A 174,159-nucleotide genomic window follows, 5' to 3' on the forward strand; every position below is an offset into this window, starting at 1 on the left:
TGTATCTATTTCTGAACGCGACCCCAACAAATGTGCTAAAAGGCATAAATTACCACCCACTATTGTTGCCGCTGCTTTGCCAGTACGGTTGTACGGATGGGCAGGAACAACATACGCAAGTGGCTCCCCCCAAAGTGCTTTACGCAGCGATTCAAGCGCATTTTCAGCGCCTTCTTGGCCAAACAACTTAGGCATAGTAGCGTGCAAACTCTCAAAACCAAGGCGGTGCAAGTGGCAATGTATGGCCGTAATATCGCTAAAGCCTACCAGCCATTTAGGCGATTTTTTAAACTTTTGAAAACGAAGGGTATCAATAATTTTTGAACTACCATAACCACCTCTTGCCGAAAATATAGCCTTTATGCTCGGGTCATCAAGCATCTGTTGTAAGTCTTGGCGTCGCTCCTCGTCGGTTCCTGCAAACTGGTTGTAATGAGAATAGAGGGTATGACCTTCAACCACCTCAAGCCCCCAGTCTTCTCGCAAAATCCGCAATCCTTCTGCCAATGATGGGTACGAAACTTTACTGGCCATTGCCATTACCCCGACTCGGTCTCCAGCTTGTAAAAATGATGGTCTTATCACGTAAAGTCTAGCTTCTTTAAGTTCAAAAAATCATGTTTTAATTTTCCTATTTTTCTCGCTTAACGGCCAAATAGGTAGCGCCAATCAAGGCCATGAGCAACAAAATACCTATTACTTCAAAGGCCCAAACGTGGGTTGTCATTAGATGAATCCCAAATTGCCGTAGCGTTGTGCTTCTAACGGCTGGGTCAATCGCATCGTCGGGGCCGTGTAGAATAAGGAAATTGGCATGAACAATCAACCAGAATAAACCGCCAAAAATGGCCAATGCCACCACAGTTCCCCAAAAATGGTTTACGTGGGTCGTTAAGACAATATTGGCCTGTTGGCTATCCGTTCGGTCGGCTCGGTGCGTCAGCATGACCCCAAACAAGAGCAGTATTAACACCCCACCTACATAAATGAGCAATTGAGCCACTGCCAAAAAATCGGCTCCTGCCAAGACAAACAGCGCCGCAACCCCCAATAAAGTAATAAACAAACTCAAGGCGGCATACATCACATTGCGGGTAAAGAGCACAGTAAGTGCTGCCCCCACTGCAAGTACTGAAAAGCCATAAAATGCAATTTCTTCCATCCTCCTCTATTTTTTTCCAAAGGTGTAAATCAGCCCAAAGTTACTTTTTAGAATCCCTGACTCAAACTTTCGCTCGACGTAAGGGGCAATTTCTAAAGCAATTTTTACTTGAGGCAATGTTTTAAAAGGCGAGACGCGCGTTCCGATATTGAGCGAATAGCCTTCCACCACATTTTTTGTTTGGTTGGCCAAAACCCCAATAAAATTAAACCGTACGCCCCCACCTGCATAAAATTGAGCGGCGCTTGTTTGTTTAAAATTAAACAAAGGCAACACCTCCGTACTAAGGCTTCCAAACAACGTGTTGGTTTGTAAGCGAGCATCCAGCCAAAAAACCTTGGCAGGGTTTGTACTCACCGAAATCAGGCCATTCCAAGGGTAGTAGCCTACCGATTGGGCCTTCACCTGGGTCATTCCCAAGAATAAGCCTAAAAAAAGCCCCGTTCGGAGTAAAGTCCGAGCGGGGTTTAATGATTGGTTCTGCGTTAAAAACATTTGAAAATGGTTTTATCTCATTTTAAGTTTACCCATTTTTTCCATTGTATTCATCTTTTTCATCATTTTGCGCATTTCGTCAAATTGCTTCAAAAGATTATTTACTTGCTGTAAAGATGTACCACTACCTGTCGCAATACGTTTCTTACGGCTATTGTCAATCATGTCTGGGTTTTCGCGTTCTTTTGGAGTCATTGACTGAATGATAGCCTCAATCGGTTTGAAAGAATCATTGTCAATATCCATATCTTTCACGGCACTTCCCATACCTGGAATCATCCCCAACAAATCTTTGACGTTACCCATCTTTTTGATTTGTTGCAATTGTCCCAAAAAGTCGTTGAAATCGAACTTATTTTGACGCATTTTAGCGTTCAAACGCTTCGCTTCGTCTTCATCAAAGGCTTGTTGAGCGCGTTCTACCAACGAAAGTACGTCTCCCATTCCCAAAATACGGCTAGCCATACGATCAGGGTGGAAACTATCGAGGGCTTCCATTTTTTCACCCGTTGAGATAAACTTAATCGGTTTATCTACAATTTGGCGAATTGAAAGCGCCGCTCCCCCGCGGGCATCACCGTCCAATTTGGTAAGCACAACCCCGTCAAAGTTCAAACGTTCGTTGAACGTTTTGGCCGTATTTACTGCATCTTGCCCAGTCATTGAGTCAACGACGAACAAAATTTCAGACGGTTTTAGGGCTGCTTTGATATTTTCAACCTCACGCATCATGACCTCGTCAACGGCCAAACGACCCGCTGTATCGACAATCACAATTTTCTTGCCCGATTTTTTAGCGTGGGCAATGGCGTTTTGGGCAATTTCTACTGCATTTTTATTTTCTGGCTCGGCAAATACTTCTACCCCAATTTGTTCACCAAGCACTTTCAGCTGGTCAATCGCCGCAGGACGGTAAATATCACAGGCCGCCAACAACACCTGACGCCCTTGGCGCTTGAGTAAGCTGGCCAATTTACCCGAAAATGTTGTTTTACCCGAACCTTGAAGACCCGCAATCAAAATTACGGCAGGATCACCTTTGGTATTAATACCTTCAGCCTGCCCACCCATCAATTCCGTCAACTCTTCATGAACAATTTTCACGAACATTTGCCCAGGTTCAACCGCAATCAAAATCTTCTGATCCAGGGCTTTATCCTTGATTTTGTCCGTAATTTCTTTAGCAACTTTGAAGTTAACGTCGGCGTCCACCAAGGCGCGGCGCACCTCTTTAATCGTGGCGGCTACGTTAATATCCGTAATTCTGTCTTTCCCCTTGAGGGTTCGAATGGCTTTGTTTAATTTATCCTGTAAGCTTTCAAACATAGTAAACGCAAATAAAATGAGGCCACAAATTTAGTGAAACAAGTCTGGAAACCATAATAACTTTGAACAGCAGTGTGAAAAGTAGTGTGATAATTTTAAATTTGCGCCGCAAAAAACTTAAAAATCGAAACGTCCGTCATGATTATGCAGAGAAGAACAACTACTTACTGGCGCTGGCTGAATGTGTTACTGATTGTGTTTATGACAGTAGGTACGTTGATGGCCCAAGTCAAAATTACTTTTCCCGTCGAAAGAGCCATTTTTCAGCGTAACAACGCCAACCAAGCAGTTATTTCTATTGGCGGTTACTATACCCAAGCGGTTGACCGCATCGAAGCACGGCTAGTTCCTGTGCTCGCAGGGCAAGGACAAGCCACTGACTGGACTACCATTCAAACAAACCCCAGCGGAGGTACGTTTTTAGGTACTTTGACAGGCCGAGGGGGTTGGTACACCCTAGAAGTAAGGGGATTTTATGGCCCTAACCAAATAGGGCGTGATGCCATTAGTCGGGTAGGTGTTGGGGAGGTATTTTTGATTGCAGGCCAATCCAATGCCCAAGGCTTTTTCGATTTTGGTGCCCCCGCTGCCACTGATGACCGCGTAAATGCCGTAACTTGGGACAATCAAAACTCAGACAAAACCAACAATCCGACGCTTACTTTTGCTCAGGTTACCGCCAATATGGTCATTGGGCCTCGTGGGCGCAGCGCTTGGTGCTGGGGCGCATTGGGCGACTTGCTTGTCAGAAAGCTGAATGTTCCAGTGATGTTTATGAACGCCTCTTGGTTTGACACTTCTACCCAAAACTGGTTAGATGCCGCCAATGGCAAGCCCGTTGAAAGCCGAGTTCCAGGCGTTTTCTTACCACCAGGAATGCCTTATGCTAACCTCAAAGCGTCGCTCCAATACTATGGCTCTATCTTAGGATTACGGGCTGTGTTATGGTTGCAAGGAGAAAACGATGCCGCTGCCCGTGTAACAAAAGCAGCTTACCAAAATTCACTACAAGGCTTAGTAAACGTTGCTCGCATAGAGCAAGGAGAAGTGCTATCTTCACTTCCATGGGTGTTGTCACGCACATCTCGTTATGCCTTCAACAGCGCTTCGTTTGTGTCTCAAGATGTGATTGATGCCCAAACAGCCGTCATTAATATTCCATTTAACAAATGCTACGGTGGGCCTTTCACCGATAATATTCAAGTACCACGGCTTGCCAAAAATCCCGTCAATGGCCAAGACGATTACGTTCACTTCCAAGGCCAAGGCTTGGTGGATGTAGCCCGCGCGTGGGATAATTCTCTGCCTCCAAGCTTTTTTGCGACAGTGGTGCCCGTTATGGCACGCACAGTCTTACCCATTTCAATCAGCTGCAATACCCCTGCTGTTAGTTTTAATGCAAAAGCGCCCAATGGCTTCTCTTCTTACTTGTGGAGTACTGGTGAAACTACCCAAATCATTACGGTGAAGGGAGCAGGTACTTACCAAGTTACGATGAAAGATAACGCTGGAAATACCTACCTCACGGCTCCCATTACAGTGACCGAAAACGTTGAACCGCCTGTTCCAACCATTACCCCAAGTGGCGAACAAGTAATTTGTGCTGACTCTACGATCACCCTTTCGGTCAATGTATCATCTGTTAATACCGTTACTTGGAGTAATTCATTTGAAGGCAGAACTATTTCGGTAAAAAACCCAGGCCAGTACACGGCTAAAATTTCAAATATTTACGGTTGTTCATCGGTCAACTCTGCACCCGTGACCATCAAAACAATCAGCGTAAAAGCCCCTACTGTCATCCAATCGGGGCCATATAGCGTGCAGGCGGCTGTCGATTCGACGATTTATTCGTTTGCTGACTCGAAGGTTTCAAACATTTCTTGGGATTGGCAACAAGGTAGCAGAGCATTGCCCAACAAACAATCTGCCATTAAGACAACATCCATTGGTGCATTTAGTGCCCGTTCACGGGTGACGTTTGTATCCTCGACGGGCGGGAGTTCACGTACATGTGTATCTCCTTTTTCTTCAGAAATAACCGTTCGCCCCGCTGGCGAGGAAGAAGGTTTGATAATTTATCCAAATCCAAGTCGTCAGGGAAAAATTGCGATTGAAACCTTCCAAGACTTGACAAATGTGCAGATAACCGTCTCCCACATTTCGGGTCAAGTGGTTTACCGTGAGAAACTTCCCGTGTTGGACGTCCGCAAAGTAGTGGATTTGTCGCACCTCCCAGATGGCGAATATATTTTCAAAGTTTCGTCCACCACGCTCAACGACTCACGACGAATTATTATAGATTATTGATATTTTCGGGGCTTCTGTGGTGTACAGAAGCCTTTCTTATTAATTTTACAGCGCCGTTCAAAAACCAAAGCCCTAACATTTGGTTTACTTAACGGACATTCCTAATTTTGAGTATTAAGTTAATCTGCATTAACCAATCCCCATACGAATGAATTATTTACCTTCAGACTACCTACCTATCCTCATTCAACTAGGCTTGGCATTGGCCTTCATCGTGGTGACCATGATAGTAACACACTCTATTGGTCCAAAGCGAAACAGCGAGCGCAAAGACGAAGCTTTTGAATGTGGTATCGAATCAAAAGGAGATGCGCGTACTCCTATTTCTATCAAGTATTTTCTAGTAGCTATTCTTTTCGTCTTGTTTGACGTGGAGGTTATTTTTATGTACCCTTGGGCGGTCAATTTCCAAAAATTAGGCTCGCTAGGATTTGTAGAAATGATTTTATTCATGGGCTTGCTTTTGGCTGGCTTCTACTACATTATCCGCAAAGGTGTTTTAGACTGGGAAAAATAACAACGATTAACCATCAATTATGGCAACTGATATAAAAATAGTAGAAGCTCCTGAAGGATTTGAAGGTTCGGGCTTCTTTGCTACCTCGTTTGATAAAGTAGTAGGTTTGGCCCGTAGCCACTCGTTATGGCCATTGCCGTTTGCGACGTCTTGCTGCGGAATTGAGTTTATGTCCACCATGGCTTCGCGTTATGACTTGGCTCGCTTTGGTTCAGAGCGGCCTAGTTTCTCTCCTCGCCAGGCTGATATGTTGCTGGTTGCAGGAACCATTGCCAAGAAAATGGCCCCTGTCTTGAAACAAGTTTACCTGCAAATGGCCGAGCCTCGTTGGGTCATTGCCATTGGTGCCTGTGCTTCAAGTGGTGGTGTTTTCGATACGTACAGCGTTTTGCAGGGTATCGACCGCGTCATTCCTGTGGATGTATATGTACCTGGTTGCCCTCCTCGCCCTGAGCAAATTTTGGAAGGCATCATGCAAGTACGTGAACTTACCCACAACGAATCACTCCGCCGTCGTAATGGTGCCGAATATCAAGCACTTTTGGCATCGTATAACATTCAGTAATCATCGATTTTATCATTGAGACTTATGCTCAGCAATCAATCAGTAGCAGAAGAAATCGTCAAGAAATTTGGGGATGATGTATATGATTTTGAAGAGCCGTTTGGATTGCTCACGTTGACTACCACGCGTGAGCAAATTATTCCAATGCTCCAATACCTCAAAAGTCACTCAGAATTTAAAATTGGCTTTCTAACAGATATTACTGGGGTACATTTTCCTGACACCACCCCCGCCACCGAATACTGTGTGGTATATCACTTGCACAGTTTTATTCACAATTTTCGGGTACGCATTAAAGTCTTTTTGGCAGAAGCCGATTTGCACATTCCAACGGCCACCGAATTATATGCAAGCGCCAATTGGATGGAACGCGAAACGTTTGACTTCTTCGGAATCATCTTCGATGGCCACCCTAATCTAATTCGTATCCTGAATATGGAAGAAATGGATTACCACCCAATGCGCCGCGAATATCCGTTGGAAGACGCCACTCGTGAAGATAAAATTGATGCTCTTTTTGGAAGATAATTTTAAGTAAAACAAGAAATGACCGAAGCTAACATTGCCAAAAAAAATAGCGGTACTCTTGTCAAAGACGAACCAGTACAATACGTCAATGAACTGACTACCCTCAACCTTGGCCCTACCCACCCCGCCACACACGGTATTTTCCAAAACGTGTTGACGATGGATGGTGAAAAAATCATTGCTGGGGAACAAACGGTCGGGTATATCCACCGCGCTTTTGAAAAAATTGCCGAGCGTCGTCCGTTTTACCAAATTACGACCCTCACCGACCGCATGAACTACTGCTCGTCTCCTATCAATAACATGGGATGGCACATGACGGTTGAAAAACTCCTCGGCGTTGAGGTTCCGAAACGGGCTCAATACATTCGCGTTATTATGATGGAGCTGGCACGGATTGCCGACCACATCATTTGTAATGGTATCTTGGGGGTTGACACAGGAGCATTTACGGGCTTTTTGTACATCTACGAATATCGCGAAAAAATTTACGAAATCTACGAAGAAATGTGCGGCGCCCGCCTCACTACCAATATGGGGCGCGTAGGTGGTATGGAACGTGATTTGTCGAAAGAAGCTATTCGGAAAATCAATGAGTTCTTGACAACTTTCCCGCCTATTTATAGAGAATTTCAACGGTTATTTAACCGTAACCGTATTTTTATGGATCGCACCGTTGGGGTCGGCGCTATCTCTGCCGAACGTGCCATGAGTTATGGTTTTACAGGACCTAACCTTCGTGCTGCTGGGGTTGACTACGACGTTCGGGTGATGAATCCTTATTCTTCGTACGAGGATTTTGAATTTGACATTCCAGTTGGACAACACGGTGATACTTACGACCGATTCATGGTTCGTGACGAGGAAATTTGGCAAAGCCTTCGCATCATTGAACAGGCATTGAAAAACCTTCCCGAAGGCCCTCATTATGCCGATGCTCCCGAATACTATTTGCCTCCAAAGCAAGAAGTATATCGTAGCATGGAAGCACTTATCTACCACTTCAAAATTGTGATGGGTGAAATCGACGCTCCCGTTGGTGAGGTCTATCATGCTGTTGAAGGTGGGAACGGAGAACTAGGCTTCTACTTAATCAGTGACGGTGGACGTACTCCGTACCGTTTGCACTTCCGTCGTCCATGTTTTATTTATTATCAGGCTTATCCTGAAATGTGCGTTGGTAGCACCATCTCAGATGCTATCGTGACCATGAGTAGTCTTAACGTAATTGCAGGTGAGTTGGATGCTTAATCGACTTTGAAAATGACTGAAACTACACATACTGTTGCTTTTACTACCGAGCGTCTAGCCAAAGCCAAAGAAATCATAGCTCGCTATCCAGAAGGTAAACAAAAATCTGCCCTTTTGCCTTTGCTTCACCTTGCCCAAGAGCAGTACGGGTGGGTAAGCCCTGAGGTGATGGATTACGTGGCTGGATTGCTCAACATTTTGCCCATTGAAGTATATGAGGTGGCTTCGTTTTATACCATGTTTCACCTTGACCCCGTTGGCAAACACGTCATTGAGTATTGCCGTACGGGCCCTTGCTGCCTCATGGGTGGTGAAGATGTTTATGGATACCTCAAAACAAAATTGGGAATTAATACGGGCGAAACCACACCTGATGGCAAATTTACCATCAAAGAAGTGGAGTGCTTGGCTGCCTGCGGATGGGGGCCTGTCTTCCAGGTTCGTGAAAAGTACTACATGAACCTGACCAATGAGAAGATTGACGAAATCATTGACGAATTAAGCAAAGACTAAAAGATATTTCATCGATATACTATGCCAGTAAAAATTCTTACCGAACACATAAATGTTCCCGGTATCGACACCTTTGAAGTCTATCGTAAGATGGGCGGTTATACTGCGGTAGAAAAGGCATTGAAAAAAATGACTCCCGAAGAAATCGTTGAGGAAGTCAAAAAATCAGGTGTCAGAGGACGCGGTGGAGCAGGTTTCCCGATGGGAATGAAGTGGAGCTTTTTGGCCAAACCAGAAGGAGTTCCTCGCTACTTGGTTTGCAACGCCGATGAGTCGGAGCCTGGTACTTTCAAAGACCACTACTTAATGAAAAACAACCCTCACTTGTTGATTGAGGGGATGATTGTTTCAAGTTTTGCGCTTGGTGCCAACAAATCGTTCATTTATGTACGTGGTGAATTGATGTACGTCATTCACATCCTTGAAAGAGCGATTGAAGAAGCAAAAGCTGCGGGCTTTTTAGGAAAAAATATTTTGGGCACTGGCTATGACCTTGAATTGGTCGTTCAACCAGGTGGTGGTGCTTACATTTGCGGAGAAGAAACGGCTCTTCTTGAATCTTTGGAAGGAAAACGTGGAAATCCGCGCAACAAACCTCCTTTCCCCGCCGTAAAGGGGCTTTACCAATGCCCTACGGTGGTTAATAACGTTGAATCTATCTCAAATACACCTTGGATTGTCAACAATGGTGGTGAAGCTTATGCTGCACTTGGGGTAGGTCGTAGTACAGGGACGAAACTTATTTCGGTTTCTGGGCACGTCAACAAGCCTGGAGTTTATGAAATTCCACTAGGTATTACGGTCGAAGACTTTATTTATGCCGACGAATGGTGCGGTGGGATTCGCCCAGGTCACCACTTAAAGGCGGTCGTTGCTGGTGGCTCTTCTGTACCTATTTTACCAGCCAATCTAATCCTGACACTGGCCAATGGCGACAAACGTTTGATGACCTATGAATCATTGTCAGACGGAGGTTTTGCGACGGGAACCATGCTTGGTTCGGGTGGATTTATCGTGATGGACGAAACCACTTGTATCGTTCGTAATACCTTGACCTTTGCTCGTTTCTACCATCACGAGTCGTGCGGACAATGTTCACCTTGTCGCGAAGGAACTGGCTGGATGGACAAAGTACTCGACCGTATCGAACACGGCAAAGGAAACATGCGTGATATTGATTTGTTGGTGGACGTAGCCAAAAAGATTGAAGGGAATACCATCTGCCCATTGGGAGATGCCGCAGCTTGGCCAATAGCGGCGGCCATTCGTCACTTCCGTCATGAATTTGAATGGCACGTGACCCATCCGCTCGAAGCAACAAAACCCGGTGCTGTGTACCGTGGTGAAATGGAATTAGTTTAAGAGATTGAAGTTTGATTTTGAACTACGAATAATACATGGAAACTACTGCACCGCAGTTATTCAAAATAACGTTTGACGGTATCGAAATCGAAGTGCCGCCTGGAACGACGATCATGCAAGCGGCCCGTAAAATCGCCGAAGCCGATCCTACAAAAATGCACCTTGCACCTCCAGCTATGTGCTACTATGAGCCATTGAAAGGTTCGGGTGGAAAATGCCGTGCTTGCTTGGTAAAAGTATCCGCAGGATCTGCCAAAGACCCGCGTCCTATGCCGAAGTTGGTTCCTTCGTGTATTACTACGGTGCAAGATGGTATGATTGTTGAAAACACCACCAACGAAGCCGTGGTAGAAACCCGCAAGGGAATCGTGGAGTTTTTGCTCCTCAACCACCCGCTCGATTGCCCAGTGTGCGATCAAGCAGGTGAATGCCACCTTCAAGACTTTGCCTTTGAGCATGGCCGTGTTCAGACACGCTACGAAGAAGACCGCCGTACGTTTGAAAAGCAGGACATTGGCCCGTATGTTCAATTGCACATGACGCGCTGTATTTTGTGCTACCGTTGTGTGTTTACGGCTGACCAAATCACCAACAAACGTGTACACGGGGTGCTGAATCGCGGCGACCATGCCGAAATTAGTACGTACATCGAAAAAGCCATTGATAATGATTTCTCAGGAAACGTTATTGATGTTTGCCCAGTAGGTGCATTGACCGATAAGACCTATCGTTTCAAAAACCGTGTTTGGTTCACAAAACCAGTAGATGCACATTGTGATTGTGAAAAATGCAGCGGTAAAGTAACCTTGTGGTACCGTGGAGATGAAGTAATCCGTGTTACTGCGCGCAAAAACGAATGGGGCGAAGTCAAAGAATTCATCTGTAATACCTGCCGTTTTGAACGTAAAAAAACCAGTGACTGGACCATCGAAGGGCCAATGAAAGTGGCGCGTTACTCGGTTATTATGGCCAATAAATACCGCGCTGACTTGAAAAAACCTGAGTTTGGTTTGAAAGTAGCGGCCTCGCAATACAAGCAAATTGACGATTCTCGCCCGTTTGTCACTGACAACAGCACCATTCGGGAACTGAGTAAAGAAAATAACGCGAAAGCCAATCAACGTTCATTGGCCGAGAACAACTAAAAAACAGTCACTTCGATTATGGCTTTTTCAATAGACGCAGCTTTTATCATCAAGGCAATTATAATATTACTCATTTTTGCCATTACCCTGTTGATAGCAACTTACTCCACTTATGCAGAACGCAAAGTGGCAGCCTTTATTCAAGACCGTATTGGTCCTAACCGTGCAGGTCCATTTGGGTTGTTACAACCCATTGCCGATGCCGTTAAAATGTTCTTTAAAGAAGATTTCATCCCATCACATGCCAGCAAATGGCTTTTTATTTTAGGCCCGTGTCTTTCCATGCTTACCGCCTTAATGACCAGCGCGGTTATTCCATTTGGTGACAGCGTTAAGTACGAAGCCGCCCCTGGTAAAGTTTGGGATGTGGCCGTACAAGCCATCGACGTTAACATTGGAATCCTATACGTGTTTGGCGTTGTTTCGCTCGGTGTTTATGGAATCATGGTGGGTGGTTGGGCTTCCAACAACAAATTCTCGCTTTTAGGCGCTATTCGTGCGGCTTCGCAAAACATCAGTTACGAAATCTCAATGGGTTTGGCCATTGTTGCGATTTTGATGATGACAGGTTCACTTTCAATCCGTCATATCGTAGAGCAACAGCACGGCGGCAACTGGAATATCTTCTATCAACCAATCGGCTTTGTCATCTTTATTACTTGTGCATTTGCCGAATGTAACCGTACTCCTTTTGACCTTCCTGAGTGTGAAACGGAGCTCATTGGTGGTTATCATACCGAGTATAGCTCTATGAAACTTGGTTTCTACCTCTTTGCAGAATACATCAACATGTTTGTTTCATCCGCAATGATTGCCAGTCTTTACTTTGGTGGGTACAATTACCCAGGCATGGATTGGGTACAAGCCAAATTGATTGCTGCAATGGGAGAGATTACTGGTCATAATCTTGCCACATTGGTAGGTACATTGGTTTTCTTTGGCAAATCATTGTTCTTTGTATTCTTCTACATGTGGGTACGTTGGACATTGCCTCGTTTCCGTTACGACCAATTAATGAACCTAGGCTGGAAAGGACTTATCCCATTGGCCATTGTCAACGTTATCTTAACTGGTGGCGCCATTTTGTACTTGAAACCCTTAGTAGTTTCACTTTTGAAATAGCTTACAAGTGTTACAGCTTACTAATTATCGCCCTGTAAACTGTAAACTAGGAACTGTAAACCTTTGAGTTATGCAACTTACGAATCGTTCAAAACAAGTTAGTAATAAAGAAATGACCTTTGCAGAGAGGATTTATCTTCCTGCCATTGTAACAGGTCTAGGAATTACGATTAAGCACTTTTTTCAGAAGAAAGTGACCATCAGTTATCCTGAAGTTAAAAAAAACCTAGGCCCTGTATTTCGCGGTCGCCACGTCCTCAAACGCGACGACCAAGGCCGCGAACGTTGTACAGCCTGCGGTTTGTGTGCCGTAGCCTGTCCTGCTGAGGCAATTTCAATGGTGGCTTCAGAACGCCAAAAAGGAGAAGAAAATCTTTATCGGGAAGAGAAATACGCTGCCGTGTATGAAATCAACATGCTACGTTGCATTTTCTGCGGTCTGTGTGAGGAAGCTTGTCCAAAACAAGCCATTTACCTTCGCCACGATGAGTTTGTGCCCGTATTTACCGAACGTGATCAAGTGATTTGGGGAAAAGACAAGTTGGCCGAAAATATGAATAACCGCTATTTACGCACTGCTTGGACCAGAGAAGAAGCGCACGAACAAGATTTGAAAGGTATCGTAGCACAACCAAGAACACAACTGTAAACTACCTTAAAGATGGACTTTTCAACTTTTATTAATAACCTTACACCCGCCGCTATCTTTTTCTACGTACTTTCGTTTTTAACGATTTTGTGTGGGCTAATGGTCGTTTTAGCAAGAAATCCGATTCACAGCGTACTTTTTTTGATTGGCACTTTCTTTTGTTTATCAGGACATTATGTGCTTCTAAACGCCCAATTCCTAGCTGCTGTTAATATCATCGTTTATGCAGGGGCTATCATGGTACTTTTCTTGTTTGTCATTATGTTCTTGAACTTAAAACAGGAAGACGAAGAATCGAAAACCAATTTAGTCAAAATCGCGGCTACCATTGTGGGTGGAACCCTCGGGGTTATCATGGTCGGTGTACTGCGTAAATCACAATTTGGCTCTTACAACCCTTACGAATTTGATTCACAAGTGGGAATGGTAGAAAGCCTCGGAAATGTACTTTACAACGATTATTTGCTTCCTTTTGAATTAGCGTCGGTATTGTTCCTCATTGCCATGGTTGGCGCTGTGATGTTGGGACGCCGCGAAGCTGGTGATAGACATTTTTAATCGATAGGCCAATGAATGCAAACCTCAGTCAATTAGTTGAGATTGCACAAAAGCCAACGCGACGAATCATAGGGCTTATGTCTGGGACATCCATGGATGGTTTAGACATAGCCCTATGTCGTTTTAGTGGACATGGTGCAAACACAACACTTACCCTCGAAAAATTTGACACCATTGCTTTTGGTGATGACATCAAAGATGAAATTCGTCGGGTTTTTGCAAAAAAAGAAATTGATTTCCAGCACCTTTGCCTGCTCAACCCTTGGGTCGGAAATTTGCACGGAAAACTCGTGCTGGATTGTTTGAAGAAATGGGAAATTGCCCCGCAAGACATTGATGTTGTCGCTAGTCACGGACAAACGGTTTTTCATGCCCCCAAAATTTTGCATCGGCTAGATAAATACCCCAATGCCACCCTTCAAATTGGCGATGGCGACCATATCGCCGTAACGACGGGCATTATCACCCTGAGTGATTTTCGGCAAAAACACTGCGCGGCGGGTGGCGAAGGAGCGCCCCTTGCAGTCTATGGCGACTATTTTATTTTTTCCAAAAAAGGCGAAAACCGTATTATGCTCAACATGGGTGGAATTGCCAATTTTACATATCTGCCTGGGTCGCTCAATGCCCAAGAGGTGTTTGTCACCGATACTGGGCCAGGCAACACCCTCATCGACGCTTTTATGCGTAAGTTTTTTAACCTGCCTTACGACAAAGATGGAAAAGTTGCCCTAAGTGGCCATGTCAATGAATCTTTGTTGGACGCGTTGAAAAAAGATACCTTTTTTAAAGGGCCATTCCCAAAAACAACGGGTCCCGAATTATTCAGTTTGGAGTATGTGCGCATTGCCCAGCAACGCAGCAATACCACCTCTTTATCTCCCGAGGATTTGGTCGCTACCCTTACCCAATTTTCGGCAGAGACAATTGCCGAGGCAATTTTGAAAGTGCGCCAAAAAGACCAAGAATATCGTTTGTATTTGAGCGGGGGAGGAATGCACAACCCTGCACTTATCAAAGCACTTCGCAAATTACTTCCCGACTTCCCGATAGATGCCACCGATTCCTTAGGTATATCAGGCGATGCCAAAGAAGCCGTTTTGTTTGCTATTTTAGCCAACGAAACGCTTTGTGGTAATAACCTTGATTTTGGCACAAGAGAAGGAGTGCCTAGTGTTTCTATGGGAAAAATTTCTTTCCCAAGTTAAAAAAGAAGAGGCTGTCTCGAAAGTCTAGTATCACCAAATTATCTTCGGCTGTGTTCAACCTCACGGCAGCGGCCGACCGTCCCCTAAATCCCCCTCACGGTACGCCGTCGCGGCCTTTCAGTAGAGGGGGACTTTTTGAGCCCTTCTCCAGAAAGGACAGGGCCGCCTGAGCGGAAGGGTTGGGATGAGGTTGAACCCAAAGAATATTTTGTGACCTGCTACTTTTGAGACAGCCTCTTTAAATCATTCTTTTCAACTGAAATTTGGCAAAATGAATAACACCTTTACGGCGAACTAGCAGGGCAATTTCTTTGCCCTCCCCTTTTTGAAGAAGTTTGTATATTTCGCTGATAATCAAATCATCTGCCGATTTGTTATTGATAAACAACAGTTCATCCCCTTCTTGCAAACCTGCATCCCAAGCAGGCGAATCCTCAACCACTTTATCAATAACATAATCCTTAAAATCTTGGCCTTTGGCACGAAGCTCGATACCGCTCATGTCATGCTCAAAAGTTTCTTTCAAACGACGTTTGACGGGTTTGAGCACAATATATCGGTCGGCATAGTTGAACGTCACTTTAAAGCGTCGTAAAAGTTCACAACCAATATTTCCTTGACGTTCGGTCCGACTCGCAAACTTCATCCCAAAAGATACACTATCAGGAAAAGAAGCCAATACATTATCTAGCTCATATTTTCCAAAACGCACTTTATCGATTCGGCCGAGGTTTCCATTTATGACCCCATTTAACCCCCTCCCAAGTTGAGCCCGAAGAACTTTTTCGGGAAGCCTAATTTGGTTATCAGCGTGTTTGTCAATTAACAACGCATGACCAGCACCTGTATCAATTACTACCCTGATCGGGAGTTCTTGTCCATTATCCACCAACGCAATCACGTCGGCATACGGCTTCGTATCCTCTACGACAATTGGATAACGATCCCCGTGACGGCTACGGTACTTATAACTTCCAGGCTTTGTTAGTAACAACTCTTTATTGACAAAATCAATCGTTACAACAAAGTTGTTAAATACTTCATACCCAAATATACCATCAATGGGAATGCCTACGTATTCTGACAACTGAAGTACGTCTTGTTCGAGGACAACAATATTTTGGTACGTTGCCTTCATTTTACCCAATTCTAGGGTATTACCAATGGCAACCGAAGCCGTCAATGACTCTCCCTCACCCGCTCCAGTTAATACAACTTTTCGAGTAAATTTTAGTTTTTCTTTTTTCAGCGAATTGGGGTTGGTAATAATCACCGAACTTACGCCCGTATCGAGAATAAAGTGAAGGGTATCTGAACCATTGATATGAACTGGAACAATGATTAGATTAGCATGTAATTCAAAAGGGATGCGGGTAAACTTCATATTACCCTGCAAGAAGAAGCCAAATTTGTCTTCTTTTTTTTGACCTCGCTGGGCCAAAATTAAAAATGGCAAACAACAGGCTATTGCGAAAGATAAAAACCACCGTCTCATTGTCGTGCCGAAAAAAGGTAGGCTGTTAGTAAAGTTATGCTATTTTCTTAGAAAAACAAAAAATATACTACAAAAAGTGCCGTTTTGAATCAATTTATTCTTCTTAACTTCGCATCGAGTTTAATTGTTTTAGAAGGTTTGAGGCGGATTCTTTGGCAATTTGGGCTAAGTCCAATGTAATATTGCCAAATACACCCAAAAATCGAAATAAAATTACTCCCAAAAACTTTTAAAAATCACCCATCCAATGAGAAAAAAGATTGTAGCTGGTAACTGGAAAATGAACAAATCGCTTGAAGAAGCGTTGAGCCTTACGTCGGAAGTAGTAAATATGGTACGTGACGAGGTTCGTGGCGACGTTGAAGTCGTTTTGTGTACACCTTACATTTACTTGCCAGTTTTGCAGAAATATGTACAAGAAGTAGATCGCATTTCCCTCGGAGCCCAAAACTGCCACCACAAGGCATCTGGCGCTTTCACAGGCGAAATTTCCGCATCAATGCTTGCGGCAATTGAGGTTCCATACGTAATTATCGGCCACAGCGAACGTCGTCAGTACTTTGGAGAAACGGATGCGTTAATAGCAGAAAAAGTAAAAATTGCGTTGGAAAACGGCTTGAAGCCCATCTTCTGCTGCGGCGAATTGTTGGAACAGCGTCAGAACGAGGATTTTATTGCCATCGTAAAAGATCAAATCACGGCAGCCTTGTTTGATTTGTCAGCTGAAGATTTTGGAAAAGTTGTCATTGCTTACGAGCCTGTATGGGCCATTGGTACGGGCTTGACAGCCTCTTCTGCTCAAGCGCAGGAAATGCACGCCGCACTACGCGCGCACGTTGCTGAGAAATTTGGTGCTCAAGTAGCAGACGATACAACCATTTTGTACGGTGGAAGCTGCAACGAAAAAAATGCGGATGAACTTTTTGCTTGCCCCGACGTTGACGGTGGTTTGATTGGCGGTGCTTCCCTCAAATCGAGAGAGTTTACCAATATCATCAAATCACGCATGTAATTCGTTTCAATAATATTCAAAACACAACGGAGAAACCGAGATACACCCAGTAACTCCGTTTCTCCGTCTTTTTTTACGAGTATGAAAAAGTTAATGCTTTACGCTTTGGTACTGTTGGCTTTTATGAGCTGCCAACGCCCCGCAAGTCGGGCTATTGCTGGGGCTAGTATTGTCAAAGAAGGTTTTATTGATTGCTTTCAAGCGGGACTGCAAGCCTCAGGCCGTGAGGTTTGGTGCGAAGCTTCTGCCGTTTTGTTCGATGGCCAAAACCTCACCCTTGCCAACGACAAGGACATGCCAAACAACGACGCTGCGGTGTTTTATTGGGCCTATTCGGCATCTGATATGTTTGCCAATAAACCAACTTATTTGACCCAAAACCTACTCAAAACTAGCCAGAAATACGAAGATTTTGCTCTTGCTCCAAATCGTTCTCTGGCCTTTTTAAGCACAGGTTTTGATCGTGTCAAAGAAGGAAGTACCGAATGGGATGGCTATAATGCCCTTCTCTATTGGAAAGTTGGTTCCGACCCAAAAAACATTCAGCCCAAAGCTGCGCACCTGGTCGCGGGCGAAAAGTTCTCCATGGGCCTTCGTACGGCTTTGTCGAAAGCCCTCCGCTCTGCCGATTTTCCTGACGGGATGCCTTATTTTAAAGTGGAAGGATTTGCTGCAACGCACGATAAATTATATTTTGGAATCCGTGAAGAGGGAAAAAAATACGATGATTTTAAGTACAAAGCCAAAGTCCTTACTGTCTCCTATCGCTTCGCCAATGACTCTTTGATGATTTCCAATAATTTTGAAACATTGGCCGACATCGATATTGCAAGTTTAGAACCCAATTTGCCAAAGCCCTTGGCACTTTCGTGCATCGAATACGATGCCAAACGTCAGCTTTTTTGGGTACTTACTTCGATGGAAAGTGAAACACAGGGAAATAGCGCCTATCTATGGTGGGCAACCGAAGCAGACCTAAAAGCTAACAAACTTACTTTGGTCAAAGACCGTTTGACGGGGCAGCCGTTAAAATTTACCCACAAAGCAGAAGACCTTACGCCTGTTGGAGCAAACACTTTGTTTGTCATTCACGACGACGACCGCAACCGTAGTAAAATTGGCGACCAAACCCGCCAACCACACCAAGCTGCTTATTCTATTGTGGCATTTTGATTGGTTTACCCCTCAAAAATTAAAGTTCATCCCCCCAAATCGAGGCTTAATCTGAAAGCGGTAGGGTTCGCCCCTACCGCTTTTTATTTTTGTATCATCAAAATCAACTTATAGTCATCACCTCTAAACCTAAATAACAACCATGGAAACGCAAAAAGACCCAATCCTTTGGAAAATGGCGCACAAACGCGCAGGATTTAAAAGCCACCTTTTTACCTATTTTGTCGTCATTGCTGCTTTATGGGCACTTTGGGGAATAGGAATTGTACTACAAAGCGGCTCCAAATACCCTTGGCCAATTTGGCCAACATTTGGTTGGGGAATTGGTCTGCTTTCCCACTTTGCAGGAGTTTATATGTTCAAAGAGAATCAATTGGTTGAGCGCGAGTATCAAAAACTTCTTAAAAACCAATCACGTCTCTAGCCCTTACTCCCCACGGCTTACCAAACTTTCTCGATTAAAAACTTGGTAAGCCGTGGGCACAAACAGTGGGGAAATGAGCGAAGTTTAGTAATTTCGGATTTTTAAACCGATTCGAGTCACTGCTCCATGCTCCAACACTGGTCAAAATCCAATCATCGGCAACTTCGAAAGTTACACCATTTTCTTCATCGTAAACGGTTCTTTTCTCTTTCAGTATCACTTGCTGACATCGTTACGATTCTGGTTGAAAAAATCCTTTTGTACAACATCGACCAACGTGCTACGGCGGTTGCTTACAATTTTACGTTGGCAGTTTTTCCTGCCACGCTTTTTTTGTTTACCCTTATTCCATACATTCCCATTGAAAACATGGAAGTGCAAATTATGGACTTTATGCACGATGCCATGCCCGAACCCCTCTACGAATTTGCTGCCACAACGATTTATGACATTATCAGCCGAAAACAAGGAGGCATTTTGTCTTTTGGTTTTATTTTAGCGCTTATCACTGCTACCAATGGCATGGGCGCCCTCATGACTGCCTTTAATACCGCCGACCAAGCCTCTGACAATAGGGGATATTTTAAAACCAAAGGCATTGCCATCATGCTTACGATTATGTTGTCTTTTGTGCTTTTTTTGGCAGTTTTAATCATTATTGTCGGTGGCTTTTTGGTCGATTGGCTTCACGACACAATCTTTCTGCGCGATAGCTTTACCGTATTTCTGTTAGATATCCTTCGTTATAGTGTGATGTTTGCAACTTTTACGTTGGCAGTAGCCATTATTTATCGTTTTGCTCCAAAAATCAACCACGGCTGGCGATTTTTTAACCTTGGTGCAATCGTCTCCTCGTTCTTACTCATTGCTTCCACTTACGGGTTTTCGTTTTATTTATCACATTTTGGTAGTTACAATAAGCTCTATGGCTCCATCGGAACCATCATTGCGCTGATGATTTGGTTTTACCTCGTTGCTTTGTTATTGATTTTTGGTTTTGAATTAAATTTGAGCATTTGGCGCGCCAAATACGAAACATCTGCGCCCCCGTCGAAGCCTACGAAGGGTACAAAAAAATAAATGCCGTACGCAGCGCGTGTCGGCATTTATGCACTACCCTAACCCATAAATATTGAAAGATGTTTTTCTACATCTTGATAATTACATAGAGAAAATCATGCCAAAGTTTTTCTTTATGTTGAATAAAATTTCTCCACTTTTAGCACCAAAACGCCCAATTCCCTGTTTTTCAGAACATTTGCCCTATTTAATATTTTTTCCAAAAAAATATTAGACATTTTTTTAGGCATTTTTTATGTCGAATAAATATACATGTCGTTACCGTTTACTAAAAAGTAAGTATATCCTGAATAGAATTTGTAAATATTAGATTACTTTTACTAATCAAATAAATGCCCTTTTACGCAGAAGAAATAGCCTCAACGCCTCCTTATGAATCCAGAAGTGTCTGTCATCTGTACTTGCTACAACCATGCGCCGTTTATTTACGAGTGCCTGCAATCGGTAGCCAATCAAACGTATGACAATATTCAATTGATTGTAATTGATAATGCCAGTACGGATAATTCAAGACGGGTAATTTTACAATTTATTGATCAGTACCCCGACACCATTTTTATCCGAAATGCCAACAATATTGGGTTGTGCAAAGCCTTTAATCAAGGACTGGGTGAAGCCAAAGGAAAGTACATCATTGACCTAGCAGCCGATGATGTCATGCCGCCTCAACGCATAGCACAGCAGGTCAAAGCGTTTGAAGAACTTCCCAAAGACTATGCTGTTGTATTTTCAAATGCCTCATACATAGATACTTCAGGAAAGCTTATTGGATACCATTATGCCTTAGGTAACGACGGAAAAGCCCAAGGAGTAGTTCCAACAGGAAATGTTTACAAAGAGATACTACGACGCTATTTCATTTGTACTCCTTCTATTATGATGCGAAAATCCGTCTTGATGAAACTCGGTGGGTACGACGAAACGCTGAGTTACGAAGATTTTGATTTTTTTGTTCGCTCAGCCCACGATTATAAATACCATTACATTGATGAAGTCTTAATGAGCAAGCGCGTTCTCGATGGGTCGATGGCCTCGCACTTTTATTTGGTTGGAAACGACATGTTAAAATCAAGTTGGGCAGTCTGCAACAAAGCCTATGACCTCAGCCGTTCTCAAGAAGAATATGACTTATTAGCCGAAAGGATACGCCAATTCATCAAAAAGTGCTTCGTAGCAGAAGACGCCCAGCAAGCCACCGAATTTCGTAAGCTTCTCAATTACATCGAAGACCCAGGCTGGGAAACCGAATTGCTCGTTTTTTTATGCCGCCTTCGCCTTCCAGTCAATTGGATTTATCAATTTTATGCCAAATGGCAAAGTAACCGAAAACGATTATTGATGCAGCAAGGCGTTCCGTTTGTACAGCTCGACTCTTAAAGTTCTTTGAATGACTTTCGTTATTTGTGTTCTCCAAATAAAATGATACGTTTGTAAAACAAAGCTTTTTCATTTATTTCGGAAACCAACTGAGTTGTCGAATGCCCGCAGAGTTCCTTAAAATACACCCCCAGAATCCCGAACCACGCAAAATTCAGCAAGTAATTCGCTGTCTTCAAGATGGTGGTTTGGTGATTTATCCTACCGATACCGTCTATGCCTTAGGTTGCGATATTCATAATGCCCGCGCCGTCGAGCGAATTGCACGTATCAAAGGCATCAAGCCCCAAAAAAATGATTTTTCCTTCATTTGCCATGACCTTAGCCACATTGCTGATTATGCCAAAGTGAGCAATTCGGCTTTTAAAGTCATGAAACGCATTCTACCAGGGCCATTTACGTTTATTTTAAATGCCGATAGTCGCGTTCCAAAAGTATTGGCCAACCGTAAAACGGTGGGTATTCGGATACCAAACCACCCCATTCCGCTTCAAATTGTCCACGAATTGGGCAACCCTATCATCACTACGTCTATCAAAGATGACGATGATTTTATGGAGTACCCCACCGACCCCGAAATCATGTTTGAACGTTTTCAACACCAAGTCGATATTGTAATTGACGGCGGATTTGGTGGACTTATCGCTTCAACTATTATTGACGCCACCACCGACGATTTTGAGGTCATTCGCGAAGGAGCGGGAGAATTTATTTATTAGCATGAAATCCATCAAAAACCTGTATTTTTCTCCGCTTTTCTGGACACTGCTAATTGTTTTGGTAGCGGCTTTTTTGGTCTCTTACCTTTTCATCGGGCTATTTGGCTTGGTAAAATTGGCGGCAGCGGTGGCTTTGGTTGTAACTCTTGCGGATGCTGTTCTACTATTTCGTGTCAATAAAGGTATTTTTGCCCGTCGTGATGTTGCTGATCGGCTTTCAAATGGCGACCCAAATCCCATCATTCTCTACCTTGAAAACCGTTATTCGTTCCGTACACATCTTGACATTATCGACGAAATTCCTTTCCAATTTCAACGACGTGATGTTTTGTTTCAAACGAGCTTAGCTTCCAACGAAAACCAACAGCTTCGATATGAACTCCGCCCTACCAAACGCGGCGAATATAGTTTCGGGGCCGTCAATGTTTTTGTTAAAAGCCCACTTGGTTTGTTAAAACGGCGTTACCAATTTTCACAAGACAAAATGGTGGCCGTTTATCCTTCCTATTTACAAATGCGGCAATACGAACTTTTGGCCATTTCAAATCGGCTCACTGACATTGGCATCAAACGTCAGCGGCGGCTGGGACATAGTATGGAGTTTGAACAAATTCGCCCCTACGTACAGGGCGATGATATACGTACGGTCAACTGGAAAGCCACCGCCCGTCGCAACGAGCTGATGGTGAACGCCTTTCAGGACGAGCGCTCGCAAGCAGTGTATTGCTTGATTGACAAAGGAAGGGTGATGAAATCGCCGTTTGAGGGTCTAACACTGTTAGATTACGCCATCAACGCGTCGCTTGTATTGAGCAACATTGCCTTATTGAAGCAAGACAAAGCGGGAATTTTTACCTTTTCAGAGGTGATTGGACAAGTTTTACCCGCCGACCGTCGGACGGGGCAGATGCAAAAGATTTTGGAAATACTGTACAAACAAAAAACGCGGTATTTGGAAAGCGATTACGAAACGCTTTATAGCCATGTCAAAACCCAAATTCGCCAACGCAGTTTGCTTTTATTATTCACCAATTTTGAAACTGTCAATGCCCTACATCGGCAGCTACCTTATCTACGACAATTAGCAAAGAGCCATCTACTTATTGTGATATTCTTTGAAAATACCGAAACAGCCCAATTGCTAAAAACGCCCGCCGAAACGACCGAAACAATTTATTTGAAGACCATTGCCGAGCGGTTTTATTACGAAAAACGCCGTATCGTCAAGGAACTTGAGCAATACGGCATTCAGTCGATTTTGACGGCTCCGCAGGACTTAAATGCGAATACAGTCAACAAATATTTAGAGTTAAAATCACGTGGGATGGTCTGATTTATTACCAGCCAATTCCATAATCTTCACCGTGGTTGCTTGAGCCTCCCCAAAAGCTACCGTGTTCCCAATCAAAGTAAATAGCGTTGATGGGGCCACTGGTTCGTTCTTGGTAGTTGATTTTATACCCCATTCGTCCGAGGTCTTTTCGTGTCCAAGAAGGCATGGCTTCGTTGAGGGTTAAACCGCCATTGATGCGTTCGTGGTTGCCAAAAGTCGAATACATCTGAAACGTTTTAAAACTTGGCGCTTCGCACGACTCCTGAACTGTCATGCCAAACTCCACCATGTTGAGGAAAAACTGGAGTAATAACTGATCTTGTTCATCTCCTGCTTGTTTGGCAAACGACAAGAATGGCTTGCCATTTTTTAGGGCAAGGCTAGGTGTGAGCGTCACCCGTGGACGTTTCCCTGGCTCTACCACGTTGAAAGGATTTTCTTTCGGGTCAAGCACAAACGACTGCATCCGTTGGCTCATTCCGATGCCCGTATTTCCTGCAATACACGCAGGTACCCATCCTCCACTTGGCGTCATCGAAACCACCCAACCTTCGGCATCTGCGGCCTCTACCGAGGTCGTTCCTGCCGTGAAACTTTCCTGGAATTTTTCATCCAGTGTTGCATTATTTTTAGGAGCCGTTAGGCTTGCACTTCCCCAATTTTTGAGCAAATCTAAATAGGGATTCGCTTTGCCCTCAAACGGATAAGGATCGCCAGGGCCAATTTTGGGGTCGTTCATGTTGGGGTTAATCAACTTACTGCGCTCCTTGGCATATTCTTTAGAAAGTAATCCTTTCATGGGTTCTTCGGGGCCAAAAGCAGGGTCTCCGTAGTAAAAATCTCGGTCAGCAAAGGCCAAATTCATGGCTTGGTACAACGTATGTACGTAGCGAGTAGAATTGTAACCCATGCTTTTGAGGTCGAAGTTTTCCAAAATATTCAGCGTCTGGAGCATCGCAGGGCCTTGCGTCCACTGTTGGAGTTTATATACTTCAATTCCTTTGTAGGTAGTCATCATCGGCTCTTCGATTTTGACTTTCCAATTGGCCAAATCTTGTTCCGTAATCAAGCCGCCTTGTTCTTGGCAACCTCTCGCAATTTCTTTGGCGATTTCACCACGATAAAACAAATCATTGGCGGCGTAAATTGCCTCTTTTCGAGATTTTCCCTTTGCCAATGCTTGCTGTTCGGCATTTACCAATTTTTTGAGCGTTTCGAGCAGATCTTTTTGTACAAAAATCTCCCCCGCATCGGGCGCTTCGCGTTTGGCACCTAAGTGCGGTAAAAATACCTTTTTGGAATACGGCCACTGTTTGATAAGGTCTTTTTTCCCTTCGATTGAATTGGCCGTTTGGGCTTCAATGGGATAACCTTCGGCCAATTGCATGGCAGGTGCAAGCACTTCTTTGAGCGACATGGTTCCGTATTCGGCCAAAATGGTCATCAACCCACCTGGCGTTCCAGGCGTCACTGCGGCCAAAGGCCCGTACTCAGGTGGGTACTTCATGCCTTTGTTTTTGAAGAAATCGGCAGTGGCTCCCGTCGGTGCTACACCCAAGGCATTAATGGCAATGACTTTTTTTGTTTTGGGATTGTAAATAAGGGCTTGCGTTTCACCGCCCCAACTGAGTACATCCCACATGGTACAGGTAGCTGCCAACATCGCACAAGCTGCGTCCACGGCATTTCCTCCTTTGGTAAAAATCATCGCTCCTGCGGTGGCAGCCAAAGGTTTGCCCGTAATGGCCATCCAGTGCTTTCCGTGTAAGGGTGGTTTTTGGGTAACAACAGGCAGGTTATTGAACGACTGGGCGTGGGTTTGTGCCCAAATCGCGACCAATAAAAGAGTAAAAGGTAAAAGTTTTGTCCACTTCATCGGTTTTTGGTTAGGTTTGGTGATGATTCACTAAAATTAATGTACCAAATATGGCGAGCTTGTGGCATCACCAAGGTTCATAGAAGGCGGAATGTGCTGCGGCAGAGCTTCAAAACGATACCCAAGACTGGAAAAATGATCCAACATTCTAGGAAGGACATAACTCATATTACGCCATGCTTTTAGGCTATCGTGCAACACCACAATCGAGCCTGCTTTGGTATATTTCAACGTTTTTTCAAGGCAACGCTCAGGGCTAAGGTATTTTTCAAAATCGCCCGTCAGTACATCCCACATCACTACATGGTAATTGTTAAGGAGAGGCCGCGCTTGGCTCAACTTTATCCGCCCGTAAGGTGGACGAAAAAGGGACGTATCTACGGGTAAGATTTCACTACACTGCTTTACGTTTTCGAGGTAAGTCTCATCCTCTGTATTCCAACCTTTCAAATGGTTAAAGGTATGATTTCCAACGCTATGTCCTTTGGCTAGCAAGCTTGCAAACAAATCAGGATATTTACGAACGTTATCTCCAATGCAGAAAAACGTGGCTTTTGCCAAATAGATGTCCAATTGCTCCAAAACCCACTCAGTGACGTCAGGAATAGGGCCATCGTCGAACGTCAAATAAATCACGGGTTCTTCCGTTGGAATTTCCCAAACGAAAGGCGAATAAAAAGACTTCAAGATTCGGGGCGACTTATGGACAAACAATGGAATCATAGCTGTTGATGATGTTAGTAAGACCCGTTAATAATTGTAAAACTAGCGCAAATTTCGCCCTTTCCAAACATAGCCTTTTCGTTGAGCAGCCAGTCCAAAAAACAGAACGTATATTGGATAAAAAAGTTGCACTATGGGAATGTACAAATCCCAGGATTTTCTCCCCAAAAATCTGATAATCAAACGTAAAAACAAAAATTCAGGCACAAATTTTAACATTAGAATTGTACAAAACTCAAAAGACACTACATTTTCGCAGAATGGTACTATTAACAAAATTAGCGTTAGCAAATTGACTAAAAATACCCAAATCGCAACCAGCATGGTGGCAAAGCGTTTATTAACTGCCCATTTGCTGGCCCACCGAATACGTTGATGGTAAAAACCTTGCCAAGAATCTTGCGCGTGGGTTGAGACGACAGCAGCCTCATTTTTTAGGAAATAAAGCTTATCCACGCCAAAATGTTTTGAAATTTTTTGAAGTAAAAACTCATCATCGCCCGATGCAATTTGCTCCACTCCTGCAAAACCTCCCACTGCTTCAAAGGCGGCACGTTCATACGCCAAATTTGCCCCGTTGCACATGGTTGGATGACCCGCTTCGAGCAAACAAGCCCCCGCACCAATGAGGCTGGCAAATTCGATGGTCTGAGCCACCTCCCCCATCCTTTCTACGACACTTGTAGGCACTGTTTTTAAGAAAGTTACGGGACCACTGATTAATTTCGCTCCCGTTTCCAAGTACGTTTGTGCGAACATTTCCAACCACCTTTCTCCTACCCTACAGTCGCCGTCGGTTGTGATAATTAATTGACCACTAGCTCGCTTGAGTGCTTCCGTAATGGCCCTTTTTTTAGGTGAACTTACGGGAGCATTGACCAATGACACAAGCTGCAAATTCAACATTTTCTTTTGAACAAATTCATTCACAATCTCCGCAGTTTTGTCCGTTGAAGCATCATCCATCACCCACACTTCAAAGTGCTGACTTGCTAAAGTTTGTCGCTCAAGGTCATTCAATAATACGCCAATGTGGGCGGCTTCGTTGCGCACTGGAATAATGACCGAAATTTTAAAACTAGGAGGCACGCCCAAGTGATGCAAAGGCCGCTTGGGAATACGTAGCCATTGCCAACACAACCATAGACAAGCCACGGCATAGGCTCCCAGCACCCCGCCAAAGACGTACAACATAGCTTATACTTTCAGGGCGGTTTCGTGCTTGATTTCGCTCATCACAAAAATACTGTGGGTGTTTCCTATACTATCGAGCGAACCCAGTTTTTCCATCAAAAAGCGCTGATATTCAGGCATATCATTCACAACCACTTTCAACATAAAATCGTATTCTCCCGAAATGTTATAACATTCCATCACTTCTTCAAAAGTCATCACGGCCGACACAAACTTTTCGCCGTTGGCGCGGCTGTGTTCTTTGAGTGACACGTTGCAGAACGCAATCAGGTTACGACCTATTTTCTCGCGATTGACGAGTGCCACGTACTTTTTGATAATTCCTTCTTTTTCCAACTTTCTTACGCGCTCATAGACAGGCGTATAGGAGAGATTGAGTTGCGCGGCCAATTCTTTGGTCGTTAAGAGCGCATTTTGTTGAAGGTAGCGCAAAAGGCCACGGTCGGTTGTGTCTAATTTTAACATAGTTGTATTTTGTACCGAAAAAGGAGCTAGACATTTTATCTATTTCGCGTATGATGCCTTTATCACTTCAGGGCATTCTATAGTATTTATTGCTTCAAAAGTATAAAATAAATCTAATTTTATGCTTTTATCTCCAATAATCGTCTAACGAATCAGGTTATCACTTCGTTTTGCGTTATTTTTGTACAATCCTAAGATGACGATTTTTCCAAATTCAATGCAACAACCACCTATTCAAGAAATACTCAAATCGCGAATCCTTGTGCTTGATGGCGCGATGGGTTCGATGATTCAGCGTTATAATTTGACGGATGCCGATTACCGTGGCGAACGCTTCAAAGATTTCCCACACGAGGTCAAAGGCAATAACGATTTGTTGTCGTTGACCCGCCCCGACGTTATCAGCGAAATCCACGAGGCTTACCTCGAAGCAGGTGCCGACATCATCGAAACCAATACCTTCAGTGGGACAACCATCGCCATGGCCGACTACCACATGGAAGACTTGGTGTATGAGCTTAATTACGAATCGGCACGTTTGGCTCGGGAAGCCTGTGATAAATACACCGCCATGAACCCCGATAAGCCTCGTTTTGTGGCAGGTTCAATTGGCCCCACCAACCGTACGGCGTCTCTCTCGCCCGACGTCAATGACCCAGGGTATCGCGCCGTTACGTTCGACGAATTAGTGGATGCTTACTACGAACAAGTTCAAGCCCTTGCCGACGGTGGTGCTGATTTGTTTTTGGTCGAAACCATCTTTGATACGCTCAATGCCAAAGCGGCGTTATATGCGATTGATTTATACTTCTCAGACGTAAAAAAAGGAACTGTTCGCCCAATTCAAGGAAGTTTTCAACCAAAAACTGTAAACCAAAAACCTGAATTGCCCATCATGGTGTCAGGTACGATTACGGATGCTTCGGGAAGAACCTTGTCGGGACAAACGACAGAAGCGTTTTTGACGTCGGTTTCGCACATGCCTTTGCTTTCAATTGGTCTCAACTGTGCGTTGGGAGCCGACTTGATGCGCCCCTACGTGCAAACCTTGGCCAACCAAGCTCCTTTCTTTACGTCGGCTCACCCCAATGCTGGTTTGCCCAACGAAATGGGAGAATACGACCAATCGCCTGCCGAAATGGCAACGATTGTGGAAGGGTTTCTTCAAGATAATTTTATCAATATCATCGGAGGATGCTGCGGAACAACGCCACCGCACATCAAGGCCATTGCCGAAATCGCTGCCAAATACGAGCCTCGTGATTTACCCGAAAACGACCATATTCAGAAACTTTCAGGACTTGAGCCCCTCAAAATCACGAAAGAAACCAATTTCGTGAACATCGGTGAGCGTTGTAACGTAACAGGTTCTAAGAAATTTGCTCGTTTGGTTCGTGAAAGCAAATACGACGAAGCCATCTCAGTAGCCCGCGAGCAGGTAGAAACGGGTGCCCAAGTCCTCGATATCAACATGGACGAAGGGATGATTGACGGCGTACAAGCCATGACACGCTTCTGTAACTTGCTCATGGCCGAGCCAGATATTGCCCGCGTTCCTTTCATGGTGGATTCGTCCAAATGGGAGGTGATTGAGGCTGGTTTGAAATGTTTGCAAGGGAAGGCCATTGTCAACTCTATTTCGTTGAAAGAAGGGGAAGAGAAGTTTATCGAACAAGCCGAAAAAGTAAAACGCTACGGAGCATCGGTGGTAGTAATGGCCTTCGATGAAGTGGGTCAAGCCGACAACTATGAGCGTCGTATCGAAATCTGTGAACGTGCTTATTGGATTTTAGTCAATAAAGTAGGTTTTTCTCCACAAGACATTATTTTCGACCCAAACATCCTTACCGTTGGTACGGGTATCGAAGAACACAATAACTACGCCGTTGATTTTATCAACGCAACCCGTTGGATTAAAGAACACTTACCGTACGCCAAAGTGAGCGGTGGGGTTTCCAACGTTTCGTTTTCATTCCGTGGCAATGAGCCCGTGCGTGAAGCCATTCACACCGTTTTCTTGTACCATGCCATCAAGGCGGGGATGGACATGGGAATTGTGAATGCTGGTCAGTTGGGGGTTTATGATGACCTTCCAAAAGAAATGTTGGAGCACTGCGAAGACCTCATTCTTAATCGTCGTCCTGACGCAACGGAGCGGATGTTGGCTTTTGCCGAAACGGTAAAATCGAAAGGAAAAGAAATAGTTATTGATAACGCTTGGCGCGACCAGCCTGTGTCAAAACGTTTGGAACATGCGTTGATCAAAGGGCTTACTGAATACATCGATACCGATGTGGAAGAAGCGCGTCAGCAATCAAGTCGCCCACTAGATGTGATTGAAGGGCCTTTGATGGACGGCATGAACGTCGTGGGAGATTTGTTTGGGGAAGGAAAAATGTTCCTGCCGCAAGTAGTAAAATCGGCGCGGGTAATGAAAAAAGCCGTGGCTTATTTAACCCCTTACATCGAAGCCGATAAAGCAGGCGGCGCCGCTGCGGCTGGGAAAATCTTGATGGCCACGGTAAAAGGCGACGTCCATGACATTGGGAAAAACATTGTGGGCGTAGTACTTGGCTGTAACAACTACGAAATCATCGACCTTGGGGTCATGGTTCCAACTGATAAAATTTTAGCGGCGGCCAAAGAACATAACGTTGATATCATCGGGCTTTCGGGCTTGATTACCCCTTCCTTAGACGAAATGGTGGGTGTTGCCAAAGAAATGGAGCGCCAAGGCTTTACTATGCCTTTGTTGATTGGCGGCGCTACTACGTCTCGCATTCACACTGCCGTGAAAATTGACCCGCACTATACTGGGCCTGTTATTCACGTATTGGACGCGAGTCGCGCGGTGCCAGTAGCTGGAAAGTTGACGCAAAACGAACAAACCTACGCCGACACATTAGCCGACATCAAGAAAGAATACGCCAAACTTCGCGAAGACCACGCCAAACGCCAACAAGCAAAAGAAGCTTTGTCGATTACAGCCGCAAGAGCCAATAAAACGAAAATTGATTGGGCAGGATTTGAGCCAGTGAAGCCCAAATTTCTGGGCAATAAGTACTTCCACGACTATCCGTTGGAAGAAATCGCGAAGTACATTGATTGGACGCCATTTTTCCAAACGTGGCAGTTGCACGGGAAGTATCCAAAAATATTTGACGATGCGACGGTAGGGGCAGAAGCAAAAAAATTGTACGATGATGCCAATGCCATGTTAACCAACATCATCAAAAATAAATCCCTCAAGGCCAATGCCGTCATTGGTTTTTATCCTGCCAATTCGGTGGAAGATGACATTGTGCTTACCCAGCCAACTGCTTCTCGCAAGGGAAGTGTAGCGGCTCCTGACGAGCGCATGGGGGTTTGGCCAGCGGTGTTACAAAAAAACGAGACGCTTCGACTCCATAATTTGCGCCAGCAAAATCAGAAAGCAGCCAACTTACCTAACCTTTGTTTGAGCGATTTTATCGCCCCAAGTGGAAGCAAGGGGAGCGATTACATCGGAGCTTTTGCCGTAACAGCGGGAATTGGTATCGAAGCGTTGTTGGAAAAATACGAAGCCGACCACGACGACTATAACAGCATCATGCTCAAGGCCGTAGCCGATCGTTTAGCGGAAGCTTTCACTGAATTGATGCACGAACGCGTTCGTAAAGAATATTGGGGATATGCCCAAAACGAAACATTTAGCAACGAGGAGTTGATTGCCGAAAAATACCAAGGGATTCGTCCAGCACCAGGGTACCCAGCGTGCCCCGACCATACCGAAAAGCGCACCATGTTTGAGTTATTGGACGCCGAAGCACAAGTAGGGATTCAACTAACGGAAAGTTTTGCCATGTACCCTGCGAGTTCGGTCAGTGGTTGGTATTTTGCGCATCCCGACAGCAAGTACTTTGCCCTCGGAAAAATTGCCAAAGACCAAGTGGAAGATTATGCCGTTCGTAAAGGAATGCCGCTCGAAGAAGTAGAAAAATGGCTTGCGCCTGTTTTGAATTATGATTAGTTGATGAGTCGGGGTGTTTCCACCCCGACTTTTTTATTTACGCCTACAAATGTTGCGCCTCTAACGAGGCTATTTTGAATTTCTCTATATCTTTTAATCTAGCTTACAAATGTTGCGCCTCTGCCGAGGCTATTTTTTCTATGATTGCAGTCATTCAGCGTGTCACCGAAGCCTCCGTCACTATCGAGGGGCAAGTCAAAGGCCAAATTGACTTAGGTTTTATGATTTTGTTGGGAATTACCCATGCTGATACCCAAGAAGACATTGATTGGTTGTCAAAAAAAATCGTAGGAATGCGAATTTTTGGTGATGAAGAGGGAAAGATGAACCTTGACATCAAAACCGTTGGCGGTAACATTCTACTTATCAGCCAGTTTACCCTTCACGCCAGCACCAAAAAAGGCAACCGCCCGTCGTTCATCGATGCCGCCCGCCCCGATGTAGCTATTCCTTTGTACGAAAAAATGATTCAGCAACTTTCACAGGAATTAGGCCAACCCATTCAAACGGGAGAATTTGGCGCTGATATGAAAGTAGCACTCCTCAACGACGGCCCTGTGACCATTCTGATTGACTCCAAGAACCGCGTTTAATCTGTACCGATAAGTATATTTCCAATCTTCCTGTATTTTGGGTAAAGCAACTCTTTCTACCTCAATGCGTGGTCGGCTTCTTTTAGTATGTTTCACGTTGTGGTGCATGGCATCAAGGCTACTTCATGCCCATGAACCCGCTCCCTTTGCTGATTGCACTACCCCTCCCACCCTTTTTGTATCAAAAGTAAAGCGCCCATCAGTCGCTAGTTCTACAACGGTTTGTCAGGACAGTTTAGTCCAAATCAACGCGCGAAACTACCCGCCTGGCAGTACATTCACGTGGCAAAAAGGTGGCGTAGATGTACCCAATGCTGCGGATTCAGTTTTGGTAGTTCGTGGCAACCAATCAGGCACTTACCATTGTATTGTTCGTTCTCCGCTTTGCTCCCTTCCCATCGTTTCCTCTCCCTTAGTCATAACGACCAATTCCAAACCGTTGGTCAGCATTTCGGCAGGTAACCCAATTGGTGTACCCTGCAAGGAAGGTACCATAAAATTAACGAGTAATTCTAGCGGAAACGGTTCCTTAAAATATCAGTGGTATTTTGAAAATCAGCCCATTCCTAGTGCGACTAGCAACGTTTTTGATGCCATTGAAACGGGTGTTTATTCCCTCAAAGTTGTTGATGGTTTCGATTGCGCCAACGTATCTGGGGCATTAACGGCCATCACTTACACACCTCCTAAGGCCGATTTGAGCACATCTCGCGCTGGGTTTTGTAAAGGCGAGAAAGTAACGCTCAAAGCCACCCAAGGACGCACCTATCTGTACCGTTGGCTACGCGACGGACAAGAAATCAATGGCATCAAAGATTCCATTTCGGTCACACAAACTGGTACATACACCGTCAAAGTCACGTCTCCCAACGGATGCACGACAGAGTCAAACCAAATTTCGGTGGTACAGTACGACGACCCAGTGGTATCAATTTCCTCTCCAGGAAATCAAATTTGTCCAGGAGCTTCTTTAATTTTGACTGCACAAGGGAAAGATCTCAAAACTTTTGAATGGAAAAAAGACGGGCAAATAATTCAAAATGTAGCCAAAAACATAGTCAATGTAGCCGAAGCAGGGGACTATACAGTGACGGTTAAGGATACCAATCGCTGCGTAGCCACTTCAAGCGTATTTAAGGTTGAAACTGTAACAAAAATTGTGGTTAGCCTGACCCAGATTCCTGATTTTTGCGGAGCTAATCACGACATAGTTACCCTCAAAGGAACGCCAGTTGGTGGTATTTTTACGGGAAATGGGGTAATTTCTGACCAATTTGACCCTAAAAGTGCGGGTTTAGGACAGCATACGATTACTTATACCGTGAAAGGAGCCATTGATTGCATGAACGGCGAAGCACAACAAATAGTTACGATTGCCCCTCCCCCTGAGCTAGAACTTAGTCCCTCACAAACCCTCATCAAAGGTAACTCGCTACCAGTAAATGCCAGTCTTGGTGTGGGCTATTCGTACCAATGGACACCTCCTAATGGCATAGACGACACTTCCAGTGCCACTCCGCAACTAAGCCCCACCACCACCACCACCTACCGCGTAAAAGCCACGGGGCCATCAGGGTGCGTGGCCGAAGATAGTATCCATATCGTTGTTTATACCCAACTTTATATTCCTGACGCCTTCAGTCCCAATCAAGATGGCGTAAACGATACGTGGCAAATCAGAGGATTGGAGGATTATCCAGAAGCAGAAGTAACTATTTTTAACCGCTGGGGTGAAACCATTTTTTACCACAAAGGCTTGTACCAATCAGCTTTTGACGGAAAAATGAACGACACCCCCATACCTACAGGAACATATACCTACCAAATAATTACCAATCCCAAGAGCTCTCCATATCGCGGTCTTTTGTTTTTGGGAAGGTAATATTTGCCTACCATACTACCCTTTACCAAATAGTTTTGATATACTTTCCTCTGCATAACCACCGCTTGAAGTCATACCTTTTCCCCCAATCCCTGTGATAATTTGGATATGATCGTCGATTTGACGTTCATAGATTTCCTCCGTAGTTTGGCTGTAAAAACCTGCCCAAGTCGTACGAATTTTGTCCACCTCAAAATTAACAATTCGCTCAGCTTCACTGATAATCAACCCATTAACATAATCGGTTGTATGAAAGCCTAAGTCATCTACGTGTTGTGCATCTGCGTACTCGTGCGAGTCGCCTATCACCACCGAACCATCTTCGGCTTGTTTGAATAACACGTGAATCCCCCACTTTTTGAGCTCGGAATAATGCTCAGGAGTAGCCATTGACGCATACGAAGGCATTTGTTGGAACGATTCATAACGGCGGATGGTCAAGCCAGTTAGAATATTCCCTTTCATTGATAAATTAGGAAAAGGTATCGTCTGCATCATTTGTAATTTGCTAACGATCAAACCGCTGTTGGCAAACAATTCGGGATACAACATCCTAAATTCGTGACCGTTGCAAATCAGCACTTTTTCAGCCTCAAATTCTTGCCGATTGGCCAAGCGTACCGTGGCTTTTCCGTTGGCACTCTGGCAATCAACCACCGTTGCATTGTTAAGGAAAGTAATGCCAATTTGTTCCTTACAATACCCCAACAATCGCTGCATCAATACAGGAGAATCGACACTCAACTCCTGCGGAAAAAATAATGCTCCTACGGGATAGCTTGGTCGTAAGTAAGGATAGATTTCAAGGCACTTTTGGCGGCTTAATAATTCGCAGGTGTAGCCTATTTTTTGGTAATAATCATACAGTTCATTGGCCAACTGCCATTCGTCGTCGTCAGACGCCACATAGACAGAACCATTGTTACGAACGGTCAGGTCCACCTTCGATTGTAACGCTTGGTATAATTCTAAGCTGCGTTGTCCATAATTAAACCACCGTCCCGACAGCCCCGAAGGCACCACTTGCCCAAAGTTACGGACGGTAGCTCCAACGGGAAAGTTATCTTTTTCAAGCAATAAGACCGACTTGTTTTGACGAGCTGCGTGATAGGCATGAAACGTGCCCATGATGCCACTTCCCACCACAATTAAATCAAATTTTTGCATAAATTAAGTAAATGTGCCAATCGTCATGACGAGGCAAGTGAAAACAAAACTAATACATCAGATTTCTTGCAATAATTCCGTCAAATGCTCAAAAATATGGGTTGGATTTGCCGTAGCGAGTTGAGGGCGGGTTTGTGCGCCAGTGAGAACACCCGCCACGAGTCCACAGCCTGCATTGTGGCCTTCTTCAAGGTCAATGCCCGAATCACCGATTTTGGCTACTGCTTTGGGCTCTCGTACGCCTACCAAGCGCATGGCTTCCAAAATCATGTCGGGATGCGGGCGGCCTTGGGTCACGTCGGAGGCTGTCACCAGGGCATCAACCGTTTGTGGAACAGACCACCCCAACTGCTGCATCAATAAAGTAGCCACTTCACGCGAGTAACCTGTATTGAGCACTACTTTTATGTTTCTGGCACGTAACTCTTCAAACACCTCCTCGGCATCGGGCATGGCGCAGGCGATACCGCTGGCATACACAGTATCTAACTTTTGCTTAAAATCTTTGTGTACAGCCTCCACCGCAGTGTCGGATGGGACATGGTTATTTAGATGCGTAATCACATCTTTTATGGCTTGGAATTTTTCTTTACCTGCCGCAATTTCCAAGACTAATTCTAAAGAGCAGTTATAGCCCGCTTCATTAAGCGCTTGGTGAATGGCCTTATATACGGCATTTTGCTCGTCTATGGTCGTTCCAGCCATGTCAAAAACAACCAATTGTATTTGATTAATACTCATTTTTCATTTAGTGACTTAATTGAAATAACAAAGGTATAATATTACTAAACAAAGTTAACAATTGCCTTCATTAATGTTTAGTTAAATTTAACAAAAAAGGGTTTTTCCAAAAAAGCAGATTTATAGCCCTAAAAAACATCTATATACTGTCTTACAAGATATTATACAGAAAAAACACTTCTTCTACCTAATTGCGCCAAGGCTCAAAAGTTTAACTTTTGTAAAATTCTTAATACATCCTTCATCTTCCATTAATCATGAGGTAACATCCACATTCTTACTTTGTGGCCTAAAATACACAAACTCTTCTTCATTCTTACAATTAACCATTCTGTACTTATGTTACAAGCTCTACCCCCAATTTTAGGGAAGAAAATCTGGGTGCTATGTTGTTTAGCACTTTGTTTTTGTACCACGGTATTTGCACAAGACATTGCTGTGCAAGGCTACATTTCCGACGCCGAAAATAACACCCCACTCCCTGGCGTCAGTATCGTTATTAAAGGGACAAACAAAGGCACAAATACTGATGCCCAAGGCAAATACCGCTTGAATGTTCCTGCCAATGCCTCTTTGGTTTTTTCGTTTGTTGGCTATACTCCAAAAGAAATTTTGGTGGGAAATCGTACGGTTATTGATCTCTCGATGGCGCAAGATTTTCGTCAACTGAATGAAATTGTTGTAACCGCACTTGGTATCAAAAAGGACGTTCGCCGCACGGGGGTTTCTATCCAAGGAATCGACGCAAGCCAAACAATCAAAGCCCGCGAACCCAACGCTGTACAAGGTCTGGTGGGGAAAGTAGCAGGTTTAACGATTGGAATGAGCGCCGAAATGCTCCGTCGGCCACAAGTGATACTTCGTGGTAATACGGATATTTTATACGTTGTGGATGGTGTACCTATCAACTCTGATACTTGGAACATCAGCCCCGACGACATTGAAAGCTACTCTGTATTGAAAGGAGCATCCGCATCGGCCTTGTATGGTTTCCGTGGCAAAAACGGCGCTATTTTGATTACAACCAAGCGTGGCTCTAAAGATAAACGTGGTTTTGCGGTTGATTTTAACTCTTCGACCATGTTTGACAATGGATTCAACGCCATTCCGAAAGTACAAGACCAATATGGCCCTGGCGACCACGGTGTGTATGAGTTTGTGGATGGTCGTGGTGGCGGTAAAAACGACGGAGATTATGACGTTTGGGGGCCAAAATTTGAAGGGCAACTCATTCCTCAATATGATAGCCCTATCGACGCTGCAACTGGCAAACGAATCCCTACTCCGTGGGTAGCTCGCGGAACTGACAACTTAAAGAGATATTTAGAAACAGGCGTTTTATCAACCAACAACATTGCTGTATCAGCATCAGGCGACAAGTACAACGCCCGTTTCTCGTTGTCGAACACCTATCAAAAAGGGATTGTACCTAACACCCGCCTCAACAGCTCTACCTTCAACACCTCGTTTGATTATAAGTTTAGCAACAAACTTTCTTTTGAGTCAAACTTGCAGTACAACCGCCAACAATCACCCAACTTCCCTGACGTAAACTATGGCCCTAACTCCATGATTTACAACATCATCATTTGGGCGGGTGCCGATTGGAACATCGACGACATGCGCAATTATTGGCAGCCTGGTAAGGAGGGTGTACAGCAAATTTACGCCGAATATCAGCGTTATAACAACCCATACTTTATGGCGTATGAGTGGCTGCGGGGACACAATAAAACCGACATTGTGGGTCAAGTGGCGATGAAATACCAAATTGCGAACGGTATCGAAGCCATGCTGCGTACCCAAGTCTCGTCGTGGAATACCCTCCGTACCGAAAAATTCCCGTTTTCGATGGGTACATACGGACGCGACGAACGCCGTGGCGACTATCGCGAAGACCAGCGCAATTTGTTTGACAATAACACCGAATTATTGGTAAAAATTGATAAAAAAATTGGCAATGATTTTTCTGTCAATGGTTTTGTGGGTGGAAATATCCGTACCTTCAACTTCAACTATAATTTCACTACCACTGATTACCTCAACGTACCAGGTGTTTACAGTTTTGCCAACTCAGCCAACCCTGTTAAAATGAGCAATTTCCGTTCGGCTATGGGGGTAAATTCGGCCTACTACTCGGCAGACTTCTCCTTCAAAAACTTACTAACGGTCTCTACCACGGGGCGCATGGACCAGTTATCTACCCTTCCTAAAGGGAATAACACGTTCTTTTATCCTTCGGTAGCTGCAAGTTTTGTAGTTTCTGACTTGGTTCAAAACTTAGGCCCAATATCATTTCTAAAGTTGCGTGGGTCGTATGCCAACGTTAAAGATGGTTTAACCTCTTCATCGTTCTCAGGTATCGGCTTGGGCTACGGCGACTCCTACACATCTTCGTACGACGGGCCAACTTACCAAAACTCCGCAGTTTACAGTACTCCATTGACATACAACAACCAACCTGCGGCATTTTTTACAAACACGCTCAACAACGCTCAAATTAAGCCCAATTCTACTTCTCAAACTGAATTTGGAGCCGACATTCGTTTCTTGAACAATCGCCTTTCTTTTGATGCTGCCTATTTTATTTCAAACGACGGCCCTCGTATCTTTAACTTGCCACTCTCTACTACAACGGGGTATTCGGCGGCTTTGGTAAACGGCATCAAGACCCAGAAAAAAGGGATTGAACTTTCAATAACTGGTACGCCCATTAAGAATCTGAATGGATTGAATTGGGAAATTTTAGCCAACTGGTCCACCTTCAAAGAGCGTTTAACTGAAATTTATCCAGGCGTTGAGCGCTTGAATCAATTCCTTAAAGTTGGGGATCGCACCGATGCCTATTACGACCAAACGTTTATTCGTACGCAAGATGGCCAATTGATCAATGATGCGGGTGGACGCCCAATCATCAACCCTGTGAGCCAATTCCTCGGCTACCTTAATCCAGATTGGGTATGGGGCTTAAACAACCGTTTCAACTACAAAAACTGGAATTTCAGCTTCCAATTTGACGGGCGTGTAGGTGGTGTCATTGCCAACTACATTCAGCGTCAGACCTTCCGTGGAGGTCGTCACATTGCCACCGTAGAAGGCGCGATGGGTGAGGCCCGTTTCCAAGATTACAAAGGCGTAAAATCATACGTTGGCGAAGGTGTGGTAGTTTCCAATAATGTAGCTATCAAATACGATGTTGATGGTAATATTACTAATTATGGCGAGCTTCAGTTTACTCCAAATACCACGAAGCAATTCCTACAAGATTACATTAGCCGTCGTTATAGCCCTAACGGTGGAAACTTAATGGATCGCTCATTTGCAAAACTCCGCGAAGTGGTCATCGGCTACAACTTACCTTCAAATTTGTTGCAAAAAACCTTCTTTAAGCAAGCAAGTATCTCTTTAGTAGGTCGTAACCTATTGTATTTTGCTGAAAAGAAAGACATTGACCTCGACCAGTTTGCCAACGGCTCACAAGGAAGTTCTGACCTTCAAACACCGACCATGCGTCGTTATGGAGTAAACATCAATTTAACATTCTAACCCCCCAATAAGCAAATTCGGGATTCGTACTAAGACATTATACTCATGAAAAATATTTTTAGACTTCTGTTATTATTCCCACTTTGGGGATTAGGGGGGTGCCAAAACTTTGAAACCCTTGAAAAAGACCCGAACCGCCCAGTCAACGCACCTGCTTCGTTGGTATTTAACGGTGTTTTGAACGACATGAACAATGTTGTAAACTCAGGAGCTGCTTGGGGTGACAAAGCGCGTTGGAACCAGTATTATTGCTCAAACTACAACTATTACGCGACCAACGAGTATTCTTGGACAACCACTGATCTCTACTACTTTACAATTAAGAACGTTGTAAAGATGGAAGAGGAAGCCAAAAGAGCAGGATTACCCGAACAAAATCCTTACAGTGCTTTGGGCAAATTTTTTCGGGCCTATTTCTTTGAAAATATGACAAAGCGCGTGGGCGACATTCCGATGACAGAAGCCCTCAAAGGATTGGATTCTCCAACGCCAAAGTATGATTCCCAAAAAGCGGTGTACGTTCAGGTATTGAAGTGGTTAGACAGCGCCAACGATGAATTAGCCGCTCTTATCGCCAAAGGTGACCGCAATTTATCGGGTGATATTTACCTAAGCAATGACCTTGTAAAATGGCAAAAAGCAGTCAATTCCTTCAAAATGAGGGTATTGATAAGTCTAAGTAGCAAAGATGCTGACGGTGAGTTGCAAGTAAAACAGCGTTTTGCCGAAATGCTCAGCAACCCGACCAAGTTCCCAGTTCAATCAACGATGGGCGACAACTTGCAATATACGTTCAATACGTTCAACAAATACCCCCGCAATCCATCCAACTTTGGTTTCAATGCCACGCGTGAGAACATGGCCAAGACGTACATAGATTTGCTCGTAGCCCGCAAAGACCCGCGCGTTTTTGTCGTTGCCGAACCTGCCGAAGCCAAAATCAACGCAGGCTTGAAAGCTACCGACTACGAAGCTTATGTTGGCGCCTCTTCGGGTGAAGACTTGGCCGACATGAGTACAAAAGTACTCAAAGGTGAATATTCATTTCAGAAGCGCTCTCGGTATTATTCTAACGATGTGGGTGAAGCCATGTTCATTATTGGCTATCCTGAACTTTGTTTTAACATCGCCGAAGGTATCAACCGTGGTTGGGCTACTGGTGATGCCGCCACTTGGTATAAAAAGGGAATTGAGGCTTCGATGAGTCATTATGGGATTGTGGATGCCACAACGCTTACTACTTACCTCGACGGAGCGTTGGTAAAATACGCTGGCAACAACGAAGCTGGTCTGAACCAAATTATAACTCAAAAGTACATCTCGTTTTTCCAAAACACTGGTTTAGAAGCTTTTTATAATCAACGCCGTACGGGCATTCCTACTTTTCTGACAGGTGTAGGCACTGGTAACAGTGGTCGTATCCCCAAACGCTGGCAATACCCTGCGACCGAGCGTACCACCAACGTAACTAACTATACCTCTTCCCTTTCCTCACAGTTTACTGGCAAAGACGACATAAACGACCTTATGTGGCTCTTAAAATAAATGTTTTACTCATAGGCTAAGTGAACACTAAAGCGGGTAGTTTTCTTCCCGCTTTATTTTTTAAACACGCTCCCTAACTTGGTGAATATATTGGTTAAGAAAACACTATTTTTTTACCAATTAATTTTAAAAAAGCATAAACTCTATTTCACACTAGGGTAATGTTTGCTCCTGTACTTTACACTGTAATTAAACTTATAAAGTAAAGTACATGAAAATTACAAAATCTACTCTCGCAGCTTTTACCTCAGCAGCTCTCATGACGGGCTGTATGAATGACCACGTTACCACGCCTCCTACCGACGTCGTGTTGAAAAACCATTCGGTCAACCCCTCTCTTATTAAATCCCTTGCAGGTTTTGAGAATTTAGAAATCACAACCTTGATTTCTTCTGACGATAAACTTGAACAGTCACCTGAGTTTGTTTTTGGTGGCCAGCCAGATGGCGCGGGTATCATCAAAAACCCGACGGGCGAAGGTTTTATCATGCTCAATAACCACGAATTTAACCGTTCGGTATCGCGGGTTTATTTAGACAAAACTTTCAAGCCAGTAAAAGGCGAATACATCGTTGATTATGACGGTGGAACTTGGCGTTTATGCTCGGCTACTTTGGCTACCCCCGAAGAGCATGGTTTTGGGCCAGTGTTCTTGACAGCAGGCGAAAGCGGTGCTGAGTCTATGGTACACGCCATTAGCGTGACAGGTACTGCCGACAAGAAAAACAAAGACCGTGTGTTGCCTGCTTTAGGAAAAGCTTCCATGGAAAACGCCGTTCCGCTTCCTAAAACTGCTTACAGCGGCAAAACTGTCATCATCATTGGCGAAGACGATGGTGCTGGTCAGTTGTTGGCTTATGTTGCCAATACAGTAGGCGATTTGCAAAACGGCAAACTTTATTTCTTACGCCGTACTGACCAAAATGCAGTAGAAACCGACATGAAACGTGGTACTTCTTATGATGTGGAGTTTGTGGAAGTAGATGACGCTAAAACACAAACTGGTGCTCAAATCGCCGCACAGTCAGTAACAAAGAAAGCCATTCAGTTTACACGCGTTGAAGACATCGACTACGGTAAAGGCTCGGCTGCTGCTGGTCGTGAGATTTATTTTACAGCTACTGGCCAAGCCAACAACCGCAAAGACCCAATTCCTGGCAAAACAATGTGGGGCCGCGTGTACCAACTTTCGTTGGATGCCAGCAACCCATTGAAGGGTAAATTGCAGCTTATTGTTGATGGTGACGAAACACCCAGCCTCTCAATTGTGAACCCAGACAACATTTGCGTAACTCAAAACTTTGTTTACATCCAAGAAGATGGCGACTCGTTTTATTTGGATACCAAACACGATGGACGCATTTGGCAATATAACATTGCTACCAAGGTACTCAAGCCAATGCTCGAAATGAACCACCGTCGTACCGAGGCCACTTTCAATGACAAATACAACACTGTCAAAAGTGACTTGTTGAGTTCGTGGGAATATGGTGCCATGTATGATGTTTCGGATTTGACTGGTATTCCTAACACATTTGCCATCAATATCCACCCACATACTTGGCGTGATGTAAAATATGCAGGTGTTGACGGCTCAACTGCCACAAAAACTACCGACTTGACCAGTTCTTTCACTGAAGGCGGGCAAGTTGTCATTGTACGCGGTATCCAGAAATAATACTTGTTTTTAGCAAAAGCCTGTCAATTTTTCTAAAGTTGGCAGGCTTTGATTTTTTACCACCAATCCTATGAACAAATACTTTTTATTGTTGAGCACCTGCCTTTTTGCAACAATTCTGATAATAACGTGCCGCCCACAGCCAAGTTCCACCCCCGTTGAAGAAGCCAAGGCGTGGTTTATCAAAGATTTAGACTCCCTTGAGGGCCTCGTCAATGTAGAGCTGCTCCAACTCGCACAGCGTAGCAATGACCAAGATTCGTTGCAATCGGTATTTTTAAAAAGCAGGCTACAGTACAAAAAAATTGAGCATTTTACCGAGTATTTCTTTCCTACCACGAGTCGGTTGGTAAACGGCCCACCGCTGCCAGAATACGAACTCGAAGAAAACAAATCATTTGAGCCAGGCGGCTTGCAGGTTATTGAGGAACATCTTTTTCCGTTTGACAGCACAAAGCGTACGGAACTTATCCGTGAAATAAAAAAACTTCAACCCGAGCTCCGCCGTTATCGTGAACTTTGGGAAGCCACCGAATTTACGGAAGCGCACCTATTTGATGCTGTACGTTTGCAACTTTTTAGAAATATCTCACTTGGTATTTCTGGCTTTGATACGCCGCTTTGCAAAACCGCCGTCCCAGAACTGGCCGTAAGTTTAAAGGCGTTGCAGCAATACGCCAATCTGTTCAAAAGTTCTAAATCTGACTCCATCAATCATTTATTTGGAGAAGCCATCGTTTTTGCGAACCAAAATTACAACTTTGACTCTTTTGACCGACTTGCCTTCATTACCCAATACGCCAACCCACTAACAGCCCAGCTACTTGCCCAACAGAAAGAGCTTAAAATTATGCCTTTCACGGAGTTGAGAGCTTTGCGAGGCGATGTTGCTACGTTATTTGATAAAAATGCTTTTGACCCTAACTACTACACAGGCAACGCCGATTTGTTTGGTAGTGATGCCAAAGTAGCGTTGGGAAAAGTACTCTTTTATGATACCCAACTCTCCTCCAATCATGAACGCAGTTGTGCCACTTGCCATCAGCCACAGCGAGCATTTACGGATGGTTTATCCAAAAGCCTTAAATTGAGTGGGGGCAACATCGAGCGGAACGCGCCTACTATTTTGTATGCAGCTTTACAACAACGGCAATTTCATGACCAACGCGCCAATAGCCTTGAAGTCCAAACCCAAGATGTGATTCAAAACCGCGACGAAATGCATGGCTCACTACCTGAGGCTTGCAATGCCCTTCAAAAAGATGCTAAGTACATGTCCCTTTTTAGGCGCGCGTTTCCAGATTTAAAGCAAATTGAGCCTAAGCATGTTATGAATGCGCTGGCCAGTTATGAACGTAGCCTGATGCCCTTCAATAGCCGTTTTGACCAATATATGCGTGGTAAAGATGCCATGCTTAGCAGCTCTGAAAAGCGTGGCTTCAATCTTTTTATGGGCAAAGCCAAGTGTGGAATTTGTCACTTTATGCCACTTTTCAACGGGACTGTTCCACCGTCATTTACCAAAAGTGAGTCGGAAGTGATTGGTGTAATGACAGCCCCTAGGTCTAGAAAAATGGATCCAGATTTGGGCAAAGGATTCAATTATCCTACGCTACCCGACCTAAAATATGCCTTTAAAACCCCCACAGTGCGTAACATTGACCTTACAGCGCCTTATATGCACAACGGGGCTTACAAAACGCTTGAAGAAGTAATAGACTTTTATGACCACGGTGGCGCGGTAGGATTCGGGCTTGATTTGCCCAACCAAACCCTCCCATCTGATAAGCTCAACCTAAACAAGCAGGAAAAAGCCGACATTATAGCATTTATGCGAACCCTGAGCGATATTGCGCAAAATCCTCTATAATTAAAGCACTAGAGTGACTATTCGATGAAATAATGCCAATTACTAACGCTTAATTCATTTTGAAATTAACATTTAGACCAATGAAAACCATAATATCTTTCATCTGCTCTCTCTTGATTACTTTTTCAAGCATCGCCCAGCGCCAAACCGAAAACGTCATTCTAATTACGACCGATGGCCTTCGCTGGCAAGAAATGTTTGGAGGTGCTGATTCCTCCCTCCTTTTTGATCCAACTTATACCAGCGATACGGCCAAATTAATAAAACAATTTTGGGCCAATACACCCGAAGAACGCCGCCAAAAACTCTTTCCATTTTTCTGGAGTACCATTGCCAAACAAGGCCAACTTTACGGAAACCGCTGGAATGGCAGTAAAATGAACATCTCGAACACCTACTGGTTTAGCTACCCAGGATACAACGAGATTTTGAGTGGCTTTGCCGATGAGCGAATCAACTCAAATGATAAAATCGACAACCCCAACACCACCGTTTTTGAGTTTATCAACAACCAACCTAAGTACAAAGGCAAGGTAGCTAGCTATGCGACTTGGGACGTGGTACCGCACATTATCAATGAAAAACGAACTGGTATCCCCGTCAATGCAGGCCACGAACCCGTCGCGAATCCCAACCCTAGCGAACAATTGCTAAACGATATTCAGGACAAGTTGCCGAGTCCTTGGGGTGAAACTCGCCAAGATTTTATAACTTACTACATGGCCAAAGAATACATTCAAAAAAATAAGCCTAAGGTGTTTTTCTTGTCGTTTGACGAAACCGATGACTTTGCCCACGCGGGAAAATATGACCAGTATTTGCTAACGGCCAATTTGGTCGATAAATTCATCGCTGATTTATGGACTTACCTTCAATCACAACCCGAATACAGAGGCAAAACCACGATTTTGCTAACCACCGACCACGGGCGCGGACATACACCTAAAGCTCGCTGGAAAGACCACGGGACCAAAACCCCCGATTGTTTTCAAGTCTGGATGGGCGCGCTTGGCCCTGATACCCCTGCCAAAGGAGAAGTGAAACATGCAGAAGTATTATTCCAAAATCAAATCGCTCAAACGCTCGCCAAAGCACTTGGGTTGCATTTTACCTGTGAACATCCAGTAGGAGAAGCCATTCAAACGGTTTTTAAGTGAGTAAAACTTCGTCCGACTATAGTTTTTTCGTCTGACTATCGTCTGACGAAGAACAACAGTCAGACGAAAAAAACAGATAATCAGCTAAGGCGTAGATAATTCAAATTTTCATTCAAAAAAAAATGTCCGCAATCACCACCATTCGCCAGTTGTTTGAAGCACAAGGCGACGACCAATATTTTGGAGAAGACGTAAGTCAACTCGAACACGCGGCCCAAGGTGCCGATTTAGCCCGAAAAGGAGGCTTTGACACGGAGGTCCAAGTAGCCGCTTTTTTACACGATATTGGCCACTTAATGCCAACCGAACTCGAAGAAGAACTCATGGCAGAATATGGCCGCAAAGACCACGAAGAAGTAGCTGCGGAGTGGCTTCGGGCACAAGGGTTTCCCGAAAAAGTGTGTATTTTGGTCGCTAACCACGTCAATGCAAAACGGTACCTGACCTTCAAAAACCCCAAGTACTTCGCAGGCTTATCCGAAGCGAGCTTAAAAACATTAGCGTTTCAAGGCGGGTCCATGTCGGCCGAAGAAGCAGCTGCCTTTGAGCAAAACCCGTATTTTGAGTTAATCATTCAGATGCGTCGCTGGGACGAAGCCGCCAAAGTGACAGGCTTGGCCAAACCCGATTTAGAGCACTACCTTCAATTATGCGAAGAAGTACTGGTTTGAGTTTTTCCCGACGTTAAAAATGCTTTTTTGTGAGTTATTTCGACAAAAATGACACATTAGAACAAATCGGACAACCGCTGTCCGATTTGTTCTAACACATAACCCACTGAATTTAGCTGTTTTGCGAAGTACATAATGCTCACTTCGTAGAACGTATGAAAACGAACCTTTACCCTTCTTTTTCGACCAAAAGCAACTCCTTTTTCTCTTTTTTTTGTTGCTTCTTTCTTGGTCTCTCGTTGGTCTTTACCCAACCCATTTTTGCCCAAATCACCATCGTCGAAGACTTCGAGTATGGTGGAACCTCAGGAAACCTTACGGATAAAGACGGCGGCACTGGCTTTGCTACCGCTTGGGCCAATGGCACCAATGCTTACACCAGCACGGGGCTAAGTTTCGGAGGATTATCAAGTCCAGGAGGCGCCATGACAGTCGCTAGTGGCCAAAATGCTTCTCGCCGAATCACCACGGGGTTTGCCGCCTCTGGACCAATATCGGGCAGCTTTCTATTTAAGCTAAATTCTGCTCCTACATCAAGTTCAGTATTGATGCTTGGGTTAGGTACAGCTAGTTCTAGCAACAATCAAAATCATTACTTAGGTTTTATGCCCGCCAATGATGGTCAATCTGGCTTAGCTGCTTTAGGTATAAAGGGGACGGGGATACAAGGTATGACCAATGGAAATGCATTGAGTACCTCCACCACTTACCTGTATGCTTTTTCGTACGACAACGGCTCTACTTCGGCTTGGATACTAACCTTGGCCCAATACAATAACTTCTTTGACGGAACGACACTCAACCAAACGGCGATGAACGCCGCTACCATCGGTTCAGCTTCGACCAATGTCACAGGTAAAGTCACCATCGCTACCACGGCGTCCAATCTCGCCACAATGGATAACCTATACAGCTATTTTTTCAGTAGCGGTAGTGTAACCATCGATAGAATACGGCTTTCTGGAACAGCTGCCTTGGGCGGTTTGGGAAGTACAGCGGTCACATATACCTTCAACGGAACCACTGACACCAACTGGGCAACCGCTTCCAATTGGAGCGGAGGGGTCGTTCCTACCACAGCAACCCTCAATAGTGGCGAAGCCGTTGTCATAGCTTCCAATTGTACCATGTCGGGCGGGTCAATTTCCTTCCCATCGGGTACTTCGTTCACCATCAATGCCTCGACTACATTCACAATGACCAGCACGCCAACCATTACCATTCAGTCGGGAGCAACGCTTAACATTGATGGTACTTTAATAGCCAACAATGGTACTTTAAACAATGCGGGTACCATGACTACCGCCTCAACGGGAAACTTCTCAAATCCGAGTGGCAGTTTTACCAATTCAGGAACGTTCAATCTCAGTGGTACGAGTACCTCTACCTATGGCGGTTTTACAAACACGGGTACAATCAATAATTCGGGAACTTTGATTGCTAGTCAATATATCAATGTTCAAAATAATGGCACGTTTGTAAACAATAGTGGCGGGTCAGTTCAATTCAATGGCTTTATCAATGCGGCTAATAAAACTGTCACCAATAATGGGACAATGTCAGCAGGGCTCGACAATTCGGGGACGTTTACTAACAATAACACGTTTTCATTTAACTATCTGAATGTCACCAACAAATCAGGAGGCACAATAACCAACAGCCCAGGAGCTACCATGACCCTCGGCTTATTACCTTTTAGTAACGCAGGTACGTTTAACAACGAAGGCACTTTTTCAATGACCCAAGGAAGTGGATTAGCAAGCATAAGCAACACCGCTTCTGGGATAATCACCAACTCTGGCACCTTTACCGTAGGTGCTTCTGTCACCGCCACCAATTCGGGTACAATTACCACGCAAGCATCCGCGACGTTTACCAACAAAGGTACCCTAACAGGTACGGGGACATTTAACAGCAACGGCACCTACAATGGCACGGGTACATTTTCGAGTACGTTGTTTACCAATCCAAGCGGTGGAACGGTCGCGCCTGGCACCTCCCCAGGTTGCCTCACGTATTCAAACGGGTACACCAACAACGGAACGCTCACGATTGAACTAGGAGGCACAACGGCCTGTACGCAGCACGACAAGCTCAACGTTACAGGGACAGCTACGCTTAGTGGAACACTCAACGTCTCACTCATAAATAGTTATACGGGAAGCAATGGCCATCAACTTACCATCATTAATGCAACGTCGCTATCGGGTACGTTCACGACGGTGAATTTGCCAACCAATTGGTACATCAACTATAACTTACCTAGCGCTGGGCAAGTGACGTTGTCATACAACTCACCTCTTGTGGCAGGAGCAGCACTTCATTTTGATGGCACCGATGACTTCATCAATGTTCCCGATGCCAATGCCCTAGACCTTGGCACCACTCTAACCCTCGAAGCATGGGTTAAACCTACTAGTCTTGGTTCTTATAATATAATTATTGATAAACGGGCAAGCAATGACGTAATTGCCAACTACGGACTATCATTGGCCGCTGGGAAACTCATGTTTTATTTCTGGTCTAACTCAAGCGACCCGCATTTCCATACCGCCACCAATGCTATTTCTTTAAACACTTGGACCCACATTGCAGCCACCTACGATGGAGCAAGGGTGAGGCTATATGTAAACGGTACACAGGTGTATTCGCAAGAAGAAACGTTTATTCCTCCTACGACAACCCAATCACTCAACATCGGCAGAAACCCTGCTACTGCTCAGTATTTTAGTGGCGAAATTGACGAGATACGAATTTGGAACTTAACTCGAACCTGCGACCAAATCAACCAACAATTTAACTGCGAACTGGCTGGAAGCGAAAGCGGACTGGTTGCGTATTACAAATTTAATCAAGGGGTTGCCGCTGGTAGTAATGGCAGCGTTTCAAGCTTGACGGATGCAACCGCTAACGCCAATCACGGCTCTTTCAGCAATTTTGCGCTTACTGGGAGCACGTCCAATTTTACGGTTACGGGCGGGGTCACGTCGGGGACTAGCTGCATGGCAGTCATCGCTCCTGAAATTGATGTACAGGGAGGAACTCCTCTCGTTTCAATCACCGATGGAGCTACCACTCCCATTAGAGCCAATGGGACTGATCTAGGGAATGCCTTGGTAAATAGCTCATTAACCCGAACGTTTACCATCCTCAATACGGGCAATACGACGCTGACCATCAATACCATTACCTCTACAAATGCTAAATTTACCGTAACCAACGCGCCGACTTCGGTCGCTGCCAATAGCTCTGCTACGTTTGATATTACGTTTAATCCTACAGCGTTGGGCGTACAAAGTGCCACCATTACCCTCACCAACAACGACTGCGACGAAGCCACGTACGATTTTGTGGTCAATGGCAATGGAGCAAATCCAGCAGCCGCCCTTCATTTTGACGGCTCCAATGACCTCATCACTGCATCAGGGCTTCTGCCCAGCTCTCCTTCGCAGTTTACCGTCGAGTTTTGGCTTAAACCCGAGTCATTAAGCGATTATAACCAAGAAATCTCGATTGGTAGTGCCTCCAATGGGCAATGGAATGGTTTTACGTTTCATTCAACTGCTACTGGTTCAGTGTACGTAGGTACCGATATGTCGAGTCGAATGACTCCCAATGAAATCCCCGCTAACACAGTGGTCATCAATACGTGGCAGCATTTTGCGTATGTTTATAAAAATGGGACGGGCTATCTTTATAAAAATGGCGTTTTATTATACACCAAGAGCAACAACGCCCCGCCTAGCTTTGATGTGTTACGCATTGGTTCGGGTTGCTGCCTGCCAATTAAGGGAGCGTTAGACGAATTGCGTATTTGGAACACAGCTCGTACGTGTGAGCAAATTAACCAACAACGTAATTGTGAATTGACGGGTACAGAGGCCAATCTTGTAGCATATTACCCTTTCAATCAAGGATTTACCGAAAGCAACAATGGTGACGTTACTACGTTAACCGATTTAGCAACGGGGATTGGAGGAGCCAATAACGGAACTTTGACAGGTTTTACCCTTACTGGTACCACTTCCAATTGGATAGCTACTGGCGGTGTAACGACGGGGACCAACTGCACAGCGGTCGTCGCCCCCGAAATTGACGTACAGGGCGGCTCTCCTTTGGTAAGCATTTTAGATGGCAGTACCACTCCATCGAGCAACAACTCTACTAGCTTTGGCAATATAGCCGTCAATGGTTCTTTCGCTCGAACCTTCACCATTCAAAATACGGGTACTGACGCTTTAACCATTACCAACATTACGTCTAGTAACGCAACGTTTGCAGTAACCAACGCACCTACTTCAGTCGCTGCCAATGGCTCGGCTACCTTTACTGTCACGTTTAATCCTACAGTATCGGGGTTTCAAAACTCAACCATTACCATTACCAACAACGACTGCGACGAAACTACCTACGACTTTGCTATTTCAGGCAATGGAGTTAGCCCAGCAGCCGCGCTTAATTTTGATGGTACCGACGATTTCGTCAGTTTCCCAACCACAGGAATGACCGCTACAGAAGGTACAATTTCATTTTGGATGAATGCCGCTTCAACCCAAACGGTATCCAACCCCGTGCTTATAGAACTTGGTGGTGAAACCGTCGCCATTTTCCTATGGAACAACGGAAGCAACCTTTTCTTCAGAGCCAGCGGAACAGGCAATCAATTCTCAGTTCCATTTACCAGTCTCGATACCTGGGTACATGTAGCCATGACTTGGGAAGGAACTGGCAAAGCGCTCAAAGGCTACGTTAACGGAACTTTGGTTGGTTCGCTTACGATGACAGGAGATGCCAACTTTGGTACCACGGGCTACTTAGGCAGAAGTTCTATTTATAGCAATGGTTCAACCAACTTCAAAGGGAGTTTGGATGACATCCGCATCTGGAATCGCGCGCTATGTGTGGATGAAATTACGATGTTGAAAAACTGTGAAGTAGCTCCTACCACTGCCAATTTACAGCTTTATTTTAAGTGTAATCAAGGATTTGCGGGTGTTGATAACACTACTATTACGACACTTACCGATGATGCCACCCTCATTGGAGGAGCCAACAACGGTACGCTGTCTAACTTTGGGCTTACGAGTAGTACATCCAATTTTATTGAAACAGGAGGCGTAACCACAGGTAGTAACTGTAGCCCCGTTCTGATCCCAGAAATAAACGTACAGGGCAAGACACAGGACATTGGCGATGGTAGCATCTCTTCTTCTACTACCAATGATACAGACTTTGAAAATGCAGCGGGCGGTGCCATCACCAAAACATTCACCATCCAAAACACAGGAAATGCCAACTTAACGGTTAGCAGTATTACCAGCAGTAATTCTAAATTTATCGTTGGCAGCCTAAGTTCAGCAAGCCCTATTTCTGCCAATAGCTCGGCAACATTTACCGTTACATTTATCCCCACAAGTACGACCTCACAATCCTCAGTTATTACTATTACCAACGACGACTGCAACGAAAGTGTTTATGATTTTGTCGTAACAGCTTCCAGTAGCACGATTGGTGCCAATGCGTTGAACTTCGACGGGGCCAACGACCAAATTAACGCAAATCTCCCCACTCCTTTGTTTGGCACTAACAATACTACCCTTGAGTTTTGGGCGAAAGGAGCGCCAGGGTTTGCCTTTCCTATTAACTTTAATAACGCAGAATTAAGCGTTACTTGGGGACCTATCCTTAAGATGAATGTGTATGGGAACAACATATTTGACACGGGTTATCCCATCGAAGATTGCTGGCACCACTATGCGTTTACCTACAACGGTGCCACAAATACGCTCTATGCTTTTATAGACGGGCAACCCACCCCAACGCCAAGCTACACAGGCTATTGGCCTGAAGTTTCGACCAACCTCATCTTGGGAGCACGGTCTGGTGAATACTTCTGGAACGGAACTATGGATGAATTGCGAATTTGGAATGTGCAACGTACACAATCCGAATTAAAGAACACCATGCACACCGAACTGGCAGGTAATGAAGCGGGATTGGTGGCCTATTATAATTTCAATCAAGGTACTGCGGGTGGTACTAATTCCAGTATTACTACCCTCATCGATAACCAAACCAATTCCCCAAGCAAAAACGGGACACTCAATGAAAATTTTAGCCTAACGGGTACTACTTCCAATTGGGTGGCGTCAGGTGCGATGCAATACTATCCTGAAATTGATGTAGTTGGAAACACTATATCTATTGTTGATGGTGACACCTCGCCTTCGGATGATGACCATACCAACTTTGGGGATGTTCTTATTGGCAATACCCTTACCCGCACTTATACCATCAAAAACACAGGTTTTAAACAACTTACGATTTCAAACATCGAGAGTTCAAACCCGTTATTTGTAGTGGGAGCTATTAGTACGATAAGCCCACTCGCTATCAATAGCACCACAACGTTTACGGTTACCTTCTCTCCCGCTGCTTTAGGGACACAAACGGCTACCATCACTATCACCAACGACGACTGCAACGAAGCTCCTTACGATTTTTTAGTAAGAGGAACGAGCAATTGTGCAGCAACTGCCTCCGTTTCGGCGGCAAATACAGCCGTTTGTGCGGGACAAAATGCCGTCTTCAACCTCACGGGTTCAAGCGGCGCTATTGTGACGTATTCGATTAACAACGGCACCAATGCCACCGTTACGCTCACAGGAGGGACTGGAACCGTAACGGTTCCTAGCATTTCGAGCACCCAAACCATCCGCTTAGTTTCGGTAGATGATGGGGCATGTAACTTACCGCTTACTGCCACGGCAAGTGTCACCATCAAAGCACTCCCTACCGTTACTGCTCCGTCTTCGGTATGCGTAGAAGGTACGGCTTCACTTACCCCCACTACAGGAGGCTCGTGGGTAAGCAACGCCCCTACCAAAGCGAAGGTCAACAATGCAGGACAAATTCTAGCACTTGCTAGTGGGAGCGCCACGTTTACCTTTACCGATGCAACCAGTGGTTGTTCCAATACCACCTCCACCGTTTCAATCATTGCCTTACCAACCGCAGCTGTAAGTGATGGTGGTACCGTTTGTGCGGGTGAAACCTTACCGAATGTAACCTTCCAACTTACGGGAACGGCTCCTTGGAACCTTACCTATTCTAATGGAAGCACGCAAACAGTAGTGACCAACATTACTAGTAGTCCTTTTGTACTCACAGGAGCCGCTGCGGGAACTTATACCGTAATCAGTCTCACCGATGCCAATTGTTCGGGCAACAGTTTTACAGGGAATGCTACGGTTACGGTTAACCCATTGCCAGTACTTACCGCTGGAACAATCACCCACCCTAGCACCTGCGCTGGAGCCGATGGCAGCATCGCATTCACCACTCAAAACCTACCCGATGGAAAATACACTTTGACATATACGGGAGCAGGGTCGCCTCAAATCGTCACAGTAGCCACAAACGCTTTTGTTTTATCTAACTTAGGAGCAGGGACTTACAGCAACTTCTCCATCACCAACGCAGGCTGTACTCAAACCGATGTAAGCAGTAAAACACTTGTGGATCCCAACCCTCCTACCTTGACATTGGGCACCATTGCACCGATTTGCCCTGGGGCGTTATCATTTACGATTCCCTACACGGCGTCAACACTTTCACCTACTACCTACTCCATTTCTGGAACGGGTATTGTGGCAGTAACAGATCAAAATTTGAGCCCAGATGCCATTACAGTTCAATTAGCTAGTGGTGCATCAGGAGCCTCGATTGGCTTTATTTTAACGGTAAAAAATGCTTCACAATGCCTATCATTACCCATCAATGGCAGCGTAGCAATACGTACATTGCCTACCGCTACTGTACAAGGAACCACTACCGCCTGCCTCAATACTACAAGCCCGACCATCGTTTTTACGGGCGGAACTACCTCAGCTCCATACACTTTCACTTACCAAGTCAATAGCGGAGCCACTCAGCAAATAACCACCACCAACGGCAATTCAGCAGGAGTTAGTGCCCCCACCAATCAGGCTGGCGTTCTTACCTATTCGTTGGTAAAAGTATCCGATGCCCATGGCTGTAGCCAAAACCAAAGCGGAACGGCTCTGGTCTCTGTTTTGACCAAACCCAGCATATCCCTCACGGTACTCCAATCGACCGTCAACGAGGGAAATACCTCAACATTCTGTGACACAGACAATAATCCAGCAAATAATAGCTTGCAGTGGACGGTTAGCACCAACTGTATAGCAGGAAGCCCCGTTTGGCGCGTTCAAATAGGCAGCGGTGCTTGGAGTAGCTGGTCCCCCAATCCACCAGTTACTCAGTCATCCAATAACCAAATTCACCGCTACCAAGCAGCTTGCGATGGGAATTGTTCAGTAACTTATACCAGCCCAATTGAAGTAACCATTAATAGCCGAGCTTCGGTACCTCAAAATGCGTCATTGGCAGTAGATGGGGTTACAGTTGCAGTGGGCGAAACGAAAGAAGTGTGTAGTTTCGTCAATACAACGATTCTTTTCGCTGCCAACTGTGCCACGGATGAAATAATGCTCTATTCGGTGGATGGAGGCGATTATAGTGCAGGAGTGCCCGTAGGATTGGTGGACAATCAATACCATAATTATCGGGTGCGTTGCCGCAAATCGAACGCACTTCCATCGTGCATAGAATCTGAGTCAGGTGTGATGCGTCTAAAATTGGTCTTAATTCCGACTGCCCCAACAGTCTCATTATCATCAACAGGAAGTTGTAACTCCACGGCAAGTTTCAGTGGACAATCATCTTGTGGTAGTTTGAAAACAATTTGGTACAATGCCACTACCCACATTGCCTTACCAAGCCTGCCCACCACTGTTCCTTTGGAAACTACCTCGTACTATGCCCGCTGTCAGACAGAAAATGGCTGCGTAAGTGAAAAAAGTAACGTGGTAACGTTTACGGTAACACCTACTCATGTAGCTCCCATCGTGACCGTTTCTCAAGAATTAGTTTGCACAGGTACCACAGTGACCATTTCAGCCAATTGCCCTGTAGGAAGTACCACCTTCTGGAACACAGGCATCACAACGCCAAGTTTTGAGGTATCATTCAGCAATGTCACCAAGCAAAGTTACTGGGCAAAATGTATCTTTGAAGGCGGTTGCCAAAGTGCTGAGAGCATTCGCAAAGACATTTACTGGAATGCTTTTGTCGTAACATTAATCAATATCGGCCAAACCAAATCAGCGGTAAAAACCAACGACCGTTCTGCTTGGTCGAGCCAATTCATCACCCGCGACGGCGGCCCTGAATTGGAGCAGAGTACACAGCAAAATCCAACGCTTTATTATGTTGAGTATACCAATAAAATTGCGCCTCGTTATTGGACAATCAACGTAGATGCTTGCGCATTGGGCACAAATGGTTCGCTAACGTTTGATATGTTGGCAACCCCAGAAATGGGCACCATCCGTTCATTTAATACCCACGAAAACAACGCCCCCTACTTTATGTACGCCAACCGTGATGGCTGGGCGGAGTTATACGCACAAAACCATCCAGCCTACGGTTTTTTTGCAGACAATGGCAACGGAGGAAACAAATACGACGAAGGCTTACCGAAAGGTTTGTATAAGTTAAGCGTACGGTATTGGGATAAAAAAGGCTGGGGTAGTATTTATCCCGCCACGCGCCAAGCCCAGGGCAGTGTACTGGCTTACCAAGAATATTGGTTCCGAATTCAGTCCAGAGATGGCCTCGGAGTAGGCGCGGCGAGGGAAGAGTCAGGCCCTCGCAAGGCTGATGGTTTGGATAACAAACAACGGATAACTGATAATAGCGACTTCGCTTCAGTTTTGCCCAACCCCGTTACCAACACCCTTCGCCTCAAAGTACAAAAAAGCAAAGGACAGGTAGTTCAAACTACATTGAGAGATGCCTCGGGCCGACAAATTTTTAGTCATTCTTTTCAGCCTGAATCAAACACACATCAGGAAGAAATGGAAGTTACGAACCTTCCCAATGGCCTTTATTTCTTAAACGTACAAACCGAAATGGAGCAAGTAACGTTGAGAGTGATTAAAATAAATTAAAAACACACAAATAAGGAGGTAGCACCCAAGGCTACCTCCTGTTATCATAAAAAGTACTTCATAAAACTACTCAGCGGTTGCGTCTTTCGTTTCGCTCACGGGCGCTTCTACTTTCGCTTTTTCTTTTTTTGAAGATTTTTGCCCTTCTTTTTTGTTACCTTTTTCGGCTTTCTTAGCCTCTTTTGCCTTTTCTTTTTCTTCTTTTTTAGCTATTTTAGCAAGCTTCTTTGCCAATTTCTCAGCTGCTTTGCCCACAGCTTTTTTCGCTTTTTTTGAGCTTGTTTCGTCGGTAAGTGCGGCGCTTATTTTCTCAATAATTGCACTTGCTTGGGCTTTCTTTTCAGATTTCATTGATGGTTTACTGATTTAAAAGGTTCAAATAAAAAAATCTACAAATACATAGCTATTTTTCCGTTAAAACAAAATTTTCAAGTTATGTTTATGTTAAGTTTCTGCTGCGACAAAAAATACCATAACCGCCAAGTATTTCTTTTTTTTAACGAAAATAACCATTTCTTAACGCCTTTCCTTAGCCTTTATGTACACTTTTGTCGTAGTATTGCTATCTGTTCCATTTTCATCACCAACTTTTCTATATGGATTCTAGAAGAGAATTTCTCAAAAAAGCCGCTCTACTCTCTAGCGGTGCAAGCCTATGGAGTGCCTTACCTCAATCTATCCAAAAAGCATTAGAAATCAACCCTCAACAGGGAAGTACTTACCTCGACGCCGAGCACATTGTCGTCTTGATGCAAGAAAACCGCTCATTCGACCACGCACTTGGTGCCCTCAGAGGGGTTCGGGGGTTTAATGATCCTCGCGCTATTCGCCAGCCCAACAAAAACTTGGTGTGGTTGCAGTCTAACGCAAAAGGTGAAACTTATGCTCCTTTCCGCCTCGATATTAAAGATACCAAAGTGACTTGGATGAGCTCACTCCCTCACTCTTGGGAAAATCAAGTGGACGCACGAAACAACGGAAAATACAACCGCTGGCTTGACGTCAAAAAATCGGGCAATAAAGCCTATGCCCACATGCCGCTCACCATGGGCTATTTTACCCGCGAAGACCTCCCATTTTATTATGCCATGGCCGATGCCTTCACGGTTTGTGACCACAATTTCTGTTCGTCATTGACAGGAACTACCCCCAATCGCCTGTATCTTTGGTCGGGAACGATTCGGGAAAAACCTAGTATTGAATCAAAGGCAAATGTTCGTAACTCAGATGTTGATTATGACGATTTGGCACACTGGACGACTTTCCCTGAACGGTTAGAAGACAATGGCATTTCGTGGCGAATTTATCAAAACGAATTGAGTATTTCGATGGGCTTCAACGGCGAGCAAGATGCGTGGCTCGCTAACTTCACCGATAACCCCATTGAGTGGTTTTCTCAATATAACGTTCGCTTCTCTACTGGCTATCAAAAATTCCTTGCCAAACAGGTTGTTGAATTGCCCAAAGAAATTGCGGCGTTAGAACAAAAACTGCAAACGCTTCCTCCATCTGGTAAAGAAACTGAAACAGCGCAAAAAACGCTCAAACAGAAAAAGGATGAACTAGAAATCGCTAAAAAAGACCGCGAGCTTTGGAGCAAAGAAAACTTTGAAAAACTTTCGCAGCGCGCCAAAAATCTCCACCAAAAGGCGTTTACGACCAACATAAACGATTCTCACTATCACGAATTGACTACTCACCGATACGAGGATGGCAGCGTCGAACGTGAAATGTCCGTTCCTAAAGGTGATACCCTTCACCAGTTCAGAGAAGATGTAAACACGGGCAAATTACCAACAGTTTCGTGGATTGTTGCCCCCGAAAACTTCTCCGACCACCCAGGTGCACCTTGGTACGGCGCTTGGTATATTTCGGAGGTAATGGATATTTTAACCAAAAACCCTGAGGTTTGGAAAAAAACCATTTTCATTGTTACGTATGATGAAAACGACGGTTATTTCGACCACATTCCTCCTTTCGTAGCCCCCAAACCTGACTTGAGCGACGGTTTGGTTTCCAAAGGCATCGACCCGAGTGTTGAACACGTGACCATGGATCAAGAACGTAAACGCAAAGAATACAGTGCGCAAAACCCTGGCCGCGACGGCGCCATTGGGCTGGGCTACCGCGTTCCGATGCTAATTGCCTCCCCTTGGAGCCGTGGTGGTTTTGTCAATTCGCAAGTGTTTGACCACACCTCTGTGTTGCAGTTTATGGAGCACTTCTTGAGCCATAAAACCAAAAAAGACATCAAAGAAACCAACATCAGCGCATGGCGACGTACGGTATGTGGAGATTTAACTTCGGTCTTTCGCCCATATAGTGGAGAAGAAATTCCTTTGCCTGAATCTGTTAAAAAAGACAGTTTTTATCAACTCGTACACAACGCCAAGTTCAAAAATCCACCTTCTAACTTTAAGGCCCTTTCATCAGAAGAAATTGCTGCAGCCAACCAAAACCCTGCCGCTACTTCATGGATGCCAAAACAAGAAGAAGGTACGCGCCCCTCGGCCGCCATTCCGTATGAACTTTACGCCGATGCGGTACTCAGTGCCGACAAGAAATCGGTGTCTGTTGAGCTAAGTGCCCAAAATCGTGTGTTTGGGGCAAAATCAGCGGGTTCACCATTTCACGTTTATGCCCCGCACAAATACCGCACAAACGAAAATGCTCCTTTTGAAGACTTAAAAGCTTGGTCATACGCCGTAAGTTCAGGTGATTCTCTAACGCCATCTTGGCCACTTTCCAGTTTTGAAAACGATGCCTATCATCTTTGTGTGTATGGCCCTAACGGGTTTTTCCGCGAATTTAAAGGACAAGCCAATAGCCCACAGTTGAATGTAAAAGGAGTATATGAAGCATCGAAGAGTTCTAAAAATCAACTTTCGGGCAATTTAACCTTGCAGTTCCGTAATGCCGAGTCTCAAAAACGACTGCGCGTAGTCGTTACGGACAATGCTTACAAAAACGCCCCCAAAACGGTGGTTGTTGAGGCTAAAAATGGGCAAGCATCGCTCGTGCTCGACCTCAAGAAAAGCCACGGCTGGTACGATGTCAGCATCCGCGTAGAAGGCGCAGATGGTTTTGAGCAACGTTTTGCGGGCCACATCGAAACGGGCAAAGACTCTGTGAGCGACCCTGCAATGGCATAAATTGACAGATAGATAACAAAAAAGGGCAGCTCGTGGCTGCCCTTTTTTGTTATTAGCGGATGTGTCGGGGTGCTCACACCCCGACACATCCTTCCTAGTTATTTTTTCTTTGCTTGTGCACGTTTTGCTTCGACTTGCTTTTTCGCTTCGTCTGCTTGTTTTTTGGCTTCATCAGCCGCTTTCATCGAGCGCTCAAGCATATCGGAGAACTTCGATTTTTTCTTCTCACCTGACGCGATTTTGCGGCGGTTTTCTTCCAAAATCGAACGAATTTTATCATCATTCACAAAACGACGAATCACCTGCTGTTGTAAAATAGTCACTACGTTCGATACCAAGTAGTAAAAACTCAAACCCGCAGGGAACGAGTTCATCACAAACATAAACATTACAGGCATAAAATACGTCAGCATACGCATATCAGGCATTCCAGGCTGCTGCACTTGCGCAGGCGTTATCTGGTTGTTGTACCACGCATATACCAACTGAGAAACAGTCATCGCCAACGTAAAAATACTTACGTGAGCACCGTAGAATGGAATCGCAAACGGCAATTTGATAGGTGCATCGTAGGTAGATAGGTCACTTGCCCACAAAAACGACTGCTGACGAAGTTCAATCAAGTTAGGAAACAAGAAGAACAACGACATCAAAATAGGCATTGTCGCCAACACAGGAATACAGCCACTCAACGGACTCACGCCTACTTGTTGGTACAACTTCATTTGTTCTTGCTGCATTTTAGCCGCGTCATCGCCTACTTTTTCTTTGATAATAGCCAATTCTGGCGCCAACATCCGCATTTTAGCCATGCTTACATACGACTTATATACGAGCGGGGTCATCAACAGCTTAACAATCAACACCAACACTACAATCAGCACTCCATAATTAGAGAAAAACTTCTCCAAAAAGCTAAACATAGGCACAAAGAAGAACTTGTTGAGCGGTTTCAAGAACGCATACCCCAAGTCCACGTTATCACCAAAGTCAGTAGCTGTACCAATATTCTTTACAATTTGGTAGTCGTTTGGCCCAAAGAAAAACTGGAAATTTCCTTTGCCAGCTTTCAAGTCGGCCGTCGAAAGGCTTCCTTCGCTTTGCATGGTTTTAATGTAGGTCGTGTCCGACTGGTTAACCAACGATTTTAAGGTTGCATTACTCAAACTCGACCCTTTCGTAATAAAAGCAGAAAGGAAATATTTGTTTTTGTGAGCAAACCACGATACAGGTTGTTCTATTTTCTCTTCTACATTATCGCTTTGCCCGCGACCAATGTCCGACAATTCACCGTCAGCGTAGTAATTTGTCGTCACTACTTTACGGTTTTCGGCCATGTCATTCTCTAGCTGTTTCAACTTATCTTGCCACACAAGACGCGTCGGCTCATTCTTCACAAGGCCATCTAATCCAACCAATTGCACATCATAGTCAATCAAATACCCACTTCCCTGAATGGTGTAGGTTTGTTCGATATACTGATTGGCTCCCAAAGGCAAACGAAAAGCTAGTTTTATTGATTTTCCCGTGGTGATTACTTGGTTGCTTGCTTCTGTTGTAAAATACAAGTCAGCTAAGTTGATTGTGCCTTTGTTGGTAGGTAGTTCGAGGTTAAACTTACTACTTTGCTCATCAATGAGGTACAAAGGAGCATTGGTGTAGGTTTTAAATTTTTTCAATAGTACTTCTTTGACATTTCCGCCTTTGGTGCTAAAAGTCAAGCGAACATCATCGGTTTCTACCACAATATCTTTTGCGGTACCGATGGCTGCACTGGCAAAATCGCCGTAGATGGCTTTGGCAGCTACCGAATCCAATTGACGAGGGGCAGGTGCAACAGCGGCTGTGGCACTAGACTTGGTTTGCGTCGCAGGATTCGTCTTGGGAGGCTCAGTTTGTGGTGCTAGGATTTGGTACCCTACTAGCATCATCATGATGAGCGCTAATCCAATGATTTGATTTCTCTCCATTTGTTTGGTTTATACGTTATTTATGACACGTTATTTGTTACACGTTATTCGTACTCAGCCGTTAGGAAACATTCTCATGATTAACGGTAAACTAATAACTGCTCTTGCTGTGGCAAAAGCGGGTGCAAAGTTAGTGAGTTTTCAAGAATTCGCACCTGTGAGAAGGATGAGCGGTCATTTTTTAGCGAAAAAATCACAATAGCGCCAAAAAAAATAACAAATACCAAAATTTTCTTGACAGAATCCCGTTTAAGAAGTATAATTGCGAGACTTTTCTGACAATACTACGGCTTATCTGATACACATTAACCCAAAAGCCGTCTCTCTTGTTCAGTTCCAGCTATCAATCCCTATTTTTCCTGGTTTATCCTCTTGTTGTTAAATAACTAATAATAAACATTTCTCCGTGTAAAGATTCTCTTTACCCTTCATTTTTATATGCTCAGCATTGATGATCTAAATCCCAAACTCCTAGCGGAGTTACGGGTAATTGCCGAAAAAAACGGTATCAAAGACCCTTCTAAGTTTTCAAAGAAAGAACTGATTGCTAAAATTTTAGAAAAACAGTCCTCTACTTCTGACACTCCCGCCGAAAAATCAAAATCTGCACAACCTTCAGGTAAACGTCCTCGAAAAGTTGCTGCGTCAGACCCTGATGCTCCAACTGAAGATGCCGCCGCAGAAGATGCTTCTTCAGCATCTATTGAAGTAGTTTCTCAAAGTACGATTGACTTTTTTCACCCCAAATCAAACGATTCGTTTGAGAAACGTGGTAAGCGTCAACGTATTCATAAAAACGAGAAACCATTCCCTGAAAATTCACCTCAGGATGCCGCCCCTCGTTTTTTTGATGAACCTACTCCCGAACCCACTGCAGCACCCACCGAGGCACCCATACAGCCAGCGAGTGAGCAACCAGCAGTTGAGGAAGAATTTGCTGATATAAAAATCGAGCTTCCTGAGGAAGACTTTTTCGATACCTCATTTATTACGGAAAATTTTGAAGCAGAAGCACCAGCAGAGGTAGAAGCCGAACCACTTCCCGCTAAGACGGAAGAACGCTCGCGTGACTATCGACCCGATGAGTTCCAGAGTAAAATCAAACGGCAGTACAACAACTACGTAAAGGAATTTGATGGACTTATCATCAACGAAGGGGTACTCGAAATCATGTCAGATGGTGGGTACGGCTTCTTACGTTCTGCCGATTATAATTATTTAGCTAGTCCCGACGATATTTATGTATCGCCGTCTCAAATAAAACTCTTTGGATTAAAAACGGGCGATACCATACGTGGCTCAGTACGCCCGCCCAAAGAAGGAGAAAAATACTTTGCCCTGCTTCGCGTAGAAACCGTCAACGGTAAAACTACCGAAGAAATCCGTGACCGTATTCCTTTTGAATATCTTACGCCGCTGTTCCCCCAAGAACACATTAAACTCAGTGGCAAACCTGACAACTATTCTACGCGTATTCTTGACCTTTTTGCCCCCATTGGAAAAGGCCAGCGTGGGATGATTGTAGCGCAACCTAAAACGGGTAAAACGGTATTGCTCAAAGAGATTGCCAACGCAATTACGCGTAATCACCCTGAGATTTACCTTATCATTTTACTCATTGACGAACGCCCTGAAGAGGTTACCGACATGCAGCGCAGTGTTCGCGCCGAAGTGATTTCTTCAACTTTCGACGAGCAAGCCGACCGCCACGTAAAAGTAACAGGCATGGTGCTTGAAAAAGCAAAACGGATGGTAGAATGTGGCCACGATGTGGTGATACTCCTCGACTCTATCACGCGTTTGGCCCGTGCATACAACACCGTTACGCCTGCTTCGGGTAAAATCCTTTCGGGTGGGGTCGATGCCAACGCACTTCACAAACCCAAACGCTTCTTTGGTGCTGCCCGTAACGTAGAAAATGGTGGGTCTTTGACCATCATCGCTACGGCCCTCATTGATACGGGTTCAAAAATGGACGAAGTAATCTTTGAAGAATTTAAAGGTACGGGTAACATGGAACTCCAATTAGATCGCCGTTTGGCAAACAAACGTATGTATCCAGCAGTTGATGTGAACGCCTCAGGTACACGACGTGAAGATTTGCTTCTCGACCGTGAAACCCTCCAACGTATGTGGATTTTGCGCAAATACCTTTCTGACATGAATCCAAACGAGGCGATGGATTTCTTATTGGAACGCATGAAAGGAACACGTACCAACGAAGAATTCTTGATTTCGATGAACCGATAGAAAAACGACTTTTCGTTCTATTTTACTACTTCATAAAAAAGGCTGGGTCGTTGACCCAGCCTTTTTTATTTCCTTTCCCACTTCCAGCTACTCTCCCAACAAAAAAACGGTCGGTTTTTTGTGAAGCTCTGGTATCTGGGTTTTCCACTGTTTGACCGTCAACGTTTTGACAAACCCTTCTGGTGATGTTACGTTACAAGCCACACAAACACGGGTGTTGGGCTGGCATTGTGTCAATATTTCCTTCATCATTTGGTTGTTCCGATAAGGCGTTTCAATAAAAATCTGGGTCTGCCTCTTGGCTATCGCCTCTTTCTCCAATTGCTTGACGGCTTTCCCACGTGGGGCTCGATCGATGGGCAAATAACCGTGAAATACAAACGATTGTCCGCTCATACCAGAGGCCATCAAGGCCAACAATAGCGACGAAGGCCCAACTAATGGCACTACCTCTATGCCCAATTGGTGCGCGTATTTAACAGCTACAGCTCCTGGATCAGCAACGCCCGGGCAGCCCGCTTCTGACATAACGCCTGCGTCTTTGTTTTCAGCAAGCAGTGCTTTCAATTGGGCTAAAGTGTCAGCCTCGGGAGTATTTTTCTGAAGTTCGTAAAAAGTGAGGTTTTCAATGGTTTTCCCCAACCGCAAACTACTCACAAAACGACGTCCTGTGCGGAGTTCTTCCGCAAAAAAAACTTCTAGGTCTTTTACTGCTTCGGGTACGTGGGCAGGCAAAACGCTTTGCGTTGTTCCATCTGCAAGTGGCGTTGGAATAAGGTATAGCTTCATTTGGCAAAGTTCATCAACGATTTTACAAATGCCTCTGGTTGCTCTGCTTGTACCCAATGTCCTGCGTTTTCGATGGTATCGAGGGTGACATTCGGGAAAAGCGTCTGAATAGTCCAGAAGTCAGCATCTTTGATATACCTCGACTCCGCACCTCGAATAAAAAGCGTAGGGGTACGTATTGTTTGGGTGTTTTCCAAATCTGCCCCAATCAACTCGATGTATTGTTTTATCACGGGCAAGTTGATGCGCCACGCAAACACACCTTCTTCGTTGCGGTACAGGTTTTTCAATAAAAATTGGCGTACCGACGGGCTTGGTTCGTATTGACTCAAAATGGCTTCGGCTTCGTTGCGGTTTTGAATTTCGGTCAACGGAACGGCACTTAGCCCTTTTAAGATTTCGGCATGATGAACGGGGTACGACTTGGGAGCAATGTCAACCACCACCAATTTACTGAAAGTATCAGGATACAGCATGGCGTATTGCATCACCGTTTTTCCACCCATCGAATGCCCTACCAAAATCGGATTTTCAATGTTGTTTTGCTGTAAAAAATCGTGTAAATCCGCCGCTAATTCTGGATAGGTATGGCTAGGGGCATGAGGTGAACGTCCGTGGTTTCGCTGATCGACAGCATAGACTGAAAACCCTTGCTCCGCAATTACCTTGCTAATAGTCAGCCAGTTGTCACACGAGCCAAATAGCCCGTGTAAGATGACCAGTGGTTGACCTGTACCTACTTGACGAAAAAAAAGTTGCATATTTTTAACTGCCTAATTATCGCTTAGCGCGTTTTTTGGAAGATTTTTTTGCTTTGCCCGTAGCTTTAGCCGATTTTTTTCGACGACCAGCAACGGCTTTTGATTTGGTGCGTTTTGAAGCTACGGCAGGGCGAACTACCGCTTCTTTGATTTCGCTTTCAACAACCGCTACATTCCCCGCTCTATCCCGCACCTCTAAGCGCAACGTACCTTCAAAATCGAGAGAATCCACCAGTTTGTCAGACCAAATATAACTGCGTTTGTAATCATAATTCATCAACACCCACTCGCCATTGACGTAGGCATCAAAACGCTCGATACCCGACATGCCATCTGAGATTCGGGCCGAAATACTTTTTTTATTGGCTTGAATCACCCGAACCGCAGGCGGTGCTTCGTCCGTTGCCAATCCAAAACTCCCCAGCTCACGGGTGGTAAAATCAATCGAATTTCCTTCCCATTTCCCCCCCACAAACCTCATACGTCCGCCATCTAAGCGGTACATGTGGGTTTTTTCGGGGTTTTCGGGCAAAATATCAGGTCGAAAATTAACCCCTATCGCATCTCGAAGTGGTGTATAAACATCGTTAATAATCAGTCCATTAGGGCGTGATTGAACCGCCAAATACAGCGTATCAAATATGCTCTTGTTGCCAAAACGAATGGAAAAGCGGTCTTCTTTGTACGTTTCAATTCGGTCGGGGCGAATGCGTTGCCGAAAATCAGTACGAAGCAATTTGTTCCCAATCCGAATCGAATCGGGCAAATGTTCGCGTAAATCCAGCAGATAAACCGTCTCCCCGTTTGATTTATAGGCGGGTGAAAGTTGCAGGGGCGCGCGTTTACTGAAAATTTCTGCGGGAACGGTTTGAGACAACCCCAACGCACTGATTTTTAATACATTTTCGGTCGCATCCGTTTTTATATAGGCCAAAGTTGGAACTTGTTCCGACTCGCCTAAAGGCATCATAAGCGCTTCCGTAAGTTCTCCTTTAACCTTAAATCGTAATATCGACGAATTTTCGTAGGAGTCAAAAAGTGTCACTTGTACTTCGTGCGTCAGCGTGTCCCGAATTTGAAGTTTTCCTCGGTAACCATCCGTTTTTTGGAGGCCGTACAAGTTACCATCGGGGTTATAACATTTTAAATAACGAAGTCCGTTACGTTGTTCGGTAGCATAATCAATGACGTTGTTATAGTCGCGGGTACTCCAACTAGGAAACGACGTCATATTGTAAGCAAAGACTTCTTTTCCGTCCAATTTGATTTCAACACAGTTGACCCCATTGCGAAAGTTGACGCCATTCATGGCATCAAAGGCAATCAATTCTAGACCTATTTCTCCCCAAGCTTTAACAGTTTGGCCAATGCTATAACTTCCATCTTTTTGGCGAACAGGACGAACGCTGATTCTTTCAAACTCACCATTGACACGGCTACTCAACGACATCGGACGAATGGCCAACGAATTAAAATACGGCGGCACATCGTCTTCTACTTCCGCAAAATCAAAAAACAGAGGATTTAAGTAGTTATCTTTAGAATCTCGAATTTCAAAGTGCAAGTGTGGGCCTCCCGACCCGCCCGTGTTTCCAGACAAGCCAATTAATTCACCTTTCTGGACGGGAAATTGCTCGGGCGACGGGTTGATTTCTATTTCAAACGTTTTGCGTTCGTACTGTTTTTCCCTCAAATAACTCCCCATGGGGTCGGCAAATGACAACAAGTGCCCATAGACGGTGGTCATGCCGTTGGGGTGTTTGATAAAAATCACATTGCCATAACCTGTTGTTTGGACTTTGATTTTGGAAATATACCCATCAGCAGCGGCCAGCACTTGCAAGCCCTCGCGTTGCTGCGTACGGACGTCAATCCCCGCATGGAAGTGATTGGCGCGCAAGTCACCCAATACACCCGCCAGGGTATTTTTTTGCCCAGGAGAAATAGGAAATATAAAGTAGCCTTTGGGAAAACTTGCTTTTTGGGCAAAGCTTCCAATCACAAAAACTATACTAAATAACGGTAGGAGAATGCGTTTTAAAATCATGTACTAACTTTGGCGTTTTCTTTTTTGGGTTTTTGGGTTGTTACTTTTGAATTCACGAGGTTTTGAGAAACCTCGCGTCGGTTATTGTAACCGACAGCACTTCAAACATATTAACCGTAACTCCCTTACTTCACCTCAAATTCCAACATTTTTTTGCCTTCGACGAAAGCCGCAAGTTTGTCGCCTGCTTTTACAGGCCCTACTCCTTTGGGTGTACCTGTAAATATCAAATCACCCGTTTTGAGGGTAAAAAAGCGAGATACAAACGATATAATGTAGTCTATTTTGAACAACATCAACGACGTATTGCCCTGCTGACGGGTTTCGCCATTTACTTCTAAATGAAAATTAATATCCTGCATATCCGCAAAATCGGCCTTTGAAACAAAGTCAGAAATAGGGGCAGAACCATCAAACGCCTTGGCCAATTCCCACGGTAAGCCTTTGGTTTTCAGCTTTGATTGTAAATCACGCGCGGTGAAATCAATCCCAACACCTACTTGGTCGTAGTATTTGTGGGCAAATTTTTCGTCGATGTTTTTACCCATCTTGCTGATTTTCACCACAATCTCTACTTCATGATGAACATCTTGAGAAAAATCAGGCAAATAAAATGCTGCCCCTTCTTTCAACAACGCCGTGTCGGGCTTTTGGAAGATGACGGGATCTTCTGGAATGGCATTTTGAAGTTCGTGAATATGATCAACGTAGTTGCGACCTATGCAAATGATTTTCATAATTTTCTAAATTTTAGGCGCACAAAACTACGGACTACCTCCCGTAAAAGGAAATCTATTCTTAGCTTTGTAAAATGAAGTCATTTTATCAGCTCCTGTTCCAAAACGAAACGCTTTATCGTGCCCAAGAAGTAGAGGCGATAGAAAAAATAGTCAAAGAGGTTGCCACGTCTTTGATACAAGAACCTGTAGCGGAGACGCCTACACCACCGCCCCCTGCTCCTGTAGCTGCTCCAACTCCTGCTCCACCAACTTTTGAGACACCCAACCTCAACCATCAGGTATTAATTTTAATCAACGAGTCGCCGAAGATGTCGCCGAGTAATACCATATTCCTGGAAAAAGTACTCAAGGCCGTTAATTTAAACCTCGATGGGGTAGATATTTTGAACTTATCGGGAGCCAAACAGATGGATTTTCGTCCGTTACTCCGAAACAAGAAAGTGCACCATATCATATCGTTTGGCGTTCCGTTTATCCAAATCAATTTGGAAATTATGATGAACCGCTATGACCCCAAACAAATCGCTGGGGTCAATTTTCTGTTATCTGAATCGCTCGACATTGTGCAGAGTGACGACAAAAACAAACGTGCGCTTTGGAATTGTCTCAAAAGTATGTTTTTAGGAACTTAACCAGAACTTCCAAGTTTTGAAAACAGGTTGAACGGATTAAAATATGGGGGTAAAAGATGTCACCGAGCGTCGGCCGCCCCGATGGGGCTTTTGGTTCGCCTTTGCCCTCTTTTTCTACTAAGATTTCGCCTCGCTGAGGCTGTTTTTTTTATGCGTCTAACCTGTTTCGTAAAGAGTCTATTCCTACTCCATAACGATATGAAAACAACACTCCCTTTCTTATTGCTTTTGGGCATTAACTTTTCCTCGTTTTGTCAAAACTTTACGGGCGGATTTCCTTTTAGCTTTCCTTACAACGACGGAAGTAGCGCCGCTTTTCTCCCAAAATTCCCTGCCAAAACCATTGGCAACCCAGACCGCGTTTCGGTCAATGGCAGTAACTTTATTGTCAATGGTAAACCTTTTCGTTTTTGGGGCGTAAATATTACATCCGCCGCTGCTTTTCCCGCCAAAACCACCGCCCCCGACGTCGCGACCCATGCCCGTAAGATGGGTATCAATTTGGTGCGTTTTCACCACTTAGATAATCCGTGGGGAGGAAACGAAGGCAGTATTTTTGTTTCAGGGCAATCGACCCGAACTTTAAATTCAACCACCCTCGACCGCCTTGATTTTTTTATCAATGAGCTGAAAAAGAACAATATCTATACGAATATGAACTTGAACGTTTCACGGACGTTCAAGACTTCCGACGGCGTAGCCAATGCCGATTCGCTACTGGATTTTGCCAAAGGAGTCACCATATTTGACCCTCAGTTGATTGCGCTTCAAAAAGAATACGCGACCCAATTGTTAGGCCACGTCAATCCTTATACAGGCTTAAAACTCGCCGAAGACCCTTGTTTGGCCATGGTTGAAATCATCAACGAAAACTCGTTGTATGGCATGTGGAAAGACAACCAACTCAAGTCAAGAAAAGATGGTGGTTCTTTACTGTATCGTCAGGCAGTTAGGCTCGACAGCCTTTGGAATGCGTTTTTGGTAACTAAGTACCAAACCCAAGCCACCTTGCAAACCGCCTGGCAAGGTGCCAGTCTTAACATCGTAGAAAGAGTAACCGATGGAGGTTTTGAAGGCACAACGTTGAATACCAACTGGGCGATGGAGCAAAACGCAGGAGCAACCGCCACCGCTGGACTGGACAATACCCAAGCCCAAACGGGAAGTAAATCAGCCAAAATAACGGTCACCAAAAAGGGCACCGAAACTTGGCATTTACAGTTTAAATACCTCAACTTCTCTTTTCAAAAAGATACCACTTACACTGTTACCTTTTGGGCAAAAGCAAACTCAGCAACCGTGCTTAGTGTATCGCTTATGAGAGACGATTCGCCCTACACTTGGTACGGGGGACAAAATGTCAATCTCAACACCACTTGGCAACAGTTTTCGTTTTCAGTTACTCCCCATGAAACCCTCACCAGCAAAGGCCGTCTGGCTTTTCAGTTAGGTAGCTTACCCAACGGAACGAGCATTTGGCTAGACAATGTTTCCTTCAAAGAATCTGTACGTACTCCATTTCTTGCAGGCGAAAACTTAGCCGCTCGTAACATCCAACGAATGGAGTACAAAGACAGAGGAAGCTTTTCCAAACAACGTGTCGCCGATTTGGCGCAATTCTACATCCAGCTTCAAAAGAAGTTTATGGAAGAGATGCGTACTTTTCTCCGTACCACCCTCAACGTGCAAGCGCCCATCACAGGCACCAATGCCCTTACGGGAATCCAAGAAGGGCTTGAGCACGAAAACATGGACTACTATGACGACCACAGCTATTGGGACCACCCGCACTTCCCAAACGTGGCCTGGGATGCCTCAGATTGGACGATTAACAATAGCGCTATGGTCAAAAATGCGTATTTCAGCGCCATTTCTTCCGTTTTTTCGGGAATTCCGTTGGCCTCAAAGCCCATCACCATCAGTGAGTACAACCACGGCTACCCCAATCGCTACCGCGCCGAAATGGTGCCAGCCATGGCAGCGTATGGTGCTTTTCACGGCATGGATGGGGTCATGTTTTTTGAATACAACAGCGATGTCAACAGCACTTGGGCAGCCGATAAAGTCGGAGGTTATTTTTCCATTCACCGCGACCACAGCACCATGAGTTTGTTTCCCTCTTGCGCCTGGGCGTTTCGGAATGGCCTTATTACCGAAGCCACGCCCACGTTGGTCAATTACTCCGAAAAAGACATTTATTGGTCGTTTGAAAAAGACAACAGCGGCCGTTGGGGGAAATACGTCCCCTACGATTTCCGACTCCAACTTACCCATTCGCTGCGCACCAACACCTACCACCATGCCCAAGGACTCAGCAGTCAGGTATTGCCAAACGTAAGCAATGGTACTTTTCAAACATCAACCCAACAAACCACACTAAATACACAAACGGGGCTTTTAACTACCAATACACCTCGTTTTGTGACACTTACGGGCTTTTTAAAAGATGTTCCCAATACGCAAGTTGGAAATTTTACCCTCAAATCAGCCAGCGAATTTGGCGCAATCACCTGGGTATCGCTCAATTCAAAAACCTTGGCAGACTCCGACAGTTCGTTGATTACCATTGCGTCCCAAACCCAAAACACAGGAATGGTTTGGAATGCTGCCAACACTTCGGTCAACAACAACTGGGGGACGTCCCCAACGTCAGTGCGCCCCTTGGCCATTGATGCCCGATTAGCGCTTAATGCTGAAGCGCTACGTATTCACAAACTTTCGCCGACGGGGCAAATCGTGTCCACCAGCGATGTGCTTCCCTCCGCTCCCAATACATTCGATGTTTCCTTTGTTCAAAGCACTGACCAAACCCTTTGGTATGCGCTTCAAGCCATCAAAAAATCGGATTTATTACTTTCAGTGGCAACCTCCAATCCATCGGGGGATGTGGTCAATGTTTATCCAAACCCAGCTCAAACGCTACTAACCGTTGATTTTACCTTGTCAGCACCAAAACCTGTATCGTTTGAAATCTACAACGCCGCCGCAAGTATTGTGTTCAACACAACCAATACCATTGGGGTTGCTGGCAACAATCGCATGACTGTCAACGTCCAACATCTTCCTAACGGAACTTACTTTTTGCGAGTAGGAAGTCAGGTAAAGCGCATCGTGATAAGCCGTTAGCAAGCGGTTCTTTAGTTGACAAGATTGTATTACATTTACAAAAAATTGTCTAATACCATTTTCATCTCCCTTAAACTATGGCCGAAGCATTTGTTTATGACACAGTTCGTACCCCTCGCGGGCGTGGGAAATCGGACGGTTCTTTGCACGAAGTTCAACCTATCCAACTTCTTACTTCTGTTTTAAAATCAATTCAAGAACGTAATCAACTTGATACCCGTTTTGTCGATGACGTCATCATGGGCTGCGTCACGCCCGTTGGCGAGCAAGGAGCCGACATTGCCCGTACGGCCGTCATTGAAGCAGGCTATGCTGAGTCAGTGGCAGGGGTACAGCTCAACCGTTTTTGTTCGTCGGGCTTAGAAGCCATCAACCAAGCGGCCGCTTACGTCATGTCAGGCCAAGTCGATATGGTGATTGCAGGGGGTGTAGAGTCGATGAGTCGCGTACCAATGGGAACCGACGGCGGGGCGTTGTTTATGAATCCTCAGATTGTGGCCCGTCATAACATCGTTCCCCAAGGAATCTCGGCCGACCTGATTGCCACCAAATACGGCTACTCTCGCCGCGACGTTGACAGCTACGCTGCGGAATCTTACCGACGTGCCGTAGAAGCCCAAAAAGACAATCGTTTTGCCAAATCGCTTGTTCCTTATAAAGATGAAATAGGCATTACCCTCCTCGACCGCGACGAAGGCGTTCGCCCAGGCACTACGGTTGACTCTTTGGCGGCCTTAAAACCCGCTTTTGAAATGATGGGAAGCATGGGGCTTGATGCCTTAGCTTTGATGAAATATGCCGATATTGATAAAATAAACCACGTTCACCATGCAGGCAACTCTTCACAAATTGTGGATGGCGCTGCGGGAATTTTGATTGGTTCAAAAGAAATCGGTGACCAACTCGGTTTGCGCCCACGTGCCAAAATCAAAGCTTTCGCCATCGTTGGTTCGGAGCCAACCATCATGCTTACTGGGCCTGTGCCTGCCACCCACAAAGTGCTCAAAAAATCAGGAATGCGTATTCAAGACATCGACTTGTTTGAAGTAAACGAAGCCTTTGCTGCCATTCCTCTGTTTTTTATGGAGCAATTGGGCGTTGACCACGCCAAAGTCAACGTCAACGGTGGAGCCATTGCCCTGGGTCATCCCCTAGGTGCAACGGGGGCTATTATTTCTGCTACCTTGATTGATGAGTTGGAACGTTCTGATAAACAATTTGGCCTCTCTACCCTTTGTATTGGCGGCGGAATGGGCATTGCCACCATTTTTGAACGCATCAATTAGGAGCACAAAAAAATAACATAAACATAAAGTTACTGAAGCGACCATTTTATCGTACATATTGTTGTCTTCTTTAACTTTATGTCTCTATGCGGCTACTTTACCTCCTTATATTCATTTTTCTAGGCATTGGGGCACCGCTTCGCGCCCAACTTTACAAGCCTTTTAACCAGTTTTCCTATGATTTGGAGGCAGGAGCAGCTTTTGCTACCGAAACCCAGACACCCTTTTGGCTAAGAAGTAATCAATACGGAATGGTTCCCCAAACCAATCCTTTTGTAACATTACGGGTCAATCCGCACCGTGATTACCGTACAGACTCGACGCGTCGTTCAGCATTTGACTGGGCAGCAGGGGCATTTTTTGTGGTAAACCGTACGTTTGGCAACTCCCAAGGCGGTACTACCCTGCTATGGCCTGAAGTCTATGCCAAACTTAAATGGAAGCAAATAGAACTTTCGGCGGGCAGACAACGCGAGGTCATCGGACTAGGCGACAGCACACTGTCTTCTGGTTTTTATGCGTGGTCGGGCAATGCCATGCCTTTCCCCAAAATTCAGCTTCAAACGCACGGGTTTATTTCGCTAGGATTCCTGAAACATATTCTGGCGTTTCAAGGAGCATACGCCCACGGCTGGTTTACGGCTTCATACATTAATCAAGCCTATTTTCACCAAAAACAATTCTACGTCAGATTTGGCAAACCACATTGGCCGCTTCGACTCTACGCAGGCATGAACCACCAAGTACAGTGGGGAGGACATGCCGATTATCTTAATAATTCGCCTGCCGCCGTCAACGGCGCACTGCCCAGTACCTTTCAAGACTACCTTTCGCTGATCACGGGGCGGTACCCTGATGACTATGCCAACGACCGCTTCAATTCTTTCGATGGGGCCAATCGCATTGGAAATCACCTCGGTAGCTACGACCTTGGCATTGAATTGAAAACTGCGAAGTTTCAAGTGCTTCTTTACCACCAACACCCCTACGAAGATGCTTCTGGACTCGCATTGCAGAATAGACCTGACGGGCTGACGGGACTACGCTGGCTACGCAAAAGTTCGAGCACGCATCCCCTTTTTCTCAAACACTTAGTGCTTGAATACCTCACAACCACCAACCAAAGTGGCGAACAATATAGCACCACGTCGAAATACCAAGGAGCTGACAATTATTTTAACCATGGTCAATACTTAGAAGGCTGGTCGTACAACGGATTCACCTTAGGCACGCCATTCATCGCCCCTCGTGCGACCATTCAGCCCAACAATTCGGTTTTAACACCTGGTTATTTCTTCCCCAATAACCGTTTGCGCGTGGGATATATTGGTACAGAATGGCAATACAAACAGCAACTTACCGTGCGCTCTCGGTTTTCGTATAGCCAAAATCTAGGGGCTTATGGTTGGGTAAATCCGCGTACTTTTTATCAGTTTTCGGGTTTAGTTTCGGCCCAAATACGACTGAATCGTTGGTCAAAAACTTCCCTCAAAGGTTCGTTGGCGTACGACCAGGGCGAACTGTTTTTGCCTAATTTTGGGGGATATTTTGGGATTTGTAAGTCGTGGTAAAGTAGAAATAAGGTAAATTGCGCGTTCATAACCAAATCTACCTTTTACTTTAACCACACGTATTCGCCCATGCGCTTAAAACTGCTCAATTTCGTTGTGATTTTCACAGCGTTTACGTCCTCTCTCCTAGCCCAAACTCCCGCAGTCAAGCTCATAAAAGAAGGATTTATTTACGAAACAGCCCCCTTTCCCGAGTGCCACGCATCAAGTATTGTCGAATTAGGCAAAGACCATTTTATGGCTACTTGGTTTGGCGGAACCCACGAACGCCACCCAGATGTGTGTATCTGGACGTCAGAGTCTAAAAATGGCCAATGGAGTGCCCCTAAAAAAATGGCGGACGGCGTGATGGACGCCAGCACGCGTCACCCAACTTGGAACCCTGTTTTGTTCAAAAGCAAAGCTGGGAAACTCTTTCTCTATTACAAAGTAGGCCCCAATCCCCGCGAATGGTGGGGCATGGTGATGACCTCAACCGACAACGGGAAAACTTGGTCGAAGCCTGAAAAACTACCCGAAGGCTTTCTCGGCCCCATCAAAAACAAATCGGTACAATTGGCCAACGGAGATATTCTGCACCCGACGAGTTTTGAAAGCAATGACGAAAAAATTTGGAACGTTTACCTAGAAAAAACCGACAAAGACGGTAGAAATTGGCAAAAAATCATGATTGATAATGGCTCTTTTGGCGCCATTCAGCCAAGCATCCTTACCTATCCCGACGGCAGATTGCAACTACTTTGCCGTAGTCGCCAAAATGTAGTGGTAGAAACTTGGTCGAGCGATGGTGGAAAAACGTGGTCGAAAGTAGCAGGTACTTCATTACCTAACCCTAACTCGGGGACGGATGCCGTTACGCTTAAAAACGGCACGCAATTGATTGTTTATAATCCCTTGATTCGCGGCAAAGAATGGTCAAACGGTCGTCAGAAATTACGCTTGGCTGCCTCTACCGACGGCAAAGAATGGCGCGATATTTATGTGTTTGAAGATGAACCAAAAGGTGAATTTAGCTACCCTGCCATCATCCAAAGTAGTGACGGTCTTGTGCACGTTACTTACACCCACCACCGCAAAAAAGTAAAACATGTGGTATTGGAAATTCCGAACGTATTGCCTCCCAAAGCCGTAGGACCAACGCCTACCAAAGCTCAAATGGGCTGGCACGAAATGGAACAAAATGCTTTTATCCACTTCACTACCAACACCTTCACCGATTTAGAATGGGGCTACGGCGACGAAAAACCTTCTATTTTTAACCCTACCCAAACCAACGTTGAACAATGGATTAAAACGTTGAAAGACGCAGGTTTTAAAGGAGCGATTTTGACCAGTAAGCACCACGATGGTTTCTGCTTGTTCCCCAGTAAATATACCGAACATAGCATCAAAAACAGTCCGTACAAAAATGGTCAAGGTGACTTGGTAAAAGAAGTAGCCGAGGCTTGTAAGAAATACGGTTTGAAGTTTGGGGTGTATTTGTCGCCTTGGGATCGCAACCATCCCGAGTATGGCAAACCTGGGTACGTGGAGTACTACCGCAATCAGTTGAAAGAGATTTTTGAAAACTACGGTTCTATCTTTGAAATGTGGTTTGACGGTGCTAACGGTGGTGATGGATACTATGGTGGCGCGCGCGAAAAACGCCGCATTGACGGACGAACCTACTACGACTGGCCAACGACGTTACAAATGGTAAACAAGTTTAACCCCGAAGTAATTTTCTTCAGCGATGCAGGCCCAGGCGTGCGTTGGGTAGGAAACGAACGCGGTATTGCAGGCGAAACCAATTGGAATTCAATCACCCCCGATACACTATACGCAGGCAAAGGTGGGATTGAAAAATTGTTAAATACAGGTTCAGCCGACGGAACGCACTGGATTCCTGCGGAAGTTGACGTTTCTATTCGTCCAGGCTGGTTTTATCATGCCAAAGAAGACCAAAAAGTTCGCACGCCCGAAAATCTTTTCGACATCTACCTCACGTCGGTGGGAAGAGGTTCAACCTTATTATTAAACGTTCCGCCCGACCGCCGTGGCTTGATTCACGAAAACGACGTCAAAGCGTTGACAGGTTGGAAGGAGATGATTGACCGTGAATTTAAAACTAATTTGGCCCTAAAAACCAAAGCAACAGCCAGCTCGCACCGTGGCAAAGTCGCGAATTATGCTGCCTCAAACGTAACCGATGGCGATAAAAATACCTACTGGACTACCAACGATGACGTAACCACAGGTTCGGTAGAAATTGACCTTGGCAAAGCACAAACCGTAAAATATGTAACGTTGAAAGAACACATCCAATTGGGTCAACGGGTAAAAGCATTTACGGTAGAAGCTTGGCAAAATGGTCAATGGCAAAAAATCGCCAGCGCTACAACCATAGGTTACAAGCGCATTCTTAAACTTGCGCCTGTTACAACTCAAAAAATACGAGTAAGTATCACAGAATCAAAAGCTTGCCCAGTTATCTCTGAGGTAGAAGTATTTTAAAACATTTTCGGCTCACGACACTCAACCTCTCGAAAGTCTTGAAACTTTTGAGAGGTTTTTTTTTGAAAATTTCTCATTCGCTTAAATCCAAAAAAGGTAGTTCTGCGTAGATACATACAGTTTAGGAATCAATGTACAACCCAACTAGCAAAACTAACTTAAATCATGACTTATCCACCAAAATCACGTCTCCTCCTTTCGGCAATGGCGGCAATCATTGCGGTCTTTGTTTTCAATGCCTGCCAAGACCACCGCATGGCGCCAAATCCTCAAACCTTACCAGATGCACCTTTTTACGCATTAACTTCATCTAATCAGCTTTTAGCCCTCAATGTACGGGCAACCAACGCCCCTACTGCGACTGTCAGTATCACAGGCTTGATGCAAGGGGAACGTATTTTAGCCATTGATTTTCGTCCAGCTACGGGGCAGTTATACGGTGTCAGTGATGGTAGCCGCATTTATGTTATCAACCAGATGACAGGCATGGCACGTGCCATTGGTAGTGCCCCATTTACTCCTGCCCTCAATGGTACAATGGTAGCGCTTGATTTCAATCCAACTGTTGACCGTATTCGTCTTGTTACTGAAGCGGGTCAAAACCTTCGCTTACACCCAGAAACAGGCGCTACAGCGGCAGTAGATGGCAACATCAACGGTGCAGCAGGCGCTATGATTGCTGGAGGTGCTTATACCAACAATAAAGCAGGTGTGACTACCACTGTTTTGTATGACATCGACCCTGCCACTGACCGCCTTTATCGCCAAGACCCACCTAACAACGGCACTTTGGCCGAGGTCGGTTCGTTGGGCTTAGACATCACAGCAGTGGGCGGATTTGACATTGCTCCCGACGGCAACGCTATTGCTTCAGTAACTTTTGGCGGAAACACCGAACTTCAGCAGGTTAACTTGATGACTGGTCGTATGCAAAAGTTGGGTGATTTGCCTAGCAACGTCATTGGTATTGCGATTCCGACGGAGCCTACTGCTTACGCCGTTGACAATACGAATAACCTCCACATTTTCAACCCAATGAACCCAATGCCTATCACGAAAGCCATCACAGGTTTGCAGTCGGGTGAAATGATTTTGGGGATTGACTTCCGTCCTGCCAATGGTCAATTATACGCACTAGGAAGCACTAGCCGCCTTTATACTATCAATACCTCAAACGGTGCGGCCACGGCTATTGGCGCAGGGCCATTTGCTTCTACATTGTCAGGTACCGATTTTGGATTTGACTTTAACCCAACCGTTGACCGCATTCGTGTCGTGAGCAACACGGGCCAAAACCTTCGTTTGCACCCTGATACTGGCGCAACTGCGGCCGTAGATGGCAATATCAACCCTGGTACGCCAGCTGTTACCGCTTCTGCTTACACCAACAACTTTGCTGGTGCCACTACAACAACCCTGTTCAACATTGAAACTACAGGCGGTAACGCCATGCTATACACCCAAAACCCACCAAACAACGGAACACTCGTTCCAGTAGGTTCACTTGGTATCCAAGCCGAAAGTGGAAATGGTTTTGACATTGGTGGCATGAGTGGCATGGCTTACGCATTGCTCCGCTCGGGTGGTACAACACGCGTTTATTCTATCAACCTCACCACAGGTGCCGTAACAGGTGGTGCAGCTATCCCTGGCAATCCAATGCTTCGTGGAATGGCGCTTGGATTAGGTTTCTAAGATAGTAGATACGACTTTATGAAAAGAGCCGTCGGAGAAATTTCTCCGACGGCTCTTTTCATAAAGTTTATCCATTAAAGTATTTTTTCGTTATTTTTGCTGCGGTTTTAAATCGTATTCTATGCAATTTACAAATTGGCTCGACTTCGGCGGTACGCCTATTTTTTGGTGGTTAGTTGGGCATATTTTTTTAGGTAGTTTTACCATTTGGCTCATTCTAAAGAAACAGTCTTTTACTGAGCTTTTTTTTATGTCAGCGCTTTTTCTTTTCTCTGGATTTATGCGTCTGCCCGTTTTTCTGTACAACCTTCCTCTCAATCCCGATGAAAGCCAAATGTTAGCCCAAGGCTTGACGCTAACGTATGACCCTTTAATTTATCGTTCTTTTGACCCAACTACAAGCGGGCCTATCAATACTTACCTTTTGACACTTGTCCATCTGCTAGGCTTCCCCCTCAACTTTCATACAGCTCACATATTGAGTTGGCTTATTACACTAACGGCCATTTATTTCCTCTACAAAACCCTCAAATATTTAGTCCCAACCTACATAGCTCAATTAGCCATCATCCCTACGGTTGCTTTCGTCAGTTTTGCCCAAGATGCCAACTATATTCATTATTACAGCGAGGGCATTGCGAATATCTTACTGAGTTACTGTATATTTCTCCTTGTTCGATGGGGACATCTTAAAACTTTCACTATCACCGAATTAATTGCTTTTGGTATCTCCATAACAGTTATTGTTTTATGCAAAATACAAGCAATTCCCTTGGCCTTTATCCTTGGGGTTTGGAGTTTGGTGTTACTTTTTATGTTAGAAAAAGAAAAATGGTTTCTACATGCAGTTATTGTGTCTGGTAGTGTATTAGCCGTGGCAGGAATATGGTTATTATACATGCAAATAAATGGGCTCCTTGACGACTTTTTCATTTATTACATCGTGGGCAATGCACAGCTAAAAGTGCATTTTACAGATGAGTCGTATCGAAGCCCTTGGCTGTTTCTGGTACGTTTTCCTTTTATCATTTACAAAAAAACGGCTGAGCTAAACTACTGGTTTGTTCCATTTTTAGTTCTTGGATTCGTATTTTTTTTCAAGCTTTTTTCAAAATCAGCCTTAACCAGAATATCCAAAAGCAACTACTATTTTTGGCCTATGATGGTCAGTTTCTTCTTGATGGTCATAGCGGTTATTATACGTACGGGCAGCTTTTACCCTCACCATTTTCTGTACTTCATTATTCCTGGCTGTTTGTTGACCGGTTTGTTTCTCCAAGAGCTCACTTTTCCCTCGATTTGGAAATGGGGAATACTTCTAACTCAATTGGTATTTTTGGGTGACGGTATTAAACGTCTGGACAATCACTTGCCCCTCAATGTCTATGAAACTGCTTATTCACGTCAAAACGAATTGGGAGAGGTAGGCAAAACTATCTTAAAATACAAAAAACCTGGGGATTATTTGGCCGTTTGGGGCTGGTCTTGTGAATATCATGTAGAAACTCAAATGCCCCAAGGAATAAACGAAAACCATTCAGTTCGAAGTGCCATGAAACATCCTTTGCAGGCGACCTATTACCAACGTTACCTACGCGATCTTCAACGAACCAAGCCAGCAGTGTTTGTTGATGCCATCACAAGCAAAACCATTTGGATGCACGATCCAAAAAAATATGGCCACCATAACTACCCCGAATTAGCCAAGTTTGTTGCCGATAATTATGTTTTCAAAGCAGAAATAGATAGCGTAAAAATTTATGTTGCTCGCTAGCACCCGTTCAATCATCCACCTTTACTATTATCCATTACTCAGTTGTTATGAATCCTCTGGAGATTCACTTTAGTGCAAATCCATTTGCGTTCCAACTTGTTGGTCACCTGCTCATTGCAGCATTTAGTCTTTGGATTTTGCTTAGAAAACGTCCGCTTTCGGATGGTATTTTTATTGTTATTTTGGTGGCGCTTACGGCCTTTATGCGGCTTCCAGCTTTTCTGTTCAACCATGAACTAGACCCTGATGAAAGCCAAATGCTAACCCAAGGCTTAACGCTTGCCATCGACCCTGTGGTGTATCGCTCCATCGACCCCACTACGGGTGGCCCGCTAACCAGTTATCTATTAAGCGGATTTGCCTATTTGGGCTTTACACTCGATTTTCATTTGGCACATATTCTGAGTTGGGCTCTGACCGTACTAGGACTTTTGATCGGTTATTTCACGGCCAAAGTTCTAAACCTTGCTGCTACTGCTCAGTGGGCTTTGCTTCCCTTTGTTTCCTTTTTATGTTTGGCACAATATCCAGATTTTATCATTTTCTACAGCGAAATTACCTCCATTTTAGTCCTCAATGCCACGGTCTTTTTTTTGGCCTATTGGAATCAAAAAAGAGGCTTTCAAGCCAGCGAGTTAGTAATTTTTGGGATACTACTCGGTATGATTCCTCTTTGCAAACTCCAAGCTCTACCAATGGCCTTTGTCATAGGCGTTTATGCTTGTATTCAACTATTTTTCTACCAACGTTCCAAACTCCTTTCCCATTTCCTTTACTTAGCGCTAGGTTTTGTGGGTTTGTGGCTTGTTTGGTGCCTTTTTCTTGCCAAAAACGGCGTCTTGGAGGATTTTTATACCTACTACATCAAGGCGAATTTGGCCTACAAAGACAACCTTGCTGGCAGCGTTGTAAAACGAAGTAGGTTCGTTAACTTCTTCCGCCTCCCTTGGATTATCATGAACAAAGGCTGCGGGTTTGAATGGCTTCTCTACCCCTTTATGCTGCTTTCAATGGTAGCTAGTTTGGTACTAATCATCAAAAAACGCCTAAGTAAAGGTATATTGTTTGATGATTATTTCTGGGTGATGTTGAGCGGGTACTTATTAATGGCAAACCTAGCAATCTCACGAACGGGCAGTTTTTACGAGCATTACTTTCATTACTTGTTTTTGCCCTTTCTGCTGTTATTTAGCCTTTTTTTAAAACACCTTCCATCCCAATGCAAATGGGTGATGGTCTCAACCCAAGTGGCATTTTTTGTACTTTTTATAAACAATACGGTGCACAATAGACCCACGAATAAATATACGTCCACCCCACGCCCTACCGATGTGACACGGGCAAAAATTGCTAACCGTATTCTCCAATATGGTACACCAGGACAGTATTTAGCCGTGTGGGGATGGTCATGCGATTTGTACGTAGCCACCCAAATGCCCCAAGGGGTAAACGAAAATCATACTACCCGCAGCGGGATGTACCATTCCTATCAAAAACACTATTATCAACGGTATTTGAGTGATTTGAAACGAAATCAGCCCGCCATTTTTGTGGATGCTATCACTCCAAGAACCATTTGGATGGATAACCCAAAAAAATATGGACACCATAACTATCCCGAATTGGCCGACTTTATTGCTAAAAATTACCTGTTTAGGGCAGAAGTAGAGGGTGTAAAAATTTATTCACACAAATAACAAAACAAGCCACTAACTCCTGACTAACAGATTATTACGTATTCAAATCTTTGTAAATTATCAGAGAACTTGCCTAGAAATCAGTTATCAAAAATGATAGATTTTTGCCCATAACGCGAGAGATGCTTCGGTTAAATTTTGAAGAAATTTTCAAAATATTCGGTATTTCACCGAAATACAAAATAAATTTGTGTGTTTGAAGTAGCTAATACGCCTCGTGCATCTTATTAACTGCTGAAATAACTAACCACCTTAATACCTAACTTATGATTAAAAAAATAGCAGTCTTTACCTCTGGTGGCGACGCCCCTGGTATGAACGCGTGTATTCGCGCTGTGGTTCGAAGCGCCATCTATTATGGTATCGAAGTATATGGCATCCGACGCGGATACAACGGCATGATTGCCGGTGACATTTATCAGATGACTTCTCATTCTGTTAGCAATATTATTCAACGCGGTGGTACCATCCTTAAATCGGCTAGAAGCAAAGAGTTCATGACCAAAGAAGGCCGTCAAAAAGCCTACGAACAAATTCAAAAATTTGGCATTGAAGGGCTTGTAGCTATTGGTGGTAACGGAACTTTTACGGGGGCAACTATCTTTTTTGACGAGTACGGCATCCCGACTGTTGGTGCCCCTGGAACAATTGACAACGACCTTTACGGAACAGACCATACCATCGGCTACGATACGGCAGTAAATACGGCCTTGGAAGCCATCGACAAAATTCGTGATACGGCAGACTCGCACGACCGCGTGTTTTTTATTGAAGTAATGGGGCGTGACTCTGGTTACATTGCCATCCAGTGCGGAATTGCTGGTGGAGCCGAAATTGTCATGGTTCCTGAAGTACTCACTCCGATTTCGGAAGTGGTAGAAACCCTCAAACAAGGCTGGAACCGTTCAAAATCATCGTCTATCATCGTAGTAGCTGAAGGAGACGAAGAAGGAAACGCCGCCGAAGTAGCCGATAAAATCAAGGCACGTTTGGAAGTTGATATGGACATTCGGGTAACTACCCTTGGCCACATTCAGCGAGGAGGTATCCCTACGGCTTATGACCGCATCTTAGCTAGTCGCCTTGGATTAGGTGCCGTAGAAGGACTCATGAACGGCCAGAAAAATATGATGGTGGGAATCATCAACAATGAACTGGTATATACACCTTTCCGTGACACCATTCGTTTGCCAAAACCAATCAACGAAGACATGTTACGAATGGTAAAAATCTTGAGTACATAGTATATTTTATTCTACATCTGGTGGTGTCATCCGACTCCCCAGATGTATTGTTTTTCTTCTACAAATATCCCATTACTTTATAGATGGTGTAGCCGACCATTTCGTGCCAAACGAAATAAAACGCAACCAGGGCTTCTTCCGAAGGGAAAAACTTGTCAATCCAGATGTCGTAATTTTCTTGCAGAAAGTGGGCAGGAGAAGGCACCACCTCAACCCCTGCTTTTCGGAAACATCCCAATGCCCTTGGCGTATGAAACGCCGAAGTAATAACGACACATTTGTTGGTTCCTAATTGTTGTTTCAGGATTTTTGCCGTGTAAGCGGCATTGTCGCGCGTGTTGCGCGCCATGGGTTCCTGAATAATATCTTCGGCAGGTACGCCCGAATAAATCAAATACTGTCGGATACCATCGTTTTCGGAAGTAGTATGTTTATTGGTCAAAAATGAGCCTTCTCCTCCACTGATGATTATTTTTTTGATTTTGCCCAATCGGTACAATTCAAAAGCCTGCGTGGCTCGGTCACCGCTTTTGCCCAACCACACTTGCTTTGTTTGGTAGTCATACTTTTTGATGATGCCGCCCGTCAACACCGCTCCCACCTGGTACTCACTCGAAATCGACTGAGAAGGTGTCTCCCATGCCTTCAAAAGTTCATTCACCAAGATGGGGCTACTCATTAGATATAAAAAAAAGAGGGACAATCCAGTAATCCAACGGCTTCGGGTACGGTTTTTGAGAAACATTGCGTAAACAATAGCGATTGAAACCATTGTCAGGGGCATTAATAATACGTCAAATGTCTTGGAGAGAATATAAAACATAAACAGGGTTGTAAATCGAACGCTAAAAACGCGAAAATTTCGTTTAAGTAACTAAAAATAATTACGCTATTTTTGGGATTACAATAAAATAAAATCGACATGAAATTTACGAGTACGCTTTTCTTTCTTCTTCTCTGCGTCTTTTACGGCGTGAATGGACAAGGTAACTATCGAATTGAAGGACAAGTGAAGAATTTTAAGAGTGGCGATTGTATCTTGGCAAACTACTACGGAACGCAGATTTATGCCAAAGACACCGCCAAAATCGACGCCAATGGAAAATTTGTTTTTGAAGGTGAAAAACCGCTGTTGGGTGGCGTTTATGAAGTGGTTTTTCCAGATAGAAAAAACCTGTTCCGTGTATTAATCACTGATGACCAGCAATTTAGCTTCCAATGCGATACCACTGATTTGATTTCGAGCACCAAATTTTCTGGTAGTCGCGATAATGAGCTCTTTTACCAGTTTCAAAAATTTATGCGGGAAAAAGACAACCAGTATAAACAATTGAGAGACAGCAAACTCCCCGAAACCGACAAGCGATACAAGGATTTGCAAGAACAACGCAAAGCCTTTTATGATAAATTTATGAGTGACAACGAGGGCACCTTTACGGTAAAGTTGTTCAAAACCTCTGCGGAACCAGACATTCCCCCTGCTCCCAAAAAAGCCAACGGCAAGGTAGATTCTTTGTGGATATTCAATTATTACAAAGCTCACTTTTGGGATAGTTTTGACTTTGCCGACGAACGAATGATTCAAACACCTTTTCTTGAACAAAAACTCAAACGTTATTTCCAAGATTTGACCATTCAATCGGAAGACTCTATTACCAAAGAAGCCGATTTCGTCGTTGGGAAAGCCATTGCAGGCAAGAAAAAAGACATTATTTCGTACTGTATTTGGTTCATTACCAACCAATACGAAAACGCTAAAATTGTTGGAACCGAAGGCGTATTTGTCCACATGGGCGAAAAATATTACCTAACGGGTATCATGCCCGTCTCAGACACGAGTACCCTCAAAAACGTTCGCGACCGCATCAAGGTTTTAAAACCGCTTTTGGTCAATAAAGTGATTCCTGACATTGGCGTCATGAGCTACCGCGCCGCCGACCGCCTTGAGTACATTCACGCCGTCAAAGCCGACTATCAAGTATTGTTTTTCTATTCGCCCACCTGCGGGCACTGCCGCGAATCGGCACCAAAGCTAAAAGCTTTGCAAGAAAAACTTTATACGCAAGGCGTGGAATTAATGACCATTTCGGTGGACGGTAGCGAAGAGGAATGGCGGAAATTTATCAAAGAATTTAAGCTCGAAAATCTCATCAATGGCTACGGATTGGTTGCTTCAAGGCAGGTTGTTTATCGTACCGACTACGATGTTTTTTCTACACCTACGATTTATATTCTTGACAAATCAAAGAAAATCATTGCTCGCCGCCTCGGCGTCGAAGATATTGAACCGTTTTTGAATGTTTACAAACGCCAATTGGCGCAGGAACAAAAAAAGCAATAGTTCATTTAACCCACCCGAAAGTTTGAACCTTTCGGGTGGGTAGCTCTCGTAACCTACCTACCTATGAAAAAAAACTGTTTACTTCTTTTTGCTTATTTCTTACTCAGTCACAGCTGGGCACAAAGTGGCTACAAAATCGAAGGCACTATCAAAGGGCTCAAGCCTGGTGCTTATACCTTGGCTCACTATTTTGGGTATGACCAAACCATCACCAAAGACACCGCCCTTGTTGACGAAAAAGGTGTTTTGAGTTTTACGGGCTCAAAATCTTTACCAGAAGGGCTTTACATGGTTTTAAAACCCAACAAAAGTCGCTTACTTGATTTTATCGTTGGCCCAGAACAGCGCTTCTCGTTTGTCAGCGATACGTTAAGTATTGTTGGTAACATGAAAATAGAAGGTTCGCCCGACAACGAACGTTTTTTTAATTACCAGCAAAAAATGCTTGGTTATTCCCAAGAATTAACCTTGGTTCAGGCCCAAGCAAAGGTGCGACAAGACATGATAAGTCAAGCAAAAATTGGTACCATTCGTCGCCAAATGTCGGAATACTACCATCAGTTTGTCAAAGAAAACGCCACTACTTTTACGGGGAAAATTTTGAGTGCTAGTAATGAAATTGCGCTTCCTACGCCTCCCAAACGCCCCGATGGCCGCCCTGATTCGGCTTGGTTGTTTAACTATTATCGTGCGCATTTTTGGGACAATTTTGATTTTAGTGACGAACGCCTCGTTCGCACGCCTTTTCTCCAACGCAAACTCGAACGCTACCTTCAAAACCTGACGTTTCCAGCGCCAGATTCACTCATTCAGGCCAGCGATTATGTAATCGGAAAAGCCCTGAAGGGTGGAAGCAAAGAAATGCAAGCGTATTGTATATGGTATTTGACCAATCAAGCCGAAACCCCAAATACCGTTGGGGGCGATGCAGTGTTTGTACACTTGGCCGAAAAATATTATTTAGGCGGCATTATGCCCATCACTGACTCAAGTACGGTGCAGAATATTCGTAATAGGGTAGCAATTATGAAACCATTGCTCGTGGGCAAGTCCATGCCTGCACTTACCCTCAGCGATACCGCGAGAATCAGTTTTAAACTAGCGGATATTCAATCAAAATATACCGTCGTGTTTTTCTATGACCCCGATTGTGGGCATTGCCGACAGTCCACGCCAGAGTTAAAACGGTTTTCCGAAAAATACGCGTCCAGCGTTAAAGTTCTGGCTGTTTCAGTAACGGGTTCGCCCGACAATTGGAAAAAATACATCCATGATTTTGGCGTAGGTGCATGGCGTCACGGGTATGATTTCAGTTTCAGGACTGATTTTCGTAAAGAATTTGACGTCGTCAACACCCCCATGGTGTATGTGTTAGACAAAGACAAGAAAATTATCGCCCGCAAGATGGCTGTAGAGCAACTAGATAGTTTTATCGATTTTTACGAAGAACAATCGAAGCTTTCAAAGAAATAAAGGTCAATAAAAAATCCCCGCGAAACTGAATTCACGGGGATTTTTTTTGGGAAAATTACAGCCAGTAACCATTAAGCAAATAAAGCGAGGATTGCGGCCAAGTCCAATTTCTGTTGCTCCCCTGAGTGCATATTTTTTAGCGAGTACGTTCCCGTTTGAATTTCTTCTGACCCAATGATCAGCACGTATGGGATACGTTTACGGTCGGCATAATCAAATTGTTTTTTGAGTTTTGAGGCATCAGGGTACAACTCCGCATTGATACCTGCCTCGCGCAATTGGCGAAGAACACCCAAGCCGTGTGCCTCAGCAGCAGCATCAAAATTGGTAATCATCACTTGCGTAGAAACCGACTGGTTTTCGGGGAACAATTGGAGTTCTTCCATCACATCATAGATGCGATCTACCCCAAACGAAATCCCCACACCCGAAAGCCCTGGCATCCCGAATGTCCCCGTTAGGTTGTCATAACGGCCACCACCCGAAATACTTCCCATTTGGACACCGTTGGCTTTTACTTCAAAAATCGCCCCCGTATAATAGCTCAAACCGCGAGCGAGCGTCACGTCTAGCTCCATTTGCGGAGCATTTAAACCAAAGTTAGAGACTTTATTCCACACCTCTTCCAATTCAGCGACCCCTCTGGCCCCAATTTCAGAATCAGCCAACCACGCTTTCAAACGCTCAAAAATCGTTGATTGGTCGTTAGTTAATTCATAAATGGGCTGAAGTTTAGCGATGGTTTCCGCCGAGAACCCCCGCGACGCCAGCTCTTCTTCTACCTTTTCTTTGCCAATTTTATCCAATTTATCGATGGCCACGCACATCGGCCCTTCCTGTCCAGGAGCGCCAATGACCTCGGCAATTCCGCTCAAAATTTTACGATTATTGATTTTTACCGTAAAATTTTCGACCCCCAAACCCCGCAATACTTCGTGAATCATCAGCACAATTTCGGCCTCACACACCAGCGAATCGGTGCCTACCACGTCGGCGTCACACTGATAAAACTCACGATAACGACCGCGCTGAGGGCGATCAGCACGCCACACAGGTTGAATTTGGTAACGCTTAAATGGCATCACCAAATCACTACGGTTCATCACCACATAACGCGCGAAAGGCACCGTGAGGTCGTATCGTAGCCCTTTTTCCGACACCTTTAGGGTCATTTTTTTATACCCCTCTTGCAAATCGGTTTCGGTGACTTTTTCAATAAAGTTACCTGAATTCAGAATTTTGAACAGCAACTGATCTCCTTCATCGCCATATTTTCCCATCAAAACGGAAAGGTTTTCGATAGAAGGTGTTTCGAGTGGCTGAAACCCATATCGCTGAAAAACGCGGCGAATTGTATCAAAAATGTAATTACGCTTATTCATTTGCGCGGGGCCAAAATCGCGCGTTCCACGGGCCAAAGAGGGTTTACTCATTGTTATAGTCGGTAGTTGATAGTCCACAGTCCACAGTGCTTTTTTTGAATTCAGTTCATTGACCATTGGGGGTGGCCAATGAACTGTGGACTTTTCTAATCACAAAAGTAGCGTCTCTACCGAAAAAAAAGAGCGAAAGAGCTTACTTTTTTAAAAATGAATCCGTATTTTTGCGGCTCATTTTACAAGAAACATACAATACATTTAGATAATACGACAATGGCAGTTACTAAACTTTTGCGTAAAAGTAAGCGCAACGTAATGATTCCACAGAACAAGCAAGTGTTAATGAAACAACGCAGCTGGAAACCAGAAATTAAGAGAGTGGACGTTGAAGCTATCAAGGCTGAGTTCGCCGCTAAAGCTTAAACAATCTTGCCGCCTTGAGCGGCATTTTTCTTTTTCAGCGCAAGCTCAATCTCCTTTTGCATCTTTTTCAACTTTCGCCGCGTTTCTTGTCGGAATTGGTATTGAATCCTAAATACAATTGCCTGACCAAAAAAGCAAAGCCCTGCATTGATGACCACCAAGCTGTAGGTTCCCATCATAAACCACTGACGAAAGGGAGCGTTTGTATGCTTGAGGTGGCCTGCTTCACTAAAAACGCACAAGCCATAGCCAATCATTAATAGGCTGATAGGTGCCAAAATGTATGATTTTGTACGCGAACTCATGCGCTTGATGAGCTTTTTACCGGGCGGTTTCGATGTTTTTGGAATCATCTTTGATAGTGGTGTCGTAATTGGTTTTGGAATTATGGCGAAAAGTAAAAACTTTGCAGCACTTGTTGAATAAAAATTTGATAAAATTCACGAATGAAAGACGTTATTAGTTGGGTTTTGCGGCATATCCCGCGTAAGTACTTGCAGTTGGTTAGTCACATTGGCGTACGCGTATTGGCTATTTTTTACAGTGGCAAGGGAGTTGAATGCAGTGTGTGCGGCAGCGAATTCCGAAAGTTTTTACCTTATGGCCGCTCAGGGCGCGACAATGCCCTTTGTCCAAATTGCCTGTCGCTCGAACGCCACCGCCTGATGTATTTGTACCTCCAACGGAAAACCAACTTTTTCAAAGACAACCTAAAACTTCTCCACGTAGCGCCCGAATATTGTTTTATCGACCGTTTTGAACGTTTAAAAAACATCGACTACATCACGGCTGACATCGAATCACCTTTGGCAAAGGTCAAAATGGACATCCACCAAATTCCATTTGAAGCCAACACCTTCGATGTTGCTTTCTGTAACCACGTCATGGAGCACGTTGAGGACGACATCAAGGCCATGTCCGAGCTTCATCGGGTGCTCAAACCTGGCGGCTGGGCCATTATTCAGTCTCCGCAAGATTGGTCGAGGGCTACCACGTTTGAAGACCCCAGCATTACCGACCCCAAAGAACGTGAAAGGCTTTTTTGGCAAGATGACCACGTGCGCCTTTTTGGACGCGATTACGGTCAACGCCTCGAAAAAGGCGGATTTAAAGTAACCGAAGATCGTTTTGTGATGGACGAACTTAGCAAAGAAGAAGCAAAGCGTTTTGCCTTACCCGGTAGCGAGATTATCTATTTTTGTCAGAAAGTATAACCTCCAACAACAAGATACAAAAGAGCCACGGGAGAAATCTCTCGTGGCTCTTCAACTAGTAGAAATATTTCCTCTTCTAAACTCACAATAGAAAAGAAACAGTGTGGATTCTTAAAAACTTATCTTGCCAATGTGTCAGTCTTCACGTCGTCTTTCTTCACTTTTATTGCGCTTCTATTTTCTGAAACCATTGGTTTAAACTGACTCTTGTAATAATTGGGCAGCGCCGTCGGGTTTTGTGGGCTATTACCAATCACTGGTGCACTCAAAGCCACAATTGACTCTTGCTGAAAATTAGCACTTCCTTGTCGCTTATAATTGTGTACCGACGCTACGTTGTTGTTCAATTTTAAAGGCGCTACTCGGTCTTCAACTACAATGTTGGCGCTTTTTGTTGTGCTTTTTTGCGAAACAGGGCGCTTATAGTTATGTGGTGAATTAAGTTGGGCCATTACGGATGTGGTACCTAACAATGCAACAGCTGCTATGGTTGTGATGAACGATTTCATGATTATAACGATTTATGATTTTTGGAATACGTCCTTCTTTTAGGACATGACAAAGGTACTACACCCATATTAGAGGCGTATTAAGGTAAGATTAGAATAGCCTTAGAATTAACAGTAATTTTAGGGATGAATAACCACTTTTTGGGTGAGTTCACGGCCTTCAAACAGGGCTTTGAGCCAGTACATACCTGCCACTGTTTGTACAGTTACTCGGCCATTAGACTGATTTACAGGAATATCACGTCCTAAAACATCATGTAGTTTTATTTGAGCCCGCTCCCACCCCGTCGGGAGTTTTAATTCAAACTCTCCCAAATTAGGGTTAGGAGAAATATGTAGTTCGGCTTCGGTTGTCCCATCCACTCCCAACGGTAGCATTACCTCCACCGTCAACGGGGGTGATGTACGGCTGCATCCATCGCGGCTTACTTTCACCGAGAACGCGCCACTTTCGGCTGTCTCGTAGCTCGACGCCACCGCTCCCACGATTTCCTGTCCATTTTTCAACCATTGATAAGTCAACCCTACTCCTTCATTGGCTTGCAGTTTGGCTTTGTTGGGCGCATATACGGGTGGATTTGTCACCAAAGTCGCAGAGGCATTGGGCGTTGATTTTATTTCAATGGTAGAAGAAAGTGAGCTTGTTCCACAAACTGAATCAGAGACCATTACGCGATACACTCCTTCAGTAGAAGTTTCAAAGGTAGATTGACGATTGGTCACTATTGGCTGGCCATCCCGTTGCCACTGGTACGACAAGAAACCCAACGAGTCAGCGTTTGCTTCTAATTTGACCGTTTGTCCACCGCATAAAGACGGCGAAGTCGTGGCCAAGGTAGCAGTCAATTGGCTATAGCAAGGGCGCATTATTTTGATAACCGAAGTACTATAGCTAACATTACTTTGATTGCCTATACTGGCATTTTTACTCATCGTAATCACCTGAGACGTCAGCAAATAAGCATCCTTTGTTTCCTTAGATGGATATGCCCCTGCCATAAAACGTACCTGATAATCAGGCTCACCAACGGTTGCATTAATCGGCGTTTTCCAAAGCAACTTTCCTTCTTTGGTGTATTTACTCAGGGTAAAAGTATTTACAACATCGAGGCCCCATACCCCTAAAAAGAGACTTGCAGTCGGATTTTTTGTCGAAAAGGTTTCAGTCACCAACAATCCACCATCCACATCTTCGCTCACAACGGCCCGTACTGACACGCGGTTAATCGTCCACGCAATTTCACCTTGCGGATTAACGGCATACAATTTATCCAATGTTGTCCCATATAGCCAGCCATTGCTTCCCTCCATCAAATGAAAAAGCGACAGCTTGGTTTTCTCTCCCCCCGTTGGCGAAAGTATGGTTAAATTGTATTGATTCAGGTATTGGGTATAGGCAATGATATTCCCAGTCGAAGTGATTTTTAACTGATCAATATAGAGAGGCATCTGATAACTCCACTCACGCGCCCCTGTTTTACTATATTTGGCAAAAAACGTATTAAAAACATTACGGCAATACAGCACAAAACCATCATCGGCCGTTTTTTGAATTTCTACCCCCATGTTATTATTCAAATTGGGAATCGAAATCACCACTTCGTTTACTTTCGCGCCCTCTGCTGAAAACGTCAATACACGCCCCAACGAGTCACGCTGCGTCAAAACATACCATTGTCCTTGCGTATCCGTCCCCACTACTTTGATGAACGTCAGTGGCGATTCAATAATGGCACTCCACTTTTCGACTCCATTTCCAGTAAGCACCTTCAAATCAGTCTGCTGAGAAATAATTGTGTTAAAATTATTGATGTCCCGTACTGATTTTGAGCTAATAAACGCAGCTTCTTCACCGTGGTACATAGGGGTGACGGCAGCACTTTCGCGCCAAGTGGTTTCATTTTGGGTTCGGTTATAGTTGGCCGTAGCAACTGCCCAAACCCGCTTCCCTTGGGCATCGTACCGAACGAGGCTATCACTATAATCCCCTATAATCGCCGTGGTACTCATGATAAGCCCTCCGTTTGACAGTGGGTTGACCGAGCTAATATAAGCTGGTTTTTGGTGCTTTACACTTCCTATTTCATCGAAATTAGGGGAATAATAGGTACTTGTCGTGTAAAACTTATTAGCTGATTGATCCCATTCACTACTCAATTTAGTTGAATACCCTTTCACAAATGCCGATGCTCCCCCTTGCGAAGGCACATATCTACCTTCGCTTTTAAAAAGGCTATCACGGACAATACCCCGATAGACAATTGAGGTACTGCACTTAGAAGCACAAAGACGGTAGGGAAAACTAAAAAGGATACTGCCGTTGGGCGTTGCCTTACTCACAGGCCATCCCAAAGCAACCTCACCCAACAACGAGGCTCCGTAGCCTTTTTCCCATTGTCTAGAAACTTCTAGGGCTGACTGTGCCCAAAGTGAACATATACTCAAGGTAACAAAGAGGGGGGTAAACAATAATCGTTTCATAGTATAAATATTAAAACGGTGTAGGAAAATGTAACTATTCAATTATGTTAGACGCATTTCACAATAAAATGGTTGGAAAGTACAAAAAAAAGAGCCGATTCCAAGGAATCGGCTCTTGCTCTCAATATTGTTGTAAGCTTACCAGCGCTTTTTATAATCGTTATCACGACCACCGCCGCCGCCGTAACCACCGCCACCGCCACGGTTACCACCGCCGCCGTAGCCACCACCGCCACCGCGGTTGCCACCACCGAAGCCACCTCCACCCGTGCGTGGACGATCTTCGCGTGGACGAGCCTCGTTCACAACGAGTACTTTCCCTAAAAACTCATAACCATTAAGTTGTGAAATCGCTTGATTTCCTTCTTCATCGTTAGGCATCTCGACAAACGCAAAACCACGGCTTTTGCCTGTGAACTTGTCCATAATAATGCGGGCAGACGATACCTCCCCAAATTCCGCAAATAATTCGTTTAATTCGTCATCGTTCGCTTTGAACGGGACATTTGCTACATAAATGTTCATTGTGCATTAATTTGATATAATGTGACTTGGTGCGCTATGGACGGCCTTCGATCTAATACTCCGTCTAGCAAATGACAAGTACACAGCAAGTCGAGAGAAACAGAGAAACTACCTATAGCGAGACAAATATAAAAGTAATTTCCGCTTTATTCATAAAACCAACAATGTTTTTTGAACTTTTTTAAAGAGAGAAGCAACCCTCGTTCACTTTTTTACGTACATATACTTGCAAGCCAAAGGTATTGGACAAATACTTTTAGTTTGTAGGCATACAATGCCTTATTATTTGAGGAACGCACACGCGAAAGTCGTGGACGGCAGTTGCTGTCCACGACTTTTTTTTATGCCCTCGGTGCTTCTTCCAATTGTAATCTTTTTTCAAAAAATGATAGCTTTGCAAAAAAGATACGAACCGAACGTTTATTTCAATCCCCCTAACGCTTATTTCCAACACATGGCTTCATTCAAAATAGCAGGTGGGCATTCATTGAAAGGTGAGATTACTCCCCAAGGTGCCAAAAACGAAGCATTGCAAATTTTATGTGCTGTCTTATTGACCAAAGAACCTGTTACTATTCATAATATCCCCAATATCAGAGATGTAAACCAACTCATTGATTTATTGGGAGATTTGGGGGTAAAACGCACCCGTCTGAGCGACTCTTCCATTCGCTTTGAGGCTTCTGATGTCAACCTCGAATTCATGGAAACCGAAATGTATCGCCAAAAAGCTGCCGCTCTTCGCGGGTCAGTGATGCTTTTAGGCCCCATGTTAGCGCGTTTCAAAAAAGGACGTATTCCTCGCCCTGGTGGTGACAAAATTGGCCGCCGCCGCTTGGATACTCACTTTTTGGGATTTGAACGTTTGGGCGCAAAATTTGAATACGATGCCAACGATGGCGGATTTTATCAAGTGGACGCCAGCGGGCTGAAGGGCGTCTATATGTTGCTCGACGAAGCTTCCGTCACTGGTACAGCCAACATTGTGATGGCGGCCGTGATGGCAGAAGGCGTTACTACCATTTACAACGCGGCGTGTGAGCCGTATTTGCAGCAGCTTTGTAAAATGTTGAACCGCATGGGAGCAAAAATCTCAGGCGTAGGTTCTAACTTACTTAGCATCGAAGGGGTTTCTGAACTCTTTGGAACGGAACACACCATGCTTCCCGACATGATTGAGATTGGCTCGTTTATCGGATTGGCGGCCATGACCAAAAGTGAGATTACCATCAAAAACTGCTCAGTTCCTGATTTGGGTGTTATCCCAGGTGTTTTCCAAAAATTGGGTATCCAAATGGAATTCCGAGGAGATGATATTTTTATCCCTTCTCAAGAACACTACGAAGTAGAATCGTTTATCGACGGCTCGATGCTGGTCGTGGCCGATGCACCCTGGCCAGGTTTTACGCCTGACTTGTTGAGTATTGTCCTTGTGACAGCGATTCAGGCCAAAGGGACGGTACTCATTCACCAAAAAATGTTTGAAAGCCGTTTGTTTTTCGTTGACAAACTGATAGAAATGGGTGCCCAAATCATCCTTTGTGACCCCCACCGCGCCACAGTCGTTGGGCTTAACCGCGCTACGCAGCTTCGTGGTATCCGTATGACTTCCCCCGACATCCGGGCGGGGGTATCGTTGTTGATTGCTGCTTTGTCGGCCAAAGGAGTGAGTATTATTGATAATATCGAGCAAATCGACCGTGGTTATCAGAATATTGACACCCGTCTCAATGCCATCGGCGCTGACATTGTTCGGCTTTAGTGCAATTTGACTTTAACACGTAATCCAATACCATCGCTGCCGAAAGGCACATTTTAACAAACCAACATGATACGCAAATTAGTACCGCTTTTTAGTCTTGTTTCGTTAGTCGTAAAAAGCCAAACTGTTTCTTTAAATGACCTGAGCTCCTTCAAAAATCCCTCTGCCAACTGGTCGATTGTAGGAGATGCCGTAGTTGACCTTGTTCAAAACAATGCCATGAGCACCACTGCGGGCAAGGGTGTGTTGGCTTGTATTCATCCCAAAGGGAAATACGGTCGTCAGTACGATTTAGTGACAAATTTTGAACACGGTGATGCCGACGTAGAGTTTGACTTTATGATGGCCAGAGGCTCCAACTCAGGCTTTTACCTACAAGGTCGGTACGAAATTCAATTATTTGATAGCTGGGGCGTACGTCAACCCCACGCGCACGATTTGGGTGCAATCTACGAGCGTTGGGATGAGTCGCGACCTAGTGGACAAAAAGGGTACGAAGGCTATGCCCCTCGCATGAACGCCAGCAAAGCCCCAGGTTTGTGGCAGCACATGAAAATCATTTTCCAAGCGCCTCGTTTTGACGGTGCTGGTAAAAAAATCGCCAACGCAAAAGTCTTAAAAATTGAGGTCAACGGCATCACTGTTCAGGAAAACGTAGAACTTGCTGGCCCTACCCGCGGCAGTCTTGACGGAGAAGTAGCCAAAGGCCCCATTCTTATTCAGGGAGATCACGGCTGCGTTGCTTTCCGTAACCTATCGGTGAAGCAATACGGCGAGCAAGTGCCTCAACTAAAAGACCTGAAGTTTGCTCAGTATGATGGCATTTTTATGGCTGAGCCCGATTACAGCAAAACCAAATTGGTCAAAGAGGGATCGTTAGAAAAACTTACGTACGATGTCGCCAACAAAGACAACGGCTACCTGTTGCGTTTTACAGGGAAATTGGTTGTACCTGTCGCTGGAGAGTATCGTTTCCAAACTGTACACAACGGTGGTAATGGCATCCTTCGGGTAAACAACGAGGAAATTTTAAAATGGAAATGGTGGGAAGGCCAAGCCAAGGTTAATTTGCCAGCAGGTGAGGTACCTTTTGAATATGTATATAACAAAAACACCGACTGGGCAAAGTCGTCGCTCGGTTTGTCAATCGAAAGTGATTTTAACCGTGCCATCGAATTACAAGGACTCGGCTCTGTTAACCTTAGCAACCCTACCAATCCTATCCTTGTTGCCCCAGGCAGCACGCCAGTCGTTCACCGTAGCTTTTTCCGTATTGCCAACGAAAACGTTTCTCACGGGATTTCAGTGGGCGAACCTACAGGCATCCACTATGCCATCAACCTTGAAAAAGGAGCATTGGCCCGCGTGTGGAAAGGCGATTTCTTGGACGTGACCCCCATGTGGAACGACCGTGGAAATGGCATGAGTATTCCTCAGGGAAGTGTGTTAAACCTCAACAATCAGCCAACGGTAGCATTGATTGCCAGTGACCAAACAGCATGGCCTGCTTCTTACGGCGAAACCGATGGCTTCCGTCAACGCGGCTACGAACTCGACGCCGCTGGTCGTCCTACATTCAAATACGACGTAGCTGGCGTAAAAGTAGAAGATCAAATTCGCCCAGACGCTGATAGCAAATTTTTGAACCGTGAGCTTCGCATTACAGGAACTATTCCTGCGACGTTGAAATGTCGTTTGGCCTCAGGAAAAGAAATTGTAAAAATCAGCGACAATACCTTTGTTGTCGATAAAAGTTACTATATTCAAGCTGACGGAGCGGCTATCCGAACCATTGGCGGAAATCAAGAGTTAGTAGTGCCAGCAGCGTCAAAAGTCAATTATTCGCTGATGTGGTAACTAAACTCAACCCATGAAATATCGCTACCGAACGCTTGCTTTTTTATTCGCGCTTTCGATTATCACTTTCCTTGACCGCGTTTGTATGAACGTTGTCAGTAAGTACGTCAAAGCCGATTTGGGTTTAAACAACCAAGAATTAGGCTGGATTTTAGGCGCATTTTCATTGGCTTATGCACTATTTGAAATCCCAACGGGGGCCATGGGCGATCGCCTTGGCCCCCGTCGTGTTTTAACGCGGGTCGTACTTTGGTGGTCTGGTTTTACAGCACTGACGGGCACGGCTTTCAACTTTCTTTATCTACTTGTCGTCCGTTTTCTTTTTGGTATGGGCGAGGCTGGCGCCTACCCCAACGCCACGATTGCGATTTCGCGCTGGTTTCCTGCCATTGAAGTAGGACGAGCGCAATCGGCCATTTGGGCGGCGGGACGCATCGGTGGTGCGCTCACTCCGCTACTAGTCATTCCCTTGGTGCATGCCGTAGGTTGGCGCTGGGCTTTTTTGGTTTTGGGGGCAGCAGGTGCCATTTGGGCAGCAGCCTGGTTTGTTTGGTTCCGTGATGAACCCAGTACGATGGAGGGTATTTCGGAGGAGGAAATAGCTGAAATTGAAACGGGCAGAAATCTAAAACAAACCGACCACGCCATTCCTTGGAAAACCATCATTCTCAATCCCGACATTTGGGCATTGATGCTGATGTGTCATTTGTTTTTTTACGGCTCTTATTTCTTCACCAACTGGTCTTCTACCTATTTTCAAGAAGGCCGCCACATGACCGAAGAACAGTCAAAAAACTTCATTTCGCTTTCCTATTTTTTGGGAGCTATTGGTTGCGTGGTCGGTGGTATTCTCAGTGATTTTTTGACCAAAAAATACGGTTTAAAGGTGGGTCGCCGCGCCGTGGCACTCACGGGATTGGGCTTGTCTAGCTTTTTTTTCTTGGCCGCTGGTCTTACCAAGGACGACCAATTGTCGGGCTATTTGCTAGCCATTTGTGTCCTGACCAAAGACTTAGCACTGCCCGTTGCTTTTGCGGTATGTGTTGATATTGGCAAACGAAACGCAGGTACAGTGGCAGGTTCGATGAATTTCGCGGGACAAATGGGCGGTTTTTTCATCACGATTATTTTTGGGATGGTGGTCGAGAGTACCAAAAACTTCAATATTCCCCTCTTTCTTATTGCAGGTTGTTTGTTTGTGGCCGCGCTACTTTGGTTAAAAATTGACCCGACGAAAACGGTAAATTTGAAAGAAAGCTAAATCTTTCACCTTGAGCTACTACAAATGTTTCGCCTCTACCGAGGCTACTTTGAATTACCCTAGAACTTTTGCTTAACGATTAACCTTACCGACAAAAAACAAGAGCAGCCCCATATCATAGAGCTGCTCTTTTTGTATTTCTAACAATGGTAGATATAGTTTAAATGGCCGCGTAATAGGCTGTCATCGCTAACATTAGTACCCTGGATTTTGCTTAATCTTGGATGGATTAATATCTATCTGGCTTTGCGGAACGGCAAAAACGAGGTTATTTTCAGTTAAACTGGCTTTAATACCAATCGCTTGTGCCTTGGCCGTAAGTACGGAAATGGCGCGGCCTGTTCGTACCAAATCAAACCAACGATGTCCTTCAAACGCCAGTTCCATACGGCGCTCTTGCTCAATAGCTAGGCGCATTTCGGCCTGATTTAAAGTGCCTTTTGCCGCCAACCCCGCTCTTTGTCGAATGCGGTTGAGATAAGGCAGTGCCTCAGCAGGTTTGGCCGTTTCGTTGAGGGCTTCGGCATACATCAACAACACATCTGCATAGCGCAACACAGGAAAATTATCTTCCGAATCACCACTGACAGTTGGAGCATCCGAATATTTACGGACGTAATTGTACTCAACGCGCACTCCTTGGGCGTTGGTATAAGCCGTTGCCATTGAGGCATTTTGGCGCAAATCTCCCGCTTCGTAGGCATTTACAAAATCGGCGGTAGGGCGGTTATTTCCTCCTCCTCCAAACTGCACCACCGAATTACCAGAATTTTCGGGAGCGTAGGTATTAGGGAGGCCGTTGCCTTCTCCGATTGAGCCTTTTTTGTATTGAATATCAAAAATCGATTCTCTATGATTTTTATTGGCCGCTTTGAATACATCTGCGTAGTTGGGCAACAAATCATATACAGCACCGTCGATGACCTCTTTGAGCTTTGTTGCTGCCTCGGCGTATTGTTTACGGGTCAAATATACTTTCCCGAGCAACGATTTGGCCGCACCTTTGGTCGCCCGCCCTACATCAGCGCCTGTATATCGGTCAGGAAGGCTTGCTTCGGCTTCAGTCAAATCTTTGACGATTTGGGCATATACATCTGCTACCGCCGCTCTGTCATAGTTATATCCTTCGGCAGGGTCGGTGGTTTCTTTCAGCACCAAAGGCACGTCGCCAAATACCCTCACCAAATTGAAATACATCAATGCTCGCAAAAACTTAGCTTCGCCAATGATTCGTTTTTTTAGATTTTCGTCCATTGTGACCGCTCCAATCCGATCCAGAATAGCATTGGCACGGTAAATACCACGGTAGCCGTCGTTCCAGCGAGTAGCTAAGAAAGGGTTGGTAGTACGTAGATAAAACTTATCAAACTCGTCTTGGTCAGTAACCGAACCTGACAATACGGGTGTGGTATCGTCGGATGGTATTTCTGAAACTACGTAGTAACTGCCATATTGCCCCGACGACTGAAGTGAGCCATAGGTCGCATTGAGGGCAATTACCATGTCATTGCCAGTTTTATAAAAAGTAGCAGTGCTGGTAGAGGAAATAGGGGCAAGCGCCAAAAAACTCTCTTTACAACCGCTCAAACTTAATACGGTGGCGGTAAGGTATATGTATCTTCTTTTCATTGTGTTACCGTTTTTGGGATTAGAAACCGATATTCAAACCTATGGTGTACGTACGCGCCAATGGATACGAGCCATAATCGACGCCACCCGTAAGGGCGTTTTCGTAACCACTTACTTCAGGATTGAAGCCTAGGTATTTGGTGGAAGTAAAGGCATTTTGGATACCGCCATACAATCGAAGGCTTTGGATTTTAACGCGTTCGAGGGTTGCTTTTGGCAAGTTATAACCTAGGGTGATGTTACGAACTCGGAAGTAACTTGCACTTTCTACCCAACGACTCGAAATGGCGTTGTTGTTGCCAGTAGTACGTTGATTGGCACGAGGAACAATCCCGTTGCCAGGGTCTTGCGGTGAACGCCAGCGGTTGAGTACGGTCGATAATTGATTTTGACTTCCCTCTAAGTTTTCGATAAAACGGCGGCTCAAGTTCAGAATCTGCCCACCTTGTATTCCTTGAACGGTAATTCCAAGGTCAAAACCTTTGAAAGACAAGGTATTTGTCATACCATAAATAAAATCAGGCTGGTTATTTCCGATAATCGTGCGGTCATCAGCATTGATTTTACCGTCATTATTTATGTCCGCAAACTTCACATCACCAGGGCGTGCCGTGGCATCGTGTGGGTAGCTGTCCAAATCGGCTTGGTCTTTAAAAACGCCCAATTGCTGATAGCCGTAGAAGTTTCCAAGTGGTTTCCCGATGACTGTAATGTTGGTTTCCCCAACACCCGTACCACTTCTAATGGCATCGCCTGTGGGTCCGAGTGCCAATACTTTGTTGCGGTTAAACGAAATATTCAAATCTGTCATCCATTTCAAATTACCAGTGGTATTGCGGGTGACAAGGCCAAATTCCATTCCTTTATTTTCAACTTTACCAATATTACGGCTGGCAGTTGAGAAACCTGTGAGGGTAGGTACTTGTACCGAAAGTAGCAAATCGGTGGTGGTTCTTGAATAATAATCGGCAGTGAAGAAGATTCGATTTTTCCATAAACCTAACTCCAAACCAATATCCGTTTGACGGCTTTTTTCCCAAGTTAGGTTGTCGTTGCCGATGGTAGAAGTAGCCAAACCATTGACAAGCGCATTTCCGAACACGTAGTTGTCAGCACCCAGAATTCCGATCGAACCATAGTTGGAGAAAGCATTATTTCCTGCCAAGCCATAGCTTACTTTAAGCTTCATTTCGGAGATGGCTGGAATGTTTTTCATGAATGGCTCTTCCGTAACGCGCCAACCAATAGACGCCGAAGGGAAAATACCGTAGCGTTGATTGGCTCCAAAACGCGATGAACCGTCGCGACGAATGGAGGCATTGACCAAATAGCGGTCTTTGTAAGTATAACCTACCCGTGCAAAATAAGAGGCCAACGACCACTGATCGCGCAAAGAACTACCCCCGATGATAACGCCCGCATTGACTGTACGTACAATATCATTAGGAAATCGGTTAGCATTGACACTATTTGACTCAAAATCATTTTTTTGTGATTCAAAACCCACCAAAGCATCAAGATAGTGATCAGCCATGAAGCTGACATTATAACCTAAAGTATGGCTTGTAACCCAGTTGATGGATTGACGCGTAGCCGAAGACCCCGAATTGGCGTTGGGAGGCAACAATTGATTCAGCGGAATGGCCGATGTCTGGAATTGATTTTGACGAAAATAATTTAAGTCAGCGCCAAAAGTAGCCCGATATTTAAGGGTTTTCCAGATGGTCAAATCTGCGTATGTATTGCCCAACAAGCGCAACGTAGTGGCCGTATTGTCTAACTCCGTGATGTTAGCCACGGGATTGGTAACCCCTGCCCAGTCATAAGCTCCTGCAATCGAAGCTTGGGAGTTGTAAGTCACGCCATCGGCTTGATAAATAGGAATGATAGGTGCTTGCGATAAAGCGGCGTTGATAACGCCATTGCTTGCCCAGTGTCCGTCCGAATTGACGCGACGCTCAGTCGTAAAGGAAGGGCTAACGCTCATTCCTATTTTCAATTTTGGCGACAATTGGGCGTCGATATTGGAACGAAACGTGTAGCGTTTTAGCCCCGAAGTATTGATGATACCATCTTGTTTTAGATAGTTTCCCGAAACCATGTACTGGATTTTCTCGGTTCCACCCGAACCCGAAAGCTGATAACTACTGATGGGTGCTTGTCTAAAAATCAGGCTTTGGTAGTCGTAGGATGTCAAAGCCGCAGGATTGTCAAAGTCTATACCAGGGTATTCTCCACGTGGATACCGATAGCGGTTTCCCGCGGCGCGTGCGCTGTTGGGGTCAGACGCCTGTGCACCCGTTACGCGCTCTAAATAAGCATTGTTGGAGGCTTCTTTGCTAAATTCCGCAAATTGTTGCGCATTGAGCATATCCATCTTTTTGCTAATTTCTTGGATACCTGTATAATAATCAAAATTGATACGGCTGCGGCCAGCTTTACCCCGTTTGGTCGTAATCATCATTACCCCGTTGGCGCCTCTCGAACCAAAGATAGCAGTCGCAGACGCATCTTTCAATACATCTACACTTTCGATATCGTTGGGATTCATCAGGTTAAGGCCACTACCGTTGGTCAGGTCACCTGAGTTAAGGGGTTGCCCATCCACCACAATCAACGGCCCATTTCCTGCGCTGATTGACCCAAACCCTCGGATTTTGACCGAAGGACTGTTGCCAGGTGCACCTGTGGTTTGCTGAATCAACACCCCAGGCAGTTTACCAGCCATCCCTTCCGCAACGTTGGTCACGGGCATGTCTTTGATGTCTTGTGCGCTGATAGATGCAATAGAACCCGTTACGTCTTTCCGATTTTGGGTACCATAACCAACCACCACGACTTCGCTCAGGGCTTTCACGTCCACTTTCAAGGTAACATCTACGGTAGTACGGCTCCCAACAGCAACTTCTTGGGCTTCATAACCAACGAAGCTATACACCAACGTAACATTCCCTTCTGGAATACTGAGGTTGTACTTACCATCGCTGTCTGTAATAGCCCCCTTGGCTGTGCCTTTCACCACCACACTTACCCCTGGTAATCCTCCCCCACTTTCATCGATTACTTTTCCGATTATTTGTCGGTCGATGGGGGCGAATTCGTTTGGGTGGACAGACGTTTGATTGGGCGTGGCCGTTTTTTCAGCTTTTACACGTTTCAGTAAGATGCGATTACCTGCTACTTCGTATGCCACTTCCATGGGCGTAAGTAAGCTTTCAAGTACAACTGCCAAGCGTTCATTGTTAACGGCTAGAGATACACGCTGGGTACTTTTTATCACGTTGGAGCTATACATAAATTGCACATTCGTCGTTTTTTCGATGCGCTGAAGCACTTTTTTGATTTCAGCGCTTTCAAAACTTAGCGTGAGTCGTTGATTCAGGAGTTCCTGAGCGTGCATTTTGTGGGCATGAGATATGCTCAAAAATAGCACAGCAACCATCAGTTGCGTCAAAGTAAACCTCATAATTCGAAGCCAAAATTGACCAGTAAAAAGGTTTTGCATAAATTTGTCTGGGTTTATAACATTGGTTTTGAGACATTCATCTTCACTACCATCTTTTTTTAGATAGCTTAGACACACATTTGAAAAAAGTTAAATCCAAATCGGCCGTGCTGGAACCACTGCCGATTTTTTTTTAGATACATCCTTGGGCGTCAAAGATGATTTGGCCGTCCACAATCTCGTAGGTTGCCCCCGTGATTTTACAGAGTAAATTAAGTTTATCATATAAAGATTCGTTTGAAAGCGTTGCGGTGATTTTACAGTTTTTAAGGCTTTCATTATCAAACTGAAAATGAATCCCATAAGCTTGTTCTAATTGATTTAAAACTTGCGGAAGTGGACTTTCGTCATACGCGTAGTGATTTATAATGGCTTCAGGGCGCAACACAATCGGTGCTAACACCAATGTTTTACTGAGTTGTTTTTCTTTTTCTTCAAAAACCGCCGCTTGGTTTGCCGTCAATATCACGCCTTTGGTGGTGGTCATCACAGCAGGGGTTTTCTCATCAATTGAATACACCGAAACTTTTCCCGACCGTACCTGCACCGTTACGCGGTTATCTGATTTATAAGCCCTTACCGTAAAAACAGTTCCCAATACTTTGGTGGTTAGCTTACCTGTTTGCACCAAAAATGGTTCTTTTTTCTTTACTACTTCAAAAAGCGCCTCACCCGTCAGAAACACTTCGCGGTTTTCACCCGTGAATTTCGGGGCGTATTTTAATCGACTATGAGGGCTAAGTTTAACGGTGGAGCCATCCTCGAGGGTCAACTTTAAGAAACCATCCGTTTCGTTCACTGTTTCGGCCAGCGAATTGTCAAACGCAGTAATTGAACTCATCAGTGGCGTTTTTTCGTACACATTCATAGCCCACCAAGCGCCAAAGGAAAGAATTGCGAAGGCCATGACCGCCGCAAATTGATAGAGGGGACGCTGCCACCAAACCCGTACGGGAGTTAATACTTCTTGGTCAGAAGCTTTAGAAATTTTTTCCAAAAACTGAGTCACTTCCTGACGAACTTCTTTTTCAGAGAGTGACTCAGGAGCTACATTCATGGCCCGAATAAGCAACTCCGCTTGACGAATGTCCGCCTTTTTTTCGGGATGTTGTTGTAAAAAGTGCATCCAAAAACCCTCATCGCCTCCTTTTCCACGCACCCAATCTCGGAAGGAGTCGTCTTTAACAAAATCTAAGGGGTTATATTCTTCGTATTTTTTCATTTGATTGGTGTAATGCTTTTCAGTTAATTTCCCAAAGGCTCCGATTGATTATCTCACCCACATGGCTACCAATAACAAGTTGAGTCCCACCTGCCAGTGTTTTCTTAAACTTGTGAGTGCCTTTTGAAGTAAATTATACAGCGATTGTCGGCCAATTTGCATGGTTTCGGCAATTTGATCGTAGCTCAAATCTTGGTAAAATCGTAGATAAATAAGCTCTTTTTGACGTTCGGGCAATTGTCCCAATACGTGTTCCAGCCGTTTGAGTTGATATACTTCATACTCGTCCTCAATCATGCGCAGGTCGGCAGAAAACAACACATCAAAATCGTAGTCGTCGTTTAATTCGTAAAAATGATTGTGTTGTTTTGACAACTCCCTCAACAACTTCGTTTTGAGCGACTTCAGCAAATAAGCCCGCACATTTTCGACCTCTCCGATGGTCGCATGTATTTGCCAAAGACTCAAAAAAAGCTCTTGGATACAGTCTTTCACCATCTCCCGTTCGGGACAAAAGCGCACTCCCCAATGAAATAAATCGGAATAATTCAACTGCATCAACTGCGCCAGCGAAGCGGGGTCACCCGCGCGGTAATCTTGCCAGAGTTGTTGGGTATGTTCGTCTTTGGGTCTGGGTTTCATGGGTTCAAATAGGACCTTTTAATGACACGAGACCTAAAATCCGAAAACCTAACCCTTGAATTATGAATTTTTTGATAAAAATTTTAAATAAAACCTATTGACTGTGTAGGTTCTCTAATGCATAAGTACTTTTTCATATACTTAATACACTGCGGGAGCGCTACTCATTATCTGTTCCGTCATATTTCGGGCTTCGCAATCCTTCCTTATTTTTGCAAAAAACAAAAAAACGAATGGCATTTCAGCGTAAAAGTACTTTTGGACAAACGTGGTGGGGACAACAATGGATTAATGTACTGGAAGGTCTCGACGAAAGCGGGCGATTGGCCAGAGGTCGTACGTACGCCAACAATGGCTCTGTTCAAAGCATTGCGTTTGAGGGGAATAAAATAGCGGCGCGGGTAAAAGGCACAAGCCCTCGGCCCTACAAGATTTCGTTTAAAATTGACCCGCTTTCGCCGTCTGACAAAGCCCGATTGCTGAGTTTGATTACTGAAAATCCGCTGTATTTGACGCAATTGCTGAATCGTCAGCTGCCTTCGGAGTTGTTCAACGACTGTCAGCGTCAAGGGATTTCGTTGTTTCCACAGTCGTGGGGCGCATTTAATTCCGATTGTTCGTGTCCCGACTGGGGCGACCCTTGCAAACACCGCGCGGCAGTATTGTATCTAGTTGCCAACGAAATTGATAAAAACCCTTTTTTGATTTTTGAACTCCGTGATTTTGATTTATTCAAAAGCTTGGAAACGTTGGGGTTTGCGTCTTCTGACCAAAAAGACGTAGAAACGCTTGACGTAGCCGATATTCGCCAACCGTTTGAAGGCTCGGAAGAAATAGTTTTTCAGCCAAACGAAGCCTTATATACCCCGCTGGATTTTTCGACGCTTCCCGATATTTCGGATAATTTATTGTCACTTTTGGGTGATAAACCTTTGTTTTACCGAACGGGTAATTTTAAACAGGTTTTACAAAAGTTTTACATCAATACTGCCAAAAAAGCGCGCGAACTTGCCGTTTCCGAAGAGCCCAACGAGCAGGAATACGACAAAGATTTGGACGCAGTTGAAAGCGGCGAAATCATCATGGATGAAGCCTTGGGGTTTTTACAGGCCAATTTTAGAGATACCCGCGAGCGAATTGTGTTTCAGTTTGACGAACTCCCCAAGTTTATTGATTGGATTCATCACTTGCCTTCGTCGCAGTTGCCGCAACTCTCCCCTACCCTCAAAGGGCTTTATTTTTTGAATCGTTTGGCGCTCAAACTGCTTGAACGCGGCGCCATTATTCCCCAATTGCTACGTGCCAAACTCAAGCGAGAATACCACTTAGTCCGCTGGATTCCAGCCACAATCAATGAGCAAGTAGCCACCCTAACGACCCACGTAAGGGCGGTGTTGCCTCCCGAAATTCTTTATTATAAAATTGGGAAACGGGACATTTTTATTCCCACCGAAACGGATTTTATGAATGCCCTGTCTTCGCTCATTTTGACCGAACGCATACGGCAATTCAACGACCTGTACGACTACAAAGCCACCGAAACTGATGATTTATTTTTTAGAAGCTCCATGGTTTTCTTTGGAGGTTTTGAGTCCCGCGAAATCCCGAGTAATATTCAGTTATGGTTAAATAAATTTTTCATTGCCCAACGCGATTACGTGCCGTTGGTGCAAGTAGAAGAACTGGAAGAGGGGTTTAAAGTCAATCTGTTTGTCGAACATAAAAAATCCGAACTCGGCATCCCGATTCCGCTCCAAACTTTCATGGCCGAACGCAACTACGCCCCCGTGCGCATGGGGGTGATGCGCGACTTGTCGATGATGGCGGAGCATTTTCCGCAACTTAATCAACTGATTGCCAGCAACGGAACAAAAACATTGCAGTTTGACTCCGAGGTGTTTGCCGATATTCTTCTGAAGATTTTGCCAACGATTCGACTGTTTGGCATCAAAATTCAGTTGCCAAAGTCGCTCCAAAAACTCCTCCGTCCACAGCTTACCATGACGCTCGACAGCGAAGAAGACGGCAAAGTCGCCGCGTCGTCGATTATCAGTTTGGAAAATATGCTCAAATTTCGCTGGGAAGTAGCCGTGGGCGACGAACACATTGATACCCAAAGCTTTGTACGGATGATTGAAAACTACCGAGGTTTGGTAAAAATCAAAGACCAATACGCGTATTTTGACGAAAAAGAAATCAAAACCTTACTCGAAAAGCTCAAAAATCCGCCTTCGCTAGATAGCAATGAATTACTCCAAATGGCCCTTACTGAAGAATTCAACGGTACGGGCGTGACCCTCACAAAATCGGCGCAAAAGTGGATGAAATCGTTGTTGAAAAACGAAACGATTGAGCTTCCCGAACGCCTTGCCGCCAACTTACGTCCCTACCAACAACGCGGCTACGAATGGCTTTACAAAAATGCTCGTTTGGGAATGGGTAGCCTGATTGCCGACGACATGGGATTGGGAAAAACCCTGCAAGTCATCACTACCCTCCTGAAAATGAAGCAAGAAGGGGCTTTCAAAAAATTGAAAGGGCTGGTCGTAGTGCCCACGACTTTGCTCACCAACTGGTCGAAGGAAAGCAGCAAATTTGCCCCCGAACTTCGTCTGCACCTGTATCATGGTTCGGGGCGTAGCTTGGCACCGCTCAAGGAAGCTGATATTTTGCTCACTACCTACGGAGTGGTTCGAAGTGAGGAAGAGAGCTTAAGCAAGCTAAAGTGGGCGGTGATGGTCATTGACGAGGCACAAAACATCAAAAACCCTAATACCGCCCAAACCAAGGCTGTCAAAAAAATGAAATCGGGCATCAAAATCGCCATGAGTGGTACGCCCGTCGAAAACCGCATGGCCGAATACTGGTCTATTTTTGATTTTGCTAACAAAGGTTACCTCGGTAATCTGAAAAAATTTGTGAGTGATTACGCCATTCCGATTGAGATTGACCGCGACCAACACGCTTTGGACAAGTTTAAGCGAGTGACTGAGCCGTTTATATTGCGACGGGTAAAAACGGACAAAAAAATCATCCAAGATTTGCCCGACAAAATTGAAATCGACCAAGCTTGTACGCTCACGGGTGAGCAAGCGGCCTTGTACCAGAGTGTGGTGGACCAAGCGTTGCGCGGGATTGAAGGTCAAAAAGATGGATTCAAACGCAGTGGGTTGATTTTTAAAATGATGACCGCCCTCAAACAAATTTGCAACCACCCCACGCACTACCTCAAAAAAGGTGGCGCTCAACCTGAAGCATCGGGAAAGACGCAATTGCTCTTGGATTTGATTCGTCAAATTCTCGAAAATGGCGAAAAAACGCTCATTTTCACCCAATACGAAGAAATGGGGACGCTGTTACAAACGATGTTTCAGGAGCAAATGCAGTTGGAAGTACCGTTCCTTCACGGAGGTATCAGCCGTAAAAACCGCGACGAAATGGTGGAAGATTTTCAACATAATCGTTCGACGCGTATCCTGATTTTGTCACTCAAAGCGGGAGGAACAGGGCTCAATTTAACGGCTGCCAACAACGTGATTCACTACGATTTGTGGTGGAACCCCGCCGTGGAAGCCCAAGCGACGGACCGCGCCTTTCGGATTGGCCAAACCAAAAATGTGTTGGTTCACAGATTTATCACGCAGGGCAGTTTTGAAGAAAAAATCAACAAACTCATCCAAAACAAACGCGAACTCGCCAACCTCACCGTCACCGACGGCGAAACGTGGTTGGGCGATTTGTCAAACAGTGACTTGCGGGAATTGGTGAAGCTGGGGTAAAATTGCAACCTTTCCAAGGTTCAACACCTTGGAAAGGGGTTACTTTATAAACTTTTAAAGTCCTAAGAATCCCAAGACATTAGAAGTTTTATTTATTAAAGTTTTTTGGAGATGGATGAACCACAGTATCCGTTTGAACACCCGATTACCGAAATACGCTACGATTTCAAAAGTATAAGTCGCGAAAAGGAAGTCAATAAACGGGTTATTTTTACTACATCAGACTTCCAAAATGTTTACAATTTGGCACTGGTAGATGTTCTCGAAGATGGTCGTTTATCAGACATTACTGAGAGCCGAAATAAAGACATGAAAACAATTTTAGCAACGGTAATGGGGATAATCATAAATTTCCTTGAAGCAAACCCAGGCAAAATCATAGCATTTAAAGGCAGCGACGAACGAAGACAACGTTTGTATCGTTTGATTATCAGCCGAGATTTGAATGAATTAGAAAAGGAATTTGTAATTTTAGGAATTAGTAGCGAAGGAGAATCTGAACCGTTTCAATCAAATCGTTTGTATGACTATTTTGTTATCTTAAAAAGATAAGCGATGAAAACTAAGACAAAAAAAGCCCCTGCAACACGCACAACAGGTCATCAGGTAGTAGAAGAGAAAGTGCGAGATTTGAATGAATTTCTAAAAAAAGTAGATATGAATCAGTGGCAGGAGACCATTGATAAAGCACGTGCCAATATGAAATAAGTGGCATCTTTGTTTAGAAATCGAGTTCAGGCATTTTAATAACTACCACTATGACAGTAGTATTGGACAAAAGTATGATTGAGAGAGCCTTCAAAGAGTTGACTATTCAAGAACCTGAGTATGTTAGTGATTTAATCAAACAGCTTGGGGAAGATTTGAAAATAGCTAGGCGGAAACGGTTAGAGGAAATTATAAAAGATGACTTTGAAGAATATGGAGAAGTTTTTAAGGCATTGGCATGATGATAGTTCGTTTAGCATTTGCCTAAAAAGCAAACATCCCGAGAGTTTAAAACTTTCGGGATGTTTTATATGATTACAATACTACGTTTACAATCCGTTTCGGAACCACTACCACCTTCTTAGGGGGTTTACCTTCCAACCATTTTTGAACGGTTTCGTTGGCCAATACACTTTGTTCGATGTCTTCTTTTGACATATCGACTGGGAAAGCGAGGTTGGCGCGCACTTTACCATTGATTTGGATAGGATACTCAAACGAGCTTTCTACCAAATACTTAGGCTCAAAAACAGGAAATGGAGCGGTCGTAAGTGTACCCGCTTCGTTGCCCAATGCTGTCCAAAGTTCTTCGGTAATGTGTGGTGCATACGGCGACAACAATATCACCATTTCTTTCAAAATCGCTTTTTTGTGGCACTTCAAATCGCTCAATTCGTTGACCCCAATCATGAAGGTCGAAACAACCGTATTGAACGAATAACGCTCAATGTCTTCCTCCACCCGCTTGATGGTACGGTGCAATACCTTCAATTCGTCGGCCGTAGGCTCGGCATCTACCAATTTCGATTTGCCCGTTTGGTCTTCAAAAAACAACCGCCAAAACTTACGCAAGAAGTTAGACGTTCCGCTGATACCGTTGGTGTTCCAAGGTTTAGCATCGGTCAATGGCCCTAAAAACATTTCGTACATACGCAACGTATCTGCACCGTATTTGTCAACGATAGTATCAGGGTTTACGACGTTGTACTTCGATTTTGACATTTTCTCTACCTCCCAACCGCAGATGTATTTGCCATCTTCCAAGATAAATTCTGCATTGGCAAAGTCTTCACGCCAGTTTTTGAAGGCTTCGGTATCCAACACGTCGTTTTCTACGATGTTTACATCAACGTGCAATTTGGTCGTCTCATACTGGTCTTTTAAGCCATAACTTACAAAAACTGGATGAGTTACAGTTCCCCCATCGGGGGCTAGGGGGCTTTTAATTCGATACACAAAATTACTCCGTCCCTGAATCATGCCCTGATTCACCAACTTAGCAGCAAACTCTTCGTGCGGAACTAAGCCCAAGTCTTTCAAGAATTTATTCCAAAAACGACTGTACAACAAGTGTCCCGTAGCGTGTTCTGAACCACCCAAGTAGAAGTCGATGCGTTGCCAGTAGTCGATAGCTTCTTTGGAAGCAAATGCCTCATTGTTTTGAGGATCCATGTAGCGGTACCAATACCACGACGAACCCGCCCAACCTGGCATCGTGCTCAATTCGTAATCGTATTCTCCTTTGTATTTCCATCCTTCTGCACGGCCCAATGGCGGTTCACCTGTTTCGGTGGGAAGGTATTTGTCAATTTTTGGTAATTCTAACGGTAAATCAGCCTCATCAATCAAGTACGGCACACCGTCTTTGAAATACGCAGGCACAGGCTCTCCCCAATAACGTTGACGGCTAAACACCGCATTACGCAAGCGGTACTGCACCTTACCTTTACCCAATTTACGTTCTTCCAACCACTTGATAAGGGTTTCGGTTGCCTCTTGGTACGTCATTCCGTTGATAATACCCGAATTGATATAGTGCCCTTCTTTGGTATTATCGGCTTGCTGGTCGGTATCTTTTTGGGAATCTAAAATCGGGATAATCGGTAAACCGAAATGCGTCGCAAAATTCCAATCGCGCTGATCACCCGAAGGAACCCCCATTACTGCGCCCGTACCGTAACCCGCCAAAACATAATCGGCCAAATAGATAGGTACTTTTTCTCCGTTCAATGGATTGATGCAATAGCTTCCCGTAAATACCCCTGAGACTTTTTTCTCGGCCATACGATCCACCTCGCTGCGGCTCGCTGCCCATTTGATATAGGCTTCTACATCCGCCTTTTGGTCGGTAGTGGTAAGTTCGGCAGCCCACTCATGCTCAGGGGCTAACACCATGAAACTCACCCCGTAGATAGTATCAACGCGGGTGGTAAATACTTCAATCAATTTATCTTGACCGTCAACGGCAAACTTTACAGAAGCTCCTTGTGAGCGACCAATCCAGTTGCGTTGTTGCTCTTTCAATGGCTCTGGCCAGTCGATTGTATCCAAACCACTCAACAAACGATCGGCATACGCAGTGATACGCATCGACCACTGTTTCATCAACTTACGCTCCACAGGAAACCCGCCCCGCTCCGATACGCCGTCTTTCACCTCATCGTTTGAAAGTACGGTACCTAATCCTGGGCACCAGTTGACATACGATTCTTCGGGGAACGTGAAGCGGTATTTCAACAACACCAATTGTTGTTCTTTTTCGCTCATGGCGTTCCACTCTTCTGCGCTAAACTCCGTCACGTCCTCATCACAAACGGCATTTACCGCGGCCGAACCACCTTGCGCAAACTGTCCAACCAAATGACTGATTGGCAATGCCTTATCAGCCGTACGATCGTAGTAGTGGTTAAACAATTGCATGAAAATCCACTGCGTCCACTTATAATAATTGGGGTCGGATGTACGAATCTCGCGGCTCCAATCGTAGCTAAAACCAATATTTTTTAACTGAGAAATGAACGTATTGATATTTTGCTCGGTCGTAATGGCGGGGTGCTGACCCGTTTGAATCGCATACTGCTCGGCAGGCAATCCAAAACTATCAAAGCCCATTGGGTGCAAGACATTGAACCCTTTGAGTCTTTTGTAACGCGAAATAATGTCAGAAGCAATGTAACCCAGCGGGTGTCCTACGTGCAGCCCTGCCCCCGAAGGATACGGAAACATGTCGAGGACATAGTACTTAGGCTTACTTTGGTCAATTTCGGTCTTGTAAGTTTGGTTTTCTTCCCAAAACTTCTGCCATTTTTTTTCAATTTCGCGGTGATTGTATTCCATTTTTATCTGTTATCAGTATATCAGTTATCCGTTATTAGGAGATTGATTATAGCTTCAACGAATGACTATGAACAATTCAACAGATAACGGTTACAAAATAGGCCGCAAAATTACAGGTTTTTGATGACTTTTGGGGTTTGAGACTGAAATTGTTATTTTTGGTAAAAAAACGCAATTAGAATTATGGTTGCCTTGAATGAATATGTATTGAAGTTGCCTGACGAAATTCGTTGGGATGATGCCGCGTTTTTGGCCTTTTGCCGCATGAACGACGAACTCAATATCGAAAGAGACGCCCAAGGAAACATTATTGTTATGTCACCTACCAATACGTTATCAGGATTTTATGAGAATAAGTTGCTTATTCTTTTGGGAAATTGGGCCATTCAGTCCAATTTAGGATACACCTTTAGCTCCTCCGCAGGCTTTACATTCAAAGACGGCTCAATGCGCGCGCCAGATGCGTCATTTATCCTCAAAGAACGGTTTGACGCCTTGCCCGATAGTGAAAAAAATCAGTTTGCGCACATTGCACCTGATTTTGTGGCGGAGCTGCGTTCCAAAACAGATAGCCTTAAAAAACTACAGCTTAAAATGGAATCGTACATTGAGAATGGTGTCCGATTGGGCTGGCTTATCGACCTAGCGGGCAAAGAAGTATGGGTATATCGCCAAAACGGGACGATTTCACGCGTAGCTTTTACTGCCCCAAAAATCTCTGGCGAAGATGTCTTGTTGGATTTCGAGTTAGATTTGAGCGTTTTTGAGTAAGTTTTGACCAAAAACACTATGTTATTTTCGACAGAACACTTTTAAAAGAAACAAAATAGTTAATTGATGATTATCGGAATTATACCCGCACGCTATGGCTCAACGCGCTACCCAGGAAAACCCCTCATTGACATCCAAGGAAAAACGATGATTCAGCGGGTGTATGAGCAGGCCACTAAAGCCAAATGTCTTTCAGAAGTCATCGTTGCCACCGACGACCTACGTATTCTTGAACACGTCCAATCGTTTGGTGGTAAAGCAGTTATGACCCATCCTGACCATCCAAGCGGAACGGATAGATGTTGGGAAGCGTATCAGTTGGCAGTGGCTAGTTTACAGTTTGAAAGTTCAGAATCAACCCAAAACGCCAAACCCCAAACGCCAAACCGTTACATCATCAATATCCAAGGAGATGAGCCTTTTGTTGCACCTGAGCAAATTGATGAATTGGGGGCGGTACTTGATGGAAATGTAGAATTGGCCTCGCAGATGATTCCAGTAAGCGATGCGGAGCTTTTGTTTGACCTTGGCGAAGCTAAAGTCATCGTCAACGAACAACTGGAAGCGATTTATTTTAGTCGGCAAGTCATTCCCTTTTTAAAAGGATATCCACAAGAAGAATGGCATCAACATCACACGTATTATCGTCAAGTAGGAATGTACGCGTACCGAGCTGATATTTTAGAAAAAATCACAAAACTACCCGTTTCTCCATTGGAGAAGGCCGAGTCGTTGGAACAACTCCGTTGGTTGCAGCATGGCTACAAAATCAAAATGGCCCTTACCACCTACGAAAGTCATTGCATCGATACCCCCGAAGATGTCGAAAAAATCCTAAAAATGATTTTTTAAATGTCGAATGCAGAGTGTCGAATGGGGCTAATTTCGACACTCTGCATCGCAAGGGCGACCCCATCGACCCTCGACACTAAAAAATCGGGTTGTAAGCAACCTTCAACACAAACCAACACAAACTATTCGACACTCTGCATTCGACCCTCGACACTAAAAAAATATGTCTTCTTCAAAAGTTGGTCTTTCGCCTGGCACATTGATATACGTCGGCCCTACGGTTGTCAAGGATACGACCATTACGATGGTTGAATACAATGAAAAATACCATAAGGAACGTACCATTGACAAGGTAGCCGATTGTCAGATTGTCGCCGATGCTTCCTACATTAGTTGGCTCGACGTGGACGGAATTCACGAAACCGAGGTGATTGAAGCCGTCGGGCAAATTCACCACATCCATCCGCTGTTGTTAGAAGACGTTATGAATACGCGTCAGAAGCCCAAAATTGAGTTTTATAACGACTCCTACGTATTTATTTCTCTGAAAATGCTGTATTGGGACGACAAAGAGCTGAGCATCGACGCCGAACACGTCAGCTTTTTGCTTGGTTTTAATTATTTGATTTCGTTTCAGGAAAAACGTACCAATGACATCTTTCATCCTGTTTTAGAACGCATCAAAGCTTCGGTGGGAAAAACCCGCCGAAACGGGGCTGATTACTTGCTGTTTTCGCTCGTTGACCTTATTGTCGATAATTACCTCGAAATTTTGGAAAAAATGAGCGAACAATTAGAAGAATTGGAAGGACTAATTTTAGAAAGTAAACACAAAGACCCCATCGGCCAACTGTACAACCTCAAACGCCAACTCACCCTCATGCGCAAGTACGTGTGGCCACTGCGCGATATGTTGAGCCAAGGATTGCGCGAAAATTCCAAGCTCATTCAGAAAAGTACCATTCCTTATTTTCGGGATGTTCACGACCACATTACCAACGTCATTGATTCCATTGAATCTAATCGCGAACTTTTAACGGGGCTTATCGACATTCATTATTCGACCCTCAGTTCACGCATGAACAGCGTGATGAAAACCCTAACCATTTATTCGGCGGTGTTTATGCCACTTACGTTTATCGCAGGAATTTACGGCATGAACTTCGATAACATGCCCGAACTACGCCAACCCAATGGCTACTTCTATACCCTTGGAGGCATGGCCGTATTGGCCGTTGGGCTATTGATTTATTTTCGACGAAGGGGATGGATGTAACAGCATTGATAAACGTTTATTGGCAACGTTCCCGATAACGATTGCATTAAAAAAGCCAATATTTTATTTGTAATATTCAACAAATAAGTAAAACTTCGACGAGGAAAAATCATATTTCCACCTGTTAACCGCACAAAAGCCGCCGAATTTTACTTACCGTGAATTATAAATCTCTTTCCGACGAAATGCTCCTTATCTACCTCCGTACTGGAGATGAAAAGGCTTTTCGTGAGATTTATCAGCGTTATTGGAAAAAACTCTTCTTCACCGCAGTCCGAAAAATTGAAGAAGCCAATGTTGTCGAAGAGCTCATTCAAGATATTTTTCTAAAGCTCTGGGAACGGCGTGCAGAACTGCAAGTCGAACGCTTGGATGCGTACCTTTTTTCGTCTGTTCGTTATGCGGTTATCAACCACATCAAGGCCAATTTGGTGCAAGAAAAGTATGCCAATTATGCCCAACACCATTATTCCGATGCCTGTTCTATCACCGAAGAACAACTTGAGCTAAACGAATTAATGCAAGTCGTTGAACAGCAGCTCAATGACTTACCCGAAAAAACACGTAAAATATTCCAAATGAATCGCTTGGAATACCATACCGTCAAAGAGATTTCGAGTAAGTTAAAAGTACCCGAACGTACCGTGGAATATCACCTGAGCCAAGCACTCAAAACCCTTCGATATTATTTACGAGATTATCTCCCTACCCTCATCTCACTGAGTTTTTTCTTATAGTATTTTATCAAGAATTTTTTCTTCTTTTTGTTAATTAAATTGTATTTATCTTATAATTAATAAAAATATTTGCGGTCGAACAGTGCTTTCATTGACTTATAGTTGAAACCACAGCACTACGTTTATGAGCCGAAAGAGTTTTAGGCAACTCTTACAGAAATACCTCCGAGGAGAGTGTACCGCCGAAGAAAAGTTGTTTGTTGAGCACTGGTACGGGTTACTTGAGGCCGAAACGGGCGAGTTAGAAAAAAACATGGATACCGACGAACTGGAAGAGCGCCTGTGGGAGCAAATTCAGTCGAAAATGGAGGTGGAGGAGTCGCCTGGCGGCGTCCAACCGCTACACAAACGCCTCTCATTGGGTTGGTTTGGGGTTGCAGCGTCGCTGTTGCTGGTGGCTACTTGGTGGTTTGTTGCTTCATGGAACAAAAAAATGCCAACCGACAGCGTTATTGCCAGCGATTGGTTGCACCGCACCAACACCACTACTTTGCCCCTACTCATTCGCTTGGAGGACGGGAGCGAAGTAAAACTATCGCCCAAAAGCACCCTACGTTTTCCCCAACATTTTGAAGAAAATAACCGAACCGTTTACCTCAGCGGCGATGCGTTTTTTGACATTCAGAAATTGCCATCACGGCCTTTTTATGTACATACCGACCGGGTCATTGCCAAAGTGCTCGGAACGAGTTTCTTTGTTCGTACCGATGCCGATACCAAGCACGTCCGCGTAGAGGTTGTAACAGGCCGCGTAGCTGTCTATGAGCAATCGGTCGAAAAACGTAGCCCCGTTGCCAATGGCGTTGTGCTTAGTCCCAACCAAGCAGCAACCTACTACGATGATCAAAAACACTTTGTAACGGGTCTGGTAGAAAAACCTGCCCTACTCGAAACGCCAGAGACAAGAAAACAAGAATTAACCTTTCAGTTTGACGACACGCCACTATCGGAAGTCATTAGGCGATTAGAACTGGCCTACGGCATCGACATCGAAGTAGAAAACGAACAACAAAATAATTGTTTGCTTACTGCCGATTTGTCCAGCCAACCACTTTATAATCAGCTCGACCTCATTTGTGCGGCGTTGAAAGCCAAATATGAAATCCAAGGCACCACCATTCTTTTGAGTGGCAAAGGCTGTAACTAATCAATTTTCAACACATAACTACATTTCAAACCCCTAATTTTTCCACGGCTATGTTTCTATTTCTACAAATCGAATAACCATCTCCCATAAAAAACACCAGCCGTGCTTCCAACACAAACTGGTGCTTTTGAAACGCATTTCCTACGGGGGCAGACCGCGAATCCTATCCCGTCAGGAAGTGTATTTTGTCGATTTTCCAACCAACAAAACACCTTAAAGGTATGAAAAAAAATGATTTATCTCCAATAAGCCATTCGCAACGCTGGCGCACTAAAACGTTTTTGCGGCTTATGAAACTTTCCCTTATTCCCTTCTTTTTGATGCTTTCGTGTGTAGGTATGAGCTTTGCTTATGACGGCTACACCCAAGAAATGATGCATCGTTCGGTGACGCTAAAAGTTGAAGAACAAAAACTTAAACAGGTGCTAACCCAAATCGAGAAACAAACCAATGCTCGTTTTGTGTATAGCTCCAAAGTAATTGGCTCTGATCGCAATGTCACCATTTCTCTCACGCACAAAACACTTGAAGAATCGCTCCAAGAGCTTCTCAAGCCTTTACATCTCAGTTACCGCTACCTCAATGGCCAAGTTGTGATTGAGCCCGAAGACATCAGCCCAACCGCTTCGCTGTTGGCCACTCAGCCCGACCGTACTGTGTCAGGGCTGGTGAAGGACGAAAAAAATACGCCTTTGCCAGGTGTCAACGTGGTCATAAAAGGCACGAACCGTGGTACTTCAACCGATGCCAAAGGTGCGTTCCAACTGGCTTTGCCAGAGGGCGACAATGTGGTACTCACCCTTTCTTTTGTTGGGTATCAAAGTCAAGACGTCGCCGTTGGCAATAAAACCTCCCTAACTGTGTCGCTGGCGCCAGACGTCAACGCCCTGGAAGAAGTGGTGGTTATCGGCTACGGGGCTGTCAAAAAACGTGACCTTACGGGGTCAGTAGTGCAGCTCAAAAGCGAGCAACTCAAAGAAGTGCCCACGGCCAACGTGTTGGAAGCTGCCCAAGGTAAAATTGCGGGCGCTGATATTACCCGTAACAGCGGACAAGCGGGCGCGGGTGTTAGCATTCGTATTCGGGGAAACCGTTCGATTGGTGGCAACAATGCCCCACTTATTATCGTGGACGGTGTCCAATATGGCAACCTCGAAGATATCAACGCCAACGACATTGAAACGATGGATGTCCTAAAAGATGCTTCCTCAATTGCGATTTATGGTTCGCGCGGGGCCAACGGGGTCATTTTGATTACTACGAAAAAAGGAAAATCGGGCAAACCTGATATTTCGTTTAATACCTATTCGGGAATTTCGCAAGTGACTATGTATCCCAAAGCGATGGACATCAACGGCTTTCGCGACCTAAAAAGAGAAGCATGGCGTGCCGCAGGCGTTTGGAATAGCCCCGCTGACGACCCTACCATTTTCACCAACGTTGCCGAATATGATGCCCTTCAAAAAGGCATCTGGACCGACTACCAAGATGCTTTGATTCACAAAGGGCTTCAGCAAAACTACCAACTGGGAGTACGGGCAGGAAATGACCGCTTGAAGTCGTACATCTCTGTGGACTTTTTCAACGAAAAAGGCATCTTAAAACTCGACGAAATCAAACGTTACACAGGTCGTCTTAACGTGGACTATACCATCAACGATTGGATGAAAATTGGTCTTCAAAGCCAATTGACTTATTATGACCAAAGTGTACGCCGCGACCCTCTCAACCAAGCCAACAAAATTAGCCCGTTGGGATCATTGTATGACAGTAATGGCAATTTCAACTTTATCATGCTCGACGGCCAAACGGCCAATCCTTTGGCAGACGAACAACCCAACGTTTTCACCAACTCGGTGCTCACAACGCGCTCATTAACCAACGGATTTCTGGAATTTACCCCCATCAAAGGTTTGACCATCAGAAGCACTTTAGGGGTCAATTTGGGCTTCAGTCGAAATGGTGCCTATTCGTCGCCTCAGTCCATCGACCGCTCACTTACGGGAAAATCACTCGCAAGCTATACCTCCAGCAACGGCAAAACTGTCAACTGGGAAAACGTTGTTACGTACCAGCGTACCTCTGGTCAACATGCCCTCACCGTTACAGGCGTGGCGAGTTATTTAGGCAATTCATCAGACAATGTCTCGGCATCGGGCGTCAACCAGCTATTATCGACCCAATTGTTTTATTCACTGGGAAGTGCTTCCGAAGAAATCAAAATCAATTCAGAGTATTCAAAAAACACATTGCTCTCGTACGCAGGTCGTCTCAACTATGGCTTCCGCGACCGTTATTTATTGACCCTTACGGCCCGTAAAGATGGTTCGTCGAAGTTGGCCCCTGGCAACAAATGGACATTTTTCCCTTCGGCGGCATTTGCTTGGCGTATCATTGAAGAATCATTCATGCAGCGCGTCAAGGGTTTGAGCGATTTGAAACTTCGGGTAAGTTATGGTATCGCAGGAAACGACCCCTCTGGCCCTTATGCTACTCAAACAACACTGGCACGGGTTGCTTTTGGCTTCAACGACATTGCCGTGCCTGCCTATACTTTCTCCCGAATTGTCGGGAATACCGAATTGGCGTGGGAGTTGTCGGACACCAAAAACGTGGGGCTTGATGTCGGCTTATTCAACGGTCGAGTTCAAGCTTCGGTTGATTTTTACGACACCCGTACCACCGACTTATTGTTAAATCGAGGTTTACCACCTACCACAGGCGTAACGACCGTTAAACAAAATATTGGAAAAACGCGCAATCGTGGCGTAGAATTAGCCATTGGAACAACCAATATCCGTACCGATAATTTTACGTGGAATAGCAACATTACTTTCTCCAGAAACAAGGAAGAAATCATCGAATTGGTCACTGGCGGCAACGACATTGGCAACGGCTGGTTTATTGGATACCCCATCAACGTCTATTATGACTACGAAAAAACGGGGATTTGGCAAACATCTGAGGCCGACCAAGCCGCAAAAATGTTGCCGACGCAGCTCCCAGGCGAAATCAAAGTAAAAGACCAAAACGGCGATGGAAAAATTGATGCCGTCAACGACCGCGTAATTTTGGGTACTCCTCGTCCACGTTGGAGCGGCGGACTTGACAATACGCTCAAATTCAAAAACTTTGATTTGAACTTCTTCATTTTTGCACGGATTGGCCAAATGATTAACGCCGACCGCTACGCTCGTTTTGATGCGCAGGGAGTTGGTAACAGTACCGCTGGCTTGGACTACTGGACGCCAGAAAACCCCACCAATGCCTACCCAAGACCCAACAAAAACGGAGGGCTAAAATACCTTTCTACTTTGGGTTACCAAAACGGCTCATTTGCGCGCATTCGTAACGTGTCGTTGGGATATAACCTTCCCGCCAATGTATTCAAAGGCAAAATCATCAAGGGAATTCGCTTGTATGCCACAGGCAAAAACCTGTACACTTTTACGAAGTTAGACTACGACCCCGAGCGCGGTGGTTCGGAAAATTTCCCAATGACCAAGCTGTACATCATCGGTCTTAACGCCAATTTCTAAAAACCCACTGACATTTATCATCATGAAATCATACATCAAAAGAACAGGTATTCTAGGGGCATTTTTGCTCACGTTTGCTTCCTGCGAATCCATTCTCGAAGAATATAACCCCAGCGGCCAAACCGCCGAAACTGTATTTACGACGCCCGAAGGGTTTGAAACCTTGGTCAACGCCGCCTATTCGTACCAACGCTGGTGGTATGGCAAAGAAGAAGGATACAACATCGCCGAAACAGGCACCGATATTTGGACCTCGGGCGCGGGTGAAGTCTATCGCGATTTGACGCAGTACCTCAATCTCCAAGGCAACAATGGCGCACTGACTAACCTTTGGCGGGAACTGTACGCGGCCGTAAACCTTTGTAACGGCGGGATTAATCGTATCAACAAAGCAGGTTTGTCCACAGCCCTTCGCCCCGTAAGAGAAGGGGAGCTCCGTTTTTTGAGAGCATTCTACTACTGGCACATTGTCGAGACATGGGGCGACGTTCATTTTACGACCGAAGAAACCAATGGCATTGTCGCCACCGCCAACCGTACACCTGTGGAAAAATTTTACGCCCTTATTTTTGAGGACTTAAAATTTGCCGTGGCTAATTTGCCCGCAACACAAGCCCAGTACGGACGCGCTACCAAGGGCGCTGCACAGGCGTTTTTGGCTCGGATGTATTTGACACGCGGTATGAACAAAGAAGCCCTCGAAATGTCGCAAGCGGTGATTAGTTCTAACACTTACAAATTGGAAGCAAACTATGCCGATTTGTGGAAAATGACCAACCTCAAAAACAAGGAAGTTATTTATGCCATCGACTATTCCACCAATTTGGCTATCAATGACTTAGCCAACTCTACATCAAACCCCTACGGCCATAGCCGTGGCAGCAACAACGGGCATTTGCTTTTCTTGATGAAATACGACGACCGCCCTGGCATGACGCGTGACATTACAAACGGACGACCGTTCAACCGTTATATGCCTACGCAGTTTCTGTTAGATTTATACAGCGACAACGACGCCCGCTACGAAGGTTCGTTTATGGAAGTTTGGTATGCAAATGCCACTTCTCGCCCCGCTGGAATGGCAATTGGAGACACGGCAGTGGTTTGTACCCGAAAAGAAGTTTCGGATGCTTTTGAAAAAACCCGCAAATACCAAACGTACGACCGCAGCAAAATTTACAATGCCAATGGCTTAGTAAAAGACAATTTACGCTATCCAACACTTGCCAAATTTATGGATGCGACGCGGCCAAGCCTCAACGAAGCCCAAAGCGCCCGCGACGTTTTTGTGATTCGCCTGGCCGAAGTCTATTTGATTGCCGCCGAAGCTCAAATGAAACTTGGTGATACCAAAGCCGCTGCTGATTTGGTCAACATCGTGCGTACGCGCGCTGCCAAAGCAGGCAAAACAGCTGCCATGCAAATCACCCCCGCCCAAGTGACGCTTGATTTTATCTTGGACGAAAGAGCGCGGGAATTGGCAGGCGAACAAATCCGTTGGTTTGACTTGAAACGAACGGGCAAATTGCTTGAGCGTATCAAAGCCTACGCGCCTGATAACGCCATAAACTTGCAAGATCACCACGTAGCTCGCCCCATTCCACAAACTCAGTTAGACGCCGTTACGAACAAAACAGAGTTTGCTCAAAATAAAGGTTACCAATAACACACCCACGCAGGTATCGACCCACCGTCGGTACCTGCATTTTTTACCCACCGAATGAAACGATTCCATTTTCTTGCTGTCGCTACCTTGTTAGCCTTCCCTTCCTGCGCACTTTTGGCGCAATCCCCCACGCCCTATAGTTGGAAAAACCTACCAAAAGTTGCCCAACCTGTCTTTAGAAAAGATACCATTAACATCACACGTTTTGGAGCAAAACCCGACGGCATTACGCTAAATACGCAGGCCATCAATACCGCCATTGAGGAATGTAGCAAGAAAGGCGGCGGTGTAGTGCTGGTTCCTCCTGGCCTTTGGCTGACGGGGCCTGTCGTGCTCAAAAGCAACGTAAATTTGCACCTCAAAAAATCGGCAACGTTGCTTTTTACGACCGACAAAACGCAGTATGCTATCGTAGAAGGCGTGTATGAAGGCAAAAGTGCCGCGCGTAACCAATCCCCGATTTCGGGTAAAAACCTCGAAAACGTAGCCATCACGGGGCACGGTATTGTGGATGGCAACGGCGATGTATGGCGCGCTGTCAACAAAAACCAACTCACTGAAAGTCAGTGGAAAGAAAAAATAGCATCGGGAGGAGTATTAAAAGATGATGGTAAAACGTGGTACCCAAGCGAGCAATTTAAACAAGCCAGCGTGGGAAACAAAAGTATGTTGCTCGTACCAGGAAAATCGCTTGACGACTACAAAGACATCAAAGACTTTTTACGCCCCAATTTGGTTGTTTTCTCAAATTGTAAAAAAGTATTGCTTGAAGGCATTACTTTCCAAAACTCAGCTGCTTGGTGCTTACATCCACTTATGTGTCAAGACCTGACTTTGCGTAATTTATTCGTAAAAAATCCTGAGTACGCGCACAATGGAGATGGAATGGACATTGAATCTTGTAAAAACTTTCTCATCGAAGGCTGCACCCTCGATGTAGGCGATGACGCCATTTGTATCAAATCAGGAAAAGATGAAGAAGGTCGCAAGCGGGGCATTCCTACCGAAAACGGCATAATTCGCTACAACACTGTCTATAACGGACACGGAGGTTTTGTGGTAGGAAGCGAAATGAGCGGCGGCGCACGCAACTTGTTTGTGCATGACTGCACATTTATGGGCACCGACAAGGGACTGCGTTTCAAGTCGGTACGCGGTCGTGGCGGCGTGGTAGAACACATTTACGCCAAAAATATTTACATGAAAAACATTGCCCAAGAGGCCATTTTCTTCGATATGTACTATTTCGTAAAATTTGCCACTGACAGCCCGCGCGACGAACGGCCTGTGATCAATGAAGGCACGCCTATTTTTCGCAATATGAAGTTTGAAAACATTGTTTGCCACGGTGCCGAAAAAGGGATTTTTGTGAGAGGTCTTCCCGAAATGCCCATTGAAAATATCCAAATGGAAAACCTGACGCTTCAAACCAAGATGGGGGCTGAATTGGTGGATGCCAAAGGGATTTCCATTAAAAATGCCCAACTGCAATCGGTCAAAACCAAACCCGTTATCTCGGTATTGAACAGTAGCCTTTTGTCGTTCGATGGCATTCAATATCCTCCAAACGCTGACGTATTATTTTCAATCAACGGCAGCCACACCCAAAACATCAGCGTCAAAAATACGGAGTTTAAAGACGTCAAAACCAAAGCTGTATTTTCAGAGGGTGCTTCCGAAAAAGAACTGATTTTTACCAATAAATAGCCAATAAACATCCCGAAAGTTCAAAACTTTCGGGATGTTCTCTTTCTCTTAATCATGTTACGATATTTCCTTTTTTGTCTTTATTTAGGGGTTCAGGTCATTTTTGCCCAATCTACAACCCCAACTCCCCCCACCTACCCGTCTAAGTTTGTGGTAGCCAAAGACGGTAGCGGCGACTACAAAACCATCCAAGAAGCTGTCAATAATTTCCGTGATCACTCGCAAGTACGCGTAACGCTGTACATCAAAAATGGCGTTTATCACGAAAAACTGGTTATTCCAGCTTGGAAACCCAACATCCACCTCGTCGGTGAAAGCAAAGAAGGTGTCATCATCACGGGCGACGACTTCTCGGGAAAGCCATATCCTAATGGCGCTAAAGACGCTACTGGAAAAGATAAGTTCAGCACTTACACCTCATTCGTTGTGCTTGTGGACGCCCCCGACATTGTCATCGAAAACCTTACCATTCAAAATACCGCTGGGCGGGTTGGTCAAGCGGTAGCACTGCACGTAGAAGGCGACCGTTTTGTGTGTAAAAATTGCACATTGAAAGGAAACCAAGACACGCTTTTCGCTGCTCGCGAAGGTAGCCGTCAGTATTACAAAGACTGCTATATTGAAGGGACGACCGATTTTATTTTCGGAAAATCTATTTCTGTTTTTCAAAACTGTACCATTCATAGCTTGGCCAACTCGTACATCACTGCGGCAGCCACCCCCAGTTATCAGCCCTACGGTTTTGTCTTTTTTGATTGTCAACTTACCGCAGCCCCCGAAGCAACAAAGGTTTTTTTAGGTCGTCCATGGCGTCCGAATGCCCAAACCATTTTTATCAGAACGAACATGGGACGCCATATTTTGCCAGAAGGTTGGGACAATTGGCGAAACCCCGAAAACGAAAAAACGACTTTATACGCCGAATATGCGTCAACTGGTGAAGGTGGGAAAAGCGAAAAACGGGTCAAGTGGAGCAAGCAGTTTTCTACCAAAGACCTCAAGAAATATACCTTAGACAAAATACTATCAGGCAACGACTCCACAGGTAAATGGTGGTAGCAGTGGTGTGTTTGGGTTTCTCAAAACCTCCACTGTCATTAAAAAATAAGCAGTATGAACTTAAAAAATACCTTGCGCCTCGCGCTCAGTTTGACCGTCTTTCTTTTTCAGGCCGAAGCCCAGCAGCGGTACATATCCAAAGTATGGGTCTCTGACCTCGGCGACGGAAATTACAAAAACCCCGTGATTGACGCCGATTATTCAGACCCCGATGCTTGTCGGGTCGGTAATGATTTTTACATGATTGCTTCGAGTTTTGATGCTGTACCAGGTTTGCCCATTCTTCATTCCAACGATTTGGTCAATTGGAAACTCATTGGTCACGCCCTCAAACGGCAGCCTCCTTTTGATCATTTTTCCAAAACCCAACACGGAAACGGCGTATGGGCACCTGCCATTCGCTACCATAAAGGCGAGTTTCTAATTTACTACCCCGACCCCGACTTTGGCATTTATTTGACCAAAGCCAAAAACCCAGCTGGCCCTTGGTCAGCCCCAACGTTGGTGGAAGGCGGCAAAGGATTGATTGACCCTTGCCCTTTTTGGGACGAAGACGGGCAGGCTTACTTAGCGCACGGTTGGGCAGGAAGCCGCGCGGGTATAAAAAGTATTTTGACCATCAAAAAAATGAACCCAGCGGGTACAACCGTACTCGACGAAGGGGTTATTGTCTATGATGGCCACGAAAAAGACCCGACTGTCGAGGGGCCAAAACTTTACAAACGAAACGGCTACTATTACCTCTTTGCCCCAGCGGGGGGCGTTGCTACGGGTTGGCAATTGGTACTTCGTTCCAAAAATATTTATGGGCCTTACGAGCGAAAGGTAGTAATGGCGCAAGGAAACACACCCATCAACGGCCCACATCAAGGCGCATGGGTGGACACTCCAATGGGAGAAGATTGGTTTTTACATTTTCAGGACAAAGGCGTCTATGGTCGCGTAGTTCACCTTCAACCGATGAAGTGGGTCAACAATTGGCCTGTGATTGGGATTGACAAAGACGGTGACGGCTACGGTGAACCCGTTCTGTCGTACAAAAAACCGAACGTTGGGAAAACCTACCCCATCGAAACCCCTGCGGAATCTGACGAATTTGACTCGATAAAGCTTGGGCTTCAATGGCAGTGGCAGGCCAATCCAAAAGGCACTTGGCACACAACGAGCAACCTTGGTTTTCTTAGACTATATTCCGATAAAATCCCTGACGATGCTAAAAACTATTGGGACGTCCCGAACATTCTCTTGCAAAAGTTCCCGACCGAAAACTTTACGATTACCACCAAATTGACCTTTTCCCCGAATCCCAAACTTGAAAACGAAAAAGTTGGGCTCATCATCATGGGGAAAAGCTACGCCAACGTTGGGCTAAAATCATCCAAAAAGGGTGAAGTCTCGCTCGTTTATACCGTTTGTAAAAAAGCGTCCGAAAAAGCCCCCGAAGAAGAAACCGTCATGAGCAAGTTTGAAAAAGGGAAACCCGTTTTCTTGAGGGTAAAAGTTTCAAAGGGTGGAAAATGCCAATTCAGTTATAGCACTGATGGTCAAAACTTTACCAAAACTGGCGACGAGTTTAAGGCGGATGTTGGCGGATGGATTGGCGCCAAAGTAGGTCTTTTTTGTACGCGTACCACCCAAATCAATGATGCTGGCTATGCGGATTTTGATTGGTTTAGGGTTGAGCCTTAGTAGTGAAAAATTAGAAGAATTTGTGCAAATTTGAGCCTCATTTCACCATTATTCGCACTCAATGACCGATATTAGGCTCATCGCAACAGACATGGACGGTACGTTGCTCAACTCCAAAAGCGAGCTTGACGCTTCGTTTTTCACCCTCTTTTCTCAACTCCGAGCGCAAGGAATTCTGTTTGCCGCTGCCAGCGGGCGACAGTACTACAACCTTGCCAAGTACTTCGATGCCATCAAGGATGATATGTTTTTTGTGGCCGAAAATGGCAGTTACGTCATGCACCGCGACCAAGAACTGTACGTTCAATCGCTGGACCTTTCGATTGCGCGTCAAATGGTTGAAATAGCCCGTACGATTCCCAATACCTACATTATTTTATGTGGAAAGAAAAAAGCATACGTTGAGAGTAATGTACCCAAATTTTGGGACCAAGTAACCAGGCATTTTGAGCAATACGAACTTGTTGAAGATTTAACCACCATTGAGGATGACCAATGCCTAAAGATTAGCTTGTGCGATTTTGGCGGTTCTGCCAATAACAGCTACGCTTACTTCAAACCCTTTGAGCAGGAGTTACAAGTAAAGGTTTCGAGCGGAAAATGGCTTGACATCTCGCACAAACTAGCCAACAAAGGCCAGGCACTCAAAGTATTACAAGAAAAGTACGGTATCGCACCCGAACAAACCATGGCCTTTGGTGATTACCTCAACGACCTCGAAATGATGCAACAAGCACACCACTCGTACGCCATGGAAAACGCCCACCCCGCCATTAAAGAAGCCGCTCGTTTTCAGGCAAAATCAAACGATGAAAAAGGGGTTTTTGAGGTTTTAAAGAAAGTAACTGGAACTTTGCCCCTCAATTCTGGTTTTTGACATTATTAACTTTTTGCATAAATAAATGACTGAGAAAGAAGGAATCTACGCCATATTCGACACCGCGAAGGGCGAAATCACCGTAGAGTTATTGTACGAAAAATGTCCCATGACGGTAACCAATTTTGTTGGGTTGGCCGAGGGAACAATGGAAAACAGCGCCAAACCGTTGGGGCAACCATTCTACGACGGACTTAAATTTCACCGTGTTATCAGTAAAGTCAACGGCGATAGCTCTGATTTTATGGTTCAGGGTGGCGATCCACAGGGCACTGGCTCTGGAGGCCCAGGCTACCGTTTTCCCGACGAAATTGATACCACATTACGCCACGACCGCCCAGGCGTATTGTCGATGGCAAACGCTGGCCCAGGCACCAACGGTAGTCAGTTTTTTATCACGCACGTGCCAACTCCTTGGCTCGACGGTAAACATACCGTTTTTGGTTTCGTAATTGATGGACAAGAAGTCGTCAATCAAATGAAAACCAATGATGCCATTAATGCCGTAAAAATTGTTCGTCAAGGTGAAAAAGCCCAAGCTTTTAAAGCCGACAAAGCGGCACTTGATGCCCACATTGGCCAACTTGCGGAAAAACAAAAAGAAGCAGAAAAAGCAGAAGTAGAAACGTTCAAGCAATGGGCATTGGCCAATTACCCGACGGCACAATTTACCGCCTCTGGTCTTGGATACGTCATTAACAATGAGGGAACGGGAAAAGAAGCTGTGGCTGGTAAAAACGTTTCGGTACACTACACAGGTTCTTTCCAAAACGGCCAAGTGTTTGATTCATCGCATTCTCGCCGTCAACCTATTGATTTTCGTTTGGGCGAAGGCCGCGTCATCAAAGGTTGGGACGAAGGTATTGCCTTGATGAAAGAAGGAGCCAAATATACGCTTTTGATTCCTTACCAACTTGGCTACGGTAAAAATGGTTACGGGCCAATTCCCGCCAAAGCTACGCTCATTTTTGAGACGGAATTGGTGAAAGTTGGATAATACTGCAACCACTTTGAAACCATATAAGAAATATAAGGGATTATAAGTTTTTCTTATATGTCTTATATGGTTGCAAAAAACTAGCCTACCCGAAAAGGCAGCGTCATAATAAACGTTGTACCCTCCTCAAGGGTAGAATATACCTGCAAATGACCGTGGTGAAGCAAAACGATGCGTTCCGTCAGTGGCAAACCAATACCGTGCCCATTGATATTTCGGGCATTAATTCCCCGCCGAAAAGGCTTAAAAATAGTAGGCAATTCGGTTTGAGTAATGGGTGGGCCAATGTTATGAAAATGCAATTCGATTGTATTTCTTAGTGCCTGAAAACGAACTGAAACGGTGTGGTTTGGGGAAAATTTACACCCATTTTCTACCAAATTGACCAACGCAATTTTAAGCAATGCTTCGTTTCCTTCAACCACAAAATGAGAGTTTGTTTCTGAAAATTCGCTCAAGTCCACTTTCACCGTATATTGCGGATAGACCTTCAACAACTCACTACGCACCTGCCAAAATATCTCATCAATAGGTACTTTTTCAAATTTCACCACCGATTCGTCCATACTCACTTTGGCCAACGCCAATAAGCCATTTGAAAGTTGGTTGAGTTGACGTACGTCTTCCAAAACCGACATGAGCGTCTCTTGCCATTCTTGGGGGTCTTCGTCCATCAGGGCCACTTCTATCTGCCCCGTGATTGCCGTCAGAGGCGTTCTGAGCTCGTGGGAGGCATTCGAGACAAAAGCGCGTTGTAGTTTAAACCCCTCCTCCAACCGATCCAACATCCGATTAAAACGCACGGCCAATTGCCCGATTTCATCTTGTTTATTGCCGACATCTACCCGCAAATCCAGCCGATTGGCCGAAATTTGATCGACCCTTCCGATGAGTTTTTTTAGTGGCAGCAAGGCGCGATAAGCATAAACCCAACCTACAAAAAATACCACAAAACTAGCCAACAACCAACCTACTGCAAGCACCAAAAGTAAATTACGATTTTTGCTAAACCCATAAATATCAACGCCCGAAGCAAGCACCACAAGGTGGTTATGTTGATCTACAAACAAAACCCCAACCACTTCCCGTCCCTTTTGCACCCAACGAACCTCTTTTTCTTCCCGAACCTCTTGCAAAAGCGCTTTTGTCACCTGCAAATAATCAGTACCACTTTCGTACACCAACGAGTCACGGTCGTTGTAAATGATAATTTCCTCCTCCGTCAAAACGGTTAAATGATTCTTATCCAGCAATTTAAACAACTCTGGACTAACTGTCTCTGTCCCAAACAGCAACTGTGCCGATGTAGTTGCTTCGGCTTTGAGACGTTCATAAAACTCGTTGCTTCGATGGCGTTCTGAGAGGAAATAAATCACCACGCAAAACACCAACAATAGCGTAGAAACTACAGCGGTAAATAACAGCGTTAGACGCCCACGAATGGTCATTTTTCTTTCAGGGTATAGCCCATTCCTACCACTGTATGAATGAGTTTAGTAGGAGATTCTTTATCAATTTTTTTGCGTAAATAATTGATATACACTTCGATAAAGTTGGTTCCTGTATCAAAATCTATGTCCCAAACCTGCTCGGCGATGTCCATTTTTGAAACAACCCGCCCACGGTTTCGCATCAAATACTCCAACAAAGCAAACTCTTTGGCGGTAAGTTCAATCGTATTGCCCCCGCGAATGGCCAACTTTTGGTCTAAATCCAACTCTAAATCGGCTACTTTTAATCGATTTGTGGGTTGGTCATTTGATTTTTGGGAACGTTTGAGCAAAGCCCTTAACCGCGCGACGAGTTCCATAAAATCGAATGGTTTTACTAGATAGTCATCTACCCCCGCATCAAACCCTGCCAGTTTATCGGCGGTGGTATCAAGCGCTGTTAACATTAAAATAGGTACATTCGGATTTTTTGTGCGCACATACGTCGCCAATTCGACCCCATCCATGTGAGGTAGGTTTACATCCAAAATGAGCAAATCATAGCTACTTTGGTCAAAAAACTGCTGACCCGCGCGCCCGTCTTCCGCTATTTCGACGGCAAAACTGTGTTTTTCAAGTCCTTTCTTAATAAAAGCCGCAACTTTAGTTTCGTCTTCTACCAAAAGAAGCTGTGGTGTATGATTCATATATCTTTTGATCTGCTTTTGTAAGAATCAACAAATGTATATAATAAGGGTAAAAATGAGATTGTTGACCAATTAGAAGTTTATTAGAAATGAGATTGACCTAAACCCTTCCTAAATCAGCTTTAAACATTTCCATAAAGTTGATTTCTTTTGGTGAAACTCTATTATCTGCTTCCACAATTTTTTCCATGACGTCAATTAATTTAACTCTAACTTCGGGTGTCAAGGCTTCTCGGTGTTTTCTAAAGCAGTCCATTGCCAGATAATACGCTTCATCTACTGTAGCATTGCTGTGTTCACGGAGCAAAAAAGTATTAATTGCCTGTACACCATGCGGTTTTTGTTCGAGTAAAATATAACGGGCCTTTAGTGAATCTAACGAGCTTACTTGCCCATCCGATTTTATGAGTGCATAAGCCACACTCCCGAGTCCTGAGAATACATAAGGTGACATAATCAGTGTTGTTTAATTATTAAAAAGACAGGACAAGTAAGAACTCGTCCCGTCTAACCTAACTTCAGCCATTAAACTTTATTGAATCTTATCGGGGCCAATCAACATGGGGGTATTACCGTTAGTGATAATCACTTTCGAATTCGCTGACGTTGATAATTTATTGAATGCTTCTATTGATTTGAATTGAATCAACATGGGTGTTAGACCTTCGTTTATTATTTTCTGAGCATCGCGGATTCCCTCTGCTTCGATGATTCGACGTTGCGCTTCTTGTCGTTCTTTATCAAGCACAAATTGCATTCGTTGCGCATCTTGCTCTGCCTCCAATTTATCCTCAATTGCTTTGGCAAGCCCTGCTGGCAGTACAATACTTTTCAATAAGACTGATTCTACCACAAAACCACGGTCTTTGAGTTGCGCCATCATTTGGTCTCTAATCGCTATCTCAATAGCCGCTCGCTGACCCGTGTGCATGTCTTTTGCATAAAAACGGGAAGACACATCAGCCACTGCCGAACGAAAAACGGGAAGAATCACGACTTGCTCGTAGTTTTGGCCCAACTTCTCAATAATTTGTGGCGCATCTTTCCCCAAAACACGGTATAAAATTGAAACATCTGACTGTACAGTAAGCCCCTCTTTTGACGGAAGCGGAGAACGCACCTCAATGTTCATGGTTCGGGTTGGAACTTTTATCATCCGCGTAGTAAACGGATTGAACGCTTTTAAGCCCTCGCTCAGGGGAGCTGTTTGTATTTTTCCCAATTTCCGTTTTACCCCTACTTCTCCTTGACGAACAACAACACAGCTACTTGTTAAAAAAGCTAGTGCAACAATTGGTATTAAGTGGTGGATGGTTTTCATAGTTGTTAATGAATTAGGTTGATTCACAGCTGTTTGTTTTTGACTGTGACAAATGTATTTACCTAAGCTTAGAACCAACTTATAACCACATTAGATGATTATTAGAATTCAATTCAAATCACTACTCAATGTCTTGTGTGACTTTTCTTTAGATTTTGTAGTTTTGTCAAAATACTCGCAAACCGTCTAAACCATGAGAAAACCCCTATTTCTTTTTCATTGCTTGTTGTTTATCACAATTTGTCACTTCATCCATGCCCAGGTAAAACCCCTCACCTCAAGTGAAATTTTACTGAACCTAAAAAAACTGAACGTCGTTGGCAGTGCCATGCACATTGCTGCCCACCCCGACGACGAAAACACCCTACTACTCACCTATTTATCCAAAGAAAGGCTCGTTAAAACGCAGTACCTTGCCCTCACCCGTGGCGATGGTGGCCAAAATCTCATCGGCCCCGAACAAGGCGAGTACATCGGTATTATTCGTACGCAAGAGCTGTTGGCCGCCCGTCGAATTGACGGCGCAGAGCAGCTTTTCTCGCGGGCATACGATTTTGGATTTTCAAAAACCCGCGAAGAAACCTTGAAGTTTTGGGGAGAAAACAACGTGCTGTCGGACGTCGTATATCACATTCGTAAAAATCAACCCGACGTGCTTATCACGCGCTTTCCGCCTGATGCCCGCGCAGGGCATGGTCACCACAACTCTTCGGCATTTTTGGCAGAAATTGCCTTTAAAATGGCAGGTGACCCAACTAAATTTCCTGAACAACTAAAAGAAGTACAAACTTGGCAACCCAAACGCATCGTTTGGAACTCATTTTCGCCTGGATTCAACAATCAAAAACCGACCGACAAAGGTACATTCATCACCGTTGACATTGGCGGCTATAACCCGCTTATCGGAAAATCGCACGCCGAAATTGCCGCCGAAAGCCGCAGTTCGCACAAAAGCCAAGGATTTGGTTCAGGTGCCAACCGCAATGCCCGCGTCGATTTTATGCTACACAAAGACGGTGTCCCTGCCGAAAAAGATGTATTTGACGGCGTTGACCTTACTTGGAGCCGCGTCAAAGGCAGCGAGCAAGTTGCCCAACTTATCGACCAAGCCATCCGAAATTATAACGTGAGCTACCCCGCTTCATCGGTACCTGTTTTGGTAAAGATTTACGAAGAATTGGACAAACTCGACGCCAAAAACCTGTATGTACAACAAAAAAAGGCCGAAGTGGAAGTGCTGCTCCAAAATTGCCTTGGCCTTTGGTTTGAAACCAACCCAACGGACTATTCCGTGGCTGTCGGCGACCGTGCGTCCCTGAAAGTAAGTGTGGTGAAGCGCAGCGATTTTCCCATCAAACTAACGCGTTTGCAGTTTGTTGGGGCATCAAAAGACACAACCATGACGTTGGAAATGAAAAATAACGAGCTTTCGGTGTTTTCATTTGCGCCTACAGTACCTGCCAACACGCCCATAAGCCAGCCGTATTGGTTGGTCAAACCCATCAAAGACGGGGCATTCCAAATCGACGACCAATCAAAATTATCAACCCCCGAAAACATTCCTACGCTTCAAACGGCGTTTACTTTTGAAATCAGTGGTCAAAAATTCACCTTTACCAAACCTTGGGTTTACAAATCAACTGACCCTGTGGACGGCGAAGTCTATCGACCGTTTGAAATTCGCCCCGAAGCCACCGCAAACGTTTCGGAAAAAGTCTATGTTTTTGCTGACAATCAGCCCAAAACAGTGGACATTGTCGTAAAAGCCCACCGCGCCAATGTCAAAGGCACGTTGACGTTTGACGTACCCACGGGCTGGCGCGTAGAGCCTATGCAATTGCCGTTTGAAATGCGCGAAAAGTACCAAGAGCAAACAGTTTCGGTCAAAGTATTCCCATCGGCACAACAAAGCGACGTCAAGCTCAAAGTGATTACCAAAACTGACAACGGCGAAAATTCGTACAGCCTTCGTTCGGTCGAATACAAGCACATTCCTACCCAAACCATTTATCCAAGTGCAACCACCGCTTTGGTAAAATTGGACATCAAAAACAAGGCAAAAAACATTGGGTACATTGCGGGGGCTGGCGACGAAGTTCCTGCGGCACTGCGCCAAATGGGCTGCCAAGTGACGTTGCTCGACGAAGGTTCTCTCAACAAAAACTTGTCAGTGTATGATGCCATCGTAGTAGGTGTGCGGGCTTACAACACCGAGGAGCGCATCAAATATTTTCAACCAAAACTGATGGAATACGTCAAAAATGGAGGTACAATGGTGGTTCAATACGTAACGGCGGGTGGTTTTGGAAATACACTCAAAGTACAAGAAATGGGGCCGTATCCGTTCAAAGTTGGCCGCGACCGCGTGACGGAAGAAGATGCCGAAATGCGGATTTTACAACCTGCTCACCCGATTTTGAATACACCTAATAAAATAACAACCAAAGATTTTGAAGGCTGGATACAAGAACGCGGAATCTATTTTGCCGTAGAATGGGACAAAAACTACGTACCACTTTTCTCGGCCAACGACACAGGCGAAGCTGCCAAAGAAGGAAGTTTGATTTATACCCAATACGGGAAAGGTCACTTCATTTACACAGGCATCGTATTTTTCCGCGAATTACCCGCGGGCGTACCTGGCGCTTACCGTTTGTTTGCCAATATGATTTCGTTGGGAAAAAAGTAGCCCAACAATAGGATTGACTAGCCACTGAGACGACGATTAAAACCCGTACCTCAGCGGCTAGTCCATTTCCTTACCCAAAGAATTAACATGGATACCCCCATCGACGAGCAACAACTTTGGCAGGATTTTCAGCAAGGTGACGACGACGCATACACCCAGCTTTATCGCTTTCACGTCAGAGCTATGTATCGTTATGGACTTAGTTTAGTACCTGTTTCTGAGGCTTTTGTCTTGGATTGCATTCACGATGTATTTGCCGAAATTTGGGCAAAAAAAACACGCCTTACGGTTCCAGAAAATGTGCGGTATTACCTACTTAAATCCCTCAAAACCCGCATATTACACCTTCTCAAACGCCACGAACGTCCGCATTTGTTTGTTTCTCAACCCGATTTTGATGACCTCTGGGCCGAGCCTTCGAGCGATGAGCTCCTGATGCAAGAAGAGGAAACTTTTGATCGGGAACAGTTAATCAAACGCCTTGTTAGCCAACTCCCCCCGCGTCAGCAGGAAGCCATACGACTACGTTTTGTGGAAAATATGGAATACACCCAAATCGCCGAACTCCTTTCCATGAATCGGCAATCTGCTCAAAATCTGGTTTTTAGGGCTGTCGAAAAATTAAGAAGCTGGCTGCTTCCTTCTCTTTTTTATCTTTTTCAAGTTTTTTTTAACAGTAAGTGAGTATAGAAGTGAGGGATTGGTCATCTACGGACAAAAATCCTAAACACTGTGCCAAACCAATACGCTTTTTACTCGGCAGCAGATTTTGTCATCGACGATGCTTTTTTAAAGCACCAACTTACCCCCACCCCTGCTTCAATCGACTGGTGGAATCGCTGGCTAACCGAAAATCCATCCCAACAAGAAGAATGGCACAAGGCAGTTCAATTACTTGAAGCCGTACGTTTGGGGTTAAACGATTATACCCGTACCTACCTCACCCCCGAAACAGAAGCGATGTTGTTGTCGCGCATTCAGGCCACCAACCGACTGCATGACGAAGAGGAAACGCCTACTCACTCGCTGTGGAATCAGCCGTGGATTCGGTACGTGGCAGCAGCCAGTGTGCTAAGTTTGATAGGTATCGGCTGGTGGGGGCAGCAGTCATTTCAACGCCGCACTCAACCCTACCAAGCGTACGTGGCAACCCTCGATGAGTCAAAAATCGAGAAAGTAAATCAGGGCGACAAACCCCTCCATTTTCAGCTTCCTGACGGCTCGCAAGTCACCCTCTTTGCCAAAAGTCGTTTGAGTTTTGATAATTTTTTTGGAAAAAAAAATCGCAGCGTTTATTTGTCGGGAAAAGCCTTTTTTGAGGTCAAAAAGCAGCCAAATTCGCCATTTTTTGTGTATGCCAACGAGCTTGTCACCAAAGTCTTAGGTACCAGTTTTGTGGTACAAGCATATCCCAACGACAAGCAAGTTGAAGTCCAAGTAAAGACGGGGAAAGTATCGGTATTTACCCAAAACGACCCCTCTAAAGCCCAAAAATTGAGCAACCGCGAACTAGAAGGAATTGTATTGACTCCTAACCAACAAATTACGCTCAATCGGCAAGAACTTCGACTGGCGCGGACCTTGGTACCCGAGCCCCAGCTCTTGGCTCAGCCTATACCCCTGCCAGCATTCGAGTTTGAAGAAGCGCCCGTTCCGCAGGTGTTAGAGCTCATTGAAAAAGCATACGGTATCCACATCGTTTATGATGCCGAGCTGCTCTCCTCTTGCACCCTCACGGCTTCACTTTCGGAGGAATCACTTTCACAAAAAATCAAATTGATTTGCCAAGCAATAGACGCCACCTCAGAAACCATTGATGCTCAGATTGTTATTTACTCCAAAGGTTGCCATTAGTTCCACTCTTTATATTCATTTTTTAATACCTAATCATCCCTCTTCTATGAGAAATCCTTTACGACTACGCAGTTTGGCGATGCGGACGGTTTGTGTAACCTGTACCCTGCTCCTACTGTCAGTATTACTGATTGGTGTATCTTACGCCCGCGAAACATTCGCCCAAGAGTTGCTTCAGCAACGCATCACCCTTAAAGCCGATGAACAATCGGTCAAATCGGTTTTAACAAAAATCGAAAAGCTCACATCGGTCAAATTTTTGTACAGTCCTAGCCTCATTAAGTCGGAGCGTAAGGTCAACCTAAATGCCGTCAACGAACCCCTCAGCAAAGTGCTAGAATCGCTACTTAGTCCCTTGCAGGTTTCGTATGAGGTAGCGGGGAAACAAGTTATCTTAAAGCAAGGAGCCTTACCCCAACCCATCGAGAAAAAAGCGTCCGTTAGCCAAGAGCCCTTCGCGACTGAGCAACCTATCACAGGAACCATCACCGATGCCAAAGGGGAGATTTTGGCGGGGGTGAGTGTATTGGTCAAAGGAACAAATCGTGGAACTTCTACCAACGGCGAAGGGAAATATAGCCTTGTCGCTCAACCTTCCGAAATATTGGTATTTTCGTTTGTTGGGTACATCAAAAAAGAAATAGTGGTTGGCAACCAAACGGAAATCAACCTTGTCTTAAACGAAGACACCCAAACCCTCGGTGAAGTGGTTGTGACGGCTTTGGGTATCAAACGTGACAAACGTGCCTTGGGGTATTCGATTCAAGAAATTAATGGAGAAAGCCTTGCTCAAGCCAAAGAAGCTAACGTAGCCACGTCATTGGCAGGAAAAATTGCGGGGGTACAAGTGACGCGCGCGGGCAACGGCGCAGGTGGCTCGTCGCGGGTGGTGATTCGCGGTGCCAATTCTTTGGTGGGAAATAGCCAGCCCTTGTATGTAATCGACGGTATTCCGATGGATAACAGCAACGTAAACTCTCCAAGCCGCTGGGGAGGAATAGACTATGGCGACGGTATTTCAAACATCAACCCAGAAGACATCGAAACGATGTCGGTTTTGAAAGGGCCAAATGCCGCAGCCCTCTACGGTCAGCGCGGAAGCAACGGGGTCATCTTGATTACGACCAAATCGGGCAAATCACGCAAGGGCGTAGGCATCAAATACGGCATTGATTATTCGGTCGGAGACGCGCTAGTTTTACCTGATTTCCAAGATGAATACGGCCAAGGGCTCGACGGTACGTTTACGCACTTCCGAGGCAACGATGGCAAAATTTACACGTGGGCAGCCGCAAAAGCCGCTAATATTCAAGGCATTCCCAAAATGAGTGGCGGACGCGACCGTTTTACCCGTGCCAGCTGGGGAGCAAAAATGGAAGGACAACAGTACGAAGATCAATGGGGAAATGTATTGAGCCTAACCCCTCAACCCAACACTTTCCAAACGTTTTTCAACAAAGAAAGACAGATGGCCAATAACATTAGCCTTGAAGGCGGAAACGATAATGTCAACTATCGTTTATCGTTTGGAAATACCAAAATCGACGGTTATACCCCAGGAAATACCCTCAACCGTAATAACATTAGCCTTCGTACTATGGCAAAACTTACCCCCAAGCTTGACCTTGACGTAAAAGCCAATTACATCGGTCAGCGGGGCAACAATCGCCCGACGGTTTCGGATGCTGCCGACAATCCTGCCTATCTTTGGATCAGCCAGCCGCGCTCCATTCCGATGAGCATTTTGGAAAACTCGACTTGGACGGCGGAAGATGTAAGCAAACAACTAGGCTACGGCACCACCCCGTTTATTGGTTTGGAAAAAACGTACGCCACCAACTCTTCAACGGCCAACCCTTATTGGACACGCGACCATACCCGCAACTCCGACGACCGTCAGCGTTTGATTGGTTTGATAAAATTGAGTTATCAGTTTAATGACTGGATTCGTTTGACTGCCAAAACAGGTACCGACTTTTATACAGACCAACGTCTTCGCTACCGCGAAAAAGGTACGTACCAAAGCCAAAACCGCAACGGAGATATTATTGAAGAAGTGACACGCGTCCGCGAAGACAACAGCGATGTGTTGTTGTCGTTGACCCCTGAATTGTCAAAAGATTTTTCATTGTCGCTCAACCTCGGTGCCAACCACCAGAAGTTTTATGCCCGTACCACGGGAAATACGGGTACAGAGTTTATTGCCCCTAATTTGTATTCCATCAACAACACCCTCATCAATTCTTACGTTTTCAACCTCTCAGAATCATCCATCAATTCCGTTTATGCCGCAGGTTCAGTAGGTTTTCGGGACTATTTATTTGTTGATTTCTCAGCACGAAACGACTGGTCTTCCACACTTTCGCCCGCCAACAACTCCTTTTTCTACCCTGCTGTTAGCGGTAGCTTGGTCGTAACTGATGCCCTTAATCTCCAAAACTCGACCCTCAGCTTCTTAAAAGTTCGTGCTTCGTGGGCACAAGCGGGAAGCTCAGGAAGCCCATATCAATTGACAGGTAACTATTCGCTCGATCAAACACCACACGGCGGGCAGCCTTTGGGGTCGTTTACCTCAATTATTCCAGACCCTAACCTCAAAAATGAACTAACAACATCCCTTGAATTAGGTCTTGAAGCACGTTTTTTCAAAAACCGTTTAGGATTGACGTTTGCGTACTATGACGCAAGTACCAAAAATCAAATTCTAAATATTCCATTGCCTCCATCGAGTACTTTCACGTCACGCCGCATCAATGCGGGCGAAATTCGTAACCACGGCATTGAATTGTCCATCACAGGTACGCCCGTGCGGACCGAAACAGGCTTCTCGTGGGATGCCACTTTCAACTTCTCTCGCAACCGCAACCAAGTCGTTGAATTGGCCGAAGGAGTTTCGACTTTCTTATTGGGCGACGACCGCAACGTACAAGTTATCGCCACCCCAGGCAAGCCATTCGGAACCATTATCGGTAACGGTTTTCAGTGGTTGCGCGACGACAAGGGCAATCGTTTGATAGACCCAACGACAGGTTTGCCGCTCAAAACCAATGCGAAGTTGTTGTACGAAATTGGAAGTGCATTACCCAACTGGATTGGTGGCTTTAACAACACCTTCCGCTACAAAGGCTTCAGCTTATCTGGCTTGATGGACGTAAGCCAAGGTGGAAAAATATTTTCACAAAGTTTGCGTGAAGAATTGGTTTTCGGAACCATCAAAAAGACCCTTCCTGGCCGCGATGGGTCGTACGTAGCCGATGGGGTGGTGGCACAGAAAAACGCCGATGGGACTTGGACAAGCACTGGCCAAGCCAATACCAAACAAGTAAGAGCCCAAGACTACTGGAACGTCATTGCCCCCGACAAAGACAACGTTGTGTCAGAAGAAATGCTCAACGACGCAAGTTATGTCATGTTCAGAGAACTTACGTTCAACTATCAATTGCCGTCTAAAATCATCAGTAAAACCCCTTTCCGCAACATTCGCGCGGGCGTTTATGGACGCAATTTGTTCTACTTACAACGCAAAACCGACGGCTACGCTCCAGAAGCCTCGTCGTTCAACGTCAACAATTCGTCGCTAGGTCTTGAGTCCACCTCGTTGCCATTGTTACGTTATTTTGGCTTTAGCTTGAATTTAGAACTCTAACCACTAACGACATTCAATTCATGAAATCTATAAAAATCAAATCTCTTATGATGATGGGCGCGCTTTTTATGGCGCAAGGCTGTACCGAAGATTTTGAAAAAATCAATACGCCTCCCACCACCCTTTCCACCATCGACCCAGGGCTCATTTTGTCCAAGGCCCAAAAAGATGCCGCTTTTTCGGAAGGCTACGAATACCCCAACAACCAATTTGGTTCGTGGATACAGCACTGGGCGGGTGGCGTACTTATTTCGAGTTCTAGGTACATCCAACAAACCGACGATAACCTTTGGAACGATCACTATGCCCTGATTCGGAACATTTCACAAATCAGGACTCAGTTGCTCAAAGGGCGTGAAAATGATCCTAAAGCACGTACCAAACTAGCCATTGCAAGGATTGTTGAGATTTCCATTTGGCAACGTTTGACTGATTTGTTTGGCGACGTTCCTTTTTCCGAAACTGCCTTGGGCGTAGATGCGGTCAACAATCAACCCAAGTTTGATACGCAAGATGCCATTTATAAAAAGTTGATACAAGACTTGGACGCGGCGCTCTCTCAAATTACCCCAACCGACGATAGCTACGGGTCAGCCGATTATTATTTCAAAGGCAATATTACGCAGTGGAAAAAATACGGCAACTCGCTCAAGTTGCGCCTTGGGATGCGTATCCGTTACGCTGACGCAGCTTTAGCCCAAAAAACCGTTACTGAAGCCATGGGTCAACCCCTACTTGAAAGTAATACCGATAATGCAGCCGTGCCAACGTTTAACGACGCTACCAACGCCAACGTTCACCCTGTGCTGAATCATTGGCTAGCAGGTAGCCCCGACCTCAAATACTTGGCAGCTCCTTTGGTAGCGCAGTTGGTAAACACTAAAGACCCACGCCTTGCTCGCCTTGTCCAGCCCACGGTCAATTCGGTGAAGGCTGGCACCCCCGCTTACAAAGGAATCGGTGTGGCACTTACGGACGAACTTTTGAAAACAATCATCAAAGATGACTACTCAACTGCCTCACAAACCACGTTTTTCAACAAAGCTTACAGTCCAGCCATTGCATGTTTGGCCATGTCGTACTCAGATGTTTGTTTTTACAAAGCAGAAGCGGCCCTCGAAAGCTGGGGTGCGACGCCTGACCAAGCAGAGAAGTTTTATCAGGATGGGGTAAGGGCTGCTTTGGCGCAAAACCCATACAATATCACCACAGTACCTGCTGATTTTCAAAAGGAGCTTTCATTTACGGGTTTGAGTAAAGACGAAAAGTTGGAAAAAATCGGTACCCAAAAATGGATTCAGCTGTTTGGTCGTTCGTACGAAGCTTTTATCGAATGGCGTAGAATGGGTTATCCTGCCTTAAAAGCAGGGCCAAACTTGGGCTCGACCAACGGCCAAATTCCACGCCGCGCCATTTATTCGTCGCGTGAGACTTTGCTAAACAAAACCAATTATGACGAAGCCGTTAAGCGTCTTGCCAACGGCAACTCATATACCTCCAAAGTGTGGTGGGATAAGAAATAACCACTGTTTCTATTTTATGTTAAGGCAAACCAAGCTAGTTTTGGTTTGCCTTTTTTTATTTTACTAAACATAAACGGCTTCCGTTTCCCAAGTAAATTGAGGAAGTTTTATGGTACTCAAAAGTTGTTCCTCCAGCATATCGGCCCATTCGGTAATATACAACACGACATCGTCGCGGAAATTGTGGCGTAAATGGTGTTTGTTTTCGGGCAAACGGCTTAAAATACGCCTGTCTGAAAGTCGTTCCAAATGCTTCAAATCATCAGAATCCAACCCTGCTTCTATCATTTCATTGATAAGTAAATCCATCGGAAGTCCGCTGGTAGGGCAGTAGTCATTGAGTTGCTCATTCCAATCTCCCCTGCCGTTGGCAAGGGCATGGGCATGAATTTCGGCTTTGGTGAGCTTGGTAATTTCTTGCGCTAAATTTCCACAATTACAGCTCCCCATGTGTCCCCATTGGTAGGGAGAGCCTTGTTCAATCTTGCGGGCCGTTCGACGAAGAGCGGCAATCAGGTCGAGATTCGGACGTGCCATAGCCTTATACGTTTTTGTTTATGGTTTATGGAAAATCAAACCGAGTGTATAGGTTTTTTGTTTTCCAGCAATTTATGTATTTTTTTGTAAAGCAGTCAATGAATATTAACAACAATTATGGCCCCCAAAAACCGTTTCGCATCCATTCTCTCCCTGTTTGGAATTTTGCTCCTACTCAGTTCGTGCAGTCGCCAATATGTTCCTGACACAACCTACAGTGTCGAACAAATAAAGCAAGATTTTAAGCTCATGCGTCATGCTTTGGAAGAATCTCACCCAGGTATTTATCGTTACACCTCCCCTGATTCGATTCGTTGGGTTTTTGACCAAACAGAAAAGTTGCTCGACCATCCCATGACGGAGCTGGAGTTTCGGCGCACGGTCAACCCCATCTTTTCGTACATCCGTTGTGGTCATACCGACATTTATCCGTCGAAAGGGTATTCAAAATACATCAAAAAAAACAAACCAAAAGAGTTTCCTTTGGGTCTGTATTACGTTGAAAACAAGCTTCGTATTCTCCAAAACCGAACGGACGACACTAGCCTGGTCGTTGGCACCGAAGTGGTCTCCATTGATGGGCAACCTGCGGCTGATATTATTGCAAAAATGCGCCAACTTGTTCCTTCCGACGGTTATAATCAAACGTTTAAAACAACGGTAATCAACGGCAATTTTGGCGGTTTTTATCGCTATTTGTACGGAAATAAAGAAACATTTGAAATCACCGTACAAGATTCATTAGGAAAAAAACGGGGGCTTAAACTTAGTTTTAATAAACCACCCAAACCTACAAAAAAAGCCAGCGTTCCTGCCAAACCTACCAGCAATCAACCACCAAAAACACCCGTAGCAACGCCCAAGTTGATGGTCAAGACCAACCCAAAATTGCGCACATTGAAGCAATCTGAAAAAGACAGCACAGTGGCTATTTTGGACATCAACACCTTTAGTGACGACCGTTACCGCCGATTTTATCGCCGTTCTTTCAAGGCATTAAAAACCCAGAATATCAAACACTTAATCATTGACCTGCGGGCCAATGGTGGGGGGAAATCAGACGCAAGTATTAATTTGATGTCGTATCTCCTCGATTCCAATTACACTGTCTATGACACGGCGGCGGCCATCACCCTTCGTCCTTCGTACCAACACTATTACGGGCACAAATTTCCACGCTTTTTTACGCGTTATTTTTGGTCAAAAAAACTTCCCGACGGTCGCCACAGTAGTCGTTCTGCCCAGCGCGTTCAAAAACCTACCCGTCGCTATGGTTTCAAGGGACAGGTCTATTTGCTCACCAATGGCGGGTCGTTTTCCGCTGCGGCCATATTCCCCTCCATGATTCAACAGTATAACCCTCGGGCGGTAGTGATAGGCCGCGAAACGGGCGGCGGGCGCCACGGCTGTAATGCGTTTATTTCCCCCTACCTGACCCTGCCGCATACGCAAGCCAAAGTACGCATTCCCGTGTTTAAGTTGGTACTGAACATTCCTGGAGCCGACATTGGCCACGGGGTTCAACCCAACTACCCCATTGAGTACCGTTTTGAAGATGTCAGAAAAGCCCGCGATTTGGACGTAGAGCGTGCTTATGAATTAATCAAAGCCTCCAAAAGTGAAAAATAATTCACAAATATTTGTTATATTGAATTAATATTCATCTACTTTTGTTGCATTACTATAAAACGCAAGCGAAGGATTGTTAAAATTCGATGAGAACCAAAGACGAAAGCAAAGTACAAGCAATATTACAAACAGCCCTAAAGATGATTACACGTGTAGGACTCGCTGGGCTCAAAATGTCGGACTTAGCCAAAGAAGCAGGGGTAGCGACGGGAACTGTTTATATCTATTTTGAAGACAAAAATCAGTTGATTCGAGAGTTGTATTTATACTTAATGCGCGAAAACACCCACGACCTCACTCAAGAGCTAGCGGGCGATGAGCCTTTGAAGATAAAAATAAAAAAAATGGCGCGTAACTTTCTGGAAAACAACATTCAAAACCCAGAGTATGGCGCTTTTTTAGAACAATACTTTCGCTCTCCTTACTTCCAAGAAGATGACACCACGCGGAATGAAGAAGACCAAGCTCTTGCGCCTATCTATCAGCTTGTATTGGAAGGGCAGCGGCAAAGCCTTATTAAAGATGCGAACCCCGAACTACTCGTAACGCTTGTATGCGGAATGCTTAATGAGCTAGCCAAACAAGTGATTTATACCCAAAAACCTATTTCAAGTAGCGATTGGGAAATGACTTTTAGTGTGCTTTGGGACGGTATTCGCGCCTAGAATTATTATGATAAAGTAAAATGCGATTTAGCTAAAATCGTATTTTTTTCACCCATTTAATGAATATTAATTCACAAACAACAATAAAATCAAATGAAAAAAACAGTTTTAATCACAGGAACCTCCTCTGGCATCGGAAAAGCTACGGTACAGTATTTTGCCCAACAGGGCTGGAACGTGGCTGCCACGATGCGCAGCCCCCAAAAAGAAAACGAACTCACAACGTTAGCCAATGTCCGCTTGTATGCCCTTGATGTGACTGACTCGACGAGTATTCAAAAAGCGATACAGCATGCCATCGCCGACTTTGGCGGAATTGATGTCATTGTCAACAATGCAGGGTACGGTGCGATAGGCATTTTTGAAAAATCGACACCCGAACAAGTCCAGAAACAGTTTGATACGAATGTGTTCGGGGTTATGAACGTCGTTCGGGAGATTTTACCCTATTTCCGCAAAAAACGGGCAGGAACTATCATCAACGTCACCTCCATGGGCGGGCGCATTACGTTTCCGATTTATAGCGTCTATCACGGCACCAAATGGGCTATAGAAGGCTGGGCGGAGGCATTACAGTACGAACTTCGCCCGTTTAATATTCGCGTAAAAAATGTTGAGCCTGGTGCGATTAAAACCGAATTTTTAGAAACGTCGATGGTATTGTTTGACCAAAAAGGATTTGACGAATACGATTCGTACGAAAAAATAACTTTCAAAAATGGAGCCGATGCGTACATCAACGCTCCAGGCCCAGACACAGTTGCCAAAACAATATATAAAGCCGCCAACGATTCGTCTTATAAACTTCGCTACCCTTCGAGTGCACAATCATCAATGCTACTTTTGTTGCGGTGGTTACTCCCTACAAGTGCCTTTAATGGAATTGTCAGAAAGATTGTAGAAAAGGGGTTTAAGTAAATAGAGCAGCTAGCGACAAGGAAAGTAGCCCATAAATAACCCATTTTTTATAAAATTAAACGAAAAGTGGTATTTTGAGCAAAAACCGAAGCCCTTGCCGCTATGCTTTTATATACGTTTTTGAAATTTATTCTTAAAGTCGCTCTTCGAGTGTTTTTTAGGCGTTTTCAGGTAGATGGACTTGATAAGTTGAATCGAACCAAAGACCCACTTATTTTGGCCGTCAACCATCCAAATACCTTCATGGATCCCTTAATTGTGGCAACTATCGTGCGACAGCGAGTGGCTTTTATTGCCAATGGAAGCATTTTTAACCGTTTTACACGGCCCATTTTTTCGTACTTTCATGTCATCCCTGTGTACCGTAAAAAAGACACTGCTGATAGTACTCTTTCGCCTGCCGAACTAAACAAACGTACGTTTCAGCGTTGTTATGATTATTTAGAAGCGAAAGGCACAATCATGATTTTTCCAGAAGGGACTAGCGAAATCGAACGGCGTTTGCGAGAAATAAAGACAGGAACAGCCCGTATTGCTCTCGGTGCCGAAGCCGAAAATCAGTTTGAGTTAGGTATCCAGATTGTACCCATTGGCCTTAATTACTCAGACCCCACGCACTTTCGTTCGGAGGTTTTTATCAACATTGGAGCGCCTATTCAAGTCAGCGATTTTAAAGAGAGTTATCACCCCGACTCGTTTGAAGCTGTCGAAAACTTAACCGAATTGATTCAACAACGGCTGACCGAAACTGTGATAATCACCGAAGATGCCGAAGAAGATAGCTTGGTGTTGCAAGTTGAAAAACTCTATAAAAACCAATTATTCGACGATTTGCAGCTGAACCGTAAAGTAAAAAAGCACGAATTTGGGTTAATCAAACAATTGATTACTGCCATTCGATACTTTGAAACCCACCATCCTGAGCAGTTGAAGCTTCTGCAAATCAGAATGACCAACTACCTCGACTCCCTAAAAAAGCTCCGCTTGTCTGACCGTATCTTTACCCAAACCAAACGTCTTTACGGGCGTATCGGGAGCGCTCTGTTATCGCTTCTTTTTGGCTTCCCTTTTTATGTTCTGGGGTTAGTTACCAACTACATCCCTTACATTCTGCCTTCTAAAATTGCCAGACTTATTTCGTCGGACATCAGTTATCGCGCCCCAATAATGATGACAGTAGGCATCGTGTTTTTCCCCATTTTTTACGGCGTAGAAATTTACCTAGCCCATCTTTTATTGAAAAACAACTGGTTGACGCTCGTTTTTGCCGTGTCATTGCCATTTTTGGGTTATTTCGTGCTTTGGTATTGGGATCGACTCGCACGACTGTCACAGCTTTGGCAAGCCCTGAGATTGTTCCGTCAAAAACCCAGTTTAATGGAGTCGCTATCGACCGAACGCGCAAAAATTTTCAAGGCGCTGGAGGAAGCCAAAAGGCTTTATTTAGCCATTAACAAAGACTAAATCAGCCAATTCTAGCTACCACCTCAGCTTGTGATGAACCCTCAACACGAGCCAACCACATGTGTTAAAGGTTGCTCACAACCCGAACCAAAACCCTGTTAATAACATACCAGAATGAACAGAAGGGACATACTAAAAAGCGGAATAACCCTCATGGGAGCAGCTGGACTGAAAACTCCGCATTTTGTCGCCGAGTCAAACCGAGGCAGTTTTGCCCTTGACGGAAACATTGTACGTTTTTACCACACCGCCATCAAAGAGCGTTTTAACATCACAATGTTGGCTGATACGCACCTGTTTAAAGACGATGAACGCGGCGTTCCTTTTCAGCAATTCAGCGGAAGAATGGCCAAAGCCTATAACCAAACCCTCCATTTCCAAACGGGAACAGCTACAAATCCAGAAGAGAGTTTCCGTAAAACCCTCGAAATAGCCAAACAAGATGATAGTAAGCTATTTGCGATGGTAGGCGACATTTTCAGTTTTCCGTCGGAAGCGGCTGTAGAATGGGTAGCCACTCAGTTAAAAGAAGCCCAACTGCCCCACCTCTACGTGACAGGAAACCACGACTGGCATTACGAAGGTATGGAAGGCTCAAGTCATTCGTTAAGAGAAACTTGGATACAAAAAAGGCTTCGTTCAATGTACCAAAACGACAACCCTTTGATGAGCGTTCGCGAAATAAATGGCGTGCGTTTTGTGGCCCTCGACAACTCTACTTACCAAATTACACCTGAGCAACTGGCTTTTTTTCAAAAAGAAACCGCTACGAAGAAGCCCTTTGTTTTGATGTTGCATATCCCACTTTATGCACCTGAACGCTCCTTAGGATTTGGCTGTGGCCATCCAAAATGGAACGCTCAAAATGATAAAAACTACCAACTCGAACGCCGCGAACGCTGGCCTGAAACGGGTCATTCGCAGACTACTTTGAAGTTTCACAAAGAAGTGTTCTCTTGTCCCAATTTGCTCGGTATTTTGGCTGGCCATACGCACAAGCCAACCCTCGACATTGTTAATGGTATTCCTCAAGTCATCACTCCACCCAATGCGACGGGCGGGTATTTGAAGGTAGAGTTGATACCCTATTCATAAAAAAGGGCTCTTCTGCGAAGAGCCCTTGAGGTACTAGTTTTTCATCATTTTTCCTTGGAAGTGCCCTTTGTTGGTAAGTACCATAAACAAATACACTCCTGTACTCCAATCACAAGTTGGGAGGGTATATGTATTCGGTGCATTACTAAGCGAAATATTTCGTACTTGTTTGCCTTGTAAGGTATAAATTTCCACTTGTTGAATACCTGTTCCTTCGGGGGCTTTCAAGGTCACTTGGTCTTGAAAAGGGGTAGGAAACGTTTGGACCTCCAAAGTCTCCTCAGTAGCCAACGACTCAGCTGCTCGACGGGTTGATTGAGGCGTAAATTCATAGGCCCCAATGTCGTAGGCACTTCCCTGCGGGCGAGCTTGGTTTGCCTGATCAGAAATTACCCCCCACTGCGAAGCATCCACTCCTGCATTAATCAACGGGGAAGTAGCCGTCAAGGCAAAATTGGCATTCGTGAAGTCAATATACCCCGCTGCCGCTGCGTTTGACGACGTAAAATTGTTCATGAAAGTCGCCGTTGCACCCTGCTGAAAAGCAAAGGCTTGGCCTACATATCCATTGGTAGGAGCAGGCCCAGAAGTTCCGTAGTTGGTGATGGCATTGTTGGCAATGAGATTGGTATTAATTTGGTTATACATCCGAATCCCGTCACGTCCCGTTCCAGAAATTGTATTATTGATAAGTTGCACATACGTGCCTGAAAGTGACCCATTGCGTTCATCGCAAAAAATACCATCGCCCCCTACTTGACTTATGACGTTGTTATACAAACGATTATTCCCCCAATGCCCTACTATGATTATCCCCATCCCTGAAGCGTTCAAAACGGTATTGTTATAACACTCGCCACCAGCACCTCCCCCAATTTGAAGTCCGTTATTTTGATAATTAGCAAAGGGCGAAATACCCGTATCTTTCATCCAATTATGGTGTACCTTGGCATCAGGAGCACAACCGTATTGTAACCCTTCCGCTCCGCTTCGCTCTATACGGTTGTTGTAAATTTCAAGGCCGTAAATGAGGTGGGGGTAAACCTGTTTTTGGACGCCGTTGCAGGTAACCGTCATACCATCACCAAAGAAAGAATTGCCGATGTACAACCCCTCCCCGCCTACATCGTGAATGTAGTTATCGTGTACTTTTACATTGTACATCGTAAAATTAGAACGCCACGTTGTAGAGTCACAACTTGGGTCGGTTTTTGCCATAATACCCGCAAAACCCGCTTTTGTTATTTCTACGTGGTCTACTTCTACGTCTGAACTCAAATCCCCCACAGCGATGCCCATACTTCCCCCCGTTGTTTCATTCGTAACTTTAAAACCGTAAGGAATGGCCGCATCTCCCGTTCCACTGAATACAATATGACGGCTTTTTTTGACCTGAACAGTGCTACTCGACGAAGTAGATTTAATGGTTACCTGTCCCCCGCAATTGACAAAACGAATGGGTTCAGTAGATGTTCCTTGGAAGTTTTCAAGCGTAAGATTGTTATACAAACCTGCCTGCACGCACACTTTTTTGCCTGGGGCGACTTCTAAACGCCAATTGTTGTACGTACCCGCCTGCGTAATTGTATAATCACAGCCACAGGCCGCCGACCCACCAACCTGCCAACCCGCAGGTACAGGCCCCAAGTTGTTATAGAGCATTATATTATCATGTACATCGGCGTTTGGAGCATTATTAACCCACATCGCTGCGCTAGACGTTCGTTCGATTCGGTTATTATACACCTGCATTCCGTACGTTTGTGCGGGGTAAACTACCTTGGTTAGTCCGTTACAAACGATACTTCTTCCAGTGATACTTGAGTAACCACTCCCCAAAAACATACCAGGTCCGTTGGCGTTGTGAATGTAATTGTCGTGAATTTTTACGTCGTAAATCGTAAAATTAGGGGAGTTGGCCATCGTATCACAGGCGGGGTCGGTTTTCATAAAAAAGCCAGCGTAACCTGCCGTTGCCACTTCTACCCGTTCTACTTCGTAGTTGCTGCTCAAACCTCCCACCGATACCGCCGAAACGCCCGATTTAGACCTGTCAATTTTAAAACCGTAAGGAATGGCATTATCCCCCGAGCCACTGATAATAAGGAATTTCGAATCCAAAATTTCGAGTCCAGCGTAATTGCTTGTCGCCGAACCAAGGCTTACCAAACCACCACAATTCACGACTCGAATCGGATTTGCCGCAGTCCCCACAAAGCCTACCAAACGAATACCATCGTAGCGGCCAGCCTGAATGCAGACCGTTTGACCAGGCTGAACTTTTAATTTTGAGTTTTGGTAAATTCCTCCCGCCGAGATGGTCAGGGCACAATTACAAGAAGATTGAGCAAAGCCGTTGGTGATAATCCAACTGAGCATAATTAGCAATAAATAGATTTTTTTCAAGGACGTCAAGTGTTAACATTAAACATTGATTGAGCGCCTTAAAGTTACGGAGAGATGCTTTATTAATAGACATATTTTGACGATAATTTTTGGCTATTTTTTCATCGTTTAGGTATTTCGTTGCACAAAATCATAAAATACTTGACAGCCGATTGGGATGAGTTCATCAGGAAAGTCATAGTGTTCATTGTGAAGCGGGCAACAATTTTCGCCCGAACCAATTCCAAACATAGCGCCCCGAAACGTATCCGTAAAAAGGCCAAAATCCTCCCCAAAATCAAAGGGTTTTTCCCGCTCAATGACCTCTAAATGGCGAATAAGCGCAATTTCTCTCAACTCATCTATCACACCCGAACGGTTATTATTTGATTTAAAACTTTCTACCCATTCTATTTCAAACCCCAACTGTTCTTCTTCAGAAATCGACGCTATTTCATTTTCTATCAACTCTTTAAATGAGTCAAACTTAGCACTTTCCCACGTTCTAAAGGTATATCCTACTTCGGCATAGCCAGCAGAGGTACCATAGGCAACTTCTCCCATTTTGATAAAAATAGGGGTCGTTACAAAATAACTTGGAGACGACTTATCATCGTTGTGTAATTGTCTGATAAATTGAACCAAACGAGCAATGGCATTGGCGGGATTAATGCCTTGGGAAGGCTCCGCAGCGTGGCTCGTTTTTCCCCGCCATTGGAGGTTCAAACTCTCGACGGTAGGCGTAAAAATGCCTTTTTTTAAGATGATTGAACCTAACGGAAATTGGGGTAAATTGTGCAAAGACACGGCATAATCAATGGAATAATCGTTAAAAATACCCGATTCAATGGCAGCTTTTGCACCTGCACCCGTTTCTTCAGCGGATTGAAAAAACAGCACTACTTTGCCTTTGGGAAGCGGATTGTTAACGAGTTTTTCGGCCAGTGAAAGTAAGATAGCAATGTGGCCGTCGTGCCCACATTTGTGCGACACACCTTTGACCGTCGAACGATGTTCAAAAGTATTGAGTTCTTGAATCGGTAAAGCATCCAATTCACACCGAACCAAAATCGTATTTCCCGCTTCCTTTCCCTCAATTTCGGCCAGAACCGAGTGCATGGAGAATCCCTGATGGATCGTACGAATGCCTAGTTGTCGTAAGTGAGCCACCACAAAGGCGCTGGTTTGCTCTTCATAGCCCGATACTTCAGGCTGTGCGTGGAGGTATTGTCGGAGGTGGTTCACTGTGTAGATGGAATTAGGTTTTAGACCAAAGAATTTGACTTAAAACCAAAAGTGAGAGGCGTAAAAAACTACTTACCTCTCACTTGCCTAATAGATACCTATACTTATCACCGCCATTATTTAGCTTTTTGGGGCGTATGCTGCGAGGCGGCAAACATCCATTTGGGTGAGCCATTGACAACCTGTTTCAGCATGGTATAGGTAAAGTAAATCTGTGCTGTACCGAAGTGATGAATGCCACTGACGACAGCCAAATCACCCGAACGGAAAATCTTCAAATCAGACACGCTGCTCTGTACACCTTTACCGCCTTCATTATTCTTTAAAACAGTCTCACGCGTACTGAATCCACTACCATTGCTATAACGAAAATCGTCAGTAAGGCGGTTTTGGAAAAAATTATAGGCCGAAACAGAATATTCACCCAAAAACTCTTTTAGAGCCGCTTCGACTTCGGCAGTGGAATTGGACTGGGCAAAGCTGGGAACGATAAGTCCAAAAAATACAACAAGGGTAAGGAGTGCTTTTTTCATAATAGTAATGTTTGGTTTTGTTTCACCAAAATTACTGGTTGTTTACGCGCTGACGCATCCCCAATTTTGGTAGTTTATACCAACCTTTGCTCAATGGCCTTAGCAACGGCTTCGGGCGCAGAGTTGACATGGAGTTTTTCGTAAATGTGTTTGATGTGGTAGTGAACCGTATGAAAACTTAGCGAACAAGCATCCGCTATCATTTTGTAACTCATGCCCTTAACCATGCAAGTCAACACTTCTTTTTCCCGCTCTGTGAGTTCGATATACGTAGCTTCGGCTTGTACAAACTGGCTCTGAAACATCTGCATCACCCTGAGCGCAATGGCGGGCGACATGTGAGCGCCGCCCCTGTACACATCCTGAATGGCCTCAAGAACTTCATCCGGGTCAGGGCTTTTGAGGACATAGCCCGACGCCCCGCCACAAACCGCCGAAAAAATGCGGTGGTCATCTTCAAAAATAGTGTGAATCAGCACTTTAGTATCAGGATAAGCCGCTTTGATGCGCTGCATCGCTTCGATTCCCGATAACCCTGGCATTTGAATATCCATCAACACCACATCAGGACGGTGTTTACGGATTCTGGCAACGGCATCGTTGGCATCCTGATAAGCACCCGCCAGATAGACGCCTTCCGTATGGTTAAAATACAGGGAAAGGCTTTGGCGCAGGGCTTTATTATCTTCAAATATGACGAGGCTAATCATGTTGATTATCAGTTTTTGTGGATTTCTGTCTATTTGTGTTCTTTGTGCTATTCATGGTGAACTTTGTGGTTAAACAGAATAATAATTTCTACTTCTACGCCCACTTCCGACGTTACCTTTACCTCAAATCCCCCTTCTTTGGCCCGCTTCTGAAAATTTTTCAGGCCGTTGCCTTCCTGAATCTGAGCAGCATCAAAACCTTTTCCATCATCTGAGATACGGACGTGTAAATCCGCCTTTTGCTGAAAAATGCGAACCTGAGCGTTAGCCGCCTGACTGTGTTTGGCGATGTTGTGCAAGGCTTCTTTATAGACCAGATACAGGTTTCGCCGCTGTTCCATCGAAAAAACGGGTAACTGCAAAACAGGCACTTCATTCTCAAAAGCAAACGCAATGCCGTGGGGCATAAGCAGTTTAAAACCCACCGATTTCATCTTTTCCACCAACTTGTCGGGTGCATCGTTTTCAGGATTCAAAGCCCATATCGTATCCCGAATGGTATGAATAGCCTCCTGTGAATCGGTGGTCATTTGGCCTAATACGGCTTTGACCTCCTCCTGCTCATGCCCCATTTTCTTCTCAATCACCTTGGCCGACGTGGCAATTCCAGTAAGGGTAGCTCCCACTTCATCGTGCAGATCACGGGCAATTTCGTCACGGATTTGCAGGAGTTTGTTTTGCTGCCGCAGGTTTTCCTGAAGCTGCACAATGAGTTGTTGTTGGGTGCGGGCCTGGTCTTTGCGGTGTTGGTTGGTTCGTTCGGCGAGAATAAAACCGAGAAGAATGATTTCGATTAACGTGCCCGGAACAAAGAAATTATTGTAGGGAGTATATGGCAGCCACTCAATGTTGTACAACGCAAACATGCTGATAATCATGGCCGAAAGGCTAATGCTAAACGCAATGGCATACAGCCAGACTTGTTTCAGGTTTTTGATAGCTACATAAATCAGACTGATTAATAAAAGAAATAATACCAACAAAATAAATCCTCCCCAATCTAATTTGAGCCAAAGGAGAAGCAGAAAAAGGGGCGAGATAAACGAGGGCTCAACCAGTTGGGCCAGTTGTGTTACGGCTGCATTTGCGTAGTATAACCCGTTGAAACCTAATATAGCCCAATAAAAAATTTTGGAGTAAGAATGTAAATTGAGAAGATGAACATGAAAAAGCGACCAGCAAAGCAAGTAGGCAAACGCCGTATTGAAATAGGTATTTATTTTTAAAAAGCTGTAAAAGTCGAGGTAAAACAAGATAATGCTCAACATCAACAGGGCATACCAGCCGATTAAAGAGTCACGAAGGCGAATCGCGAAAATAAAGGCATACAAAAACACGAGCGCATAAATACCCACTGAAAAACTTTGCCAAGTGGTGTTTGTTCGTTGATACGTAAGCGCTTGTTCCAAACCACCGATATGTACAAAATCTCCGTGGGCATTGTCGGAAACAATAGAAAGATAAACGACTGACGGTGTACGACCGATTGGAAAAACGGGAGGCTTTAGGTGTACCTGCTGGTATAATGAAGGGGTTGACTCTCCTGCCTGAAACGCCTGTTTTTGACCATTTTCGTCAAAAATAATGGCCTCCATCCGACGAAACCCTCGATAACTATGAATGAGATATAGTTCTTCGATTGTTTTATTCTTTACTTCAACCCGTAGCCAGATTTTATCGTAGAAATAGCCAAACTGAACCACTTCTTTTTGATTCAGCATGTTGAACGAGTCCAACGGGAACTTTGCGATTTGGTCAACTGTCAGCTTGTGCGTGGCGTCTCTATACACATAAACATAGGGAGCAATGGCGTTGGCTTTGGAGGCATCAGTAATGGTCAGCACGGGCTGTGCTGCCAACGAAAGCGAAAAAATAAAAAACAAAGCAAACAGGCGCATGGAAGCATCAATTGATTTCCAGTAGGTAATTTGCAAAGATACTTGGTCTTTTTCAACCCCACCCTCCCCAATCTTGGTAGCCTGACTTACTTTTGGGTGGGTTTAATTAAGGGATAGAAACAAGAAGAACTGCCCTAAAATCGCCCATAAGCCCTCCTGAGCGCGTAATGCCTGGTAGCGCGAGGCTCTGCCTCGTGATAATTATCGAAAGACTTCTAGTCTTTTTGTTGACTTAGCTAGACTGGAAGCCTCTAAATACTTACTTAACACAAGTGAGAGACACCTACCATCGGTGGCTTTTCCATCTTCTAATATGACGGCTTTCCACGTACCGACTAGGTTTTTTTCAATGGTGGGGCAACGCACTCCTCTGATTTGGAGCTACAGCCGACAAATAAAACAGCAATAATGAAAAAAGCAGCAAGGTGTTTGAACATAAATAAATGGTTAAATGAAATGAATTATTGAATGTGCTGAAAGCAAAATTAATGAACGATGGGTTGTAATTTTTAATAACTGTTTTAAATGACATATGCAATAATACTTTTGGACAATACTAAGCATAATGACATATTTTATTTAATTCATCTCTTTTAAAAGATATTTAATATTATTTTTTATTTCTTCAAATGGTAAATCATCAGCGAAAATTATTAATTTTTTTAATAAATAAATACTATTATTAATGGTTAAATATCTATTGAAAATACTTAATATTATGTGTAAATTGTTTTTTTCTATTATGTACTTACAAAGAAATGATAAAAACCAATTTTCAGCATGAGGAAAAAAAGAACTCTTATTTGTTATAAGCGTTTCTAGTTGCTTCTCAATTGGATAGTTATTCAATACTGTTCTTATGTAATTAAGTAATGAGTTTTGCGTTCCCATATCTTCACTCTGATCGTCAAACCCATAAAACAATATTTCAACAAGAGCTATTGTTTTATGCTCTTGTTCAAGATTGAATATTTCTTCATAAATTTCAAAATCAATATCTTCGGACAGTTTTCTTGAATTTATTAGCTTCTCTTTTAGAGTATCTAAATTAATTAGGTTCATTGTAAAATTATTTAAAAAATTAATTAATACTTGAAAATATGAGGATACTGTTGTAAAACTTTATTCTTAAATAAGTCTATTTGTTTCGCTACTTCGTCTGTATATAGACCTTCTTGTCTATAGATATCACGAAGATTATCAATGTCTAAATTTAGAGCTTGTTTAGGTGACATAGATAAATAACCTGGGTTTCTACTATATCCGCCATACGTAAGTGTTTTTCCATGTCTGGATTTGTTTTGTCCCTGTACAGTTTCTTCCATCATAATTACAAATGCTTGATCTGGATTATAATCATCTACCATTTTTTTGAAATTGGGGTCAGTCATATATTCAGGCTTACTTTTCAGGCTCGTCATAAATTTTTGTGATGGAATATGATGTCCTGTCATAAAATCTTTACTCACAAGTCTTGCAGTTTTGAAAGTAGTTATTTCAAGTTCATCAAACAAACCACCATTTGCTGCTTTTTTAATGAGTGTTGGCCCACAATTGGCATTATGCACCCAAATACTCTGGTTACCTACAAAATAGGTATGGAAATCTGAGACTTCAAAATTGTAAACTGCAACGGTAGTGTCGAGTAAATGAATGTTTTCTACCGTTATACCGCTACGAGCTAAATGAGGTAGTAAAGCCAAGGAAGCTTCTGTAGGAGTCACTGTACTAAGCAAATCACCTTTGTGGAGAAGTTGCGCTTGGGTCATTCCCTTGTTCTCCACATAAAACGGGTGTTCGGGGGTAGTGAAAATCGTATCTATTCCTGCAATGATTTTGACCAAACGTCGAGCCGTATTGCTGAAAGGTTTTTGAACACGTTGAGCTGCTTCTTGTTTCGTAAATTCATCACGGCTCCATACCAAATCGCCAGCTTTAATTGACTCAATAGGCCGATAATTACCGTCAGCCATACGAATAGGGGTCCCTGCTACAAAGCATAAAGACCCTGAGAAAATAACATCACAAACTGGCTTAGGGACTTTGAGTTTATCTTCAAAGGCTTTTCGAACCAATACCGCTCCATGTTTTGCTACAGCAGTAGTCAAGGGTGCCACCACATACTTTCCAACTACCTCTCCCAAAGCAGCGTAAGCCCCTGCCTGCAAGGTGCGGACATAATTGATTTTTTCGATTGGCGTGCCCTCGTTGTACTGTTTTTGAATATCATCGGCCATACCGACAATGACAGACACAACGGCATCGCATACGTCGCACTTCCCACGAATAGATTCCAAAACGGAGTTTCCACAAGCGGCAGTTGCCGACATGATTGAAATATCCTCTCGATAAATTGTGGCGAAATCAGAAGGTTGCCCCATCATAGAGCGTACAGCGTAGCTTACAATATATTGCCCCGCTAAATCCAGTGCGAAACCTTTGAGACACGCTCCACCTTTAGAAAGGATGTAACCCCAAGGGTTGACCAACGCTTTGCTTACTTCAGAGAGGGCATTTTTAATAGAAGCTACAGAACACCCACTTGTAGTAGCTGCGATTCGACCATTTGGAGTAGAGCTAGGAGCAGCAGTAGCTACGCATTGAATATTAGCCAGCGCCTTGTCAATCTCCTGTAAATAAAGCGTTTTAAGCTCTTGAGGTAATTCTGTACTTGCCTGTATTTTAGCTCTTATTTTCTCAATGTCACTATAAATTTTAGCAAACTCATCAACATCATTTTGTGAACCGCTGTAAACGTCTAATCGGTCGATAGCACGATTGATGAGTTCATCTAAATTTTTGAGTTCAATTTTGGCAATAGCTTCTTCAACCGCATCGACATCAAGAAGTTGCTTATTAGGGTCAACGACGAGTTCAATTTTGCCATTAACGAGTTCGTAGCAGTCGTTGATGGCAATGTTGTCGAAAGTCACGGCCACGTTTTGGGTAACACCCATGGGCAGCAGCACGCTTACGTAGCCACGGCCTGCTGAGAGGCTACTTTTTTGTTGGAGTAGCTTCTCTTACAAGCAAAGTTTTTGGGCTCGATTCACACTTTCGTGTTTCTCAAAATGTCAATGAACGGTATAGTAGTTACAAACACGGTACGCCGCGGGGGCTATTTATTTTGGGTACGCAGTGGTCTTTGAACACCATGTACAACGGGTTTGAGACACTTATTAGATTAGGTCTGTGAAGACACAGACCACGGGTTTGGCAATTGTCCAATTATTTTGTATAGTAACACCTGATATAGTGAGTTACCTATTTATCTAAATTCTCTAACCTGGCTTTGGCATATTCAAATGCCATAATATAACAAGTAAATGCTATATACTCCTTTGAATAAGGGGGTGAAAAAGCTTCTGTACCTCCTAGCCAATTATTAATAATTTTAATGTTTTCGTCATTAAGAGAATCTACGATTTCTTTTAATTCTTCGATGGAACAATTATAAATCATTGAGTCCCTAATACCATCATTCTCTATACCCCATTTTGAAGCAAATGGAATCAAAAGATGTAATTGTTGGGGGATGTTATTAGTATTCATATTAAAATTTAGTTAATTTTTGTCTATAGTTGTTCCATTCTAAATAATAAGCCTTTCTAAGATCCATAGGTACTTGTGCTGCATCAAATTGTCTTTCTGCTAAAATTCTAATTTCAGCTTCTGTAAGAATTTTGTAGTCAACAGTTGTTGTTCCTTGTTTTATAAGAATTTCAGTTCTTACTGATTAAAAGCACCAAATTTCTCTATTTATATTTGGCCTAATCTTGCTTGTCTAAGAATATTCTGTGCTTGCCCACTAAGTTTGCCTTCAACTCCCATCAACCATACAATGTATTGTTTTTTCTTTTGTTTTTCATAAAATCCCATTCTTATATTAGTTCTGGGAAGACACAGACTATGGGTTTACATAACCTTTCGGACTTCCTTTAAGTTGAAATCCTGTGACTATATAGATTGAGAAAGTTTGATAAAATTTAGCCAAATATTTAAAAATAGCAATAATTTCTCCGTAGGTATTTTTAGGAACTCTCCATCATAATTGTGTATATAGGATTTTTCAGCGTGAACAAATGCAGTCGTTATACCACTACCAAAGGATAATGGCAATGGTTCTTCCCAATTTCCTGTAATGGTTTGTTCAATACCAATTTTAAGGATTTCGATATCTTTTACATCTGTATAATCCCAAAAAAGTTCTCCTAATCCCTTGTAAGAATCACTAGTCTCCATGAAAAAACCCCAATCTGTATCGAATTTTTTCTTAGTTAGTTTTATTTCAAAGTTCATATAATATGAAATTTAAGGTTTATAAATTGGAAGAACAGTACTTACATTGCCAGAGCAATCTAAATAAAAATGCAATTCAATACCATTAGATGTATAGCTTTTATATTTATTACCTGTTAGAAGAGATTTTCTATTAAAAGCATATTAAATTTCTTCAAGTACTTTATTTTGACTCCATTTATCTGGGAAAAAAGTAGATTTTCCTCCTTGGTTATATTTTACTTTCCAGCCTGTGCCATTGATAGGAATCAGATCTGGATGATATATTTCAACTTTAGCTTGATAAATACCATTAGCATCGACAGGTGTTATGTTACTTATTCTTACATCCCCTTCTACAAAACCAGCCGTTCTATTTGATATAGCTAACTTATGATGGACTCCTATTGCTTTGAAACTAGGTTGTGTTTGTCCCTCTGAGGGCGGGATTTTTGAAATTTTTCCTTTGAAAATTTCGTCAATAGTTTCTTGGGTAATTTCTGCTACAAATTTACCTTTCCCCAAAGCCTTTTTAACAACTTCCGTTAAATCAGCAGATTTATTGTTTATCCACTTTCTAAAATCAGCTGTTTTGAGGTTGGTTTTGGTCAGAATGGTTTTCCCATTTACAACCAACGCTTCTACTTTTCGGATAGATTTTTTGGCAATACTTGCGGCTCTTACTGCCAACCAGGTAGAAGCGGCACCTCCTGTCAATATTTCTTCCAAAACAGCAGAGGCTACAAATCCTGTTATTTGCCCCCTAATATGGGCACATTCTACGGAGGCCGCCGCACCGTTTTGATCCCAACAGGCACAACTATAGGCTTCCCCAACCGATGTACTGACAACGTCGTAGAGTCCTTTTGTCATTTGAAAAGCGTCAACCGTAGGTCTAATCAGAAGAGGCTCATTCAATAAGCAGTTTTCAAAGTAGCTTTGGCCTGTAACAGAGGAATTAGAGCAATTTTTAATGTATTCTAAAAAGTCTTTTAATTTGTCCACTCCGACTTTCGCAATAGCTTCTGAAAGGCCAATGGCATCTAGGTTGCCAAAGAATTGATGGACAAAGCCTTCTACAAAGAGCAAATTGCACTTGGTATCTCCCGTTACACCAGCTGAGTTGACCCGTAAAAGAGATTTTTTATACTCTGTTTCCTGAACAATTAAATTGATAAGTTGAGGAAAGTTAGACTTATCAATCACGCACTTTAAAACAGGGGTAAGCAACCTTTCAGCCCACGAAGTGAGGTATTTTGTGATAGGGTTGTCGGCACTGGTGGCGGCCAGTCGTGCATTACGGGACTGGGCATAAGCAACCATCTCATTGTACTCTCTTAAAATAGAGTCTTTAAAGGCTTGAGTACGACAATCATCAGCCAAAAGGGAATAAATAGTGGGTTTGATTTTGGCCAATTCGTCGAGTATGGCCTGTTTGTTTGCTGTCGCGTTTTTATTCAGGGCTAAAATTTTATCAATGGAGGTTTGGGCAGTTTCAATGCGAGCCTCGGTTTGAGCCAATAAATCTTGCATTCCTTCCCAAGCATCGTCGACATCAAGAAGTTGCTTATTAGGGTCAACGACGAGTTCAATTTATCCATTAACGAGTTCGTAGCAGTCGTTGATGGCAATGTTGTCGAAAGTCACGGCCACGTTTTGGGTAACGCCCATGGGCAGCAGCACACTTACGTAGCCACGGCCTGTAAAGCCCCCATTGGGGGTTTGGGGGCTTACCTCGGTCACAGTTACGGTGTAGTCGGCAGCATTGAAGCTATCGCCTACGGCTAAGTTACTCAAAGTGTTGCCTTGGGTAGGGGCATTAATGCTGATGTTTTGGCAAGTGGCGGTGCTGTAGTCTCTTACTACACAAGGTGTACCGCTGAGGGTAAAGAACACCTCACAACTATCATTTCCGCTCTTAACCACCACTTTATAATCACCGATAACCGACGTTACGTAAGTGGTTCCCCCATTGGGGGTTAGGGGGCTTGGTACAGTCCAACGGTAAGTTAGGTTAGGGAAGTTGAGCAGGGTAGTATCGGCTAATCCTACCAAGGAGAGCGTAACGGGTTGGAAACCACCGCCCGCAGCGCGAGTAAGTTTAGAAACTTCCTGTCCTTGTGCATTGGTAACTTTGATGTAAATGTCACAGATAGAGGCTGTTCGGGCTACTGGCACAGTGGCACAACTTTGTTTTTTGACCACTTTTACCGTTGCGGAGGTACATAACCTTTGCTTGTTGAGAGGCTACTATTGTATTGGAGTAGCCTCTCTTACAAGCAAAATTTTTGGGCTCGATTCACACTTTCGTGTTTCTCAAAATGTCAATGAACGAGGGTTATACATTTTATTTTTTTAGAAATATTTATAACGTATTTCTAAAAAACTATACACATTAAATTGGTTCTATTTTAAGCGATTTAATAGGCAATGAAGATTCATTAATTTTTTTTACAACAAATTCTAATCCATCGATGATAGCATCACGAAAATCAAAAGAAAATTGAATTTTGTTTGATAACTGTAAATTGTTATTTACAAAATGCTCTATCTGCATTCTTTCATCTTCCGATGAGATTGACGAATTGTTCCACTCTTCGACAATTTTATCAATCCCTTCCTCTATTTCTTTTTTGGTGGTTTCTTGCTCTGAGAAAGAAAATGTAAAAATCATTTCAGAATCAAATGTTTGATAGTACGTAATCTTAAAACGCTTTTTCTTGATGGAAAAAGGAAACTTAACAGGTTCGGCATAAGAGCTAAGAGCTTCTTTTGCATATTCAATATCTAATTCTTCCCACCAAAACTTAATGTCCTCTTCGGTTACTTCGTCACTTACCTTGATAAAGGTGTCACTTTTTAAATTTTTCCACGCAATTTTTCCATCAATACCCGCAACAACAATGATTACAAGTGCTCTGAATGAAGAAGTCATCGTTTGTATATCATCTTTAACCGTGTCTTCGGACCTTAGACTTATTTTTTTGAGAGGTATATTATACCCAGTCAATAGTTTAAATTCGTTATTTAATTGCACATTAAGTTGCTTTAAAAAGCTAGTACTTATTTCAGGATAAAAGTATTTAATATCTTTCGACCACATATTTATAAAATTTAATTGGTGACTAAAATTAAACGAGTTCCTTATCAGAAAACTATACACATTAAATTGGTTCTATTTTAAGCGATTTAATAGGCAATGAAGATTCATTAATTTTTTTTACAACAAATTCTAATCCATCGATGATAGCATCACGAAAATCAAAAGAAAATTGAATTTTGTTTGATAACTGTAAATTGTTATTTACAAAATGCTCTATCTGCATTCTTTCATCTTCCGATGAGATTGACGAATTGTTCCACTTTTCGACAATTTTATCAATCCCTTCCTCTATTTCTTTTTTGGTGGTTTCTTGCTCTGAGAAAGAAAATGTAAAAATCATTTCAGAATCAAATGTTTGATAGTACGTAATCTTAAAACGCTTTTTCTTGATGGAAAAAGGAAATTTAACAGGCTCTGCATAAGCCTGTAGAGCTATTTTCATTCTTTCCATATCTAATTCTTCCCACCAAAACTTAATGTCTTCTTCGGTCACTTCGTCACTTACCTTGATAAAGGTATCACCTTTTAAATTTTTCCACGCAATTTTCGCATCAATACCTTCTACAGCAATAATTACAAGAGTTTTAAATGATGATGACATAGTTTTTGTATCATTCTTAACTGCTTCTTCGGGGTGTAATACTGTTTTTTTTTCAGGAATTGAATATCCAATTAAATGCTTAAATTCTTCATTTAGTTGTAAATTAAGTTGATTTAAAAAGCTATCACTTATTTCTCGATAAATGTATTTAATATACTCAGCCCACATATTTATAAAATTTAATTAGTGACTAAAATTAAACGAGTTCCTTATCAGAAAACTATACACATTAAATTGGTTCTATTTTAAGCGATTTAATAGGCAATGAAGATTCATTAATTTTTTTTACAACAAATTCTAATCCATCGATGATAGCATCACGAAAATCAAAAGAAAATTGAATTTTGTTTGATAACTGTAAATTGTTATTTACAAAATGCTCTATCTGCATCCTTTCATCTTCCGATGAGATTGACGAATTGTTCCACTCTTCGACAATTTTATCAATCCCTTCCTCTATTTCTTTTTTGGTGGTTTCTTGCTCTGAGAAAGAAAATGTAAAAATCATTTCAGAATCAAATGTTTGATAGTACGTAATCTTAAAACGCTTTTTCTTGATGGAAAAAGGAAATTTAACAGGCTCTGCGTAAGCCTGTAGAGCTATTTTCATTCTTTCCATATCTAATTCTTCCCACCAAAACTTAATGTCTTCTTCGGTCACTTCGTCACTTACCTTGATAAAGGTATCACCTTTTAAATTTTTCCACGCAATTTTGGAATAAATACCTTCAACAACAATTACTATTGCTGCAATAAATGAAGAAGATTGAGAGGAAAAATCATTTGTTATTGATTCACTATGTGGTATTACTACTGTTTTTTTTTTAGGAATTGAATATCCTGTAACCTTTTTAAACTCTTTGCCCAATTGCAAATCCAATTGATATAAAAAACTTTCACTTATACCTTGATAATAGTATTTAATATTATTAGACCACATATGAATGAAATTTAATTAGTGACTAAAATAAGACGAGTTCCAGTTGCTCCCGCAGGTGAGGCAATCTTTGGTAAATTTTGAGCAATCCTGACCAATTCATAGGCAAGGGCAAAACTTGCGGGGTCATCGGCTAGGCCAGCCCCCAAGGTGGCGATGTCTTCCAAAACAGTTGCAACACAAATAACCGCAGCAGTGACTCCCAAAGCAGCTTGCAAATAAAAGACAACGTTGGGGTTTTCCTGCAAAAATCGCCTTGTTTCTTGTTCTAACAATGATGGACTCAAGTTTTGAAGCCGCATTTTTTGCACAAATTCCTCTACTTTTTCTTTTACACCAACAGGCAAAGAAACTGGGCGATATTGAGGCCAATTTTCTCGTTCTAGGAAATAATACGAAATTACACCGTTTTGGTATACTTTACTTAATTCTGCCACAAGTATTTTCGTGGGGTCAAAAGGCCAAGGAAAAACTCTTCGATTCGCATATACATTGTACTGAGTACCTCTTTTCCATGCAGGGGTAATGGGGCAGTGAATGTTTGAGAACTTAACATAACGATTCACTTGCACATTGCCAGAATCAATGCCTGATACGTGCTTTATTTCAAAGATTTCACCCGTAGTTTCATTGACAATGTCGGCAAAACCTGTGTTCCCTTTGGCAGATGAACGTGGTATAGAACGCTCTAAATAAACTTTATTGCCTAATACACTACGTGTCAGATAGTAATCCCATTCAATAATCTGGTGAGCCAGTTTTCCCTGAATCAACTGTAAGTACCTTAATTTTGTTTTATCATTACTATACTTGTTTTTATAATTAGTTGGATTTAATGGGTAATCGCTTGGGTCTAATTCTATGTCCTGTGGAGTAGCGTGCCCGCTTGATTCGCTTCCGCAGGGTTTCAAAGGAATATTTTGACTTTCAATATTGTATTTGTTACTGAGGTCAATGATTTGGTCAATCGGGCAAATAGAAGCAGATAATCTTTTGTTTCTAAGGTTACTACTTGAAGGATTGACGGATGAATTAGTACAAGCATTAGGGTTATTTTGTAACTCTTTCACCCAGTAGGAAGTACTATCAATAATTGCAACTAAGTTTGGTGCCTCGTTACCTATTTGTGTTTTTGCATTTAACAGCTCATTTTGAAAGCTTTGTAAACGTTTTATATCTTCTGGACTTCCAGAGAATACTTTTAAGAAAGCTTGCAAGTCAGCATAAATAGTCTTTGTACTTGAGCTAATGTCATCTATCTCTAGGATATTTTTAGAAGTTGGGTCATAGGTAGTTTCTACTTTTCCACATACCAATTGATAACAAGTGGAGAGTTTGATTCCATTAAATTGGACTTCTACGTTAGAAACTACATCAAAAAGTTTAAGTTTGATAAAACCTGTCCCCGAACACCCTGTTGAAACATTTCCACCTGTAATGCTTATCACTTCAATGGGATAATCGGCAGCAATAAAGGTATCGTTGATACTTAGGCTTTCAAGAAATGGCCCATTATCACAATTTCCCTGAATATTGATTGATGGTGTAGTACCACATACTCCTTCTTGGGGGATTGGGCTACAAGGTGTTGCCGACAATGAAACAAAAGTTTCACAGAAATTTGACCCATCTCTAGTAACAATCACTTTATACTTACCAATTGAATCAGTATTAATTACTGGTAAGCTAGAAATTAAGCGATTTTTAAAAAACCATTGATAGGTCGCATTTGATATTGGCATACTATTCGAGTCAACTACTGATAGTGTTATAGGTTGTAGTTTGCCATTGAGACGAGTAAATGTAGTGGTTTCTTGATTTTGCAAGTTCATTGCTTTTATATACACCAAGCAATTAGTTTCAGTAGGCACAGTGGCACAACTTTGTTTTTTGATCACTTTTACCGTTGCGGAGGGTGCAGAGGCACCACAGTTGGGCAAGGTACAAGCGGCGGTGAGGGCGAGGGTATCGCCCGCGCTCCAAGCGGCGAGCAGTGAGGTGTTGTAGGCCAGCGAGAGGGTATCGTTGGTAGTAGCCAATACCCCCGAGGTTGTTTTGAGGGTATAACTCCATTTTACGTCGCCCGTACATCCCGTAGCGATAAGCCGAGCCTACCCATTGTTATTTCATTATGTGTATTATTGTTCTGACTATCAACCCAGCCGATATTCCTAAACAAACAGGTGGTGTGAAAGAGAGTGAAGGCATTGGCCAGTTGCGTTACGGCTGCATTTGCGTAGTATACCAATATAGCCCCAATCTTGGTAGCCTGACTTACTTTTTGGTGGGTATAATCAATAATAAAATAATGAGATAACTTTGAGCCTTAGTAAAATTTTGTCCATTTGTATGCCTACGGTCCCAACTACCAGCCCAGCCTCATCCCTCTGGCTACTCCACTTCGGTTTGCCAAAGACCCGCTAGCTTTTATTCACAATGGTTTTTCAGCTTGTGGGGATACCTTTAGGTTGCACTTGTTTCGGGATATTGTCTTCTCTCGTGACCCTGCTTTTTTTAAACATGTTCTCCAACAAAACCACCGTGGATACGCCAAAGGCAAGGCATTTACTGAACTAAGCAAAGTTTTAGGGAAAGGATTATTAACGAGCGAAGGAGAGTTTTGGCTGCGGCAACGGCGGCTGATTCAACCCGTTTTTCACCGTGAACGTATGCTCGGCTTGTACCAAATTATGGCCGAATTGACCGCGCAGTTTATCAACCATTTTGAAGAGCACCGAAATCAACCAGCCATCGACCTCGACGAAAAAATGATGGCCATCACTGCTGACATTGCACTCCGAACGTTGTTTACCACCATCACCAACGAAGATAAAGCCACTATTTACCAGCAAATCAACCGTACCCAAGAATTCATCATTGCCAATATTCGGAAGCCTTTTCTCAAGCCTTGGATGGCAATTAACGGCGCCAATCGCCGTTTTCGGGCCGATTTGAGCTATTTTAATCGCCTTATTTTTGACATCATCAATCAACGCCGCGCTTCAGGACAGTTCCATAATGACCTCCTGCAAATGCTCCTTGATTGTACAGATGAAGAAACGGGTCAGCAAATGAACGACCAGCAAGTTCGGGATGAAGCAATTACGATGTTTGCCGCAGGGCATGAAACTTCCGCCAACGGGCTCAATTGGTTGTTGTTAGAGCTATCGAAACATCCAGAAATGGTTCAAAGAATCCGTGAAGAATGTTCGATTTTTGACACTGTCCCGACTTGGGAACAACTTTTGCAACTCACTTATACTCGTCAGGTGGTAGAAGAAGGCTTGCGGTTATTCCCGCCTGCTTGGGCTGTTGCCCGCGAAGCCATTACTGATGACTTGATTGAAGGTGTTGAAATTCGGAAGGGTACCATTGTGTTTTTACCCATGTACGAACTTCACCGTAACCCTGAGTTTTGGCACGACCCTCTTGCTTTTAATCCAGAACATTTTAGCCCCGAAAACGTAAAAAATCGCCCCAAATTTGCCTATTTGCCCTTTGGTGCGGGGCCACGAGTTTGTATTGGTCAGCAATTTGCCCTCATCGAAATGCAACTGATTTTGGCATCCTTAATCAAGCGATTCACGTTCGTACCCGATGACACCCACAACCCAAAAATGTTTCCGCTGATTACGCTCAAGCCCATGAATGGAATCAAAGTTTGGGTAAAATAAACTACAACTCCATATCAAACAAATCCGCCAAATGGCCTTTCAACTTTTCAGCTACTTCACTCATAACCACCTCTTGACCAAGCTCTTGCTGCAAAGAAGTGACTGCTTTGTCGCTAATACCACAGGGAATAATATTCCCAAAAAAGTTCAAATCGGTATTGACGTTAAAAGCAAAGCCGTGCATGGTCACCCAACGGCTGCATTTGACCCCCATCGCGCAGATTTTACGGGGATTTTGTCCATCTTCATGCCCTAACCAAACTCCCGTCAAGCCGTCGATTCTTCCTGCCGAAAGTCCATAATCGGCGCAGGTCAGAATAATTGCTTCTTCCAGTAGGCGCATGTATTTATGAATGTCGGTAAAGAAGTTTTCCAAGTCCAAAATAGGATACCCGACGAGTTGCCCAGGTCCATGGTAGGTGATATCCCCTCCCCTGTTTATTTTATAAAATTGCGCTCCCGCTGCGTTCAGTTGTTCGTCGTTCATCAATAAGTTTTCTTGATGCCCACTTTTCCCAAGTGTATATACGTGCGGATGTTGGCAAAACAACAAGTGATTGGGGGTAATTAGCTGCTCTTCTGCTGACAGCTTGCGGTTTTGCGTTTTGGTAGCTACTGTATCTGTAAGCAGTTTCTCTTGGTAATCCCAAGCTGCTTGGTAATCAATCATTCCTAAGTCCTCAAAACGTACTTTTTTATTTTGAATCGTGTTCATGGGGCTACGTCTTTTAAACCTACAAGGTTTCGTTCTCTTCGATTTGCAAACCTTATCGGTTTTCCTCTATTACATTTTTTTCAAAGAGTTGGTTCGTGACGATGATTTAGCCAATTTTGCTTCTGTTATTGTAGCCTCCATTTCATTACTAACACAGCACCAAATGATATTAATTGCAGATAGTGGTTCGACCAAAACGGACTGGCGCATCATCGACCATGAAAACAATGTGCAACAAGCCAAAACCATTGGCCTTAATCCTTATTTCCAAGATTCCGATTCTATTGCCAACGAACTTCGCCAAAACCTCTTACCAGCTATCACTGGCGATGTAACTGAGATATATTTTTACGGAACGGGTTGCGCAGGAGAAGAACCGTGTTCTATTGTTCGGCGGGGACTAGAAGCCGTTTTTCCAACCGCTAATTATATTGAAGTTGATAGCGATATGCTCGGTGCTGCCCGTGGCCTTTGTGGACACCAGCCAGGTATTGCTTGTATTTTAGGAACAGGTTCAAACAATTGTTTGTACGACGGCAAAAACATCGCTGATAAAATCCCTTCGTTCGGGTTTTGGCTCGGCGATGAAGGTAGCGGCGGCCATTTAGGGAAAAAAGTCGTTTTGGCTTTTTTACACAAAGAGATGCCTACCGACCTGGCCGAGAAATTTGCCAAACGTTATGGGCTTAACCGCGAAATCGTATTGGAAAATGCCTACAAAAAACCGTTTCCCAACCGCTATTTTGCCAGTTTTTCTAAATTTCTTTTTGACAACCGAAACCACCCCTTTGCTTATCAATTGGTCTATGAGGCGTTTGGTGAGTTTTTAGACAAATATGTAGCCAAACTACCCAATTATAACCAGCACAAAATTCACTTCGTTGGTTCGGTCGCTTTTTATTACAACGACATTCTACGCCGCGCCGCTGCCGACAAAGGCATGACCATCGGGCATATCATGGAAACTCCTATCGCTGGACTAACCCTTTACCACAAGGAAAAAGGATAATTTGAAAATTCATGAATGTGATAATTTGAAAATTAAAATTTACGAAATTCAATTTTCAAATTATCACATTTTCAAATGTCCAAATTGAACAGTTTTCAAGTCAGCCCTTCTAATTTCGCGTATTGCAGCAGCATGATGGTCTTGCCATCTTTGATTTCCCCCGTTTTTATCATCACTAATGCTTGTTCAAACGGGAGTTCGAGTACTTCTATGTTTTCTTGTTCGTTTTCGGCCCCTCCCCCTTCGTTTACTTTCATAGTAGCTTCGTATTCGGCCACAAAAAAGTAAAGAATTTCGGTGACTGAGCCAGGTGACATGTAAGCCTCAAACACTTTACGTACCGACGAAACTCGGTAGCCCGTTTCTTCTTCCGTTTCTCGCCGAATACAATCTTCCGCGTTATCTTTGTCCAAAAGCCCCGCGCAGGCTTCTATAAGCATGCCCGTTTCGTTTCCATTGACGTAAGTAGGCATTCGGAATTGACGCGTTAAAATCACCGTTTTATTTTGAGGATGGTACAACAAAATCACCGCACCATTGCCACGGTCATACGCCTCCCGCGACTGCCGTTGCCATTCGCCCGACTTATTTTGGTAGTCAAACGTGATTTTTTTGAGCACGTACCAATTGTCCGAAAGCAATTTTTCCTCAATGATTTGAACGTTGGGATTCATAAAATGATTATTTTTGATATATTTTGATTATTTTTGAACAAATCAAAACAAAATCCATGAGTTATCAAAGCAGAAAGCAAATCATCCTTAAAATACTGGATGAAAAAGGCGACGTTGATGTCAAGGAATTGGCACAAGTTCTTGAGACATCCGAGATTACGGTGCGCCGTGATTTGGGAGCAATGGCTGCCGACGGCCTGCTTTATCGAACCCACGGAGGGGCTATGAGGTTAAGCTTGGTCAACCAACCTATCAGTTTTGTTCAAAAATCAGCCGTAAATGCCGAGAAGAAAGACCACATTTGTCGCATTGCAGCGGCACAAATCCAAGACGGGGACGTCATTTTTATGGATTGTGGAAGCACCGTTTTTAGGATGTGTAGTTTTATTCGAGACAAACGCATTAAAGTTATTACCAATTCGTTGCCTGTTGTCCACGAGCTTCTCAACAGCGCCGTTTCCATCAATCTAATAGGCGGCGAAGTGGATGCAGAAAGACAAGCGGTTCACGGTACCATCTCCACCGAACACATTCGACGCTACCAAGCCGACAAAGCTTTTTTGGGTGTGGGGGGGATTTCGTTGGACAAAGGGTTGAGTGCGGTCAGCGAAAAAGAAGCAGAAATGACACTGTCGATGGCTGCCAATGCCCAAGTCACTTATTTACTGTGTGATTCTTCAAAATTAGGCAAAGACAAATACCTGACCTTTGCCCCTTTATCAACAGTAGATGTTCTGATCACGGATGAGCAATCTTCCGACACTATTCAAGTATTCAAGAATGCAGGCGTAAACGTTTTACACTAAGTACCTTCCCGAAAGTTTTAGAACTTTCGGGAAGGTACTCCATTAATCATCTATGTGTCGAACTCTAAAACGAAGCAACGCCCAGAGAACTAAGTAAAGCATCCCGAGCAACACCCCAATCTCAAGACTCAGGATAAGCGCTGTTCGGTCAGTGAGGCTTTGCCAAATGGCATTTACCAGTTCGTTTGGATTATGAAGAATATCCCAGCTGTTCCAACGGCGAATACGACCCAAGTAAATCCCAAAACCTGCCAAAGGGAAACTAACTAACAGGAGCACATTTCCAATGGCTTTAGAATACGTTTTTTGCCAACTACGGTGCATCCAATACACCGAAACAAGGCCGTTGAACAAACTCACTTCGGCGTAGAAAAAAAGCATAATCATGTCGTGCCAAGTGAGGTCGCTGCCCATGTCCACCGACAAATGCACCAAGTCCGTAATCATGTAAGGTGCATTGGGGAAAAATAAAATCCATACCACACTCCACAGCCCCACCCACACGTACCAACGATGAAAACGTTTGACAGTAATGTCCACGATAAAAGCAACGATTAGGGGAATCCAGCTTAAAAACAAATTCCAATCCATTGAAAAATCGACTGCTTCTTTGAACTGAATTCTGACCATGTGGTAGGTCAAAGCCACCATACTCAACAGCAACAGCAAAAGTAGCGGATAGAGCCCTTGCATGGTAATAATTGGGGGCTCAGATACCATAAAACGGTATTTCCAAAATTTATAAAGGAGACGTTTTAGCAAGACATTGAGGGTTAGTTTCACAAATAACGCTGAATTATATGCCGAAATTCAATAAGCAAGTTAAAACTTTTGTGTAATTTGGCACGGCCAAACTAAAAAAAAACAAACACTCACCTAATAATAGTATGAACATCCACGAGTACCAAGGAAAAGAAATACTCAAAAAATACGGTGTCAGAGTCCAAGACGGCATCGTGGTTGATACCCCAGAACGCGCAGTAGAAGCCTACCGCACCATTGCAGAACGCACAAATTCTAAGTTTGTCGTTATTAAATCTCAAATCCACGCAGGTGGACGCGGAAAGGGTCAAATTGTTGGTAGCGAACAACGCGGCGTTCAAGTGGTAAAATCACCTGACCAAGCGCGTGAAACTGCCACTAACCTCCTCGGACACGTGTTGGTGACGCACCAAACAGGCCCTGAAGGAAAAAAAGTAAACAAGATTTTCTTGGCAGAGGATGCTTACTATCCTGGAGCTTCTGAGCCGAAGGAGTTTTACATGTCAATTCTTCTTGACCGCGCCAAAGGTTGCCCTGTAATCATGGCAAGTACTGAAGGTGGAATGGACATTGAAGAAGTGGCCGAACACTCGCCAGAAAAAATCATCAAAGAGTGGGTTGATCCCCGCGTAGGTTTGCAAGGTTTCCAAGCCCGCAAAATTGCATTTGCGTTTGGTCTTACAGGCAATGCTTTCAAAGAAATGGTAAAATTTGTATCAGCTCTTTATAGTGCTTACATCGAGTCTGACGCGGCTATGTTTGAAATCAACCCTGTGTTGAAAACTTCGGATGATAAAATCTTAGCCGTTGACGCAAAAGTAAACCTTGATGACAACGCCCTCATCCGCCACGCTGATCTTGCTGATATGCGCGACACCAACGAAGAAGATCCGTTGGAAGTAGAAGCTGGTGAAAGCAACCTTAACTACGTAAAACTTGACGGAAACGTGGGTTGTATGGTAAACGGTGCAGGTTTGGCAATGGCTACCATGGACCTTATCAAATTGTCAGGTGGAGAACCTGCCAACTTCTTAGACGTGGGTGGTGGCGCTAACGCAAAAACAGTAGAAGCAGGTTTCCGTATCATCTTGAAAGACCCGAACGTAAAAGCCATCTTGATTAACATCTTTGGCGGTATCGTTCGTTGCGACCGTGTTGCAACGGGAGTTGTTGAAGCTTACAAGGCGATTGGTAACATTCCAGTACCTATCATTGTTCGTTTGCAAGGAACTAACGCTGAAGAAGGTGCTCGCATCATCAACGAATCTGGTTTGCAAGTTTTCTCGGCCATCGAGTTCAAAGAAGCAGCAGCGAAAGTTACTGAAGTGTTGAAGTCATTGGGTCTATAAGAGAATCCCACATAATGTATTTTCATGGCAAGGCGCGTCAAATGACGTGCCTTGTTTTTTTAGGAGATATTTATAATCTTTACAACTCCACACTAAAATACTTGATTTAAGTAGCCATGAAAAATACTTTCTTTTTGTTTTTTTGTAACTGTTTAGGTACGCTATTTGCATAGATGAGATTATGGAAGAGTTGATTAAAGAAATATCGGACTTGAA

Annotated in this window: 129 protein-coding genes (1 of these 129 cut by a window edge); 78 read left to right on the forward strand and 51 right to left on the reverse strand. The window is 44.3% G+C overall.

Annotated elements, in window-relative coordinates:
• The 4 genes in view from AC23P2_RS19940 to ffh are tightly spaced (at most 46 nt apart) and all read right to left on the reverse strand, a layout consistent with a single transcriptional unit that may run on beyond the window.
• Positions 1-585, reverse strand: the 5' portion of a protein-coding gene (locus AC23P2_RS19940) for a S66 peptidase family protein (protein ID WP_487774833.1). The gene continues 324 nt to the left of window position 1, outside the view; the window shows 585 of its 909 coding nt (coding positions 1-585); the start codon lies at positions 583-585; the stop codon falls past the left edge of the window.
• Positions 586-631: 46 nt separating this feature from the next.
• Positions 632-1,162, reverse strand: coding sequence for an NADH-quinone oxidoreductase subunit J family protein (locus AC23P2_RS19945; protein WP_487774834.1), 531 nt, complete (start codon positions 1,160-1,162; stop codon positions 632-634).
• 6 nt (positions 1,163-1,168) lie between these two features.
• Positions 1,169-1,657 carry a hypothetical protein gene (locus AC23P2_RS19950; RefSeq protein WP_487774835.1) on the reverse strand — a complete coding sequence of 163 codons (489 nt, stop codon included), beginning with the start codon at positions 1,655-1,657 and terminating at the stop codon, positions 1,169-1,171.
• 12 nt (positions 1,658-1,669) lie between these two features.
• Complete coding sequence (ffh, locus tag AC23P2_RS19955; RefSeq protein ID WP_472492628.1) at positions 1,670-2,983, reverse strand: signal recognition particle protein; 1,314 nt, start codon at positions 2,981-2,983, stop codon at positions 1,670-1,672.
• A gap of 144 nt (positions 2,984-3,127) precedes the next feature.
• Here ffh and AC23P2_RS19960 point away from each other — a divergent pair, with 144 nt between their 5' ends.
• From AC23P2_RS19960 to AC23P2_RS20015, 12 genes are all read left to right on the forward strand, one after another.
• On the forward strand, positions 3,128-5,293 hold the full coding sequence (locus tag AC23P2_RS19960) for a T9SS type A sorting domain-containing protein (RefSeq protein ID WP_487774836.1): 2,166 nt from the start codon (positions 3,128-3,130) through the stop codon (positions 5,291-5,293).
• A gap of 142 nt (positions 5,294-5,435) precedes the next feature.
• Entirely contained in the window at positions 5,436-5,810 is a 375-nt protein-coding gene (locus AC23P2_RS19965) for an NADH-quinone oxidoreductase subunit A (RefSeq protein ID WP_157607765.1), read from the forward strand.
• Positions 5,811-5,829: 19 nt separating this feature from the next.
• Positions 5,830-6,375, forward strand: a complete 546-nt coding sequence (locus AC23P2_RS19970; protein WP_028526557.1) for an NADH-quinone oxidoreductase subunit B — start codon at positions 5,830-5,832, stop codon at positions 6,373-6,375.
• A gap of 24 nt (positions 6,376-6,399) precedes the next feature.
• Positions 6,400-6,903 carry an NADH-quinone oxidoreductase subunit C gene (locus AC23P2_RS19975; protein ID WP_487774837.1) on the forward strand — a complete coding sequence of 168 codons (504 nt, stop codon included), beginning with the start codon at positions 6,400-6,402 and terminating at the stop codon, positions 6,901-6,903.
• Positions 6,904-6,921: 18 nt separating this feature from the next.
• Positions 6,922-8,154 (forward strand): NADH dehydrogenase (quinone) subunit D, encoded by a 1,233-nt coding sequence (nuoD, locus tag AC23P2_RS19980; protein ID WP_028526555.1) that lies wholly within the window; start codon positions 6,922-6,924, stop codon positions 8,152-8,154.
• A 12-nt stretch (positions 8,155-8,166) separates the two neighbouring features.
• Positions 8,167-8,667, forward strand: coding sequence for an NADH-quinone oxidoreductase subunit NuoE family protein (locus tag AC23P2_RS19985; RefSeq protein ID WP_487774838.1), 501 nt, complete (start codon positions 8,167-8,169; stop codon positions 8,665-8,667).
• 21 nt (positions 8,668-8,688) lie between these two features.
• The gene (gene nuoF / locus AC23P2_RS19990) at positions 8,689-10,029 is read left to right on the forward strand and encodes an NADH-quinone oxidoreductase subunit NuoF (protein ID WP_487774839.1); all 1,341 of its coding nucleotides are present in this window, start codon (positions 8,689-8,691) and stop codon (positions 10,027-10,029) included.
• Between the two features lie 35 nt (positions 10,030-10,064).
• Complete coding sequence (locus tag AC23P2_RS19995) at positions 10,065-11,174, forward strand: NADH-quinone oxidoreductase subunit G (RefSeq protein ID WP_487774840.1); 1,110 nt, start codon at positions 10,065-10,067, stop codon at positions 11,172-11,174.
• An 18-nt stretch (positions 11,175-11,192) separates the two neighbouring features.
• Positions 11,193-12,296, forward strand: coding sequence for an NADH-quinone oxidoreductase subunit NuoH (nuoH, locus tag AC23P2_RS20000; protein ID WP_037302085.1), 1,104 nt, complete (start codon positions 11,193-11,195; stop codon positions 12,294-12,296).
• Positions 12,297-12,366: 70 nt separating this feature from the next.
• Positions 12,367-12,945 carry a NuoI/complex I 23 kDa subunit family protein gene (locus AC23P2_RS20005; protein ID WP_487774841.1) on the forward strand — a complete coding sequence of 193 codons (579 nt, stop codon included), beginning with the start codon at positions 12,367-12,369 and terminating at the stop codon, positions 12,943-12,945.
• Between the two features lie 12 nt (positions 12,946-12,957).
• A complete protein-coding gene (locus AC23P2_RS20010; protein WP_472492638.1) occupies positions 12,958-13,503 on the forward strand; it encodes an NADH-quinone oxidoreductase subunit J family protein in 546 nt (181 codons plus the stop codon).
• An 11-nt stretch (positions 13,504-13,514) separates the two neighbouring features.
• A complete protein-coding gene (locus AC23P2_RS20015; protein ID WP_487774842.1) occupies positions 13,515-14,711 on the forward strand; it encodes an anhydro-N-acetylmuramic acid kinase in 1,197 nt (398 codons plus the stop codon).
• Positions 14,712-14,949: 238 nt separating this feature from the next.
• Here AC23P2_RS20015 and AC23P2_RS20020 read toward each other — a convergent pair whose 3' ends face one another.
• Positions 14,950-16,206 (reverse strand): aspartyl protease family protein, encoded by a 1,257-nt coding sequence (locus AC23P2_RS20020; protein ID WP_487774843.1) that lies wholly within the window; start codon positions 16,204-16,206, stop codon positions 14,950-14,952.
• Positions 16,207-16,453: 247 nt separating this feature from the next.
• Between AC23P2_RS20020 and tpiA the strand changes: the two genes are divergently transcribed.
• The 7 genes from tpiA (at position 16,454) to AC23P2_RS20055 (ending at position 23,324) form a co-directional block, all read left to right on the forward strand.
• A complete protein-coding gene (gene tpiA / locus AC23P2_RS20025) occupies positions 16,454-17,218 on the forward strand; it encodes a triose-phosphate isomerase (RefSeq protein WP_028526546.1) in 765 nt (254 codons plus the stop codon).
• An 81-nt stretch (positions 17,219-17,299) separates the two neighbouring features.
• A complete protein-coding gene (locus tag AC23P2_RS20030; protein ID WP_487774844.1) occupies positions 17,300-18,391 on the forward strand; it encodes a hypothetical protein in 1,092 nt (363 codons plus the stop codon).
• A 142-nt stretch (positions 18,392-18,533) separates the two neighbouring features.
• On the forward strand, positions 18,534-18,815 hold the full coding sequence (locus AC23P2_RS20035; RefSeq protein WP_487774845.1) for a 2TM domain-containing protein: 282 nt from the start codon (positions 18,534-18,536) through the stop codon (positions 18,813-18,815).
• A 126-nt stretch (positions 18,816-18,941) separates the two neighbouring features.
• Positions 18,942-19,895 (forward strand): YihY/virulence factor BrkB family protein, encoded by a 954-nt coding sequence (locus AC23P2_RS20040; protein ID WP_487774846.1) that lies wholly within the window; start codon positions 18,942-18,944, stop codon positions 19,893-19,895.
• Between the two features lie 372 nt (positions 19,896-20,267).
• Positions 20,268-21,272 carry a glycosyltransferase family 2 protein gene (locus AC23P2_RS20045; RefSeq protein WP_487774847.1) on the forward strand — a complete coding sequence of 335 codons (1,005 nt, stop codon included), beginning with the start codon at positions 20,268-20,270 and terminating at the stop codon, positions 21,270-21,272.
• A 101-nt stretch (positions 21,273-21,373) separates the two neighbouring features.
• Positions 21,374-21,991: an L-threonylcarbamoyladenylate synthase gene (locus AC23P2_RS20050; protein WP_487774848.1), complete on the forward strand. Its 618-nt coding sequence runs from the start codon at positions 21,374-21,376 to the stop codon at positions 21,989-21,991.
• Position 21,992: 1 nt separating this feature from the next.
• Positions 21,993-23,324, forward strand: coding sequence for a DUF58 domain-containing protein (locus AC23P2_RS20055; RefSeq protein ID WP_487774849.1), 1,332 nt, complete (start codon positions 21,993-21,995; stop codon positions 23,322-23,324).
• A gap of 4 nt (positions 23,325-23,328) precedes the next feature.
• Here the strand turns inward: AC23P2_RS20055 and AC23P2_RS20060 are convergent, their stop codons facing one another.
• Genes AC23P2_RS20060 through AC23P2_RS20075 form a run of 4 tightly spaced genes read right to left on the reverse strand, consistent with a single transcriptional unit; the run spans position 23,329 to position 27,582 of the window.
• Positions 23,329-25,200: a gamma-glutamyltransferase family protein gene (locus AC23P2_RS20060; RefSeq protein WP_487774850.1), complete on the reverse strand. Its 1,872-nt coding sequence runs from the start codon at positions 25,198-25,200 to the stop codon at positions 23,329-23,331.
• 36 nt (positions 25,201-25,236) lie between these two features.
• The gene (locus tag AC23P2_RS20065; RefSeq protein WP_487774851.1) at positions 25,237-25,923 is read right to left on the reverse strand and encodes a polysaccharide deacetylase family protein; all 687 of its coding nucleotides are present in this window, start codon (positions 25,921-25,923) and stop codon (positions 25,237-25,239) included.
• Between the two features lie 42 nt (positions 25,924-25,965).
• Positions 25,966-27,117 carry a glycosyltransferase gene (locus AC23P2_RS20070; RefSeq protein WP_487774852.1) on the reverse strand — a complete coding sequence of 384 codons (1,152 nt, stop codon included), beginning with the start codon at positions 27,115-27,117 and terminating at the stop codon, positions 25,966-25,968.
• A gap of 3 nt (positions 27,118-27,120) precedes the next feature.
• The gene (locus AC23P2_RS20075; RefSeq protein WP_028526538.1) at positions 27,121-27,582 is read right to left on the reverse strand and encodes an Lrp/AsnC family transcriptional regulator; all 462 of its coding nucleotides are present in this window, start codon (positions 27,580-27,582) and stop codon (positions 27,121-27,123) included.
• Positions 27,583-27,799: 217 nt separating this feature from the next.
• Between AC23P2_RS20075 and metH the strand changes: the two genes are divergently transcribed.
• The 3 genes from metH (at position 27,800) to AC23P2_RS20090 (ending at position 34,066) form a co-directional block, all read left to right on the forward strand.
• A complete protein-coding gene (metH, locus tag AC23P2_RS20080; protein ID WP_487774853.1) occupies positions 27,800-31,591 on the forward strand; it encodes a methionine synthase in 3,792 nt (1,263 codons plus the stop codon).
• 140 nt (positions 31,592-31,731) lie between these two features.
• Entirely contained in the window at positions 31,732-32,184 is a 453-nt protein-coding gene (gene dtd / locus AC23P2_RS20085; RefSeq protein ID WP_487774854.1) for a D-aminoacyl-tRNA deacylase, read from the forward strand.
• 106 nt (positions 32,185-32,290) lie between these two features.
• Positions 32,291-34,066, forward strand: a complete 1,776-nt coding sequence (locus tag AC23P2_RS20090; protein WP_487774855.1) for a T9SS type B sorting domain-containing protein — start codon at positions 32,291-32,293, stop codon at positions 34,064-34,066.
• Positions 34,067-34,081: 15 nt separating this feature from the next.
• On the opposite strand, the gene AC23P2_RS20095 is transcribed toward AC23P2_RS20090, so the two are convergent.
• Together AC23P2_RS20095 and AC23P2_RS20100 are read right to left on the reverse strand one after the other, a co-directional pair.
• Positions 34,082-35,233, reverse strand: coding sequence for a TIGR03364 family FAD-dependent oxidoreductase (locus tag AC23P2_RS20095; protein WP_487774856.1), 1,152 nt, complete (start codon positions 35,231-35,233; stop codon positions 34,082-34,084).
• A gap of 57 nt (positions 35,234-35,290) precedes the next feature.
• Complete coding sequence (locus AC23P2_RS20100; protein ID WP_487774857.1) at positions 35,291-35,974, reverse strand: phosphonatase-like hydrolase; 684 nt, start codon at positions 35,972-35,974, stop codon at positions 35,291-35,293.
• Between the two features lie 339 nt (positions 35,975-36,313).
• On the opposite strand from AC23P2_RS20100, the gene AC23P2_RS20105 reads away from it, so the two are divergent.
• From AC23P2_RS20105 to AC23P2_RS20135, 7 genes are all read left to right on the forward strand, one after another.
• The gene (locus tag AC23P2_RS20105; protein WP_487774858.1) at positions 36,314-39,520 is read left to right on the forward strand and encodes a SusC/RagA family TonB-linked outer membrane protein; all 3,207 of its coding nucleotides are present in this window, start codon (positions 36,314-36,316) and stop codon (positions 39,518-39,520) included.
• A gap of 45 nt (positions 39,521-39,565) precedes the next feature.
• Positions 39,566-41,065, forward strand: a complete 1,500-nt coding sequence (locus AC23P2_RS20110; protein WP_487774859.1) for a SusD/RagB family nutrient-binding outer membrane lipoprotein — start codon at positions 39,566-39,568, stop codon at positions 41,063-41,065.
• A 211-nt stretch (positions 41,066-41,276) separates the two neighbouring features.
• A complete protein-coding gene (locus AC23P2_RS20115; protein WP_487774860.1) occupies positions 41,277-42,743 on the forward strand; it encodes a PhoX family protein in 1,467 nt (488 codons plus the stop codon).
• A gap of 70 nt (positions 42,744-42,813) precedes the next feature.
• Entirely contained in the window at positions 42,814-44,613 is a 1,800-nt protein-coding gene (locus AC23P2_RS20120; protein WP_487774861.1) for a cytochrome-c peroxidase, read from the forward strand.
• Between the two features lie 80 nt (positions 44,614-44,693).
• Complete coding sequence (locus AC23P2_RS20125) at positions 44,694-45,770, forward strand: alkaline phosphatase family protein (protein WP_487774862.1); 1,077 nt, start codon at positions 44,694-44,696, stop codon at positions 45,768-45,770.
• A gap of 122 nt (positions 45,771-45,892) precedes the next feature.
• Entirely contained in the window at positions 45,893-46,441 is a 549-nt protein-coding gene (locus tag AC23P2_RS20130) for a phosphonate degradation HD-domain oxygenase (RefSeq protein WP_487774863.1), read from the forward strand.
• A 155-nt stretch (positions 46,442-46,596) separates the two neighbouring features.
• The gene (locus tag AC23P2_RS20135; RefSeq protein WP_487774864.1) at positions 46,597-56,475 is read left to right on the forward strand and encodes a LamG-like jellyroll fold domain-containing protein; all 9,879 of its coding nucleotides are present in this window, start codon (positions 46,597-46,599) and stop codon (positions 56,473-56,475) included.
• Positions 56,476-56,541: 66 nt separating this feature from the next.
• Here the strand turns inward: AC23P2_RS20135 and AC23P2_RS20140 are convergent, their stop codons facing one another.
• Positions 56,542-56,826 carry a hypothetical protein gene (locus AC23P2_RS20140; protein ID WP_487774865.1) on the reverse strand — a complete coding sequence of 95 codons (285 nt, stop codon included), beginning with the start codon at positions 56,824-56,826 and terminating at the stop codon, positions 56,542-56,544.
• 245 nt (positions 56,827-57,071) lie between these two features.
• Here AC23P2_RS20140 and AC23P2_RS20145 point away from each other — a divergent pair, with 245 nt between their 5' ends.
• On the forward strand, positions 57,072-59,627 hold the full coding sequence (locus tag AC23P2_RS20145) for a phosphocholine-specific phospholipase C (RefSeq protein ID WP_487774866.1): 2,556 nt from the start codon (positions 57,072-57,074) through the stop codon (positions 59,625-59,627).
• A 98-nt stretch (positions 59,628-59,725) separates the two neighbouring features.
• Here AC23P2_RS20145 and yidC read toward each other — a convergent pair whose 3' ends face one another.
• A complete protein-coding gene (gene yidC / locus AC23P2_RS20150) occupies positions 59,726-61,597 on the reverse strand; it encodes a membrane protein insertase YidC (RefSeq protein WP_487774867.1) in 1,872 nt (623 codons plus the stop codon).
• Positions 61,598-62,035: 438 nt separating this feature from the next.
• Here yidC and rho point away from each other — a divergent pair, with 438 nt between their 5' ends.
• A complete protein-coding gene (gene rho, locus AC23P2_RS20155) occupies positions 62,036-63,847 on the forward strand; it encodes a transcription termination factor Rho (protein ID WP_487774868.1) in 1,812 nt (603 codons plus the stop codon).
• Positions 63,848-63,934: 87 nt separating this feature from the next.
• Here the strand turns inward: rho and AC23P2_RS20160 are convergent, their stop codons facing one another.
• From AC23P2_RS20160 to AC23P2_RS20175, 4 genes are all read right to left on the reverse strand, one after another.
• Positions 63,935-64,636, reverse strand: a complete 702-nt coding sequence (locus AC23P2_RS20160; protein ID WP_487774869.1) for an SAM-dependent methyltransferase — start codon at positions 64,634-64,636, stop codon at positions 63,935-63,937.
• Complete coding sequence (locus AC23P2_RS20165; protein WP_028526522.1) at positions 64,633-65,397, reverse strand: alpha/beta fold hydrolase; 765 nt, start codon at positions 65,395-65,397, stop codon at positions 64,633-64,635. The genes AC23P2_RS20160 and AC23P2_RS20165 overlap by 4 nt, the downstream gene beginning before the upstream one ends.
• A 16-nt stretch (positions 65,398-65,413) precedes the next feature.
• A complete protein-coding gene (locus tag AC23P2_RS20170) occupies positions 65,414-67,444 on the reverse strand; it encodes a M23 family metallopeptidase (protein ID WP_487774870.1) in 2,031 nt (676 codons plus the stop codon).
• Between the two features lie 125 nt (positions 67,445-67,569).
• The gene (locus AC23P2_RS20175) at positions 67,570-68,181 is read right to left on the reverse strand and encodes a fumarylacetoacetate hydrolase family protein (protein WP_487774871.1); all 612 of its coding nucleotides are present in this window, start codon (positions 68,179-68,181) and stop codon (positions 67,570-67,572) included.
• 74 nt (positions 68,182-68,255) lie between these two features.
• Between AC23P2_RS20175 and AC23P2_RS20180 the strand changes: the two genes are divergently transcribed.
• The 9 genes from AC23P2_RS20180 to pfkA all read left to right on the forward strand — a co-directional run bounded on the left by AC23P2_RS20180 (position 68,256) and on the right by pfkA (position 83,702).
• Complete coding sequence (locus tag AC23P2_RS20180) at positions 68,256-68,816, forward strand: hypothetical protein (RefSeq protein WP_487774872.1); 561 nt, start codon at positions 68,256-68,258, stop codon at positions 68,814-68,816.
• A gap of 198 nt (positions 68,817-69,014) precedes the next feature.
• On the forward strand, positions 69,015-71,942 hold the full coding sequence (locus AC23P2_RS20185) for a carbohydrate binding domain-containing protein (RefSeq protein ID WP_487774873.1): 2,928 nt from the start codon (positions 69,015-69,017) through the stop codon (positions 71,940-71,942).
• A 77-nt stretch (positions 71,943-72,019) separates the two neighbouring features.
• Positions 72,020-73,228, forward strand: coding sequence for an acetyl-CoA C-acetyltransferase (locus AC23P2_RS20190; RefSeq protein WP_487774874.1), 1,209 nt, complete (start codon positions 72,020-72,022; stop codon positions 73,226-73,228).
• Positions 73,229-73,314: 86 nt separating this feature from the next.
• Positions 73,315-74,799, forward strand: a complete 1,485-nt coding sequence (locus AC23P2_RS20195) for a capsule assembly Wzi family protein (RefSeq protein WP_487774875.1) — start codon at positions 73,315-73,317, stop codon at positions 74,797-74,799.
• Positions 74,800-74,868: 69 nt separating this feature from the next.
• The gene (locus AC23P2_RS20200) at positions 74,869-77,292 is read left to right on the forward strand and encodes an exo-alpha-sialidase (RefSeq protein ID WP_487774876.1); all 2,424 of its coding nucleotides are present in this window, start codon (positions 74,869-74,871) and stop codon (positions 77,290-77,292) included.
• Between the two features lie 165 nt (positions 77,293-77,457).
• Complete coding sequence (locus AC23P2_RS20205; RefSeq protein WP_487774877.1) at positions 77,458-78,987, forward strand: DUF4394 domain-containing protein; 1,530 nt, start codon at positions 77,458-77,460, stop codon at positions 78,985-78,987.
• Between the two features lie 121 nt (positions 78,988-79,108).
• A complete protein-coding gene (locus tag AC23P2_RS20210) occupies positions 79,109-80,761 on the forward strand; it encodes a hypothetical protein (RefSeq protein ID WP_487774878.1) in 1,653 nt (550 codons plus the stop codon).
• A 47-nt stretch (positions 80,762-80,808) separates the two neighbouring features.
• Positions 80,809-82,458, forward strand: coding sequence for a glycosyltransferase family protein (locus tag AC23P2_RS20215; protein ID WP_487774879.1), 1,650 nt, complete (start codon positions 80,809-80,811; stop codon positions 82,456-82,458).
• Between the two features lie 269 nt (positions 82,459-82,727).
• Complete coding sequence (gene pfkA, locus AC23P2_RS20220) at positions 82,728-83,702, forward strand: 6-phosphofructokinase (RefSeq protein ID WP_472493613.1); 975 nt, start codon at positions 82,728-82,730, stop codon at positions 83,700-83,702.
• Positions 83,703-83,760: 58 nt separating this feature from the next.
• Here pfkA and AC23P2_RS20225 read toward each other — a convergent pair whose 3' ends face one another.
• Complete coding sequence (locus AC23P2_RS20225; protein ID WP_472490266.1) at positions 83,761-84,381, reverse strand: YdcF family protein; 621 nt, start codon at positions 84,379-84,381, stop codon at positions 83,761-83,763.
• A gap of 243 nt (positions 84,382-84,624) precedes the next feature.
• Between AC23P2_RS20225 and AC23P2_RS20230 the strand changes: the two genes are divergently transcribed.
• Both AC23P2_RS20230 and AC23P2_RS20235 read left to right on the forward strand, forming a co-directional pair.
• Positions 84,625-86,043 (forward strand): DUF4369 domain-containing protein, encoded by a 1,419-nt coding sequence (locus AC23P2_RS20230; RefSeq protein ID WP_487774880.1) that lies wholly within the window; start codon positions 84,625-84,627, stop codon positions 86,041-86,043.
• A gap of 63 nt (positions 86,044-86,106) precedes the next feature.
• A complete protein-coding gene (locus tag AC23P2_RS20235) occupies positions 86,107-87,516 on the forward strand; it encodes a thioredoxin-like domain-containing protein (protein ID WP_487774881.1) in 1,410 nt (469 codons plus the stop codon).
• 71 nt (positions 87,517-87,587) lie between these two features.
• Here the strand turns inward: AC23P2_RS20235 and hisS are convergent, their stop codons facing one another.
• Positions 87,588-88,949, reverse strand: a complete 1,362-nt coding sequence (hisS, locus tag AC23P2_RS20240; protein WP_487774882.1) for a histidine--tRNA ligase — start codon at positions 88,947-88,949, stop codon at positions 87,588-87,590.
• A gap of 219 nt (positions 88,950-89,168) precedes the next feature.
• Between hisS and AC23P2_RS20245 the strand changes: the two genes are divergently transcribed.
• On the forward strand, positions 89,169-89,318 hold the full coding sequence (locus AC23P2_RS20245; RefSeq protein WP_169731906.1) for a hypothetical protein: 150 nt from the start codon (positions 89,169-89,171) through the stop codon (positions 89,316-89,318).
• Here AC23P2_RS20245 and AC23P2_RS20250 read toward each other — a convergent pair.
• The gene (locus tag AC23P2_RS20250) at positions 89,315-89,623 is read right to left on the reverse strand and encodes a hypothetical protein (protein WP_487774883.1); all 309 of its coding nucleotides are present in this window, start codon (positions 89,621-89,623) and stop codon (positions 89,315-89,317) included. The genes AC23P2_RS20245 and AC23P2_RS20250 overlap by 4 nt on opposite strands.
• Between AC23P2_RS20250 and AC23P2_RS20255 the strand changes: the two genes are divergently transcribed.
• Together AC23P2_RS20255 and AC23P2_RS20260 are read left to right on the forward strand one after the other, a co-directional pair.
• Entirely contained in the window at positions 89,622-89,744 is a 123-nt protein-coding gene (locus AC23P2_RS20255; RefSeq protein ID WP_487774884.1) for a hypothetical protein, read from the forward strand. The two genes, AC23P2_RS20250 and AC23P2_RS20255, sit on opposite strands and share 2 nt — an antisense overlap.
• Before the next feature lie 20 nt (positions 89,745-89,764).
• Complete coding sequence (locus AC23P2_RS20260) at positions 89,765-90,532, forward strand: class I SAM-dependent methyltransferase (protein ID WP_487774885.1); 768 nt, start codon at positions 89,765-89,767, stop codon at positions 90,530-90,532.
• Between the two features lie 119 nt (positions 90,533-90,651).
• Here the strand turns inward: AC23P2_RS20260 and AC23P2_RS20265 are convergent, their stop codons facing one another.
• The 3 genes from AC23P2_RS20265 to rbp form a co-directional block, all read right to left on the reverse strand.
• On the reverse strand, positions 90,652-91,041 hold the full coding sequence (locus tag AC23P2_RS20265; RefSeq protein ID WP_487774886.1) for a hypothetical protein: 390 nt from the start codon (positions 91,039-91,041) through the stop codon (positions 90,652-90,654).
• Positions 91,042-91,161: 120 nt separating this feature from the next.
• Positions 91,162-93,522 (reverse strand): hypothetical protein, encoded by a 2,361-nt coding sequence (locus AC23P2_RS20270; RefSeq protein ID WP_487774887.1) that lies wholly within the window; start codon positions 93,520-93,522, stop codon positions 91,162-91,164.
• A gap of 138 nt (positions 93,523-93,660) precedes the next feature.
• Entirely contained in the window at positions 93,661-94,047 is a 387-nt protein-coding gene (gene rbp / locus AC23P2_RS20275; protein ID WP_028526504.1) for an RNA-binding regulator, read from the reverse strand.
• A gap of 454 nt (positions 94,048-94,501) precedes the next feature.
• On the opposite strand from rbp, the gene murA reads away from it, so the two are divergent.
• The 3 genes from murA to AC23P2_RS20290 all read left to right on the forward strand — a co-directional run bounded on the left by murA (position 94,502) and on the right by AC23P2_RS20290 (position 98,927).
• Positions 94,502-95,809, forward strand: coding sequence for a UDP-N-acetylglucosamine 1-carboxyvinyltransferase (gene murA, locus AC23P2_RS20280; RefSeq protein WP_028526503.1), 1,308 nt, complete (start codon positions 94,502-94,504; stop codon positions 95,807-95,809).
• A gap of 66 nt (positions 95,810-95,875) precedes the next feature.
• A complete protein-coding gene (locus AC23P2_RS20285) occupies positions 95,876-97,666 on the forward strand; it encodes a 3-keto-alpha-glucoside-1,2-lyase-like domain-containing protein (RefSeq protein ID WP_487774888.1) in 1,791 nt (596 codons plus the stop codon).
• A 13-nt stretch (positions 97,667-97,679) separates the two neighbouring features.
• Positions 97,680-98,927, forward strand: a complete 1,248-nt coding sequence (locus AC23P2_RS20290; protein ID WP_487774889.1) for an MFS transporter — start codon at positions 97,680-97,682, stop codon at positions 98,925-98,927.
• Between the two features lie 195 nt (positions 98,928-99,122).
• Here the strand turns inward: AC23P2_RS20290 and AC23P2_RS20295 are convergent, their stop codons facing one another.
• The 4 genes from AC23P2_RS20295 to AC23P2_RS20310 form a co-directional block, all read right to left on the reverse strand.
• The gene (locus AC23P2_RS20295) at positions 99,123-100,556 is read right to left on the reverse strand and encodes a RagB/SusD family nutrient uptake outer membrane protein (protein WP_487774890.1); all 1,434 of its coding nucleotides are present in this window, start codon (positions 100,554-100,556) and stop codon (positions 99,123-99,125) included.
• A 19-nt stretch (positions 100,557-100,575) separates the two neighbouring features.
• A complete protein-coding gene (locus AC23P2_RS20300) occupies positions 100,576-104,061 on the reverse strand; it encodes a TonB-dependent receptor (RefSeq protein ID WP_487774891.1) in 3,486 nt (1,161 codons plus the stop codon).
• Positions 104,062-104,194: 133 nt separating this feature from the next.
• Positions 104,195-105,283: a FecR family protein gene (locus tag AC23P2_RS20305; protein ID WP_487774892.1), complete on the reverse strand. Its 1,089-nt coding sequence runs from the start codon at positions 105,281-105,283 to the stop codon at positions 104,195-104,197.
• Between the two features lie 48 nt (positions 105,284-105,331).
• Entirely contained in the window at positions 105,332-105,925 is a 594-nt protein-coding gene (locus tag AC23P2_RS20310) for an RNA polymerase sigma factor (protein WP_122930898.1), read from the reverse strand.
• Positions 105,926-106,158: 233 nt separating this feature from the next.
• Here AC23P2_RS20310 and AC23P2_RS20315 point away from each other — a divergent pair, with 233 nt between their 5' ends.
• From AC23P2_RS20315 to AC23P2_RS20330, 4 genes are all read left to right on the forward strand, one after another.
• Entirely contained in the window at positions 106,159-109,704 is a 3,546-nt protein-coding gene (locus tag AC23P2_RS20315; RefSeq protein WP_487774893.1) for an SNF2-related protein, read from the forward strand.
• A 111-nt stretch (positions 109,705-109,815) separates the two neighbouring features.
• Complete coding sequence (locus tag AC23P2_RS20320; protein ID WP_487774894.1) at positions 109,816-110,256, forward strand: DUF6934 family protein; 441 nt, start codon at positions 109,816-109,818, stop codon at positions 110,254-110,256.
• A gap of 3 nt (positions 110,257-110,259) precedes the next feature.
• On the forward strand, positions 110,260-110,412 hold the full coding sequence (locus AC23P2_RS20325) for a hypothetical protein (RefSeq protein WP_487774895.1): 153 nt from the start codon (positions 110,260-110,262) through the stop codon (positions 110,410-110,412).
• A 50-nt stretch (positions 110,413-110,462) separates the two neighbouring features.
• The gene (locus AC23P2_RS20330; RefSeq protein ID WP_487774896.1) at positions 110,463-110,654 is read left to right on the forward strand and encodes a hypothetical protein; all 192 of its coding nucleotides are present in this window, start codon (positions 110,463-110,465) and stop codon (positions 110,652-110,654) included.
• A 73-nt stretch (positions 110,655-110,727) separates the two neighbouring features.
• Here the strand turns inward: AC23P2_RS20330 and leuS are convergent, their stop codons facing one another.
• Entirely contained in the window at positions 110,728-113,529 is a 2,802-nt protein-coding gene (gene leuS, locus AC23P2_RS20335) for a leucine--tRNA ligase (protein ID WP_487774897.1), read from the reverse strand.
• A 183-nt stretch (positions 113,530-113,712) separates the two neighbouring features.
• On the opposite strand from leuS, the gene AC23P2_RS20340 reads away from it, so the two are divergent.
• The 12 genes from AC23P2_RS20340 to AC23P2_RS20395 all read left to right on the forward strand — a co-directional run bounded on the left by AC23P2_RS20340 (position 113,713) and on the right by AC23P2_RS20395 (position 129,786).
• Entirely contained in the window at positions 113,713-114,300 is a 588-nt protein-coding gene (locus AC23P2_RS20340) for a Uma2 family endonuclease (RefSeq protein ID WP_028668877.1), read from the forward strand.
• 66 nt (positions 114,301-114,366) lie between these two features.
• Positions 114,367-115,152 (forward strand): 3-deoxy-manno-octulosonate cytidylyltransferase, encoded by a 786-nt coding sequence (kdsB, locus tag AC23P2_RS20345; RefSeq protein ID WP_487774898.1) that lies wholly within the window; start codon positions 114,367-114,369, stop codon positions 115,150-115,152.
• Between the two features lie 163 nt (positions 115,153-115,315).
• Positions 115,316-116,368: a magnesium/cobalt transporter CorA gene (gene corA / locus AC23P2_RS20350; protein WP_487774899.1), complete on the forward strand. Its 1,053-nt coding sequence runs from the start codon at positions 115,316-115,318 to the stop codon at positions 116,366-116,368.
• Between the two features lie 158 nt (positions 116,369-116,526).
• The gene (locus AC23P2_RS20355) at positions 116,527-117,105 is read left to right on the forward strand and encodes an RNA polymerase sigma factor (RefSeq protein ID WP_487774900.1); all 579 of its coding nucleotides are present in this window, start codon (positions 116,527-116,529) and stop codon (positions 117,103-117,105) included.
• Positions 117,106-117,229: 124 nt separating this feature from the next.
• On the forward strand, positions 117,230-118,252 hold the full coding sequence (locus AC23P2_RS20360; RefSeq protein ID WP_487774901.1) for a FecR family protein: 1,023 nt from the start codon (positions 117,230-117,232) through the stop codon (positions 118,250-118,252).
• A gap of 290 nt (positions 118,253-118,542) precedes the next feature.
• Entirely contained in the window at positions 118,543-121,791 is a 3,249-nt protein-coding gene (locus tag AC23P2_RS20365; protein WP_487774902.1) for a TonB-dependent receptor, read from the forward strand.
• A 22-nt stretch (positions 121,792-121,813) separates the two neighbouring features.
• Positions 121,814-123,457: a RagB/SusD family nutrient uptake outer membrane protein gene (locus AC23P2_RS20370; protein WP_487774903.1), complete on the forward strand. Its 1,644-nt coding sequence runs from the start codon at positions 121,814-121,816 to the stop codon at positions 123,455-123,457.
• 54 nt (positions 123,458-123,511) lie between these two features.
• A complete protein-coding gene (locus AC23P2_RS20375) occupies positions 123,512-125,164 on the forward strand; it encodes a glycoside hydrolase family 28 protein (protein WP_487774904.1) in 1,653 nt (550 codons plus the stop codon).
• Between the two features lie 54 nt (positions 125,165-125,218).
• Entirely contained in the window at positions 125,219-126,223 is a 1,005-nt protein-coding gene (locus tag AC23P2_RS20380; RefSeq protein ID WP_487774905.1) for a pectinesterase family protein, read from the forward strand.
• 54 nt (positions 126,224-126,277) lie between these two features.
• Positions 126,278-127,912, forward strand: coding sequence for a glycoside hydrolase family 43 protein (locus tag AC23P2_RS20385; RefSeq protein WP_487774906.1), 1,635 nt, complete (start codon positions 126,278-126,280; stop codon positions 127,910-127,912).
• Positions 127,913-127,973: 61 nt separating this feature from the next.
• Positions 127,974-128,789 carry an HAD family hydrolase gene (locus AC23P2_RS20390; RefSeq protein WP_487774907.1) on the forward strand — a complete coding sequence of 272 codons (816 nt, stop codon included), beginning with the start codon at positions 127,974-127,976 and terminating at the stop codon, positions 128,787-128,789.
• Positions 128,790-128,814: 25 nt separating this feature from the next.
• On the forward strand, positions 128,815-129,786 hold the full coding sequence (locus tag AC23P2_RS20395; RefSeq protein WP_487774908.1) for a peptidylprolyl isomerase: 972 nt from the start codon (positions 128,815-128,817) through the stop codon (positions 129,784-129,786).
• 80 nt (positions 129,787-129,866) lie between these two features.
• Here AC23P2_RS20395 and AC23P2_RS20400 read toward each other — a convergent pair whose 3' ends face one another.
• From AC23P2_RS20400 to AC23P2_RS20415, 4 genes are all read right to left on the reverse strand, one after another.
• A complete protein-coding gene (locus tag AC23P2_RS20400; protein WP_487774909.1) occupies positions 129,867-131,234 on the reverse strand; it encodes an ATP-binding protein in 1,368 nt (455 codons plus the stop codon).
• Positions 131,231-131,923, reverse strand: coding sequence for a response regulator transcription factor (locus tag AC23P2_RS20405; RefSeq protein WP_487774910.1), 693 nt, complete (start codon positions 131,921-131,923; stop codon positions 131,231-131,233). Before AC23P2_RS20405 ends, AC23P2_RS20400 begins: the two co-directional genes overlap by 4 nt.
• A gap of 100 nt (positions 131,924-132,023) precedes the next feature.
• Positions 132,024-132,377, reverse strand: a complete 354-nt coding sequence (locus AC23P2_RS20410; protein ID WP_487774911.1) for a TerB family tellurite resistance protein — start codon at positions 132,375-132,377, stop codon at positions 132,024-132,026.
• Positions 132,378-132,455: 78 nt separating this feature from the next.
• Positions 132,456-133,244, reverse strand: a complete 789-nt coding sequence (locus tag AC23P2_RS20415; RefSeq protein ID WP_487774912.1) for a prohibitin family protein — start codon at positions 133,242-133,244, stop codon at positions 132,456-132,458.
• Between the two features lie 193 nt (positions 133,245-133,437).
• Between AC23P2_RS20415 and AC23P2_RS20420 the strand changes: the two genes are divergently transcribed.
• From AC23P2_RS20420 to AC23P2_RS20440, 5 genes are all read left to right on the forward strand, one after another.
• The gene (locus AC23P2_RS20420) at positions 133,438-135,933 is read left to right on the forward strand and encodes a PIG-L family deacetylase (RefSeq protein WP_487774913.1); all 2,496 of its coding nucleotides are present in this window, start codon (positions 133,438-133,440) and stop codon (positions 135,931-135,933) included.
• Between the two features lie 87 nt (positions 135,934-136,020).
• On the forward strand, positions 136,021-136,617 hold the full coding sequence (locus tag AC23P2_RS20425; protein WP_487774914.1) for an RNA polymerase sigma factor: 597 nt from the start codon (positions 136,021-136,023) through the stop codon (positions 136,615-136,617).
• 48 nt (positions 136,618-136,665) lie between these two features.
• Positions 136,666-137,787 carry a FecR family protein gene (locus tag AC23P2_RS20430; protein ID WP_487774915.1) on the forward strand — a complete coding sequence of 374 codons (1,122 nt, stop codon included), beginning with the start codon at positions 136,666-136,668 and terminating at the stop codon, positions 137,785-137,787.
• 46 nt (positions 137,788-137,833) lie between these two features.
• Positions 137,834-141,433 (forward strand): SusC/RagA family TonB-linked outer membrane protein, encoded by a 3,600-nt coding sequence (locus tag AC23P2_RS20435; protein WP_487774916.1) that lies wholly within the window; start codon positions 137,834-137,836, stop codon positions 141,431-141,433.
• A 20-nt stretch (positions 141,434-141,453) separates the two neighbouring features.
• Complete coding sequence (locus AC23P2_RS20440; protein WP_487774917.1) at positions 141,454-142,956, forward strand: SusD/RagB family nutrient-binding outer membrane lipoprotein; 1,503 nt, start codon at positions 141,454-141,456, stop codon at positions 142,954-142,956.
• A gap of 63 nt (positions 142,957-143,019) precedes the next feature.
• On the opposite strand, the gene AC23P2_RS20445 is transcribed toward AC23P2_RS20440, so the two are convergent.
• Positions 143,020-143,493, reverse strand: coding sequence for a hypothetical protein (locus AC23P2_RS20445; protein ID WP_487774918.1), 474 nt, complete (start codon positions 143,491-143,493; stop codon positions 143,020-143,022).
• 117 nt (positions 143,494-143,610) lie between these two features.
• Between AC23P2_RS20445 and AC23P2_RS20450 the strand changes: the two genes are divergently transcribed.
• From AC23P2_RS20450 to AC23P2_RS20470, 5 genes are all read left to right on the forward strand, one after another.
• Positions 143,611-145,122, forward strand: a complete 1,512-nt coding sequence (locus tag AC23P2_RS20450; RefSeq protein ID WP_487774919.1) for a S41 family peptidase — start codon at positions 143,611-143,613, stop codon at positions 145,120-145,122.
• Positions 145,123-145,208: 86 nt separating this feature from the next.
• Positions 145,209-145,787, forward strand: a complete 579-nt coding sequence (locus AC23P2_RS20455) for a TetR/AcrR family transcriptional regulator (protein ID WP_487774920.1) — start codon at positions 145,209-145,211, stop codon at positions 145,785-145,787.
• A gap of 93 nt (positions 145,788-145,880) precedes the next feature.
• Positions 145,881-146,705: an SDR family oxidoreductase gene (locus tag AC23P2_RS20460; protein WP_487774921.1), complete on the forward strand. Its 825-nt coding sequence runs from the start codon at positions 145,881-145,883 to the stop codon at positions 146,703-146,705.
• Between the two features lie 102 nt (positions 146,706-146,807).
• Positions 146,808-148,169 (forward strand): lysophospholipid acyltransferase family protein, encoded by a 1,362-nt coding sequence (locus AC23P2_RS20465; RefSeq protein ID WP_487774922.1) that lies wholly within the window; start codon positions 146,808-146,810, stop codon positions 148,167-148,169.
• Between the two features lie 114 nt (positions 148,170-148,283).
• Complete coding sequence (locus AC23P2_RS20470) at positions 148,284-149,264, forward strand: metallophosphoesterase family protein (protein ID WP_487774923.1); 981 nt, start codon at positions 148,284-148,286, stop codon at positions 149,262-149,264.
• A 33-nt stretch (positions 149,265-149,297) separates the two neighbouring features.
• Here the strand turns inward: AC23P2_RS20470 and AC23P2_RS20475 are convergent, their stop codons facing one another.
• The 15 genes from AC23P2_RS20475 to AC23P2_RS20545 all read right to left on the reverse strand — a co-directional run bounded on the left by AC23P2_RS20475 (position 149,298) and on the right by AC23P2_RS20545 (position 166,780).
• Positions 149,298-151,643, reverse strand: a complete 2,346-nt coding sequence (locus AC23P2_RS20475) for a choice-of-anchor Q domain-containing protein (RefSeq protein ID WP_487774924.1) — start codon at positions 151,641-151,643, stop codon at positions 149,298-149,300.
• 135 nt (positions 151,644-151,778) lie between these two features.
• Positions 151,779-152,894: an amidohydrolase gene (locus tag AC23P2_RS20480; RefSeq protein ID WP_487774925.1), complete on the reverse strand. Its 1,116-nt coding sequence runs from the start codon at positions 152,892-152,894 to the stop codon at positions 151,779-151,781.
• 116 nt (positions 152,895-153,010) lie between these two features.
• A complete protein-coding gene (locus tag AC23P2_RS20485) occupies positions 153,011-153,427 on the reverse strand; it encodes a nuclear transport factor 2 family protein (RefSeq protein WP_487774926.1) in 417 nt (138 codons plus the stop codon).
• 74 nt (positions 153,428-153,501) lie between these two features.
• Positions 153,502-154,137 (reverse strand): response regulator, encoded by a 636-nt coding sequence (locus AC23P2_RS20490; protein ID WP_487774927.1) that lies wholly within the window; start codon positions 154,135-154,137, stop codon positions 153,502-153,504.
• A gap of 47 nt (positions 154,138-154,184) precedes the next feature.
• Positions 154,185-156,071: a sensor histidine kinase gene (locus AC23P2_RS20495; RefSeq protein ID WP_487774928.1), complete on the reverse strand. Its 1,887-nt coding sequence runs from the start codon at positions 156,069-156,071 to the stop codon at positions 154,185-154,187.
• Between the two features lie 543 nt (positions 156,072-156,614).
• The gene (locus AC23P2_RS20500) at positions 156,615-157,097 is read right to left on the reverse strand and encodes a hypothetical protein (RefSeq protein WP_487774929.1); all 483 of its coding nucleotides are present in this window, start codon (positions 157,095-157,097) and stop codon (positions 156,615-156,617) included.
• A 23-nt stretch (positions 157,098-157,120) separates the two neighbouring features.
• The gene (locus AC23P2_RS20505; RefSeq protein WP_487774930.1) at positions 157,121-158,992 is read right to left on the reverse strand and encodes a polymorphic toxin-type HINT domain-containing protein; all 1,872 of its coding nucleotides are present in this window, start codon (positions 158,990-158,992) and stop codon (positions 157,121-157,123) included.
• Between the two features lie 307 nt (positions 158,993-159,299).
• Positions 159,300-159,587, reverse strand: a complete 288-nt coding sequence (locus tag AC23P2_RS20510) for a hypothetical protein (protein ID WP_487774931.1) — start codon at positions 159,585-159,587, stop codon at positions 159,300-159,302.
• A gap of 405 nt (positions 159,588-159,992) precedes the next feature.
• Positions 159,993-160,334, reverse strand: coding sequence for a hypothetical protein (locus AC23P2_RS20515; RefSeq protein ID WP_487774932.1), 342 nt, complete (start codon positions 160,332-160,334; stop codon positions 159,993-159,995).
• A gap of 144 nt (positions 160,335-160,478) precedes the next feature.
• Positions 160,479-161,729 carry an EndoU domain-containing protein gene (locus AC23P2_RS20520; protein ID WP_487774933.1) on the reverse strand — a complete coding sequence of 417 codons (1,251 nt, stop codon included), beginning with the start codon at positions 161,727-161,729 and terminating at the stop codon, positions 160,479-160,481.
• Between the two features lie 177 nt (positions 161,730-161,906).
• Positions 161,907-162,518 carry a hypothetical protein gene (locus AC23P2_RS20525; RefSeq protein WP_487774934.1) on the reverse strand — a complete coding sequence of 204 codons (612 nt, stop codon included), beginning with the start codon at positions 162,516-162,518 and terminating at the stop codon, positions 161,907-161,909.
• A gap of 190 nt (positions 162,519-162,708) precedes the next feature.
• Complete coding sequence (locus AC23P2_RS20530) at positions 162,709-163,416, reverse strand: hypothetical protein (protein ID WP_487774935.1); 708 nt, start codon at positions 163,414-163,416, stop codon at positions 162,709-162,711.
• Between the two features lie 61 nt (positions 163,417-163,477).
• Positions 163,478-164,185, reverse strand: a complete 708-nt coding sequence (locus AC23P2_RS20535; RefSeq protein WP_487774936.1) for a hypothetical protein — start codon at positions 164,183-164,185, stop codon at positions 163,478-163,480.
• A gap of 61 nt (positions 164,186-164,246) precedes the next feature.
• Complete coding sequence (locus AC23P2_RS20540) at positions 164,247-164,957, reverse strand: hypothetical protein (RefSeq protein WP_487774937.1); 711 nt, start codon at positions 164,955-164,957, stop codon at positions 164,247-164,249.
• An 11-nt stretch (positions 164,958-164,968) separates the two neighbouring features.
• Positions 164,969-166,780, reverse strand: a complete 1,812-nt coding sequence (locus AC23P2_RS20545; protein WP_487774938.1) for a hypothetical protein — start codon at positions 166,778-166,780, stop codon at positions 164,969-164,971.
• Positions 166,781-167,299: 519 nt separating this feature from the next.
• Between AC23P2_RS20545 and AC23P2_RS20550 the strand changes: the two genes are divergently transcribed.
• Positions 167,300-168,628, forward strand: a complete 1,329-nt coding sequence (locus AC23P2_RS20550; protein ID WP_487774939.1) for a cytochrome P450 — start codon at positions 167,300-167,302, stop codon at positions 168,626-168,628.
• Position 168,629: 1 nt separating this feature from the next.
• Here the strand turns inward: AC23P2_RS20550 and lipB are convergent, their stop codons facing one another.
• Positions 168,630-169,343, reverse strand: a complete 714-nt coding sequence (lipB, locus tag AC23P2_RS20555; RefSeq protein WP_487774940.1) for a lipoyl(octanoyl) transferase LipB — start codon at positions 169,341-169,343, stop codon at positions 168,630-168,632.
• 163 nt (positions 169,344-169,506) lie between these two features.
• Between lipB and AC23P2_RS20560 the strand changes: the two genes are divergently transcribed.
• Positions 169,507-170,352: an N-acetylglucosamine kinase gene (locus AC23P2_RS20560; protein WP_487774941.1), complete on the forward strand. Its 846-nt coding sequence runs from the start codon at positions 169,507-169,509 to the stop codon at positions 170,350-170,352.
• 95 nt (positions 170,353-170,447) lie between these two features.
• Here the strand turns inward: AC23P2_RS20560 and nudK are convergent, their stop codons facing one another.
• Positions 170,448-171,026, reverse strand: a complete 579-nt coding sequence (nudK, locus tag AC23P2_RS20565; protein WP_487774942.1) for a GDP-mannose pyrophosphatase NudK — start codon at positions 171,024-171,026, stop codon at positions 170,448-170,450.
• Positions 171,027-171,082: 56 nt separating this feature from the next.
• Between nudK and AC23P2_RS20570 the strand changes: the two genes are divergently transcribed.
• The gene (locus AC23P2_RS20570) at positions 171,083-171,832 is read left to right on the forward strand and encodes a DeoR/GlpR family DNA-binding transcription regulator (protein ID WP_487774943.1); all 750 of its coding nucleotides are present in this window, start codon (positions 171,083-171,085) and stop codon (positions 171,830-171,832) included.
• A gap of 42 nt (positions 171,833-171,874) precedes the next feature.
• On the opposite strand, the gene AC23P2_RS20575 is transcribed toward AC23P2_RS20570, so the two are convergent.
• The gene (locus tag AC23P2_RS20575) at positions 171,875-172,594 is read right to left on the reverse strand and encodes a DUF1361 domain-containing protein (protein ID WP_487774944.1); all 720 of its coding nucleotides are present in this window, start codon (positions 172,592-172,594) and stop codon (positions 171,875-171,877) included.
• Between the two features lie 125 nt (positions 172,595-172,719).
• Here AC23P2_RS20575 and sucC point away from each other — a divergent pair, with 125 nt between their 5' ends.
• Positions 172,720-173,943, forward strand: a complete 1,224-nt coding sequence (sucC, locus tag AC23P2_RS20580; RefSeq protein ID WP_122930931.1) for an ADP-forming succinate--CoA ligase subunit beta — start codon at positions 172,720-172,722, stop codon at positions 173,941-173,943.
• Positions 173,944-174,159 lie beyond the last annotated feature (216 nt).

The organism is Runella sp. R0.1_18 (assembly GCF_057652155.1).

Coding starts and splice junctions, on each gene's coding strand:
- AC23P2_RS20385 (WP_487774906.1), top strand. CDS start 126,278: ATGAACTTAAAAAATACCTTGCGCCTCGCGCTCAGTTTGACCGTCTTT.
- AC23P2_RS20215 (WP_487774879.1), top strand. CDS start 80,809: ATGAATCCTCTGGAGATTCACTTTAGTGCAAATCCATTTGCGTTCCAA.
- AC23P2_RS20505 (WP_487774930.1), bottom strand. CDS start 158,992: ATGGGTGTTACCCAAAACGTGGCCGTGACTTTCGACAACATTGCCATC.
- AC23P2_RS20415 (WP_487774912.1), bottom strand. CDS start 133,244: ATGAAAACCATCCACCACTTAATACCAATTGTTGCACTAGCTTTTTTA.
- AC23P2_RS19995 (WP_487774840.1), top strand. CDS start 10,065: ATGGAAACTACTGCACCGCAGTTATTCAAAATAACGTTTGACGGTATC.
- AC23P2_RS20450 (WP_487774919.1), top strand. CDS start 143,611: ATGGCCCCCAAAAACCGTTTCGCATCCATTCTCTCCCTGTTTGGAATT.
- AC23P2_RS20100 (WP_487774857.1), bottom strand. CDS start 35,974: ATGAGTATTAATCAAATACAATTGGTTGTTTTTGACATGGCTGGAACG.
- yidC (WP_487774867.1), bottom strand. CDS start 61,597: ATGGAGAGAAATCAAATCATTGGATTAGCGCTCATCATGATGATGCTA.
- AC23P2_RS20395 (WP_487774908.1), top strand. CDS start 128,815: ATGACTGAGAAAGAAGGAATCTACGCCATATTCGACACCGCGAAGGGC.
- AC23P2_RS20315 (WP_487774893.1), top strand. CDS start 106,159: ATGGCATTTCAGCGTAAAAGTACTTTTGGACAAACGTGGTGGGGACAA.
- AC23P2_RS20380 (WP_487774905.1), top strand. CDS start 125,219: ATGTTACGATATTTCCTTTTTTGTCTTTATTTAGGGGTTCAGGTCATT.
- AC23P2_RS20015 (WP_487774842.1), top strand. CDS start 13,515: ATGAATGCAAACCTCAGTCAATTAGTTGAGATTGCACAAAAGCCAACG.
- AC23P2_RS20560 (WP_487774941.1), top strand. CDS start 169,507: ATGATATTAATTGCAGATAGTGGTTCGACCAAAACGGACTGGCGCATC.
- AC23P2_RS20195 (WP_487774875.1), top strand. CDS start 73,315: ATGCGGCTACTTTACCTCCTTATATTCATTTTTCTAGGCATTGGGGCA.
- AC23P2_RS20235 (WP_487774881.1), top strand. CDS start 86,107: ATGAAAAAAAACTGTTTACTTCTTTTTGCTTATTTCTTACTCAGTCAC.
- AC23P2_RS20310 (WP_122930898.1), bottom strand. CDS start 105,925: ATGAAACCCAGACCCAAAGACGAACATACCCAACAACTCTGGCAAGAT.
- AC23P2_RS20290 (WP_487774889.1), top strand. CDS start 97,680: ATGAAATATCGCTACCGAACGCTTGCTTTTTTATTCGCGCTTTCGATT.
- AC23P2_RS20055 (WP_487774849.1), top strand. CDS start 21,993: ATGAAATCCATCAAAAACCTGTATTTTTCTCCGCTTTTCTGGACACTG.
- AC23P2_RS20225 (WP_472490266.1), bottom strand. CDS start 84,381: ATGAGTAGCCCCATCTTGGTGAATGAACTTTTGAAGGCATGGGAGACA.
- kdsB (WP_487774898.1), top strand. CDS start 114,367: ATGATTATCGGAATTATACCCGCACGCTATGGCTCAACGCGCTACCCA.
- rho (WP_487774868.1), top strand. CDS start 62,036: ATGCTCAGCATTGATGATCTAAATCCCAAACTCCTAGCGGAGTTACGG.
- AC23P2_RS20300 (WP_487774891.1), bottom strand. CDS start 104,061: ATGCAAAACCTTTTTACTGGTCAATTTTGGCTTCGAATTATGAGGTTT.
- nuoF (WP_487774839.1), top strand. CDS start 8,689: ATGCCAGTAAAAATTCTTACCGAACACATAAATGTTCCCGGTATCGAC.
- AC23P2_RS20325 (WP_487774895.1), top strand. CDS start 110,260: ATGAAAACTAAGACAAAAAAAGCCCCTGCAACACGCACAACAGGTCAT.
- AC23P2_RS20045 (WP_487774847.1), top strand. CDS start 20,268: ATGAATCCAGAAGTGTCTGTCATCTGTACTTGCTACAACCATGCGCCG.
- AC23P2_RS19970 (WP_028526557.1), top strand. CDS start 5,830: ATGGCAACTGATATAAAAATAGTAGAAGCTCCTGAAGGATTTGAAGGT.
- AC23P2_RS20185 (WP_487774873.1), top strand. CDS start 69,015: ATGAAAACAACACTCCCTTTCTTATTGCTTTTGGGCATTAACTTTTCC.
- AC23P2_RS19960 (WP_487774836.1), top strand. CDS start 3,128: ATGCAGAGAAGAACAACTACTTACTGGCGCTGGCTGAATGTGTTACTG.
- AC23P2_RS20285 (WP_487774888.1), top strand. CDS start 95,876: ATGATACGCAAATTAGTACCGCTTTTTAGTCTTGTTTCGTTAGTCGTA.
- AC23P2_RS20465 (WP_487774922.1), top strand. CDS start 146,808: ATGCTTTTATATACGTTTTTGAAATTTATTCTTAAAGTCGCTCTTCGA.
- AC23P2_RS20200 (WP_487774876.1), top strand. CDS start 74,869: ATGCGCTTAAAACTGCTCAATTTCGTTGTGATTTTCACAGCGTTTACG.
- AC23P2_RS20090 (WP_487774855.1), top strand. CDS start 32,291: ATGGCATCAAGGCTACTTCATGCCCATGAACCCGCTCCCTTTGCTGAT.
- AC23P2_RS20205 (WP_487774877.1), top strand. CDS start 77,458: ATGACTTATCCACCAAAATCACGTCTCCTCCTTTCGGCAATGGCGGCA.
- AC23P2_RS20035 (WP_487774845.1), top strand. CDS start 18,534: ATGGAAACGCAAAAAGACCCAATCCTTTGGAAAATGGCGCACAAACGC.
- AC23P2_RS20365 (WP_487774902.1), top strand. CDS start 118,543: ATGAAACTTTCCCTTATTCCCTTCTTTTTGATGCTTTCGTGTGTAGGT.
- AC23P2_RS20440 (WP_487774917.1), top strand. CDS start 141,454: ATGAAATCTATAAAAATCAAATCTCTTATGATGATGGGCGCGCTTTTT.
- AC23P2_RS20435 (WP_487774916.1), top strand. CDS start 137,834: ATGAGAAATCCTTTACGACTACGCAGTTTGGCGATGCGGACGGTTTGT.
- AC23P2_RS20515 (WP_487774932.1), bottom strand. CDS start 160,334: ATGAACTTTGAAATAAAACTAACTAAGAAAAAATTCGATACAGATTGG.
- AC23P2_RS20570 (WP_487774943.1), top strand. CDS start 171,083: ATGAGTTATCAAAGCAGAAAGCAAATCATCCTTAAAATACTGGATGAA.
- AC23P2_RS20230 (WP_487774880.1), top strand. CDS start 84,625: ATGAAATTTACGAGTACGCTTTTCTTTCTTCTTCTCTGCGTCTTTTAC.
- rbp (WP_028526504.1), bottom strand. CDS start 94,047: ATGAACATTTATGTAGCAAATGTCCCGTTCAAAGCGAACGATGACGAA.
- AC23P2_RS20360 (WP_487774901.1), top strand. CDS start 117,230: ATGAGCCGAAAGAGTTTTAGGCAACTCTTACAGAAATACCTCCGAGGA.
- metH (WP_487774853.1), top strand. CDS start 27,800: ATGCAACAACCACCTATTCAAGAAATACTCAAATCGCGAATCCTTGTG.
- AC23P2_RS20005 (WP_487774841.1), top strand. CDS start 12,367: ATGCAACTTACGAATCGTTCAAAACAAGTTAGTAATAAAGAAATGACC.
- AC23P2_RS20020 (WP_487774843.1), bottom strand. CDS start 16,206: ATGAGACGGTGGTTTTTATCTTTCGCAATAGCCTGTTGTTTGCCATTT.
- AC23P2_RS20255 (WP_487774884.1), top strand. CDS start 89,622: ATGCGCTTGATGAGCTTTTTACCGGGCGGTTTCGATGTTTTTGGAATC.
- AC23P2_RS20455 (WP_487774920.1), top strand. CDS start 145,209: ATGAGAACCAAAGACGAAAGCAAAGTACAAGCAATATTACAAACAGCC.
- AC23P2_RS20470 (WP_487774923.1), top strand. CDS start 148,284: ATGAACAGAAGGGACATACTAAAAAGCGGAATAACCCTCATGGGAGCA.
- nuoD (WP_028526555.1), top strand. CDS start 6,922: ATGACCGAAGCTAACATTGCCAAAAAAAATAGCGGTACTCTTGTCAAA.
- AC23P2_RS20475 (WP_487774924.1), bottom strand. CDS start 151,643: ATGCTCAGTTGGATTATCACCAACGGCTTTGCTCAATCTTCTTGTAAT.
- AC23P2_RS19950 (WP_487774835.1), bottom strand. CDS start 1,657: ATGTTTTTAACGCAGAACCAATCATTAAACCCCGCTCGGACTTTACTC.
- tpiA (WP_028526546.1), top strand. CDS start 16,454: ATGAGAAAAAAGATTGTAGCTGGTAACTGGAAAATGAACAAATCGCTT.
- dtd (WP_487774854.1), top strand. CDS start 31,732: ATGATTGCAGTCATTCAGCGTGTCACCGAAGCCTCCGTCACTATCGAG.
- AC23P2_RS20390 (WP_487774907.1), top strand. CDS start 127,974: ATGACCGATATTAGGCTCATCGCAACAGACATGGACGGTACGTTGCTC.
- AC23P2_RS20375 (WP_487774904.1), top strand. CDS start 123,512: ATGAAACGATTCCATTTTCTTGCTGTCGCTACCTTGTTAGCCTTCCCT.
- AC23P2_RS20460 (WP_487774921.1), top strand. CDS start 145,881: ATGAAAAAAACAGTTTTAATCACAGGAACCTCCTCTGGCATCGGAAAA.
- AC23P2_RS20010 (WP_472492638.1), top strand. CDS start 12,958: ATGGACTTTTCAACTTTTATTAATAACCTTACACCCGCCGCTATCTTT.
- AC23P2_RS20210 (WP_487774878.1), top strand. CDS start 79,109: ATGCAATTTACAAATTGGCTCGACTTCGGCGGTACGCCTATTTTTTGG.
- nuoH (WP_037302085.1), top strand. CDS start 11,193: ATGGCTTTTTCAATAGACGCAGCTTTTATCATCAAGGCAATTATAATA.
- AC23P2_RS20530 (WP_487774935.1), bottom strand. CDS start 163,416: ATGTGGTCGAAAGATATTAAATACTTTTATCCTGAAATAAGTACTAGC.
- hisS (WP_487774882.1), bottom strand. CDS start 88,949: ATGAGTAAACCCTCTTTGGCCCGTGGAACGCGCGATTTTGGCCCCGCG.
- AC23P2_RS20295 (WP_487774890.1), bottom strand. CDS start 100,556: ATGAAAAGAAGATACATATACCTTACCGCCACCGTATTAAGTTTGAGC.
- leuS (WP_487774897.1), bottom strand. CDS start 113,529: ATGGAATACAATCACCGCGAAATTGAAAAAAAATGGCAGAAGTTTTGG.
- AC23P2_RS20340 (WP_028668877.1), top strand. CDS start 113,713: ATGGTTGCCTTGAATGAATATGTATTGAAGTTGCCTGACGAAATTCGT.
- AC23P2_RS20160 (WP_487774869.1), bottom strand. CDS start 64,636: ATGAAGCTATACCTTATTCCAACGCCACTTGCAGATGGAACAACGCAA.
- AC23P2_RS20270 (WP_487774887.1), bottom strand. CDS start 93,522: ATGAAACGATTATTGTTTACCCCCCTCTTTGTTACCTTGAGTATATGT.
- AC23P2_RS20485 (WP_487774926.1), bottom strand. CDS start 153,427: ATGAAAAAAGCACTCCTTACCCTTGTTGTATTTTTTGGACTTATCGTT.
- AC23P2_RS20135 (WP_487774864.1), top strand. CDS start 46,597: ATGAAAACGAACCTTTACCCTTCTTTTTCGACCAAAAGCAACTCCTTT.
- AC23P2_RS20030 (WP_487774844.1), top strand. CDS start 17,300: ATGAAAAAGTTAATGCTTTACGCTTTGGTACTGTTGGCTTTTATGAGC.
- AC23P2_RS20165 (WP_028526522.1), bottom strand. CDS start 65,397: ATGCAACTTTTTTTTCGTCAAGTAGGTACAGGTCAACCACTGGTCATC.
- AC23P2_RS19985 (WP_487774838.1), top strand. CDS start 8,167: ATGACTGAAACTACACATACTGTTGCTTTTACTACCGAGCGTCTAGCC.
- AC23P2_RS20095 (WP_487774856.1), bottom strand. CDS start 35,233: ATGCAAAAATTTGATTTAATTGTGGTGGGAAGTGGCATCATGGGCACG.
- AC23P2_RS20145 (WP_487774866.1), top strand. CDS start 57,072: ATGGATTCTAGAAGAGAATTTCTCAAAAAAGCCGCTCTACTCTCTAGC.
- AC23P2_RS20115 (WP_487774860.1), top strand. CDS start 41,277: ATGAAAATTACAAAATCTACTCTCGCAGCTTTTACCTCAGCAGCTCTC.
- AC23P2_RS19975 (WP_487774837.1), top strand. CDS start 6,400: ATGCTCAGCAATCAATCAGTAGCAGAAGAAATCGTCAAGAAATTTGGG.
- AC23P2_RS20125 (WP_487774862.1), top strand. CDS start 44,694: ATGAAAACCATAATATCTTTCATCTGCTCTCTCTTGATTACTTTTTCA.
- corA (WP_487774899.1), top strand. CDS start 115,316: ATGTCTTCTTCAAAAGTTGGTCTTTCGCCTGGCACATTGATATACGTC.
- AC23P2_RS20425 (WP_487774914.1), top strand. CDS start 136,021: ATGGATACCCCCATCGACGAGCAACAACTTTGGCAGGATTTTCAGCAA.
- AC23P2_RS20410 (WP_487774911.1), bottom strand. CDS start 132,377: ATGTCACCTTATGTATTCTCAGGACTCGGGAGTGTGGCTTATGCACTC.
- AC23P2_RS20265 (WP_487774886.1), bottom strand. CDS start 91,041: ATGAAATCGTTCATCACAACCATAGCAGCTGTTGCATTGTTAGGTACC.
- AC23P2_RS20445 (WP_487774918.1), bottom strand. CDS start 143,493: ATGGCACGTCCGAATCTCGACCTGATTGCCGCTCTTCGTCGAACGGCC.
- AC23P2_RS20170 (WP_487774870.1), bottom strand. CDS start 67,444: ATGATTTTAAAACGCATTCTCCTACCGTTATTTAGTATAGTTTTTGTG.
- AC23P2_RS20190 (WP_487774874.1), top strand. CDS start 72,020: ATGGCCGAAGCATTTGTTTATGACACAGTTCGTACCCCTCGCGGGCGT.
- AC23P2_RS20490 (WP_487774927.1), bottom strand. CDS start 154,137: ATGATTAGCCTCGTCATATTTGAAGATAATAAAGCCCTGCGCCAAAGC.
- AC23P2_RS20040 (WP_487774846.1), top strand. CDS start 18,942: ATGCTCCAACACTGGTCAAAATCCAATCATCGGCAACTTCGAAAGTTA.
- AC23P2_RS20075 (WP_028526538.1), bottom strand. CDS start 27,582: ATGTTAAAATTAGACACAACCGACCGTGGCCTTTTGCGCTACCTTCAA.
- AC23P2_RS20420 (WP_487774913.1), top strand. CDS start 133,438: ATGAGAAAACCCCTATTTCTTTTTCATTGCTTGTTGTTTATCACAATT.
- AC23P2_RS20050 (WP_487774848.1), top strand. CDS start 21,374: ATGCCCGCAGAGTTCCTTAAAATACACCCCCAGAATCCCGAACCACGC.
- AC23P2_RS20370 (WP_487774903.1), top strand. CDS start 121,814: ATGAAATCATACATCAAAAGAACAGGTATTCTAGGGGCATTTTTGCTC.
- AC23P2_RS20130 (WP_487774863.1), top strand. CDS start 45,893: ATGTCCGCAATCACCACCATTCGCCAGTTGTTTGAAGCACAAGGCGAC.
- murA (WP_028526503.1), top strand. CDS start 94,502: ATGGCTTCATTCAAAATAGCAGGTGGGCATTCATTGAAAGGTGAGATT.
- AC23P2_RS20120 (WP_487774861.1), top strand. CDS start 42,814: ATGAACAAATACTTTTTATTGTTGAGCACCTGCCTTTTTGCAACAATT.
- AC23P2_RS20535 (WP_487774936.1), bottom strand. CDS start 164,185: ATGTGGGCTGAGTATATTAAATACATTTATCGAGAAATAAGTGATAGC.
- AC23P2_RS20070 (WP_487774852.1), bottom strand. CDS start 27,117: ATGTTGTACGTCTTTGGCGGGGTGCTGGGAGCCTATGCCGTGGCTTGT.
- AC23P2_RS20400 (WP_487774909.1), bottom strand. CDS start 131,234: ATGACCATTCGTGGGCGTCTAACGCTGTTATTTACCGCTGTAGTTTCT.
- AC23P2_RS20330 (WP_487774896.1), top strand. CDS start 110,463: ATGACAGTAGTATTGGACAAAAGTATGATTGAGAGAGCCTTCAAAGAG.
- AC23P2_RS19945 (WP_487774834.1), bottom strand. CDS start 1,162: ATGGAAGAAATTGCATTTTATGGCTTTTCAGTACTTGCAGTGGGGGCA.
- AC23P2_RS20305 (WP_487774892.1), bottom strand. CDS start 105,283: ATGAAAAAATACGAAGAATATAACCCCTTAGATTTTGTTAAAGACGAC.
- AC23P2_RS20140 (WP_487774865.1), bottom strand. CDS start 56,826: ATGAAATCTGAAAAGAAAGCCCAAGCAAGTGCAATTATTGAGAAAATA.
- AC23P2_RS20405 (WP_487774910.1), bottom strand. CDS start 131,923: ATGAATCATACACCACAGCTTCTTTTGGTAGAAGACGAAACTAAAGTT.
- AC23P2_RS20175 (WP_487774871.1), bottom strand. CDS start 68,181: ATGAAAATCATTTGCATAGGTCGCAACTACGTTGATCATATTCACGAA.
- AC23P2_RS20105 (WP_487774858.1), top strand. CDS start 36,314: ATGTTACAAGCTCTACCCCCAATTTTAGGGAAGAAAATCTGGGTGCTA.
- AC23P2_RS20250 (WP_487774883.1), bottom strand. CDS start 89,623: ATGAGTTCGCGTACAAAATCATACATTTTGGCACCTATCAGCCTATTA.
- AC23P2_RS20320 (WP_487774894.1), top strand. CDS start 109,816: ATGGATGAACCACAGTATCCGTTTGAACACCCGATTACCGAAATACGC.
- AC23P2_RS20260 (WP_487774885.1), top strand. CDS start 89,765: ATGAAAGACGTTATTAGTTGGGTTTTGCGGCATATCCCGCGTAAGTAC.
- lipB (WP_487774940.1), bottom strand. CDS start 169,343: ATGAACACGATTCAAAATAAAAAAGTACGTTTTGAGGACTTAGGAATG.
- sucC (WP_122930931.1), top strand. CDS start 172,720: ATGAACATCCACGAGTACCAAGGAAAAGAAATACTCAAAAAATACGGT.
- AC23P2_RS20540 (WP_487774937.1), bottom strand. CDS start 164,957: ATGTGGTCTAATAATATTAAATACTATTATCAAGGTATAAGTGAAAGT.
- AC23P2_RS20500 (WP_487774929.1), bottom strand. CDS start 157,097: ATGAACCTAATTAATTTAGATACTCTAAAAGAGAAGCTAATAAATTCA.
- AC23P2_RS20245 (WP_169731906.1), top strand. CDS start 89,169: ATGGCAGTTACTAAACTTTTGCGTAAAAGTAAGCGCAACGTAATGATT.
- AC23P2_RS20180 (WP_487774872.1), top strand. CDS start 68,256: ATGAAGTCATTTTATCAGCTCCTGTTCCAAAACGAAACGCTTTATCGT.
- nudK (WP_487774942.1), bottom strand. CDS start 171,026: ATGAATCCCAACGTTCAAATCATTGAGGAAAAATTGCTTTCGGACAAT.
- AC23P2_RS20110 (WP_487774859.1), top strand. CDS start 39,566: ATGAAAAATATTTTTAGACTTCTGTTATTATTCCCACTTTGGGGATTA.
- AC23P2_RS20065 (WP_487774851.1), bottom strand. CDS start 25,923: ATGATTCCATTGTTTGTCCATAAGTCGCCCCGAATCTTGAAGTCTTTT.
- ffh (WP_472492628.1), bottom strand. CDS start 2,983: ATGTTTGAAAGCTTACAGGATAAATTAAACAAAGCCATTCGAACCCTC.
- AC23P2_RS20510 (WP_487774931.1), bottom strand. CDS start 159,587: ATGAATACTAATAACATCCCCCAACAATTACATCTTTTGATTCCATTT.
- AC23P2_RS20060 (WP_487774850.1), bottom strand. CDS start 25,200: ATGAAGTGGACAAAACTTTTACCTTTTACTCTTTTATTGGTCGCGATT.